The sequence below is a fragment of the Herbaspirillum sp. alder98 genome (assembly GCF_020179755.1).
Classification (GTDB): Bacteria; Pseudomonadota; Gammaproteobacteria; order Burkholderiales; family Burkholderiaceae_D; genus Herbaspirillum.
This window is the reverse complement of the sequence record NZ_JAIUCY010000005.1, coordinates 56,820-287,505: the sequence shown is the minus strand read 5'-3', so window position 1 is coordinate 287,505 and position 230,686 is coordinate 56,820. Positions and strand designations below refer to the sequence as shown.

179 protein-coding genes, 2 tRNA genes and 2 pseudogenes are annotated in these 230,686 nt (G+C 60.8%); 74 read left to right on the top strand and 109 right to left on the bottom strand.

All coding sequences use genetic code 11. From position 1 onward, the window contains the following. Positions 1-128: 128 nt before the first annotated feature. The 8 genes from LBW87_RS14035 to LBW87_RS14000 all read right to left on the bottom strand — a co-directional run bounded on the left by LBW87_RS14035 (position 129) and on the right by LBW87_RS14000 (position 4,722). Positions 129-545 carry an ExbD/TolR family protein gene (locus LBW87_RS14035; RefSeq protein ID WP_225202108.1) on the bottom strand — a complete coding sequence of 139 codons (417 nt, stop codon included), beginning with the start codon at positions 543-545 and terminating at the stop codon, positions 129-131. Then, entirely contained in the window at positions 545-1,276 is a 732-nt protein-coding gene (locus LBW87_RS14030; protein WP_225202107.1) for a MotA/TolQ/ExbB proton channel family protein, read from the bottom strand. The genes LBW87_RS14035 and LBW87_RS14030 overlap by 1 nt, the downstream gene beginning before the upstream one ends. 33 nt (positions 1,277-1,309) lie before the next feature. Further along, positions 1,310-2,008: an energy transducer TonB gene (locus LBW87_RS14025; RefSeq protein WP_225202106.1), complete on the bottom strand. Its 699-nt coding sequence runs from the start codon at positions 2,006-2,008 to the stop codon at positions 1,310-1,312. Positions 2,009-2,017: 9 nt separating this feature from the next. Then, entirely contained in the window at positions 2,018-2,245 is a 228-nt protein-coding gene (locus LBW87_RS14020; protein ID WP_225202105.1) for a bacterioferritin-associated ferredoxin, read from the bottom strand. Between the two features lie 30 nt (positions 2,246-2,275). Next, positions 2,276-2,599 (bottom strand): hypothetical protein, encoded by a 324-nt coding sequence (locus LBW87_RS14015; protein WP_225202104.1) that lies wholly within the window; start codon positions 2,597-2,599, stop codon positions 2,276-2,278. 98 nt (positions 2,600-2,697) lie between these two features. Further along, a complete protein-coding gene (gene hemP / locus LBW87_RS14010; protein ID WP_008118581.1) occupies positions 2,698-2,886 on the bottom strand; it encodes a hemin uptake protein HemP in 189 nt (62 codons plus the stop codon). Between the two features lie 203 nt (positions 2,887-3,089). Further along, complete coding sequence (mnmA, locus tag LBW87_RS14005) at positions 3,090-4,196, bottom strand: tRNA 2-thiouridine(34) synthase MnmA (RefSeq protein WP_225202103.1); 1,107 nt, start codon at positions 4,194-4,196, stop codon at positions 3,090-3,092. A gap of 34 nt (positions 4,197-4,230) precedes the next feature. Beyond that, on the bottom strand, positions 4,231-4,722 hold the full coding sequence (locus LBW87_RS14000; RefSeq protein WP_225202102.1) for an NUDIX hydrolase: 492 nt from the start codon (positions 4,720-4,722) through the stop codon (positions 4,231-4,233). 164 nt (positions 4,723-4,886) lie between these two features. Here LBW87_RS14000 and LBW87_RS13995 point away from each other — a divergent pair, with 164 nt between their 5' ends. The 4 genes from LBW87_RS13995 to LBW87_RS13980 are packed head-to-tail and all read left to right on the top strand — an operon-like array spanning position 4,887 to position 8,189. Beyond that, complete coding sequence (locus tag LBW87_RS13995; RefSeq protein WP_225202101.1) at positions 4,887-6,002, top strand: Re/Si-specific NAD(P)(+) transhydrogenase subunit alpha; 1,116 nt, start codon at positions 4,887-4,889, stop codon at positions 6,000-6,002. A 31-nt stretch (positions 6,003-6,033) separates the two neighbouring features. After that, entirely contained in the window at positions 6,034-6,396 is a 363-nt protein-coding gene (panD, locus tag LBW87_RS13990; RefSeq protein ID WP_225202100.1) for an aspartate 1-decarboxylase, read from the top strand. Positions 6,397-6,438: 42 nt separating this feature from the next. Beyond that, positions 6,439-6,753 carry an NAD(P) transhydrogenase subunit alpha gene (locus LBW87_RS13985; RefSeq protein ID WP_225202099.1) on the top strand — a complete coding sequence of 105 codons (315 nt, stop codon included), beginning with the start codon at positions 6,439-6,441 and terminating at the stop codon, positions 6,751-6,753. Then, entirely contained in the window at positions 6,750-8,189 is a 1,440-nt protein-coding gene (locus LBW87_RS13980) for an NAD(P)(+) transhydrogenase (Re/Si-specific) subunit beta (RefSeq protein WP_225202098.1), read from the top strand. The genes LBW87_RS13985 and LBW87_RS13980 overlap by 4 nt, the downstream gene beginning before the upstream one ends. Before the next feature lie 75 nt (positions 8,190-8,264). Here the strand turns inward: LBW87_RS13980 and upp are convergent, their stop codons facing one another. Genes upp through LBW87_RS13955 form a run of 5 tightly spaced genes read right to left on the bottom strand, consistent with a single transcriptional unit; the run spans position 8,265 to position 13,223 of the window. Continuing rightward, on the bottom strand, positions 8,265-8,912 hold the full coding sequence (gene upp, locus LBW87_RS13975; protein ID WP_225202097.1) for a uracil phosphoribosyltransferase: 648 nt from the start codon (positions 8,910-8,912) through the stop codon (positions 8,265-8,267). A 55-nt stretch (positions 8,913-8,967) separates the two neighbouring features. Further along, positions 8,968-10,131, bottom strand: a complete 1,164-nt coding sequence (locus LBW87_RS13970) for an FAD-dependent monooxygenase (RefSeq protein WP_225202096.1) — start codon at positions 10,129-10,131, stop codon at positions 8,968-8,970. Then, positions 10,128-11,477 (bottom strand): aminopeptidase P N-terminal domain-containing protein, encoded by a 1,350-nt coding sequence (locus LBW87_RS13965; RefSeq protein WP_225202095.1) that lies wholly within the window; start codon positions 11,475-11,477, stop codon positions 10,128-10,130. Before LBW87_RS13965 ends, LBW87_RS13970 begins: the two co-directional genes overlap by 4 nt. Beyond that, the gene (gene murU, locus LBW87_RS13960) at positions 11,474-12,190 is read right to left on the bottom strand and encodes an N-acetylmuramate alpha-1-phosphate uridylyltransferase MurU (protein WP_225202094.1); all 717 of its coding nucleotides are present in this window, start codon (positions 12,188-12,190) and stop codon (positions 11,474-11,476) included. Before murU ends, LBW87_RS13965 begins: the two co-directional genes overlap by 4 nt. Position 12,191: 1 nt before the next feature. Then, complete coding sequence (locus tag LBW87_RS13955) at positions 12,192-13,223, bottom strand: aminoglycoside phosphotransferase family protein (protein ID WP_225202093.1); 1,032 nt, start codon at positions 13,221-13,223, stop codon at positions 12,192-12,194. A 97-nt stretch (positions 13,224-13,320) separates the two neighbouring features. On the opposite strand from LBW87_RS13955, the gene LBW87_RS13950 reads away from it, so the two are divergent. The 5 genes from LBW87_RS13950 (at position 13,321) to LBW87_RS13930 (ending at position 19,594) form a co-directional block, all read left to right on the top strand. Further along, positions 13,321-15,600: an LPS-assembly protein LptD gene (locus tag LBW87_RS13950; protein WP_225202092.1), complete on the top strand. Its 2,280-nt coding sequence runs from the start codon at positions 13,321-13,323 to the stop codon at positions 15,598-15,600. Positions 15,601-15,627: 27 nt separating this feature from the next. After that, on the top strand, positions 15,628-17,157 hold the full coding sequence (locus LBW87_RS13945; RefSeq protein ID WP_225202091.1) for a peptidylprolyl isomerase: 1,530 nt from the start codon (positions 15,628-15,630) through the stop codon (positions 17,155-17,157). Between the two features lie 93 nt (positions 17,158-17,250). Next, positions 17,251-18,300, top strand: coding sequence for a 4-hydroxythreonine-4-phosphate dehydrogenase PdxA (pdxA, locus tag LBW87_RS13940; RefSeq protein WP_225202090.1), 1,050 nt, complete (start codon positions 17,251-17,253; stop codon positions 18,298-18,300). Then, the gene (rsmA, locus tag LBW87_RS13935) at positions 18,297-19,079 is read left to right on the top strand and encodes a 16S rRNA (adenine(1518)-N(6)/adenine(1519)-N(6))-dimethyltransferase RsmA (protein ID WP_225202089.1); all 783 of its coding nucleotides are present in this window, start codon (positions 18,297-18,299) and stop codon (positions 19,077-19,079) included. The genes pdxA and rsmA overlap by 4 nt, the downstream gene beginning before the upstream one ends. A gap of 155 nt (positions 19,080-19,234) precedes the next feature. Next, the gene (locus tag LBW87_RS13930; protein ID WP_225202088.1) at positions 19,235-19,594 is read left to right on the top strand and encodes a hypothetical protein; all 360 of its coding nucleotides are present in this window, start codon (positions 19,235-19,237) and stop codon (positions 19,592-19,594) included. Positions 19,595-19,685: 91 nt separating this feature from the next. Here LBW87_RS13930 and LBW87_RS13925 read toward each other — a convergent pair whose 3' ends face one another. Both LBW87_RS13925 and LBW87_RS13920 read right to left on the bottom strand, forming a co-directional pair. Beyond that, positions 19,686-21,650: an AsmA family protein gene (locus LBW87_RS13925; protein WP_225202087.1), complete on the bottom strand. Its 1,965-nt coding sequence runs from the start codon at positions 21,648-21,650 to the stop codon at positions 19,686-19,688. Between the two features lie 144 nt (positions 21,651-21,794). After that, the gene (locus LBW87_RS13920) at positions 21,795-22,424 is read right to left on the bottom strand and encodes a biliverdin-producing heme oxygenase (protein ID WP_225202086.1); all 630 of its coding nucleotides are present in this window, start codon (positions 22,422-22,424) and stop codon (positions 21,795-21,797) included. Between the two features lie 544 nt (positions 22,425-22,968). Here LBW87_RS13920 and infA point away from each other — a divergent pair. The 4 genes from infA to LBW87_RS13900 all read left to right on the top strand — a co-directional run bounded on the left by infA (position 22,969) and on the right by LBW87_RS13900 (position 26,399). Continuing rightward, complete coding sequence (gene infA / locus LBW87_RS13915; protein ID WP_008118619.1) at positions 22,969-23,232, top strand: translation initiation factor IF-1; 264 nt, start codon at positions 22,969-22,971, stop codon at positions 23,230-23,232. Positions 23,233-23,526: 294 nt separating this feature from the next. Beyond that, positions 23,527-24,966: an NAD-dependent succinate-semialdehyde dehydrogenase gene (locus tag LBW87_RS13910; RefSeq protein WP_225202085.1), complete on the top strand. Its 1,440-nt coding sequence runs from the start codon at positions 23,527-23,529 to the stop codon at positions 24,964-24,966. A 23-nt stretch (positions 24,967-24,989) separates the two neighbouring features. Continuing rightward, complete coding sequence (locus LBW87_RS13905) at positions 24,990-25,322, top strand: carboxymuconolactone decarboxylase family protein (RefSeq protein ID WP_225202084.1); 333 nt, start codon at positions 24,990-24,992, stop codon at positions 25,320-25,322. A 96-nt stretch (positions 25,323-25,418) separates the two neighbouring features. Beyond that, positions 25,419-26,399 (top strand): NAD(P)H-quinone oxidoreductase, encoded by a 981-nt coding sequence (locus LBW87_RS13900; RefSeq protein WP_225202083.1) that lies wholly within the window; start codon positions 25,419-25,421, stop codon positions 26,397-26,399. Positions 26,400-26,481: 82 nt separating this feature from the next. On the opposite strand, the gene gloA is transcribed toward LBW87_RS13900, so the two are convergent. Beyond that, positions 26,482-26,886 carry a lactoylglutathione lyase gene (gene gloA, locus LBW87_RS13895; RefSeq protein ID WP_225202082.1) on the bottom strand — a complete coding sequence of 135 codons (405 nt, stop codon included), beginning with the start codon at positions 26,884-26,886 and terminating at the stop codon, positions 26,482-26,484. 191 nt (positions 26,887-27,077) lie between these two features. Here gloA and LBW87_RS13890 point away from each other — a divergent pair, with 191 nt between their 5' ends. Next, positions 27,078-27,959 carry a ZIP family metal transporter gene (locus tag LBW87_RS13890; protein ID WP_225202081.1) on the top strand — a complete coding sequence of 294 codons (882 nt, stop codon included), beginning with the start codon at positions 27,078-27,080 and terminating at the stop codon, positions 27,957-27,959. Positions 27,960-28,053: 94 nt separating this feature from the next. Here LBW87_RS13890 and LBW87_RS13885 read toward each other — a convergent pair whose 3' ends face one another. From LBW87_RS13885 to paaY, 12 genes are all read right to left on the bottom strand, one after another. Further along, complete coding sequence (locus LBW87_RS13885; RefSeq protein WP_413927649.1) at positions 28,054-28,836, bottom strand: enoyl-CoA hydratase-related protein; 783 nt, start codon at positions 28,834-28,836, stop codon at positions 28,054-28,056. 5 nt (positions 28,837-28,841) lie between these two features. Beyond that, entirely contained in the window at positions 28,842-30,044 is a 1,203-nt protein-coding gene (gene pcaF, locus LBW87_RS13880) for a 3-oxoadipyl-CoA thiolase (protein WP_225202079.1), read from the bottom strand. 28 nt (positions 30,045-30,072) lie between these two features. Then, positions 30,073-31,401, bottom strand: coding sequence for a phenylacetate--CoA ligase PaaK (gene paaK / locus LBW87_RS13875; RefSeq protein WP_225202078.1), 1,329 nt, complete (start codon positions 31,399-31,401; stop codon positions 30,073-30,075). A 48-nt stretch (positions 31,402-31,449) separates the two neighbouring features. Beyond that, positions 31,450-31,923, bottom strand: coding sequence for a hydroxyphenylacetyl-CoA thioesterase PaaI (paaI, locus tag LBW87_RS13870; protein ID WP_225202077.1), 474 nt, complete (start codon positions 31,921-31,923; stop codon positions 31,450-31,452). Continuing rightward, positions 31,916-33,448, bottom strand: a complete 1,533-nt coding sequence (gene paaH / locus LBW87_RS13865; RefSeq protein WP_225202076.1) for a 3-hydroxyacyl-CoA dehydrogenase PaaH — start codon at positions 33,446-33,448, stop codon at positions 31,916-31,918. Before paaH ends, paaI begins: the two co-directional genes overlap by 8 nt. Beyond that, entirely contained in the window at positions 33,445-34,236 is a 792-nt protein-coding gene (paaG, locus tag LBW87_RS13860; RefSeq protein ID WP_225202075.1) for a 2-(1,2-epoxy-1,2-dihydrophenyl)acetyl-CoA isomerase PaaG, read from the bottom strand. Before paaG ends, paaH begins: the two co-directional genes overlap by 4 nt. 52 nt (positions 34,237-34,288) lie before the next feature. Continuing rightward, positions 34,289-35,362 carry a 1,2-phenylacetyl-CoA epoxidase subunit PaaE gene (gene paaE / locus LBW87_RS13855; RefSeq protein WP_225202074.1) on the bottom strand — a complete coding sequence of 358 codons (1,074 nt, stop codon included), beginning with the start codon at positions 35,360-35,362 and terminating at the stop codon, positions 34,289-34,291. A gap of 32 nt (positions 35,363-35,394) precedes the next feature. After that, positions 35,395-35,934: a 1,2-phenylacetyl-CoA epoxidase subunit PaaD gene (gene paaD, locus LBW87_RS13850; protein WP_225202073.1), complete on the bottom strand. Its 540-nt coding sequence runs from the start codon at positions 35,932-35,934 to the stop codon at positions 35,395-35,397. Continuing rightward, entirely contained in the window at positions 35,931-36,683 is a 753-nt protein-coding gene (gene paaC, locus LBW87_RS13845; RefSeq protein ID WP_225202072.1) for a 1,2-phenylacetyl-CoA epoxidase subunit PaaC, read from the bottom strand. The genes paaD and paaC overlap by 4 nt, the downstream gene beginning before the upstream one ends. A gap of 20 nt (positions 36,684-36,703) precedes the next feature. Next, positions 36,704-36,988: a 1,2-phenylacetyl-CoA epoxidase subunit PaaB gene (gene paaB, locus LBW87_RS13840; protein WP_008118638.1), complete on the bottom strand. Its 285-nt coding sequence runs from the start codon at positions 36,986-36,988 to the stop codon at positions 36,704-36,706. 44 nt (positions 36,989-37,032) lie between these two features. Continuing rightward, a complete protein-coding gene (gene paaA, locus LBW87_RS13835) occupies positions 37,033-38,019 on the bottom strand; it encodes a 1,2-phenylacetyl-CoA epoxidase subunit PaaA (RefSeq protein ID WP_225202273.1) in 987 nt (328 codons plus the stop codon). Between the two features lie 93 nt (positions 38,020-38,112). Next, on the bottom strand, positions 38,113-38,715 hold the full coding sequence (paaY, locus tag LBW87_RS13830; RefSeq protein WP_225202071.1) for a phenylacetic acid degradation protein PaaY: 603 nt from the start codon (positions 38,713-38,715) through the stop codon (positions 38,113-38,115). Between the two features lie 465 nt (positions 38,716-39,180). Here paaY and LBW87_RS13825 point away from each other — a divergent pair, with 465 nt between their 5' ends. From LBW87_RS13825 to LBW87_RS13800, 6 genes are all read left to right on the top strand, one after another. Continuing rightward, positions 39,181-39,801, top strand: coding sequence for a TetR/AcrR family transcriptional regulator (locus LBW87_RS13825; RefSeq protein WP_225202070.1), 621 nt, complete (start codon positions 39,181-39,183; stop codon positions 39,799-39,801). A 109-nt stretch (positions 39,802-39,910) separates the two neighbouring features. After that, positions 39,911-41,056 carry an ABC transporter substrate-binding protein gene (locus LBW87_RS13820; RefSeq protein WP_225202069.1) on the top strand — a complete coding sequence of 382 codons (1,146 nt, stop codon included), beginning with the start codon at positions 39,911-39,913 and terminating at the stop codon, positions 41,054-41,056. Between the two features lie 87 nt (positions 41,057-41,143). Then, positions 41,144-43,195, top strand: coding sequence for a phenylacetic acid degradation bifunctional protein PaaZ (gene paaZ / locus LBW87_RS13815; protein ID WP_225202068.1), 2,052 nt, complete (start codon positions 41,144-41,146; stop codon positions 43,193-43,195). 93 nt (positions 43,196-43,288) lie between these two features. Then, complete coding sequence (locus LBW87_RS13810; RefSeq protein ID WP_225202067.1) at positions 43,289-44,341, top strand: branched-chain amino acid ABC transporter permease; 1,053 nt, start codon at positions 43,289-43,291, stop codon at positions 44,339-44,341. Between the two features lie 10 nt (positions 44,342-44,351). Next, positions 44,352-46,142, top strand: a complete 1,791-nt coding sequence (locus LBW87_RS13805) for an ABC transporter permease subunit (RefSeq protein WP_225202066.1) — start codon at positions 44,352-44,354, stop codon at positions 46,140-46,142. Further along, positions 46,139-46,933: an ABC transporter ATP-binding protein gene (locus tag LBW87_RS13800; protein ID WP_225202065.1), complete on the top strand. Its 795-nt coding sequence runs from the start codon at positions 46,139-46,141 to the stop codon at positions 46,931-46,933. Before LBW87_RS13805 ends, LBW87_RS13800 begins: the two co-directional genes overlap by 4 nt. A 188-nt stretch (positions 46,934-47,121) precedes the next feature. On the opposite strand, the gene LBW87_RS13795 is transcribed toward LBW87_RS13800, so the two are convergent. The 3 genes from LBW87_RS13795 to LBW87_RS13785 are packed head-to-tail and all read right to left on the bottom strand — an operon-like array spanning position 47,122 to position 50,135. Continuing rightward, positions 47,122-48,027 (bottom strand): transporter, encoded by a 906-nt coding sequence (locus LBW87_RS13795; protein WP_225202064.1) that lies wholly within the window; start codon positions 48,025-48,027, stop codon positions 47,122-47,124. 13 nt (positions 48,028-48,040) lie between these two features. Beyond that, a complete protein-coding gene (locus LBW87_RS13790; RefSeq protein ID WP_225202063.1) occupies positions 48,041-49,102 on the bottom strand; it encodes a phenylacetaldoxime dehydratase family protein in 1,062 nt (353 codons plus the stop codon). A 10-nt stretch (positions 49,103-49,112) separates the two neighbouring features. Continuing rightward, positions 49,113-50,135 carry a carbon-nitrogen hydrolase family protein gene (locus LBW87_RS13785; RefSeq protein WP_225202062.1) on the bottom strand — a complete coding sequence of 341 codons (1,023 nt, stop codon included), beginning with the start codon at positions 50,133-50,135 and terminating at the stop codon, positions 49,113-49,115. 214 nt (positions 50,136-50,349) lie between these two features. Between LBW87_RS13785 and LBW87_RS13780 the strand changes: the two genes are divergently transcribed. After that, positions 50,350-51,348 carry a helix-turn-helix domain-containing protein gene (locus tag LBW87_RS13780; protein WP_225202061.1) on the top strand — a complete coding sequence of 333 codons (999 nt, stop codon included), beginning with the start codon at positions 50,350-50,352 and terminating at the stop codon, positions 51,346-51,348. A gap of 13 nt (positions 51,349-51,361) precedes the next feature. On the opposite strand, the gene LBW87_RS13775 is transcribed toward LBW87_RS13780, so the two are convergent. The 7 genes from LBW87_RS13775 to LBW87_RS13745 all read right to left on the bottom strand — a co-directional run bounded on the left by LBW87_RS13775 (position 51,362) and on the right by LBW87_RS13745 (position 59,482). After that, positions 51,362-52,309, bottom strand: coding sequence for a SprT family zinc-dependent metalloprotease (locus tag LBW87_RS13775; RefSeq protein WP_225202060.1), 948 nt, complete (start codon positions 52,307-52,309; stop codon positions 51,362-51,364). A 30-nt stretch (positions 52,310-52,339) separates the two neighbouring features. After that, positions 52,340-53,143 carry a lysophospholipid acyltransferase family protein gene (locus LBW87_RS13770; protein WP_225202059.1) on the bottom strand — a complete coding sequence of 268 codons (804 nt, stop codon included), beginning with the start codon at positions 53,141-53,143 and terminating at the stop codon, positions 52,340-52,342. Between the two features lie 26 nt (positions 53,144-53,169). Further along, positions 53,170-53,727 carry a D-glycero-beta-D-manno-heptose 1,7-bisphosphate 7-phosphatase gene (gmhB, locus tag LBW87_RS13765; protein ID WP_225202058.1) on the bottom strand — a complete coding sequence of 186 codons (558 nt, stop codon included), beginning with the start codon at positions 53,725-53,727 and terminating at the stop codon, positions 53,170-53,172. 64 nt (positions 53,728-53,791) lie between these two features. Next, positions 53,792-55,912, bottom strand: coding sequence for a glycine--tRNA ligase subunit beta (glyS, locus tag LBW87_RS13760; protein WP_225202057.1), 2,121 nt, complete (start codon positions 55,910-55,912; stop codon positions 53,792-53,794). A gap of 64 nt (positions 55,913-55,976) precedes the next feature. Further along, positions 55,977-56,900, bottom strand: coding sequence for a glycine--tRNA ligase subunit alpha (gene glyQ / locus LBW87_RS13755; protein WP_225202056.1), 924 nt, complete (start codon positions 56,898-56,900; stop codon positions 55,977-55,979). 91 nt (positions 56,901-56,991) lie between these two features. Then, positions 56,992-58,578, bottom strand: coding sequence for an apolipoprotein N-acyltransferase (gene lnt / locus LBW87_RS13750; protein ID WP_225202055.1), 1,587 nt, complete (start codon positions 58,576-58,578; stop codon positions 56,992-56,994). Positions 58,579-58,600: 22 nt separating this feature from the next. Continuing rightward, on the bottom strand, positions 58,601-59,482 hold the full coding sequence (locus tag LBW87_RS13745) for an HlyC/CorC family transporter (RefSeq protein ID WP_225202054.1): 882 nt from the start codon (positions 59,480-59,482) through the stop codon (positions 58,601-58,603). Positions 59,483-59,605: 123 nt separating this feature from the next. Between LBW87_RS13745 and LBW87_RS13740 the strand changes: the two genes are divergently transcribed. Continuing rightward, positions 59,606-59,758, top strand: coding sequence for a hypothetical protein (locus LBW87_RS13740; RefSeq protein WP_225202053.1), 153 nt, complete (start codon positions 59,606-59,608; stop codon positions 59,756-59,758). On the opposite strand, the gene LBW87_RS13735 is transcribed toward LBW87_RS13740, so the two are convergent. From LBW87_RS13735 to miaB, 4 genes are all read right to left on the bottom strand, one after another. Continuing rightward, entirely contained in the window at positions 59,749-61,398 is a 1,650-nt protein-coding gene (locus LBW87_RS13735) for a methyl-accepting chemotaxis protein (protein WP_225202052.1), read from the bottom strand. The genes LBW87_RS13740 and LBW87_RS13735 overlap by 10 nt on opposite strands. 413 nt (positions 61,399-61,811) lie before the next feature. After that, the gene (gene ybeY, locus LBW87_RS13730; RefSeq protein ID WP_225202051.1) at positions 61,812-62,270 is read right to left on the bottom strand and encodes an rRNA maturation RNase YbeY; all 459 of its coding nucleotides are present in this window, start codon (positions 62,268-62,270) and stop codon (positions 61,812-61,814) included. Continuing rightward, entirely contained in the window at positions 62,254-63,411 is a 1,158-nt protein-coding gene (locus LBW87_RS13725; RefSeq protein ID WP_225202050.1) for a PhoH family protein, read from the bottom strand. The genes ybeY and LBW87_RS13725 overlap by 17 nt, the downstream gene beginning before the upstream one ends. A 16-nt stretch (positions 63,412-63,427) precedes the next feature. After that, complete coding sequence (gene miaB, locus LBW87_RS13720; RefSeq protein ID WP_225202049.1) at positions 63,428-64,768, bottom strand: tRNA (N6-isopentenyl adenosine(37)-C2)-methylthiotransferase MiaB; 1,341 nt, start codon at positions 64,766-64,768, stop codon at positions 63,428-63,430. A gap of 237 nt (positions 64,769-65,005) precedes the next feature. On the opposite strand from miaB, the gene LBW87_RS13715 reads away from it, so the two are divergent. Beyond that, positions 65,006-65,611, top strand: coding sequence for a cysteine hydrolase family protein (locus LBW87_RS13715; protein WP_225202048.1), 606 nt, complete (start codon positions 65,006-65,008; stop codon positions 65,609-65,611). 83 nt (positions 65,612-65,694) lie between these two features. On the opposite strand, the gene LBW87_RS13710 is transcribed toward LBW87_RS13715, so the two are convergent. Further along, positions 65,695-66,258, bottom strand: coding sequence for an FxDxF family PEP-CTERM protein (locus tag LBW87_RS13710; RefSeq protein ID WP_225202047.1), 564 nt, complete (start codon positions 66,256-66,258; stop codon positions 65,695-65,697). Positions 66,259-66,700: 442 nt separating this feature from the next. Here LBW87_RS13710 and LBW87_RS13705 point away from each other — a divergent pair, with 442 nt between their 5' ends. Both LBW87_RS13705 and LBW87_RS13700 read left to right on the top strand, forming a co-directional pair. After that, positions 66,701-68,779 (top strand): ATP-binding protein, encoded by a 2,079-nt coding sequence (locus tag LBW87_RS13705; protein ID WP_225202046.1) that lies wholly within the window; start codon positions 66,701-66,703, stop codon positions 68,777-68,779. Between the two features lie 21 nt (positions 68,780-68,800). Further along, the gene (locus LBW87_RS13700; RefSeq protein ID WP_225202045.1) at positions 68,801-69,538 is read left to right on the top strand and encodes a response regulator; all 738 of its coding nucleotides are present in this window, start codon (positions 68,801-68,803) and stop codon (positions 69,536-69,538) included. Between the two features lie 110 nt (positions 69,539-69,648). Here the strand turns inward: LBW87_RS13700 and LBW87_RS13695 are convergent, their stop codons facing one another. Then, positions 69,649-70,395 carry a hypothetical protein gene (locus LBW87_RS13695; protein WP_225202044.1) on the bottom strand — a complete coding sequence of 249 codons (747 nt, stop codon included), beginning with the start codon at positions 70,393-70,395 and terminating at the stop codon, positions 69,649-69,651. Positions 70,396-70,402: 7 nt separating this feature from the next. Then, on the bottom strand, positions 70,403-71,302 hold the full coding sequence (locus LBW87_RS13690; RefSeq protein ID WP_225202043.1) for a LysR family transcriptional regulator: 900 nt from the start codon (positions 71,300-71,302) through the stop codon (positions 70,403-70,405). Positions 71,303-71,408: 106 nt separating this feature from the next. Here LBW87_RS13690 and LBW87_RS13685 point away from each other — a divergent pair, with 106 nt between their 5' ends. The 3 genes from LBW87_RS13685 (at position 71,409) to LBW87_RS13675 (ending at position 77,968) form a co-directional block, all read left to right on the top strand. Then, positions 71,409-72,347 (top strand): NAD-dependent epimerase/dehydratase family protein, encoded by a 939-nt coding sequence (locus LBW87_RS13685; protein WP_225202042.1) that lies wholly within the window; start codon positions 71,409-71,411, stop codon positions 72,345-72,347. Between the two features lie 263 nt (positions 72,348-72,610). Then, positions 72,611-75,601, top strand: a complete 2,991-nt coding sequence (locus LBW87_RS13680; protein WP_225202041.1) for an autotransporter domain-containing protein — start codon at positions 72,611-72,613, stop codon at positions 75,599-75,601. A gap of 255 nt (positions 75,602-75,856) precedes the next feature. After that, complete coding sequence (locus tag LBW87_RS13675; protein ID WP_225202272.1) at positions 75,857-77,968, top strand: tetratricopeptide repeat-containing sulfotransferase family protein; 2,112 nt, start codon at positions 75,857-75,859, stop codon at positions 77,966-77,968. 152 nt (positions 77,969-78,120) lie between these two features. Here the strand turns inward: LBW87_RS13675 and LBW87_RS13670 are convergent. The 6 genes from LBW87_RS13670 to LBW87_RS13645 form a co-directional block, all read right to left on the bottom strand. Continuing rightward, positions 78,121-78,197, bottom strand: a tRNA-Met gene (locus tag LBW87_RS13670). Positions 78,198-78,269: 72 nt separating this feature from the next. Further along, the gene (gene miaA, locus LBW87_RS13665) at positions 78,270-79,223 is read right to left on the bottom strand and encodes a tRNA (adenosine(37)-N6)-dimethylallyltransferase MiaA (protein WP_225202040.1); all 954 of its coding nucleotides are present in this window, start codon (positions 79,221-79,223) and stop codon (positions 78,270-78,272) included. Between the two features lies 1 nt (position 79,224). Further along, positions 79,225-81,078, bottom strand: coding sequence for a DNA mismatch repair endonuclease MutL (gene mutL, locus LBW87_RS13660; RefSeq protein WP_225202039.1), 1,854 nt, complete (start codon positions 81,076-81,078; stop codon positions 79,225-79,227). A gap of 66 nt (positions 81,079-81,144) precedes the next feature. Beyond that, positions 81,145-83,130, bottom strand: coding sequence for a methyl-accepting chemotaxis protein (locus LBW87_RS13655; protein WP_225202038.1), 1,986 nt, complete (start codon positions 83,128-83,130; stop codon positions 81,145-81,147). A 438-nt stretch (positions 83,131-83,568) separates the two neighbouring features. Then, positions 83,569-86,547, bottom strand: a complete 2,979-nt coding sequence (locus LBW87_RS13650; protein ID WP_225202037.1) for an EAL domain-containing protein — start codon at positions 86,545-86,547, stop codon at positions 83,569-83,571. Between the two features lie 126 nt (positions 86,548-86,673). After that, a complete protein-coding gene (locus LBW87_RS13645) occupies positions 86,674-88,425 on the bottom strand; it encodes a methyl-accepting chemotaxis protein (protein ID WP_225202036.1) in 1,752 nt (583 codons plus the stop codon). A 284-nt stretch (positions 88,426-88,709) separates the two neighbouring features. Between LBW87_RS13645 and LBW87_RS13640 the strand changes: the two genes are divergently transcribed. Next, positions 88,710-89,372 (top strand): VTT domain-containing protein, encoded by a 663-nt coding sequence (locus LBW87_RS13640; protein WP_225202035.1) that lies wholly within the window; start codon positions 88,710-88,712, stop codon positions 89,370-89,372. Position 89,373: 1 nt separating this feature from the next. Here LBW87_RS13640 and LBW87_RS13635 read toward each other — a convergent pair whose 3' ends face one another. Then, positions 89,374-89,916: a hypothetical protein gene (locus tag LBW87_RS13635; protein ID WP_225202034.1), complete on the bottom strand. Its 543-nt coding sequence runs from the start codon at positions 89,914-89,916 to the stop codon at positions 89,374-89,376. Between LBW87_RS13635 and LBW87_RS13630 the strand changes: the two genes are divergently transcribed. After that, positions 89,915-99,772, top strand: coding sequence for an Ig-like domain-containing protein (locus LBW87_RS13630; protein WP_225202033.1), 9,858 nt, complete (start codon positions 89,915-89,917; stop codon positions 99,770-99,772). The two genes, LBW87_RS13635 and LBW87_RS13630, sit on opposite strands and share 2 nt — an antisense overlap. Positions 99,773-99,776: 4 nt before the next feature. On the opposite strand, the gene LBW87_RS13625 is transcribed toward LBW87_RS13630, so the two are convergent. From LBW87_RS13625 to tsaE, 6 genes are all read right to left on the bottom strand, one after another. Beyond that, positions 99,777-101,882 carry an HlyD family efflux transporter periplasmic adaptor subunit gene (locus LBW87_RS13625; protein ID WP_225202032.1) on the bottom strand — a complete coding sequence of 702 codons (2,106 nt, stop codon included), beginning with the start codon at positions 101,880-101,882 and terminating at the stop codon, positions 99,777-99,779. Next, positions 101,879-103,240, bottom strand: coding sequence for an efflux RND transporter periplasmic adaptor subunit (locus LBW87_RS13620; RefSeq protein ID WP_225202031.1), 1,362 nt, complete (start codon positions 103,238-103,240; stop codon positions 101,879-101,881). The genes LBW87_RS13625 and LBW87_RS13620 overlap by 4 nt, the downstream gene beginning before the upstream one ends. Beyond that, on the bottom strand, positions 103,237-104,037 hold the full coding sequence (locus LBW87_RS13615) for an efflux RND transporter periplasmic adaptor subunit (protein WP_225202030.1): 801 nt from the start codon (positions 104,035-104,037) through the stop codon (positions 103,237-103,239). The genes LBW87_RS13620 and LBW87_RS13615 overlap by 4 nt, the downstream gene beginning before the upstream one ends. A 33-nt stretch (positions 104,038-104,070) precedes the next feature. After that, positions 104,071-105,591 (bottom strand): TolC family protein, encoded by a 1,521-nt coding sequence (locus LBW87_RS13610; RefSeq protein WP_225202029.1) that lies wholly within the window; start codon positions 105,589-105,591, stop codon positions 104,071-104,073. Positions 105,592-105,837: 246 nt separating this feature from the next. Next, complete coding sequence (locus LBW87_RS13605) at positions 105,838-107,190, bottom strand: N-acetylmuramoyl-L-alanine amidase (RefSeq protein WP_225202028.1); 1,353 nt, start codon at positions 107,188-107,190, stop codon at positions 105,838-105,840. Further along, positions 107,154-107,639 carry a tRNA (adenosine(37)-N6)-threonylcarbamoyltransferase complex ATPase subunit type 1 TsaE gene (gene tsaE / locus LBW87_RS13600; protein ID WP_225202027.1) on the bottom strand — a complete coding sequence of 162 codons (486 nt, stop codon included), beginning with the start codon at positions 107,637-107,639 and terminating at the stop codon, positions 107,154-107,156. The genes LBW87_RS13605 and tsaE overlap by 37 nt, the downstream gene beginning before the upstream one ends. 40 nt (positions 107,640-107,679) lie before the next feature. Between tsaE and queG the strand changes: the two genes are divergently transcribed. After that, positions 107,680-108,762, top strand: a complete 1,083-nt coding sequence (gene queG, locus LBW87_RS13595) for a tRNA epoxyqueuosine(34) reductase QueG (RefSeq protein WP_225202026.1) — start codon at positions 107,680-107,682, stop codon at positions 108,760-108,762. A 7-nt stretch (positions 108,763-108,769) separates the two neighbouring features. On the opposite strand, the gene LBW87_RS13590 is transcribed toward queG, so the two are convergent. Together LBW87_RS13590 and LBW87_RS13585 are read right to left on the bottom strand one after the other, a co-directional pair. Beyond that, the gene (locus tag LBW87_RS13590) at positions 108,770-109,360 is read right to left on the bottom strand and encodes a response regulator transcription factor (protein WP_225202025.1); all 591 of its coding nucleotides are present in this window, start codon (positions 109,358-109,360) and stop codon (positions 108,770-108,772) included. 44 nt (positions 109,361-109,404) lie between these two features. Further along, complete coding sequence (locus LBW87_RS13585) at positions 109,405-111,423, bottom strand: PAS domain-containing sensor histidine kinase (protein ID WP_225202271.1); 2,019 nt, start codon at positions 111,421-111,423, stop codon at positions 109,405-109,407. Between the two features lie 207 nt (positions 111,424-111,630). On the opposite strand from LBW87_RS13585, the gene LBW87_RS13580 reads away from it, so the two are divergent. Continuing rightward, a complete protein-coding gene (locus LBW87_RS13580; protein ID WP_225202270.1) occupies positions 111,631-112,629 on the top strand; it encodes a TRAP transporter substrate-binding protein in 999 nt (332 codons plus the stop codon). 86 nt (positions 112,630-112,715) lie between these two features. Here the strand turns inward: LBW87_RS13580 and LBW87_RS13575 are convergent, their stop codons facing one another. Then, on the bottom strand, positions 112,716-113,051 hold the full coding sequence (locus LBW87_RS13575; RefSeq protein WP_225202024.1) for a hypothetical protein: 336 nt from the start codon (positions 113,049-113,051) through the stop codon (positions 112,716-112,718). Between LBW87_RS13575 and LBW87_RS13570 the strand changes: the two genes are divergently transcribed. The 4 genes from LBW87_RS13570 to LBW87_RS13555 all read left to right on the top strand — a co-directional run bounded on the left by LBW87_RS13570 (position 113,050) and on the right by LBW87_RS13555 (position 115,594). Continuing rightward, positions 113,050-113,508, top strand: a complete 459-nt coding sequence (locus LBW87_RS13570) for a methylated-DNA--[protein]-cysteine S-methyltransferase (RefSeq protein WP_225202023.1) — start codon at positions 113,050-113,052, stop codon at positions 113,506-113,508. The genes LBW87_RS13575 and LBW87_RS13570 overlap by 2 nt on opposite strands. A gap of 7 nt (positions 113,509-113,515) precedes the next feature. Then, positions 113,516-114,439, top strand: coding sequence for a site-specific tyrosine recombinase XerD (gene xerD, locus LBW87_RS13565; protein ID WP_225202022.1), 924 nt, complete (start codon positions 113,516-113,518; stop codon positions 114,437-114,439). A gap of 373 nt (positions 114,440-114,812) precedes the next feature. Beyond that, positions 114,813-114,977, top strand: a complete 165-nt coding sequence (locus LBW87_RS13560; RefSeq protein ID WP_413927648.1) for a hypothetical protein — start codon at positions 114,813-114,815, stop codon at positions 114,975-114,977. 134 nt (positions 114,978-115,111) lie between these two features. Continuing rightward, positions 115,112-115,594 carry an aminoacyl-tRNA deacylase gene (locus LBW87_RS13555; RefSeq protein WP_225202021.1) on the top strand — a complete coding sequence of 161 codons (483 nt, stop codon included), beginning with the start codon at positions 115,112-115,114 and terminating at the stop codon, positions 115,592-115,594. A 162-nt stretch (positions 115,595-115,756) separates the two neighbouring features. Here LBW87_RS13555 and LBW87_RS13550 read toward each other — a convergent pair whose 3' ends face one another. After that, on the bottom strand, positions 115,757-116,815 hold the full coding sequence (locus tag LBW87_RS13550) for a DUF3800 domain-containing protein (RefSeq protein ID WP_225202020.1): 1,059 nt from the start codon (positions 116,813-116,815) through the stop codon (positions 115,757-115,759). A 108-nt stretch (positions 116,816-116,923) separates the two neighbouring features. Here LBW87_RS13550 and LBW87_RS13545 point away from each other — a divergent pair, with 108 nt between their 5' ends. Next, the gene (locus LBW87_RS13545) at positions 116,924-117,877 is read left to right on the top strand and encodes a bacteriophage abortive infection AbiH family protein (RefSeq protein WP_225202019.1); all 954 of its coding nucleotides are present in this window, start codon (positions 116,924-116,926) and stop codon (positions 117,875-117,877) included. 122 nt (positions 117,878-117,999) lie between these two features. Further along, positions 118,000-119,094 carry a restriction endonuclease gene (locus LBW87_RS13540; RefSeq protein WP_225202018.1) on the top strand — a complete coding sequence of 365 codons (1,095 nt, stop codon included), beginning with the start codon at positions 118,000-118,002 and terminating at the stop codon, positions 119,092-119,094. Between the two features lie 527 nt (positions 119,095-119,621). Here the strand turns inward: LBW87_RS13540 and LBW87_RS13535 are convergent. Then, entirely contained in the window at positions 119,622-121,952 is a 2,331-nt protein-coding gene (locus LBW87_RS13535; RefSeq protein ID WP_225202017.1) for an AAA family ATPase, read from the bottom strand. Between the two features lie 380 nt (positions 121,953-122,332). Between LBW87_RS13535 and LBW87_RS13530 the strand changes: the two genes are divergently transcribed. After that, complete coding sequence (locus LBW87_RS13530; RefSeq protein ID WP_225202016.1) at positions 122,333-123,421, top strand: hypothetical protein; 1,089 nt, start codon at positions 122,333-122,335, stop codon at positions 123,419-123,421. A gap of 649 nt (positions 123,422-124,070) precedes the next feature. On the opposite strand, the pseudogene LBW87_RS13525 reads toward LBW87_RS13530, so the two are convergent. Beyond that, positions 124,071-124,772 (bottom strand): annotated as a pseudogene (locus LBW87_RS13525) (IS3 family transposase); the annotation flags it as partial. Positions 124,773-124,794: 22 nt separating this feature from the next. Then, positions 124,795-124,872, bottom strand: a pseudogene (locus LBW87_RS24060) (transposase); the annotation flags it as partial. Between LBW87_RS24060 and LBW87_RS13520 the strand changes: the two are divergent. The 9 genes from LBW87_RS13520 (at position 124,872) to LBW87_RS13480 (ending at position 142,104) form a co-directional block, all read left to right on the top strand. Beyond that, on the top strand, positions 124,872-125,525 hold the full coding sequence (locus LBW87_RS13520) for a GGDEF domain-containing protein (protein ID WP_413927647.1): 654 nt from the start codon (positions 124,872-124,874) through the stop codon (positions 125,523-125,525). The pseudogene LBW87_RS24060 and the gene LBW87_RS13520 overlap by 1 nt on opposite strands. A 430-nt stretch (positions 125,526-125,955) precedes the next feature. Beyond that, positions 125,956-127,119 carry an HD-GYP domain-containing protein gene (locus LBW87_RS13515; RefSeq protein WP_225202015.1) on the top strand — a complete coding sequence of 388 codons (1,164 nt, stop codon included), beginning with the start codon at positions 125,956-125,958 and terminating at the stop codon, positions 127,117-127,119. 33 nt (positions 127,120-127,152) lie between these two features. After that, positions 127,153-131,541: a response regulator gene (locus LBW87_RS13510; RefSeq protein WP_225202014.1), complete on the top strand. Its 4,389-nt coding sequence runs from the start codon at positions 127,153-127,155 to the stop codon at positions 131,539-131,541. Between the two features lie 63 nt (positions 131,542-131,604). Further along, positions 131,605-133,335 (top strand): methyl-accepting chemotaxis protein, encoded by a 1,731-nt coding sequence (locus LBW87_RS13505; protein ID WP_320442733.1) that lies wholly within the window; start codon positions 131,605-131,607, stop codon positions 133,333-133,335. 76 nt (positions 133,336-133,411) lie between these two features. Beyond that, positions 133,412-133,984, top strand: coding sequence for an adenylyl-sulfate kinase (gene cysC / locus LBW87_RS13500; RefSeq protein ID WP_225202013.1), 573 nt, complete (start codon positions 133,412-133,414; stop codon positions 133,982-133,984). A gap of 190 nt (positions 133,985-134,174) precedes the next feature. Then, a complete protein-coding gene (locus LBW87_RS13495) occupies positions 134,175-137,744 on the top strand; it encodes an autotransporter domain-containing protein (RefSeq protein ID WP_225202012.1) in 3,570 nt (1,189 codons plus the stop codon). A gap of 16 nt (positions 137,745-137,760) precedes the next feature. Then, positions 137,761-139,848, top strand: a complete 2,088-nt coding sequence (locus LBW87_RS13490; RefSeq protein WP_225202011.1) for a tetratricopeptide repeat-containing sulfotransferase family protein — start codon at positions 137,761-137,763, stop codon at positions 139,846-139,848. Next, a complete protein-coding gene (locus tag LBW87_RS13485; RefSeq protein ID WP_225202010.1) occupies positions 139,845-141,029 on the top strand; it encodes a branched-chain amino acid ABC transporter substrate-binding protein in 1,185 nt (394 codons plus the stop codon). The genes LBW87_RS13490 and LBW87_RS13485 overlap by 4 nt, the downstream gene beginning before the upstream one ends. 673 nt (positions 141,030-141,702) lie before the next feature. Continuing rightward, the gene (locus LBW87_RS13480) at positions 141,703-142,104 is read left to right on the top strand and encodes an HTH domain-containing protein (RefSeq protein WP_413927646.1); all 402 of its coding nucleotides are present in this window, start codon (positions 141,703-141,705) and stop codon (positions 142,102-142,104) included. On the opposite strand, the gene LBW87_RS13475 is transcribed toward LBW87_RS13480, so the two are convergent. The 5 genes from LBW87_RS13475 to LBW87_RS13455 form a co-directional block, all read right to left on the bottom strand. Beyond that, positions 142,066-142,653 carry a hypothetical protein gene (locus tag LBW87_RS13475; RefSeq protein ID WP_225202009.1) on the bottom strand — a complete coding sequence of 196 codons (588 nt, stop codon included), beginning with the start codon at positions 142,651-142,653 and terminating at the stop codon, positions 142,066-142,068. The genes LBW87_RS13480 and LBW87_RS13475 overlap by 39 nt on opposite strands. Before the next feature lie 141 nt (positions 142,654-142,794). Next, on the bottom strand, positions 142,795-143,235 hold the full coding sequence (locus tag LBW87_RS13470) for a hypothetical protein (protein WP_225202008.1): 441 nt from the start codon (positions 143,233-143,235) through the stop codon (positions 142,795-142,797). Then, positions 143,219-145,267: a hypothetical protein gene (locus LBW87_RS13465; RefSeq protein ID WP_225202007.1), complete on the bottom strand. Its 2,049-nt coding sequence runs from the start codon at positions 145,265-145,267 to the stop codon at positions 143,219-143,221. Before LBW87_RS13465 ends, LBW87_RS13470 begins: the two co-directional genes overlap by 17 nt. After that, entirely contained in the window at positions 145,264-146,991 is a 1,728-nt protein-coding gene (locus tag LBW87_RS13460; RefSeq protein WP_225202006.1) for a site-specific integrase, read from the bottom strand. The genes LBW87_RS13465 and LBW87_RS13460 overlap by 4 nt, the downstream gene beginning before the upstream one ends. Beyond that, entirely contained in the window at positions 146,969-148,261 is a 1,293-nt protein-coding gene (locus tag LBW87_RS13455; protein ID WP_225202005.1) for a tyrosine-type recombinase/integrase, read from the bottom strand. Before LBW87_RS13455 ends, LBW87_RS13460 begins: the two co-directional genes overlap by 23 nt. Before the next feature lie 192 nt (positions 148,262-148,453). Here LBW87_RS13455 and LBW87_RS13450 point away from each other — a divergent pair, with 192 nt between their 5' ends. Both LBW87_RS13450 and plsY read left to right on the top strand, forming a co-directional pair. Then, a complete protein-coding gene (locus LBW87_RS13450; RefSeq protein WP_320442732.1) occupies positions 148,454-148,834 on the top strand; it encodes a YbaK/EbsC family protein in 381 nt (126 codons plus the stop codon). Positions 148,835-148,868: 34 nt separating this feature from the next. After that, positions 148,869-149,477, top strand: coding sequence for a glycerol-3-phosphate 1-O-acyltransferase PlsY (gene plsY / locus LBW87_RS13445; RefSeq protein WP_225202004.1), 609 nt, complete (start codon positions 148,869-148,871; stop codon positions 149,475-149,477). Positions 149,478-149,586: 109 nt separating this feature from the next. On the opposite strand, the gene tsaD is transcribed toward plsY, so the two are convergent. Beyond that, entirely contained in the window at positions 149,587-150,651 is a 1,065-nt protein-coding gene (gene tsaD / locus LBW87_RS13440) for a tRNA (adenosine(37)-N6)-threonylcarbamoyltransferase complex transferase subunit TsaD (RefSeq protein ID WP_225202003.1), read from the bottom strand. Positions 150,652-150,775: 124 nt separating this feature from the next. Here tsaD and ybiB point away from each other — a divergent pair, with 124 nt between their 5' ends. After that, complete coding sequence (ybiB, locus tag LBW87_RS13435) at positions 150,776-151,771, top strand: DNA-binding protein YbiB (RefSeq protein ID WP_225202002.1); 996 nt, start codon at positions 150,776-150,778, stop codon at positions 151,769-151,771. A 7-nt stretch (positions 151,772-151,778) separates the two neighbouring features. On the opposite strand, the gene LBW87_RS13430 is transcribed toward ybiB, so the two are convergent. Next, on the bottom strand, positions 151,779-152,234 hold the full coding sequence (locus tag LBW87_RS13430) for an XRE family transcriptional regulator (protein ID WP_225202000.1): 456 nt from the start codon (positions 152,232-152,234) through the stop codon (positions 151,779-151,781). Between the two features lie 807 nt (positions 152,235-153,041). On the opposite strand from LBW87_RS13430, the gene LBW87_RS13425 reads away from it, so the two are divergent. After that, positions 153,042-155,147: a putative bifunctional diguanylate cyclase/phosphodiesterase gene (locus tag LBW87_RS13425; protein ID WP_225201999.1), complete on the top strand. Its 2,106-nt coding sequence runs from the start codon at positions 153,042-153,044 to the stop codon at positions 155,145-155,147. Here the strand turns inward: LBW87_RS13425 and LBW87_RS13420 are convergent. The 5 genes from LBW87_RS13420 to trxA form a co-directional block, all read right to left on the bottom strand. Then, positions 155,134-156,546 (bottom strand): MATE family efflux transporter, encoded by a 1,413-nt coding sequence (locus LBW87_RS13420; protein ID WP_225201997.1) that lies wholly within the window; start codon positions 156,544-156,546, stop codon positions 155,134-155,136. The two genes, LBW87_RS13425 and LBW87_RS13420, sit on opposite strands and share 14 nt — an antisense overlap. A 19-nt stretch (positions 156,547-156,565) precedes the next feature. Then, on the bottom strand, positions 156,566-158,290 hold the full coding sequence (locus tag LBW87_RS13415) for an ArnT family glycosyltransferase (protein WP_225201996.1): 1,725 nt from the start codon (positions 158,288-158,290) through the stop codon (positions 156,566-156,568). A 268-nt stretch (positions 158,291-158,558) separates the two neighbouring features. Continuing rightward, complete coding sequence (locus LBW87_RS13410) at positions 158,559-158,828, bottom strand: type B 50S ribosomal protein L31 (protein ID WP_225201995.1); 270 nt, start codon at positions 158,826-158,828, stop codon at positions 158,559-158,561. A 275-nt stretch (positions 158,829-159,103) separates the two neighbouring features. Next, the gene (gene rho, locus LBW87_RS13405; RefSeq protein ID WP_008118191.1) at positions 159,104-160,366 is read right to left on the bottom strand and encodes a transcription termination factor Rho; all 1,263 of its coding nucleotides are present in this window, start codon (positions 160,364-160,366) and stop codon (positions 159,104-159,106) included. A 120-nt stretch (positions 160,367-160,486) separates the two neighbouring features. Beyond that, positions 160,487-160,813 (bottom strand): thioredoxin TrxA, encoded by a 327-nt coding sequence (gene trxA / locus LBW87_RS13400; protein WP_008118189.1) that lies wholly within the window; start codon positions 160,811-160,813, stop codon positions 160,487-160,489. Positions 160,814-161,237: 424 nt separating this feature from the next. On the opposite strand from trxA, the gene LBW87_RS13395 reads away from it, so the two are divergent. The 8 genes from LBW87_RS13395 (at position 161,238) to dnaG (ending at position 174,389) form a co-directional block, all read left to right on the top strand. Next, positions 161,238-163,982: a PD-(D/E)XK nuclease family protein gene (locus tag LBW87_RS13395; RefSeq protein WP_225201994.1), complete on the top strand. Its 2,745-nt coding sequence runs from the start codon at positions 161,238-161,240 to the stop codon at positions 163,980-163,982. A gap of 8 nt (positions 163,983-163,990) precedes the next feature. Beyond that, positions 163,991-167,431: a UvrD-helicase domain-containing protein gene (locus LBW87_RS13390; protein ID WP_225202268.1), complete on the top strand. Its 3,441-nt coding sequence runs from the start codon at positions 163,991-163,993 to the stop codon at positions 167,429-167,431. Between the two features lie 267 nt (positions 167,432-167,698). Beyond that, entirely contained in the window at positions 167,699-168,907 is a 1,209-nt protein-coding gene (locus LBW87_RS13385; protein WP_225201993.1) for a cation:proton antiporter, read from the top strand. After that, on the top strand, positions 168,904-170,133 hold the full coding sequence (locus LBW87_RS13380) for a YbdK family carboxylate-amine ligase (protein WP_225201992.1): 1,230 nt from the start codon (positions 168,904-168,906) through the stop codon (positions 170,131-170,133). Before LBW87_RS13385 ends, LBW87_RS13380 begins: the two co-directional genes overlap by 4 nt. A 135-nt stretch (positions 170,134-170,268) precedes the next feature. After that, positions 170,269-171,465 (top strand): NAD(P)/FAD-dependent oxidoreductase, encoded by a 1,197-nt coding sequence (locus LBW87_RS13375; protein ID WP_225201991.1) that lies wholly within the window; start codon positions 170,269-170,271, stop codon positions 171,463-171,465. 172 nt (positions 171,466-171,637) lie between these two features. Then, positions 171,638-171,850, top strand: coding sequence for a 30S ribosomal protein S21 (gene rpsU / locus LBW87_RS13370; protein WP_008118174.1), 213 nt, complete (start codon positions 171,638-171,640; stop codon positions 171,848-171,850). Between the two features lie 251 nt (positions 171,851-172,101). Beyond that, entirely contained in the window at positions 172,102-172,548 is a 447-nt protein-coding gene (locus tag LBW87_RS13365) for a GatB/YqeY domain-containing protein (RefSeq protein WP_225201990.1), read from the top strand. A gap of 41 nt (positions 172,549-172,589) precedes the next feature. Beyond that, a complete protein-coding gene (dnaG, locus tag LBW87_RS13360) occupies positions 172,590-174,389 on the top strand; it encodes a DNA primase (protein WP_225201989.1) in 1,800 nt (599 codons plus the stop codon). 387 nt (positions 174,390-174,776) lie between these two features. Here dnaG and LBW87_RS23995 read toward each other — a convergent pair whose 3' ends face one another. Then, positions 174,777-175,001 (bottom strand): hypothetical protein, encoded by a 225-nt coding sequence (locus LBW87_RS23995; RefSeq protein WP_225201988.1) that lies wholly within the window; start codon positions 174,999-175,001, stop codon positions 174,777-174,779. Positions 175,002-175,113: 112 nt separating this feature from the next. Between LBW87_RS23995 and rpoD the strand changes: the two genes are divergently transcribed. The 3 genes from rpoD (at position 175,114) to LBW87_RS13340 (ending at position 178,750) form a co-directional block, all read left to right on the top strand. Next, positions 175,114-177,345: an RNA polymerase sigma factor RpoD gene (gene rpoD, locus LBW87_RS13350; protein ID WP_225201987.1), complete on the top strand. Its 2,232-nt coding sequence runs from the start codon at positions 175,114-175,116 to the stop codon at positions 177,343-177,345. Positions 177,346-177,396: 51 nt separating this feature from the next. After that, a tRNA-Ile gene (locus tag LBW87_RS13345) sits at positions 177,397-177,475 on the top strand. A 75-nt stretch (positions 177,476-177,550) separates the two neighbouring features. After that, positions 177,551-178,750: an MFS transporter gene (locus LBW87_RS13340; protein ID WP_225201985.1), complete on the top strand. Its 1,200-nt coding sequence runs from the start codon at positions 177,551-177,553 to the stop codon at positions 178,748-178,750. Between the two features lie 209 nt (positions 178,751-178,959). On the opposite strand, the gene LBW87_RS13335 is transcribed toward LBW87_RS13340, so the two are convergent. The 7 genes from LBW87_RS13335 to LBW87_RS13305 form a co-directional block, all read right to left on the bottom strand. Further along, a complete protein-coding gene (locus LBW87_RS13335; protein ID WP_225201984.1) occupies positions 178,960-179,883 on the bottom strand; it encodes a helix-turn-helix domain-containing protein in 924 nt (307 codons plus the stop codon). A 354-nt stretch (positions 179,884-180,237) separates the two neighbouring features. After that, the gene (locus LBW87_RS13330) at positions 180,238-181,287 is read right to left on the bottom strand and encodes a phenylacetaldoxime dehydratase family protein (protein ID WP_225201983.1); all 1,050 of its coding nucleotides are present in this window, start codon (positions 181,285-181,287) and stop codon (positions 180,238-180,240) included. 24 nt (positions 181,288-181,311) lie between these two features. Beyond that, entirely contained in the window at positions 181,312-182,553 is a 1,242-nt protein-coding gene (locus LBW87_RS13325) for a GTP-binding protein (RefSeq protein WP_225201981.1), read from the bottom strand. Further along, complete coding sequence (gene nthB / locus LBW87_RS13320) at positions 182,550-183,248, bottom strand: nitrile hydratase subunit beta (RefSeq protein ID WP_225201980.1); 699 nt, start codon at positions 183,246-183,248, stop codon at positions 182,550-182,552. The genes LBW87_RS13325 and nthB overlap by 4 nt, the downstream gene beginning before the upstream one ends. Before the next feature lie 46 nt (positions 183,249-183,294). Beyond that, entirely contained in the window at positions 183,295-183,894 is a 600-nt protein-coding gene (nthA, locus tag LBW87_RS13315; RefSeq protein WP_225201979.1) for a nitrile hydratase subunit alpha, read from the bottom strand. 57 nt (positions 183,895-183,951) lie between these two features. Beyond that, positions 183,952-185,466, bottom strand: a complete 1,515-nt coding sequence (locus tag LBW87_RS13310) for an amidase (protein ID WP_225201977.1) — start codon at positions 185,464-185,466, stop codon at positions 183,952-183,954. Positions 185,467-185,741: 275 nt separating this feature from the next. After that, on the bottom strand, positions 185,742-186,632 hold the full coding sequence (locus LBW87_RS13305) for a transporter (protein ID WP_225201976.1): 891 nt from the start codon (positions 186,630-186,632) through the stop codon (positions 185,742-185,744). 560 nt (positions 186,633-187,192) lie between these two features. On the opposite strand from LBW87_RS13305, the gene LBW87_RS13300 reads away from it, so the two are divergent. Both LBW87_RS13300 and LBW87_RS13295 read left to right on the top strand, forming a co-directional pair. Then, positions 187,193-189,388, top strand: a complete 2,196-nt coding sequence (locus LBW87_RS13300; RefSeq protein WP_225201974.1) for a TonB-dependent receptor — start codon at positions 187,193-187,195, stop codon at positions 189,386-189,388. 521 nt (positions 189,389-189,909) lie between these two features. Then, positions 189,910-191,808, top strand: coding sequence for an autotransporter domain-containing protein (locus LBW87_RS13295; protein ID WP_225201973.1), 1,899 nt, complete (start codon positions 189,910-189,912; stop codon positions 191,806-191,808). Between the two features lie 58 nt (positions 191,809-191,866). Here the strand turns inward: LBW87_RS13295 and LBW87_RS13290 are convergent, their stop codons facing one another. Continuing rightward, entirely contained in the window at positions 191,867-192,760 is an 894-nt protein-coding gene (locus tag LBW87_RS13290; RefSeq protein ID WP_225201972.1) for a LysR family transcriptional regulator, read from the bottom strand. 116 nt (positions 192,761-192,876) lie between these two features. Here LBW87_RS13290 and LBW87_RS13285 point away from each other — a divergent pair, with 116 nt between their 5' ends. The 6 genes from LBW87_RS13285 (at position 192,877) to LBW87_RS13260 (ending at position 202,484) form a co-directional block, all read left to right on the top strand. Then, a complete protein-coding gene (locus LBW87_RS13285; protein WP_225201971.1) occupies positions 192,877-194,064 on the top strand; it encodes a M20 aminoacylase family protein in 1,188 nt (395 codons plus the stop codon). 203 nt (positions 194,065-194,267) lie between these two features. Further along, positions 194,268-195,842, top strand: coding sequence for an ABC transporter substrate-binding protein (locus tag LBW87_RS13280; protein ID WP_225201970.1), 1,575 nt, complete (start codon positions 194,268-194,270; stop codon positions 195,840-195,842). Positions 195,843-195,933: 91 nt separating this feature from the next. Then, positions 195,934-196,875, top strand: a complete 942-nt coding sequence (locus LBW87_RS13275; protein ID WP_225201969.1) for an ABC transporter permease — start codon at positions 195,934-195,936, stop codon at positions 196,873-196,875. Positions 196,876-196,925: 50 nt separating this feature from the next. Further along, positions 196,926-197,843 (top strand): ABC transporter permease, encoded by a 918-nt coding sequence (locus tag LBW87_RS13270; protein ID WP_225202267.1) that lies wholly within the window; start codon positions 196,926-196,928, stop codon positions 197,841-197,843. A 2-nt stretch (positions 197,844-197,845) separates the two neighbouring features. After that, complete coding sequence (locus LBW87_RS13265; RefSeq protein ID WP_225201968.1) at positions 197,846-199,516, top strand: dipeptide ABC transporter ATP-binding protein; 1,671 nt, start codon at positions 197,846-197,848, stop codon at positions 199,514-199,516. A 493-nt stretch (positions 199,517-200,009) separates the two neighbouring features. Further along, the gene (locus LBW87_RS13260; RefSeq protein ID WP_225201967.1) at positions 200,010-202,484 is read left to right on the top strand and encodes an ATP-binding protein; all 2,475 of its coding nucleotides are present in this window, start codon (positions 200,010-200,012) and stop codon (positions 202,482-202,484) included. Here the strand turns inward: LBW87_RS13260 and LBW87_RS13255 are convergent. From LBW87_RS13255 to LBW87_RS13180, 16 genes are all read right to left on the bottom strand, one after another. After that, on the bottom strand, positions 202,428-203,456 hold the full coding sequence (locus LBW87_RS13255; RefSeq protein ID WP_225201966.1) for a hypothetical protein: 1,029 nt from the start codon (positions 203,454-203,456) through the stop codon (positions 202,428-202,430). The two genes, LBW87_RS13260 and LBW87_RS13255, sit on opposite strands and share 57 nt — an antisense overlap. Before the next feature lie 9 nt (positions 203,457-203,465). Then, on the bottom strand, positions 203,466-204,422 hold the full coding sequence (locus tag LBW87_RS13250; protein ID WP_225201965.1) for a tyrosine-type recombinase/integrase: 957 nt from the start codon (positions 204,420-204,422) through the stop codon (positions 203,466-203,468). 227 nt (positions 204,423-204,649) lie between these two features. Continuing rightward, positions 204,650-205,723, bottom strand: coding sequence for a porin (locus LBW87_RS13245; RefSeq protein WP_225201964.1), 1,074 nt, complete (start codon positions 205,721-205,723; stop codon positions 204,650-204,652). Positions 205,724-205,841: 118 nt separating this feature from the next. Beyond that, positions 205,842-206,618, bottom strand: coding sequence for an enoyl-CoA hydratase/isomerase family protein (locus tag LBW87_RS13240; protein WP_225201963.1), 777 nt, complete (start codon positions 206,616-206,618; stop codon positions 205,842-205,844). Positions 206,619-206,646: 28 nt separating this feature from the next. Further along, positions 206,647-207,543, bottom strand: coding sequence for an amidohydrolase family protein (locus LBW87_RS13235; RefSeq protein ID WP_225201962.1), 897 nt, complete (start codon positions 207,541-207,543; stop codon positions 206,647-206,649). Beyond that, positions 207,540-208,166 carry a carboxymuconolactone decarboxylase family protein gene (locus LBW87_RS13230; RefSeq protein ID WP_225201960.1) on the bottom strand — a complete coding sequence of 209 codons (627 nt, stop codon included), beginning with the start codon at positions 208,164-208,166 and terminating at the stop codon, positions 207,540-207,542. Before LBW87_RS13230 ends, LBW87_RS13235 begins: the two co-directional genes overlap by 4 nt. Before the next feature lie 23 nt (positions 208,167-208,189). After that, the gene (locus LBW87_RS13225; protein WP_225201959.1) at positions 208,190-209,410 is read right to left on the bottom strand and encodes a CaiB/BaiF CoA transferase family protein; all 1,221 of its coding nucleotides are present in this window, start codon (positions 209,408-209,410) and stop codon (positions 208,190-208,192) included. 46 nt (positions 209,411-209,456) lie between these two features. Beyond that, on the bottom strand, positions 209,457-210,077 hold the full coding sequence (locus LBW87_RS13220; protein WP_225201958.1) for a glutathione S-transferase family protein: 621 nt from the start codon (positions 210,075-210,077) through the stop codon (positions 209,457-209,459). A gap of 48 nt (positions 210,078-210,125) precedes the next feature. Next, positions 210,126-210,905, bottom strand: a complete 780-nt coding sequence (locus tag LBW87_RS13215) for a GntR family transcriptional regulator (protein ID WP_225201957.1) — start codon at positions 210,903-210,905, stop codon at positions 210,126-210,128. Positions 210,906-211,016: 111 nt separating this feature from the next. Then, the gene (locus LBW87_RS13210; RefSeq protein ID WP_225201955.1) at positions 211,017-211,817 is read right to left on the bottom strand and encodes an enoyl-CoA hydratase-related protein; all 801 of its coding nucleotides are present in this window, start codon (positions 211,815-211,817) and stop codon (positions 211,017-211,019) included. Positions 211,818-211,821: 4 nt separating this feature from the next. After that, positions 211,822-213,027, bottom strand: coding sequence for a 3-oxoadipyl-CoA thiolase (pcaF, locus tag LBW87_RS13205; protein ID WP_225201954.1), 1,206 nt, complete (start codon positions 213,025-213,027; stop codon positions 211,822-211,824). Continuing rightward, positions 213,024-214,547 carry a 3-hydroxyacyl-CoA dehydrogenase gene (locus tag LBW87_RS13200; protein WP_225201953.1) on the bottom strand — a complete coding sequence of 508 codons (1,524 nt, stop codon included), beginning with the start codon at positions 214,545-214,547 and terminating at the stop codon, positions 213,024-213,026. The genes pcaF (LBW87_RS13205) and LBW87_RS13200 overlap by 4 nt, the downstream gene beginning before the upstream one ends. Before the next feature lie 38 nt (positions 214,548-214,585). Further along, positions 214,586-215,935 carry an MFS transporter gene (locus LBW87_RS13195; protein WP_225201951.1) on the bottom strand — a complete coding sequence of 450 codons (1,350 nt, stop codon included), beginning with the start codon at positions 215,933-215,935 and terminating at the stop codon, positions 214,586-214,588. Between the two features lie 307 nt (positions 215,936-216,242). Further along, positions 216,243-217,076: a TIGR02285 family protein gene (locus LBW87_RS13190; RefSeq protein ID WP_265112951.1), complete on the bottom strand. Its 834-nt coding sequence runs from the start codon at positions 217,074-217,076 to the stop codon at positions 216,243-216,245. Next, positions 217,066-218,490 carry a diguanylate cyclase gene (locus tag LBW87_RS13185; protein WP_225201949.1) on the bottom strand — a complete coding sequence of 475 codons (1,425 nt, stop codon included), beginning with the start codon at positions 218,488-218,490 and terminating at the stop codon, positions 217,066-217,068. The genes LBW87_RS13190 and LBW87_RS13185 overlap by 11 nt, the downstream gene beginning before the upstream one ends. Positions 218,491-218,494: 4 nt before the next feature. Next, on the bottom strand, positions 218,495-219,865 hold the full coding sequence (locus LBW87_RS13180; RefSeq protein ID WP_225201948.1) for an FAD-binding oxidoreductase: 1,371 nt from the start codon (positions 219,863-219,865) through the stop codon (positions 218,495-218,497). A gap of 618 nt (positions 219,866-220,483) precedes the next feature. Between LBW87_RS13180 and LBW87_RS13175 the strand changes: the two genes are divergently transcribed. Continuing rightward, positions 220,484-222,097, top strand: a complete 1,614-nt coding sequence (locus tag LBW87_RS13175; protein ID WP_320442731.1) for a methyl-accepting chemotaxis protein — start codon at positions 220,484-220,486, stop codon at positions 222,095-222,097. 11 nt (positions 222,098-222,108) lie between these two features. Here the strand turns inward: LBW87_RS13175 and LBW87_RS13170 are convergent, their stop codons facing one another. After that, the gene (locus LBW87_RS13170) at positions 222,109-223,380 is read right to left on the bottom strand and encodes an MFS transporter (protein ID WP_225201947.1); all 1,272 of its coding nucleotides are present in this window, start codon (positions 223,378-223,380) and stop codon (positions 222,109-222,111) included. A 92-nt stretch (positions 223,381-223,472) separates the two neighbouring features. Here LBW87_RS13170 and LBW87_RS13165 point away from each other — a divergent pair, with 92 nt between their 5' ends. Next, complete coding sequence (locus LBW87_RS13165) at positions 223,473-224,384, top strand: DMT family transporter (RefSeq protein WP_225201946.1); 912 nt, start codon at positions 223,473-223,475, stop codon at positions 224,382-224,384. 53 nt (positions 224,385-224,437) lie between these two features. On the opposite strand, the gene LBW87_RS13160 is transcribed toward LBW87_RS13165, so the two are convergent. The 4 genes from LBW87_RS13160 to LBW87_RS13145 all read right to left on the bottom strand — a co-directional run bounded on the left by LBW87_RS13160 (position 224,438) and on the right by LBW87_RS13145 (position 227,903). After that, positions 224,438-225,031, bottom strand: a complete 594-nt coding sequence (locus tag LBW87_RS13160) for an OmpA family protein (protein WP_225201945.1) — start codon at positions 225,029-225,031, stop codon at positions 224,438-224,440. Further along, a complete protein-coding gene (locus tag LBW87_RS13155; protein WP_225201944.1) occupies positions 225,024-225,506 on the bottom strand; it encodes a FecR domain-containing protein in 483 nt (160 codons plus the stop codon). Before LBW87_RS13155 ends, LBW87_RS13160 begins: the two co-directional genes overlap by 8 nt. 382 nt (positions 225,507-225,888) lie before the next feature. Continuing rightward, entirely contained in the window at positions 225,889-227,388 is a 1,500-nt protein-coding gene (locus LBW87_RS13150; RefSeq protein ID WP_225201943.1) for an MFS transporter, read from the bottom strand. Positions 227,389-227,423: 35 nt separating this feature from the next. After that, positions 227,424-227,903, bottom strand: a complete 480-nt coding sequence (locus LBW87_RS13145) for a GlcG/HbpS family heme-binding protein (protein WP_225201941.1) — start codon at positions 227,901-227,903, stop codon at positions 227,424-227,426. A gap of 121 nt (positions 227,904-228,024) precedes the next feature. On the opposite strand from LBW87_RS13145, the gene LBW87_RS13140 reads away from it, so the two are divergent. After that, positions 228,025-228,924 carry a LysR substrate-binding domain-containing protein gene (locus LBW87_RS13140; protein ID WP_225201939.1) on the top strand — a complete coding sequence of 300 codons (900 nt, stop codon included), beginning with the start codon at positions 228,025-228,027 and terminating at the stop codon, positions 228,922-228,924. Here the strand turns inward: LBW87_RS13140 and LBW87_RS13135 are convergent. Then, positions 228,910-229,695, bottom strand: a complete 786-nt coding sequence (locus LBW87_RS13135; RefSeq protein ID WP_225201937.1) for a Crp/Fnr family transcriptional regulator — start codon at positions 229,693-229,695, stop codon at positions 228,910-228,912. The two genes, LBW87_RS13140 and LBW87_RS13135, sit on opposite strands and share 15 nt — an antisense overlap. A gap of 169 nt (positions 229,696-229,864) precedes the next feature. Beyond that, positions 229,865-230,428: an FxDxF family PEP-CTERM protein gene (locus LBW87_RS13130; RefSeq protein WP_225201936.1), complete on the bottom strand. Its 564-nt coding sequence runs from the start codon at positions 230,426-230,428 to the stop codon at positions 229,865-229,867. Positions 230,429-230,686 lie beyond the last annotated feature (258 nt).

Genomic DNA, 230,686 nt, shown 5'->3' with positions numbered 1-230,686 from the left:
GTACCCGTGGCGGCAGGCGCATTTGCGGGGCAATCGGCGGCCCCGAAAACAATAAAGCCTCCGACGCCAGGGGCGCGGGAGGCTTCATAGCGTCACCGGAGATGTTCTGCCGGCGGCGAGGGTCATGCTTATTTCTTTTCGGGATCGGTCACGAAACCGATCTTGCCGAGACCGCCCGATTGGGCCGCTGCCATCACTTGCGCCACCTTTTCATACTGGGTGGTGCGTTCGGCGCGCAGGTGCAGTTCGGGTTGCGGCTGCTTTTGCGCCGCGGCGGCAATGCGCAGGCTCAACTGGTTGCTGTCGATCTTCTCTTCGTTCCAGAACACGTCGCCACCGGCGTCGATGGAAAGATTGATGCTTTCCGGCTTGACGTCGTCAGGCTGGCTGCTGGCCTTGGGCAAGTCGATCTTCACCGCATGGTTCATCACGGGAATGGTGATGATGAAGATGATCAGCAGCACCAGCATCACGTCGACCAGCGGCGTGGTGTTGATCTCGGGGTTGAAGTCGTCGTCCGAATCGGACAGTGAACCCATTGCCATTACGCTCTCCCGACTGCTGCCAGCTTGGCCTTAGTGCCGTTTTTTTCCGATTCTTCCGAGGCCGAACGCGAACCGGTCACGAACAGGGCGTGCAGGTCGAAGCCGAACTTGTTCAACTTGGCGATGGTGGTCTTGTTGCCGCGGACCAGGGCGTTGTAGCCGAAGGTCGCTGGAATCGCCACGGCCAGGCCGAGCGCAGTCATGATCAGGGCTTCGCCGACCGGGCCGGCGACCTTGTCGATACTGGCCTGGCCGGTGGTGCCGATCGACACCAGGGCGTGGTAGATGCCCCAGACGGTGCCGAACAGGCCGACGAACGGCGCGGTGGAACCGACCGATGCCAGCACCGCCATGCCGGCTTGCAGCTTGCCCGATGCTTCGTCGATGGCCTGGCGCAGCGACAGCGTGACCCAGTCGCTCACCGACAACTGATCGTGCAGGTGACCCTTGTGGGCAGTGTGATGGCTCATGGCAGTCACGCCAGCCTTGGCGACTTCGGCGAACGGGTTGTCGGAGCCCAGCGTAGCCACGCCTTCAGGCAGGCTGGTGGTATCCCAGAACTGGTGGCCGGCGGCTTCCGACGACTTGCGGAAACGCAGCAACTGGAACGCCTTGGTAATGATCACGTACCACGACGCAATCGACATGGCCAACAACAGGACGGCGACGCCCTTGGTGACGAAATCCCCTTGAGCCCAAAGGCTTTCCAATCCGTACGGACTAACTTCCATGATGACTTCCTTAGCTACTGTGATGGTTAAGAATTAATTTAACTTGAAGGCAATGCTGCCCGTGGTGGCCACGACGATGGCTTTGCCATCTTCGATGTAGGGCTTGTAGACCGCGCGCATCACGGCGCGACGGGCTTCTTCATCCAGCCGCGGGAAACCCGACGACTTGGTGATCTCGACCTTTTCGGCGCGGCCACTGGTGTTGACCGTCACCTTGAAGTTGACCACGCCTTCTTCGCCCATGCGGCGCGACACGGCCGGGTAGGTCGAACGCGGTGGCTCGATATATTCGATGCCCGACGTGATCTGCTTTGGCAGCACCGGACCCGGTGGCGAAGCCGGCGCCGGGGTTGGCGCAGCAGCGACCTGCGGTGCCGGCTCGGCCGGCGCTGGCGGCTGCGGCGGCGCCGTAATGGCCGTTGGCGCCGGCGCTTCGGTCACCGGAATGGGTTTGGGCGGCTGCACGACCTTCTTGACGGTCTTCACGACCTTCGGCGGCGTCGGCTCGGCCTTCGGCGGCGCCGGTTCAGGTGCCTTTTCGGGCACGATGAAGGTAGCGATCACTTCTTTCGGAATGGCACTGGCGACCTGGTGGATCAGGCCGCTCTGCAGTGCATAGAAGAAGGCGGCGTGTAGCAGGATGATCAGGCCCAGCGGGCCGATTTTTCTTACCTGGCGCATGAGCGCACTGGGGGAACCGTTACTCATAACAGGCGATGAAATTGCGTTCATGAATTCTAATTACGCTGATGCCATTGATCCGTGGAAGATCACTGGACGCGCGTTTTGATGTGTTTGATTAGCGTTGCTGAGGCATTCACGCAGGACGTTCTTGGCGCAAGTATGGCATTTGCCGCAGCAAGTACCAACGCCGAGCTGCTTGCGCAACTCGGCCATGGATGTCATGCCTGCATCAACCGCCTGATGGATCTTGCCTTCGGAGATGTTATTACAAACACATACGATCATTGTACGCCTTGCCGCCTGTTTTATCAGGCACTATGCCGATCTCGCCCCAGATACGATACGCGAGAAGAAGTTGAATTTCTCAGGCTGAGGCATCGTCCGTTCGACCACTGTTGCCCACTGTTCCGACAGCTGCTGGCAAGTTGCCCGCAATACCGGCGCCAGGTTGGGCAGGTCCGCCAGCGCTTTCAGGTGCCTTTCGATCACTGACGCCAGTTTGACGCAGCTTTGGGCTTCCTGATTGTTGTTGGCGGTGTAGTGCGACATCAGATGCAGTACGGCAGAAACCAGAAGTTCAGGTTGGGCCGGCGCGCTGTTGGGTTCTACGAAGGCGGATTGCATTTTGTCGGTAACCATCAAAGTCTCCTCACTTGGCTAGCTTTGCTGGCTAACGTCAAAACCGCTTCAACGCTGGCTGGCCGGTTTGTCTACCGTACACGCCGATTCAAATCGCCTCAGGCGGTCAGAATCAGCTTGTTCAGCTGGGTCAAACGCAATTTATAAATGCGTCCGCCATGGTCAATCTCAAGCTCGCGCATTTGACGGAACAGGTCCGTGCTCTTGATACGGGTAATCGGAGTACCGTTGGCGGTCGTTCCGGGCTTGTTGCGACGGTCCACACCGTGATCATTCAGTTGGCTCATGACACCTCCTATTAAATGCGAACAATTCTTATTTAGATTATTTGTCATTTGAGCCGAGAATGCAAGGTTTTTATCAATGAGATTGATTATTTTTATCGTCTGGCAGTTGTTACCGCGCCAACCCGGTGGGGAATTGATTGCCAAAATGAAAACGCCCCGCAGCCAGATGGCTTGCGGGGCGTCATTTATTTCCTTGTGGAAATTTAATTGCCGGCGGCGCTGCCTTCGATGATGCCGCCGCCCAGGCAGATGTCGCCGTCGTACAGCACGGCCGACTGGCCGGGGGTGACCGCCCATTGCGGCGTGCCGAATGCAAGCGAAAAGCTGCCTTCGCCTCCCGTCAGTTCGCACGCCACGTCGGTTTGACGATAACGGGTCTTGGCCGACAGTGCGCCTGGGGCGGGCGCATGACCCGCCACCCAACTGAGCTGGCCTGCATGCAGCGAAGGCGACAGCAGCCAGGGGTGGTCATGGCCCTGCACGATATAGAGCGTATTGGCCGCCACATCCTTGCGGGCGACATACCAGGCGTCGCTGGTGCCCTGCGCGTTCTGGTGGGCCTTGATGCCGCCGATGCCGATACCCTTGCGCTGGCCCAGCGTGTAGAACGACAGCCCCACATGCTCGCCTACGGTGTCGCCATCGGCAGTCTTGATCGGACCCGGCTGGTAGGACAGGTAACGATTCAGGAATTCACGGAAAGGGCGCTCGCCGATGAAGCAGATCCCGGTCGAGTCCTTTTTCTTGGCATTGGGCAACTTCAGTTCTTCGGCGATGCGCCGCACTTCGGTCTTGTGGATCTCGCCCAACGGAAACACGGTGCGCGAGAGCTGCTCCTGGTTCAGGCGGTGCAGGAAGTAGCTCTGGTCCTTGCTGGCGTCGAGCGCCTTGAGCAACTCGAAGCTGCCGGCGGCGTTCTGGCGCACCCGGGCATAGTGCCCGGTGGCAATATAGTCGGCGCCCAGCTTCATGGCGTGATCGAGAAAGGCCTTGAACTTGATCTCGGCGTTGCACAGCACATCAGGGTTGGGGGTGCGTCCGGCCTGGTATTCGCGCAGGAATTCGGCAAATACCCGGTCCTTGTACTCGGAGGCAAAATTGACTGCCTCGATGTCCACGCCGACCACGTCGGCCACGCTGACGGCGTCGATCCAGTCTTCGCGGGTCGAGCAATATTCTGAATCGTCGTCGTCCTCCCAGTTCTTCATGAACAGTCCGATGACTTCATATCCCTGCTGCTTCAGCAGCCATGCCGATACCGACGAATCGACGCCGCCCGACATGCCGATGACTACTCTTTTCTTGCTCATATCAAATTGCCTGTAGGTGATTGCCGCATGGTGCTCAAGTGCCCGTCAACGGACCGATGGCGCTTGCATCGGCATGGACCAGGTCCAGCGGTGCGCGCTGGCCGCGCAGGTAATCGTCGACGCAGCGCAGCACCAGCGGGCTGCGGTGCCGCTCGGCGCACGCGGCCAGTTCGTCGCGAGTGAGCCAGATGGTGCCGACGATGCCATCGTCAAGGGGCAGGTCCTGCGCCTCTCCCGCCTCGCCGGCAAAGGCGAAACGCAGATAGGTGACGCTCATGCCGCCGCGCGATGACGAGACATTGCGCGACAGGTAGCTGCCCACCAGTGCAGTAGGCGTGAATACGCGCGCCGATTCTTCCAGCGCTTCGCGGGCGACCGCTTGCAGCAGCGACTCGCCGGGTTCCAGGTGCCCGGCCGGCTGGTTGATGCGAATGATCCCGCCACTTTGCTCTTCCACCATCAGGAAACGACCCTGTTGTTCGATGATGGCCGCGACCGTGACGGACGGTTTCCAGACTTCAGACATTGAGGACCTCGTTAATTCGTTATTTTAACGCGTTGCGCCAGACTCTTCAGCGCAAAGCCCCGTCCGGTGGCGCTTCGCAGTGACGGCAATACCTTAGTGGAATTATGGGTTTTTAATTTTTGTCGTGTAAGATTCGGGTAAGAATCAACTAACAGGAGCTTTGCATGAGGATAGGTATTCCCGCCGAAAGTCGGGATGGCGAAACGCGTGTTGCAGCGACCCCGGAAACAGTCAAGAAACTGGTGGCCGCCAAGCACGAAGTGATGATCGAATCCGGGGCCGGTGTCAAATCCAGCATCCCCGACGATGCCTATATCGCCGTCGGCGCCAGCATCGGCAGCGCCGACGCGGTCTATACCGCCGAAGTGCTGCTGAAGGTCCGGGCGCCCAGCGAATCCGAGCGCGCCCGCATCAAGACCGGCACGGTCGTGGTCGGCATGCTCAACCCGTTCGACGCCGACAACAATGCCGCCATGGCCGCCGCCGGCCTGACCGCCTTCGCGCTCGAAGCCGCGCCGCGCACCACCCGTGCCCAGTCGCTCGACGTGCTGTCGTCGCAGGCCAACATCGCCGGCTACAAGGCGGTGCTGATGGCGGCCAACACCTACCAGCGCTTCATGCCGATGCTGATGACGGCGGCCGGTACGGTCAAGGCCGCGCGCATCCTGATCATGGGCGCCGGCGTCGCCGGTTTGCAGGCCATCGCCACGGCCAAGCGCCTGGGCGCGGTGATCGAGGCGTCCGACGTGCGTCCGGCCGTCAAGGAGCAGATCGAGTCGCTCGGCGCCAAGTTCCTGGATGTGCCGTTCATCACCGATGAAGAAAAGGAAATCGCGCAAGGCGTGGGCGGTTACGCCCGCCCGATGCCGGCCGACTGGATGCGACGCCAGGCCGAGCTGGTCCACGAGCGCGCCAAGCAGGCCGATATCATCATCACCACCGCGTTGATTCCGGGCCGTAAAGCGCCGGTGCTGATCAGCGAAGAAACCGTCAAGGCCATGAAGCCGGGCTCGGTGATTCTCGACATGGCGGTCGACCAGGGCGGTAACTGCCCCTTGTCGGAGCCGGGCAAGACCGTCATCAAGCATGGCGTGCACATCATCGGCGAAGGCAACCTGGCCGCGCTGGTGGCCGCCGACGCTTCGGCGCTGTATGCCCGCAACGTGCTGGACTTCCTCAAGCTGATCATCGATGCCGAAGGCCGGCTTGTGATCAACAAGGAAGACGATATCGTCGCCGCCACGCTGATGTGCCAGGGTGGCGAGGTATTGCGCAAGTAAGACCTGCCCTCTTCGACAAGGAAAGAAGTCAATGCAACGCATCATGCTGCGCGCCAAGATCCACCGCGCAACCGTCACGCAATGCGATCTCAACTATGAAGGCTCCTGCGGCATCGATGAAGATCTGCTGGAAGCGGCCGACATGCGCGAGTTCGAAAAGATCGAGCTTTATAACGTCAACAACGGCGAACGCTTCTCGACCTATGCCATTCGCGGCAAGCGTGGCAGCGGCGAGATTTCACTCAACGGCGCGGCGGCTCGTCGTGCCCAGCTGGGTGATCTGCTGATCATCTGCACCTATGCGCCGATGACCGATGAGGAAGTCACGCAATATGTGCCCAGGATCGTGTTCGTCGACGACAGCAACCGCATCACCAGTCTCAAGGCGATCTGACCCCGCGATGTCGCCATCGCGCAATAACCAGAGGAACAAACAATGGAAGTCAGCCATACCATCATCAACCTGATCATCTTCGTACTGGCGATCTACGTCGGCTACCACGTGGTCTGGACCGTCACCCCGGCGCTGCATACACCGCTCATGGCGGTGACCAACGCCATCTCGGCCATCATCATCATCGGCGCCATGCTGGCAGCCGGCCTCACCGAAGGCCCGGTCGGTCGCATCGCCGGTACGCTGGGCGTGGCGCTGGCCGCCGTGAACGTGTTCGGCGGCTTCATGGTCACGCAGCGCATGCTCGAGATGTTCAAGAAAAAAGAACCCAAGGCAAAGGCAGGAGCATCGGCATGAGCATGAACCTCGTTACCCTGCTGTACCTGATCGCATCGATCTGTTTCATCCAGTCGTTGAAGGGCCTGTCGCATCCGGCCACCGCCCGTCGCGGTAACAACTTCGGCATGGCCGGCATGCTGATCGCGGTAGTGACCACGCTGGCGCTGATCGTCAAGTTGAAGGGCGATGGCGCCGATTCGTCCAGCAACATCGGCTATATGCTGGTGGCTGCCGGCGTGATCGTCGGCGGCGGCATTGGCGCCTTCCTGGCGCGCAGTGTCGAAATGACCAAGATGCCCGAACTGGTGGCGGCGATGCACTCGTTGATCGGCCTGGCGGCCGTGTGTATTGCTGTCGCGGCGGTGGCCGAACCGTGGGCGCTGGGCATTTCTGCGCATGGCGCGGCGATTCCCGTAGGCAACCGGGTCGAGCTGTTCATCGGCACCTTCGTCGGCGCCATCACCTTCTCGGGTTCGGTGATCGCCTTCGGCAAGCTGTCGGGCAAGTACAAGTTCCGCCTGTTCCAGGGCGCGCCGGTCAGCTTTTCGGGCCAGCACTTCCTGAACCTGCTTCTGGCCGTGGCGATGCTGGGCTTCGGCATCATCTTCGTGCTCACGCAGGACTGGCTGCCGTTCATCATCATGGCGGCGATCGCCTTCGTGCTGGGCGTGCTGATCATCATCCCCATCGGCGGCGCCGATATGCCGGTGGTGGTGTCGATGCTCAACAGCTACTCGGGTTGGGCCGCGGCCGGTATCGGTTTCTCGCTGAACAACTCGATGCTGATCATTGCCGGCTCCCTGGTGGGGTCCAGCGGCGCGATCCTGTCGTACATCATGTGCAAGGCGATGAACCGCTCGTTCTTCAACGTGATCCTGGGCGGCTTCGGCGGTGAAGCTGCGGCGGCCACCGGTGGCGCGCAACAGCAGCGTCCGGTCAAGTCGGGCTCGTCCGACGATGCGGCCTTCCTGATGGGCAATGCCGAGACCGTGATCATCGTGCCCGGCTACGGCCTGGCGGTGGCGCGTGCCCAGCATGCGCTGAAGGAACTGACCGAGAAGCTGACCCACAAGGGCGTCACCGTCAAGTACGCGATCCACCCGGTGGCGGGTCGCATGCCAGGCCACATGAACGTGTTGCTGGCCGAAGCCGAGGTGCCGTACGACCAGGTGTTCGAGATGGAAGACATCAACAGCGAGTTCGCCCAGGCCGATGTGGTGCTGGTGCTGGGCGCCAACGACGTGGTCAATCCGGCCGCCAAGGACCCCAAGTCGCCGATCGCCGGCATGCCGATCCTGGAGGCCTACAAGGCCAAGACCGTGATCGTCAACAAGCGTTCGATGGCAGCCGGCTATGCCGGCCTGGACAATGAACTGTTCTACATGGACAAGACCATGATGGTCTTCGGCGACGCCAAGAAGGTCATCGAAGACATGGTCAAGGCCGTTGACTGAGCGGTTTGTCGAACCCATGAAAAACCCCGCTGCGATGTGAGTCGCAGCGGGGTTTTTGTTTGGGCTTTTGCGGTTTTACTTGGTGCCGAAGATACGGTCGCCGGCATCGCCCAGTCCGGGCACGATGTAGGCATCTTCATCCAGGTGCGAGTCGAGCGAGGCGACGTAGAGCTTCACGTCCGGATGCGCGTCGGTAAAGACCTTCACCCCTTCGGGCGCCGCCACCAGCGCCACGAACACGATGTGCTCGTTGGGCACGCCGCGCTTCTTGAGCGCATCGACCGCATACACGGCCGAATTGCCGGTGGCCACCATCGGGTCGCACAGGATCATGGTGCGGTCCTGCAGGTCCGGCAGGCGGACCAGGTATTCGACCGGTTGATGATTGGCATCGCGATAGACGCCGATATGCCCCACGCGAGCCGACGGGATCAGTTCCAGCAAGCCATCGCTCATGCCCACGCCGGCCCGCAGCACCGGCACGATCGCCAGTTTCTTGCCGGCGATCACCGGCGCGTCGTAGGTCACCAGGGGTGTCTCGATCTTCTCGGTGGTCAGCGGCAGGTCACGCGTGATTTCATACCCCATCAACAGCGTGATCTCACGCAGCAGATCGCGGAAGGTACGGGTCGAGGTGCGCTTGTCGCGCATGTGCGTGAGCTTGTGCTGGATCAGCGGGTGATCCAGGATGAACAGGTTCTTGAAGCGGGGGTCTTGTTTCATGATGGGGGGTGTTCTGGCAGGTTGGATGCGGCATTGTCTCATGCCCGAGCCGCAGTTAGCGTCGGCCGAACATCATCTGCTGCGCCAGCAAGTCGCGCGCCGGCTTGATCAGGTCGATCATCCCCAGCGACGCTCCCAGCAAGGCCTGGGTCAACGAACCCTGCGGCGCGCTGGCAAAGATGCGCGCCATGGTATCGGTCAGGCCGACGGTGAGGCGGCGGTCGGTGCGGCGCTGTTCGGCGAAGCTGCGCAAGGCCTGCGGCGTGTGGTCGTGCGCCAGCAGTCCGGCCAGCACCCGCGCATCGCGCAGGCCGAGGTTGAGACCTTGCCCGGCCACCGGATGCAGGGTCTGCGCCGCATTGCCGATGGCCACCACGCGGGCGCCGGCGTCGACACCGGCGTTCAGGCCCAGCGGGTAGGCGTGCCGCGTACCGATGCTGGTGAACCGGCCCAGGCGCTGGCCGAAGGCCTGCCCCAGCGCCGCCAGGAACGCTGCATCGTCCAGCGCCTGTAAAGTTTCTGCACTGGACGGACTGACGCACCATACCAGCGCGTAGCCGTCGTCCTGCGGCAGCAGCGCCAACGGGCCTTCATCGGTAAAGCGTTCGAAGGCGCGATGGGCGATGGGCGCATCGACCCGCACATGGGCGATCAAGGCCAGTTGCTGATAATCACGTTGAACGTTCTTCTGCAATTGCTGGCCGAAGATGCCGCCTTCGGCCTGGATCGCCAATGCCGCCGTGAGGCTGCGTTCGTCGCGCAGTCGCACCACCACATGGTCGTCCTGCTGCTCCAGGGCCACTACCTCGGCCGGGCGCAGCAGCTGCACGCCGGTGGCGGCGACGACGCTATCGAGCGCCTGGTTCACCGCGCCATAGCGCGCCACATAGCCCAGCGCCGGCAGCGCATGGTCGCGCCGGTCGAGCAGGGTGCGGCCGAAGTGGCCGCGCCGCGAGACGTGGATCTGTTCGATGGCGGTGGCGCTGCGCTCGATGGCTTGCCAGGCCCCGAGTTCTTCGATGATCTGGCGACTGCCATAGGACAGCGCGATGGTGCGCGGATCGGCCGCCGCCTGCGCCGGTTGTTTCTGGTCGACCAGCGCGATGCGCGACACATCTGCGCCGCGCGCGGCCAGCAGTGCTGCGCTGGCCAGGCCGACCGGCCCGCCGCCGCAGATGATCAGGTCGAAGTCCGGGGTGAAGGGGATGCTGCTGGTCATGAGCCCTGGCGCATCAATGCTTCGATGTCGGCAACCGTCGACGGCACGCCGGTGGTCAGCAATTCGCACCCGCCGGGCGTGACATGGGCGTCGTCTTCGATGCGGATGCCGATGTTCCAGTACTGCTCGGGCACCCCTTCGGCCGGGCGCACATAGATGCCCGGTTCAATCGTCAGCACCATGCCTGGCTGCAGCGTGCGCCAGGGTTTGCTGCCGTCGGCGGCAGGCGGATCGCGGTAGTCGCCCACGTCATGCACGTCCATGCCCAGCCAATGGCCGGTGCGGTGCATGTAGAACTGGCGATAGGCGCCCTGTTCGATCACGTCGTCGCGGCTGCCGAGCTTGTTGCCATCCAGCAGTCCGGTATCGAGCATGCCCTGGGCCAGGATGCGTACGGCGGCGTCATGGCCATCCATGAAACGCTTGCCGGGCGCGGTTTCGGCCACCGCAGCGGCATGCGCGGCCAGCACGATTTCGTAGAGTTCGCGCTGCGGTCCCGAGAAGCGGCCGTTGGCGGGGAAGGTGCGCGTGATGTCGGCGGCATAGCTGTCGAGTTCGCAACCGGCATCGATCAGGACCAGATCGCCATCCTTGAGTTCGGCGTCGCCGGCGCGATAGTGCAGCACGCAGGCGTTGGCGCCGGTGGCGACGATCGAACCGTAGGCCGGAAACTGCGAACCGTTGCGGCGGAACTCGTGCAGCAGTTCGGCTTCGAGATGGTATTCGCGCAGGCCCGGGCGCGACAGGCGCATGGCGCGGCAATGCGCCTCGGCCGAAATCACGCCGGCGCGCTTCATGGTGTCGATCTCGACGGCATCCTTGTGCAGCCGCATGTCGTCCAGCAGCACGTTGACGTCAACGATCCGCCCGGGCGCGGCCACGCCGCTGCGGGCCAGGCCGCGCACGCCTTGCAGCCAGTCCTGCAAGCGCGCGTCGCGGCTGCGGTCCTGCCCCAGCGAGTAGAAGATCGCCGGCGCGTCCGCCAGCAGGGCCGGCATGCTCTTGTCGAGTTCTTCGATCGGGTGGGCCGCATCGAAGGCGAACTCCAGCTGCGCCGCCTGCGGGCCGAAGCGATAACCGTCCCAGATCTCGCGTTCCAGGTTCTTGTCGCGGCAGAACAGGATGCTGCGGGTTTCGGGGCCGGCCACCAGCACCATCACCGCCTCGGGCTCGGTAAATCCGGACAGGTAGTGGAAGTAGCTGTCGTGGCGATACGGATAGTCGGCATCGCGGTTGCGCATCACTTCGGGCGCGGTGCCGATGATGGCAACGCCGCCGCCGGCGGCCTGCATGCTGGCGAGCAGGCGGCGACGGCGCTCGAGGTGTGGAGTGGCGTTGAAGGTCATGGGCGTTGGGCTCCAGGCGGCTGGTTCAGTTCTTCCAGTTGTTCGACGGTACCGACGTTATGCCAGGGGCCGCGATAGACATCGCCACCGACCTGGCCGCGCGCGGCATATTCGCGTAGCAAAGGCCCCAGTTTGGCATGTTCTCCGGGCGTGATGGCATCGAACATCTGGGGCCGATAGACGCCGATATTGGCGAAGGTCAGGCGAGGCTGGCCTTCGTTGGCGATCGAGAAATTATTCAGCACGAAGTCGCCTTCGGGATGGAACGACGGATTCTTCACCAGGTACAGCCAGGCCACGTCGCGCTTGTCCAGGGCCAGCGGGTTGCCCCACGGGTCGTTGTCTTCCAGCACCGTCTTGACCTGCTCGTAGTCGAAATGGGGGCACCAGATATCGCCCGAGACCGCCACGAACGGCTGTTCGCCCAGCAGGTGCCGGGCCTGGGCGATGCCGCCCGCCGTTTCCAGCGCCGTCGTTTCGGGAGAGTAGCGTAACTGCGCGCCGAACTGGCTGCCGTCGCCCAGGGTATCTTCGATCATCTGGCCCAGGTGGGCATGGTTGATGACGATCTCGGTGATGCCGGCGCGCACCAGCGACAGGATCTGCCACACGATCAGTGGCCGGCCGCGCACTTTCAGCAGCGGCTTGGGGCAGGTATCGGTCAACGGGCGCATGCGGGTGCCGCGACCGGCGGCGAAGATCATGGCCTTCATGTCAGAACGTGTAGCCGAACTTGGGCGCCAGGTCCTTGTGCAGGCCCTCGATCAGGCGCACCAGCGGTGAAAAGGCGACATAGCGCCGGGCCGTCTTGAGGGTGTACTCCATGACCAGCGGCATGTCCTTCAGGTAACCGTCCTTGCCATCGCGGTGATACAGGCGGGCGAAGATGCCCAGCACCTTCAGGTGGCGCTGCAGCCCCATCCATTCGAAATCGCGATAGAAACCGTCGATGTCGGGCGCCACCGGCAGGCCGGCGCGGCGGGCTTTTTCCCAATAGCGGATGGCCCAGTCCAGCACCAGTTCCTCGTCCCACTGGATGTAGGCGTCGCGCAACAGCGAAACCAGGTCGTAGGTGATGGGGCCGTAGACGGCATCCTGGAAATCAAGGATGCCCGGGTTGCCGCTGGGTAGCACCATCAGGTTGCGCGAATGGTAGTCTCGGTGCACATAGACCGGCGGTTGCGCCAGGTTGTTGGCCAGGATGGCGTCGAAGGCCTTGGTCAATACGGCGTTCTGCTCGTCGGACAGCGTCACGCCCAGGTGCTTGCCGATATACCACTCGCGGAACAGCTCCAGTTCGCGCGACAGCAGGGCCCGGTCATACTCCGGCAGGGCATCGGGTTTGCTTTGCGCTTGTAAAAGTACCAGGGCATCGATCGCGTCCATGTATAGTCTGTGCGCGCTGTCGCCATTGAGCTGGTGCAGGTAGGTGGTGGATCCCAGGTCGGACAGCAGCAGGAAGCCCTGCTCGACGTCCTGCGCCAGGATCTTCGGTACCGTCACCCCGGTGGCGCCGAAGACCCCGGCGACCTGGATGAAGGGCCGCACGTCTTCCTGCGGGGGCGGCGCATCCATGGCGATGACGCTGCCGCCGGCGACTGTGTCCACCCGGAAATACCGGCGGAAACTGGCATCGGCCGACGCCGGGCGCAGGGTGGAAAGGTCGACCGGGATGGTGTCGAGCGTAGCGAGCCAGGCTTGCAATTGCAGCTGGCGATGATCGGGGGTAGAACTTGGTGAAGACATGAACAATCTGAGGAATTCGTTTGATGGGGATGAGTTCTCATATAATAAGGGATTAACTTCAAAAAATCCGCCTGCACGGTGTCTTGCCACTCTTTTCATGATCCGGTTCCCCAAGTCTCTCTCTGAACGTACCGTCAATTGGCGGACCGCAAGGCGCTTCTCGTCGCTGCTGATGGCCGTATCGGCTGTCGGCCTGTTGCCGCTCACGGTCCATGCCCAGATGACCCTGCCCGCGCCGGCGGTCGCGCCGGTCGACGACAAGGACGCTCCCGTCAATGTCAGCGCCGAGCAGATGACCGGTCGGCCGGATCGCCAGGTCAATCTCGATCGCGACGTCGAGATCGTCAAGGGCGGCACCACCATCAAGGCTGATCGCGCCGAATACCGCATCATCCAGGACGAGGTCGAAGCGACCGGGCACGTCTGGATGAAGCGCCTGCAGGATCGCTATACGGGTGACCATGCGCAGATGAACATGGGCTCCGGCGCCGGTTTCGTGACCAATCCGACCTACCTGATCGGCAAGAATGGCGGGCGTGGCCGGGCCGAGCGCATCGACTTCCTGTCGGACGACCAGGCGGAGGTCACCAAGGGCACCTACAGCACCTGTGAGGCGACCGACCCCGACTGGTATCTGCAGGCCAATACCATGGACCTCGATAGCGGCCGTGAAGTCGGCACCATGCATGGCGGCCTGCTGTACTTCAAGGGGGTGCCGATCCTGGGTTCGCCCTGGATGTCGTTCCCGCTGTCGGGTGAGCGCAAGTCGGGTGTGCTGCCGCCGACCATCGGCGTGACGACCACCGGTGGCGCCGAGATATCGGTACCGTATTATTTCAACCTGGCCCCCAACTACGACCTGACGCTGTTCCCCAAGTACATCGCGCGTCGCGGGTTGCAGATGGGCGCCGAGACGCGTTATCTGGGCGAGAGCTATTCCGGCACCACCCACGTCGAAGGTATCCAGGACCGGATTACCGGCACCGGCCGCTATTCGTTGTCGTCGCAACATCTGCAGACGCTGGCCCCCGGGTTGGGCCTGAGCTGGAACCTGAACAAGGCCTCGGACAACGACTATCCATCGGACTTCGCCCATTCGATCACCGGCAGTACCCAGCGCCTGCTCACCCGTGACGTCGCCCTGGCCTACAGCAGCACCTACTGGAGCGTGGTCGGGCGGGTCACCAAGTACCAGTTGCTGCAAGACGTCAACAGTCCCATTACCAAGCCCTATGAACGGGTGCCGCAGTTGGTCTTCAACGGTAACCGCTATGACATCGGTGGTTTCGATTTCAACACGGTAGCCGATTACACCCGCTTCGCCAGCGGCGACCTGGTGGGTGGCGATCGCGCCTTCATCACGCAGTCGGTGTCCTATCCCATCGTGCGTCCGGGGTATTTCATCACGCCCAAGGTCATACTGGACGCCACCAGTTATCGTCTGAATAACCTGGCCCAGGGGCAGCGCGCCGATTACACCCGCACGGTGCCGACGGCATCGCTTGATGCCGGCCTGATCTTCGAGCGCGAGTCCGCCCTGCTCGGGCGCAATATGACCCAGACGCTGGAGCCGCGCCTGTTCTATGTGCGCACGCCCTATCGCGACCAGTCGATGTTGCCCATCTTCGACTCCGGCCTGGCCGATTTCAACCTGGCCCAGATCTTTACCGAAAACCGTTTCGTCGGCCATGACCGCATCAGCGACGCCAACCAGGTGACCGGCGCCGTCACGACGCGCTTCATCGAGGAAAACGGCCTGGAGCGCTTGCGGGCCACGGTTGGCCAGCGGTTTTACGTCAGCGATCCACGGGTGACGCTCAACGGCACCACCGCGACTACCTTGGGCAGCAAGTCCGACCTGCTGCTGTCGCTGGGCGGTCAGATTACCCGTGAGGTGTCTACCGATAACACGGTGCAGTACAGCGAGACGTTGCGCCAGATGGTCCGTTCCACCTTCGGCGTGCGCTGGCAACCAGCGCCCAAGCGTGTGCTCAATCTGCAATACCGGCTTGACCGCACCTATGTCAATCCTCTCACCGGCTTGCTCGATCCGCTCAAGCAGGTCGATATGTCCGGGCAGTGGCCGGTGTCGCAACGCTGGTATGCTGTGGGCCGCATCAACTACTCCATTCCTGACCGTACCGTCGCCGAAGGCTTGCTGGGGATGGAATACAAGGCAGATTGCTGGGTCTTCCGGGTAGTGGCGCAGCGTATTCCCACGTCGTCGACCAAGGCGTCCACGGGCTTCTTCTTCCAGTTGGAGCTCAATGGCCTGTCGCGGATCGGCTCGAACCCGTTGGAAGCACTCAAGGCCAGCGTGCCCGGGTACCAGAACGTAAACCTCCCGGATCGCAACAATCCGAACGACAATTTCTAATCTATCGTGAACCAACGTCTTCTTGCCATGCGCAATATGCAAACACCACTCCTTGCCAAAACCAAAACAGCGACCGCGCTGCTGTGCATGCTGGGCGTGATCGGCAGCGCACATGCGCAATTTGCCGCCACGATCATCCCCACCGCGCCGTCCGAGACGACGGTGCCGGAACCGATTCCCTCGCCATCGTCGACACCGGCGCCGGCACGCACCCAGGGCGCCGCTCCGGTCCGTCCGGCGCCGGCGCCCGTGCGTCCCGCCGCCAATCGTGTGGCCCCGGCACCGGCTGCGGCCCCGTCGCCGGCGACCGGCGCACGTGCCGAACCGACGGCGGTCGATTCCATCATCGTGGTGGTCAACAACGACGTGATCACGCGCCAGGAAGTGGCCGATCGCCTGCGCACCATCGAGCAGCGCATGGCGGCCCAGAATGTGCCGGTGCCGCCGCGCAGCCAGTTGGTGCGCCAGTTGGTCGAGCGCATGATCGTCGAGCGCGCCCAGACCCAGATGGCCAAGGAAAGCGGCATCGTGGTGGATGACGCCATGCTCGACCGCGCCATGCAGCGGATCGCCGAGCAGAACAAGATTTCCATGGCTGCGCTGCGCACGCAACTGGAAAAGGACGGCATCGTCTATGCCTCCTTCCGCGAAGATATCCGACGCGAAATCCTCAGCCAGCGCCTGCGTGAGCGCGAAGTCGACAACAAGATCACGGTGACCGAATCCGAAGTCGACAACTATCTCGCCGCCGAGTCCAACGCCGGCGCCGCCCACCAGGAAATCGACATCGCCCAGATCCTGATCCGGGTGCCCGAGAACGCCTCGCCAGAACAACTGGCCCAGCGTCGCGAGCGCGCCGAAGACGTCCTGCGTCAACTGCGCACCGGGGCCGACTTTGCCAAGACCGCAGCGGCCTACTCCGACGGCGCCGACGCCCTGACCGGCGGCGACCTGGGCTGGCGTCCGGCCGATCGCCTGCCGCAATTGTTCGTCGATGCGACCGCCAGCCTGCAGGATGGCCAGGTCAGCGCCATCGTCAAGAGCGGCAACGGTTTCCATATCCTCAAGCTGGTGGGGCGTCGCGCCGCCGATAACACGCAGGCGACGGCGCCGGCAGTGCAGCAGACGCATGCCCGCCATATCCTGATCAAGGTCACGCAAGTGGTGACGGCGGCCGAAGCGCGCCGCAAGCTGACCGAACTCAAGGAGCGCCTGGACAACGGCGCCAACTTTGAAGAACTCGCCAAGCTGTACTCCAACGACTTGTCGGCCGCCAAGGGTGGTGATCTTGGCTGGGTGTACCCTGGCGACACGGTGCCTGAATTCGAGCGTGCAATGGATCAGCTCAAGCCTGGTGAAGTCAGCCAGCCGGTCGAGTCGCCCTTCGGCTTCCACCTGATCCAGGTGGTCGAGCGCAAGACTGACGATGCATCGCGCGAACGTACCCGCGCCGCAGCGCGCCAGGCCATCCGTGAGCGCAAGATCGAGGAAGCCAACGAAGACTGGCTGCGCCAGATTCGCGATCGCGCCTACGTCGAGTATCGTAACGACGAGTGATGTTGCCGCCGGCCGCGAGGCCGGCGCCCCACCCAGCGAGAAGCCGGCCGTCGCGCCGGCTCTTGCTTTTTATAACCTGACATCGTGCATGCCATGAACCGACCCATCATCGCGCTGACCTGCGGCGAACCGGCAGGTATCGGTCCCGAGATTTCGTTGCGTGCCGCCTGGGCGCTGCGCCACGAGATACGCTGCGTGCTGCTGGGCGATGCCGCCCTGCTGGCACAGACGGCGTTCGATATCGATCCCGCCATGCGGGTGGCGGCGCTGTCGATACAGGCCTGGCGCAACAGCGGCTTGCCCGCCTTCCCGGAGGATTGCCTGACCGTCATCGATTGCCCGGTGGCCGAACCGGTGCGCCCCGGTCGGCTCGATGCCCGCAACGGTCGTGCCGTGCTGCAGACGCTGGACCTGGCAGTGGAGGGCGCGCGCCTGGGGCAGGGTGGGTTCGCCGCGATTGTCACCGCGCCGCTGCAGAAGAGCACCATCAACGATGCCGGTGTCGCGTTCACGGGGCACACCGAATACCTGGCCGAAGTCACCTCAACCCCGCAAGTGGTGATGATGCTGGCCGGCGGCGAGTCGCCGCACCTGCGCGTGGCGCTGGCCACCACCCACCTGGCCTTGAAGGATGTGCCGGCGGCCATCACCGAAGCCAGCCTGGCGCGCACGCTGGACATCATCGATGCCGATCTGCGCGGTAAGTTCGGCATCGACCGGCCGCGCATCCTGGTCACCGGTCTCAACCCGCATGCCGGTGAAAACGGCTACCTGGGACGCGAAGAGATCGACGTCATCGGCCCCGCATTGCTGGCCGCCCAGCAGCGCGGCATCGACGCCCGCGGCCCGTATCCGGCCGACACGCTGTTCCAGCCCAAATATCTCGAAGAGGCCGATTGCGTGCTGGCGATGTACCACGACCAGGGCTTGCCGGTGCTGAAATTCGCCAGCTTCGGGCATGGCATCAATATCACCCTCGGCCTGCCGCTGATCCGCACCTCGGTCGATCACGGCACCGCACTCGACCTGGCCGCACGCGGCCTGGGTCATGCCGATCACGGCAGCATGCTGGTGGCCATCCGTGCCGCAGCCGACATGGCCCGCCGCCAGGCCGAACAACTTTCCGTAGCGAGCAAGACATGAAACATATTCCCCGCAAGCGCTTTGGCCAGAACTTCCTGACCGACGGCCAGGTACTGGACGACATCATCAGCGCGATCGCCCCTGCGGCCGACGATGCGATGGTCGAGATCGGTCCCGGGCTGGCCGCGATGACCGCGTTGATCCTGCAGGAGGTGCGCCATCTGCACGTGGTCGAACTCGACCGCGACCTGGTGGTGCGTCTGCAAAAGCGTTTTGATCCCGCGAAGCTGACGATCCATTCGGCCGATGCGCTCAAGTTCGACTTCGGCAGCATTCCGGTGCCGCAGGGACGCAAGCTGCGGGTGGTGGGCAACCTGCCCTATAACATCTCCAGCCCGCTGCTGTTTCACCTGGCCAGCATTGCGCCGCAGGTCGCCGACCAGCATTTCATGCTGCAAAAGGAAGTGGTCGAACGCATGGTTGCCGAGCCTGGCAGCAAGACCTACGGCCGGCTGTCAGTCATGCTGCAATGGCGCTATCGGATGGACCTGCTGTTCGTGGTGCCGCCCACCGCATTCGATCCACCGCCCAAGGTCGATTCGGCCATCGTGCGCATGATCCCGCTGGCGCAGCCGCTGGCGTGTGACCAGGCGCTGCTGGAGCAGGTGGTGACCAAGGCGTTTTCACAGCGCCGCAAGGTGATCCGCAATTGCCTGGCGGGCCTGTTCTCGGAAGAACAGCTGGTGCAGGCCGGCATCGATCCGCAACTGCGCCCCGAAACCATCCCGATGGAGCAGTACGTGGCCCTGGCCAACCAGCTGCAGGCGCGCCAGTCCTGATCGGGGCCGGCAGGGGCGCCGGTTGCAGAAAGTCACAATTCGGGTGCGACTCGTAAGAACTGTAACCAAGTTATTTATTCGACGTTTTTCGAGATTTGCTGGCTTATATTTGAAACGTGCCGCGAGCTAGCGGACTTTTGAAACAGGAGCCAATCATGGCCAGCAAAAAAATAGCATCGGTATTGATCGCAACCACTCTTCTGGCTTCGGCTGCCGTGGTGAGCGCGCCCGCGATGGCGCGAGACCATGGTGGCGGCGGCAACGGCCTGGCTATCGCAGCCGGCATCATTGGCGCGGTGGCGGTCGGATCGATGATCGCCAACGCCAATTCCGCCCCAGCACCGCAAGCCTATTACCAGGCGCCGCCGCAGCAGGTGTATTACCAGGCGCCGCAACCGGTCTACTACGAGCAGCCGCGCTACTATGCGCCGCCGCCACGTCCGGTGCAGTACGTGGAGCGTCGTGAAGTGCGCACCTATACCTACGAAGATCGGCCTTATTACTACGGTCGTTGATCGCGCTGGATAGCGCAGACATCCGTTCTTGAGGAAAGGCGGGCGACTCCGAAAGGAGCGCCCGCCTTTGTCGTTGCGGCCATATGGATGGTCAGTGTTGCGCGCAGACGTTGGGTAATTCCTTGCCCATGCTGATCAACGGCAACGCGGCTGCCACCGGAGCGACCAGCGCCAGGGCCGCTGCGGCGCCGGCGCGGGCCAGCAGCGGGCCCTTGTAGGGGGCGATCTCAGGCTTGCTGAAAGGGCCCTTGGCGTAAAGCGGCGTGCGCAAGGTGAATACCCGCAACTCGCGCGATTGCGGACGAATATCCAGATCCAGCTGCTCCTGCGCCAGGTCGATGTGGCCGGTGACATCGATGACGGCATCATCGGTATCGACCACGAACTGCTTGAAGTGCGCCTGGCCTGCCTTGACATCGATATCGGCCACCGCGCAATTGAGGTGCACCTGGCGGTCGCGATACAGCTTGGCAAACACCGCGTCGGCTACGTTCAGGCCGGCCGCTTCCAGGATGAACTTGCTGACTGCACCTTCGCTCACCCGGGCCTTGACGCCGCCTTCGGCCGAGGCCAGCAGGGCGGCGATCGAATTGCCGGTGCCGGCCAGTCGTGCATGGGCATCGAGTTGTCCGAAGCTGCCTTGCATCGACGCCAGCGATGGAAACAGCTTTCTCAGGCGCAGCGCCTGCGCCTCCAGTTCAGCCTGGGCGCGCATCTGTTTTTGTCTGGCATCCATCGTCACCCGCCCGTCCACCCGGCCCTCGGCCAGCGCGAAATGCAACGGGTCGATGGTCAGCAGGCGATCTTTCAGGTGCAACACGAAGCGCAGGTCTTGCAGTGCGATCTTGGGCAGTTGTTCGACGCGCTGGGCGGTGACGGTGATGTCGGCATCCATGGCATCCCATTTCTCGGGGTCGAACTGGCGTGATGACAACGTACGATCGGGTTTGCTGCCTCGGCGTTTTTCCTGCTGGCCGAGGCTCGGCACCAGGTCGCCCGGCATCAGCTTGTCGGACTGGATCGTGGCGCGCAATATCGGGCGCGGTTCGCGCTGCAGGTACTGCGCCTCGCCACGGATATCGCTGTGGCCGATGCTGCCGGCAAACTTCCTGTAATGCCAATCCCATTGCGTGGCCGTGAGATCGGCACGGGCGCCGCTCAACTGTCCACTGACCTGGAACGGCGCGGTAGCCGGCAGCGGCACCCGGGTAGCAGGATAGAGATCGGCCAGGCTGTCGCCTGAAAGGCCAAGTTTCAATTCGAATTCGAGCAGGCGGCGCGGACTCGGCAGCACCCCCGACAGCACCACATGGGTCTTGCCGACCTTGCCCTCGGCACGCAGCGGAAAACGCCCGTCGTCGTTGAGCAGGCCGATCAGTGCGCCGCCCTGGCCGGCGCCGTCGACGGTGGCATCGCGAAACTTGCCGCTGATGCCGAACTGCACGAGCAGGTCGTTGACGTCATCCTTGATATGGACGCCAGCAGCGCCGGACAGCGGGGTGGTGTCGAAACGCAGATCGAGGTCGAGTGGGCGGTCGACATAGCGGATGTCGGCATGGTCGAACGCCAGGCGACGGATATCGACGCTCCAGCGCGGTTCGGGACGGTCGGTAAAGCGCCAGTTCTTGCGGCGCTCGGCATCGCGTTCCAGGACGATGACGGGTTGCACCAGGTGCAGGTCGGTGATGTTCCAGCGCTGGCGTAGCAGCGGCAGGAGGTCGAAGGTCATGTCGACCGACGCGGCGCGGGCCAGATGCTGGTCCGCCGTAGCCCACGACGGATTGCCGATCGTCACGTCGCGGGCGAGCAGCCGCAGCCGGGGAATGAAGCGGGTCGAGGTCGGCTCGGTGTCAGGGCCGTGTGCCCATGCCAGCTGGGCGTCGCCATCGATGCGAATCTCACGCTGCAACACCTCGGAGAAGCGTTGCGTCAGCCACGGCTTGGCGTGGTTCCAGTTGTAGTTCGCCACGAATAACGCCAATGCAGCGGCCAGCCCCGCCAGGGCGGCCATGGTCCATGCCAGGATGCGCAAGAGCAGCAGGAAGCGATGATGCACGCAAGTCTCCATCACGCCGTTCTGGTATCAGGCGGATTGGTTAGAGGGGACGCGCCGTGCCGGCGGCACGGATGGGTCCAGGCTCAACAGTATCGGGCCTGGACGAGCGCCATCCTATAGGCGCCGCGGCCATGCTGGTGTAGGTCATCGCGCAACCTGGCCCGCCATCGCGTCACGGCAGAACATATCGGTATGACGGGTGACCTGGTCGAAGGCGGCGATGGCGCCCGCGGTGGCCCGGGCGTCCTCGGCGGGCGACAGCGCCACGCTGTCGAGCTGGGCGACAAAGGCACGCCAGCTGGGCGCCCGGCCTGCTTCATGAGGCGCCAGGTGGCGCGCGCCATGCTGGCCGTCGAAACCCAGTGCGGCGGCGGCCTTGAAGAGGAATGCTGCGCCCAGGTTCGAGCCTTCTTCCACGTACAGCCAACCCAATGCGGTGGGCCGGTCCAGTGTTGCCCCGGCGACAAACACCGGCGGCGCCGTCAGCGCGGGCAGCGCCAGGCCGAGGTCGGCCAGGTCGCGTTCTATCTGCCGCAGCCGGGCGCGCGCCTGCAGGCCGGGAAACCAGTGATTCAACTGCACGTCGTCGAACAGCGCCGCGACGTCGCGATGGAAGGCGTACTGCATCTGGACGAATGCGCCGTAGCGCTGACGCGATCCGAACGGATCGAACTGCATGATCCCGCTGTCGAGCCGCTGGTGGGCGGCATGCGTCGCGGCTTTGAGGGCGGCCGCGCGGGAAGCGGCGGGGAGGGTGTCTAAGGGAGTGCTCATCTGGTTCCTGGCGTGGTGTGGCAGGGACGATACCAAAATCGCCGGCATCGTGCTGCGCTTGACCGATTCCAGGCGCTTAAACGGGGTGAATTGATCATTGCGACCAGGAAATAGTCGCTGTTTCAGTGAGATGTTTATCGAAATGGTTGCGTGACTGCGACGAAAACCTCGCTTTCATCACAAAAACTGGCTTGGAGCGGGCTTGTCCGGTATAATCAGCACCCTGCTTGCCAAGTATGTTGAAAGTCTTTGGCTATTCTCACCTGTCTTGCCATCCCGGCAACGCTGTCTGATCCTCGCCCAATATCTTTCATACGGTCTGCCTTAAGGTCAAGCCGTGCTTCTGATCGCATCGCGTGAAGAATGCCACCTTGATTGGCCCGTTTCCGATGCGTCATATCCAGCGTTTGGTAATTCAGCCCGGATTCAGCCCGGCGAGCATCGATTCTGGTTAAAATCTGCCAGCTTCGACATAACGGTTTTATTAGCGTATCCAGCAGGGCCTTGGTGGCCTTGTATTCCGTACATCTGCCCAGGAGATTCAATGGCAAAAGAAGAATTGATCGAAATGCAAGGCCAAGTAGAAGAAGTCTTGCCCGACTCGCGCTTCCGGGTCAAGTTGGAAAATGGCCATTCCCTGATCGCATACACCGCAGGCCGCATGAAGAAGAACTTCATCCGTATCCTCGCCGGCGACAAGGTGACACTCGAGCTGTCCCCTTACGATCTGAACAAGGGACGCATCACTTTCCGTCATATCGAAAACCGCACCCCAGGCGGTCCGCGCACCAACTTCCGTCGTCGTTGAGATGCGTGGCCCCCGGCCACTGCAGGTTTGAACGTTGAATGTTGAACACCGGCGGTCGTCGCCGTTGCTTCAATTGAAAAAGGCTGGTTCCTGAATCCATCAGGAACCAGCCTTTTTTGCTGTGCGGATCGGGCCCCCGATCCGACTCCCTCGGCGCCGCGCCTGTGCATCACCTGTGCATTGCCTGCATAGCCATTGTGGGCAGAAGCTGTCTTATCAGCCAGGTCTCCCAGTCTTAATCTTCTTCCTGCCGCAAGTCACTTTGCAACCGGCATCAACCCAAGGAAGAAGACCATGCAATCCATTCACTACGATCCGCTTTACCTCTTCATCAATGGCGCCTGGCTGGGCGCTGGTGAACGAGACACCGCCGCCGTCATCAATCCTGCCAATGGCGTCACCCTGGGCCGGCTGCCGCTGGCGACCGCCGCCGATCTCGACAGCGCGCTGGACGCCGCCCGTCAGGGCTTCGATGTCTGGCGCCGCACCGTACCCGCCGAGCGCGCTCGCATCATGCGTGCCGCCGCGACGCTGATGCGTGAACGGGCCGAGCACATCGCTACCCAGATGACGCTGGAAGAAGGCAAGCCCCTGGCCGAGAGCCGCGACGAGGTGCTGCGCGCCGCAGAATACTTCGAATGGTTTTCGGAGGAGGCCCGCCGCATCGATGGCCGCGTCGTTCCCGCCAATCGTCCCGGCGTGCAGCAACTGGTGAAACGGCAGGCCATTGGTCCGGTGGCGGCCTTCACCCCCTGGAATTTTCCCGCCATCACGCCTGCCCGCAAGTTGTCGGCCGCACTGGCAGCCGGTTGCAGCGTCATCCTCAAGCCCGGTGAAGAAAGCCCGGCCACGGCCCTGGCGCTGGCCCGCTGCCTGGACGATGCCGGCCTGCCCAAGGGCGTATTGCAAATCGTCTTCGGTGTGCCAGATATGGTATCGGCGCGCCTGATTGCCTCACCCATCATTCGCAAGGTGGCTTTCACCGGCTCGATACCGGTCGGACGCCTGCTCTCCGAGCGGGCCGCCGCAGGCGTGAAACCGATCACGCTGGAGTTGGGCGGCCATGGGCCGGTGCTGGTCTTCGATGATGCCGATGTCGATGCTGCTGCCAGCGGCGGCGCGGCCAACCGTTTCCGTGGCACCGGCCAGATCTGCATCTCGTCGACCCGTTTCCTGATCCAGCGCGGCGTCTATGACCGCTTCGTCGAGCGCTTCGTCGCCGCGACCAACGAGCTGGTCATCGGCGATGGCATGCAGGCCGGCACGCAAGTCGGTCCGCTGGCGAACCCTCGCCAACTGGCCAAGATGGAATCGCTGGTGGCCGACGCCGTGGCGCAAGGCGCCAGGCTGCTGACCGGCGGCAAGCGCATCGATCGCCCCGGTTATTTCTTCGAGCCCACTGTGTTGGCAGACGTGCCGATGAGCGCACGCATCATGCACGAAGAGCCGTTCGGCCCCATCGCCGTGCTGCGCCCCTTCGCGTCTTTCGAGGACGGCCTGGCCGAAGCCAACCGTCTGCCCTATGCCCTGTCGGCCTATGCCTTTACCCGCGATGCACGCACCGCCATCGATGTCGGCGATCAACTGGAGGCAGGCATGATCGGCATCAACCAGTACCGCATCGTCGCCACCGAGCTGCCCTTTGGCGGCATGAAGGAAAGTGGCCACGGTTCGGAAGGCGGGGCCGAAGGCATCGGGCATTACCTGACCAACAAATTCATCAGCCAGATCTAACTGATTAACGAAAGCAGAACATCATGAACGCCATCGATTTCACCAGTCCTCGCGCCGCCGCTCGCCACTTCACGCCCAAGCTGTCCGATTTTGTCGAGCAGCCCCTGTATTCGTCGGTCTGGAGCGACCCCGACCTGGCGCTGCGGGACCGCAGCCTGATCACCATCGCCTGCCTGATCGCGATGAACCACGCCAACGAACTGCCGGCCCACCTGAAGCGCGGCATCGAAAACGGATTGACCAAAACCGAGTTGAGCGCGGCCATTACCCACCTGGCCTTCTATGCCGGTTTTCCTGCGGCCATTACCGCCTCCGCCTACGCCAACGCTGCGTTCGCAGAAGACCCGCCAGCTTGATCGAAGCGCGTATCCAACGGTGCGGTCGCGCATCCGGCGCGACCGAACTGGACTGAATTACTCAGATTACTTAGATAACTTATTGCAGGAGCCACGATGAAAGCCATCACCTTTGACCAGTTCGGCGCCACCGACGTCCTCAAGATCAACGAAGTCCCCGAACCTGGTTTGCGCCCCCATGATCTGCTGGTGCGCACCCGCGCCGCCGGCGTGAACCGCGCCGACCTGACGCATCGCCGAGGCGGCTACGGCTGGCCCGACTTCGGCGACTCCACCATCATGGGGCTCGAAATCGCCGGCGACGTCATCGCCGTCGGCGCCGACGTGCAGGGCTACGCCGTGGGCGACCGCGTGATGGGCATCGTCGGCGGTGGCGCCTACGCCGAAGTCTCGCGCATCGATTACCGCATGGCCATGCCGATTCCCGTTGGCGTGGGCTACATCCAGGCCGCCGCCATCACCGAAGTCTTCGTCACCGCCCATGAAGCGTTGATCCACCTGGGCCAGCTGCAAGCGGGGGAGACGGTACTTGTGCATGCCGGCGTGGGCGGCGTGGGCGGCGCGGCGGTGCAACTGGCGCGTGCCATGGGCGCGACCGTGTTCGCCACCGCCCAGGCTGGCGCGCATGACCTGGCGCGCCGCCTTGGCGCAGATCATCCCATCGATTACGAGCACGAGGATTTTGCCGAAGTCGTCAACCGGCTGACCGACAATCGTGGCGTCGACGTGATCCTCGACTTCATCGGTGCGCCTTACTTCGAACGCAATGTGAATTCACTCAACTTCGGTGGCCGGCTGGTGCAGATCGGCATCATGGGCGGCATCGAGAATGCCAGGATTCCACTCGACCGACTGCTTTATCGTCACCTCAAGATCATCGGCACCGTGATGAAGTCACGGCCGCAGCAAGTCAAGCACGACATGTCACGCCGTTTCAAGGAACGCTGGTTGTCGCAGTTCGGCCCCAATGGACTGAGCCCGATCATCGACAGCGTGTTTCCGCTGGCCGAAGCCGGCGCTGCGCACAAGCGGATGGAGGATGGCCTCAATGTCGGCAAGATCGTATTGACGACCTGAAGAGGGCGCCACTACAGTCGTTGCCACCGAATCACCCGGCACCAATAAAAAATGCCCGCTGCATGCAGCGGGCTTCATGGCTTCAGTCGGCCGCGCCGGACTGTTCCTTCTTCTGGATGAACTCGATCTTGTAGCCGTCGGGATCAGTCACGAACGCAATCACGGTCTTGCCGTGCTTCATCGGACCTGCTTCGCGGGTGACCGCGCCGCCCTTTTGCTTGACGGCGTCACAGGCGGCATAAGCGTCGTCGACTTCGATGGCGATATGGCCATAGCCGCTGCCCAGGTCGTAGCTCTTGGTGTCCCAGTTATGGGTCAATTCCAGCACCGTGGTATCGCGTTCGTCGCCGTAGCCGACAAAGGCCAGGGTGAACTTTCCATCCGGATAATCGTTGCGTCGCAACAGTTTCATGCCCAACACGTTGGTATAGAAATCGATGGACTTGTCGAGGTCACCGACGCGCAGCATGGTGTGCAACATTCTCATTTGGCTTTCCTTCCTTGGCTGGTTACTTGAGACGTGCGCATTATCGCCCATTTGCCCGCATCCCGTAGCGCTCCCACCCCGTCTCACGCTGCGCTGCGCGTCAGACTGCCGAGATAGGCAATTCAGTGTTCGTCCGATGTCGCACCCCTGCGCGCAAGACTAGACTCTTCGATTTAATCCAAAGGGATGTCATGCACAGCAAGGTCGACGCCGTGGCTCCGGTGCAGGACGATATCCAGGTCAACTGGTGGGTGGTGGCCCTGGTGCTGCTGCTGGGCTTTGCATTGCTGGGTTGGTGGAGCGCATCCGACACCCGTGTGTGGAGTGCCCTCTCGGGCGGCCTGGCTGCCGCCGGCGCGACTGCGCTGGGGACCTTGCCCCTGTGCTTTTCCAAACGTTTTTCATCGCGTGCTGCCGATTGCTGCATGGGCTTCGGCGCCGGCGTCATGCTGGCCGCCTCCGTCTTCTCGCTGATCATTCCCGGCCTGGAGGCCGCCCGCAATGGCGGCGCAAGCCAGCCGATGGCCAGCGTCATCGTCGGCGCCAGTGTCATCATCGGCGCGGCGCTGGTGTTGCTGCTGCAAAGCATCGGTCATGTCGGCGACGACCAGCAGTCGCGCGAGCAGGCCGCATTGCGCAGGGTCTGGTTGTTCGTGCTGACAGTGGGTTTGCATAACCTGCCGGAAGGTCTTGCCATCGGCGTGGCTTTCGGCGGCGTCGCGCCCGAGCAGGCATCGGTGCTGACCTTCGGCATCGCGCTGCAGGATATCCCCGAAGGCATGATCGTGGCCACCGCACTGCTCAGTATCGGTTATTCGAAAACCGATGCGGTAGCCTGCGGCATCCTGTCCGGACTGGTCGAGCCGCTGGCCGCAGTGGCCGGGGCGGCACTGGTCTCGGTGTCGACCGCATTGCTGCCGTGGGCGCTGGGTGGCGCCGCCGGCGCCATGCTGTTCGTGCTGGCGCACGAGGTCATTCCCGATCCGCACCGCCGTCACTTCGCGCTGCCCGCCACCTGCTGCCTGATCGGTGGATTCGTGTTGATGATGGGGCTGGATACGGCGCTGTCGTGATCAGCATCAGCCGATACCGATCACTCAAGCACCGTCGCCCTGACGAAAGTCAGGGCCCAGTGACTTTCATCTCTCTCCTTGGTCTTTCAGGCTTTCAGCGCCCGCTGAACACCGCTGCCCGCTTTTCCTTGAAGGCAGCAATCCCTTCCCGCCGGTCGTCACTCGCGGCCAGCAATGAAAACGATTTGCGCTCGAACTGCAGTCCGGCATCCAATCCCAGTTCGTAGGATTTGAGCAGGGCTTCCTTGGCCAGTCGCAACGCCAGCGGCGACTTGCTGGCGATCGTCGTGGCTAGCGCCAGCGTGCGCGACAAGGCGGCTTCGTCATCCACGACTTCGGCCACCAGGCCGGCCGCCAGCGCCTCGTCGGCGCCGATGAATTCGCCCGATAACACCATCTTCATCGCCAGCGGTTTGCCGACCGTGCGAATCAGGCGCTGCGTGCCACCGGCGCCGGGGATAGTGCCGAGATTTATTTCAGGCTGGCCTATCTTGGCGCCGCGTCCGGCGATGGCGATGTCGGCATGCATCAGCAACTCGCAACCCGCGCCCAATGCATAGCCGGTGACGGCGGCCAGCAGCGGCTTGCCGAAGCTGGCAATCGTGCGCCAGTATTGCGGGCGCACGTCGAGCTGGGTCTCGATGGCGCCGCGTTCGGCCAGTTCGTTGATGTCAGCGCCGGCAGCAAACACCTTGAGGTTGCCGCTGATGACGACGGCCCGAATCCGGCTATCGGTTTCGGCCGCCGCGAGTGCGCCGGCGATCTCCTGCAAGGTCTGGTTGCGCAAGGCATTGCGCACCTCGGGCCGGTTCAGCACGATGTGCAACAGATGCTCGCCATGCCGCTCGAGCAGGATGTCCTGGGGAGGCTGTGTCATCTGCATCACACCCGCTCGATCACCAGCGCAATGCCCTGGCCCACGCCGATACACATGGTGCAAAGCGCATAGCGTCCACCGATCTTTTCCAGCTGGTTGATGGCGGTGGTCACCAGGCGTGCGCCGGATGCACCCAGCGGATGACCGATGGCAATGGCGCCACCGTTCGGATTGACCCGCGCATCGTCATCGGCCAGGCCGAGGTCGCGGGTCACCGCCAGCCCCTGCGCGGCAAAGGCTTCGTTGAGTTCGATCACGTCCATTTGCGCCAGCGTCAACCCGGTCAGTTGCAGCACCTTGCGCGAGGCCGGCGAGGGACCGAAGCCCATGATGCGCGGCGCCAGGCCCGCCGTGGCCATGCCCAGCACCCGGGCACGCGGCGTCAGGCCGTGCTGCTTGACGCCAGCGGCCGAGGCCAGCAGCAATGCGCAGGCGCCATCGTTGACGCCCGAGGCATTGCCGGCCGTCACGCTGCCATCGGGACGCACCACGCCCTTCAGGCGCGTGAGGCTGTCGATGCTGGTATCGGGGCGAGGGTGCTCATCGACCGCGATCACCTTCGGGTCGCCTTTCTTCTGCGCGATGCTGACCGGAGCGATTTCGCGATCGAAATAACCGGCCTCGTGGGCAGCGGCCCAGCGCTGCTGGCTGCGTACTGCGAAGGCGTCCTGGTCGGCACGATTGATGCCGAACTCCTGCGCCACGTTTTCGGCGGTCTCCGGCATCGAGTCGACACCGTACTGCGCCTTCATCAGCGGATTGATGAAGCGCCAGCCGATGGTGGTGTCGAACATCGCCGCGCTGCGGGCGAAGGCGCTCTCGGCCTTGCCCATCACGAATGGCGCGCGCGTCATGCTCTCGACGCCGCCGGCGATCAGCAACTGCGCCTCGCCGGCCTTGATGGCGCGCGCGGCCATGCCGACGGCGTCCAGGCTGGAGCCGCACAGGCGATTGACGGTGGTGCCCGGCACTTCCACCGGCAGGCCCGCCAGCAGGCCGGCCATGCGGGCCACGTTGCGGTTGTCTTCGCCGGCCTGGTTGGCGCAGCCGTAGATGATGTCGTCGACTTGCGACCAGTCGACGCCCGGATTGCGCTGGATCAAGGCGCGGATGGGCTCGGCTGCGAGATCATCGGCACGTACCCCGGCAAGCGCGCCGCCGAAGCGGCCGAAGGGGGTGCGGATTGCGTCACAGATGAATGCGTCCATGGAATTCCTTGCGAATTGGATTAAGAGGTCAGGCCGGTTGCGCAATCTTCGGACGCTGGTCGATCACGCGTCGCGCCTTGCCCACGGCGGTGCGCTCGATCTTGCCCGATTCGACGATGCTGACCTGGGTGCTGATGCCGACATAGGTCTTGATGTGATGCTGCAGTTCGTTCTGCAGGGCCGCGATCTGCTCGCTCGAGCTGGGCGCGCCCGGGCGCAGTTCGGCCAGCACCGCCAGGGTGTCGAGATGGCCGTTGCGGTTGACCAGCAGCTGGTACTGCGGCGCCAGTTGCGGCATCTTGAGGATCAGTTCCTCGATCTGGGTCGGGAACACATTGACGCCGCGAATGATCAGCATGTCGTCCGAGCGACCGGTGATCTTGCCGATCCGGCGCATCGAGCGCGAGGTGGGCGGCAGCAGGCGCGTCAGGTCGCGGGTGCGATAACGGATGATGGGCAGGGCTTCCTTGGTCAGCGAGGTGAACACCAGTTCGCCTTCCGAGCCGTCGGGCAGCACTTCACCGGTGTCGGGGTCGATGATCTCGGGATAGAAATGATCTTCCCAGATGACCGGACCGTCCTTGCTCTCGATGCATTCGCTGGCCACGCCCGGCCCCATCACTTCCGACAAGCCGTAGATATCCACCGCATCAATGCCTGCGCGGGTCTGGATCTCGGCGCGCATGGCGTCGGTCCATGGCTCGGCGCCGAAGATGCCGACCTTCAACGAACTCTTGGCCGGGTCCAGGCCCTGGCGCTGGAATTCTTCGATCACGTTGAGCATGTAGGAAGGCGTGACCATGATGATGTCAGGCTTGAAGTCCTGGATCAGCTGGACCTGTTTCTCGGTCTGTCCACCCGACATCGGGATCACGGTGCAGCCCAGTTTCTCGGCGCCGTAGTGCGCGCCCAGGCCACCGGTGAACAAGCCATAGCCATAAGAGATATGCACGATGTCACCGCGCCGGCCGCCGGCGGCGCGAATCGAGCGCGCCACGACGGTGGCCCAGGTATCGATATCGTTCTGGGTATAGCCGACCACGGTCGGCTTGCCGGTGGTGCCGCTGGAGGCATGCACCCGCACCACCTGCTCACGCGGCACGGCAAACATGCCGAATGGATAATTGTCACGCAGTGCCTTCTTGCCGGTGAACGGAAACTTCGACAGGTCCGACAGCGACTTCAGGTCATCCGGATGCACGCCGGCGGCATCGAACTCGGCACGATAGTGCGGCACGTTTTCATAGGCGTGTTTCAGCGTCCATTGCAGGCGTTGCAGTTGCAGCGCCTGCAGTTCGTCACGGCTGGCGGTTTCGATGGGTTCGAGTTCGCCCGCTTCGGGCTTTTGCTTAGGCATGATGGTCTCCAATTTGAATTGCTTGTTCTGTGTGCTGACGCTTGATCTCTAACTGGCCCCTGCGACGACTTCGCCCTTGATGCGATACGACTTGCCGCGAAACAGGGCGATCTTCTTGCCGTCCTGGTTGCTCACGGTGATGTCGTAGACGCCGGTGCGGCCCGCCAGCGCCTGCTCTTGCGCTTCGGCGGTCAGCACGTCGTTGGCGAAGGCCGGCGCGACGTATTCGATGCTGCAGCCGGATGCCACCGTGTTGAGGTTGCGGCTGTTGCACGAGAACGCAAAGGCGCTGTCGGCGAGGGTAAAGATGAAGCCGCCGTGGCAGGTCGAGTGGCCGTTGAGCATGTCGCTGCGCACCAGCATCGACAGCCGCGCATAGCCGGGCTTGACCTGATGGATCTTCATGCCCAGCGACTGGGTGGCGTTGTCGCGTGAATACATTGCCTGCGCGGCGGCGTCGGCCAGTGCCTGGGCCTGCTCGGGTGTGGGTTCCTGCAGTTGCGGTGTCGCGATATCAGCCATGAAAATTTCTCCCGCTGGCGGTGAGGCGTTGGATCAGGGGCGAGACCCGATAACGGTCTTCGCCATAAGTCGTGCTGAGATGGGTCAGTACCGTGGCGACGGTGGCCACGCCGATGGCGTCGGCCCAGGCCAGCGGCCCGCGCGGATAGTTGACGCCCTTCTGCATCGCCATGTCGACATCGGCCAGGCTGCACACGCCTTGATGGACCGTGTCGGCTGCCTCATTGGCCAGCATGGCCACGGTACGCATGACGGCCAGCCCGGGGATGTCATCGATGCGCGTGACGACATAAGCGGCTTGCTGCAACAGGGCCACGATGGCGTCGAATGCGCTATCGCTGCATTGATCCGCACGCGCCACGGCAAGCCGCCGGGCGCTGCCATAGTCGAGTGCCAGGTCGACCAGCACGATGTCCCGCTGGCCATCGTCCTGCGCGCGCCGGGTGGCGCTGCGGCCATCGGTCAGGTACAGGCGGGCCTCGCCCACCTGGGCCAGCAAGCCATCTTCGCTGGCCGTTTGCGGCGCCAGTCCTGTGCGCTCGGCCAGGGTCCTGACCAGCGCGTGGTCGCCAAACAGTTGTGCCTGTTCGCGTGCGGCCGGGCGCGCCGCTTCGGCGTCGGCATCGGGCACGCTGGCGCTGCCGTCGTAACGATAGAAACCGCGTCCACTCTTGCGTCCCAGGAAACCGGCATTGACCAGTTCCTGCTGGATCAGCGAGGGCGTAAAGCGCGGGTCCGTGAAGTAGGCCTGGAACACCGATTGCGTCACCGCAAAGTTGACGTCGTGCCCGATCAGGTCCATCAACTCGAACGGCCCCATGCGAAAGCCGCCGGCCTCGCGCAGCACGGCATCGATGGTGGCCGGGGTGGCCGCCTGTTCATTGAGCAGGCGCAGCGCCTCGGCATAGTAGGGACGGGCCACCCGGTTGACGATGAAGCCCGGCGTCGACTTGGTGTGCACCGGGTTCTTGCCCCAGGCGCTGGCGGTGTCGGCCAGGCGCTGCGCCAGCGTCGCATCGGTGGCCAGGCCGCTGATGATTTCGACCAGCGCCATCAACGGCACCGGATTGAAGAAATGCATACCCACCAGTCGCTGCGGCAGGCGCAATGCGGCGCCGATGCTGGTGATCGAGATCGACGAAGTATTGCTGGCCAGGATGCAGTCGTCGTCGACGATGCCTTCCAGTTGCGAGAACAGCGCGCGCTTGACGTCCAGGTTCTCGACGATGGCCTCGACCACCAGCGCCGCGCCGGCCAGGTCTTCCAGCCGGCTGGCAGGCTGCAGTCGGGCGCTGGCGTCGCTGGCGGCCTGGGCCGTCATCTTGCCCTTGGCGGCCAGCTTGTCGAACATGCCGGCGATCTCGGTGATGGCGCGATCGACCGCTGCCGGACGGTTGTCGAACAGTTGTACGGTGTGACCGGCGGCGGCGGCCACCTGGGCAATCCCGGCGCCCATGGTGCCGCTGCCGATGACGGCGATGCGGGCGGTGGTGGGCAAGGTGTTAGTGAATTGGCTCATGTTCATTGCCCGGTGAATTGCGGTGGCCGTTTTTCGAGGAAGGCGGCCACGCCTTCGCGATAATCGCGGCTGGCGCCCAGGGCGCGCATGCTGTCGCGTTCCAGGTCCAGCTGTTGCTCGAGCGTATTTGCCGGGCTTTGATAGAGCGCGGCCTTGGTGTGCGCCAATCCCTTGGTCGGCGCCTTGGCAAAATGCTGCGCCATGGCGCGTGCCTGTTCCTGCAGCTTGTCGTCGTCGATGCATTTCCAGATCAGGCCCCATTGCTCGGCCTGCTCGGCACTGATCTTGTCGCCCAGCAGCGCCATGCCCATCGCTCGCGCGGTGCCCAGCAGGCGTGGCAGGAAGTAAGTGCCCCCGGTGTCGGGAATCAGTCCCAGCTTGCAGAACACTTCGACGAACGAGGCCGAACGCGCCGCCAGCACGATGTCGCACGCCAGCGGAATGTTGGCGCCGGCGCCGGCGGCCACGCCGTTGACCGCGCAGATCACCGGAAACGGCAGCGCACGCAGGGTCTTCACCAGCGGGCCATAATATTTTTCGATCGATTCACCCAGGTCGACGGCGTCGTCGCCCGGCTTGACGGCCCGGTCCGACAAGTCCTGGCCGGCGCAGAAACCGCGTCCGGCGCCGGTCAGCAACAGCACCCGCACGCTGCTATCGGCCTTGACCTGTTCGAGCGCGTCGCGCACTTCGAGATGCATCGCCACCGTGAAGCTGTTGAGCTTGTCGGGACGGTTGAGGGTGATGACGGCCACGCCGTCGGTATTTTCAAAGAGGATCGATTCGTAGGTCATGGCGTAGGCGGTGAGAGTGGTCGAGGGCGCTGCCGGCGGCTGGGGCGCCCGCTCAGGTGTCCTGGTCGAAATCCAGCAGCAGCTTGTCGGTGACCGGGAAGCTCTGGCACGACAGTACGAAGCCGCGCGCGATCTCATAGTCTTCGAGGCAGTAGTTGGCGTCCATGTCGACCTTGCCATCGACCACCTTGCAGCGGCAGGTGGCGCACACGCCACCCTTGCACGAATAACGCATGTCGATGCCATGGCGCAGGCCGGCATCGAGCAGCGATTCCTTTTCCTTTTCCATGGTGAAGACGGTGTGATAGCCGTCCACCACCACCGTCACTTCGCATTCCTGCTTGCCCACTACCGGGCGTGCCGCCTGGGCCTTGTGCTTGGGCGTGCTGGCGGCGAACAGTTCCATCTTGATGTTGGACTTGTCCAGGCCATGCGCCTGCAGCGATGCCGACGCCGCGTGCAGCATCTCTTCCGGTCCGCACAGGAAGGCGGCGTCGATGTTGTCCAGGTCGATCCACTTGGCAAAGAACTGGTCGCACTTCTCGCGGGTGATGCGGCCGTTGAACAGTTCCACGTCCTGCTGCTCGCGACTCATCACGTAGACCACGTTGAGCCGTTCCAGGTAGGTGTCCTTGAGGTCGGTCAGTTCTTCCTTGAAGATCACCGAGGACGAGGCGCGATTGCCATACACCAGCGTGAAGCGGCTGTGCGGCTCGCTCTGCAGCGTGGTCTTGATGATCGACAGCATCGGCGTGATGCCGCTGCCGGCGGCGAAGGCCAGGTAATGCTTGTGGTTGTCGGCGTCCAGCGGCAGGTTGAAGTGCCCCATCGGCGGCATCACCTGGATGCTGTGGCCGGCTTTCAGGGTCTCGTTGGCCCAGGTCGAGAACACGCCGCCCTGGGTGCGCTTGATGGCGACCCGCAGTTGCCGGTCCTGCACCGCCGAACAGATCGAGTAGGAGCGACGCAGGTCTTCGCCATCGACGTCGGAGCGCAAGGTCAGGTGCTGGCCCTGCTGGTACTGGAAGGTCTGCTTGAGGTCATCCGGCACGTCGAACGAGACGACGATGGTGTCGCGCGTCTCGTTCTTCACGCTGGCGATGGTCAGTGGATAGAATTTGCTCATGATGTCGATTCTTTTTAGTCGATTGGCGACGGTCAGTGCGCCTTGAAATAATCGAACGGTTCCTTGCAATCCCGGCACTGGTAGAGCGACTTGCAGGAGGTCGATCCGAACTGGCTGATCAGCGACGTATTGTGCGAGCCGCAGTGCGGGCAATCGACTTGCGCCGCCCGCATGCCACGGCGGCTGATGCCGCTGATGTCGATCACCTGCTGCGCCGGTGGCGCAATGCCGTAGCCCTTCAGTTGCGACTTGCCGTGTTCGCTCATCCAGTCGGTGCTCCAGGCCGGCGCCAGTTGCGTGCGGATTTCTACCTGCTGCACGCCATGCTGGCCGAGCACCGCCACGATATCGCTGGCAATGACGCTCATGGCCGGGCAGCCCGAATAGGTCGGGGTGATGACGATGGTGCATTGCGCCTGGCCATCGGCGTTCTCGGCGAGCTCGACATCGCGCACGATGCCGAGATCAACCACCGAGATCACCGGGATCTCAGGGTCCGGAACCTGTTCCAGCCATTGCCATATCCGTGCGCGCAGTGACGGTTCAGCCAGTGGCAGGGCGCTGGCGTTCACCAGGTCGCTCCCGGATAGGCGCGTTGCAGGAACTGCATTTCCGCCAGCAGGTAACCCAGGTGTTCGCTGTGCCGGCCCTGCTTGCCGCCGCTTTGCATCCAGGCCTCGGGCGAGGGCATCTGCAGGGTCGCTTCGCTCAACACTTCAGCCACATGCGCGAGCCACTTGCCGCGCAATTCGTCCGATGACGGCGCGTCACCGGCGTCGATCACGGTCTGCTCGACGGCATCGACGGCAAACATCTCGCCGGTGTACATCCACAGCCGGTCGATGGCTTGTTGCATGCGGCGCTGCGACAGCTCGGTGCCATCGCCCAGGCGCACCACCAGGTCGGCGCTGCGGCGCACGTGATAGGTCACTTCCTTGATCGACTTGCCGGCGATCTCGGCGATGCGGGCGTCGTTGGCGCGGGTCAGCGCTTCCAGCAAGAAGTAATGCCAGGTATCGAAGAAGAACTGGCGCGCCACCGTGTCGGCATAGTTGCCGTTGGGTTGTTCCACCAGCAGCAGGTTGCTGAACTGATGGGCGTCACGCAGGTAGGCCAACTGGTCTTCGGTGCGTCCTTCTCCTTCCAGTTCACCGGCGTAGCTGAGCCACATGCGGGCCTGGCCGATCAGGTCCAGCGCGACATTGGTCAGCGCCATGTCTTCTTCCAGCGCCGGACCCTTACCGCACCATTCCGACAGGCGCTGCGACAGGATCAGGGCGTTGTCGCCCAGGCGACGCACGTATTGAGCTTTATCCGACATGCCGTTCTCCGTGATGGGCATTACAGGTTCTTCACTTCTTCCGGCATCGGGAAGAAGGTCGGGTGGCGGTACACCTTGTTGTTGGCCGGCTCGAACAGGGCGCTCTTGTCGCCCGGGCTGCTCGAGACGATGTCGGCCGCGCGCACCACCCAGATACCCACGCCTTCGTTGCGGCGGGTATAGACATCGCGCGCATTGTTGATCGCCATCTCGCCGTCAGGGGCGTGCAGGCTGCCGACGTGCTTGTGTGCCAGGCCATGCTGGCTGCGGATGAACACTTCCCACAGGGGCCATTCTTTACTCATCATCTCTTCCTTGTCTGGCGATTTGTTCTTGGATCCGTCAGGCCTCAGGCGGCCTGGCGTGATTGCTTCTTCTCGGCGTGCGCCACCAACGCGTCGCGGAACCACTCGCCATCGTCGTAGGCTTGCTTGCGGGTCTGCAGGCGCTCGCGGTTGCAGGGGCCGTTGCCGCGCAATACGTTATTGAATTCATCCCAGTCGATGGCGCCGAACCGGTAATGGCCGCTCGCCTCATCGAACCTGAGCTCGGGGTCGGGAATCGTCAGGCCCAGGTATTCGGCCTGGGGCACGGTCTGGTCGACCATGCGCTGGCGCAGCTCATCGTTGGAAAACAGCTTGATGCGCCACTGCGCAGATTGCGCGCTGTTGACCGAGGCCGCGTCGGACGGCCCGAACATCATCAGCGACGGCCACCACCAGCGGTTCAGCGCATCCTGCGCCATCTGCTTCTGCTCGGGCGTGCCGCGGCACAGCGCCATCATGATGTCGTAGCCCTGGCGCGCATGGAACGATTCTTCCTTGCACACCCGCACCATGGCGCGGGCGTAGGGGCCGTACGAACAGCGGCACAGCGGAATCTGGTTGATGATGGCCGAGCCATCCACCAGCCAGCCGATGGCGCCCATGTCGGCCCACGACAGGGTGGGGTAGTTGAAGATGCTCGAATACTTGGCCTTGCCCGAATGCAGGTCGCCCAGCAACTGGTCGCGCGACACGCCCAGGGTTTCGGCGGCGCTGTAGAGGTACAGGCCGTGGCCGGCCTCGTCCTGGATCTTGGCCAGCAGCACGGCCTTGCGCTGCAGCGTCGGCGCCCGCGTGACCCAGTTGGCCTCGGGCAACTGGCCCACGATCTCGGAGTGGGCATGCTGCGAGATCTGGCGTACCAGCGTCTTGCGATAGGCGTCCGGCATCCAGTCCTTGGGTTCGATCTTGACGCCCTCGTCGATGCGGGCCTGGAACGCCTGCTCTTCGGGGCTCATGTCTTCCATGCCCTGGACCTTCTTCAGGCCCGTCTCTACCAGTTGTGCGTACATGGTGTTGTCCTCCATGAAATGATTCGGTGGTCGTGCCGGCGGCACGCGACCTGGCCGGCCTGCCATGGGCATCGACCGGGGATTGTTGTATTGCTAGGCCTGCTTGGCCGCGATCAGTGGTTCGACGAAGGGCGCCGCCAATTTCGGCCGCCCGGCTTCGACGGCGGCCAGGGGTTGCACTTCCTGCATGCTGCTCAGGCAGCGCCGGGTCAGGTCTTGATAGGTGCGGGTGCCTTCCTGCTTCCAGGCGATCTCTTGCGCGCTGAGCTCACGGATCTGCTTGGCCGGCACGCCTGCCACCAGCGTACGGGGGGCGATCTTCATGCCGGCGCGCACGAATGCGCTGGCCGCCACGATGGCCTGTTCGCCTACCTCGGCGTCGTCCATCACCACCGCGTTCATGCCCACCAGGGCGTCACGTCGCACGATGCAGCTGTGCAGTACGGCGCCATGGCCGATATGGCCGTTCTCTTCAATGATCGTGTCGTGCGCGGGAAAGCCATGCACCACGCAGGTGTCCTGCACGTTGGCGCCGCGCTCCAGCACGATGCGGCCGAAGTCGCCACGCAGGCAGGCGGCCGGGCCGATATAGCAATCGGGGCCGATGATGACGTCGCCGATCAGCACGGCAGTCGGATGCACGTAGGCGCTCGGGTCCACTACCGGGATCACACCTTCTATCGAATAGCACGGCACTGCGGTCTCCTTGGTTGCGTGGCTGCTCTGGCGGACTGTAGCGCTTCAATGGTCACAGTCCACGCGGGGCTTTCGCTGCGCTCGGCGGGCTTTTCTTGTCTTGGTCGGGGTGCTTTTCGGCATCCTCTGGATGCCGAAAAAACCATTTGCCTGACGCCGGTTTTTAGGGAATAATAATTTCAACCGACCGGTCGGTCAATAATGTTTTGAAGTTTTTTTGTGCATGAGCACCGATCAGGTCAAGGCAGCGAATGATTTTGCAGGTGCAGTAGCAATGCGCAGTAGTGGTCTGGCAGGGCAACGACGGTCATTCCAGATTTTTTGCATCCAAGCGACAACACAGCACGCCGGGACGCCGGGTTCGCGCTAGCGCGCGATTCATAGGCGCTGCACAGGCGATGTCGCGATTGGCCCCTGATTTGCGGCACAATCACGGCTTTGCAAAAAAACATAAGGATGAACGCCATGCCACGCAAGCGTGCAGCAGGATTTGACAATCAGCGCGAGCACATCATCGAGCAGGCAGCGGCGCTGTTCGCGCGCAATGGTTTTGCCGGCACCTCGATGAACGGCGTGGCAGAAGCATGCGGCTTGTCCAAGGCGGCGCTGTATCACTATGTGTCGGACAAGGTGCAGTTGCTGATGTACATCTGCGAAGGCCACATCGAACGCCTGGGCGCGCTGGTCGACGAAGTCGAGCAACTGAACCTGGCGCCGGAGCCGCGCCTGCGCATGATGGTGCAGCGTTTCGTGGAAGAGTATTCGGATGCCCAGAACGAGCATCGGGTGCTGACCGAAGACGTGCGCTTCCTGGCGCCGCAGGACCAGGAGCGCATCTTTGCCGGCGAGCGCCGGGTGGTCGAAGCGATGGCGCAGGCGATGGTCGGCGTGCGTCCGGAACTGGAAGCGGCGCGCATGGCCAAGCCGCTGACCATGCTGTTGTTCGGCATGATCAACTGGATGTTCATGTGGTTGAAGCCGGACGGCGAGCTGACCCATGAACGCATGGCCTCGGTGGTGTCGGACCTGCTGTTTGGCGGCATCGGTGCAGTCGACCTGATGCCGGAAGCAAAGAACAAGAAATGACGTGAACTCCCCTGAGAGGTGGTGGCGTCATTTCGGCAAGACGTGCAGCGCCCGGCAGGCCAGCCGGCGCCACGAGAAGTGACAAGAACATCAACCAAGGAGACTGTTCATGAAATTCGTTCGCAAGCTGACTGCGTTGGTCCTGCTGGGTTGCACCGGCGCCGCAATGGCCGACATCAACGTCGGCGTCACCGTGTCCACCACCGGCCCGGCCGCCTCGCTGGGAATCCCCGAGAAGAACACGATTGCCCTGCTGCCGACCAGCATCGCCGGCCAGAAGGTCAACTACATCGTCCTCGACGATGCCTCCGACACCACCCAGGCAGTCAAGAACACCCGTCGCTTCATCACCGAAAACAACGTCGACCTGATCATCGGCTCGACCGTCTCGCCCAATTCGCTGTCGATGATCGAAGTGGTCTCCGAAGCGCAGACCCCGATGATCTCGCTGGCCGCCTCGGCGCGCATCGTCGAGCCGATGGATGCCAAGAAGAAGTGGGTCTTCAAGACCCCCCAGAACGACATCATGATGTCGCTGGCGATCGTCCAGGACATGGTGGCGCGCGGCTACAAGCGTATCGGTTTCATCGGTTTTTCCGATGCCTATGGTGAAGGCTGGTACACCGAATTCAGCAAGGCCGCAGCGTTGAAGAAGGTCGAAGTGGTCGCCAACGAACGCTTCTCGCGTACCGACACCTCGGCCACCGCGCAAGCGCTGAAGTTAATCTCGGCCAAGCCTGACGCGATCCTGATCGCCGGCTCTGGCACGCCCGCCGTGGTGCCGCAGCGTGCCCTGGCCGAACGCGGCTACAAGGGCCAGATCTACCAGACCCACGGCGTGGCCAATGCCGACTTCCTGCGCGTAGGCGGCAAGGTGCTGGATAACACATTGCTGCCGGCCGGCCCGGTGCTGGTGGCGGCGCAACTGCCGGCCGACAACCCGATCCGCAAGGTGGCGCTGGACTACACCACCAAGTACGAAGCGGCCCATGGCAAGGACAGCGTCTCGCTGTTCGGCGGCTACGCCTGGGATGCCGGCCTGCTGCTGCAGGCGGCGGCCCCCGAAGCACTGAAGAAGGGCAAGCCTGGCACGCCTGAATTCCGCGCTGCGTTGCGTGACGCGCTGGAAGCGTCCAAGAACGTCAACGGCGTGCATGGCGTGTACAACATGTCGGCCACCGATCATCTGGGCCTGGATCAACGCGCCTCGGTGATGGTCAAGATCGTCAACGGCGCCTGGAAATACCAACCGTAATTGCATGCCCGCGAAGCGCGTCGGCCACGACCGGCGCGCTTCGTTTCAGCCTCAACGGCAAGCATCTTGCCGCCAACCGGAATTGCCATGACTGCACAATCCACGCTCTTGCAGAGCTTCATCGCCGGCCGCTGGTTCGGTGAAACCCCGGCCCAGGCGTTGCACAGCGCCGTCAACGGACGCCAGATCGCCAGCACCCACAACGAAGCGATCGACTTCGGCGAAGCGCTCGACCATGCGCGTCGCACCGGCCTGCCTGGCTTGCTGAAGCTGGATTTCCAGCAGCGCGCCGCGATCCTCAAGGCGCTCGCCAAGTACCTCAACGAGCACAAGGAAAAGTTATACACAGTCTCGGCCCACAGCGGCGCCACCCGCGCCGATAGCTGGATCGACATCGAAGGCGGCAGCGGCACGCTGTTTGCCTATTCCAGCGTTGGCGGCAACGAGTTTCCGTCGTCCAACCTGGTTCACGAAGGACCGGCCATCCCGCTGGGCAAGCAGGGCCGGTTCGCCGGTACCCACATCCTGGTGCCGCGTGGTGGCGTGGCCGTGCATATCAATGCGTTCAATTTTCCGGTCTGGGGCATGCTCGAGAAGTTTGCGCCGACCTTCCTGGCCGGTATGCCCTGCATCGTCAAGCCGGCCACCGCCACCAGTTACCTGACTGAAGCCGCCGTGCGCCTGATCAATGAATCGGGCCTGCTGCCGGCTGGCAGCCTGCAACTGGTGATCGGCTCCACCGGCGACCTGCTGGATCGCCTGCAGGGGCAGGACGTGGTGACCTTCACCGGTTCGGCCGATACCGCCGCCAAGCTGCGGGTGCACCCCAACCTGATTCGCCAGTCGATTCCCTTCAATGCCGAAGCCGACTCGCTGAACTGCGCCATTCTTGGTCCCGACGTGTCGCCTGACGATGAAGAGTTTGATCTCTTCGTCAAGGAAGTGGCGCGCGAGATGACCACCAAAGCCGGCCAGAAATGTACTGCCATCCGCCGCGCCATCGTGCCGCGCCAGCACATCGATGCGGTCGCCGAGCGCTTGCGCGCGCGCCTGGCCAAGACGGTGGTGGGTGACCCGTCGGTAGAGGGCGTGCGCATGGGGCCGCTGGCATCGAAGGCGCAGCAACACGATGTGGCAGAACGGGTGGCGCGGCTCAAGCAGGGCGCCGAACAGGTATTTGGCGCCAGCGACGGTTTTTCGCCGCAGGGCGATGGCGTCTCCGATGGCGCTTTCTTCGCGCCGACCCTGCTGTTGTGTCGCGACAGCGCCAATGAAGCGGTGCACGACGTCGAGGCCTTTGGCCCGGTCAGCACCCTGATTGCCTACGACGACCTCGACGGCGCGCTGGACCTGGCCGCACGCGGTCGAGGCAGCCTGGTGGGCAGCCTGGTCACGCGCGACCCGGCGGTGGCGGCCAAGGCCATTCCGGTAGCCGCTGCCTGGCACGGTCGCCTGCTGATCCTGGACCGCGAAGCCGCGGTCGAGTCGACCGGCCACGGTTCGCCCTTGCCACAGTTGAAGCATGGCGGCCCCGGGCGCGCCGGTGGCGGCGAAGAGCTGGGTGGTTCGCGCGCCGTGAAGCACTACCTGCAACGCGCCGCGGTACAGGGTTCGCCCACCATGCTGGCCGCCGTCGTCGGCGAGCACGTGCGTGGCGCGGCGGTGCGGGAATCGGCCATCCACCCGTTCCGCCATCACTTCGAAGACCTGCAGATCGGCGACTCGCTGCTGACCCACCGGCGCACCGTCAGCGAAGCCGACATCGTCAATTTCGGCGGTCTCTCGGGCGATTTCTTCTACATGCACTTCGACGAGATCGCCGCGAAGGAATCGGTCTTCGGCAAGCGCATCGCGCACGGTTACTTCGTGCTGTCGGCGGCGGCCGGGCTGTTCGTGTCGCCCGCGCCGGGACCGGTGCTGGCCAACTACGGCCTCGACACGCTGCGCTTCGTCAAGCCGGTCGGGATCGGCGACACCATCCAGGCGCGCCTGACCTGCAAGCGCAAGATCGATCGCAACAAGACCGATGTCAATGGCGTCGGCCAGGGCGTCGTGGCGTGGGACGTCGAAGTGAGTAACCAGGACGGCGAGCTGGTGGCGTCGTATGACATCCTGACGCTGGTATCAAAGAAAAACTAATAAAAGCCGCAGTCGAGGGCAATCTGCAGTCATACCCCATGGCGGCGTCGCGGGAAATCGACGCCGCCATGATGGCAAAACCGGGAGGAAGAAGTGGACGCAAGCATCATGACGGTGCTGATCCAGGACGGCATCACGACGGGCGCGATCTATGCCCTGCTGTCGCTGGCATTGGTATTGGTATTTTCGGTGACCCGGGTCATCTTCTTGCCGCAAGGCGAGTTCGTGGCCTTCGGCGCGCTGACGCTGGCGGCGATGCAGGCCGGCCAGGCGCCGTTGACGGCGCTGCTGCTGGTGGCGCTGGGCCTGGTGGCCCTGGCGGTCGAACTGATCGACAACCTGCGGGTGGCCGAACGCCGCACGCGACTGCCGGCGCGGCTGCCGCTATTGCTGGGCAAGTACCTGGTGTTTCCGCTGGCCGTGTATGCGCTCACGCGCACGGTCGCGCTGCAAGACTTGCCGATGCTGGCGCAGATCGGATTGACGCTGGCCATTGTGGTGCCGATGGGCCCGATGATCTACCGCGTCGCTTATCAGCCGCTGGCGCATGCCAGCATCCTGGTGTTGCTCATTGCCTCGCTCGGGGTGCACCTGGCGATGGTCGGGCTGGGCCTGTTCATGTTCGGACCCGAAGGCTCCAACACCAAGCCGTTCACCGACCTGCAATTCAACCTGGGCGAGAGCATGGTGTCGGGCCAGAGCGTGATCGTGGTGGTCACCGTAGCCGCGCTGATCACGGCCATCTATTTCTATTTCGGGCGCACGCTGTCGGGCAAGGCCTTGCGCGCCACCGCCGTCAACCGCCTGGGCGCGCGGCTGGTGGGCGTGGGCATCAACCAGGCCGGCAAGCTGTCGTTCACCATGGCCGCCGGCATCGGCGCGTTGTGCGGGATCCTGATCGCACCGTTCACCATCGTCAACTACGAGTCCGGCTTCTTGATTGCGCTCAAGGGTTTCGTGGCCGCCATCTTCGGTGGACTGGCCAGTTACCCGATTGCCGCGCTTGGGGCATTGTCGGTCGGCCTGGTCGAGAGCTTTTCGTCGTTCTGGGCCAGTTCGTTCAAGGAGCTCATCGTGTTTACCGTGATCATCCCGGTGTTGCTGTGGCGTTCGCTCACCAGCAACCATGTCGATGAAGAAGCCTGAGGGAGCCGCCATGTCATTTCCATCATCCTGGCGTGCCGCCATCCCGCTGGTCTTCTTCGCCGTCGTGCTGCTGTTGCCGCAACTGGGCGTGCCGCCCTTCTGGATCACGCTGCTTTCCTACGTTGGTCTGTACAGCATCGTGGCGCTGGGCCTGGTGCTGCTGACCGGCGTCGCCGGCCTGACCTCGTTCGGGCAGGCCGCCTTCGTCGGTATCGGCGCCTACACCACCGCTTATCTCACCACGCAGTACGCGGTGTCGCCCTGGATCGGCCTGCTGGCCGGTATCGCCATCACCGGCGTTTCGGCCTTGCTGATTGGCGCCGTCACCATGCGCATCTCGGGCCATTATCTGCCGTTGTCCACGATCGCCTGGGGCCTGTCGCTGTATTACCTGTTCGGCAACCTGGAGTCGCTGGGCAAGCATGACGGGCTGGGTGGCATTCCCTCGATCTCGCTGGGCAGCTTCGAATTTTCGAATGGTCCTTCGATGTACGTGCTGATCTGGATCGTCGCCATCCTGGCGCTGCTGTCGGTGCAGAACTTTCTCAATTCACGCGCCGGGCGGGCAGTGCGTGCGCTCAAGTTCGGCCAGGTGATGCCGGAAGCGATGGGCGTCAATACCGCGCGCATGAAGATCGTCATCTTCGTCTATGCCGCCATCCTGGCCGGTATCTCCGGCTGGTTGTACGCCCATTTGCAGCACGCGGTGAACCCGACCCCGTTCGGCCTCAAGTACGGCATCGATTATCTGCTGATGGTGGTGGTGGGCGGCGCCGGTTACGTATGGGGCGCGTTGCTGGGCGCCGGCTTGATCACCTTGCTGGGCAACTTCCTGCAGGAGTGGCTGCCGGGCGTACTGGGCACGGGCGGCAACTTCGAAGCCATCGTGTTCGGCATTGCGCTGGTGATCTTCCTGCAATACGCCAACGAGGGCTTGTGGCCGTTCATCCAGGCGCGCCTGGGCAACCGCTCGCCGGTCCGGGCGCCGGACGATGCGCCGGCGCTGGCGCAATCGGCCAAGCCGGCCGGTGGCGAAGTCATCCTTGAGGTAGAGGCGGCCCGCAAGCAGTTCGGCGGACTGGTGGCGGTCAATGACGTCAGTTTTTCGGTCAAGGCCGGTGAGATCGTCGGCCTGATCGGCCCCAACGGCGCCGGCAAGTCGACCACCTTCAACCTGGTGACGGGCGTATTGTCGATCACCAGCGGCAAGGTCGACTATCGCGGCAAATCGATTGCCGGCCTGTCGTCACGCGAGATCGCCAGTCGTGGCATTGCGCGCACCTTCCAGCACGTGCGCCTGGTGCCCGGCATGACGGTGCTGGAGAACGCTGCCATGGGCGCCTTCCGGCGCGGTGACTTCGCGCCCCAGGGCGGTATCCTGGCCGGCATCCTGCGCGCCAATCGTCGCGAAGAAGCCAAGATTCTGGCCGAGGCGCGCCGCCAGCTCGAACGGGTGGGCCTGGGCGACATGCTGTATCGCCAGGCAGGCAGCCTGGCGCTGGGGCAGCAACGGATCCTGGAGATTGCGCGCGCATTGTGCTGCGATCCGGCCTTGCTGCTGCTGGACGAACCTGCCGCGGGTCTACGCCTGAAAGAAAAGCAGGCGCTCTCGGCGCTGCTGGCCAAGTTGCGCGGCGAGGGCATGGCGGTGCTGCTGGTGGAGCACGACATGGACTTCGTGATGCAATTGACCGATCACATCGTGGTCATGGAATTCGGCACCAAGATCGCCGAAGGAACCCCGGCCCAGATCCAGGTGCATCCGGCCGTCCTGGAAGCCTATCTTGGAGGAGCGCAATGATGAATGCCGAAACCATGATCGCCCACGCCGAAGTCGCTGCCGCAGCGCCGGCCGCACCGGTGGTGCTGGAAGTGAACGGATTGTCGGCCCGCTATGGCAAGGTCGAGGCCTTGCACGGCGCCGCGCTGAAGTTGCGCGCCGGCCAGATCGTGACCGTGATCGGTCCCAATGGCGCCGGCAAGTCGACCCTGCTCAACGCCATCATGGGCGCCTTGCCGGTCAATGGAACGGCCAGTGGACGGGTGCTCTACCAGGGGCATGACCTGTCCAGCCTGGAGGTCGAGGAAAGGGTGGCGCGCGGTCTGTCGCTGGTGCCCGAGAAGCGCGAGTTGTTCGCCACCATGAGTGTCGAGGACAACCTGCAACTGGGCGCCTACAAACGGCATCGCAACCGGGAGCGCGACTATCTGGACCAGCTCGATTCGGTCTTCTCGCTGTTTCCGCGCCTGAAGGAAAGGCGCAAGCAGGAAGCCGGCACTTTATCGGGTGGCGAGCGCCAGATGCTGGCGGTGGGTCGTGCGTTGATGGCCAAGCCGCAAGTGCTGATGCTGGACGAGCCGAGCCTGGGACTGGCGCCGCTGATCACCAAGGAAATCCTGGGCATCATCAGCGCACTGCGCGACACCGGCGTGGCCACCTTGCTGGTCGAACAGAATGCGCGTGCGGCCTTGCAGGTGGCCGATTACGGTTATGTGCTGGAGATGGGCGAGCTGGTCAAGGAAGGACCGGCCGATGCGCTGGCCGCCGACAAGCAGATCGTCGAAAGTTATCTGGGGTTGGCGCGCAAGTAACTCCGTCATCCACCGTCGTCCTGACGAAAGTCAGGACCCAGCGTCTTTCCACCGACGGCAGGTGCGCCGCCTAAGTCACTGGGTCCCGGCCTACGCCGGGACGACGGAGATGGAGTTATCACCAACCCGTCGTTCCTGCGAAGGCAGGAACCCAGCGTCGTGCAACAGAGATAGCGTCCCCACCTTCATCAAAACAACTTGGCCAGTCGCAGGTTGATCCGGTTCTTTTCCTTCAGTCCATTCTCCACCGACAAGTCGCGTCCGTATTGCACCTGCCATTGCACTGTCGGCGTGATGAAGCTGGTTACGGTCAGGCGCGCGTATTGCGTGTTGATGCGGTCGTTCTGGTCAACCCCGTTGACCTTGGTCTGGCCGCCATGAATGCTCCCCACGCCCGCCGACAGGGCCGTGGCCTGCGACAGGTTGTAGCGCAGGTGCGCCTGCACTTCGTAGCGCGCCGCTTGCTTCAATGTCGCGTGCGCCGGGGTGTAGTTGGTGTTGTCGCCATGGACGGTCACGTCACCCACCAGATCGAGTGCCCATTGCGCGTTGAAGTGGCGGATATACGCCAGCTGCACTAATGCCTTCCAGCGATTTTCCCCCAGGTTGAGCAACTTGTTGCTGTCGTAGCTGCCGGTGGGCAGGTACAGGTAAGGCCCGATGCTGATGACGTCGCGGGTATTCTGGTCGAGCACATACTTGACCGGCGCCCCCACGATGAGGTCGCCCGTGCCGCTGGCGTTACCTAACACGCTGGCGTCGCCGCCGGTGCGCAGCTGGCCGAAAGGCAGGATGAACTGCGGATCGAGCACTGCGTTGTCGCTCAGCTTGACCACATGGATGAAACGCGCCAGCGCCACGCTGGAGTTCATGTCGAAGTTCGAGGACAGCTTGTTGCCATTGGCGAAGGAGTCGCTGCGCTGCGCATACTGGAGATACATCATGGCGATGTTGCTGCCGGCCGGAAAAGCTTCATAGTCGCCCGCGGTGACTTCGAGCGCGCTGGCCGAACGTGCCAGCGCCCAGATCAGCAGGGCGGCCGGGACGCGGGCGCCGAAACGACGCAATGGATGACGTGATGATGGGTGTTGCATGTTCTCTCCCTGGTTATCGATGTTGTGTGGCGGCTGGCAACAGGCCAGTGCCTGGATGGCAGTTGATGTATTCGTAATCCTGCTCGTCGGGCCTGAGCACGCTCACTTCGTGATACACGCTCAGCGCCAGCTGGAAGTCGAGCGCCTGCACCATGCGCAGGAAGGTGCCGAAGATTTCGACATGCGTGGGATGTGATTCGGCCCATTGCTCCATGTCGCCCAGCGAACGCCAGAAACTGAGGCCGAAGCTTTTTTCCTGGCGCTGGCCGCTGGCGTCGACGTGGTGCATGTAGCGGTTGCTGTAGCAGCCGATATCGCGCCCGTGGTCGCGCAGGAATTGCATGCCGCGCGCCAGCACCGGTTCCATCTCCTGCAGATACAGTTCGCGCTCGCGTCCGGTGGTGCTGCTCCATTGCTGGCCGGAACGGATCACCGCCACATTGGTATGGCCGGCGAGGCGGATTCGCCCCGGTTGCGCGGCATCGGCACGGCCCTGCAATTGCCCTGCCGGCGCCAGCGAATCGGTCTGCGCCAGCGGTATGCGTTCGCGCATCGAGCCCCAGTAGCCATGCTCGCGAAAGGGCGTGCTCATGCCATCCATTACCCGGCCGATGCCTTCGGGATTGTCTGGCGTGTTGAACATGGTTTCGAAATGCTCGGTGCGCGGGCTGAGGACTTCGCGGAAGTAACCGATGCCGTCCTGCAGGCGCGCCGGGTCGTCCCACCAGCCGGCGACAGCGGCGCTGTCGCGCCAGCGCGCAAATGCGGCCGGCGAGCGCCAGTAGGCGATGGCGATCATGTTGTCGTAGCCGGCGGCATCGACATAGTGCGTCAGGTCGTGGTGGTCGGGACCGTCGGCTGCCGCAAAACCGGCGACGATCTGCATCAATGCGCGACAGGCGATGCCGTGCGCGGCCGGGCCGCGCGACTGCACGCCGAAGTAGCCCATCACGACCTGGCCCACGGCGGGGTCGGCGCGCGCGGTCCAGCATGGATAGGAAGGTTCATAGGCTGCATCGACCCGGCTGGGCTGGCTGCGCGGGCATTGCAGGTGAGCGGCGATGGCGGATTCCATGGAATTCTCCTCAGGGGGTATCGGTGGCGGCGGCGTCGCTCGGGTCAGCGCCCGGCTCCAGCTGTTCGCATGGCGGCAGTACGTATTCCACCGGACGGGCGCGGCTGCGGTTGAGCAACAATCGGGTGACGTCGGGGCGCGCGTAATGTCCGGCCGGGTCGGCCACCGACTTGGCCACGGTGATGGCGTTGAAGTCGAGTTCGGCCAGCAGCAGGCCTTCTTCATCCGGCGCCAGCGTGGCGCACAATGACGCGCCGTCGGGGCCATAGATGACGCTGTGGCCGCCACCGGCGCCCAGCAGTTGGCGCTTGTCGTCGCTGTCGCACAGCAGCTCGATCATGGCTGGCGTCACGGTCGCGCAGGGCGCCAGCACAAAGCACGAACCCTCGACTGCATAGAGCCGGCTGGCGGCGTTATTGACCTCGGGTCCGAGCGCATGCGCCAGCGGCTGGTACAGCGAAAAGCTGGGCCAGGCCGCCACGTGGACCTGTTCGTTCTGCGCATACATGGCGTACTTCGACAGCGGTTGCAGATGTTCCCAGCAGCACAGCGCGCCGACCCGGCCGATCGGCAGGTCATGCACCGCCAGGTCGCTGCCATCGCCGTCACCGAACACGGTGCGTTCGACGTGGGTCGGCTTGAGCTTGCGTCGACGGGCGATGTCGACGCCGTCCGGGCCGATGATCCATTGCCCGATATAAAGTGAACTGCCGGCCCGCTCCGACAAGCCCATGACCACATGCATGCCGTGCTGGCGCGCAGCCTGTCGCAATCGATCGGCTTGCGGGCTGTCGTATTGCAGAGAGTTATCGAAGTAGCGATTGACGAAGCCCCGCATGATGCTCCAGGCCGGCGTGCCCAGCCAGACCCAGAACGGATAGCCGGGCAGCCAGGTTTCGGGGAACGCGATCAGCCTGGCGCCGCTGTGCGCGGCCTGGGCGATCAGTGCGATCGACTTGTCGATGCCGGCGTCGAGATCGAGGAAGGCGGGGGCGGCCTGGACGACCGCCACCTTCAAGGGGGATTGCTGCATGCATGGCTCCTGTGGTTGATGGGCCGTTGCAGTATCGGCATGCGCGCCGGCGCGGTCTTGACCAGGACGGCGGCCGATTTGACTGAAACGGAGATCGGCCCCAAAAACCACATTCGTGACATGCTTCTTGCTTGTATTGCCGGCGTGATGTGCGCACACTGCAATGCAGACCATTGCGTCACACGCAGCATTCCAGCCAGTCGGAGACCGTGTCATGCCTCAGGATTCATCGCCATCGTCGTTTGCAACTGCGCCTCTGCCCGCGCCGGCCGAGCTGCATCTGTCGACCCGCCATCTGCGCCCGCACGAGCGGGTCGATTACTGGCGCGAGATGGTGTGCCGACGCTTTGCCGAAGTGCAGATCGCCTCGCGCCTGGGCACCGATTTCTTCGGAGAAATGCAGGCGCACCAATATGCGGCGCTACGCCTGACCAGCGTCAGCGCGAAGGCGCAGGCGGTGACCAGGGTGGGGCGCGATGCCCGCAGCGAAAGCGAAGATTGTTATTTTGCGGTGCTGTTGCTGGCGGGCAGCGAATTCATTGCGCAAGACGGGCGTGAGGCGCGGCTGTTGGCCGGCGACATGGCCATCTATGACGGCGCGCGACCGCACCGCCTGATCTTTCCGGAAGACTTCAGCAAGCTGATCCTGCAGATACCGCGCCAGACGCTGGAAGGGCGCGTAGGTCGCATGCGCCACATCACGGCCCGGGTCATCGATGGCCGCCAGGGCGCCGGCGCGCTGGCATCGGGTTTCGTGCGCAGCGTGGCGGGCAGTGCATCGCAATTGGGGTTGCAGCACCACGAGCAACTGTCGGGGCAGATCGTCGACCTGCTGGCGCTGGCCATTGATGGCGCGGTCGTGCCAGAGTCGTGTGTCGTCGGCAACCGCATCCAGTCACTGGCGCGGGTAAAGCGCTTCATCGAATTGCACCTTGGCGACTGTGAACTGGATAGCACCATGGTGGCAGCCGGCGCCGGGTTGTCGCCGCGCTATGTGAATCAATTGTTCGAAGAGGAGGGGACGTCGCTGATGCGTTACGTATGGCGGCGACGGCTGGAACGTTGCCGAGCCGAACTGCTGGCGCCGCAGGCGCTGCGCTCGTATGACATTGCGCTACGCTGGGGCTTCAACGATCCATCCCATTTCAGCCGCGCCTTTCGCAAGCAGTTCGGCACCACGCCGCGTGCGCTGCGGCGCCAGGTGGATGGCTGATGGTGTCCTTCGCCTAGAAAATCGGCAGGGTCTCCGGTGCGCTGTCGCGCAAGGCCTTCTTGGCCATCTCGAACTCGGGAAAGATCGATTGCACCGTGGCCCAGAACTGGGGACCGTGGTTCATCTCGCGCAGGTGCGCCAGTTCGTGGGCGATCACATAGTCGATCAGGGGCAGGGTGAAATGCATCAGCCGCCAGTTCAGGCGGATACGACCATCGGCCGTGCATGAGCCCCACTGGGTGGTCGCCGACGACAAGGCGAACGAGCGATAGGTCACGCCCAGTTTCTCGGCATAGACGATCAGGCGACGACCGAACAGTTCTTCGGCGCGCGCCTGCAGCCAGCCTTGCACGCGGTCCTTCAATTGCTGTTCGCCAGCACCAGTTGGCAGGCTGACATTGAGTTCCTGCGTGTCTTCATCGAGGAACACGGCGGCGCGCTGGCCGCTGCGAATGCGCAGCGTGATGTCTTCGCCCAGGTAGGGCAGGGTGGCGCCGTCACACCATTGCATCTGCGGCTGCAAGCGGCGTGCCGAACGCTCGCGGCGTTCATTGAGCTTGGTCAGGATCCAGCGCTGCTTCTCGCGCACCGCATTGTCGATCTCGGTCAGCGTGACCCACTTCGGCGCGGTCACCCGCAAGCCTTCATCGCTGACCAGGAAGCCGATGGTGCGCCGCTTCGAACGCAACAACGCATAGTCGAGCGTGTGCTCGCCGAGGACGATGCGGCGGCGGCCATCGGCCGGGCGGGTCGACGGCGCCGTGTCGGGCAGCAAGCTGGGCGGCAGCGGCGCGGCGTGCACCACTGGATTGGGCGTGACGATGAGCGGTGTCTGTTCGGTCGGCGACGGCAGGGCCGGACCGGCGTCGGGGACGATGACAGCTGGGGCGGCCGGCTCGATGGCGAACAGGTCCAGCGACAGCTGGTCGGGATTGGCTTTGGGTTTGCGCAGCAGTATCAAGGCAGTCGCAGCGGTTATCTCACATGAAGTTCAGGACCGTGCCGGATCGCGGGAAGCGGGGGCTGCGGCGGCTTGCCGGGGCGCGCTGTTTTTATAGGCTGCCGGCGAAATCACGCGCATCTCGGATTCTATCCAATTTTCGACGCGTTCGTTCATCTCTGCAGCAGTCATGCCTTCGGGTGCGATCGGCTTGCCGATCGACACGATGATGGTGCCCGGTTTCTTGACGAACGAACCCTTGGGCCAGCACTCGCCGGAGTTGACCGCAATCGGCACCACCAGGGTGCCGGTCTCGACCGCCAGGCGCGAACCGCCGGCCTTGTACTTGCCCTGGCTGCCGACCTGGGTGCGGGTGCCTTCGGGAAACATCATGATCCACTGGCCGCTGGCCAGGCGCTGGCGACCTTGCTCGAGCACCTGGGCGAAGGCGTCACGGCCTTTCTTGCGATCGATCGGGATCATGCGCAACAACGCAATGCCCCAGCCGAAAAAGGGAATGTAGGTCAGTTCCTTCTTGAACACGAACACCAGCGGGCGCGTCATCTGGATCACGTAGAAAATCGTTTCCCATGCCGATTGATGCTTCGACAGCAACACCGCCGGCGCGTCGGGCAGGTTTTCCATGCCGCGTACTTCGTGGCGCACGCCGCAGATGACGCGCAGCGCCCACAGCACGAAGACGTTCCAGCGCGAGGTCCACCAGTAACGCTTGGGATAGGACAGCGGCGCCGACAGCAGGCAGGCGAACGACCACACCACGGTGGCGATGGCCATGATCACCAGATAGACGGCAGAACGCAGGATCAGAGTAAAACGCAAGATATTGTCTCCCATGCACTAGTGGCATGAAGGGGTGCCGGTCAGACCGAGACGTCGACCGGCGATTTCAGGATGAAGTCGACCACCGCCGACAGATTGGGGTAGACCAGCGTGCCGGGCGGCAGGCCGCCCTTCGCTTCGGTCTTCTCGCCCTTGCCGGTCAGCACCAGGTAGGGCGCGCAGCCGGCCACGAAGCCGGCCTGCAGGTCGCGCAGCGAATCGCCAACGGTCACCACGCCACCGCGCAGGCTGATGCCGAAGCGGCGGCCGATCTCGTTGAACATGCCCGGCTTGGGCTTGCGGCAATCGCAGTTGTCGTCGGCCGAATGCGGGCAGAAGAACACGGCATCGATATCGGCGCCGACCTGCTGGGCCGCATTGTGCATCTTCTGGTGGATAGCGTTGAGGGTCTTGATATCGAACAGGCCGCGCGCCACGCCCGACTGGTTGGTAGCGACCACCACCCGGTAGCCGGCCTGGTTGAGGCGGGCAATGGCTTCCAGCGAGCCCTTGATCGGAATCCATTCGTCCGGCGACTTGATGAAGGCGTCGGAGTCCTGGTTGATCACGCCGTCGCGATCGAGAATGATCAGTTTCATGCGAGTGGCTTCCCTTTGAACCGGCCGCCCCGGTTGCCAGGGGCGGCCGCAAGTTGCAGGTCGCTCAGGCGGCCAGCTTGGAGATGTCGGCGACCTGGTTGAGCATGCCGTGCAGTTCGGCCAGCAATGCCTGGCGGTTGCGGCGCAGCTGTTCGTCTTCGGCGTTGACCATCACGTCGTTGAAGAAGGCGTCGACGTTCTGGCGCAACTGCGCCAGCGCCTTCAGCGCGCCGGCAAAGTCGCCCTTGGCGTAGGCCGTCTGCACCTGCGGACGAGTCGCCTGCATGGCCGCGTACAGGCCTTGCTCGGCGGCCTCGGCCAGCAATTCCGGACGCACTGCGCCATGACCGTCGATGGCCACGCCTTCGATCTTCTTCAGGATATTGGTAATGCGCTTGTTGGCCGCAGCCAGCGCTTCGGCTTCGGGCAGGGCGGCAAACGCCTTGACCGCGTCCAGGCGTTCGACCACGTTGTCGAGCACGTCGGGCTGTTGCGCCACCACGGCCTCGACTTCGTTCTGGGCGAAGCCGCGCTCGCGCAGCAGGCCGCGCAGGCGGTCGTACAGGAAGGCCTGCACTTCGGCGCGCGGGTCCTTGAAGGCGGCATTGCCGGCAAACAGCGCCACGGCGGTATCGAGCAGCTTGGCCAGCGACAGCGGCAGGCGTTTTTCGACCAGCATGCGTAACACGCCCAGTGCGTGGCGGCGCAGCGCGAACGGATCCTTGTCGCCGGTGGGTTGCAGGCCGATGCCCCAGATTCCCACCAGTGTCTCGAGCTTGTCGGCCAGCGCCACGATGGCGCCGGTGGTGCTGGCGGGCAGCGCATCGCCGGCAAAGCGCGGCTGGTAATGCTCGCTGGCGGCCAGCGCCACTTCGTCGGCTTCGCCGTCGTGACGCGCATAGTAGGTGCCCATGATGCCTTGCAGCTCAGGGAATTCGCCCACCATGTCGGTCAGCAGGTCGGCCTTGGCCAGCAGGGCGCCGCGTTCGGCCAGGGCAACGTCGGCCGACAACTGGCTGGCGATGGCGCCGGCCAGCGCGCGTACGCGTTCGGTGCGTTGCAGCTGGTTGCCCAGCTTGTTGTGGTAGACCACGTTGGCCAGCAGCGGCACGCGATCGGCCAGCGCTTTCTTCTTGTCCTGCTCGAAGAAGAACTTGGCGTCCGACAGGCGCGGGCGCACCACCCGTTCGTTACCCTGGATGATGTGCTGCGGCGTGTCGGTGGCCAGGTTCGAGACGATCAGGAAGCGCGAACGCAGACGACCACTGCTGTCGGTCAGGGCGAAGTACTTCTGGTTGGTCTGCATGGTCAGGATCAGGCATTCCTGCGGCACCGACAGGAATTCATCTTCGAAGCGGCATTCGTAGACCACCGGCCATTCGACCAGCGCCGTGACTTCGTCGAGCAGGCTGTCGGGCATCAGGACCTGGTCGGCGCCGGCAAGTGCTTGCAGCGCGCTGCGGATCTTTTCGCGGCGTTCGGTAAAGCTGGCAATCACGCGGCCCTGATCGGCCAGCGTCGCCACGTAGCTGTCGGGGCTGGCGATCTGCAACGCGCCCGACGACAGGAAACGATGACCCAGCGTCGTGCGGCCGGCGTCGAGACCGAGGATGGTCAGCGGCACCACCTGCTCGCCCAGCAGCGCCACCAGGTAGTGCGCCGGACGCACGAAATGCACGGTCTGTCCGGCCGCATGGCCGGACTGGCGCTGGTAGCTCATGACCTTGGGGATCGGCAGCTTGGAGAGCGAATCCTCAAGCGCGGCCTGCAGGCCCTGCGCCAGCGGCGAACCCTTGGCGGTATAGGTGAAGAAGAAGCTCTCGGCCTTGCCGTCCTGGGCCCGTTCCAGCTGCTCGGGCGTGATCGACGCGACGCCGGTCTGGGTGGCCAGTGCCGTCAGTTTCTTGAGCAATGGCGCCGACGGTTTGCCTTCGGCGTCCAGGCCGACCGACACCGGCAGCACCTTTTCGCGGATGGACTTGTCGGGCGAGGCGGCGTGCACGCCGGTGATGGAGACGGCCAGCCGGCGCGGCGTGGCGTAGGCGGTGGCGGCAGCTTGCGCGTCCAGATAGCCGCGTGCCTTGAGGCCGTTGAAGATGCCGGCGGCGAAGGCGTCACCCAGTTTGGCCAAGGCCTTGGGTGGCAGTTCTTCGGTGACGAGTTCTACGAGAAGTGTCTGGGTCATGTTGTCTGTCTTGCTGTCTTGCACGGTGTGCCCGCCAGGCGGGCGCTGTTCGGTTGTCGCTGGCTCAAGCGGCGGCTTGTGTGGCGGCGGGGGCGGTGCCCAGCATCGGGAACCCGAGCCGCTCGCGCGATTCGAAATAGGCCTGCGCCACGGCGCGCGACAGGTTGCGGATGCGGCCGATATAGGCGGCCCGCTCGGTCACCGAAATGGCGCCGCGCGCGTCGAGCATGTTGAAGGTGTGCGCCGCCTTGAGCACCTGTTCGTAGGCCGGCAGCGCCAACGGCACTTCCATCAGGCGCTTGGCTTCGGTCTCGTAGTTGGTAAACAACGAGAACAGGAACTCGGTATTGGAGTATTCGAAGTTGAAGGTCGACTGCTCGACTTCGTTCTGGTGGAACACGTCGCCGTAGGTCAGGCGCTTGGTGACGCCGTTTTCTTCCCACTCGGTCCACACCAGGTCGTACACGTTCTCGACGCCCTGCAGATACATCGCCAGGCGTTCGATGCCGTAGGTGATCTCGCCCAGCACCGGCTTGCAGTCGAGGCCGCCGACCTGCTGGAAGTAGGTGAACTGGGTCACTTCCATGCCGTTGAGCCAGACTTCCCAGCCCAGGCCCCAGGCGCCCAGGGTCGGGTTTTCCCAGTCGTCCTCGACGAAGCGCACATCGTTCTGCTTCAGGTCCAGGCCCAGCGCCGAGAGCGATCCCAGGTACAGGTCGAGGATGTTTTCGGGGGCCGGCTTCAATACCACCTGGTATTGATAGTAGTGCTGCATGCGGTTCGGGTTTTCGCCGTAGCGGCCATCCTTGGGACGGCGCGAGGGCTGCACATAGGCGGCGCGCCAGGGCTCAGGGCCGATGGCGCGCAGGAAGGTGGCGGTATGCGAGGTACCGGCGCCGACTTCCATGTCGTAGGGTTGCAGCAGCGCGCAACCTTGGGCGTCCCAGTATTCTTGCAGCTTGAGGATGATTTGTTGAAATGTCAGCATCTTGAAGTGGTTGCCAGAGAAGCCGGCGAGGAATTGCCAAAACCCTGGATTTTAGCGCCTTTTGGGCCCCTTGATCCGGGTTTCGAGGAGTTCAGTGACGCAGTCTTGCGGCCTTGTTGCGGCCCCAGGCCACCAGCAGCATCAGTAACGACAGCCCGACCACCAGCGCATTGCCCAACAGAATGTACGGCGTCTGGCCGCTGTAGCCGGGCACGCTGGCGCTGAGCACGCCGCGGGTAAAGGGTGTCAGCTCCTGCGGCGTGCCGTTGCCGGGCAGGATCACGGCAGTGGCGCCGGTGTTGGTGGCGCGCAGCATCGGCCGGCCGGTCTCGAGCGTGCGCATCTGCGAAATCTGCAGGTGCTGCGGTAGCGCGATCGAGTCGCCGAACCAGGCGATGTTGGACAGGTTGAGCAGGATGCTGGCCTGGGGCCGGCCTTCGCGGTAGGCGCTGCGCAACTGGCCGGCGATTTCCTCGCCGAACAGATCCTCGTAGCAGATATTGGGCAGCACCCATTGGTCCTTGACCGCCAGCGGCGCCTGGGTCGGGCCGCCACGGGTCATGTCGCCCAGCGGGATGCTCATCATGTCGACGAACCAGCGAAAGCCGGGCGGAATGAATTCGCCAAACGGCACCAGGTGATGCTTGTCATAACGATAAGGCATCCCGCCCGAGGTGGTGTCGGGACTGAAGCCGAGCACGCCGTTGGCATATTGCTGCGGGCTGTCCGACAAGGGGATGCCCAGCATCAGGTGGCTGCCGCTGTGCTGCACGAAGCGCGCCAGTCGTTCCAGGTAGTCCGGCGGAAGTTGCTGCGGCAACAACGGGATGGCGGTCTCGGGCGTGGCGATCAGGTCGGCGGGGGCGGCACTGATCATCTGCTCGTACATGCTCAGCGTCGACACCAGCGCCTCATTGGAGAATTTCATTTCCTGCGGCACATTGCCCTGCAGCAGTCGCACCGAAATAGGGGCGCCGGCCGGCGCGGTCCAGGCCACCGTGCGCAGCAGCAGGCCTGCTGCCAGCATCACCAGCACCGTCGCCAGTGGCAGACCCAGCCGCATGGCGCCGGCCACGTTGCCGCGTCGGCGCAGTGCCTGATATAGCAGCGCCAGCGCGCCGGCGATCAATGCTGCCACCCAGCCCACGCCATACACCCCCGCCAGCGGCGCAAAGCCGGCCAGCGGGCCGGTGGTATGCGCATAGCCCGACACCAGCCAGGGGAAGCCGGTAAATATCCAGCCGCGCAGCCATTCCGACAAGGCCCACAGCGCCGGCAGGATCAACAGGCCCAGTATGCGCGGCGAAGACGACCAGCGACCCCGCAACCAGACCGCCAGCGCCGCCGCCGCACCGGCATACAAGCCGACATAGAGCGCCAGCAGCGCCACGGCCAGCGCCGCCATCCAGCCCGGCATGCCGCCATAGTCGTGCATGCTGATATAGAGCCAGTGCACGCTGGCGGCCGACCAGCCGAAGCCGTACAGCCAGGCCCGCACGAAATGCCGCCGCGCGCCGGCTTGCGGCGTGGCGACGATGCCATGGAACAGCCACGCCAGCGCCAGTATCTGCAGCGGCCATAGCCCGAACGGGGCGAACGCCAGCACGTTGAGCGCGCCGGCAGCGATCGCCAGCAGCGCAGGCGCACCCGGCAATTTGTTAGGGATCAGGGAGTTCACGCCAGCGCCGCTTCAGTTGCGATCATTCTTCGTCGATCGACGCAGGAGGGATGGTTGAGACCAGCAGCACGTGGGTCTGGCGGGCATCGGCGCGCAGCACTTCGAAGTGCAGGCCGTCGATGTCGAATTCGTCGCCCTTGCGTGGCACACGGCCGACGTGATTGGCGACCAGGCCGCCGATGGTGTCGGCATCCTCGTCCGAAAAACGGCTACCGATCTCGTCGTTGAACTGCGATATCTCGGTCAGGCCCTTGACGCGCCAGCGCGGGCCGGTCGGGCTGTCCTTGAGCGCCAGCACGTTGTCTTCGGCTTCGTCGAAGTCGTACTCGTCCTCGATGTCGCCGACGATCTGCTCCAGCACGTCTTCGATGGTGATCAGGCCGGCCACGCCGCCGTATTCATCGACCACGATGGCCATGTGGTTGCGGTTGGCGCGGAAGTCGCGCAGCAGCACGTTGAGGCGTTTCGATTCGGGGATGAAGATGGCGGGACGCAGCATGTCGCGCACATCGAAGGATTCTTCCGCGTAGTAGCGCAGCAAGTCCTTGGCCAGCAAGATACCGACCACCTTGTCTCGTTCACCGTCCACCGCCGGAAAGCGCGAGTGCGAAGTCGACAGCACGTCGGGCATCCAGGTCTCGATGGGCTTGCCGATGTCGATCGTATCCATCTGCGAGCGCGGCACCATGATGTCGCGCGCGGCGAGGTCGGACACCTGGAACACGCCTTCGATCATCGACAGGGCGTCGGCGTCGATCAGGTTGCGCTCGTGTGCGTCGTGCAGCACTTCAAGCAGCTCTGCGCGGTTTTCAGGTTCGGGGGAGATGAGGGCGGTGAGACGTTCAAACAGCGAACGGTGGGGTTTAGCGTCAATGGATTTGACGCTACTAGAGTGATCTTGCATAGGGCTGGGTTGCTGACCCGTCGTAGTGGCTAAGGACCATAGGATACAACAATTATGTGACATGTCCACTAAGCGCTCGCTTGCCGTCGAGCTTGCATTTTGCGTAGAAATGGACGTGGTTGCATGCCGGAAACGGGTATTTGTTCGCCATTGCCGCCACAAAAAAAAGCCGGCATCCACGGATGCCGGCAAAAAACTACCCTCAAGGATGTCACTGCAAAACTGGTCCTGCCGTCACTGCAACTGCGCGTTGTTGCCGATGTGCATCAGGCATAACCCAGTGTGCCGGTGCGCAGGCCGCCCAGGGCCGGCGCCGGGTTGATGTGCACCATCGGAGCGTTGGCAGCGGCTGGCAGGGGCACGCTGTCGTCCAGCTTGAATACCGACACCAGGCCCGAGAGGCTATTGGTCTGCTCCTGCATCGAAGCGGCGGCAGCGGCGGCCTCTTCGACCAGCGCGGCGTTTTGCTGGGTGGCTTCGTCGATCATCGTGATGGCGCGGTTGATCTGTTCGATACCCATGGTCTGTTCGGCGCTGGCGGCGCTGATGTCGTGCATGATGGTGGTGACGCTCTTGATGCTGTCGACCACTTCGGTCATGGTGGCGCCGGCTTCGTTGACCAGGGCCGAACCTGCGGCGACCTTGGTCACCGAGTCATCGATGAGTTGCTTGATTTCCTTGGCGGCGGTGGCCGAGCGCTGGGCCAGCGAGCGCACTTCGGACGCTACCACTGCGAAACCGCGACCTTGTTCACCGGCCCGGGCCGCTTCGACTGCGGCGTTCAGCGCCAGGATGTTGGTCTGGAAGGCGATGCCGTCGATGACGCTGATGATGTCCACGATCTTCTTCGACGATTCGCTGATCGAATCCATGGTGCCGATCACGCGGTGCACCACGTCGCCGCCCTTGACGGCCACTTTCGATGCCGATGCTGCCAGCTGGTTGGCTTGCTGGGCGTTTTCGGCGTTCTGCTTGACGGTGGCGGTCAGTTCTTCCATCGCCGAGGCGGTTTCCTGGAGCGAACCGGCCTGTTGTTCGGTGCGGGCCGACAGGTCCATGTTGCCGCGCTTGATTTCGTCCGAGGCGACAGCGATGGTGTCGGTGCCGTGGCGGACTTCGCCGACGATCGATTGCAGGCTGTCGTTCATGCCCTTCAAGGCGGTCATCAACTGGCCCAGTTCGTCGCGGCCCTTGACCACGATGCGGCTGCTGAGGTCACCGGCACTGACGTTCTGGGCCACGGTCACGGCTTGTTGCAGCGGCACCGAGATCGAGCGGGTCAGCAGCCAGGCGATGGCGGTACCCAGCAGCAGGGCGATCAGGCTGGTGGCCAGCATGGTCCACTTGGCCAGCGAGTAGGCTTCGTCGGCGGCGGCCACGTTGGCGGTCGAATTGGCGCGCAGCACGTCATTGAAGCGGGCGATATGGGCGATAACCTGGCGCAGGATCGGCATGCAGTCGTTGATCAGCGCAGTCTTGGCGGCTTCGGTCTGTTGCGAGGTGGCAAGTTGGCCGATGCGGGTGGCGATGGGCAGGTAGGTCGCTTCCAGCGAGCGCAGCTGGTCGAGCATCTGGCGCTCTTCCTGCGAGGTGCCTTCGGCCTGCATCAGCGTGGCCAGCTGGGCGATGCCGGTGTCGATGTCTTTCTGCGCCGAGGTCACCAGGGCGATGTCGTTCTTCTGGTCGGCGGGGGTGGACACCAGCACCAGGTTACGTGCGCCGATGGCGCGCAGGCCGACGGCGAATTGGGTCTTGGATAGTGCCAGCAGTTTGCCCTCGTCGACGGAGGTCAGGAACTCGATGCGATCGTTGAGCTTGGAAACCTGGCGCAGGCCGAAACCGGCGATGGCGACTAACAGAATCAGCAATGCGGCGAAACCGAGGCCAAGGCGTTGGCCGATCTTGAAGTTGTTCATGACATCCTCCCGAGTAGTGGTGAAACGATTGTTGTCCACGGCCCCCCCCACCAGCCATCAGGGTTTTCCTGAAATTTAGCTGACAGCGCACAGGAAAACCCTGACAGGCTTGTCAGCTCGACATGTCTTTGCGACTTTCGTTATCGGTGGGGGGATAAAGCGATGCAGGAGGGGGTGGCAGAGCGACAATGTTGCCCGTTTCCTATAGGGGCGCTCTGTAAATTCTCGATACTGATTTCCCGCTGTTGCGGGGATGCCGGGGCGCAACCAACGGCGCTGGGTACCGGCCTTCGCCGGTACGACGGAGACCATATAAAGGTCAAGTCGAGTTATTTATCTCCGTCGTCCTGACGAAAGTCAGGACCCAGCGTCTTTTGCCTTGTTGTCTTTTTCCCTATTGATGCACGCCAATATCAGCGCTGAGCGTAAGGATCGGAAAAACCCAGCGTGGCCAGCAGTTCGGTCTCGATGGTTTCCATCTCGGTGGCTTCTTCGTCGTCCTCGTGATCGTAGCCCTGCGCATGCAGCACGCCATGCACCACCAGGTGGGCGGTATGTTCGATCACCGTCTTCTTCTGCTCGGCCGCTTCCCTGAACAGTACTTCAGTGCAAAAGATGATGTCGGCCTGGGTCACTTCGCTGTCCTCGTCCTCGGTGTAGGCGAAGGTCAGCACGTTGGTGGCGTAATCCTTGCCACGATAGTCACGGTTGAGCGTGCGCCCCTCTTCGGCATCGACGAAGCGCAGCGTCAGCTCGGCCGGCGCAAACAAGGCCGCCTGCACCCAGCGGCGCAGCAGGGGACGGGTGATGGTGTCTTTCAGGCTGGCATCGGCATATTGCACCGACAGGGCGAGCTTAGGTTTTGCGGACATTGCGGGGTTTGGCTGATTTGGTCAACAGGTTGGTGGCCGCGCGCGCGGTGTTGCGGGCGGTATCGGGCTTGGGCGCAGGATTGTTGGCGCCGTCATAGGCGTCGACGATGCGCGCCACCAGCGGATGGCGCACCACATCGGCGCTGGAAAAGCGCGAGAAGGCGATGCCACGCACGTCCTGCAGCACCGACAAGGCATCGATCAAGCCGCTGCGCTGGCCCTGGTGCAGGTCGATCTGGGTGACGTCGCCGGTGATCACGGCCTTGCTGCCGAAACCGATGCGGGTCAAGAACATCTTCATCTGCTCGGCCGTGGTGTTCTGGGCCTCGTCAAGAATGATGAAGGCATGGTTCAGGGTGCGGCCGCGCATGTAGGCCAGCGGTGCGATCTCGATGGCCTGCTTTTCGAACAGTTTCTGGGTCCGATCAAAACCCAGCAGATCGTACAGCGCATCGTAGAGCGGTCGCAGATAGGGATCGACCTTCTGCGCCAGGTCGCCCGGCAGGAAGCCCAGGCGTTCGCCGGCTTCCACCGCCGGACGGGTCAGCACGATGCGCTGGACGCTGTCGCGCTCCAGCGCATCGACCGCGCAGGCCACTGCCAGATACGTCTTGCCAGTGCCGGCCGGGCCGACGCCGAAGGTGATGTCGTGTTCGAGAATGGCATTGAGATACTGCGACTGGTGCGGCGTGCGGCCGCGCAGGTCATGCTTGCGGGTCTTGAGCACGGGGCTGTCGGCGATGGTCTTGTCGTTGTCGTCGGCTGCGTCGGCGTCAGGTGCGGGTTCGGTTTTCCTGGCGGCGCTGGCGCGGCGCGCGCGAGCCCCGGTGGCCGCTGCTGGCGCGAAGCCGGCTTCCTCGTCGGCGGCGGCATGGGCGCGCTGCTCGACCAGCGCCAGCTGGATGTCTTCCACCGCCACGACGCGCTCGGCACGCTGGTAGAAACGCTCCAGAACGTCTACTGCGCGTTGCGCATTGGTGCCGGTGACCACGAAGCGGTCGCCGCGCCGGAAGATGGTGACATCGAGCGCGGCCGAAATCTGGCGCAGATTTTCATCGAGCGCGCCGCACAGGTTGGCCAGGCGCCGGTTGTCCAGTGGCTGCGGGATGAAATGGTGCGGCTGGTTTGGTATTTTTTTCAATGAGAGTCCGCAAGGGTCATTGTTTAACGACAACCTCGCCTCGCAGCGAGAACGGGAAAGCTTCAACGATGGCCACGTCGATCAATTGGCCGACCAGGCGCGCACCATTCGGGCCGCCATCGAAATTGACCACGCGATTGTTTTCGGTGCGGCCCTGCAGCTCGTTGGGGTCACGCTTGGACGGTCCCTCGACCAGGATGCGCTGCACACTGCCCAGCATCGACTCGCTGATCCTGGCGACGTTGTCATTGATCGCCGCCTGCAGGCGCTGCAAGCGCTTGAGCTTGACCTCTTGCGGGGTATCGTCGGCCAGGTTGGCCGCCGGCGTGCCGGGACGGGCGCTGAAGACGAACGAAAAACTGTTGTCGAAGCCGACGTCGTTGATCAGCTTCATCAGCGCCTCGAAGTCTTCTTCGGTTTCACCGGGGAAGCCGACGATGAAGTCGGACGACACCGTGATGTTGGGGCGCACCTGGCGCAGGCGGCGCAGCACCGACTTGTATTCGATGGCGGTATAGCCGCGCTTCATGGCTGCCAGCACGCGGTCGGAGCCGTGCTGGGCCGGCAGGTACAGGTGGTCTACCAGCTTGGGCACCTTGGCGTAGACATCGATCAGGCGTTGCGAGAATTCCTTGGGATGGCTGGTCACGAAGCGAATGCGCTCGATGCCGGGAATCTCGGCGATGTATTCGATCAGCAGCGCGAAGTCGGCAATCTCGCCGTCTTCCATGGCGCCGCGAAACGCGTTCACGTTCTGGCCCAGCAGCGTGATTTCCTTCACGCCCTGCTCGGCCAGGCCTGCCACTTCGGTCAGCACATCCTCGAAGCGGCGCGATACTTCTTCGCCGCGGGTATAAGGCACCACGCAATAACTGCAATACTTGCTGCAGCCTTCCATGATCGACACATAGGCGGTCGCGCCCTCGACCCGGGCCGGCGGCAGGTGGTCGAACTTCTCGATCTCGGGAAAGCTGATGTCGACCTGCGCGCGTCCGGTATAGCGGCGCTCGGTGATCATCTGCGGCAGGCGGTGCAGTGTCTGCGGGCCAAATACCATATCGACGAATGGCGCGCGCTTGATGATGGATTCGCCTTCCTGGGACGCTACGCAACCACCCACGCCGATCAGCAGGTCGGGGTTCTTCTTCTTCAGTTCGCGCAGGCGGCCCAGATCCGAGAACACTTTCTCTTGCGCCTTCTCACGCACCGAGCAGGTGTTGAGCAGGATCACGTCGGCGTCTTCCGGACGATCGGTCTTGACCAGTCCCTCGGCGATGTTGAGCACGTCGGCCATCTTGTCCGAATCGTATTCGTTCATCTGGCAACCGAAGGTCTTGATGAATACTTTTTTCTGCATATGGTTTTACAGGCATGAAGCGCGCCCCGATGGGGATGCGGCGCGGCAGGGAAGGCGTTGGAGCAGGGCGCACGGGTTGGTTCTGTCGTAGCACATGTGCGCCGGCGTGCCCCTTAAAGGCTGGCGATTATAGCACCGCAAGGGCGGTCCGGCCCGCAGCCAGGGGCGCTGCAGACCGGCGTTGATTGTTTTACCATGGCGGCCATTCCAACCGTTGTCTATATATAAGGAAACGCCATGACCGCACCCCAGACCCTGGTCCAGATCGCCGGCGGCAGTCCGCGCATTGCATCCTGGCAAGAGGCCGTCCTGGTGATCATCGATCATCAGGCCGAATACACCACCGGTCGCGTGCCGCTGACCGGCATTGATGCCGCAGTGGCGCAGGTCGCCGAACTGTTGCGCCAGGCGCGCGCAGCCGGCGCGCCGGTAATCCACGTGGTGCACCAGAGCAAGCCCGGCGCTGCGCTGTTCGACCCGCAGGGCCCGGGCTCGGCCATCATTGCCGGCATCGAACCGCAGGCGGGCGAAGTCGTGGTGGGCAAGGGCCTGCCCAATTCATTCGCCGGTACCACCCTCGATGCAGAATTGAAGAAGACCGGGCGCCAGTCGCTGGTGATCGCTGGCTTCGCCACTCACATGTGCGTCAGCGCCACCACCCGCTCGGCGCTCGATCATGGCTATGCCAGTACCGTGGTGGCCGCCGCCTGCGCCACACGCGACCTGCCCGATCCATTGGGGGGTGCGGCAATTGCCGCCGCCGATGTGCAGCGCACGGCACTGGCCGAGCTGGCCGATCGTTATGCCACGGTGGTGGCAGATGCGTCGGCCTTGAATCGCTGATTTGCCAGATTCGGCAGCACTAAAGCAAAACGCCCCGATGGCGAACCATCGGGGCGTTTTGTATTGTCTGACCGAAGTCTGACTTAGGCCATTGCAACGTTGCCCAGGTTGACGCGGCCAGCATCCTGGCGACGACGACGGTAGGCGCCGAAGCCGACGATGGCCAGGCCAGCCAGCATCATCGCAGTGGTCGTGACTTCAGGCACGGCCGAGATGCTGATGTTGCCGCCGAAGCTGCCACCAGCGGTGCCGGTGATCTTGCCCAGCACGGTCAGCGTGTAGCTGCCGGAAGCCAGGGTGTTGCCGCTCAGTTCGAAATACTGGGTGTTGCCGACAGTGCTCTTGGTGCCCGTGATGTTGGTGCCGTTGGAGCTGGTCAGGGTGAAACCGGTCAGGTCAACCGCCGACTGGGTCTTCAGGGCGATGGAAATGATCGCCGACGACAGGTCGAACGCGTTGGACACCGCGAAGGTGAATTTTTCAGCAAACGTCTTGTTGGTGGTGCCGCTACCGAACTTGGAGCCGAAGTCGGAGGTGTCACCGACAAAGGTCAGCACTTGAGTACCGTTGATGTCAGCTGCATTAGCCGAGGAACCTGCCGCCAGCAGCGACAGAGCCAGGAACATGCCCGCGAAAATCTTTTTCATGATTAATCCCATTTTGTAATTTCGAAGAGGGAGCAGTCGCGAGCACATGGAGATTTCTTTGTGGCAATTCCCATATTCGCATTTTGCTGCGCTATCGAACGTTAAACTCGACAGGACGAAGCTTAACGATGACTTGGGAAAAAAACAACGAGATTTTAACAAAAGTAAGGATTTATTTTGTAATGTGCTGCCGCCCGGAAACCCTTGCCACATAAGGCCTTCAGATGTTTTCGCACGGCAATGATTGGCGTTCTGGTGTAAGCATCTCAGCCCCAGATTTGCTAACCGAAACCGGGTAGCCCTGCACCTTTGTTCAGCCTGTCGACTTGTATTATTGTTGCGAGGCAATAGGATTGATTTCCGTGCAGAAAACTTCCAGCGCCCGCCGGGCAGGTGTGTGTGAATGTTAGACTCCTGACACCTTCCATCTTCCCTGTGCCGCATGCGACAGCGCAACGTCTCCCCCGCCTATTCTCCCGTCGATTGGGGGCGCACGGTCTTGTCCGCCGCGCTGGCTGCACTGGTGTATTACCTGCTGGCCAGTCCCGCTGCCAATATTGCCCAGAGCACGACGCTGGCCGCGATCGCCTGGCCAGCGCCAGCGTTCATGATCGCGTTGCTCTGGCGCAAGCCTGGTCGCACCTGGCCACCTTATCTGCTGGCGGTGTTCATTGCGATGATGCTGGTCGGTCACCGCGATCCATTGCCCGCGCCGGTCGATGCCGGCTTTGCCTTGCTGGACGTGATCGAGATCGTGGCGTGTCTGCTGATAGGCCGCCGCTGGGTGGCACGCGATGGCCAGTTCGATACCTTGCGCAGGTTGACGCGTTTCGTGTTGCTGCTGCCGGTGCTGGTGATGTTGCTGGTCTCGGCTGCCGGCGCCACGCTGGCGTTCTCGGCCATGGGCGGCAGCTGGTTCGACGAGTGGCGCACGCTGTTAGTAGGGAATGGTCTGGCGATCCTGGTGTTGGCGCCCACGCTGCTGACCTGGTCGCAGCCGTCGCATCGCCCGGCTGTCATTGGCGTCGGCACCCGCGGCATTGACCTGCCGTCGCTCATCGGTGTGCTGATCGTGGCCGGTGGACTGCTGGCCAGTGTCGTCTTCGATTTCTCGCCGGAGATGCTGCGCGTATGGCTGTCGCTGGCGCTGGCCGGCGCAGCGCTGTATGGCGGCATGCGCAGTGCCACATTGACCATGAGCGTTGCCGCCGTGCTGGCGGTGCTGCTTACCCTCTATGACTACGGGCCCTATCGGCAAGATGGGCTGGGCAGCACCTGGAGCCTGCAGGTCGACCTGGCCGGTCTGGCGATGCTGGGCTTTTTCGTGGCGGTGGCGGTGCGCGAGCGTCAGGCGCTGTCGGCGCGCATGGAGCAGATGCGGCGTTTTGAATCGCTGGGCTTGATGGCCGGCGGCATTGCGCATGATTTCAATAACGTGCTGGGCGCCGCCGGCGGCTATGCCGAGCTGGCCCAGGACCGTCTTGACCCGGCCTCGCCGGCGGCCGCGCCACTGAACGAAGTGATGTTGGCGGTGGCGCGCGGCCGCGACCTGACCGAACAGATTCTGCTGGCGGCACGCCGCGGCGATCGCCAGCGCGTCATGGTCGACCTGCGCGATGCGGTCGGCGAGGCGGTGCGACTGGCGCGGCCATTATGCCGTCCCGGGATCGAGATCGAATTCACGCCGCCAGCGCTGCCATTGGTGGTGCATGCCCACCCCACGCAACTGACGCGGGTAGCGTTGAACCTGGTGCGCAATGCCAGCCAGGCCGCACGCTCGCGCGTGGTGGTCAGCCTGCAGGGCGGCGATGCGCCGCTGGGACCAGTGCTGATCGGCGCGCCGCCGCCAGACCTGGCGTTGTGGCTGGATGTGGCCGACGATGGCACAGGTATCGCGCCAGAAAACATGTCGCGCCTGTTCGATCCATTCTTCTCCACCCGCACGGGCGCGGGCGAGAAGGGCACCGGCCTCGGCCTGGCGATTGTGGCCGGCATCGCCACCGAGCATGATGGCGCGGTCGCTGTCACCAGCAGCCCGGCTGGCACCATGTTTCGCCTGTTGCTGCCGGCCGCGCCGACGGGTAGCGTGGCATCGCCGCCGGCGGCTGCAGCTGTTGTGTCGCAAGACGCAGCATCCACGCCACTGGGCCAGGGCGAATGCGTGTTCGTGGTGGACGACGACGATGCCCAACGCGCATTGCTCGAAGAGTCGCTGGCGGCAATGGGCTTCGAACCCATCGGCTTTGCCGATCCGCAGGAGGCATTGCGCGAATTCGCGGTCGAGCCGCAGGCGGTCGACTTGCTGGTGACCGATCTCGACATGCCGCACTTGCGTGGTGATGCCCTGTTGACGCAGGTGCTGGCGCTCAGGCCCGGGATGCCGGCGCTGCTGTGTTCCGGCAACGCCCAGGCTGCGCAGCTCGCGGCAGGTCTGCAGATGCCAATAGTTAGCAAGCCGTTTGAACAGGCGGCCTTGCGCTCAGCCATCGCTGCGGCGCTGGCGACGGCGCAAAAACAATAAAGTGAGAAAAAAGGAAAACCGATGAACGCTCCCCTTTCACCCAAGATCCTGGTCGTGGATGACGACCATCAGATGCGCAAGTTGCTCATCGAGTACCTGAGCGGACACGGCATCACCGCCGACGGCGCCGGCACGGTGGCCGAAGCGGTCGCCGCCGTCAAGGCCAAGACCTACGACATGGTATTGCTCGACCTGGGGCTGCCCGATGGCGACGGCGCCGATCTGGCGCGTCAATGGCGTCGCGACACCACGATGTCGATCATCTGCATCACCGGTCGCAATGAAGAGGCCGATCTGGTCATGGGCCTGGAGCTGGGCGCCGACGACTATGTCACCAAGCCGTTCTCGCTGCGTGAAGTGCTGGCCCGCATGCGCGCTGTGCTGCGCCGCGCCGGGCATGGCGTGCAGGCGCCACCGGTGACACGGGGTAATCACCCGCGTGCCTATCGCTTCGGCGGTTGGGACCTGAACCTGAACACCCGCAAGCTGGTGGCGCCGGATGCGCGCGTGGTCAGCCTGACCAATGCCGAATTCAATCTGCTGGTGGTTTTCTTGAGCGCCCCGGGCCGCATCATTTCGCGCGAGCACCTGTTAGAGAGCACACGCGCGTTCGATGAAGTCTACGACCGCGCGGTCGATGTGCAGATTCTGCGGTTGCGGCGCAAGCTCGAGAGCGATCCCAAGAACCCGACCTTGCTCCGCACCGAGCGCGGCGCCGGGTATTTTCTGGACACAGAGATCGAGACGATCTGGGAGTGATCGGGTTCACGATCAACGCCTGACGCCCGATCCGGCGCCTGCCGTCCGGGCAGGCGCCGGGGGCGCCTTCGCGGTTCCGATGCGACGTCATTGCCGTGGGCATTATCTGCTTAGCGCATGCGCAAGTAGTAGCTACCCTGATAGTTCTTATCGACATTCTCCTTGGAGTCGAGCTCAAAGCTGATCGACGGCAGCTCTCCGAATGAAAACTGTTCTTGGAGTGCCAGCAGCCATGCGCGAAAGTCCCTCTCGACTCCGATCAGCGCGCCCGCCTCAGCGTGTTCCCTGGCATCTTGTTCGGTGACAAAGAACACCCAGACAGCAACCCACGTATCTGCCCGGAGAATCTCAAAATCGGCGATCGGGAGGGACTTTCCTTCCCCCCCTTCCAGGGCACGTATCATGGCTTGTTCGAGCGCAACTTGCGGCGGATATTGGGTCATGGCAGTACCTTTAAGACCTGGGAATTGATCAGAGTGCAGTGCCGGAGGCGCGCTGCTGAATACGGACACGCATTCATTGATTCCGGTGATCAGATACTCTTTTGTATCAGTGAACAGTTCTGACATGCAGGTGCCTGCGCGTGCTAGCTCTTGATCCCGCCAGCCACCTTCCTGGATATGAAAAAGCCACCCACTGGGTGTTGAACAGACGGGCCAGTATTCCATGAGTTCGCGTTCATCAAGCACCCTGAAACCCAGCGTATCTGCGAAGACCACGATACATCCCGATGCGCCGCTTAGATCAACCACATGAATCTTCAGTCCATCTGACGGTTCATACGCTATGCGCGTGATTTCCGTTCCGCGCGCAAAGACGAACTGGGATTCCAGGGGATGTGCAATAACTTTTTTCATGGCATCTTTATAGCAGTTCTCGCATGTAGGCGTTCAGCCCGGCGACCAGCGCTGCGAAGGTGACCGCGCAGCGTGGACTTGCCCGTAGATCCTCATGCATTGCCACCCAGGTGTCCAGCTTGAGTGAGAACTGTCTGGGCAGAAGATGGACCAGGTCCGTGTCCTTTGCCGCCAGTGCGACCTGGCAGATGCCAATGCCGAAGCCGGCGCGAATGGCGGCCAGTTGCGCCAGGTCGCTGTCGGCGCGAAACGTCAGGTTGGCGCGCGAGAACCAGGGAAATTGCGCCTGAAACTTGCGAATGTAGGCGCTTTCGTTATCGAAACCGATGAGAGCATGCCCCGACAGGGCATCGATCGAACCCGGCGTGCCGTGCGCCGCCAGATAGCGTCTGTGTGCATGCAGTCCTACTTCGATACCCCCCAGTCGTTTGGCGATCAACGCATCCTGCGCCGGCTTGAACATGCGCACGGCGATGTCGGCTTCGCGTTGCAGCAAGTCGTCGGCGCTATTGGACATGACCAGTTCGATGTTCAGCGCAGGATGTTCTTCCTTGAGTGCGGTCAGGATGGGAGGCAGGATTTCCACGCTGACGATTTCGCTGGCGGTCAGCCTGACCGTGCCGCGAACGCCAATGCCATGGCTGCTGGCCACGCGCCGCAGGGCCGATGTGGTGGCTGAGATGCCGGCCGCATAGGGTTTGAGTTCAAGCGCCGCATCGGTCGGAGAAAAGCCGTCGAAGGAACGCACGAACAGTTTTAGTCCCAATGCCGATTCCAGGTTGTCGATGTGACGACCCACGGTCGGTTGCGTCAATCCCATCTCTCGCCCTGCCGCCGATAGCGACCCGGTATCCATTACCTTAAGGAAGGTCCTGTACCACTCCCAGTTTGGTTCGGCATCGGCCATGCTATTCATTTATTTATAGGGGGAAGGCTAATTTAGGTAATTTTCATTTAAGTGTCAATTTTGCATACTGGCGCTCTGTAACGACAACCATGCAAGGAGCCGCCCCATGTCCAAGATCGCCCTGTTCGGCGCCGCCGGCGCTATCGGTAACAGTATTGCCGCGACGCTTGCTGCCCTCGGTCTGCCTTATCGTGTCGTCGGTCGCAGCGAAGCGAACTTGCGGCGGGCATTTGGCGCAGACCCGCTGGCGGAAATCGTCACATGGAATCCCGATTGTCCGGCGTCCGTAGAAGCCGCAGCGCGCGGCATCGACACGCTGATTTATCTGGTCGGCGTCGATTACACACGGTTCGACCTGCACCCTGAGCTGATGCGCAAGACCCTGGCGGGCGCGGTCAGTGCGGGTGTGCGCAATATCATCATGATCGGCACGGTGTATCCCTATGGCGTGCCGCAGTCCCTGCCTGTGCGAGAAGATCATCCGCGCCAGCCGCACACCTTCAAGGGCCGCATGCGCAAGGCCCAGGAAGATCTGCTGATGCAGGCCCATGCGGAAGGGCGCATCCATGCCGCCGTGCTGCGCCTGCCCGACTTCTATGGCCCGGGTGTCGAAGCCAGTCTTCTGCATGGGGCCATCAGGGCCGCCGTCCATGGCGGTGCTGCGGACATGGTGGGGCCGCTCGACCGTGCGCATGAGTTCGTCTTCGTGCCTGACGTCGGGCCGGTGGTGGCAAGGCTCATCAACACCCCCGAGGCATTCGGCAAGGTCTGGCACCTGGCGGGAGCCGGCGTCACGACGCAGCGGGAGTTGATCGCCGAGTTGGAACGTCAGACCGGCCGGAAGCTGAAGACGCGGGTGGCCGGCAAGACCATGCTGCGTCTGGTCGGCCTGTTCAATCCGTTCATGCGGGAGATGGTAGAGATGCACTACCTGCTGACCCGTCCGGTGATCATGGACGATTCAGCCCTTCACGAATTAATCGGACCGATTAAAAAGACGCCTTATGCGGAGGGCATACGGGCTTGCTTGAGTGGCGTGTCGTAACGGCGATCGGCCTCAGGATGACGGTTGGTTTTTTAGCGTAATTCGATCGTGTCTGCTGATCAAAATTTACGGCATTGTGGTAAAAAAGCAAAAAAAAATTAGAAAGTGCTAATTTATAATTCCCCAAAAAAAATTATCAATTTGTTAGTGAAAATTTACAGCCCGGGGGAAATGTGGCCAAAACTAATGTCGTTCGTGATGAACTTGTTGATCCGGTTCAACGTCTAGGCCGCAAGGCGTGTAAGTCGCAAGCACCGGTACGCTTGGGCCAGTTGTCTCTACTGAGCCTGGCGATCGCTGCCAGTTTTATCCCGCTGAGCGCGCAGGCTGCCTGTTCCACTGGCGGTTCCTTTACGTCTACCGCGAGCGGCACCCAGATCTGGGGCGCGAACGATTGTTCCATTTCCGCCGGCGTCAGCATCTCCGGAGGATCGCCGGCACTGGCGGCGACGGCAAGCGTCGGCACTCTTACCAATAACGGCGTCATTCGCGGCGGCGAAACCGGTTTTCGTGTCAACAGCACGTTCACGGTGGGGCTCGTCACCAACAATGGCACGATATCGAGCAGTTCGTCATATGCCATCAGAAACCAAGGTACTATCGGCACATTGACGAACAGCGGTTTGATCAGCGGTCCGTACAGTGGTGTTTATAATGACGGCTCGGCATCGATCACTTTGCTCAATAACCTCGCAGGTGGAGTCATTTCGAGTGGTAACGTCGCCATTACCAACAACTCTAACAACAGGATATCGACCCTGACCAATGGCGGGTCTATCGCAGGCGGCAACTCTGGCGTCTACAATGGTTCCCTGAGCGTTATCGGTACCCTGACCAACAGCGGCACCATTGCCGGTGGCAACTACGCAATTCAGAATTACTCGAGCGGCACCATCTCCGCGTTGAGCAATACCAGCACGGGGCTTATCAGTGGCATCAGGGCTATCTACAACCTTGCCACCATCACCTCGCTGTCCAATAGCGGCACCATCAATGGCACTGCTACCGGTATCTATAACGGTGGCACCGGCACCATCACATCGCTGCTCAATAGCGGCACCATCACCGGCACGACCTACGGTATCCAGACAGATAACGGTAGCAATATCACCTCGCTGGAGAACAGCAGCACAGGGATAATTCGGGGGGGCACCGCAATCCTGGCCGGCAATCTCACGCCCTCGGGTACGATTACCGTCGGTACCCTGACCAATGCCGGGACCATCACGGGAACCACCAACGTCGGTGTTGGCACCAGTGCCAACGGCACCATCGCCAGCCTGAGCAACAGCGGCGTCATCACCGGCGCCCTCGGCGGGATCGGCAATGCAGGCAGTATCGGCACGCTGGTCAACAGCGGCACTATTTCAAGCACTGGCTATGCCGTCTATAACGCAGCGACCGGCACCCTTGGCCCCATTTCCAATAGTGGCTTGATCGCTGGCACGATCGCAAACCTTTCTACCCGCGACCAAACCATCAATGGCGGCAGCGGCGCCACCTTTGGCACCCTGACTGGCAGCAGTGGCGCCATTACTTCCGGTGCCATGGGTTCAATCATCAGCACCTCCGCGAACCTGGTTTTCGGTAGCGGCAACATATTGCTCAACGACAATATCAACGTCGGCTCCCGCACGGTCAGTAATGTTGGCAGCACCTTGCAGTTGAACAATCACGCCACCATTACCGGTAATTACAGCCAGGGCGCCAGCGCCAAGTTGCTCATCGGCGTCAATGATGGTGCGACCGCAACCGGCCTCGCCAGCAATACCGGCTACGGCTATCTCTATGTGCAGGGTAATTCGACGATTGCCTCGGGCTCGACGATCGGCTTGACCAAGACTAACAGCTACGCATTTGCCAACGGCCAGAAATACGTGGTGCTGATTACCACGGGTACGGCCAATTACAGCACCAGCAGCTTGAATTATTCGCTGACCGGCTTCACCGTGACGGGCGCAAATGTGGTGGACGGCGGCAATACCAATCTGGTACTGACATTAGGTAGCAGCAGCACCGGCGGTAACAGCAGCACCGGCGGTAACAGCAGCACCGGCGGTAACAGCAGCACCGGCGGTAACAGCGGCACCGGCTCGACCGCGGTGAGCAATTTTGCGACAACCCCCAATGCCGTGTCTGCCTTGAGGAGCTTGAACAACTATAACGGCGCCAACGTCAGCCTGCTGAATGTATTCAATGCGACTGCGGCACTGGGATCGACCGCTGCGGCCAACAAGGCCGGCGCAGTATTGAGCCCGACCGCTAATACGGTGGCGGCAACGCAGTCGTCGACGGCGGCCACCACTCAGGTGCTCAATGTCGTGGCGGCCCACGTGGATGGCTTGCGGGTAGCGCAGGCGTCGGGCGGAAGCGGTATTTCCACCGGTGAAGCGGCCAATGACTGGGCCGTTTGGGGACAGGGTTTCGGTGGCTCTGCGCACCAAGATATGCGTGACAATGTCAGCGGTTTCCGCTCCAGCTATACCGGCCTCGTGCTGGGTGCCGACCGTATGGTCAGCCAACGCTGGCGCGTCGGCGCATTGCTGAGTTATGCCAGCAATTCCATCAGCGGACGCGATGACAACACAGGCAGTTCATCTCATGTCAATTCGTATGGCCTGATGGGTTATGGCGGCTACGCTGCCGATGATTGGTATGTGGATGTGGTGGCAGGCGCCATCCGGCACAAGTACGACTCCACGCGTGCGATTGATTTCAGTGGTTTCTCCGGCATGGCCAATGGCCGTTTCAACGGTACGCAATATGCAACTTCCGTACAGGCAGGCATGCCGCTCAAGCTCGACGGGGTCTGGGCACGTACCGTCTTGACGCCAATTGCCGGTCTCGGCTACAGCATCACGCGCCAAGGCGGCTATACCGAAACCGGCGGCAATGGTGCTGCACTGAACGTGAACGGAAGCAAGAACAGTTCGCTCAAGAGCGAACTGGGCATCAAGCTGGAACGTTCATTCACCACCACCTATGGCGACGTGGTGCCGGCCGCACAAATCAGCTGGCGTCACGAGTTCCATGATCGCGCCTTGCAATCGGTGTCTTCGTTCGCTGCGGACTCGACCGGGTCCACCAGCTTTACCAGCACCGGTGCCACGCCTGTGCGCGATACCGCAGTATTGGCGCTGAGCGCAACGCTGGTTCGTCGCGACAATCTGAGCGTGGTGGCGCGTTATACCGTCGAAGCGGGTTCTGGCTATACCGGCCAGACTGGCGACGTGCGTCTGCGCTACCAGTTCTGAGTAAGTTCGTGGCTCCCGCCGGCATCAACGGTGGGAGCCTATCCCTTCCGTACGCCATATTCGCTGCTCCGCGCTGCGCCAGCCACGCCAAAGAAGTCCGTGGAGCACGGTAGCGCATCAACGCCTGAAATCGCTTTAGAATGAGGCCCGGACAGTAGTTGGGCGAACAAAAATCGCACGCTGGTGTGGTTCCGTTTCTTGTCGAAACGCTCATTTGTTGGCATTGCATGTTCCCGTTGTGCGGAACTTCTGAAAATGAACAATTTCCCATTCGCAAACCAGATCACCATTCCCGAGGCGCTCAAGCGCGCCTATGCGCACTGGAATGCCGGACAAGCGCCAATGGCCGAGCAGCTTGCCAGGCAGGTATTGCAAATGGCGCCGTACCAGCCGGATGCCTTGCATTTGTTAGGTTTGATGGCGCATGCCTATGGCAAGCCCGACCTGGCCCTCGATTACTTGCGCCGAGCATGTGCAGCAACGACTGCATCGGCCTCTTATTGCAGCAACCTGGCCGAAGTCTGTCGTCAGCAGGGGCTGCTGACAGAGGCCGAGAAGGCCGCCCGGCGGGCCGTGGCGCAAGACCCGAATCTGATTGCCGGCTGGACCAACCTGGGCATCATTCTTCAGGAAAGTGGCAAGCTCGATGCCAGTCTGGAATGCCTGCAGCGCGTGTGCGCGCTGCAACCGGCCAATCCGGAAATCCATAATAACCTCGGCAATACCTACAAGCTTCTCAACCAGTTGGACGCGGCGCAAGCCAGTTACCGGCAGGCGCTGGCGCTGCATCCGAACTATCCGGAGGCGCACAGTAATCTGGCCTTCCTGTTGTGCGATTTGGGTCGTTTCGATGAAGCCGCCGTAGCCGCAGAGATGGCCATCGAACTCAACCCGCATCTGGCGGATGCGTACCTCAATCTGGCCGAGATCGAGATATCGCGCCTGCGCTATGTCGACGCGTTGCGGCACCTCAATGCATTGATGGCTTTTGCGCCGCAGCATCCTGGTGCATTGGCCGCACGAGCGCAGGTGCTGATCAAGACAGAGCGCCCCCAGGACGCGCTGGCGTGCGCGCGTCAGGCGGTCAGCGTGGCGCCTGACAATGCCAGGGCGCACAATACCTTAGGCCGTGCGTTGCAGGCATTGGATCAGCATGAGCAAGCGCTGAACAGTTTCGACCAGGCCGCAGCATTGCCAGGCACGGTGACGGAAGAGGCCATGACGGCACGCGCGCTCCTGCTTCTGGAAATGGGCGACAAGGAGGCCGCCATTGCAGCCTTCGATCGCACGCTGGCGCAATTTCCTGAATCGATACGCGTGACGATGGCGCGCGTCGACACCAAGACTTATCGTGCTGACGATCCTGATATCGCACTAATGGAAGCTGCGCTGACACACGCGATCAAGCCGACCCTCAATGACCAGATGGGTTTGCATTTTGCGTTGGGCAAGGCCTATCTCGACAGCGCCAATTCCGAACGCGCTTTTTATCATCTCGATCGCGGCAATGCGATCAAACGCGATGTCGTGGTGTATGACGCAGAGAAGACGGGGCAGTGGATGCGTCAGATTGCGGCTACCTTTACCCCTGAATTGATGGACAAGTTCAGGCGCGCTGGTGCGGCATCCGATCGTCCGGTGTTCATCGTCGGCATGCCGCGTTCCGGCACCACGCTGGTAGAGCAGATTCTTGCGTCACATGCCGACATTTTTGGCGCGGGAGAACTGAGCGCGTTGCGTTTTGCAGTCGATGGGGTGGGCAGTTTCCCGGATGATGTGGCGCGCTGGGGGGCGGAAGATTTTGCCCGCGTCGGGCGTGCCTATTTATCCCGTGTCGACGATCTGGCGCCCCACGCGCTGCGCCTGGTCGACAAGATGCCGGCCAATTTCCTCTATGCCGGGCTGATTCCACTCGTCCTTTCTGGTGCGCGCATCATTCACTGCCGTCGCGATGCGGTCGATACCTGCTTGTCGTGCTACAGCAAGCATTTCGCAGGCGAACAGCTGTTTTCTTACCGGCAAGACGAACTGGGCGTGTTTTATCGAGACTACCAATTCTTGATGGAAAGCTTGCGCGAGGTATTGCCGCAAGATCGCTTCATCGAAGTCGATTATGAAGACGTAGTCGACGACCTGGAGGCCCAGGCAAGACGATTGATCGCTTTTGTCGGCCTGCCATGGGACGATGCCTGTCTCGACTTCCACAAGACCAGTCGGGTGGTGCGCACTGCCAGCGTGAGTCAAGTGCGGCAGCCGATCTACACGACCTCGAAAGGTCGTTGGCGTCGCCATGCCGCATATCTCGGGCCGCTGCTGAGCGCCCTCGGGATCGATCAATCCAGCCTCGACAAAGCTGAGCCTGCGTAAGCACGGCGCTCCCAGTTCCATTCGATTGCGCCGCCATCCAAAAACGTGTGTACGAGCGTTGGCGCAGAAACAAAAAGCCCGCTGCTCTTTCGAGTCAGCGGGCTTTTCGGACGACGCCGCATACGCATGTTGCACATGCAGCGACGGGTATCTGGTGGTGATAGGTGGACTTGAACCACCGACCCCAGCATTATGAGTGCTGTGCTCTAACCAACTGAGCTATATCACCAGAAGCAAGCCCGCAACTATAGGTTAGTCTGGTCGGGCTGTCAATGCCTCAGGCGCACCTTCCGCAAAAATTCTACTCAGACGCCTGCGTGTGTTGAGCATGTTGCACTTGCTGCAACACCTGCGCCGTGGCATCGGGTGCATTGCAGTCGATGACGATGCGATCCGGCATCGAGCGCAGCCAGGTCAACTGGCGCTTGGCCAACTGGCGGGTGGCGGCGATGCCCTTGTCACGCAGCGCCTCGGCGTCGATCTCGCCGTCCAGGTATTCCCAGGCCTGCCGGTATCCCACGCATCGCATCGACGGTAGTCCAAGGTGAAGATCGCCGCGGGCGCGCAGGCTCTCTACCTCGTCCAGCAAGGCGCCGCCGCGCAGCATCAGGTCGAAACGCAATGCGATGCGGGCATGCAATACAGATCGATCAGCCGGTTCCAGCGCCAGCGGCAGCAACCTGAACGGCAGCGGTTGCGATTGTTGCTGCGACAGCAACGACGACATCGGCTTGCCAGTTAATAAGCTGATCTCCAGCGCACGCTGGATGCGCTGGCTGTCGTTCGGCTTGAGCCGTTGCGCCGTCACCGGATCGAGCTCGGCCAGCCGGGCGTGCATGGCGGGCATGCCAAGGCGTGCCGCCTCTTCATCGAGCTGCGCACGCAATGCGGGGTCGGCCTGGGGCAGTTCGTCCAGTCCGTCGCGCAGTACCTTGAAGTACAGCATGGTGCCGCCCACCAGCAAGGGCAGGCGTCCGCGGGCGGTGATTTCTTGCGTCAGGCGCAATGCATCCTGGCGGAATTGCATGGCCGAATAAGCCTGGCCGGGATCGAGGATGTCGATCAGGTGGTGCGGCACGCTGTCCAGTTCGGCGCGGGTCGGCTTGGCGGTGCCGATGTCCATGCCGCGATAGACCAACGCCGAATCGACCGAGATGATTTCGCACGGAATGTGGCGCGCCACTTCAAGCGCCGCCGCCGTCTTGCCGGAGGCGGTCGGGCCCATGATGGCCACGGCCAGGGGAAGCTTGTCCATCTTACTGGCCGCGCAAGAACAGTTTGTCGAGGTCCGACAGCGCCATCTGGCTCCAGGTCGGCCGGCCGTGATTACACTGGTCGGCCCGCTCGGTGGCCTCCATCTGGCGCAGCAGGGCGTTCATCTCGGGCAGGGTCAGGCTGCGATTGGCGCGCACGGCGGTGTGGCACGCCAGCGTGCCCAGCAATTCGTTGCGCCGTTCCACCAGCACCCGCGAGCCGCCATACTCCCGTACGTCGCGCAGCACGTCGCGCGCCAGCGATTGGGCGTCGGCGTTCTTGAGCAGCGCCGGCACCGCGCGCACCGCCAGCGTGGTGGGCGACATCACGGCGATGTCGAAGCCCAGCGCCGAGAGCGTCTGCTGATGCTCTTCGGCGGTGCCGACCTCGACCGCGTCAGCGTAGAAGGTGACCGGGATCAGCAACGGCTGGACGAACATCTCGTTGCCGTCCAGCGCATTCTTGAGTTGCTCGTAGAGGATGCGTTCGTGCGCCGCATGCATGTCGACTACCACCAGCCCGCTGCTGTTCTGGGCCAGCACGTAGATGCCGTGCAGCTGCGCCAGCGCAAAGCCCAGCGGGAATTCACCCGAAGGCAGTTCGGGCGCGGGCTGCGGTGCAGGTGCCGGGTTCGGCGCGGGGCGGAACATGGCGCCATAGGCCTGCACATCCTGGCGCACGCCCGAGGCGTCGCCGCCGAACGAAAACGGTCGCGCCGGAGTGGCGCCGAACTGGGTCGGCAGGCTGGCCTGTTGCGCCGTGTTGCCGATCCAGGGCAGCGCTGCGCTGGGCGCGGCTTGCGGCGCCGGGGCCTGGCCGAACGAGGTGGCCGAGGTCGCCGCCAGCGCGCGCGATACCGCATGGAACACGAACTGGTGCACGCTGCGGCTGTCGCGAAAACGCACTTCGATCTTGGATGGATGGACGTTGACGTCGACCAGCGCCGGGTCGAGTTCGAGCGCCAGCGCATAAGATGGATAACGGTCGCCGTGCAGCACGTCCTGATAGGCGGCGCGCACCGCGTGCATCAGCAACTTGTCGCGCACGAAGCGGCCATTCACATAAAAGTACTGGGCGTCGCCGCGCGCCTTGGAGGCGGTCGGCAAGCCGACAAAGCCGTGCAGCCGCAAAGGGCCGGCGCTTTCTTCGAGGGGCAGGCGGGCGTTGGCGAAGTCGTCACCCAGGATATGCGCGCTGCGCTTGGCAAATTCGCCCACGTTCCAGTGGTCGATGGTCTTGCCGTTGTGCGACAGCGAAAAGCTGACATCCGGGCGCGCCAGGGCGATCCGGCGGACCACTTCGGCGCAGTGGCCGTATTCGGTCTGTTCGCTCTTCAAGAACTTGCGGCGCGCCGGGGTGTTGAAGTACAGGTCCTGCACATCGATGGTGGTGCCGGTCGCGCCCGAGGCCGGTGACACCGTGCCGTGGTGCGAGCCGGTGAGTTCCCATGCATGCGCGGCGTCGGCGGTGCGGGTGGTGACCGTCAGTTGCGCCACCGAGGCGATCGAGGCCAGCGCTTCACCCCGAAAACCCAGCGTGCCGACGTTTTCCAGGTCGACCAGCGAGGCGATCTTGGAGGTGGCATGGCGGGCCAATGCCAGAGGGAGTTGCTCGGGGGGAATGCCGCGACCGTTGTCGGTGATGGCAATGCGCTTGACGCCGCCTTGCTCCAGTCGCACCGTGATCTGGGTGGCGCCGGCGTCCAGCGCGTTTTCCAGCAGTTCCTTGACCACGGCAGAGGGCCGTTCGATGACCTCGCCGGCGGCTATCTGCGAGATCAGCTGGTCTGGCAGGGCCTGGATCGGGCGAGGGGCGTCTTGCGTCGAGGAGGGGGAGGGAGCGAACGGTGCATTCATGGCGCGATTATAACGCCGACGGCCCAGGCATTTGCGTGGGCCGCCAGCGCGCCGGACTGCCGGCGATCAGAGCCGGAAGGTGCTGACCGCGTCGGCCAGGCGTACCGCCTGCTGCTGCAGCGACTGGGCAGCGGCAGCGGCTTCTTCGACCAGCGCGGCGTTCTGCTGGGTGGTCTGGTCCATCTGGGCGATGGCACGGTTGATCTGGTCGATGCCGTCGCTCTGCTCGCGGCTGGCGGTGGTGATCTCGCGGATCACGGTCGACACCCGCTGCACGCTGGAGACCACGTCGCTCATGGTGCTGCCGGCCTTCTGCACCAGCTGCCCGCCGTTGTCGACGGTGTGCACCGAGGCATCGATCAGTTCCTTGATTTCCTTGGCTGCCACGGCGCTGCGCTGGGCCAGCGTGCGCACTTCGGAGGCTACCACCGCAAAGCCACGACCCTGTTCGCCGGCGCGGGCCGCTTCCACCGCCGCATTCAGCGCCAGGATATTGGTCTGGAAGGCAATACCGTCGATCACGCTGATGATGTCGACGATGCGTTGCGACGAGGTATTGATGGCGGTCATCGTGTCGACCACCTGGTTGACCACTTCGCCGCCCTGGCTGGCCACGCTCGATGCGCTGTCGGCCAGGTGATCGGCTTGCTGGGCATTGTCGGCGTTCTGCTTCACGGTCGAGGTCAGTTGCTCCATGGCCGAGGCGGTCTCTTCGAGCGCGCCGGCCTGCTGCTCGGTGCGCGAGGACAGGTTGAGGTTGCCGGCGGCAATCTCGCTGGCGGCGGTATTGATCTCGTCGGTGCCCGAGCGCACGCTCGCCACCACCGCCGACAAGCCTTCGCTGATGCCGTTGAAGGACTGCATCAGGCGACCGATCTCGTCGCCACGGGTGACGTGCAGGCGGGTGCTCAGGTCGCCGCTGGCGATGCGGTCGGCCGCAACGCAGACGGCGTCCAGCGGGCGCGACACCATGCGCCGCACCATCACCGTCAGGATCACCGCCAGCAAGGCCAGGAACAGCAAGCCGAAGCCGATGAAGGTGTTGCGCATGGTCTTGACTTCACGGGTGATCTCGTCGACGTAGGTTTCGCCGGCGATCAGCCAGTTCCAGGCGGGATAGCGGGTGAAGGCGACGATCTTTTCGCGGCCATCGGCGGCGGTGTAGCGCAGCGTGCCCTTTTCTTGCTGCAGCACTGTGCGCAGGTATTCCTGGCCACTGGCGTCCTTCAGCTCGAGCAGGCTGGCGCCTTCTTCCTTGCCTTCGCGCGGGGCGCCGGCAATCATGATGCCCAGTTCCTTGCCGGGACGGGCATTGAGTACATAGAAGAAGCCGGTGTCGCCGATCTTCAGTGCCTTGATCTTGTCGCGCAAGGCCTTGACGTTGGGCGAGATGTCGATGCCGACGTACAGCGCGCCGACGATGCGGTTGCCGGCATCCTTCACCGGCACGTACTTGGTGATGTACTGCTTGCCGAACAGCGTCGCCAGCCCGGTGTAGGGGCGGTCTTCACGCAGCGCGGCGTAGCCGGGGTGGGCGCGGTCGAGCAGGGTGCCGATGGCGCGCTCGCCGTTTTCTTTCTTGAGGGAGGTCGACACCCGCACGAAATCATCGCCGGTCTTGGCAAAGATGGTGGCCGATACGCCGGTCTCGGCAGTGAAGCGGTCGGGGATGGCGAAGTCGAGGTTGAGGTCGCGGCCGGCGCTCTGGAAGGCAGGCGTGGCGCGGTCGCCGATCTGGATGGTGCGGGCTTCGTCGAGCGTGAACGCGCCGGGGAAATCGTTACCAAACATGGTCGAGAAACGGTCGACCTGGCTGGTGACCGAGTGATCGAACATTTCGACCATGTGCGACACGCTGCGCGCCTCGTTGGACATCTGCTCCACCGAGCGTTGCTCGATCATGCGCGAAGACGAGTAAGTAATCAGGAACAGCGCAATGATGAATACGGCGCCGACCAGCGCCACGGTCAGGGCGGTAAGCCTGGTACCGACCGAACGGTTCGACAGGAGGGAACGCGTGCGCACGGCAGAAACGGACGATTCAATAGCCATAGCTGTTGTTGTTATTTAAAGTAAAGAAAACGAGGATTCATTTAGTCATGCGGCGCAGGTGCGACCAAGGCATGACTGTTAGGCGGTAACTTGCTGCTTGCTGTTAGTGCGCTTCGATGCGCTATCCCCCCAGGTGCATGGATTTCGGTTGCATGATCAATCAGCGGCCGGCGAGGGCAGTGCCGGTCGGGTAAGGATTGCCTGGATGGCGCGAGCACATCTGGGGAGAGCGCATCCGCGTCAAATCATCGAATCTGCTGGGGGATGGCGAAGTATAGCCAGCCGTTACTTGATATGGATCAATTACTTTTGATGTTTGCGCTCACATTGAGCGTCGCTGTTGTATTTTTATCGCGGCGATATGGATTTGACAATGCCTATCAGCGATCAAGTCGAAGTATTTGTGATTATTTCGTTAGTTTTTTGCGCACTCAGTAACTATCTTGCAACACCATCGGCGATTGGGTGGCGAGAGAAATTCCTAAGCCAGTCTTCCAATGCTTCTGCTGACAGCGGGCGCGAAAAATAATAACCCTGCGCCACGTCGCATCCCTGTTGTTGCAGCAGCAGGCATTGTTCGAGTTCTTCGACGCCTTCGGCTACCACGGTCAGTTTGAGGCTTTCGCCAATCCGAATGACGGCGTTGGTGAGCGCGCTGACGGTCTCGTCCTTGGCCATGTCGCGCACAAAACTCTGGTCCAGCTTGAGTTCGCCTACGGGCAGCTTGCGCAGGTAGCCCAGGCTGGAGTAGCCGGTGCCGAAGTCGTCCATGGCCAGTGGCACGCCCATCTCGTGCACCGCCGCGATGGTGCGGTTGGTGCTGGGGTTGGTGTCCATCAGGACGGTTTCGGTAATTTCGATGCACAGATCGCTGGGCGAGAGCGCATGGCGCTGCAACAAGTCGCCCAGGAACTGCGGCAGTTCCAGGTCGTGGAAATTGGTGGCCGACAGGTTGACCGATACCGATGGCACCTGGATCCCGCGCCGGCGCCAGTCGGAGAGCTGGAAGCAGGCTTCCTCGAGCGCCCATTTGCCGAGTTCGCCGATCAGGCCGCACTCTTCGGCAATCGGAATGAAGCGCCCCGGCGAGATATTGCCCAATTGCGGATGCGGCCAGCGTGCCAGCGCCTCGACACCGTGCAATCCACCATGCCGGAGATGGATCTGCGGCTGGTAATGGAGCACGAAGTCGCCCCCGCGCAAGGCGTCGCGCAGCGCACCTTCCAGCGCCAGGCGCTCCTGAGCCATGCTGTTCATCTCGTCGCTGAAGAAGCTGAAGCGACCACGGTTGACCGCCTTGGCCTGGTACATCGCCATATCGGCCCGATGCAGCAGGGTTTCGATGTCGCTGCCATTGGCCGGAAACATGGCCACGCCGATGCTGGCCGATGGATTGAGCGGCGTGCCGTTGATGTGGCAGGGCTCGCACAGATGGTCCTGGATGCGCTTGACGACATCGGTCAGGTGGTTGGCATCGTACTGGTTGAGCACCACCACGAATTCGTCGCCCGACAGGCGACCGACGATATCCGAACGGCGCGCCTGGACCTGCAGTCGCGTGGCCACGGTGCGCAACAGCTCATCGCCGGCCTGGTGCCCCAGCGAGTCGTTGACCTGCTTGAAACGGTCGAGATCGATGAACAGCACCGCCACCGTGCTGTGGCTGCGTTCGGCCGCCGCAATCGCCTGGCCCGCCTGCACCAGCAGCAGCGCCCGGTTGGGCAGGCCGGTGAGGGCGTCGTAGAACGCCAGCTGGTGGATTTTTGCGCGCGAGGCTTCGCGTTCGATGGCCAGGGCGCACAGGTGCAGGCCGGCGTCGACCAACAGCCGGTGGAAGGCGTTCGGGTGGCGCGGCATCCGATAATAAAAGGCAAAGGTGCCGATCACGCGGCCGTCGGCGGTCTTGATCGGGGTCGACCAGCAGGCGCGCAGGCCGTGCTGGCGCGCCAGTTCGCGATAGTCGGTCCAGCGCGGGTCGGTCTCGATATCGTCCACCGATACCGGCTGGCCGGTGAAGGCGGCGGCGCCGCAACTGCCCATGAGGGGGCCGATCTGCAGGCCATCCAGCGCGCGGTTGAATGTCTCCGGCAGGCTGGGGCCGGCCAGGGTGTGCAGCCGCCCCTGGTCATCGACCCGCTGGATCGAGGCCAGCACGTCCGGCGCCACGCGTTCGACTTCTTCGCACAGCAGGTTCATCTGCTCGGCCAGCGACGAGTCGCGCGCCATCGCATTGAGCACCTTGTACTGCAGGACTTCATGCACCTTGGTATTAGTGATGTCGGTCATCACGCAGACCGCATTGATCAGCTTGCCTTCGCCATCGAGGATGGGGTTGACCACCGCCGACATCCAGAGCGGCTGGTCGTGCATGTCGTGGATCAATTCTTCGGTGTGGTAACTGCGCCCGGCCAGCAGTTCGCTATGGCAGGCTTCGATCGAGCGCACGAACGAAGGATAGTTGACGAACAGTTCATGCGGCTTCTTGCCGATGGCGTCCTGGGCCTGAAAGCCCAGCATGCGGGTAAAGCCGATGTTATGGAAGACGATCCGGTTCTGGTCGTCGGTGATGATCACCGCGTTGTCGGTCTCGTTGATGCCCAGCGATAACAGGTGCAGATGCTCGCGGTCCTTGACTTCGCGCGTGACGCGGTAGGTCACGTCGGCGCCGATGCAGATGACCTTGATCGGGTGTCCATGGGCGTCGAGCACCGGCGAATAGGTGGCTTCCCACCACACGGTGCGGCCGTTGCGGGCGCGCCGCTGGAACCGCCCCGAAAAGAAGCGGCCGCAGCAGACGTCACGCCAGAAGGCGGCATATTCGGGGCTGTTGGCGTAATCGTCGTGGCAAAGCAGGCTGTGTGGCTGGCCAATCAGTTCGGCCGCCAGATACTGCATGGTCTTGAGGTAATTGCTGTTGGCGCCCAGGATAATGCCATCGGCCGTGAATTCGACCACCCCCAGCGAGCGGTTCAGTGCGTTGAGCACGCTGTGGGTCTGTTGCGAATCGTCGATGTGGGCCGTGATGTCGGCGGCCACCGAAATGACCTTGAGCAACTGGCCCTGGTCGTCGAGCATCGGGCTGCAGATGGCTTCCAGCCACAAGGTGGTGCCGTCGCTGCGGATGCGTTGCAGGGTGCCCGAGATGACTTCGCCGCGCTGCAGGTGGCGCCAGAAATCCTGGTATTGCTCGGTGGTGACGTAGGTCGCGTCGCACAGCACCCGATGATGCTGGCCGACCAGCTCGTGGCGCTCGTAGCCGAGCAGGCGCAGGAAGTTGTCGTTGACCTCGAGCAGCGTGCCATCGGCGGCGAACTCAAGCATGGCCATGGAACGAGACAGCGCCGCCAGCAAGGCGCCGCGTTCGTCGCCGGATTGCTGGCGATTCAATTCAGTGATGAACGGCCCGTTCTCATGCATCGCCGCTTTCCCCCTTGCTTGCTTGGTCGGTGGCGATGCAATTCTCCGGTGAGCATCGCTGCTGCTGATCATAAGTCATTTTTACATTCTGGCGCATCGACGAGAAAGTTGCCATGTGGAATTGACTTAGAACTGTTCCCAATCACCCGCATCGTCGTTGGCCGGCTTTGACTGCAGGGCCGGCTTGGCAGGCTTGGCGGGTAATGCCACGGATGGCCGCGCCTTGACTGGCGCCGGCTTGGGCGGTGTCGCGGTGTTCTTGACCGGCGTCACCGGCGCGGCCGGTGCGCGCGGGGCGGCAGTCCTGACCGGGGCTGCGTGGTTGTCGAGCTTGAACACGCTGACCACTGCCGTGAGACGGTTGGCCTGGTCCTGCAGCGATTGCGCCGCAGCGGCGGCCTGTTCGACCAGCGCGGCGTTTTGCTGCGTGGTCTGGTCCATCTGCGACACGGCATGGTTGACCTGCTCGATGCCGTCGCTCTGCTCCTGGCTGGCCGATGAGATCTCGCCCACCACGTCGGTGACCCGGCGCACGCTGTCGACCACCTCGTTCATGGTGATGCCGGCCTGCTCGACCAGGCGGCTGCCGTTGCCGACCTTTTCCACCGAGTCGTCGATCAGCCCCTTGATTTCCTTGGCGGCTGCCGCAGAACGCTGCGCCAGCGAGCGCACTTCGGAGGCCACCACCGCAAAGCCGCGCCCCTGCTCGCCGGCGCGGGCCGCTTCCACCGCAGCATTGAGGGCCAGGATATTGGTCTGGAAGGCAATACCGTCGATCACGCTGATGATGTCGACGATCTTGCGCGACGACTCGTTGATCGAGCCCATCGTCTGCACCACCTCGCCCACCACGTTGCCGCCCTGGGCCGCCACGTCGGAGGCTGAAGCGGCCAGCTGGTTGGCCTGGCGGGCGTTGTCGGCGTTCTGTTTGACGGTGGAGGTCAGTTGTTCCATGGCCGAGGCGGTTTCTTCCAGCGAGCTGGCCTGTTCTTCGGTACGCGAGGACAGGTCGAGGTTGCCGGTGGCGATCTCGCCCGACGCGGTGGTAATGGTGTCGGTCGATTCGCGCACCTGCAGCACGATCTTCTGCAGGTTGCCATTCATGCTCTGCAATGCCGTGAGCAGCTCGGCGGTTTCGTCGCGGCCGCTGACCTCGATGCGGCTGGTCAGGTCGCCTTCGGCCACGGTGCGTGCCAGGCGCACGGCGTGGTTGAGCGGCTGTGTGATGCTGCGGGTCAGGACCCAGGCCACCGCCACGGCAAAGGCGATCGCCAGCAACATCAGGCCCAGCGTGAGATTGCGCGCACTCTCGTACTGCGCGCGTACGGCGGCGGCCGAATCCTGCATCAGCTGATCCTGGAACTTCACCAGCGCAGCCACCTTGTCGAGGTAACTGGTGCGCAGGCCCTGCTCGGCCGGCGCGTACATGGCGGCGATGGCTTCGTCGCGCCGCCCGTCCTTGATGAGCTGGGCCAGCTTGTCGCTACTGGCGATGTAGGCCGTGCGCGCCTGCTGGATTTCATTGAAGATGCTGCGTCCGCCGGCGCTGTTGATGGTCTTGTCGAGCCCCTGCATGTCGGCACCGATCTTGGTGATGGCCTTGGCGATGATGGCCTGCTGTTGCTCCAGCTGGGTTGGGTCGGACATGAGTAACAGGTTGCGCACGGCGCGCAGGATCACGTTTTCCTGCAGGATCACGTCATTGGCCAGTACCGTCTTGGGGTAGGCGCCGGTGGTCACCTCTTGCATGCGCCGGTCGAGCTCGGCCATGCGCGTCAATCCCAGCACCCCGACGCCGACCAGCAATATCACCATGATCGCGAAGCCCATCCCGAGGCGAACGCCGATTCTTGTGTTCTTGAGGTTAAGGCTCAACATATTTCCCCTGGTATTTGTAATGTTATGCGCGTATTCAAAACTCGCGTTTATGGTTATCGGACGACTGCCCCTGATTCTGAAGTCCTGTCAGGTGCTTTATCAAGGGTTAACCGACTGTGCTTGAAAGCCGACGAAAAACGGCAAAGGGATGGCAGGAGTGTTGGTGTATTATTCTTCGTCGGGATGGCGCGCCGTGCGTCATCCGGCGCTGTTGCCGACAAGGGAAGGCCGGGTCGGTCAGCAAGGGGGCGCCGGCAGGTGATGGTTTAGAGACGATTGGGTTTATGGATTATCTGCAGTTGCTGGACGTGCTGATTCACGTCGACAAATATCTCGGTTTCTTGATTGAGCAGTACGGCCCGCTGATCTATGCGGTGCTCTTCCTCATCGTGTTCTGCGAGACCGGCCTGGTGGTGTTGCCTTTCCTGCCAGGAGATTCGCTGCTGTTCATCGCCGGCACCTTCTGCGCCACCGGCGCCATGAACATCTGGCTGCTGATGTTCTTGCTGGTGGTGGCGGCCATTACCGGCAACACCCTCAATTACTGGATCGGCTCGCTGGTCGGGCACAAGGTCTATACCCATAACTACCGCTGGCTCAATCCCGACGCGCTGCGCAAGACGCACGCGTTCTACGAGAAGCACGGCGGCAAGACCATCGTCATCGCGCGTTTTACGCCCATTGTGCGCACCTTCGCCCCATTCATCGCGGGTGTCTCGGGCATGAGCTTTGCCCGCTTTCAGTTCTTCAACGTGATCGGCGCCTTGCTGTGGGTCGTTGGTCTGGTGGTGCTGGGGTATCTTTTCGGCAACATTCCGATGGTCCAGCAAAACCTCAATACCCTGGTCATCATCGGCATCATCGGCGCCATCATTCCGATCATCGCCGGTGCCGGGTGGCAGCTCTATCGCAAGCTGCGTGGCAAGCGCAAGGTACATAGCGCCTGAGTTAGCCGCGTGTTCTCGCATGGGCCACGCAGACAGGCCGATGATGATGATGCCGCCAGGCATTTAAATGATCGCCATGCCGTTGCGAGCGGACGATGGCGGCGGCAGGGCACCTCTTGTCCCTGATCCCGGGTTTTGCATTTATTTCAATCTTTCCTTGCCGGCTTTGTAAAACTAAGCAAGTATGGTTGCTTGCCAGTGCAAGGATCTGAAGCGGGACGGTAATTGAAAAGATTACTTTCTTCGCTTTGCCACACGCCAGAATTCCATCAGTCTCTTCAAGACCTCGATGGGCGCTGGGTCGACGACGCCGGGGAAGCGTCGGGTGACTCGGTGAGCACAGGATAGTCGGCACAGCTTCGACGCACGGCAATTCAGCAGTCTGCATTTCATTGGCGCTTTTGAGGGGGATCGTCATGAATGAAACTCGCGTTCCTTTTCGCGTGTCGCACGCGTCACGTCCATCATCTACATCATCCACACCATCGCGACGTCCGCCATTACGGCGCGCATCACGCTTGCTGTCGCTGGAACAGCGCATCATGTTCGACGCCGCTGCGGTCGCCGTCGCCGTCGATGCCGCGCATGACAGTGAAGCGCATGATGCGGCCCATGTCGCCGAAGCGGCAGCGGCGCATCTGGTGCGGGTGGCCGACCCGGGCGTCAACGACGGCAAGAAAGAAGTGGTGTTCGTCGATACCTCGCTGGTCAATGTCCAGGTGCTGGAAGCCGGGGTCCGGGCCGGGGTGGCCATCGTCGAATTCGACGGCAGCGCCGATGGCCTGGCGCAGATCGCGCAATGGGCGCAGGCAAACACCGGCTATGACGCCATCCACATCTTCTCGCACGGCGCCGAGGGCATGCTCAACCTCGGCACCCTGGTGCTGGACGAGATGGCGCTGGCATCGGCGTCGGTCAAGGCGCAACTGGCCGACATCGGCCATGCCTTGAATGCCGGCGGGGATCTGTTGCTGTACGGCTGCGACATCGCCGCCGGCGACGACGGGCAATTGTTCGTCAACGACATCGCACGGCTGACCGGCGCCGATGTGGCCGCATCGACCGATGCCACCGGTGCCGCCGGCCTGGGGGCCAATTGGGTGCTGGAGTCGCACACAGGAGACATCCAGGTGCGTGCCCTGGAGGTCGATGGCTACAGTGGTGTGTTGGGGGTTGCCACGATTACTGTCGCAGATGTGGGGAGCGGGGCGACAAAATCGTTTACCAAGAATATCGACGGCGTTTTATTCAACTTCGTTTCGACATCGAATGGTTCCTACATCGCTTTCTACAATCGCACGGTTCCAGGCATCTACAGCACTGATCTAAGTTCTTTCGATACCGGGAAGATCGTTATGTCCATCAATGGGACATTCGATTTAAACGGATTGATCATCTATGCATATGGTTCCGGCAGTTCCACCCTTACGGGGACATTCGCGGATGGGAGCACGGTAACGCGTACCTATAACTTCAGGCCCAGTAGCTACATCTCCATTTCTGAGGCCGATTCCGTGTTCAACGATGTCGTAAAGTTCGAGTTCAGTGGGCTCAACGTCGTCTACCAGAATTTTTCCGTCAGCGATATCAAACTTTTCCCTGTCGTCACCGACAGCCAGATTTCGATTACCTCTACCGGCACCGGCATCGGTGGCGTCTACAAGATCGGCGACACGGTCAGCGCGCGGTGGAACAACGGCAGCAGTGGCAACAACAACAGCGGCATCGTGGCCGCGACCTTCGACTTCAGCCAGTTCGGCGGCAGCGCCAGCGTGGCGGGCACCCGTTCCGGTGGCATCTGGAGCGCCAGCTATACCATCACCGCCGGCAACATCGATGCGGTCAACCGCAATGTCTCGGTGCGTGCGTCCAACGGTAGTGTGGTCACCACCGGCACCGACAGCAGCAACCTGAGCGTCGACAATATCGCCCCCACCGTCACCACTGGCCAGATATCGATTGCCGGCGCCACCGGCGCCGGTGGCGCCTACAAGATCGGCGATGTGGTCACCGTGAGATGGAACGACACGGCTGCGGGCGACAACAACAGCGATGTGATCATCAATGTCAGGGTGGACTTCAGCCAGTTCGGCGGCAGCGCCAACGTGGCGGCCACCAATGCCGGTGGCTTATGGAGCGCCAGCTACACCATCGTGGCGGGAACCATCGATGCGCTCAATCGCAGCGCGTCGGTGACGGCCATGGACAATGCGGGCAATATCACGATGAGGACATCGGGCCCGGTCTGGGTGGATAACATCATTCCTACCGTCGTCATTACCAGCAACGCCAGTCGTCTGGCCGCCAACGAGACCGCCACCATCACCTTCAATTTCAGCGAGGATCCCGGTTCATCCTTTACGTGGAACGGCGCCAGCGGTGATGTGGTGGTAACCGGCGGCATGCTGTCGGCCCTGGTCGGCAGCGGCCTGAGCCGTACCGCCATCTTCACGCCGACCACAGGCATGAACAACGGCATCGGCAGCATCACCGTGGCCGCTGGCAGCTATCTCGATATCCCGGGCAATGCCAGCGGCGCTGCCGTCACCTTTCTGCTGCCCTATGACACGCTGGCGCCGAACGCGCCGTCGGCACCGGTGATGAGCAGCGCTTCCGATACGGGTGTGTCCAATAGCGACGCGATCACCCGCAACATCACGCCTACCTTCACCGGAACGGCCGAGGCCGGCTCCACGGTGATTCTCTACGGCACCAACGGCGTCACCGTGCTGGGGTCGACCGTGGCCAACGGCAGCGGCAACTGGTCCATCACGACCGCGGTGCTCAGTGAAGGGCGGCATGTCCTGCAGGCCGCGGCGGTCGATGCGGCAGGCAATGTCAGCCCGCGCTCGGCCGCGCTGGTGGTGGTTATCGACACGACAGCGCCGGGTCTGTCCATTGCCAGCAACGTGGCCACGCTGAGGGCCGGCCAGAGCGCGACCATCACCTTCACCTTCAGCGAAGACCCGGGCAACACCTTTACGCTGGGGGATGTGGCCGTCAGCGGCGGCACGCTGTCGGCCCTCAGCGGAACCGGCCTGGTCCGCACGGCCAGCTTTACGCCCACGGCCAATACCAACGGCGGCAGCGCCAGCATCTCCGTGGCCGCCGGCAGCTATACCGATGCGGCCGGCAATGGCGGAGGCGCCGGCATCATGCCCACGCTGAGCTTCGATACGCTGGCGCCGAATGCGCCTTCGGCGCCGGTGATGGACAGCGCCTCGGACACGGGCGTGTCCAACAACGACGGCATTACCCGCATCACCACGCCGACCATCTCCGGCACGGCCGAAGCCGGTTCCATCGTGACGCTCTATGACAGCGATGGCGTCACGGTGCTGGGTTCGACGGTCGCGACAGGGGGCAACTGGTCGGTGACCTCGACGACGTTGAGCGAGGGCGTGCATACCATCACCGCGCGCGCCGCCGACAGCGCCGGCAACATTGGCGCCCGCTCGGCCGGGCTTGGCGTGACCATCGATGTCACGGCGCCGACGGTGCTCGTCACCAGCAACCTCGACGCCGTCAAGAGCGGCGAGACGGCCACCATTACTTTTACCTTCAGCGAAGATCCGGGCAGCACCTTCATGCTGAGCGATGTGGTGATCAGTGGCGGCACGCTGTCGGCCATCAGCGGTACGGGATTGATGCGGTCGGCGCTCTTTACGCCCACCGCCGATGTCAACGGCGGTGTGGCCAGCATTTCGGTCGCTGCCGGCAGCTACACCGATGCCGCCGGCAATAGCGGTGGCGCCGGTGCCGCGCAGACGCTTGCCATCGATACGCTGGCGCCGAATGCGCCCTCTCAGCCGGTCATGAGCAGCGTGTCCGACACCGGGGTTTCCGATAGCGACGCCATCACCCGCAATACCACCCCCACCTTTACCGGCACCGCAGATGCGGGGGCCACGGTCATCCTCTACGACACCATCGGCGGCGCCGGCAACATCGTGCTGGGCTCGGTGGTTGCCAACGGCAGCGGCAACTGGTCGATCACGGCAGCGCCGCTCGGCGAAGGCACGCATGTCCTGCAGGCCGCCGCTGTCGATGCGGCCGGCAATGTCAGTCCGCGCTCGGCGGGGCTGGTGGTCGCCATCGATACGACAGCGCCGGGCGTGAGCATCGCCAGCAACGTCGGCAGCCTCAGGATTGGCACGACTGCCATCATCACCTTCACCTTCAGCGAAGACCCGGGCAATACCTTCGCGCTGGCGGACGTGGTGGTCAGCGGCGGTACGCTGTCGGCCATCACGGGCGCGGGCCTGGTCCGGTCGGCGATCTTCACGCCCACCGCCGGCACCAACAGCGGCACGGCCAGCATCACCATTGCCGCCGGCAGTTATACCGACGTGGCGGGTAACAGCGGCGCCGCGGGTGCCACACCCACGCTCAGCTTCGATACACTGGCGCCGAATGCGCCGTCGGCGCCCGTGATGGACAGCGCATCGGACACCGGCGTGTCCGGCAGCGACGGCATTACCCGCATCACCACGCCACGCTTTACCGGCACGGCCGAAGCCGGCTCTACCGTGACGCTCTATGACAGCGATGGCGTCACGGTATTGGGTTCGACCGTGGCGACAGGGGGCAACTGGTCGTTGATCACCTCGGTGTTGAGCGAGGGCATGCATACCATCACCGCGCGCGCCACCGACGGTGCCGGCAATATTGGCGCTCGGTCGGCCGGCCTGGGCGTGGCCATCGACACGACGGCGCCGACGGTACTCATCACCAGCAGCGTCGGCAGTCTCAAGAGCGGCGAGACGGCCACCATCACCTTTACCTTCAGCGAAGACCCGGGCAGCACCTTCACACAGGCTGATGTGGCAGTCAGCGGCGGCGCGCTGTCGGCCATCACCGGCAGCGGCCTGACACGGTCGGCGATCTTCACGCCGACCGATCATGTGGGGGGCGGCACGGCCAGCATCACGGTTGCGGCCGGCAGCTATACCGATGTGGCGGGTAACAGCGGGGGCGCAGGTGCCGCCCCCGCGTTGAGCTTCAATACGCTGGTTCCCGATGCGCCGTCGGTGCCGGTGATGAGCAGCGCATCGGACACCGGCGTATTCAACAACGACGGCATTACCCGCAACACGACGCCGACGTTCACCGGCACGGCCGAGGCGGGCACGACCGTCAGGCTCTATGACAGCGATGGCGTCACCCTGCTGGGAACGGCGGTGACCACTGGCGGCGCCTGGTCCATCACCACCTCCGTCCTGGCCGAAGGCGGCCATGCCCTGCACGCGATCGCCACGGACGGCGCGGGCAATGTCAGCGGCCTGTCGGTGAAGGCCAACATCGTCATCGATACCACATCGCCGACGATGATCATCACCAGCAACGTCGGCAGCCTCAAGAGCGGCGAGACGGCGACCATCACCTTTACCTTCAGTGAAGACCCGGGCAGCACCTTCACGCAGGCTGATGTGGCAGTCGGCGGTGGCACGCTGACGGCCATCACCGGTACCGGCCTGACCCGGTCGGCGATCTTCACGCCGACCGACCATGTAGGAGGCGGCACGGCCAGCATCACGGTGGCGGCCGGCAGCTATACCGATGCGGCGGGTAACAGCGGGGGCGCAGGTGTTGCCCCCACGTTGAGCTTCAATACGCTGGTTCCCGATGCACCTTCAGTGCCGGTGATGAGCAGCGCATCGGACACCGGCGTATTCAACAACGACGGCATTACCCGCAACACGACGCCGACGTTCACCGGCACGGCCGAGGCCGGCACGACCGTCAGGCTCTATGACAGCGATGGCGTCACCCTGCTGGGAGCGGCGGTGGCCACTAGCGGCACCTGGTCCATCACCACCACAGCCCTGGCCGAAGGCGGCCATGCCCTGCATGCGACCGCCACGGACGGCGCGGGCAATGTGAGCGGCCTGTCGGTGAAGGCCAACATCGTCATCGATACCACGTCGCCGACGGTGCTGATCACCAGCAGTGCCGGCAGCCTCAAGATTGGCGGCACCGCCACCATCACCTTTACCTTCAGCGAAGACCCGGGCAGCAGTTTCGCCCTGGGCGATGTGACCGTCACGGGCGGTACGCTGTCAGCCATTTCCGGCGCGGGACTGACCCGCACGGCGGTCTTTACACCGACGGCCAACATCAACGGCGGCACGGCCGGCATCACGGTCACTGCTGGCAGTTATACCGATGCCGCAGGCAATAGCGGGGGAGCCGGCAGCGCGCCCGCACTGACCTACGATACCCTGGCGCCCAATGCACCATCGATCCCGGCCATCAGCGGTCCGGGCAATCTCACCAATAGCACGATGCCGACCTTCACCGGCGCCGCCGAGGCCGGCGCCACGGTGACGCTTTACGATACGGATGGCGTCACCGTGCTGGGCAGCGCTGTGGCCGTCGGCGGCACCTGGTCGATCACCGCCACCGCGCTGGCTGAAGGTGCGCATGCCATCACCGCGCGCGCAACCGATAGTGCCGGCAACACCGGTGCCGCATCGCCCAGCCTGGCGCTGACCATCGACACGACGCCCCCCACCCTGGCCATCAGCAGCAACATCGACAAGCTGGTCATTGGCACCACCGCCACCATCACCTTTACTTTCAGCGAAGACCCGGGCAGCAGTTTCACCCTGAGCGATGTGACGCTCACGGGGGGGACGTTGTCAGCCATTGCCGGCTCGGGACTGACCCGCACTGCGATCTTTACGCCGACGGCAGGGATCAACAATGGCACGGCCAGCATCGTCGTCGCCGCCGGCAGCTATACCGATGCAGCAGGCAATGGCGGTGGCGGGGCCGCCTCGCCCCTGCTCGGTATCGATACATTGGCGCCGGATGCGCCATCGGCGCTGACGCTGGTCGGCGGCATCGACAACATGACCAACAGCACCACGCCCACCATCAGAGGCATGGCCACGCCAGGCAGCCAGGTCACCATCACGCTCTATGGCAGCAACGGCATCACCGTCCTCGGCACCACGACGACGGCCAACGGCACCTGGTCGATCATGACCTCGGCCATGACCGAAGGAACGCATACCCTGCATGCCTTGAGTACCGACACCTCGGGCAATACCAGCAGTGTATCCAGCGGCTTGACCATTACCATCGACATCACGCCGCCGACGCTGGTCATCACCAGCAATGTCGCGACCCTCAATAGCGGCGCGACGGCCACGATTACCTTCACCTTCAGCGAAGACCCGGGCAGTACGTTCGGCTGGAATGGAAGCACTGGTGATGTGGTGGTGACAGGCGGTACGCTGTCGGCCATTACCGGCAGCGGCCTGCTCCGCACGGCGATCTTCACGCCCACCGCTGGCACCAACAGCGGCACGGCCACCATCACGGTCGCCGCCGGCAGTTATGCCGATCTGGTGGGAAACAGCGGCGGCGCGGGCGCCACGCCGAGCATCAGCTTCGATACGCTGGCGCCCAACGCGCCATCGGCGCCGGTGATGGACAGCGCCTCCGACACGGGCGTGTCCAGCAGCGATGGCATTACCCGCATCACCACGCCAAGCTTTACCGGCACGGCTGAAGCCGGTACGACCGTGACGCTTTATGACACCGATGGCATTACGGTGCTGGGTTCGGCCGTGGCGACAGGAGGCAACTGGTCGGTGACCACCTCGGTGTTGAGCGAGGGACTGCATATCATCACCGCGCGCGCCACCGACAGCGCCGGCAACCTGGGCGCCCGCTCGGCCGGCCTGGGCGTGACCATCGACAGCACGGCGCCGACGGTGGTCATCACCAGCAACGTCGACAGCCTCAAGAGCGGCGAGACCGCGACCATCACTTTTACCTTCAGCGAAGACCCGGGCAGCACCTTCACGCAGGCTAATGTGACGGTCAGCGGTGGTACGCTGTCTTCCATTGTCGGCACCGGCCAAGTCCGCACAGCGGTCTTCACGCCGATCGCCAATGCCAACAGCGGTAGCGCCAGCATCACCGTGGCCGCCGCCAGTTATACCGATGTCGCGGGCAATAGCGGCGGGGCGGGCGCTGCGCTTTCGCTCACCTACGATACGCTGGCGCCGAGCGCACCTTCTGAACCGGTCATGACCAGTGCTTCGGACACCGGTTTCTCCAACAACGATGCCATCACCCGCAACCCTGCGCCGACCTTTACCGGGACCGCCGAGGCGGGTTCCACGGTGACGCTGTACGGCTCCAATGGGGTGGTGGTGCTGGGATCGGGCGTGGCCGATGGTAGCGGGCAATGGTCCATTACGGTGACGGCGCTGGTCGAAGGATTGCACGAGATCGATGCCTCCGCCACCGATAGCGCCGGCAACGTCAGCAACCGTTCTGCTTCGCTGAGTGTGACGGTCATCACCACGGCGCCGACCCAGACGGTGAACGATGTGAGCTTCTCGTCGCCTGGCGGCATGCTGGCCGGGACGCTGGTGACTGCCAGCACGGCCCACACCATCGCCGGGACCTTGAGTGCGCCGCTGGGCGTCGGACAGTGGGTGCAGGTGTCGCTGGACGACGGATCCACCTGGACCCGCGCCGATACCGTCATCGGCGGCATGGCGTGGATGATCGACGGCACGTTCGATACGGCAGGATCAACGGTCAGGATCGAAGTCATGGACGCTGCCGGCAATACCGGGGTGACCTGGTCGCTGCCCTACATGCTGGACACCACGCCGCCGTTGGTGAGCTCGGTCACGGTGCCGCCGGATGGCACTTATTCGCTGGGTCAGGTTCTGGAATTTACGGTCCACTTTTCCGAGGTCGTGATCGTCAATGGCAGTGCCGGCATTGCTTCCATCGCATTGGCGCTCGATGTCGGCGGCACCGTGCAGGCCGGCTATGTGTCGGGTTCCGGTACGGACAGCCTGCTGTTTCGCTATGTGGTGTCCAATGACGTGCGCGACCTGACCGGAGTAACGGTGGTGGGCATGGTGGCCAACGGCGGGGCGCTGAGGGATACCGCAGGCAACGATGCGATATTGAACCTCAATGGCATGGGCAGCACGGCAGCGGTCAATGTGGATGGTCTCAACCCACACGTGCTCAATGTCGATATCGCCAATGGCAGCGGCGCCTACGGGGCCGGCGCCACGCTCATCATCGTCGTCACCTTTGATCGCCCGGTCGTGGTCGATACCTTCGGCGGGACGCCTGCCTTCTTGCTCAACAGCGGTGGCATGGCCATCTACAGCGGTGGCAATGGCACCTCGACCCTGGTGTTTTCCTATCTGGTGGCGTCCGGCCAGAATGCCGCCGGACTCGATCTGGGCAACGCGATGGCCCTCAATGGCGGCGTCATCGTCGATGCAGCAGGCCTGCAGGTCAACGCCGAGTTGGCATTGAGTGCGGTGTTGAGCACGCATGCCAATATCGTGATCGACACCATCCCACCGGCCACGCCCATCATCGATCGCGTCGACACCAGCGGCCCGCAGCCGGTGTTTGGCGGGACGGCAGCAGTGGATAACGGCGAAGGACTGACGGTCACGGTAGGCGGCGCGACGTACCACGTGGGCGTGGCAGCCAACGGCAACTGGACCCTGGACCTGGCCGCTGCCACCCCCATCAGCGGCGGCTTGGCGCTGGTCCCGGGCGCCAGCTACCTGGTCAATGTCGTGCTCACCGATCCGGCCGGCAACAGCAGCAGCGCCAGCGTCACGCTGCAGGTGTCGGCCGCGCCGCCGTCGGTGCTCAGGCCGGCGTTGAGTCGGGCGCTGGCATTCATGTCGTCGCCGTCGCTGTCGTGGCGCATGTCGGGCATCGATATCGCCGGCGGCAGCGGCAGCGAGCCTGCGGAGTCCGTGTCGCCGTTCGCGTTGCCCGAATGGAGTCGCGACCTGTTCATCCAGGACGACGTCGCGGCCGAGCAGGATGGGGCCAGCGAGCTGACGGACCCTACCGCGCTGGGCACCCTGACGCTGGGTGGCGGCTTTGCCGTGACGGTGTCGGGACAGGCCGGGCCGGGCGCCGGACCCGTCATCGCTCAGGGTATCCGCGACCAGACATTGGCCGCGACCAGCTATACCGAGTTCTTCGTGCCCAGGGATGCCTTTGCCCACGGTGACCAGCGTGCCGGCGTCTATCTGACGGCGACCCGGGAGGATGGCAAGCCCTTGCCCTACTGGGTGAGCTTCAACCCGGCCACCGGCAAGTTCATCGTCGACGCCAAGGCCTGCTTGAGCGCCGATGTCACCGTCAAGGTGGTGGCGCACGACAATCGCGGCAAGGCGGTGGCCACGCAGTTCCACATCCGCGTGGGCGAGTCCGGCGCCGGTGCAAGTGCGGGTGGCGATGGCAGCGGTGGCGGGGCGGCCGCCGAGAGCGTCGGCTGCATTGCCCTGTCGGAGCAGATCCGCCTGGCCGCACAGCCGCAACGGGATGGCCTGGATCAATATCTTGCCAGGCTGGTGGCTGCCTTGCCGATGCAAGAGGCCTGAGGTATCAGAAACCCGCCTCGCGGCGGATGACCGCCAGTGCGCCACGCAGGTAGCGCCAGGCCGGCACGGCCCACTGGCCGTCCAATACGACCGTGCCGCGCCACGCGTGTTGCCTGGCCGAGTCGCGCACATCGCCCGCCGTCAGCGTGACGCGGTAGACCGGGCGCTCGGGATAGATCTGGCCGTTCTTTTCACGGGCGATGATGGTGCCGCCGAACAGACTCGCCAGTTCCGGTTCGCGCAGGATGCGGCTGGCGTCGCGGTCGATGCCGGTCACCTCCAGCGTGGCCGAAGGGCCTTCGGGCGCGTCGGCGTGAAAGCGCGCCTTGTCGCCGATCCTGACCTGGCCGATCTGGTCCTCGTCGAGATAGGTCACCACGGCCAGACCCTGGTCCGATACCAGTCGCGCCAGCGGTTCCTGGCGCGACAGCCACACGCCCGCTCGCAGGTCTGGCGACAGGTCGCGCAACACGCCGGCAAAGGGCGCCACCGGCGCATAGCGCACCGCATCGGCTTGGATGGCGGCGATCTCGGCTTGCACCGCGCCCAACTGTTCCTGTGCCACTTGCCACTGTGCGCGCTGTTCCGGATCGAAGGGCGCCGAGCTGATCTGCCATTGCAATCTGCGCTCGCGCGCCCTGGCTGCGCGCAGACGGCCTTCCAACTCTGCCGACGATAGTGTCAGCAAGAGGGTACCGGCCGCGACATGCTGGCCCTCGGTCACCGGCATGGCGCTTACCTGCGCGCCTGGCGGCGCATACAGCACCAGTTGCATGGCCGGTCGCAGCAAGGCCGAGGTGCTGATGCGGGCCGGCCAGGGCACCACCAGCGACAGCGCCAGCAGCAGGGCGATGGCAGCGCTGACGCGGGTACGGCGGCTATGCCGTATGGCAGGCCACAGCGTTTGCCAGGCCTTGAGCTCCTGTGAAAACGGGCGCAGCACAAACCAGCCGATTTCAATAATGAACAGGAAGATGCCGACGGCCTTGATGAAGAACGCGTACACCAGTGCGGCGATGCCGAGGAACACGGTGAGCCGGTAGATCCATGTCGCATAGGCGAACAGGATCAGGCCGATGCGGCGCGGCCGCGGGAAATGTTCCGGCGCTGCCTGGCCCAGCGCGAACAGGCGTTCGCGCAGGTCCCAGCGCGCCAGTGCGAAGGCGCGCGCGTGCAGGTTCGGTATCTGCAGCCAATCCGACAGAAGGAAGTAGCCGTCAAAGCGCATGAACGGACTGGCGTTGATGAGCAGTGTGGCCATCAGCGTGGTCGTCGCCAGCAGGAACGCCAGCGACTTCAAGGTACCTTCAGGCAGTAGCGCCCAGGCCAGCGTCGACCATGCCGCCACCGCCAGTTCGGTCAGCACGCCGGCGCCGACCACCGCCAGGCGTTGACGGTGGTCGGTCAGCTTCCAGACTTCGTTGGTGTCGGTATAGGCCACCGGCCACAGCACCAGGAAAGCCACCCCCATGGTCGGCACCCGGCAGCCAAAGCGTTTGGCGGTCATCGCGTGCCCCAACTCGTGCAGCACCTTGACCGCAGTCAGGGCAATGCCGTAGCTGAGCACTCCGCGCCAGGAGATGGTATCGACCAGCGTGGCCGAAAACGCGTCCCACTGGCGGAAAATCTCGATCGTGCCCCAGCCCAATGCCGCCAGCGTCAGGCCCAGGAACAGCCGCGAATGAAACAGCGACAGGCGCGGCGTCCAGCGCGCCAGCCAGGCGTCGGGCCGCACCAGCGACACCCGGAAAAACAGGTAGTTGTGCAGCAGGCGATGGCCCCAGCTGCCGCGCCGTTGCCGCAGGCGATCGGCATAGTCGGCGCTGGCGCCGGCCGGTGGTCGCAGCAACTGGTTCTCGCGCAGGAACAGCAGCGCTTGTTCGACATCGTCCTGCCCGAGCTGCAAGGTGGTGTCACGGCCGACCGCATCGGCCACGGCGCCGGCTTCGCCCAGAGGCCAGCGGCGCAGCATCTCGAAGGTCGGCCAGTCGATCTGGAAGAACTGGTTGCGCACCGGGTCGTGCAGGGTGTGGCTGGGCTGGCCGTCGGCCAGCATCGGCCCGGCCAGCAGCGCCAGTTCTTCACGCAGGGCGGGCAGCGGCATCTTCATAGGCCGACATGCTCGCGGATCACGGCCAGTGGCCGGCGCAGCATCCAATACACCAGCGGCACCCAGGGGCCGGACAATTTGGCGGTCCCCTTGAGCCCGATCCGCCATTCGGAGCGCGCCGCCAATCGTGCACGCACACGATAGGCATAGCTGCCATCGGGACGCGGCACGGCGTCGTGCGCCACATAGCGCAGCCAGGCCTGCACCGCCGACAGTGGCGAGGATGCCAGGTACAGCTTGACCTCGGCCTCGTCGGCCAGCGGGATGGCGTCGCCCATGGGCAGCCAGGCTTCGACCTCTACTTCGCCGGGCGTGGCGATGCGCATGATGCGCTCGCCGGTCTGCACCGGTTTGCCGATCCATTCGCTGGGGTCGTCGAAGAGCGCGATGCCGGCCTGCGGCGCGACCACGCGCGAGCGTTGGAACTGGTCCTGGGCGAAATCGGCCTCGGCCTGCTTTTCTTCGATTTTGCCGCCGAGGTTGGCCAATTGCATCTTGGATTTGGGGTCTGACAAGGCTTGCTGGGCATACTGGCGATATTCGGCCTGGGCCGTGGCCAGGCCCTGGGTGGCGATCTCCAGGCGCGTCGCGATCGGTGCCTCGTCGAAGTTGAAGAGCGGCTGGCCTGCCTTGACCGCCTCATTGGGCTGCACCTGGAACTGCGCGATGATGCCGTCGAGCGGCGCCCGGATGAGTGCCGGGTTGGCCGGCACCAGTTCGCCCGGCGCCAGCACCGATAACCGCACCGGGCACAGCAGCGCGAGTACCACCAGGGCGGCCGCCAGCAGGCGCCGCTGGCGCCACCAGGGTTTGGCCGGATCGGGCATCGATACCTGCTTGAGCGCATGCCCCAGGCGCCGCCAGGACCAGGGCGATGCGCTCGTCTGCTGGCGCGTCCAGGCGTAGTGCCAGGTGTCGCCCCATTCCTTGAACAGGGCGATTCTTTCCTCGTCCCATGGCGTATCGGCCGCCAGCAGCAGGCCGCCGCCGTCAAAGGGCAGCCACAGGCCATAGGGCGGCAGCCATTGCGACCATTGCCCGGCCAGTACCGGCGGCAGGGTGTACGGCCCGACCGCCAGCGCCTGTGGCTGACTACCGGCCAGACAGCGGCAGACCTGGTCCAGCCATAGCGCATAAGGCGCATTGGCCTCGGGCTCGACCACGCCGGACAGGGTGTCCACGCCACGGTCGGCCAGCCACAGGGCGGCCTGGCGATAGGGGGCCAATGCATGACTGTCGTTGACCATCAGGAAATTCAATTCCGCCCTGCTGCGCGCGACCCGGGCGCGACGGCCCAGGTCCAGCAGCACCAGCAATGGATGCCGACCCGGTGCGGCAGCGGTCGCCTGTTCGCTCATGGCGGTGCGATCAGCACCTTGCCGCTCATGCCCGCCATCAATTCATCGAACTGGCCGTCGATGGCGGCGGTCAGCTTGATCGATTGGCTGACCGGATCGACGCGGGCGCCGATGCGCAGGATCCTGGCCGGATACTGCTTGCCGGTCTCGTCGATGGCGACCTGCAGCTTCTGGTTTGGCTTGAGCCAGATCAGCCATTTGCTGGGCACGATGAAGTCCAGTTCCAGCAGCGAGTCGTCGAGGATATCGAGCAGCGCCTGGCCGGGCTGCACATATTGTTGTTCGCGGGCACGCTGTTCGGCCACGCGGCCATTGAACGGTGCGATGAGCCGGCATTTGTCCAGCGAGATGTTCATGTAGGACACATCGGCGCGCGCCTTGTTGGCTTCGGCCTGCGACACCTCCAGCTCCAGCTTGCTGATCGAGTTCAGTTCGGCCAGCCGCCGGTTGGCGTTATAGGTCTGGTCGGCGCCGGCCAGCGCTGCCTTGACCTTTTGCAACTGGGCCTGCTGCAACGAGCAGTCAAACAGGATCAGCGCCTGGCCGGCATGAAAGCGTGCGCCTTCGGCCACCTCGATGCGATTGATCTTGGCGCCGACTTCCGCCGCCAGCGTGGTGTAGCGGCGCGGCGCCAGTTGCGCGCGAATGTCCTGCTTTTCTATCGCCGAACGCGGCGTCGCCGGCGCCGCCACCGGCGACGCGGGGGCAGCAGGTTGCGCCAGTCCCAGCGTGCAGGGCGCAAGCGCCAGCAGGCTCGCCGAAAGCCGGCGCCGGCAGCCGAGAGGCAATCCAGGCATGGTATTCCTTATGGTCTATTTACCCAGCTGCGCTTATTGCTGCAGGCCGTCTGCGACCTGCCGGGTGAGTTCATCGAGCGAGAGTTCATCCACGCTGCCGATCTCGGGTTCCATGCCCAGCGTGGCCTGCAGCTTGCCGCGCATGTTCTGCACCTGCGCCATGGACTGGTAGCGACGCAGCATGCTGACGATGGCCGCCGCGTTGTTGGAGACCAGTTCCAGCCGGCTCTGCGTTTGCACCAGTTCGCGGTTGCGGCTGTGCTCGGCGATCTTTTCGTCGGCATGCCAGATTTCGTCCGAGCGCAGATATTGGCGATAGGCGGTCTCGTATTGCATGCGCGAGAGATAGACCTGGGTCAGCACGGTCATCAGGGTGGCGATGCGGCGCTGGTCGGCCAGCTTCACGCCGGCTTCGGCCAGTTTTTTCTGCGAGGGCGCGGCCAGCAGGTTGAAGATGTTGTACGAGAGCTGCAGGCCGGTCTCGTTCCAGGTGTTGTTGATCATGTAGCGATCGCTGTCGTGGCGGATGCCGGTATTGAAGGACAGGTTGGGAAACAGCTTCAACATCGCGCGCTTGGTTTCCTCCACCGCAATCCGGCTGTTGTATTGCTGCTCGCGGATGTCGGCGTTATGCGTCATGGCCATTTCTTCCATCTGCTGCATGGGCATGCCCAATAGCGGGGTGGAGAGACGTTCGTCCGGCTCCACCACCCGGAAATGCATGCCCGGCGGTGCATTGATCAACTGCGCCAGTTCCAGTCGGCCGGCAGCCAGGTCTTGCTCGATGGTTTCGAGCAGGCGCAGGTTTTCCAGCAACTGGCGCTGGTAGCGCAAGGCGTCGATGGGCGAGCGCACGCGTTCGGATTCGGCGCGGCGCGCATCCTCCAGGGCGCTTTCGGCATTGATGATCGTCTGGGTCACCTGTTCGCTCAGCTTCTGGTTGCTGGCGGTGCGCCAGAAGGCAGTGACCACGTCTTGCAACAGCAGGTGCATGGCCTTGCGGCGGCGTTCGGTGGCGATCAGCACCCGATCGGCCTGCTGTTTGGCGGCGATGTAGCTCAGGCCGAAATCGAGCAGGTTCCAGGTCAGGCCGAGGTCGGAGGTAGTATGCGCGCGGTCGGAGGACACATAGGGATGCGCCAGCGATGGCTGGCCGGTGACCGAATCGACGCTGCTGGTGATGAGATCCTTGTTGCGACGGCTATAACCGGCTTGCGCCATGAAACGCGGCAGCATGTCCCAGGTGGCGGTGTCGAGCTGGTCGAAGGCCAGTGCTTCTTCGAGCATCTTGACGCGGCGCTCGAGGTTGTACTTGAGCGCGCGTGCGATGGCTTGCTCCATCGTCAGCGGCGCGCTGATGGGTGGCACGTCCTGCTGCGCGGTGGCGCGGTCAGTTGCCGTGAGCGCCTTCAGTTCGGCTTCGGAATAGGGTTGCACACTGACTGCGCCACAACCCGCCAGCACCAGCGCCGAGAGCAGCATGGCCACGGCGCCCGTAGGCTTGAGTCGACGCAGGATGACAGACGAGCAGGAACACGAACGAAGACCGTTCAACCGCATAGCTTCCATTACTAAACCTTTGTGTAGATTAGTCGATGTGAAACCGCGGGGTAATTGATGATGATGGATGTCTTACGCGCCCCCGCACGTAGAGCCGGAGGGGTGATCCTCCGCCATGGGACGAGTCTAATGAAACCGTGCAGATGTCGATCTGCAAAGGAGACGCGGTTTTGAGGCTTAGTTTTGCTCTTTCGGCAATAGGCCACCGGCGCTCGCAGCGGGCACCGGTGGCAAGAGGCGTCAGGTCAGCTTGTTCTTGGCCAGCGGTGGATTCTTGGCAAAGTACTTGCGAATCCCGGTGAGGATGGCATCGGCCAACTGGTCCTGATAACGCTCGTCGGTCAGCTTGGCTTCTTCTTCCGGGTTCGAGATGAACGCGGTCTCGATCAGGATACTGGGGATGTCCGGCGCCTTCAGCACGGCAAAGCCGGCCTGTTCCACTGCACCCTTGTGCAAGCGGTTGATGCCGCCGATTTCCTTCAGGACCGCATTGCCGACCCGCAGGCTGTCGTTGATCTGGGCCGTGGTCGAGAGGTCGAGCAGGACGCTGGCGAGCTGGCGGTCGTGGGTCTTGATGTTGACGCCGCCAATCAGGTCGGCCGAGTTTTCCTTGTTGGCCAGCCAACGGGCGGCGGTGGAGCTGGCGCCCTTTTCGGACAGGGCGAACACCGACGAGCCGCGCGCGGTGGGCTGCACGAAGGCGTCGGCGTGGATCGATACGAACAGGTCGGCCTGCACCTTGCGCGCCTTGACCACGCGCATGCCCAGCGGGACGAAGAAGTCGGCGTCACGGGTGAGCATGACGCGCATGTTGGGGTATTGCTCGATCTTGCGCTTGAGCCGCTTGGCAATCGACAGCACCACGTCTTTCTCGCGATTGCCGCGGGCGCCGGTGGCGCCCGGGTCTTCGCCGCCGTGGCCGGGGTCGAGGGCGATGGTGATCATGCGGTTAAGCTGCATGCGCGGCTCTTCCTGGACCACCTTCGGGTTCTTCTCGGCCCGTTCCTCGGCCGGCGGCTTGGCCTCGGCCAGCGGTGCCGGGTCAGGCTTGACCGGCGCCTGCGCCTGGGCCGGCTCGCGCGGGGTGTCCTTGAGCCAGTCGCCCTTCTGGATCAGCGCGGCGATCGGGTCTGCCGGATTGGACGGATACAGGTCGATCACGAAGCGGTACTTGTATTCGCCCACCGGGGCCAGCGTGAACACCTGCGGCTTGATCTCGTCCTTCAGGTCGAACACCAGGCGCACCACGCTGGGCCGGTTCTGGCCCACGCGCACCTGCTTGATGTACGGGTCGTTGGGCTGGATCTTGGCCACCAGGTCCTTCAGGGTGCTGTTGAGATCGATGCCTTCGATGTCGACCACCAGGCGCTCCGGGTCCTTGACCACGAAGTGAGTGACCTTGAGGTTGCTGTCGTTCTCGAGCGTGACGCGGGTGTAGTCGTCGGACGGCCAGACCCGCACCGCCAGGATCTGCGAGGCGCAGGCAGGCAATGGGGTTACCACGGAGACGAACAGGACACCGCCGGCTTTGAGAACAGTGCGGCGGCTTTTGGACTTTACAGATTCGGAGCGAATTTCAGTCGAGCGAGGCATTCAAGACCCTTGTCGGACAACGCGCATAATTCTACATCACGGCCGTGGGCTGCGAGTACCAGGGTGAGCTTTATGTCCGGTGCAGGCAACACTGGGTCACCTTTTTCCGGCCATTCGATGACACAGATGGTGTTTTCGTTGAAATGTTCACGAAACCCCGCATCCAGGAACTCTTCCGGGCTGGCCATCCGGTAGAGATCGAAGTGGATGACTGTTACCATGCGCTCTGCCAGCTTGACCTCATAGGGCTCGGCCAGCGTATAGGTAGGGCTCTTGACCCGCCCCTGGTAACCGGCTGCATGCAGCAGCGCGCGGGTGAAAGTGGTCTTGCCGGCGCCCAGGTCGCCGTGCAGGTACAGCACCAGGCCCGGCGTCAATGCCTGGGCCAGGTCTGCGCCCAGGCGCACGGTGGCGGCTTCGTCGGGCAGATGAAGTTGGCGGCGCTGCATGTTCTAACCTTTGTCCCTACTGACGGATGTTTTTCGTTTCATGACCGATCTTGCTGCACTCGCCGTCGACATCAAAGCCTGGGGCCAGGAGCTCGGGTTTGCCGAGTTGCGCATTGCCGATGTCGACCTGTCGCATCGCGAGGCCGGCTTCCAGGCTTGGCTCGACCGCGGCTATCACGGCGAGATGGATTATATGGCAAGCCATGGCATGAAGCGCGCCCGCCCGGCCGAACTGGTGCCGGGCACGATACGGGTGATCACCGCACGCATGCCCTACCTGCCGGCGGCCAGCGGCGACGACTGGCGCGAACGCGAAAGCGCGCGCAGCGCCGATGCGCAGATGGCGCAGGTGTCGCTCTATGCGCGGGGGCGCGATTATCACAAGGTATTGCGGGCGCGCCTGCAGCAACTGGCCAGCCGCATCGAAGAGCGCACCGGCCCCTTTGGCTACCGCGTCTTTACCGATTCGGCGCCGGTGATGGAGGTCGCCCTGGCCGAAAAGGCGGGCCTGGGATGGCGCGGCAAGCACACCCTGCTGTTGCATCGCGAGGCCGGCTCGATGTTCTTCCTGGGTGAAATCCTGACCGACCTGCCGTTGCCGGTCGACACACCCATGACGCCGCGCTGCGGACAATGCACGGCCTGCATCGATGTCTGCCCGACCCAGGCCATCGTGGCGCCCTACGAGTTGGATGCCCGGCGCTGCATCTCGTACCTCACCATCGAACTCAAGGGCAGTATCCCGGCCGACCTGCGGCCGTTGATCGGCAACCGCATCTACGGCTGCGACGACTGCCAGTTGTATTGCCCCTGGAACAAGTTTGCCCAGCGCAGCACGCTGCCCGACTTCGATGCCCGCCACGGGCTCGACAGCGCCAGCCTGCTGGAGCTGTTTGCCTGGAGCGAAGAGCAGTTCCTGAAGAACACCGAGGGCAGCGCGATCCGGCGCATCGGCCATGAGCGCTGGTTGCGCAACCTGGCGGTGGGCCTGGGCAATGCGGCCGATGACCCGCAGCATCGCGGCAGCGCGCCGATCCTGGCGGCCTTGCAGGAGGCCAGCTCACATCCGTCGGAAATGGTGCGGGAGCACGTGGCATGGGCGCTGGCCCGCCACCAGGACTGAAAAACGCTTATTTGAGCAGCCGCGCCAGCTCGACGGCGGTCTTCACGTTCATCTTGTCGAAGATATGCGCCCGGTGCACTTCGACCGTGCGCATGCTGATGCCCAGCTCGTCGGCGATCACCTTGTTCATCTTGCCGGCCAGGATCAGGTCGAGCACCTCGCGTTCGCGCGCCGACAATGCCGCCAGGCGCGATTGCACGGCGGCGTCTTCACCGGCCTGGCGCGAGCTTTCCAGCGCTTGCAGCACGCGGTCCATCAACTGGTTGTCGTTGAACGGCTTCTCGAAGAAGTCGAAGGCGCCGTTCTTGAGCATGTCGACCGCCATCGGCACGTCGCCATGGCCGGTCAGGAAGATCACCGGCCGCCGCCGCGTCAGCGCCCGCGCCGCCAATTGGTTGAACAGCGCCACGCCGCTCATGTCGGGCATGCGCACATCGAGCAGGATGCATTCGCCATCGGTGTCGAAGGCTGCCGCATGGTCCAGTGCCGACAGCAGCGCCTGGGCGCTGTCGTAGCTGATGGCGGCGATGTTGCGGGAGCGCGCCAGCCAGGTCAGCGAATCGCGGATGATTTCTTCGTCGTCGACTATGTGCAGCATCGAATGGGGGGCTGGCAAACGCGTGACGCGTGGAGTTGAGGGGCTTATGCGGTCGCTGCGCCCAGGGCAGGCAGCGAAAACCGGAAGATTGTACCGCCTGCCGGGTTGTCGGTGTAGGTCAGCGTGCCGCCGTGGAATTCGATGGTGGTGCGGCAGATGTTGAGGCCCATCCCCATGCCCTCGGCCTTGGTCGAGAAGAACGGCGAAAACAGCCTTGCCGCGACGTCTTCGGCAATTCCGTGGCCCTGGTCGATGACCGACACCAGCACCGCCTCGTTGCCCGGCTGGCTGCGGTCGACCTCGGCCACGATGCGCAGGATGCGCCGCTCAGGCGCGCTGGCCGTCATCGCCTGGATGCCGTTGCGCGTCAGGTTGAGTATCACCTGTTCCAGCAGCACGGCGTCGCCCAGCACATCGGGCAGCGGCACCGGCACCTGGGTCTGCAGCACCACGAAGAATTGCTGCGCCTGCAGTTCAATCAGTGGCGTGACGTTATCGATGAGCTGCTTGATCTGCAGCGGCGAACGGGCCGGCTCGCGCTTGCGCACGAACTGGTGGACGCTGCGGATCACATGCCCGGCGCGTTGCGCCTGGGCGTGGATCTTTTCCAGCGCCGGCGTGAGCGCGGCCGGCTCCAGGCTGCCTTGCTTGACCATGTTGAGGGCGCCGGTGGCATAGCTGGAGATGGCGCCCAGCGGCTGGTTCAGTTCGTGCGCCAGGGTTGAGGCGATCTCGCCCATGCTGGCCAGGCGGGCGCTGGCTTGCAGTTTTTCTTCCTGGGTCCGGTTCAGGTCTTCGGCGCGCTTGCGTTCGGAGATGTCCAGGATCGAGCCCATCCAGCCGGTCTGCTTGCCGTTCTGGTCCACCAGCGGGGCCTCGAAGATCAGCACCGGAAAGCGTTCGCCATTGCTGCGCTGGAAGATGGTTTCGAACTGCGGCGTGATGCGCCCGGCCAGCACGTTGGAAAACCGCTCCTGGTATTCGTCGATGGCCTCCGGCGCCCAGTAGGGCATGGGCGGGATCTTGCCCACCAGCTGCTCGGCGGCGATGCCCACCATCTTGCAGAAGGCCGGGTTGACGTAAGTGATGCGGCCCTGCAGGTCGCGCGCGCGCATGCCGGTGATGAGCGAGTTTTCCATGGCCGCCCGGAACGCGGCTTCTTTCCAGAGCGCGCCCTCGGCCTGGGTGCGGCGGTTGATGTCGCGCCACAGGGCCCACAGGCTCCACAGCAGTCCCAGCGACAGCACGATCACCGAGCCCACCAGCAGGTTCGGCAACAGCTTTGGGGCGCTCTTGGTGCTGTTGGTATGCAGCACCAGCGTCAGCCCCGGCAACTCCAGTTCGCGGCGGTGGGTGTAGACGTTCAGGCCCGGCCCGCCGGAGGTGCGGCGGGCGATCACGCTGTCGTCGGTGTCGGTGAGCGAGATCTCATTGTCCTGGGCAAACCACCAAGGCACCATTTCATTGAGGATGCGCACCACCGCGTAGCTGGCCACCAGGCTGCCCACGTAATGGTTATCGCGAAACATCGGCACGTGGTAATCCATCAGCGTCGGCTCGGCGATGCCGGGCGGCACCGCCGGCGGGCTGTAGAGCGGGCGACGCATCTGGCGGGCGCGCTGCTCGGTCATGCGCGACGGTTCCGAGAGATCGCTGCGGCTGATCGGGAAGTCGTCGCTGGACGCCACCGGTTTACCCTCGACATTAAGCCATGTGACCCGATAGAATTCGCGGTTGTTGCGCAGCAGGGCATTGATCCGGGCGCGGAACTGGTCCTGGTGCAGGTGGTTGTTGACGATCTCGCGGCCGATGATGCGCATGCTTTCATCGTCGCGGCTGAGCTGGAAACGGATCGCCTGCTCCACCCATAGCGAATCGGCGATCAACTGTTCCAGGCGTTCGCTGGCTTCCATCTGCTGCGCCTGGCGCGGCAACCAGATCAGCGTCAGCAAAAACAGCAGCACCAGCAGGAAAGGGATCAGCCAGCGCATGGTGGTCTTGCGGCTGGGGGCGAGCAGCAGCGAGGCGGCGGTGGGCTGGGCGTTGATGGCGGGCGGTTTCATGTCGTCGCCAGTGTAGCGGGGGCCGGCGGCCAGCGCCAGCATGACGCAGCGCAGCATGGGCCTGGCGCAGCGCCCGATGTGGTTATCCACAGTTGCCCGCGATGACGCGGCCTGGGCAGAATCCGCGCAGGTCGCCGAGACGGTTAACACCAATATCATTCGAAGGTCGCAGGGGACACCATGAAGTTTCATTTCCTGGCGCGCGTGATGTCCGCCGTGCTTATCTTCGTCTCTGGCAGCAGGGACACCGGCAGCGCCCAGGCGCAGCAGCCGCCGATCGTCATCAAGTTCAGTCACGTGGTCTCGGCCGACACGCCCAAGGGCAAGGGCGCCGAGCGTTTCAAGGAGCTGGCCGAGCAGGCCACCCGCGGCCGGGTCAGGGTCGAGGTCTATCCCAACAGCACGTTGTACAAGGACAAGGAAGAACTGGAAGCCCTGCAGCTGGGCGCGGTGCAGATGCTGGCGCCGTCGCTGGCCAAGTTCGGCCCGCTGGGGGTGAAGGAGTTCGAGGTGTTCGACTTGCCTTATATCTTCCCCAGCAAGGAAGTGTTGTATCGGGTCACGGAAGGCCCGATCGGTCGCGAGCTGTTCAAGAAGCTGGAGCCCAAGGGCATCACCGGGCTGGCCTATTGGGATAACGGCTTCAAGCTGATGTCGGCCAATCGTCCGCTGCATAATCCCGCCGATTTTCGTGGCCTGAAGATGCGCATCCAGTCCTCCAAGGTGCTCGATGCGCAAATGCGCGCACTCGGGGCCAGCCCGCAGGTGCTGGCCTTTTCTGAGGTCTACCAGGCATTGCAGACCGGGGTGGTCGATGGCACCGAAAACCCGCCCTCCAACCTGTACACGCAAAAGATGCACGAGGTGCAGAAGCACGTGACGCTGTCGGACCACGGCTATCTGGGCTATGCGGTGATCGTCAACAAGAAGTTCTGGGATGGCTTGCCGTCCGATATCCGGCGCGCCCTGGAAGGGGCGATGAAGGAAGCGACCCGCTACGCCAACGCCATCGCCCTGCAAGAAAACGAGGCCGCGCTGGCCGCCGTGCAGAAGACCGGCAAGACCACCATCTACCGTTTGTCGGACCAGCAAAAGGCCGAATGGCGACAGGCGCTGTTGCCGGTGCAGCAGCAGATGGAAAGCCGCATCGGCCGCGATCTGATTGCCGCCGTCAATCGTGAAGCTGCGGCTGTTGCCGCGAAATGATTCGATCGGCGAAAGCGCCAACCGGCGTGGCTTTGCTCGAAATTTGTGTGATGTCTGTTGAGTTGCATTAATGCACTTTTTGCACATCAAAAAAATGCTTTGAAGCGACCAAAAGTTTTGCTAAAGTGCGTGCTTTGCTGAATTGGCAAGCGCAATTTGCCAGCCCGGCAACCGGATACAAGTGGGTGGTGCATAACAAACGGTATCGATACCGGGGAACTGAGGAGACGTGCATTCGATGAAGCTGTCTGAACGGCCGGGAATGCATCAAGGAGTTTTGAAGGCGCATCGCTGATGCGCCTTTTTTCTTTTCGGGCGCCGGATTGCTTAGAATAGCGGGCACTGGCCGACATGCCGCCGCCCACCCAATTCAAGATGCCCCAGCCCGCGTCCCCGCTCACCGCCCATTTTGCTGCCGTCATGCACACCCCGTTCGGGGGTATCGGCATTCGCACCAGCGCCGGCGTGCTCAGCGAGCTGGTCTACCTGCAACCGAGTTTCGCCGAGAAATCCGCCACCGATGCGCTGGCGGCCAGGACCGTCAAGCAGATAGCGCGTTACCTCGATGATCCGCAGTTTCGCTTCAGGCTGCCGCGGGCGGAAGTGGGCAGCGCGTTCCAGCAGCGGGTATGGCGCGCCATCGACGACATACCGGTGGGGCGGGTGCAGACCTATGGCGACATCGCGCGCCGCATCGGTTCGGCGCCGCGCGCGGTGGGCCAGGCGTGCGGGGCCAACTGGTTTGCCCTGCTGGTGCCGTGTCATCGGGTCACCGCCGCCGGTGGGCTGGGCGGGTTTTCGGCGCACGACGATGTCGAGCACTTCCACCTGGACGTCAAGCGCTGGCTGCTGCGTCACGAAGGCGTGCAGGGCTACTGAGGAAGCGATGGGACGCACCACACCTAGAATCGAAGCGCCGCCGGAGAGCCGCAACGCCATCGACGAATTCTGCGACACGCTGTGGCTAGAAGACGGCTTGTCGCGCAATTCACTGGACGCCTACCGGCGCGACATGACCCTGTATGCCCACTGGTTGCACCAGACCCATGGCAAGCCGCTGCTGGCGAGCTCGGCCGACGATCTCAATGCCTATTTCGCGGCCCGCCACGACGAAACCAAGCCCAGTTCATCCAATCGCCGGCTGGCGGTGCTCAAGCGCTTCTTTCAGCTGGCGCTGAGACAGAATCGCATCAGCGTCGATCCCTGCATCAAGATGCGCTCGGCGCGCCAGCCGCAGCGGCTGCCCAAGACGCTGTCCGAGGCGCAGGTGGTGGCCTTGCTGGGCGCGCCCGATGTGTCGACGCCGCTCGGCCTGCGCGACCGGACCATGATCGAATTGATGTATGCCAGCGGCCTGCGGGTGTCCGAGCTGGTGCTGCTCAAGAGCATCGAGGTCGGCATGAACGAAGGCGTGTTGCGGGTCACCGGCAAGGGCAACAAGACGCGCCTGGTGCCTTTTGGCGAAGAGGCCGGCGCATGGATTACGCGTTACCTGGCCGAAGCGCGGCCGCAGATCATGGCCGGGCAGGTCGACGACGCCCTGTTCGTGACTGCGCGCGGCGGTCCGATGACGCGCCAGATGTTCTGGACCCTGATCAAGAAGCATGCCTTGCTGGCGGGTATTTCGGGGCGCCTGTCGCCACATACCCTGCGGCATGCCTTTGCCACCCACCTGCTCAATCATGGCGCCGACTTGCGGGTGGTGCAGTTGCTGCTGGGGCATGCCGATATCTCGACCACGCAGATCTACACCCACGTGGCGCGTGAGCGCCTCAAGCAACTGCATGCGCAGCACCATCCGCGTGGCTAGGGCCTGTTCACATTGAATCTGCGAGTGCGAGAGGTCGGCAAGCGTTGTCTGGCTAGGCGTAGCGACGCGCCATAGTGGTGCTATGGCAAGGAGCTGCAACAACGGCAGGCGACGCTTGCCGGCCTCTCCCGAAGGGTTGCCCCCAGAGGGCGCGCTGGCCGCGTTGCACGGCAAAGCTGGTGGCGCCACCACCAGCCTTGCCGCGCGCCTTGCCAGCACGCCCTCTGGGGGCAACGCATCTCGCAGATTCAATGTGAACAGGCCCTAGTTCCCAATTCGGGGCACGAGCGCGCAAGGCCATGATCTTGCGGCATAATGTGCGCCCATGGCGGCGACTGTGCACCAGCGCAGCGCCGGGCGACACCACACATTCATGAGTTCCAGAAAAGAGCATATCTCCGAGACCCCGGCCACGCAGTTCCTGCGCAAGCAAGGGGTGAGCTTCAGCGAGCATCCGTATCACTATGAAGAGCATGGCGGCACTTCGGTGTCCTCGCGTGAACTGGGCGTGCCCGAGCACGCAATACGGGTTAGTTGAATAGTTATGGACATCCTTGAAAGCCGCGTTCCACATGAGCTTGAGCGAAAGTAGGTATGTCCATATTATTTTTCAAATTTCCATGATTTTTTCTAGATTTTGTCCATATCCAGTTCGGGGCAGTTACAAGAAAAATGAAAAATACCAATGGTCCTGAAACTCAGGCAACAAAGTACTTGAGGGATCATAAAGTCACCTATCAAGGCCATCTTTATATATACGAGGTTAACGGAGGCACCAAGGCATCCTCACTCGCGTTAGGGGTGAGCGAGCATATCGTAATTAAAACCTTGATCATGGAAGACGAATTCGAGCGCCCTATGATTGTTCTTATGCACGGGGACTATAAGGTTTCGACAAAAGAACTAGCTAGGCAAGTCGGCTGTAAAAAAGTTGAACCTTGTACCCCAGAAGTCGCGAACCGTCACACGGGATTTCTTGTTGGCGGAACGAGCCCGTTCGGCACAAAAAAGAAGATGCCTATTTATCTAGAGCGCAGCATTCTGGATTTGCCGCAGATTTACATAAATGGCGGCAGACGAGGTTTCTTGGTCAGCATTTCTCCAAGTGAATTGCTGAGAGTACTCGATATAAAGCTCGTGGACGTATCGAATTAGTGCGTATTTCGGTGCTCGTGGACACCCAGTTCGGTATGAATTGAACCCTCAAACGGGATTGGCTGGACAACACGATGGCTACCTGGACGGGCTACGCATTGGAGGTTTATTACTGGTCGGAAGGCTTTTAGCTCGTAGTCACAATGGCCGGTCGCTCACCATTCACAGCCACGGCTTGTGGAAATGTTCCGCAAAGTAATCAATGACCTCCGAAGCCTGCGTCCCTTGTCGGAAACGCCTCTGTTCTTCAAAGTCAATCGATGGCATCAGATAAATCAATTGGAGATCAGCATATAAAGCTAAGACAGAATCGGCGTCTAGTGCACCGACACGTTGTCCCGTGAGCGAATTTGCTGCTTCAATGGTCGCTCCAATAATTACATCCGCTAGCTGCACGGCCGGGCTACCTTTGGAGTCGACTTGGGTCACAGACTGCAGCTTGAGTGGGAAGGTGAAACTGGCAATCTCGGACTGACGAAATGTGACCGTATCTTCATGGTGGATGTAGCGCTGGAGCAAGTCGTGATAGGTGAGCAAATTCCTCGACTGATCATGTTCGACCCGATAGGGGCCGTCGGTCATGACCTCCATTCGGCTAATCAAGGACTGTAGTACTACTAAAGCTGCATCAGTGCTGACGCCGGGAGTAGCGATTGCCTGAAGGCATTCTGGGCATGCATACTTTGCTAACGGCCCTAGCGCTTCCGGCAGCTCTTGCCATCGCGTGGCACGGGCCGCTTGAACGAGATCAGTAAGTGCTGCCGGCGTCTTTTCCTTAACCGCACGCTGGAAGCTTGCCAGCATGTGTTCAAAGCTATCTTCGCCGAAGAGCGACGGCCCCACCTTGTGCAGCAGGGATGCCAATGAATAATTTTGTCCGTTCTGGTAGAAGTCGATGCCGCGCGCATAGTAGTACGGCTCAACTGCATAATCAACGAACATCAAGAGCAGCAGATAGCGCTTGTCGCAGACGTAGGTCACGCACTTGTATTGCGTAAGTACGTGCTCCAGCAGTGCCAGTAAGCGGGGATGATTGGACTGTCGGCGAGCAAGGCTCCGATACTTGAGCTCGACCGCTTGTGTCTTTGGGAAATACTCCTGAATCAGACGCAGCGCATCCTTGTCGTCGATAGCAATTGCGGTCGCACCCTGGAACCGCTGATCCGGATTCAGAAGATCGAAACCGGTGTAGCCACTTTCATCAATCCGGAAGCACTCCATTTAAAGCTTTCTAGACATGCTAAAGATTGCGGTTATATCAGACGGGCAATGACATTGTCAGCGACAGTCATGAGTGCCCCTTGAGAAGTATGTAATTGACGGTAGCATATGCTTTATTTCCGAACATGCTTATATCTCATCACCGTGACGACAGATAAAACTACGCATCCAACTATACTTTACGTCATTGGGAATGGTTTCGATCTTTGGCACGGCATACCTTCGAGCCTGCGGGATTTCAAAACGAACGTTCTTAATACGGATTCCGACATCCATCGTGACGTCGAAGAATATCTTCCTGCAGGAGAAGACTGGTGCGACCTGGAGTGTTCCCTAGCCGAACTCGATGCCGATATGCTTAGTAACAACCTCGGCCATTTCATGAGTGCCTATGGCGATGCAGACTGGAGTGACTCTGGACACCACGATTTCCAGTACGAAGTGGAACAAGTGGTTGAGCGACTCTCGGCGCGATTACGAAAGCTTTTCGGCACCTGGATTCGTTCGCTCCAGATTCCGACCGCGATTAGCGCAGTGCGTCGGCTGTCACTAGACCCGCAAGCGCAATATCTGACCTTCAACTATACAAGCACGTTACACAAGGTCTACGGCATCGCCCAGCGGCAGGTTTTGCATATCCACGGCTGTGCCGATGATCCCGATCAGAACCTAGTGCTGGGACATGCTTGGGCTCCTGAATCACGTCGTTCGCTGAACGACCGTGAGGACATAGAGGAATTGGATTCCCGCCTTGCTGAAGCCAATAACATTATTGATGATTACTTTTCGGCTACATTCAAACCTTCAAAGGAGCTAATTGCGCAGAACCGATTATTCTTTGACATGTTAACGAACACAGAGAGGGTCCTAGTATTGGGCCATTCCCTCTCAACGGTGGACGAAGTCTACTTTCGTGCGCTGCTGCGACAGCCAAGTGTTGCCGCTTCGCAGTGGGTGGTTGCTTGTCGGCGTATAGAAGAGTGGCCGGAGAAAGAAGCTCGTCTGATTGACATGGGTCTTCGCAGGGGGGGCGCCGTTCCGATATCCTGGGATGCTCTATAACACCGTCTGAAAAATTTGGGTTCTCTCGCGCTGATCGTCACCAAACCGTCTAGAGTTAGATAGACGTAAGCTGCCTCTTGCTTCCTACAATTAATCAGCGTCTGATCTTTAGAACCATGCCCATGATTACTGCCAAGAATAATTTAGCAAGTTTAATCGGTGATTGGGGCGGCTTTGAACGCCTAATTGCGCAGCTACACGAGACGGGAGACGTTAACGTTCAACACAATGTGACGCTCGTGGGGAAGTCTGGAGCACCACGGCAGATCGACGTGCTCGTGAGGCACCGAGAAGGTTTCTATGAGCATCTGATCGTTGTTGAATGCAAGTACAGAAATTCGCCAATCGAACGATTGCATGTTGATGCGCTGACCACGACGATCCGTGACGTAGGCGCGTCGCGAGGCGTTATCTTCTCTACGGAAGGGTTTCAGTCAGGCGCTATCACACAAGCTAAATTCGCGGACATCTCACTATTTAAGATTAGAGAGCTGACCGACCGGGAGTGGGGGTTGCCGGGAAGAAGGTTCGACATGTGGATGCATTTTATTTCTCTGGGCATTGGCAATCTCAAATTCGCCCGAGGGTACTCACTTGGCTCTCTTCCCGCATCCGATACCCAATTGCAGTTGCACTTGGGAACACCTGAGCAGTCCAGTAGAACGAGGATTCTGGTCAACGGCAAGACCGAAACCACGCTTGAGAACTTGCTTGAAAAGGTGGCGCGAAAATCTGCGCAGGCTATGTATCAGGCCGATCGTTATGACTTTGATGGTCAGGATGAGGGAGTCATTCGACGCGTAGGGCGTGTGAAGTATCATCCCAAAACTCATATGGAGCTCCTCGATTCCAAAGCGCCATTGTTCTTGCCAGGATTTGATTTTGATCTGGGCATTCATCTGGAGCAGTCGCGACTTCAGCTTGATCGTTCGGAGTCTTACACATTCGCATTAGCGGTTGAGGACTGTATTCAGGAGACGGTTTTTACCGCCTCTCGGGGAACAGAAGAATCGCAAACGACACTTAAACCGTCCGTCCGCGCCCTGGTAAACGAAAAAGATGTTTATAAGAACGGCTCATTGGCCACGTTATGGCTTTCAGGGTGGAAGCAGTTCTCGGAATTTGAGGGAATCCAGCCAGATCCTGTCGGCGCATCAGTAGAGGTTCAGCTAAAGCTCTCAGATGAATTAATTTCAGCTTCGAGAGACACCAAGTAGCTGCCACTTAAGCCGCGCATTACGAAATAAAAAATGAGGTCTGCGCTGTCGTACAAATTTGGATAGAGCAGCCAGATAGGCAAGGATGCTTACCTGTCGAAAGGATTTCCGAGATGATTTTTCATTACACCAACTAACAACGACGCCAGGAATATATGAGACCGAAATGTACAACAGCCTCAGATGCCGCGAATTCATTGGAGGATCTTCCGTTGGCATTGGTCGGTGAGGAGGATGATGGAGCCGCAGCGAAAAGCCATTTGGCTGCTGGTAGATGGATTACCTATCGTGACCCAGCGCATTCTCATTCGCTGGTGAGGGAATGGCCCGACGGCCGGATAGAGCTTATCCATGCTGATTTAGATGGCAATGTAAGGGTCCTTCAATCGATATAGCTGCTTAGTAAATGAGTGAGTTCTATGTTGACGTGATACTGCGTGCCGATAATTGCATTCGATCTACGCTTTAGTCACTAAAGCCTTTAGTGACTAAAGCTAATGTACCTAGTGAAAAAGCCAACACATAGATCAGGGCGGTATAGTTTGCTTCATTCGCAAAAAATGTCCTTCATCAACTGCTTCCATTAATGCCAACACATCCTTTATTACGTAGGGGGCTTCGGACAGCGCGGATGAATCATCGTGACCTTCGGCAATTTGCTCTGCATGAGAATGAGTATCTAGGAATCGTATAATTCTGGTTTTTTTCGCATCATCATAGCTAACAGCTTCCAATCTCGTATGCAGTGAGCTTTCGTCGGGGACCTTAAAGACAAGAAACGACTCGAGAAGGCGCCGTACGAGATTTGGCAATTCATAGTAGTCATGCAATGGAGCATTCTCGGGAATCAGATTCGCGGTCATCACTCGCTTAAATAGGTAGTGGTACTCCGATTCATAGTCTTTTATGAATGCGTCCATAGGCTCAATTGTTGAACAACGATGCCCATTTTCGTACGCAGCTTTGAGCATAAAGAACTGCGCGCTTCCCTTAGTTTGCCTACTTTTATTCATGTGGCTAAACCAATTCCTAGTCTGGCGGAGAAACGTGAAGTTGTGCGTTAAAACGAATAATTGACCTACGTTAGCTAGCCTACGTTTCATAAAACCAAAGGCGTTGTAAATCGCGTTCGTATCTAGGCTTGAAATGGGATCGTCAATTACGACGATGCCGTTTTTCAAGTCAAAAGATCTATCCTGCAGCGATTTTAGGAAATACAGAAAAGCGATAGCGGTACATTCTCCTTCGCTGAGGTTTGTCGCCGCTCCGTCATGACGGATTAGGCGATAACCAGTTTCTTCAATCTCGACTCGAACTTCCCGATGACCAAGATACGCGAATAATTCATTGTTTAATTCGTCTGCTGGTTGTCGATGGTCCTGAATAACCGCCTCCAGATCCATCTTCTGCTTCTCTAAGTCTTGAAGGCTTTTTTGCGCGCTTTCCTTAGCCTCCGAGAGACTATCGACCTGACCCTGTTTCTCGATCCAGCCTGGTAGCGCAGCTGTGAGCTCGTGTTGATGCAAGCGGATTCGTGCCGAATTTACTTGCTGACTGAAGGATGTTGTTTTCTCGTTATGCCGTTCGATAGCGTTCTTTGCACGTTCAAAAGCTGCTTTGCCCATAAACTCGCTTAGAAGAGCGGCTCCCCCTACAAATGCTTCCGATAGCAGCCGCCAACCTGATTGCAAGTTATTGGGGACACCATCTCCGCCGAGCAAAATATCTGAAAGTTCAAGGCGCTCGAAAATTCGTTCCTTCTTACGACTTACCGCTGTGGAAAGCGCAAGGATGGCATTTTTGAGATTAGTCCGGTGAAGTCCGAAATCTGAAATTGCCCTTTCATATTCCGTACGAATTTCAGGGTAGAGGTATGCGCTATCTGGAAAATCAGTTGCGCTCACCTCGCCGGCTAGGTTCTCGAGCCTGACCGACATTACTTCTAGCGCTTGGGAAAACTGTTTGAATTCATCGTTGAAGTGCTTCTGCAAATCCTGAATTCTTTGACTGGAGATTGGCTGTGTACAAAATTTGCAGCGTCTCTCTGGATCGTGAGCATGTAAGGACAAGCCGGTTTCAACCCAGAAAGACAAATCGGGATTTGATACAAGTTCGTCAATAACAGTCGATAGAACGGTTTTGTGTAGTGCTTCTTTGACTTGAGAATGGGCGGTTGCAATATTGGGAACGAAGAAACTAGGCAGCTCGACCAGCTCCATCGGCTTGCCATCTTTCATCACGAGCAGATTTTTTCGCTCATCCTCCTCTAGAGGAGGCAATGGGCTCTTACTAAATGCCGTGATCTCGGTCTTAAAGTCCGCCGCGTTATAGTTATTAAACTCTCCTCCAGACGCAATGAGCAGATTTTTAATGGCTCGCGCTGTTTTAACCGCAAAATCTTCAAGCTCTTTCTTGGCGCGAGCTTCCTCTCGAATCGAGCTTTTAGTCTGCTCCTGAAGGGCCGGAAGCGCCTGCTTGACGAGATCCAGCTGACGCTGCTTTTCAGCACTTTCCTCACCAAAAACATAAACCGGAGGAAGTTTTGAAGATGGATCGCCAGCTAATTCGAATATGCTTCTGGCTACAGTATCTCGATTGAACACTCGGACTTGAGGTATCGGCGCAGTCGTCAAATTTTCCCCCAAAACAGTCTGACCGTTGAAGACAAATTCAACATCCCCTTCGTGTACGGTTGAGCGAAGTTGAAGCGCATTAAAGAGTCCTGATAGCGTTGTTTTTCCCGTCCCATTCCATCCATAAATGAGATTAAATCGCGCGAAATCTGCGAGAGAATTTGCCCATGAAAAATTTTTGAAAATACGGTGCTTATGTATTTTTCCAAGACGCTCAAGTTTCATTGTTCCCCCATTGTTCTTGTGTTGATTGGTTTAGCCTTAGTCGAAATACACTTTGAAGAAAACTATTGGATCACTCACGCTCGCTGGTACGGAAGAGATTATCTTCCAGGGCTTGACACTCGATAGTTGCTTGGAAAATTTCATAAAATTCTCACGATTTATATGAGGAGATCCGAGCTAGTACTTTCCAATTTGTTTTCTCGTTACAAAACAGTTTTGCAGCAGCACATAGTCTTTAGTCACAAAAGAAAATTCCGGAGCAGAGGTGTCTTTAGTTACTAAAGTGAATAGTATTCGGACTATGTTAGCGAGACCAATTGGAAGAGTAATCCAAAATTCGTAGCAGACAATTCGATCCATTGAATAATAAATTGACATCAATGACTGACCAGCCACGCAAAGAGAAAATCAGGGAAGTTGTCTGGGAGAACTTCCAACAGTGGATACGGAACGGAATAATTTTCCTCATTCTTCTTCTAGGGCTCTTACTTGCGACACCCATAGCCCTACCAGTAGAAATGATTCTGTTGCGTCGATGGGGACTAAAAAACAGGGATCGATTGCGATCGAAATATGGCCGATATCTTGATGCTCTCAATCGAATTACTTCAGAAAGATATGGAAGCCCAGGCGCGTCGATAAAGATCTTGATCTTTTCAATGTGCATCCTGGCGTCAACAGGGTATTTGATACTACATCTAACTCAGGGAACGATAGAAAATTTCTTTATTCACTCAGTGGTGCAAATAGCTATTACCGGTGTCATTGGGGCATCTGTAATAGGCTTAGCTTGGGTCATTCTTCCGCTAGACAAGTTGTTCTCAAGTACCTATGTGAAAGTACTGGTTCCAGTTCTTATATCGATATGTATCTGGCTAGGAAAGCTGTCCGCTATAGAAATACTAGGCACATACTTTCCGTTTCCCCCGTCCTATATATCGAACACATACGCGATCGCAACTCTGCTTTGCGCCGTGGTGTCTTCGTCTCTAGTTTTCGCTGTCTTAACCATTATTTTTGAAGTGGTGATGCTGCTTTTTTTATGGAGCCAGGACAAAGGGAAGAAGCTCATTCCTCATCTCATTCTGGTCGCGGGTTGTATGGCAGGCTTCTTCGGTGCAAATCTGGTTACCACAGCGGTATTCGAAGGTATGAGTGCCAAAGGCAGGTTATTTATGCTTCAAATTGCGGAGAAGTATGACTTCACAAAGAATCACATGTGTCAGGCAAACGATTCTGAAAGCGTTTTGTTTATTGAAAACATAGCTGATCGCGCGATCGCCGTCCGATTCCCGACCGTGACAGAGACCATAAATAGACGTATTACATCTGATGATCTCGCGTTCTATGCGCCCCAGGGATTTCACACCATACGATGCAATCCGGTTAGCCAATCAGACGACCATCCAAGATGGTGCTCTTCTCCGGATCGCTTTGGTTTCTGCGATGAAGTCCACGGTACTAAATAAGAAGATTCTTAAATGCCGAAAATGAGCCTCCCGTCTTATTTCTGCATCCGAAGTGGATCATTTGACGGAGCATAATCGTTGTCCTCGCTCAAATGAGAAGCGCGCGACGTTGATGGCAGACTCTTGATTTGACCTGGCAAGAGTTTGCCATTACAGTGATGACATTGCCCTTGAGGCCTTAGTTTTACCTGTGCCCTACGTGGCCTCGAAAAAAAGCCCAGCTCTTGCTGGGCTTTTTTAGTTTTAAGCCAAGAATCATTTCGTTCTATGGTGTCTGCGCAATTGAATATACAAGGCAGGAGGCACATGAGCCACCCAGTTGCTTGATCGAGAGGGTGGTGTCGAAGGCGGCTGGGTAGGTTGATCGTGTACCCGGTCAATAGAGTGCCGAGCATTTGCATAGCTCGCTCTATCACTAGGCCAGCCGCTACAATGCTCTGACCGAGGTAGAGTAGGTTTAATTTCCCCTCCAATAGACGCATCTGGATGAATTAAAAAATCTTATATCCATAAAAATTGGGCACGTCTTCTTTAGAGTTCGAACACGTTCTCGGGGCCGAACCATTTTTTCGCAGTTGAGATGGTGGCCACTGAAGGATTGCGGAAATATACCGCCAGAATATTGGACCGGCCAGCCTTCAGTAGACACTCACAAGTCATTTAGCGCGTAGCGCTTCTCGAACTCTACAGGTGACAAGTCGCCAGCGGAGCCATGCCGACGAATCGGGTTGTAGAACATTTCAATGTAATCGAATACGTCTGTTGTCGCGGTAGCTCTGTTCGGGTAAATACGCCGCTTGATTCGCTCCTTCTTCAAGGCGCTGAAGAAGCTTTCTGCAACGGCGTTATCGTGGCAGTTACCGCGACGGCTCATACTCGGCACCATATGGTGGGCCTTCAGGAATGACTGCCAGTGATCACTAGTGAACTGGCTTCCCTGATCGGAATGTACCATTACGCCGGGTCCTGGTTTACGTTTCCAGACTGCCGCTAACAATGCTTGCAACACCAGATCGCAGGTCATCGTAGAACGCGTTGCCCAGCCGACGATTTGACGCGAATAAAGATCCATCACCGCCGCCAAATACAACCATCCTTCATAGGTTCGGATATAGGTGATGTCGGTAACCCATACCTTGTTGGGCGCATCAGGGGAAAACTCGCGATTCAGGACGTTGGCCACCACGCCGACAGGTCCGCCGCGATAGCGAGGCTTGCTTCCGTACCCGACCTCTGCACGCAGGCCGTCTCCTCTCATTAGTCGATGCACGCGGTGACGGCTGCAGGTTTCGCCCGACTCGCGCAAATCTACGGTGATCTTGCGATACCCATACACACCGCCGCTGGCCAACCTCAGGTCTATCGAACTTTATCTTCCAGGCGTACAGGCTATGGGGCGTGATGCCTAATCGTTGCGCCACATCTGCAACTGAATATCGCCGGGCAACCATTGGGCTTGGTCGTTGGTTTGTCGACGGACGATGTATTTTTTAACTGGCGGCGCGAAGCCTGGAATGCCTGGATAATCACAAGCATTTTCTCTTTAGTTGTTTTGGTAGGCGCTTATCTAACTTATCGGGCCAATCATAGATTGGCTCAATTGAGTACGACCGATGGCTTGACTGGGCTCCCGAATCGCAGAGAGTACGTCAATATCGGAGAGCTCGAATGGCAACGCGCCATGCGGAATAAAGAATGGTTTGCCGTGGCAATGGTCGATATCGATCATTTCAAAGCATATAACGACCACTATGGGCATCAGGCTGGTGACCAATGTCTCTGTGCTGTTGCGCAGACCCTCGCAGCCGGGTTGCGTAATGGTAGCGATTTCATAGCTCGTTATGGAGGCGAGGAATTCATTGTCATTCTACCCGGACAAGACGCTCTGCACGCATACGATGTGCTCGATCGATTGCGCCGCGAAGTTGAAGCATTGGCGTTGCCTCATGCAGCGAATAAAGGCTCGTCGATCGTCACGTTTAGCGCGGGTGTAGCAGCCGTCGTTCCAAAGCATGGCTCGACGCTGGCCGCATGCGTGGAAGTAGCCGATCAACATCTATATGAAGCTAAGCGCAAGGGACGGAACCAAATTTATGGCGCCTGATTTAGATTCCAAGCAGACTTTTAACGCGCTAGCCGTAGCATATTTTTATTGCTTCTAAGTTTAGTCATGCGGTCTGCGATGCTTGCGCAATTTAGTACTACAAAAATTTAACCATATCACGGCTGCTTTGGCTGGAAGTGGATGGTTACTGTGATGAAGTCCATCTTCATAGGCGAAGCTGATATGACCAACGAAACATCACGGAGGTCTCATGACATAATCTCACCCCATTCGTGTCGTGATGCGGGCCTAAATTGCAAAAAAGACAATGACAAAAATGTGTCGGCGAGCAGGATATTAAACATGCCTTCTGCTACATTACTAACGAGAATAAACATTACTAATGACCTCCAGTGATATCAGCCATCAGGACTGGCTCGCGAAACATACATAAAACAAATAACAACTGAAACCCGCACCGGAGCATGTAATGGAATTAGCGCACGATTTCTCCCGCAAGCCGATCATTTTGATTGTCGACGACAGCCCGGATAATCTGTTGCTGATGGCGAATCTTCTCAAGGAAGGCGATCGCTACACAATCAAGATAGCCAACAATGGCGAAAAGGCATTGCGTATCGCCCAAGCCGATCCGCTGCCTGACCTGATCCTGCTCGACATCATGATGCCCGGCCTGTCGGGGCACGAAGTGGCGCAGGTCCTGAAGAGCGACGTACACACGCGGGACATCCCCATCATCTTCCTGACCGCGATGGCATCGACTGCCGACGAGACGCGTGGACTTACGATGGGTGCTGCGGACTACATCACTAAACCCATCAGTCCACCGGTCGTGCTGGCGCGCGTGGAGACGCAACTCAAGGTCAAGGCGGCGGCAGATTTCCTGAAAGACAAGAGCGACTATCTGGAGCAGGAAGTCGCCCGGCGCACACTCGAAGTCCTGGCCATTCAGGATGTGACCATCCACGCGATGGCCTCGCTGGCCGAAACACGCGACAACGAAACGGGCAACCACATCCGCCGCACCCAGTACTACATGAAGATATTGGCCGAGCATCTGCGCGACCATCCACGCTTCCGTCATTTTCTCGATGATGAAACGATCAAGCTGCTGTTCAAGTCGGCGCCTTTGCACGACATCGGCAAGATCGGCATTCCCGACCGGATTCTGCTCAAACCGGGCAAGTTCACGCCGGAAGAATTCGAAATCATGAAGACGCACACCACCCTTGGGCGCGATGCGATTGCGCATGCCGAGCAACAACTGGGCATGAATGTCGAATTTCTGCATCTCGCAAAAGAAATCGCCTACGGCCATCAGGAAAAATGGGACGGCTCCGGCTATCCCGAAGGCAAAGCGGGAGACGACATCCCCATCTCCGCACGGCTCATGGCGGTGGCGGATGTCTACGATGCCCTGATCAGCCGGCGCGTTTATAAAAATGGTATGTCGCACGAAGAAGCCGCACGCATCATGCGCGAAGGACACGGCAAGCATTTCGATCCCGACGTCTGCGATGCTTTCTTCGCCTGCGTGGATCAATTCCGGGCGGTCGCGGCACAATTCGCCGATTCCGATCACGACATGGCGCAAAAAGCCGCCGCCCTGCAATTCATTTCCGGTGCCGAATGAATTTTCCGCTGACTGCATGACATGGGAGCTCGCATGAGTTCGGCTTTTCAGATCCTGGAGCGCTTGCCGCTTCGTCATAAGCTGGTAGTTGGTTTTGTGTCGCTGTTGCTGTTTTCCCTTGCCCTCGGCATTCAAAGTCTGCAAACGCAGGCCGACCTGAGCAGGGACCTGAAGCGGCTGCAGGAAGAAGGCATCATCGGCATCGCCAGGGTGCAGGAGGGCAGAATCCATTTTGCACACATGGTGCTTGCGGCCCATCGCATCGTCAGTGCGGAATCGGTGGGAGAACGCGACGAGGCCGTGCAGGAAATGGACGATGCATACCAGTACGTCCAGCAAGCTATTCAGTCGACCCGCCCGACGCTGTTCAAATCGGACAATGTCGAACGTCTGGACCAGTTCGAGATACTCCTCTCCCGCATGCGGCGGACCATGTCGGAGGCGCTGGATCTCTCCAAGCAAGGCATGCGACGCGAAGCCGCATCGCTGGTCGAGAGCATCAGCTTCAAGGAAGTCAACCGCAGCGCCGATAGGCTGCTGGCGGAAATTGCCACCGTCAAAGAGTTTGGCGTGCGCGACACGGCGGTGAATGTCCAGACTTTCGCCTTTACCCGCAACGTATTGACGTACGCCCTGCTGCTCGGAGGACTGGTCCTGGCGCTGGCCTTTTCCTGGTTGATCAGCAGATCCATCAGGCGCCCCATCAACCGGGTCAGAATCGCGGTGGAAGAGCTGGCCGCCGGCAAGCTGCACCTGGATATCCCGCATACGGATTATCAGAACGAGACCGGCGATCTGGCCCGTGCCATCGCTTCCTTGCAGACCGAATCAATCCAGCTCGAGGCCCAGCGCTGGATCAAGTCGCAGGAAGCCATGATTCAGGCGGCACTGCAGCAGGCGGACTCACCTGAAGAATTGGCGGCGCTGTTCTTCCAGCATCTGGCGCCGCTGCTGCATATCGGTCAGGGCTTGCTCTACCGCTGGGACAGCGCACGCGAAGTACTGATCCTGGCGGGCGGCTACGCGGTCAGCGGCGATCACGCGCCAGCCGGAAAAATCGAACCGGGCGTCGGCCTGCTCGGCCAATGCGCCAGAGACCGGTTGCCCAGAACAATGCAGCAGGGTGGCGACGGCGCCTGGCGCATCCACTCGGCGCTTGGCGAGATTGCCCACAGCGAGATCATGGTGCGACCCATTCTTAATGGCGACAAGCTGGCAGGCGTGCTGGAACTCGCCTGCTTCGAGACGGCAGACGACAGCGCGAGGGCCTTGCTGGAAGAAGTGTTGCCGCGTCTCGCCATCAGCATGGAGATACTCGATCGCTCCCTGACCGTACAACATCTGCTGACGCAGTCGCAGGAGCAGGCATCGCGTCTGGAAGAGCAGGCGACCGAACTGGAAGCTCAGCAAGCCGCTCTCAAAGAGACAGAAGCCTGGTTTCGCGGTGTGGTGGAGTCGGCCCCGGACGGCATGCTGGTGGTCGATGAACACGGCAAGATCATTCTCGCCAATACTCAGCTTGACGGTTTGTTTGGCTATGAGACCGGCGAACTGCTCGGCCTGTCCGTGGAAAAATTGGTGCCGGCCTCGGTTCGTCCCCGTCATGCCGGGCTGCGTAAAGGTTTCACTAGAGAAGAGGGCACCCGACAGATGGGCGGAGGCCTGATGGATCTGCAGGGTGTTCGCAAGGACGGCAGCCTGTTCTCTGTCGAAATCGGTCTGGCTTCGTTGCCAGCAGTGGGCGAATACGGTCAGTGCGTTTGTGCGTCGGTGCGTGACACGAGTGAGCGCCGCGCCATGGAGGCCAAGGTTCAGGAAAGTGAAAAACGCATGCGCCGGGTGCTCGACAGCAGCCCCGTGGCCATGTCCATCGAACGGCAAGACGACCGTTCGCTGATCTATTGCAACCGGCAGCTGGAAATCCTCGCGGGCATGAGCGCGGATGAATTGTTTTCCCGGGACAAGGCATCCGGCTTGTGGGCTGATGACGGATGCAGGCAGCGCTACGCGCAGGCGATTTCCGCCGGCGATGTTCTCAATTTTGAAGCCGGCTTCCTCCGCCCTGACGGTTCGGTCGTGGAGGTTCTGCTGAGCGCCATCCAGGTGCCGCTGGCGTCCGGCGACATTACGGTCGAATGGTATTACGACATCACCGACCGCAAGCGGGCCGAAGAGGAGGTCCGCCGCGCCAAGGAGATTGCCGAGGGCGCCACCCGCGCCAAGAGTGAATTCCTGGCCAACATGAGTCATGAAATCCGTACGCCGATGAACGCCATCATCGGCATGAGCCATCTGGCGCTGTCCACGCAGCTGGACAAGAAACAGCGCAACTATATCGAGAAGGTCCATCGTTCTGCAGAAAATCTGCTGGGAATCATCAACGACATTCTCGACTTTTCAAAGATCGAAGCCGGCAAGATGACTGTGGAGCGCGTCGATTTCCGGCTCGAAGACGTGATGGACAACTTTGCCAGCATGGTCGGCCTCAAGGCCGACGACAAGGGCCTGGAACTGTTGTTCGACAGCCCGGCGCACATCCCGACTGCGCTGATCGGCGACCCGCTGCGGCTGGGCCAGGTGCTGATCAACCTTGGGAACAATGCAACCAAGTTCACAGAAAACGGCGAGATCGTCGTCGGCATCAAGCAAGTTTCCGTGACGCCGGATGAGGTGGAGTTGCATTTCTGGGTACGAGATACCGGGATCGGCATGACCCCGGAACAATGCAGTCGCATGTTCGAGTCATTCAGCCAGGCCGATAGCTCGACGACCCGCAAATACGGTGGGACGGGACTGGGTCTGGCCATCTCCAAGCGTCTGGTCGAGATGATGGACGGCCGCATCTGGGTGGAGAGCGAACATGGAGAGGGCTCGACTTTCCACTTTCATGCGCGCTTCGGCCTTCAGCGCAATGCTGCGCCGCGTCGCATGTTCAAGGCGGAAGAGCTGCTCGGTCTGCGTGTTCTCGTGGTGGATGACAACGCCAGCGCGCGCGAGATCCTCTCGACCATGGCGCGCAGCTTTGGGCTGGAAGTGGACATGGCCAGCAGCGGCAGCAAGGCACTACATCTTTTGAAGGATGCCGAGCGCAGGGAGCTGCCTTACGATCTTGTCCTGATGGACTGGAAAATGCCGGGAATGGATGGCGTGGAAACGGTACTCCAGATGAACGCGGGCGAGATTCGTTCGGTACCTTCGGTCATCATGGTCACGGCTTTCGGCCGCGATGAGGCACAGGAAGAAGCTGCGCGCATGCAGGTTCGGCTGTCGTCGGTGCTGACCAAACCGGTCACGCCGTCCACCTTGCTGGAGGCAATCGGCGAGGCGCTGGGCAAAGGGGTCGTGACCGAGACCCGCTCCACCGAACGGCATGATCAAAGCGCCGGCAATGTCACGCTCCTGGCCGGCGCCCACGTACTGCTGGTGGAAGACAATGAAATGAATCAGGAGCTGGCCGGCGAGTTGCTGACGGCCGCCGGCATCTCCTTCATGCTTGCAGAAAACGGCCAGCAAGCGCTCGATATTCTTGCCGGCGACGAAACCTTCGATGGCGTGCTGATGGATTGCCAGATGCCTGTCATGGATGGATATACGGCGACGCGCAAGATCCGCGAACAGCCCCGGCACTCCCGATTGCCCGTCATTGCGATGACCGCCAACGCGATGGCCGGCGACCGCGAACAGGCAATCGACTCCGGTATGAACGACCATATCTCCAAGCCGCTGCATGTCGCGACCATGTTCGCAACGATGGCGAAGTGGATACGTCCGTCCTCTCCTCAATCGACAACGCCGCAAACAAAACGGCCAGAAAATAAGACCGCAGAGTTTCCATCGCTTGCCGGAATTGATCAGGCAGCCGGCTTGGCTACCTGCATGGGAAAACCGGATCTGTATCGTCGCATGCTGCTTAAGTTTCAGGAATCGCAACAAGGCTTCCCGCAGTCCTTCGCCGATGCGTTGGCGGCCGGCGATCTGACAGTCGCCACCAGGCTCGCCCATACCTTGCGGGGTACCGCCGGAAATATCGGCGCGATGACGCTTGCCCAGTCTGCCGCAGACCTGGAGGCCGCCCTCCAGCAGACGGGGGGCGATGTCACATGGGCGCCTTTGTCGGCGACCGTCAACGATAAGCTGCGTACCGTTTTAGCGGGGATCACGCAACTCGGATCTGCTCCGGAGTCTGGCGCAGCGCTGGTGGCAACTACGATCTCCGGGCCGCGATTCCAGCAATGCCTTGATGAGCTCAAACGTCTGCTGGCCGACAGCGACGCAGCTTCGCTGGATTCGCTGAGTGAACTGGAAGGCATTGTTGCCGGAAGCGGCGAGGCAATTCAGTTGCGCGAGGTAGCGGCTAAGATTGAAACGTTCGACTTCGATGAAGCTTTGGCCTTGCTTAACACCGTGTCTTTCGTGCGATGAACATGCTTTGTCATTGACCGGAAATGATCCGATAAATATATTTCTAATCAACAGGGGATGATCATGACAATTTCAAAAAAGCTTCACCTTCTGATTTTTTCCGTGCTTCTTGGATTGGTTATTCTGACGGGGATCAGCGTATACCAGATCGACCGAGTCAACCGCGCCGCCAGCTACGCGACCGTCAAGACAGTTCCCAGCATTCTCACGATACAAGATGCTTCCGACGCGGCATATTCCATTCGGGTAGCGCTGTGGAAGTACATTGCCGATGCCGATCCTGCGGTAAGAAGCTCGACGGAAAAGGCGATGAGTGCGGCACACGTCAAAGTCATCGAGGCATTGAACAAGTACGAAAAAGAAAATATCGCAGACAAGAATGATGCCGAACTGCTGCGCGCTGCCCGTGAGACGTTTGCCGTTTATGAAAAGCAGCGAGAAATCGTCATGGCTGTTGCTGCAGCCGGGAAGATAGAAGAAGCGATGAATTCGATGCTGGCGTCACAAGGCGCCGTCGACAAGATGATGAACGCCTTCGCAGAACAAAAAAAGTACAACGAAAAACTCGGCAAGCAAGGCGCTGAGACGGCGACAGCAACCATGCAGAACGCCAATATTCTCGCGGTTCTCGTCAGCGTGATAGTCGCTTTGGTGGTGGCAATAACCGGCTTGATGCTGTCCCGGAAAATAGTGAGATCGCTTCTTGAAGCCGTCAACGTCGCAAAGGCAGTTGCCGACGGCAATTTGACGATGAATATCCGGGTGACCTCCAAAGACGAGATAGGTCAGCTGATGCAAGCCATTGATCAGATGAATAGCAGTCTTGTCGCCATCGTCAGCGATGTCCGTCTTAGCGTGAACACGATCACTGCAGCCTCCAGTGGGATTGCGTCCGGCAATATGAATCTTTCCGTTAGAACAGAACAGCAAGCAGGGTCACTGGAAGAAACAGCGTCCGCGATGGAAGAACTGACTTCCACTGTTAAGCAAAATGCCGACAATGCCCGTCAAGCCAATGAGTTGGCGGTTTCCGCTTCCGAGGTGGCCACCGAAGGGGGCAATGTCGTCAGCCAGGTAATCACCACCATGGACACGATCAATACTTCTTCACGCAAGATCGTGGACATCATCAGCGTCATCGACGGCATCGCCTTCCAGACCAACATCCTCGCACTCAATGCGGCGGTAGAAGCTGCCCGTGCCGGCGAGCAGGGCCGCGGCTTTGCAGTGGTCGCATCCGAAGTGCGCAACCTTGCGCAACGCAGCGCGACTGCAGCCAAGGAAATCAAGACGCTGATTGATGACTCGGTCTCGACCGTCGAGAACGGTAGCAATCTGGTTGCACAGGCCGGCGCCACCATGGAGCAAGTAGTCAACAGCGTGCGCCGGGTTACCGATATCGTCGGTGAAATCAGCTCCGCCAGCGCCGAACAAAGCAGTGGCATCGAGCAGGTGAACCAGGCTATTACCTCGATGGATCAAGCCACCCAACAAAATGGGGCGTTGGTCGAACAAGCTGCCGCCGCCGCGCAGTCGTTGCGGGATCAGGCGCAACATCTCGAAAAGACGGTCAGCGTGTTCAAACTTGACCCTGAACGTGTGGCCGCCACTGGCTTCGCTCACGCCGCCGCGCCCACGACCCCGACTGCCGCGAACCGCAAGGCGACCGTGGATATCACGCCCAAGCCTGCACCGATCCAGAAAAACACTGCACCCAAGCCTGCGCTTCCGAAGTCTTCCGCTCAAAAGGACATCGCCGAAAAAGACGGCAGCGGATCCTGGGAGGAATTCTAAGGCGCGCGATGTTGGCAAAGTGGAATGAACAACTTACGCGTGCACTCTGATTGATCTTTTACGAGATATCCTGCTCATGGATACCACCGCTCAAAAGTCCTGCTGTTACTGGCTCACAGGTTTGTCCGGGGCTGGAAAATCAACGATCGCAAACCTGATCGATGAAACTTTGCGCGCTCAGGGCTATCGATCCTTTGTGCTGGACGGCGATCGATTGCGGCTTGGGCTGAACAATAATTTGTCGTTCACCAAAGCGGACCGATCAGAAAACGTGCGCCGCATCAGCGAAGTCGCCAAGCTGATGGTAGAGGCCGGCCTGGTTGTTGTTGTAAGTGCAATTTCCCCCTATGAAGATGATCGCCAGGCGGCCAGGCGGCGTTTTCGCAATGACGAATTCTTCGAGGTGTTCATCGATACGGATATCGAGGTCTGCATGGAGCGAGATCCGAAAGGATTGTATCGGCGGGCCAAGGCAAAGGAGATCACACACTTTACAGGCGTAGATGATCCCTACGAACGACCGACTCATCCTGAATTTCTGATCGATACCGACCTGCTTTCAGCCAGGGCAGCAACTGATCAAATCGTTAAGCATTACCTCGCGCTGAACACATCGGCGGGAGTACAACCGGCTTACGGCGTTCGTTGACGGTAGGACGTGAATTGGCGGGATGACATCGTTTTTTGCGGAAAATCAATAAATGATGGTAATACTCTGCGCAATTCATTGGATTAGCGTAGGTGTCTTCTGCGTAACATGGCTATGTCGCGGATGACTGTTGGGATACAACGAATTCGCTGCGGAGATGTAGTTGACTCCCTCGTAGAAGGGTATTGATATGAAATATCCCGGATCCATGAACCATGTGTACCGTCTGGTCTGGAGCGAAGTTCAGGATGAATGGGTTGCGGTCGCCGAGGTTTCGCGCGGAGGCGGCAGAGGACGCAAGCGTGTTCTCACCCTCCTGATTGCGGCGACGCTGGCAAATACAGCCGTGGCTGCTCCTCCGGCCGGAGTGACCGTCAATGGCGGCGCCGAAGGCGTTGACTATACATTTGACGCCAGCTCACCTCAGAACATGACGGTTACAGGGGCCGGGGCCATCAACACAAGTGGTGCCACCGGCATCGTTACCGACGGCACAGCCACACTTGGTACGCTGACCAATGATGGCGTCATCAACAGCACCGGCAATGTCTACGGCGTCAGCCAGGGCGGCGCGCTGGGGACACTGACCAACAACGGCACCCTCAGCGGCGGCAACACTTCGGGAGGGGGCGCGCTCAACAACACCGCCGGCATCGGCACGCTGACCAATAGCGGCGCCATCAACGGCACTTACTACGGCATCAACAACTCCGGCACGATCACGACACTGACCAACGACAGCGGCAAGACCATCAGTGCCTCCGACAGTTCAAACGGGGTGGCAGTCACCAACAGCGGCACCATCAGCACGCTGAATAACAGCGGCACGATCAGCGGACCTCAATCCGGCATCAGCAACTCCGGCACCATTACGACGCTGCTCAATAACGCCAGCGGTGCTATCAACTCGAGTAACAATGCCATTGTAAATACCATCGGCGGCAGGATAGATGCCCTGACCAACGAGGGCACCATCGACGGCAATGGTAACGCCATCTTCAACTTAGGCACCACCGGCGGACCGAGCAACGCCGTAATCGGTACGCTGACCAACAATGGCACCATCAATTCGGTCGGGACCGCCATCACCAACGGCGGTACGATCACTACCCTGGTCAACAACAGGACTATCTCGGCTGGATTTGTCGGCATTTCCAACAACCAGTCAGGGACGATAGGGACGCTGATCAACAATGACACCATCAGCGGCTCACCCACCGGGCTGAGAGGTGCAGCCATCGTCACTGACGGCAGCATAGGCAGCTTGCTCAACAACGGCGCCATCAGCGCCGATGCAGTCGGCATTCTGCTCAATTCCAATGGCGCGATAACCGGACTCACCAACAACGGCACCATCAGCGCCAGCGAAACAAACCTCGTCAATGCCAGCGCCACATCTCTTTTGACCCGTTTTGGTATCAGTAACGGCGGCACGATCAGCACACTGACAAATTTGAATACCCGGGTCATCAGCGGTAGCGACACAGGGCTCAGCAACACCAGTACGATCACCGCGTTAAGCCATATCGGTCTGAACAATACCAGTGCGATCGGTACCGTGACCAATAGCGGCATCATCAGTGGCAGCAATACAGGCTTCGTCAACAGTGGAACGGTCACCACGCTGAACAATACCGGCCTCGACAATTCGGGGGCGATCACTGTGCTGACCAATAACGGCACCATCAGCGGCAGTGACTCCGGTCTCAACAACACCGGAGCAATCGATACGCTGACAACTGTTGGTATCAACAACACCGGGACAATCACCGCGCTGAACAATAACGGCACAATCGGCGGCAGCAATACGGGTCTCACCAACACGGGAACAATTACCACGCTAACCCCTACTGCCGGTATCAACAACGCCGGCGCCATCAATGCGCTGACCAATGCCGGCACCATCAGCGGCGACGATACCGGCATCAACAACACCGGCACGATAGGGCCGCTGATCAACAGCGGCACCATTACCGGTGCCGTCAATGCTATCTACAATGACACTGCCGGCGCGATCGGTCCGATCACGAACTCCGGTGTGGTTGCCGGCAATATCCAGAACCTCAGTACGCAGAATCTGACCTTCAATGGCGGCACCGGTACGACCTTCGGCACCCTGACCGGTTTTGGCGGCGGCAGCACGATCGGCACGATCACCAACGTCAACTCGAATATCATATTCGGCTCAGGCAACCTGCTGCTGAACGACAACATCAACGTCGGCGTCAACGCGGTGAACAATAGCGGCACTGCTGTGCTGCAGGTCAATCAGCCGGTGACCATCACCGGCAACTACAACCAGGGGGCCGGTGCAAGCCTGCAGATCGGCGTCGCCGCTGGCGCCACAACGTTGGGCGCGATCACCGACACGGGCTACGGCAGATTGATCGTGACCGGCGACACGACAATTGCCGCGGGCTCATCAATACGACTGCAGTCAAACGGCTATGCTTTCGCCGCCGGACAACGTTACGTGGTGGTGGATACCGCCGGCACCGCCAACTACAATGCGGACACGCTGCGTTACTCGATCAATGGCAATTCAGGCACCGTGACCGGCTCGGTTGTCGCCAACGGCGCCAATAGCGATCTGGTGCTCAACGTACAGGGCGTCGCGCCAACCCCAGAATTTGCGACTGCACCGAATGCCATTGCGTCTCTCCGCGGTTTGTTGCGCTACACCGGTATCAGCAATGCCGGGCTGCTGAATCTATACAACGCCACACTGGGTTCGCTAAGCCAAGGTTCGGTGGCGAGCGCCAATCGCATCGGCAAACAATTGGCGCCTGCCCAGGCCAACTGGGCGCCAGACGCGCCTTTCTTTCATGCCTTGGACATGGTGGGCGAACACGTTGATGGACTTCGGCGCGCGGAGGACGGCGGCGACGACGGTGTGGCAACCGGCGAAAGTGCAGTTCAGCGGACCATATGGGGCCAGGCCTATGGCGGCCATGCGCGCCAGAGTGAGCGCGATCAGGTGGACGGCTATGGTGCCAACTACAGCGGTCTGCTATTCGGGGTGGATCAGGCGATCAACGACGGTTGGCGCGCCGGCGGTGCGTTCAGCTACAGCAATACCGCGATCAACAATACGGGGGACACCTCCGGCAGCGACACGCGTGTCGACGGCTACGGTTTGATTGCTTACGCGAGTTATGACGGTAATCCGTGGTACGTGAAATACTCCGGCGCGGCGGTGCAGCAGCGCTACAAGACTCGCCGGGCGATCAGCCTCCCGGGATTTTCGGACTCAGCTTCGGGTAGTTTCAACGGCCGGCTGTATGTGGCGCGTGCCGAGGCCGGTTATCCGCTGGCACTGGGCAATGCAACACTCACGCCGCTTGCCGGCCTCATGTATAGCTACCGGACGCAGGCCGGCTACACGGAGAAGAGCAGCAACGGCGCGGCCCTGGCGGTGAGCTCCGCGCATGCCGGCTCTCTGAAAAGCGCACTGGGCGCAAAACTGGAGCAAGACTTCACTACCAGCTACGGCAAACTTGTATTGAGTGGCCGTGCGCAGTGGATCCATGAATATCGCGACACCCGGCAGACGGTGGGCGCCAGCTTTTTCGGCGACGCCACTGGACAGACAGCGTTCACGACGGTGAGTGCATCGTCGGTGTCGAACCTCGCGGATATTTCACTTGGCGCCACGCTGCAACGTTCCGACAATCTGAGCCTGGCGCTGCGCTACGATCTGCAGGCCGGCCGCGGCTTTTTGTCGCAGACAGCGTGGCTGCGCCTGCGCAAGCTGTTCTAAGCTGCTTATGCCTTTTATGTCCACCTTACCCGACCAGACAATCCTGACCATTGCAGAAGCCGTCAGCCATGCCCATGCCCACTGGAACGCCGGTCGTGCGGATCAGGCTGGCCAGCTCTGCCGCCAAGTGCTGGTCGTCTGGCCGGGTCATGCCGATGCGCTGCATCTGCTGGGCTTGATGGCGCTCGCGCAGGGGCAGCTCGATACGGCAATTACGCATCTGCAGCAGGCGTGCATGGATTCCAGAGCACCCGCGATCTATTTCAGCAATCTCGCAGAAATGTACCGCCGCAAAGGACTGCTGGCCGATGGCGAGGCAGCGGCACGTCAGGCCGTGGTGATGGACCCGGCGCAGACGTCCGGTTGGAACAACCTGGGTATCCTTCTGCAGGAGGCGGGCAAGTTTGCAGAAAGTCTCGATTGCCTTGAGCGAGCGATCGCGCTCCTGCCCGACTGGGCGCAGGCGCATAACAATCTGGCCAATACCTACCGCCGTTTGGGCAGCATGGACCGCGCTGAGCAGCACTATCGACAGGCGCTTGCGCTGCTTCCTTCCTATGCAGAGGCGCATAGCAACCTGGCTTTTCTGTTGTCCGCGCAGGGCATCCACGATGAAGCCGTTGCGCATGCTCAGCAAGCCATTGCCATCGAACCCCATTTCATCGATGCCTATCTGAACCTGGCTGACGCGGAAATTTCTCGCTGTCGTCATGACGCGGCATTGCGCGCACTCGACCTGCTTTCCGCCTTTGCGCCTCAACATCCTGCCTCACTGATTGCACGCGCTAAGGCGCTCAACCGGAGCGAGCGCCTTGACGAGGCGCTCGGTTTTGCGCGCCAGGCGGTGGCCTTGGCGCCTGGTAACGCCGAAGCGCACCACACGCTCGCCATGGTGCTTCAATCTTTGGGACAGACCGAAGAGGCGCTCGCGCAATTCGACCAGGCGGCGCAACTGCCGGGTACGGTCGCCGAGGCAGCGCTGGTCGGACGCGCCGTTCTGCTCACGGAAGCCGGCCGCAACGACGAAGCAGGCGCAGCCTTTGAACAGGCGCTCAAAGCCTTCCCGAGGTCGGTAAAGGTGCTGGCCGGAAGGGCCGACGCCAGGAAATTCAGGGCCGGCGACCCTGATATCGGTACCCTGGAAGATTGTGTCGCCGAAGGCGAGCGCCGCTCTTTGTCCGATCGGATCTCAGCCCATTTCGCACTCGGAAAGGCCTATCTTGACACCGGGGATGCGGCACGGGCGTTCCATCATCTCGATCAGGGCAACCGACTCAAGCGCGCGACGTTTTCCTATGATGCCGATGCGATCAGTCGCTGGGTGTCGGACATTGAAAAAATCTTCACGCCCGGACTGTTCGAGAAAGCAAGCGACAGTCACGCAGGGTCGGCATTGCCGGTTTTCATCATTGGCATGCCTCGCTCAGGGACCACGCTCATCGAGCAGATCCTGTCGTCACACTCGCAGGTGACCGGCGCTGGCGAGTTGTCGGCGCTACGCTTGGTCACAGAGAGCGCCGGGGCGTTCCCGGCCAGCGTTGTCAACATGACCGAAGCGGACTTTGCCGGGCTGGGACAGGAATACCTGCAACGTACCGAAGTGCTGGCGCAAGGGCGTGCGCGCTTGGTGGACAAAATGCCGGGAAATTTCATGTATGCCGGATTGATTCCGCGGATACTGCCGGGCGCACGCATCATTCACGCTCGGCGCAATCCGGTCGACACCTGCCTGTCGTGCTACACCAAACTGTTCGCCGGCGAGCAGCCATTCGCCTATGACCAGTCCGAGCTGGGGCGATTCCATAGCGACTATGAACGCCTGATGACGCACTGGCGCGCGGTGCTGCCTCCCGACCGTTTCATCGAAGTCGACTATGAGGCCGTAGTTGACGACCTGGACGGCGAGGCGCGCCGTCTGATCGCCTTCCTTGGTTTGCCCTGGGAAGACGCCTGCCTGAGTTTCCATGACAATCGCCGGGTCGTGCGCACGGCCAGCGTTAATCAGGTGCGCCAACGGATCTACAAAACTTCGAAGGGGCGCTGGCATGCTTACGCAGCCCATCTTGAACCGCTACTCAAGGCATTGGAGATCGATACGCCATGAATAAGTTGAGTAGTCATTTGGAGGAACACATGTGCAAAGAAAAAGCGATATCCATTTTTTTTCACGCGGCGATCATTTTTCTCTCGATCACCCTCGGCATGACAACGATCGCATCGGCAAAAGAACCTGAGCAAACTGCGCTGGTTGGCGTGATTGGTCCTGTCAGCCAGCCACGCTGGAAATCCACGCTCGATGGCGTGCAGTTTGCCGTCGAGCGGATCAATCAGCAGGGGCTGCGCATCGACGGCAAGAACACCATCCTCAAACTGCTCATCATTGACGACAAGAACGACAAGAACCTTGCCGTTCTTGGCGCCCATGCCGCCGTGAAAGCAGGCGTCGTTGGCGTGATCGGACACCTGACCACCGATACAAGCATCGCGGCTTCTCCGGTCTACAATGCCGCCGGAATTCCTCAGTTGTCACCGACGGCGGCAGGACGGGAATTCACCCAGAAGGCTTACGACAACGTGTTTCAGATGCTCGGGCACAGCGGCCATACCGGTCAGTACCTGGCTCTGGAAGCGATCAAGACTCTGCATGCGCAGCGCATCATGCTGATCGACAACAACACCGTCCTCGGACGGGAGCTCACGGCCAGCTTTGGAGCTGCCGTGACCAGCGGAGGCGGATTGATCGTCGGCAGTGACCGGATCAGCGCCAAGACCTCTGATTTCAACGCAACTATCGCCAAGATTCATTCCGCCAGGCCCGATCTGATTTTTTTTGCGGGAGTCAACCCGCAAAGTACAGCCTTTGCCGTCCGTTTGCAGCAAGTCGGCGTGCGTGCAAATCTGTTGTTAGCAGGCGGCGCGACCAATCCGGAATTTCCCGACAATACGGGCGACTATCCTGAAGGAACGTTGATGCTGGCAGGCGGCAGGCCCGTCGACAAAGCTCCCGATTTCAAGCGTCTGGAGAAAAGCTACAAAGAAAAATTCAGCTCCCCGTTGATTCCTTTCACTTGGATCTCCTACGATTCGGTGAGCGCCTTGATCGAGGCCATGAAGCTTGCAAACTCAATTGAGCCAAGCCAGCTTTCAGTCGCCTTGCACAAGATTCAATTCAAGGGCATGTCAGGGACCGTTGCCTTCACTTCTGACGGCAGCGCGCAGTATCAGGCATACACGCTATATCTTGCCCAGCAACGCCGCTGGAAAGTTATCAATACTTTGCCATGAATTAATTTGATCGTCCTCTGTGCGGTCGCTGATTGTCACGTCAACGCATACGTCATGGATTCGAGAGAAATCCAGATGAATTTTACGGACGTCGTGGATGGGGATGTCCGCAATCGGCCAGTAGCCGACATTCCAGTCCAAAGAAAAAAGCCCACTTGAGCGGTCTTTTTCATGTATAGACCTACTGATTACAAGTCCCGGCCAGATTCCGAGTCAATCAATGACTTAGCTCGGTTTTTGCTCCGCAACTCGCAAAAAAAGCATCTGCATGAACTCCACGCTGAGCTTAGTTCTACAATTATTTGTGGAGCAAGAAATTGAGCGCACCAAATTGCGAGTGCGCTTGTCGAAAATAAGCGCGAGGCATAGAGCAATTAGATTGTCAGGGCCTTTCATCTACGCTGCCAAATCGCTGCATCCGGTGTCGTAATACTGTTTGCGGTGCCGAAATTAATTTCTTGCTGGACTAGGTGACAAACTTGATCCGGTTTGCGTGTCCAGCTCAGACCGGATTCAGTGTCCAAGATCTACTGTCGCCTGCAGCATGGCGTGTAGCTGAGGAATAGTTGTTGAATTGCATTGAAATCTGACCCACTTTCTCAGGAAATTTGCATCCTAAGTTGACCCATCTTTAGACCACAATCCTGCTCATGACAGCGAGCGGGAGAACGGAGTGATAAACGTGGCCCTACTTGGAATTATTCGGCGCTGGTACATCAGAGACCATATCTCAATCCGGGAAATCGCCCGCCGCCTGGACATCTCCCGCAATACGGTTCGTCGCTATATCCGATCGGACGCGATCGAACCAGCATACCCGTCAAGGCATTCGCCCAGTTCTCTTGATGAGTTTGCTCCCAGGCTCTCCGCTTGGCTGAGCTCTGAATCCGTTAAATCTCGCAAACAACGAAGAACCCTGAAACAGATGTTCCTGGATCTAAAAGAACTGGGATATGAAGGGTCGTACGACCGCGTGGCCGCCTTTGGTAGACGGTGGAAGGTGGGTCAAATGGAGAGGGTCAAATCCGCGAGCAAATCAACACGTCCCATGCTCTGGAGATACTGTGTTCCCTAAAAATAATCCGTCTAACGCTAATACGTATTTCCATTCCACATAGCGCGGACTGGAATGTGGAGAAAGACGAACACCTCTATTCACAATTTCAATATGCTCTATTGCCATATCTAGACCTACTCTGCCGTATTTCTGGTGAACGGCACTTAGTAATGGACTAGGATCAATTGCCTTCTTTTTTTCTGATCTCGTTTTTTCTATAAGACCTGGCCAAAGCTGATGGTAAAGCGTCATAACGCCCTCATAGATTTCGAAGGCACCTGCATCCCCTTTGTATTTATGAAATTGTTGCGCCATTTCGTAAATCGATCCTCGGTAGCGCTCTTCTGTAAATCCGATTCCCTCGAGTAAGCTAAAAAACATATCTTCGTAATCTTCAGAGCGTATTCGTACAGCGCCAATCTCTGATGCTCTTACTTTATCCGGATAGCCTGTACCAACCATGACGTCGCAAAGCTGCTCAATCGATAGTGTTAGCCCCGCTTTATAGCCAGCGGTTTCTGACAAGTGATCCGTAAGGCCTCGTGGTTCAAAGATAATACTTCCCATCTATTTTTCCCTCCCCAATGGAATGACTATAAAGGTTTGCCAATACGACGGGGAATGGGAAGATTTTCCATATACCCTTGGTTAAGTTTTTATCCAACTTTATGACCAACGTCGAAGCTGACAATTTGAATTAAGCTGACCTCATGAGCGATGAAGATTATGAATATTGCTTTTGGAGATCTTATTTTTTAGATCTTGATTTTCTTGCGTGAGATCTAAAATTAGTGCATCTGCCTCTAGAAGGAGCGAAATGGCATGGTCACGCTCAATTTTTAGAGCTTCGATCATATTCTTCAACGACCTATTTTTCTTTTTTCTTAAATGAATGCCGTTGTTTGACGACGTGCCCGCTGTTTGTGGATGCCGCCCAATCCAATTTTGAATCTCTAAAATTAGCGACGGGTAGCGACTCTTCTTCAGTGCGGACGGATCTACGCCAGCTTCTTTCGCTATGTTGTTCTGGGTTACTCTGCTGCCTCTTGGGATGAGATCAGAAGTGCCAGCCTTTAATCGTTCAAAGGCTTCGCGGAAGGCTAGCTCCGCGCGACTTAGCATCACGTCTTCTTTAGGTTTCGATGACATTTAATGCCTTTCGGATGGCAAGTACCTGAGCCTCTAGGGAGCTACGATGGGGGGAGTTCATAGTCGCCAAGCTGATATTTTCTTCAAGCAAAGAGAGGAAACGCTTAAGCTCTGGGGCGCGCTTTGAATCATAAAGTGCATTGGCGCATGGTGGCTCATTGCCGTTGCCAGCGCAGTGAACAAGAGTATCTATGCCGCCGTAGGCGCACGGGCCTCGCTTCGTACAGCCACCTAATAACGTTTCTCTATAGGAGATAGCGCCAGTGGCTGCCAGGCGGACGAGATTTTTATCGTCTTTTGGATCAATGCACCCAAGTATTTCATTTTTACGCTTGATTCCGTGCGGGCTTATGTAGCGTTCCGAGAAAAGAGCAGAGATCTCTTTTCCAAGGATCTCGTGCATTGTACGAATGTAGAGTTTTTCGGCTTCTTTATTCAGACCAAGCCGAGAATAACCTTGGCCGTAGTACAAGGACATAGCCCGTGTGGAATGCTTGAGAAGATACTGCAAAGAGGAATCAGAAATAAGCCCCGATGCCTGCATATTCACCGCACCTGTACGGCGTAATTGATGCCAAGAGAGCGTCCATATTTTCCCTACTTCAAATTGTTCGCTGTCTAGGCTAGGGGTAATTAGCCTTGCGACCTCTAGGTCATCAGCCGTTATGGTTAGTTCATCATCGGAGAATAGATTGGCGAATTGCTCTTTGACTTGAGAATAGTTGAAAGGAGTCGATCGTACATCAAGGGGGCATCGGCTATCTTTCACAGAGAGTGACCCCCATGGCTCATAAGCTCGAACAATGAGATATGGATAGTAAATGTCGTGCGGCTCGGTAGGAACCTCCGGATTCACATCTGCACAGATCATTCTTAAATGACTAATGCAAGCCATCGCATCCACAGCAGTTTTAATTTCATGTGATGCTGGCCAGCGAGCATCGTTGTCTTTGATGGTTTTTGTTGTTCGCCCTTGAATGGTTACAAGCTGACCGAAATTGGGATCTTGTTCTTCCTTTACGCAATTCGTTTTAAGGCACCATCCTTCATTTACTCTCATAAGAGTTAAATTGAGTATGTAACCTAGACCGACATACCCGACCATAGAAAAATATTTGGAGAGAGAATGCAAAGTTATTTTTTTTGTTTCAGGTGCGCCATTGATAACCCATTTTCTAAGGAGTGAGTCAATGCCGAACTGGATCGCTGTCTCTTCGAATGGGCCGATGTAGGTTTTTCCCGTTTTTTTCCCGTTTCTTCTCGTGGTGGTCCAGAAGGGACCCCATTCTTTATACTCACCGGCTTTGCAAGCATTGACCAGCGATCCTGCGGTGCAAATATATGCATCCAGGCAGTATTTATAGCAAGCTTCGATTTGTTCTCGATGCGAATGAAAATCTTCCAAAAATTCTTTTAATCGATTGAATTGATAGAGCCATATCCTAGGCGGAATATATGGAGTCTGTTTTTGCTCACGATTGATTCTTGATGCTTCTGCTTTAGTGAGTGCTTCACGATCGAAAATTGCGAAGCCAAGCTTATCCCGAACTTCGAAGAGCCCGTGCAAAGAGACTATGAGGCTCGGCTCCTGCGGCATTGAATTAATAATTTCATCCACGACGGCTGGGAACTTGTACAAATCAGACGCAAGAATTCCTTTTCTTGAGCAATGTGCGACTATTCCTCGGATGTACGTAAATCGAGCTGCGAGTGTTGTTGCGCTTCGAACGCCGTTATTCCCATATATCCACCAGGCGGCTATTTGCCGAAGAAGATTAGCGTTGGCAGGGTCGATTTTTGGACAACGAAAGAGATTCGGGCCGTCACCGAAATTCAAAATTCGAGCGCGTTGGGCCCAAATGCTGATATTCCAAATGGAATCAGCGTACCGGCTGATGACTGCGCCATTTTTATTGATTACCACCGGGAACGTGGGTGATGGTGGCCACGAGTCTGGCTGATGATATCGGTGATTTCGAGTTCCAGAGGCAGTCTCAATGGATAGACCGAGATGTTTTACATTGACGTTCATATCTTGCTTTCTGCTAAAAGTAGAAAGCCCTTCCAGCGAGGGTGATAGTCTTCTTCCTCTACTTTTAGGCGAGCTTCGCGAACCCAGTTCTGCCGAGTGACATCACTTTCAGAAAAAACATCTAGCTTGGCTGTAAGGCGTTCAATTGCTGCGAAAGCCGGATGAGGTTGCCCTCGTTTTGATGAAGGCCTAAAGCTGGCAATTTCTACAGACTTAAGATGCCGGTACGTCGCCAACGACCAAACATGATCCGGGCTATCAATGTCGCGTTGGTGCACGCAGAATAGGCAACCTGCTGGACTAATACAGTCGGGCGGTGTTGACTCTTCAGGCGCGGATGCTATTTTTTGAGGACTGCTTGGGCCGCGGGCACAGAGTCCTGGGCTTGGTGCGAGAGGTGAGAACTCGGACGTTGTGTGAAAATTGGCAACCTCTACAATTGCCATGTGCAAACTGGGTGTCTCGTAGTGCCGAATCAGAGTTTGCTCTGTATGAGAATGCATCTCAGCCGTGAGAGCATCGTTTTTGCTTTGACGAAGGAACCAATTAATCCTGGTCTTTCTGAGTGCGCGGGCACGAACGAGTTTGATACCTATCTTCTTGCATAAAGCGGTTAGTGCCGAAAAGCTAGGCGCCATATTCTGATTGTTATTTGGCCTGATTAATGGGAATAAAAGCCCATCCTCGTCTTCAGGAAAAAACTCATTTCTCCATATTAAATATTTTTCTAACTTCTCACGATATTCACTGAATATTTCAAATGATACCTCTCCTTGACGACGGCCTTTATAAACGCGATGTACTTGGTATCCATCAAGGTAACTACTATATCTAAACCTCGAATTCTGCAGTTTGAAAGCCTGCTCAAGGTTCATGCCTGTCTGACTTATGAAGATCAATAATTCGGCTTCGATTCTAAGGTTGATGATAGGCGATCTATTTTCATAAGAGAAATCAGCGATTATGGCCTCGCGCCTCTCCAACATTTTCTTTTTCGAACTACGGCGACGTGGCTGATGTAAGTACTTCAGACTCTCTTCTGCTTTGAGGCGAAGCCAGTTTTCATATATTTTTCCGTCGCGGAAATTAATGACAATTGGAAGGGGGCCTTTGACCACATCATTTGTCAGTGCGTTTGAAACGTCACACAGTGCGTGGCCGAATTCGAAAATCTCTTGAAGACTTTTCTTTTCTAATTCAGGGCCTAGTATTTTTTTTGTGTTTTTTGGACGCCTAAAGCGCGTTTTAGAGATCAAGCTAGTCTCGAGCTCTAAGACTTCAGTAAGTATCTTTCCCACGGCAACGACTGATTGGTAGGAATGAATTTCTGCGGGACCCATTCTTGCTCTGTTTCTTGCGATAAGAAATTCCGACCAATCAATGAAAATTTCCTCAATAGAGTTCAAATTAATTTGTGATGAGTTTTCATCCGCCCAGCTGAAAAACTCTCGTAGTCTTCTGATCGCTGTGATTAATGATCCATGGCTACCTCCACCAATGATTTTTGTGTTGAGGTAGTCATGGATTTGGGTGACCAAGGAAATGCGTTCGCTGAGTATCTCGCCGAAATTTCCATCTACGATGCGCTGCACTGCGGTCCGAAAGTTTGCAGCAGAAGCGCCCCGATAGAGGAATATTCTTAGATCCTGCGGCGTTGTTTTATTTCCGTAATAGATGCTCTTGAAAGTTAAATCTGGAGCGTCATATTTCTCGGCCATCATCATCACTATTCTCAGTAAGAATGCCTAGAAAATCGCGCGTAAAGCGATTTGCCATATCGATTTTCGCTGGCGTTTTTTCGACAAAGCGGATGTACTTAAACGACGTCGCTTCACTCTTGTGAAGGAGCGCATCTTTGACAAATGCAATTGCGTTTATTGATCCAACGGAATGAATTGCTAACCGAGCTAATTCAGTCGCATATGTGCAACGAGTTTGATGAAAGTGGAAATTGCGCAAGCCAGAAATTCCGGCGGCAATGCCGGATTTGCGAAGGGTGTGCATTTCTACATTTATCGCGGAACTTCTATCTGAGTTTTCCTTTGCATACGAATTTCCAAACCGCGTCAGAAATACAAGGTTCTTATTTTCCTTGCGTGCGATCGCTTCTCGTTTTAGTCGATGAATACTGTTGGCGTAACTGCGAATTTGATCCAGGTGGATCTTTGTGATTCGAATATTCCCAGTGACTCCGAATTTGGTGCGAACAGGAGGCGAGGCACCCGGACCAATAGTAAGAATATACATTGCATCACACATAGGATCTGGAATGGCACGATCTAGTGTCTCTAATCTTAGATCTGTCAGTGTGCCAAGGCGCATTCCTGTGAAAAATCCAAGCGTTAGCAAAAGAAATAATTCTGTGCTTGCCTGCTGTCGGCAGAATCTCAGAATTGCTTCGCGATCTTTCGTCGAAACTGGTAGAAGTCCATCCTCCAATTTCTCCCCAGGTGCACTGCGATTTGGAATCGCGAGATCGGTGCTGTTGACGGCAAATGTACGTTCAAGCCCCGTCTTGTCGATCATGGTTCGGTGAAAGATTCGATTCGACCACATAGATAACTCATCCGATAAAAAACCTTTCTCATAGAGCCATTTATAGAACTGAATGACGCAGGCCATTCGTTGTGAAGTGGTAGATGGAGCAAGTTTTCCGGTGTTTCTGCTTTCAATTAAGAAGCCTCGAAACTGTACAAGGCAGCGGTCAGATTTTCTCTTGGGAAATGATTTCCAGTCGGTACCTGTATCTTCGAGCCAATTTGCATATGCCAAAATTGCCATTGAATTGGCCTCTACTGTTTTTAACGTTACATCTTTGTTTCTAGTTCTTTCGAATAGCCACAAATTTGCCTCACGCCATGGCGAAAAATCTTGCCAAAAAATTAATGGCAAAGAGTTGATTTCCTGACGACTCTTGCATAGAAGCCAATGAACCCTTGCGCCATTTACTTCGGCTCTGTGGGGCGTATATCTGGCGTGTTCAAGGAGGGCCATGTCCGAAATTATTGTGGCAGCAATGAGGGTAGGTGCTGTATAAGACTCGTTTTCCCGAATTTGTATTGAATCTCCTGTGGAGAGGTTTCAAAAACGAAACGATAGAGCTCCCAAGAGATTTTTCGGGACGTTAATTTCTCCACTGAGTCCGACTCAGGCTTCACCGCATGTCCATAAGTTATATTACGAACTATGAATGTCAATGCCGTTCAACTAACCCGTGATGCCGTCGTCAAGACCCTGGTGATGCAGGACGAAGCGGCCAGGCCGATGCTGGTCCTGATGCATGGCGACTGCAAGGTGTCGACCAAGAATTTGGCGCGCCAGATCGGTTGCAAGTCGGTCGAGCCCTGCAAGCCCGATGTGGCCAATCGACACTCGGGTTTCCTGATCGGTGGCACCTCGCCCTTCGGCACCCGCAAGAGCATGCCGGTCTACGTGGAGTCGAGCATTCTCGAACTCGACCGCATTTACATCAACGGTGGGCGGCGCGGTTTTCTGGTGGGCCTGGCGCCGGCCGTCCTGCTCGACGTTCTGCCGGCCAAGGCAGTGCAATGCGCACTGCCGGATTAACTATTACAACGACAAGTCTTCAGCGGAAATCCACATGAACAACATCCTCTTCGCCATTGCCGCCTACCTGATCGGATCGCTGTCCTTCGCGGTGGTGGTCTCGAAACTGTTCGGCCTGGCCGATCCCCGTACCTATGGTTCGAAAAATCCCGGCGCCACCAATGTCCTGCGCAGCGGCAACAAGAAGGCGGCCGTGCTGACGCTGGTCGGCGATGGCTTCAAGGGCTGGCTGGCGGTCTGGCTGGCGCAGCACTTCGGCCCCCGGTACGGCGTCACTGACAGCGGCCTGGCGCTGGTGGTGCTGGCGGTGTTCCTGGGCCACCTGTGGCCGGTGTTCTTCCGCTTCGTCGGTGGCAAGGGCGTGGCTACCGCGCTGGGGATCCTGCTGGCGCTCGACATCTGGCTGGGACTGGCCACGCTGGCGACCTGGCTGGTGGTGGCGTTCGCGTTTCGTTATTCGTCGCTGGCCGCGCTGGTGGCGGCGGTGTTTGCGCCGTTCTACTACGGCCTGCTGTTTGGCAGCACCGACGGTATCCTGCTGGCCGTGGCGGCGATGAGCGTGCTGTTGATCTATCGTCACCGCAAGAATATCGGCAACCTGCTGGCCGGCAAGGAAAGCCGCCTGGGACAGAAGAAAAAATAAGTCGTCGATGGGGCAGCGATGAAGGCCCGCTGCTGTCCGGTATGACTTTCCTGACATCCACCCCAGTCGTACCGGCCAAGGCCGGTATCGAGCGTCGTTGATCGTGTTGTCAGGCCGACGGCGTGGCGAGTGCCGCCTCTGGCGGTTTCAATTCATCCAGCGGCCAGCGCGGCCGCACGCCGAAACCGTATTCGCGCTTGGCGGCATCGGGCTGCAGGCGCAGCCGCATGGCGCCGGCGAAGGCGATCATGGCGCCGTTGTCGGTGCAGAACTGCAATTCGGGATAGAACACTTCATAACGGCGCTTGGCGGCCATGGCATCGAGGGCACTGCGCAATTGGCGGTTCGCGCCCACGCCGCCGGCAATCACCAGCCGCTTCAATCCGGTCTGCTTCAGCGCCGCCAGGCATTTGGCGACCAGCACCTCGACGATGGCGTCGACGAAGCCGCGTGCGATGTTGGCCTTGTCCTGTTCGCAGATGTTGGCAGCGGTGGCTGTTTGTTGCTTGACCACCGTCAACACCGCGGTCTTGAGCCCCGAAAAACTGAAGTCCAGATTCTTCGAATGCAGCATCGGGCGCGGCAGCGTATAAGCCTTCGGATCCCCGAACTCGGCCATGCGCGAAATTTCCGGCCCGCCCGGGTAACCCAGTCCCAGCAGCTTGGCCGATTTGTCGAACGCTTCGCCGGCGGCGTCGTCCAGCGTCTCGCCCAGCAATTCGTAGCGGCCAACGCCATCGACCCGCATCAGCTGCGTATGCCCACCCGACACCAGCAGGGCCACGAACGGAAACGCTGGCGGCTTGCTGGCCAGCAGCGGTGACAGCAAATGCCCTTCGAGATGGTGAATGCCCAGCACTGGACGGTCGATCGCCAGCGCCAGCCCGCACGCCACCGAAGCGCCGACCAGCAGGGCGCCGGCCAGACCGGGCCCCTGGGTATAGGCGATGGCGTCGATATCAGCCTTGCCGATGCCGGCGTCGGCCAGCGTCTGCTGCAGCAATGGAATGGCGCGACGGATGTGATCGCGCGACGCCAGTTCGGGCACCACGCCACCATATTCCTGGTGCATGGCCACTTGCGAATGCAATGCGTGCGCCAGCAGGCCGCGCTCGGTGTCGTACAGAGCCAGCCCGGTTTCATCACAGGAGGATTCGACGCCGAGAACGATCATGATTGCAATGGTGGGGTGCGTGGAGGGCGACCGGTGGTCGCCGGGAAAGGCGCTATTGTAATGTAAAGCCTGGACACACGCGCCGCCAGCGGGTGTTCGGGGCGTTTTGGTGTAACCTTCGGCCATGCAAAACGATCACTTTACCCACACCGGCGCGGCTGCCGTCGGCGAACCCTTTGCCGCCGCCGCTTTCATCAAGGAAATAGGTCGCGGCAAGGACGGCGCGCGCAGCCTGTCGCGCGAAGACGCCAGCCGGATGTACGCCGCCATGCTGGACGGCCGCGTGTCCGATCTGGAGCTCGGGGCGATCCTGCTGGCCATGCGCATCAAAGGCGAGTCGGTGGCCGAGATCGGTGGCTTCCTGGATGCGGCCGAGGCGTCGTTTGCGCCACTGCGGGCGCCGGCCTGCGGCTATGCGCCGGTGGTGCTGCCCAGCTACAACGGCTCGCGCAAGATGGCCAATCTCACGCCCTTGCTGTGCATGTTGCTGGTACGACGTGGCGTGCCGGTGCTGATGCACGGCGTCACGCACGACCCGCAGCGCGTGACCAGCGCCGAGATCTTCACCGCCCTCGGCGTGACCCACGCCGGCAGCGCCGAGCAGGCCCAGGCATTGATGGCCGACGGCCAGCCGGCGTTCGTACCGATCGAGGTGCTGGCGCCGAAGATGGCGCGCTTGCTGTCATTGCGGCGGGTGCTGGGGGTGCGCAATTCGACCCATACCCTGGTCAAGATCATGCAACCTTTTTCCGGTCCAGCGTTGCGATTGAGTTCTTATACCCACCCCGAATACCTTGAGATGCTCACGCACTATTTCACCGAGGCCGCGCCGCATGATCGGGGCGATGCATTCCTGATGCGCGGCACCGAAGGCGAGACCGTGGCCAATGCGCGTCGCGCGCAACGCATCGACTGGTTCAGCGGCGGGCAGCGGACGGTGCTGGTGGAAAAACAGAGCGTGGCCGAGGAGCTGGCAGATCTGCCAGAGGGCCGCGATGCGCAGACCACGGCGCAGTGGATCGCATCGGTGCTGGAGGGACGGCGATCGGTGCCGCAAGCCATCGAAGAGCAGGTCGAACACTGCGTGCAGGTCGCCGCCGCCATAGCGCAGCGCACCTGAAACCTTCTCAGGCGCGGGGGCGACGCTTGACGGCGGGCTTGGCCGGGGTAGCGGCCTTTTCTGCCGCGTGCACGGTGGCCAGTTGCGAAAATGCGAAGATCACTTCCTTGACGATCTTGCGCTGCGGCGCGGGCAGGTTGATGAAGGCTTCGAAGGCTTCGCGTTCGCGGTAGCCGATCGCTTCTTCCCAGCGCGCGCGGCGCTTGTCGATGCGGCGACCGATCTCTTCGCCGAAACGCAGGTGCTGGGGCGTGACGATCAGCCATTCGGCCAGTGTCTCGAGCTTGTCCTGTTTCGGCATGGACTCGCCAAGCAGCCAGCGCCGCACACCGTGCAGCGTCATCGGCTTGCCCCAGAATCGCAGATTGAATTCCCTTTCGAGGACGGCGGGCTTCGGTTCGTATCCAGCTTTTTCCATCGCTGCGCGCAGGCGCTTGGCAAATTTTTGATTGGCGGTTTCCATGGTCGACGAAGGTACTTTGACGTAGAGCGTTCCGGGGTACGTTTGCTTTTTGGATGAATTACGCCTCAAACGTGACTAACTATCACTGGGCCGTGAGGCCGCGCCGGCAAGGCCTTCGACGGCCTGGGGTAGCCGTTGTGCCGGGCGTGTCGCAACGATGGTGTGAGCCGAAAAATGATGTCATGTCTAGTCCCATGGCTTGAGACGATGACCGATGCGACGCGCCCCGCGCGCTGCCGTTCCGATCGGAGTGGCCCGGCTTGCCGGCGCCATGCAGTCGGCGTCAGTGAGTTCGTCGGGTACTCAACTTCGTTATAGAGCACATTTAGAGAATTGACAGATTGTTATTAATATTTTTTTAATAACTGTGTCGTAGTCGAGACATTTCTCAATGTGCGGGATGCCATCGCGATACGGTCAATCTCGCCGTAAGTCGCTAAAATAGGCGGTTGCTGCAAAAAATACAGGTCCATGCGATACGCTCACGACGCCAGTCGATGATGCGCTATCGGCCACATATCGCGGATCTTGCATGTTAGTTTTCTTGCGGCAACGTCTGGCCTTGATGAAACAAATCGAACCATAAATTAGTCGGCAGCACCACTGCACCATCGCTTCACGGCGTTGCTTTCGCAGCGCGCACTCAGTTACGTAACTTTTTGCATAGCACCGGGCAGCGTCGGCTGGACGCGATGCCCGGCATGGAACGCGGTCGGCCATGAAAACGTCCGCGATACGACAAGACACCCGTTGCGGGCGGTCCCGGTAGCGGGGTGCCCGGGCGGTGAATCATGCGGGGCAATAGTGATGCCTGGGGCTTTCAATTTTCTGTTATTGACGTTCGGTCTGCTGGTCGTCAGCCTGGCCGCCTATGCTGCGCTCGAGATATCCGAGCGCATCACGACCCAGGACGCGCAATATCGGCGCTTGTGGCTGGCGATCGGGGCGTTCATCTTCGGCATTGGCCTGTGGGCGGCGTTGATCCTGTGCGTCGCGGCGCGACGCCTGGCGCAGCCGGTGTTGTTCGATTCGCGCCTGCTGACGCTGGCGCTGGCATTGTGCGTGCTCAGCGTGTTCTACCTGATGCACCTGTCGGGCCTGCGTCGGGCGCGTGCCGTGCGGCTGCTGGCGGGTGGGCTTTTGATCGGCGTGGCGCTCAATGTCGCCCTGCACCTGATTTTCAGGTCGATGCAACTGGCGCCGCCGGTGGTGTTCCAGCCGGCGCTGCTGGTGCTGGCGATCGTGATGATGCAATTGACGTCGGTGTTTGCCGTGGCGCTGTTTTCGTCCACCAACAATCGCAGGGTCAGCGCCGGCTCGCTGCATTCGCAGCAGGCGCGCCGGGTGTTGGCGGCCTTGCTCGTGGGCGTGGCGCTGGTGGCCAGCACCAGTGCGGCATTGCGGGCATTGCAGGTGGATCCGTCGGCGGCCAGCCGCGCGCTCTCGGGCCTGGCGCGTGAAAAGCTGGTCAACGGCATCGTGTTCGGCGCCTTTGTGGCCATGGCGCTGGCGCTGGTGGTCAGCGGCGCCCAGCGCAATACGGTGCTCAAGCGCATCGTCGGGCGCACCAATGACAAGCTGCTGCATTTCGCCACGCATGATGTGCTTACCGGCCTGCCCAATCGCGCCCTGCTGACCGAGCGCATCGAGCACGCGGCCCAGGTGGCGCGGCGCAACGGTCGCATCTTCGCTGTGTTGTTCATGGATCTCGATGGTTTCAAGGGCATCAACGATTCGCTTGGACATGCCGCCGGCGATTGCCTGCTGGTGGCCGTGGCGCAGCGCATTCGTCGCTGCATCCGCGGCGAAGACATGGTGGCGCGCATCGGTGGCGATGAATTCGTGGTGGTGATGGGCAACCTGGCCTCGCCGGAGGTGGTCGAGCAGTTGTGCGAAAACATACTTGCAGCGTTGCGCGAGGACGTCGACGTCGACGGCACCCTGCTGCGGGTGACCTCCAGCATCGGCATCGCCGTCTATCCCAACAGCGGCGAATCGGCCGACGCCTTGATGCAGAGCGCCGATGCCGCGATGTACGAGGCCAAGCAGAGCGGGCGCAATACCTATCGCTTCTTCGAGCCAGCCATGCACGCCGCCGCCATGCGCCACCTGGTGGTGCGCCAGGCGTTGCAACAGGCCATATCGCAACAACAGTTCAGCCTGCACTTCCAGCCCAAGTATCGCGGTGGCAGCCATGAGCTGACCGGGATCGAGGCGCTGCTGCGATGGCATCACCCGGAACTGGGCGAGCTGGGGCCGAGCGAATTCATTCCGATCGCCGAGCGCTCGGGGCAGATCGTGCAGGTCGGCGACTGGGTGTTGCGGGCGGTCTGCGCGCAGATAAAGAGCTGGGATGCGCAGGGCGTGCCGCCGGCGAAGGTGGCGCTGAACCTGTCGCCACAGCAGATGCGGGGCGACCTGGTGGAAAGCATCGTCTCCATCGTGGCCGAATCCGGGGTGGCGCCACAGCGCTTGATGTTCGAGATCACCGAAACGGCGGCGATGAAGAACGTCGAGCGCAGCACCCGCATCATCAGCGAGTTGCAGGCGCTGGGTTTCGATATCGCCATCGACGACTTCGGCACCGGCTACTCCAGCCTGGCCTACCTGGCGCAATTCCATTGCCGCCAGATCAAGATCGATCGCTTCTTCACCGCCCGGCTCGACCAGGACGACCACTCAAGCCGCGCCATCGTCTCGGCCATCATTGCGCTGGCGCATGCGTTGCAGATGGAAGTGGTGGCCGAAGGCGTCGAGACCGAGGCGCAATTGCATGCGCTGCAGCGCCTGCATTGCGATCAGGTACAAGGTTTCCTGCTGGGCCGGCCGGCCGCAGCGGCCCAGACGCAGGGGCTGCTGGAGGCCAGCAACGACGATCTCTTCGGTCAGGGAGCCGGCTTCATCCGCCCATAGCCAGCGGGCCGGCGCGACGCTGCACCCGCCGCAGGTAGGCCAGCAGGCCGGCGCCGACCAGGCCCAGGCTGACGCTGTTGGCCATCCAGAAGCCGGGCGCGCCATGCAACCAGTCGGGCGTCACACCCAACTTGTCGAATGCCAGCAGATAACCGCCGCCCAGCCCGACGCCCCATAAGGTAACGGCATAGATCACGGTCGGGATCACCGCCACCTTGTAGGCGCGCAGCACGAAGGCCACCGTCACCTGCAGCGAATCGAACAGTTGATAGAAGGCGATGAACAGGAACAGCGGCAGCGCCGCCGCCACGATCACCGGATCGGGCGTGTAGGCCTGGATGATGTGGCCCCGCAGGAACCACACCGCGACACCGATCAATACCGACAGGATCACCGCCAGCCGAATGCCGGCCTGGCCGATGCGCCGGGCATCGCGCCAGTGGTTGGCGCCGATGGCTTGCGCCACCAAAGTGCTGGTGGCGCTGGCGATCGACAGCGGCAGCATGTAGAGCACGGTGCCGACATTGGCCGTGATCTGGTGTCCGGCCACCGGCACCGCGCCCAGGCGCGCGATGAATACCGCCATCAGGGTGAAGGCGGTGACTTCGATGAAGTACGACAGGCCGATCGGAATACCCAGTCGCAGCAGTTCGCGCTGCGCCTTCCAGGTGGGCCGCCGCAGGCCGCCACGCCACAGGTGCAGCGGTCGGTAGGCCGGCAGTTTCGCCACCAGCAGCCAGGCCACCGCCACCATCAGCCAGGCGATGACGGTGGTGGCAATGGCGCAGCCGGGGCCACCGAAGGCCGGCAAGCCGAGACCGCCAAAGATCAGCAACGCGTTCAGGGGCAGCTTGAGCAGCAGTCCGCACAGCTGGATCGCCATGACCATCTTGGGCCGCGCCATGGCCGTGTTGAGCGCCGAATACACCCGGAACATCAGTGTGGCCGGCAAGGCCAGCGCTTCGATGCGCAGGTAGAGCGTGGCCTTCTCGACCAGCTCCGGCGAGGCCTGGGCGAATGACAGGAAGAAGGGGGAGAACAGCAGCGCCAGCATGCCCACCAGCGACAGCAGGGCGGCCAGCCACATGCCCTGCTGGACTTCGTCGCCGATGGCGCTGAAGCGGCGCGCGCCGAACAACTGCCCGATGGTCGGTTGCAGTGCCTGCAGCACGCCCGACAGGCCGACGAAGACGCTGACGTAGATCGATACGCCCAGCGCCAGCGCGGCCAGGTCGAGGGCCGAGAAGCGCGACACCATCACGGTATCGATCACGCCATTGGCGATCAGCGCCAACTGGCCGATCAGCAACGGCCACGCCAGGCGGCCGATGCGCGCCACGTGCACGCGCGACGAAACGCCGGTGGCAACCTGATCGGGTTCAGGCGGGCGTTCGCTCATGCAGCACCTTCGAATGACTTCATTGATCGACGCGGCGGTACAGGCGGAAGCGCTCGTCGCGGTCGGACGGCCGGCGACCTTCCCAGACCATGCGCCAGGTTCCCGGGTGCTGGCGCAGCATCACGGTGGCGTCTTCGTTGCTGATGTCATCCTGCAGCAGCAGGTAGTCGCAGCTCTGGAAGCGTTCGTCGGCAAAACGGACATGACCGAAATAGGCAAACGAGGCACGTTGCGCCGGACCGACGTTGGTTTGTACGCACTGCTTGACCGAGGTCAGTTTGGATTCGATCTGCTGGGCCACGCCCGCGTAGCTCTTGCCGTAGTTGACCCAGGGCAGCCACAAGGTCATCAATAACACCCAGCACAGGATCACGCCGCCCGACGACAGCACCACGGCGCGCCAGAGCACCGAAGGCCGGCGCGAAATGCGCCAGTGCACCACGAAGATCCAGGCTACGGTCGCGGCCACGGCGATGGCCAGCGAGATCCATTCGAAGCCGGGCTTGAAGCCAGGCGCCAGCTTGAAGGCGTTGCGCGCGATCTGCGCCGGCCAGCCGGTTTCCTTGGCGATCCAGGCGATCCAGATGAAGGCGGCCGAGGTGGTCAGCGTCATCACCGAGAACCAGTCCACCGCGTTGATGGCGCCGCGCTTCATGGTCGGCAGGCCGAAGGCGGCCAGGATCGCCAGCGCCGGCAGCAGCGGCAACAGCATGCCCTGTTCGCTGTGGACGTTGATCAGCACCAGCAGCGTGAGGGGAATGAAGAACGCCAGCGGCAGGGCGATATGCAATGAACCCAGCTGGCGCCGCCAGGCATACAGCGCCCAGCCGGCAAACGGCCAGGCCGGCCAGGCGAACCAGACGCCATAGCGGATGAAGAAAGTCAGCGCGGCTGTCGTGGGGCGATTGAGCTGGTAGACATTCCAGCTCATCCACAGGTCGAAGTGCCCGGCAGCGGCTTCCGGCAGCAAGGTCTTGACGGCCATCACCCAGGCCGCGCTGATGACCAGCGCCAGCGGCAGGGCGACCACCAGCAGCAGGCGCGCGGCAGGGGCGTCGCGGCGGATGGCGGCCAGGATGAGCAGGCCGATCAGGGCGCCAGCCGGCAATACCCAGCCGTAGGTCAGCACCAGCAGGCCGAGCGCGCCGCCGAGCCAGATAGCATGGCGCACCTTGTGGATGTCGAACACGCGCGCGGCGCCATACATGGCATACGCCACCAGGGCGATCTGCAGCGTCTTGGGGCTGGTTTCGTGGCTATGCAGCAGCAGCCCGAGAAAACCAAGATAGATCAGGAAGGCGCCATCGGCCAGCGTGCGGCCGAAGTCCTTGGGCTCGGGCTGGCCGCCGAAGGCCAGCTTGAGCGGTTGCGCTTCGGTGCGACGGCCCAGCAGATAGGTGGTGTACCAGATCGAGAGCGATCCCACCATGAAGCAGCCGACGGTCGACACCCGCGCGGCCAGCGGGTCGCCCAGCAGCCAGCCGAAGAGGCGAATGCAGAGCGCGCCGAACCAGTAGGCCAGCGGGCTCTCGGCCGGCAACGCCAGGCCGGCCACGTTCGGACTGAGCCAGTCGGCCAGGGTGCCGTGCGCCATGGTCCACATGATGCCGAAGCTGGTGGCATCCTCGTTCTTCCAGGGGTCGCGGCCGATCAGCCCGGGCAGGATATACAGGAGTGCCAGGGCCAGCAGCGCGATGCGCGGCAAGGCACGGGTGGCGGAGGCGGGAAGACGGACGGGCTTCATCAAGATGTTGTTGCTCTTGTCTCGTGGTGCTTATCGTTGCGTGCCGCCCCGGCGGTCACGGGAGCGGGCAGTATCGGGGTTTGATTTCGCTTGCAGCCATGCAGCGCAAGACGATTTTCATGCAGCCGTTATTGTGCAGCAATTCGCAGTAAAAAGTTGTTTTGTGGCGTGGCTGTCCACAGGGCGGCTGGCGCCAACAAAAAAAGGCAGCCGCAGCTGCCTTTTTGCGAAGATGCCGTTGCTTTGGCAGCGGCACGATCCGTCAGGATCAGCCCTTCGAGACGGCGGTCTTGGAACCGACGGTACCGAACTTCTGGCGGAACTTCTCGACGCGACCGGCGGTATCGACGATCTTGTGCTTGCCAGTGTAGAACGGGTGCGATTCGGACGAGACTTCGATCTTGATCAGCGGGTATTGCTTGCCTTCGAATTCAGCGGTTTCGCGTGTGCCGATGGTCGAGCGGGTCAGGAACTTGAAGTCGTTCGACACGTCGTGGAACAGGACTTCGCGGTAATCGGGGTGAATGCCTTCTTTCATTATTGCCTCTGCAGTAGTTTGGTAGCCAATCGTCACTTCGTCGGTCGCGCTGCTTCTTGACCCGATTGTCGATCACTTGCCGGTTTGGAAAAGTCCAAAATTATACAATTAAACGCCCGGACCGGGCAAAACTGCTGCCGTCCCGCCTGCCAGCCTGTGGCATTTCGGGCATATGGAGCTTGCAAGTATTTTCAATGTGATAACGAATTGCCGGCGCGGACATGAAAAAAGCGGCGAGCACCGGAGGCGCAGGCCGCTTTTGTCATGATGCGGTGTTAGTTGCCGCGACGCATCATGTCGAAGAACTCGGCGTTGTTCTTGGTCGACTTCATCTTGTCGAGGATGAATTCCATCGCCTCGATTTCGTCCATGTCGTACATCAGCTTGCGCAGCACCCAGATCTTTTGCAGTTGATCGGGCTTGATCAGCAGTTCTTCGCGACGGGTGCCCGACTTCGACAGGTTGATGGCCGGATAGACGCGCTTTTCGGCCAGGCGACGCTCGAGGTGCACTTCCATGTTGCCGGTGCCCTTGAATTCTTCGAAGATCACGTCGTCCATGCGGCTGCCGGTTTCGATCAGGGCGGTGGCGATGATGGTCAGCGAACCACCTTCTTCGACGTTACGGGCGGCGCCGAAGAAACGCTTCGGACGTTGCAGCGCGTTGGCGTCGACACCACCGGTGAGCACCTTGCCCGAGGCCGGGATCACGGTGTTGTAGGCGCGTGCCAGGCGGGTGATCGAGTCCAGCAGGATCACCACGTCCTTTTTCATTTCGACCAGGCGCTTGGCCTTCTCGAGCACCATTTCGGCGACCTGCACGTGACGCGTGGCCGGTTCGTCGAAGGTCGATGCGACCACTTCGCCGCGCACCGAGCGCTGCATTTCGGTCACTTCTTCAGGACGTTCGTCGATCAGCAGCACGATCATCACGGTGTCGGGATGATTGGTGGTGATGGCGTGCGCGATGTGCTGCAGCATCACCGACTTGCCCGACTTGGGCGATGCCACCAGCAGGCCGCGCTGGCCGCGTCCGACGGGGGCGATCAGGTCGATGATGCGGCCGGTGATGTTTTCCTCGCCGCGCATGTCGCGTTCGAGTTGCAGAATCTTGTTAGGGTGCAGCGGCGTCAGGTTTTCGAACAGGATACGGTGCTTCGACGCCTCGGGCGGTTCACCATTGACCTTGTCGACCTTGACCAGCGCAAAGTAGCGCTCGCCGTCCTTGGGGGTACGCACTTCGCCTTCGATCGAGTCGCCGGTGTGCAGGTTGAAGCGGCGGATCTGCGACGGCGAGATATAGATATCGTCGGTGGAGGCCATGTAGCTGGCGTCGGGCGAGCGCAGGAAGCCGAAGCCGTCAGGCAGCACTTCGAGGGCGCCATCGCCAAAAATCTGTTCTCCGGATTTGGCACGCTTCTTGAGAATGGCGAACATCAGTTCTTGCTTGCGCAGGCGCGCGGCGTTCTCGATATCGAGGCTGATGGCCATTTCCAGCAACGCAGAGACGTGCATCGCTTTTAATTCTGATAAGTGCATATGAGTGTCCCGGGACGGGAATATATAAGGTGGGGGAGGGAGTTACGTGGTGTGGTTCAAAAATGTCCGCCGCCAGGCAGTCGGACCACGACGGCGCGGGCGCGCCGTCGTCGGGAAAAATCAGATATTGCTGTCGATGAACGAAGTCAGCTGGCCCTTGGCCAATGCGCCAACCTTCTGCGCGGCTGCTGCGCCGTTCTTGAACAGGATCAGCGTCGGAATACCGCGGATGCCGAACTTGGCAGGAATGGCCTGGTTGGAATCGACATCCAGCTTGGCGATCTGCAGCTTGCCTTCGTATTCCTTGGCGACTTCTTCCAGGATCGGGGCGATCGCCTTGCAGGGGCCGCACCATTCAGCCCAGAAATCGACCAGCACTGGCTTGTCGGACTTCAGCACGTCGGCTTCGAAAGATGCGTCAGAGATGTGTTTGATGTTTTCGCTCATGGCAGGGGTCCTCGGGATGAGGTAAGAATAAGGGGGTCAAATAGCGCCGTGGTCAGAAACCATATTGCCTGGCGTAGGCCAAACGCTTCCGGAGTTGCTGAGTCTACGTGGAGTCGTTGCGCGCCGATTCAAGTTGTTTTTGAAGCGCGCCAGGATGTTGCGGCGGGTACAAAAACAATCATAACCGATTTTTGGCAAAAGTGTCGCCGTGCCCCATGCTGTTGTTGTCAACCGCCATCAGGTGCCAGCAAAATCGTCGGGCCGCACTGCGGGCGGCTTTGCGGCAGGCGGCTGGCCAAAAATACAGTCTGCGGCGAATCCCCTGGCATACAATGCGCTGCTGTTGGTCTGTGGTCCTGATTGAAAAAATCTCTCAGGCCCAGAGAAAAAAACAATCGTCGAGTCTTCCGATCCCGTTCCCCGCATGCCGCTAGCGACCATTTCGATCCCGCCTTCCGCCGATTTCTGGCAAGACGCTGTCAGCCGTTTGCTGGAGTCCGACCAGCCGCTGGGGCAAGCCTTGCTGCAGCACGGCGAGGGCAGCGCCGTACTCGATTTCTCGGGTTGCCAGCTGCTGGTGCCGGCGTTTTCGCATGCCCGCAATTTCAAGGCCGCGCTCAGCCGCGTCCTGCAGCGTCCTTATCTGGCGCCGCGCATCAATACCCCGTCTGGCCTGCTGGCGATGCTGCCCCCCGAGAGCGAAGCGGCCCCCCCGGAGAGCGAGCGGCTGATGCAGCTCTATGCCCAGTTGCGCGAGCACGGCTGGCTCAAGAAGATGTTCTCGGCGCGCCGCAATGCCGACCTGCTGCCGCTGGCGCAGACCCTGCTGTCGCTGTCGGACGAACTGACGCTGGCCTTGCTGCCCGAGATCCGGGCCGGCGCGGGCGCGGCCGACGTGGCCGAGGATCGCTGGCGCCAGGCGCTGGCGACCCTGCTCGAACCGTTGGCGCCGAATGCGCACGGCATGTTGTCCGATGAAGCGCAGTTGGTCTGGACCGTCTGGAAGAGCCAGCTCGATGGCCGCGACCGCCTGGTGCAGCGCTTCGATGCATTGCTGACGATCGCCGAGCAGGCCGACCTGCCGCTGATCTGGATCAGCCCCACCGCGCCCGAAGCGCTCGACAGCGCCTTCCTGCAAGCGTACGCAAGCCGGCAACCGGTGCGCGTGCTGACGCTGGACTGGAGCGGCGCGGCGCTGGCAGGGCCGGCTGCGTTGTACGCTGCCGCCTGGGCCGAATTGCTGGAAGGGGAGGCCGCCGGATTGCCGTCGCAGCTGCCGCCGCTGCCGCAGTTGTGCGCCGCCGACGACCTGGAAGATGCCGCAGTGCAGAGCGCACGCATCGTGCTGCGCTGGCTGGAGCAGGGCAAGACCGAAATCGCCGTGGTGGCCCAGGACCGGGTTCCCGCGCGCCGCCTGCGGGCGTTGCTCGAACGGGCGCAGGTGGCGGTGGCCGATGAAACCGGCTGGAAGCTGTCGACCACCCGCGCCGCTGCTGCGCTGGCGGCCTGGAACGATCTGGTGGCGGCCCGTGGCGAAACCGGCGCCTTGCTGGATCTGTTGAAGTCTCCGTTCGTCTTTGCCGGCGACCCGGAGCGCGGCGAACGCATCATGCGTATCGAATCCCGTCTGCGCCGCAACAACATCGCTGGCGACTGGAATACGCTGCAGTCGGTCTTTGCCGATCTCGACGAAGCCGGCGGCGAGCGCCGCTGGATGGTCTTGCTGGCGCGCCAGGCGGGCCGGTTTGCGGGGCGTCGCAGCCTGGCCGCCTGGTGCCTGCTGGAGCGCGAGATGATCGACGCGCTCGACATGCAGCAGGCCCTGGGCGAGGACGTCGCCGGCCAGCAATGCCTGGTGCTGCTGGACGACATTGCCGGTCAGCAGAACGGCACGTCGCTGGCCGATGAATTCTCGTTCGCCGAATGGCGCGCATTGCTCAACCTGCGGCTCGATGCCACCTCATGCACGCCGCCGATCACCGACCGCCGGGTGGTGATGCTGCCGCTCAACGGCGCCCGGCTGCGGCGTTTCGATGCCGTGCTGGTGCTGGGGGCCGATGCTGCGCACCTGCCGTCGCCGCCGCAGGAGACCCTGTTCTTCTCGAATGCGGTACGCCGCGAGCTGGGCCTGGTGACCCGCGCCGAGCGGCAGCGCCAGCAATTGCGCGATCTCACCGAACTGTTATGCGTCAATCCCGAGGTGGTGCTGTGCTGGCAAAGCCAGCAGAACGGCGAGCCCAATCCGGTCAGCCCGTGGGTGCAACGGCTGCAACTGAAGCTGGCCCAGCACGGCCTGCCGCCATTGCCCACGGTGCAATTGCATGCGCCGGTGCGCGCACTGGAAGTGCTGCCGTCGTCGATGCCGGCCCCCAGCGCGCCGGACTTGCTGCCGGGGCGATTGTCGTCGAGCAGCTACGGCAGTTTCCTGGCGTGTCCTTATCAATTTTTTGCGGCGCGCATGCTGCGGGTGGCGGTCATGGACGAACTGTCCGACATGCCCGAGAAGCGCGACTACGGCAGCTGGCTGCACGAGATCCTGACCCGCTACCACGAGACCGTGCGCGACCGCCAGCCGCCCCAGCATGAGCGAGCGGCGCTGCTGCAGCAGATATCGGCCGAGGTGTTCGAGCGCGCGCTGGCGCAGCATCCGGCGGCGCTGGCCTACTATGCGCGCTGGCAACGGGTGATGCCGGCTTATCTATTATGGGCAGCTGAGCGCGAAGCCGACGGCTGGCATTTCGTCTTCGGTGAAGAAGCGATGTCGCACACCTTGTCGTGGGCCGATGGTGCGGTCGAACTGCATGGTCGCATCGATCGCGTCGATGCCAATGAAAAAGGCGAGCGTGCGCTGCTCGACTACAAGACCCGTGCGCTACCCAGTCTCAAGCAAAAAGTGAGTGATGAAGACGACCATCAACTGGCGTTCTACGGGCTGCTGGCCGGGGGCGCCATCGATGCCGCATCCTATGTCGCGCTGGAGCTCACCGCGCAGGCGCTGGGCGATGCCCCAGCACCAGACTTCAGCGCCCGCCAGCAAGTGCTCCGGGAGCAGATCGCCGGCACCATGCAGGCCGTGGCGCATGGCGCGCCGCTGCCGGCCAATGGCGTCGAATCGGTTTGCCAGTATTGCGACATGCGCGGCCTGTGCCGCAAGGGGGCCTGGCTGTGAGTGAATCAATGCGGCCATCGGCCACCCCTTACGAGATCAACGACGTCGCCGCCGACGCCGCCAGCTTTACCCGCGCCGCCTGCGATCCGCATCACTCGGTGGTGGTCGAAGCCTGCGCCGGCAGCGGCAAGACCTGGCTGCTGGTGGGGCGCATGTTGCGCCTGTTGCTGGCGGGCGCGCAGGCGCCCGAGCTGCTGGCCATCACCTTTACCCGCAAGGCCGCGCAGGAAATGCGCGAACGGCTCATGGAGCTGTTGCATGAACTGGCCCTGGCCAGCGATGCGCATGCGGCCCAGCTGTTGCGCGAGCGCGGCGTGGCCGAGCCTGACCTGGCGCGCTTGCTGCCGTTGGCGCGCGGCCTCTACGAACGTATCCTCGCCAGCGAACAAAGCCTGTCGATCGATACCTTCCATAGCTGGTTTGCGCGTTTGCTGCAGATCGCGCCGCTGGCCGCCGGCGTGCCGCATGGCTATGCGCTGACTGAGAAGAACGGCGAGTTGCAGGACGAGGCCTATCGCCGTTTCATGCAGAGCCTGCGCCGTGGCGACGCTGCTCCGGTCAAGGCGGCGCTGCTGGAGTTGTATGAACTGGCAGGTGATTTCAATGCCCGCAGTCTGCTGGATGCGTTTCTCGACAAGCGCGCCGAGTGGTGGGCGTCGACCCTGGGTGACGATGCCTCGGCTGGCGACGACGAACTCATGCGCGAACCTGCGCCGCTGCGCTGGTTGCAGGAGATGTGCGGCGACGATGCGCTGGCCGATGCCAGGCTCGGTCTGTGGCGCGACGGCCACCTGGTGCAGCGCCTGGGTGAAGTGGCGCGGCTGCTGGGGCAGGGCTCGCAAGCCAACCAGACGCGCGCGGTGGCGATCGAGACGGCGTTGTCGGAAGGGGCGTCGGCCGAGGCTTTCTCCAGGCTGTTCAACCAGTTCTTCGATGACAAGGACAAGCGTCGCAAGAACGGCAAGGTCAAGGCCCTGCTGGCCGCATTGGCCAAGGTCGATGCCCGGGGCGACGAACTGGCGCTGGCCGCGTTCGAAGACGAATTCAATGCCTTGGGCGACGCCCTGGCCGAGCTCCAGCAGCGCAGCTTCGAGAAGCTGGTGCTGCAGCTGAATCGGGCCTTGTTCACCGCCGGGCGCGCCTATCTCGATTGTTATCAGGAAGTGAAGGCCGAGCAGCGCGTCTTCGATTTCGCCGATCTCGAATGGCACGCCTATCGCCTGCTCAACGACGAGGCCAGCGCCGCCTACCTGCAGACGCGCCTGGATGCGCGCTATAGCCACATCCTGCTGGACGAATTCCAGGACACCAATCCGCTGCAGTGGAGCATCGTGCGCGCCTGGCTGCAGGCCTATGGCGGCGACACGCAGCAACCTACGGTGTTCGTGGTGGGTGACCCCAAGCAATCGATCTACCGTTTCCGCCGCGCCGAGCCGCGGGTGTTCGTGGCTGCGCGCGAGATGTTGCGCGCGCAGGGCGCGGTGGTGCTGCGCGCCAACCAGACCCGCCGCAACGCCACCGCCGTGGTGGAACTGTTGAACCAGTCCTTCCTGCAGGGCGGCAATGTGCTGTATGCGCGCCAGAGCACGCTCGGGCTGGAGGGCGGCGAAGTCTGGAAGCTGCCGCTGGCGCGGGTCGAAGACCCTGCGGCGCAGGAAGAACCGGATACGCAGGATGCGCCGGAAGAAGCGGTCATTGCCTGGCGCAACCCGCTGACCACCCCACGCGAAGAACAGGAAGACGCACGTCGCAAACGCGAGGGCGAGGCCTTGGCGCGGGCGTTGCTGCTGGCGCGCAATGAGGTGCGTGTGGTCGATGGCGGCGAGGGGCGGGCGCTGCGCTGGAGCGATGTCATGCTGCTGGTGCGCAAGCGTACCCACCTGGCGGCGTATGAAAGCGCATTGCGCGAGGCCGGCATCGCCTTCGTGTCGGACCGGCGCGGTGGCTTGCTGGAGTCGCTGGAGATCGCCGACCTGATTGCGTTGCTGACTTTCCTGATCACCCCCAATGACACGCGCGCGCTGGCGCATGTGCTCAAGAGCCCGATCATCGGCGCGGTTGACGAAGACCTGATCCAGATCGCCCGCCGTGATCGCGATGATGCCGGCCACTGGTGGCAACGCATGCTGGCGATGCGCGACGATGGTTCGGCCTCGGCCGCCATCGTGCGCGCCGTGCAGTTGCTGCATCGCTGGCTGCAGGCAGCGCCGCATCTGCCGGTGCACGATCTGCTCGACATGATCCTGCACCAGGGCCAGCTGGTGGCCCGCTACGCACAGCATGCCGCGCCCACCACGCGCAGCCAGACGCTGGGCAATATTGCCGCCTTCGTCGAGCTGTCGTTGAACATGGATGCGGGCCGTTACCCCAGCCTGCCCAAGTTCATTGACGCCTTGCGCGTGCTGGCCCGCAGTGGCGGCGGCGATGCGCCCGACGAGGCCAGCGTCGATGCGTCCGCCGACGCCGTGCGCATCCTGACCGTGCACAGCGCCAAGGGACTGGAGGCGCCGGTGGTGGCGCTGCTCGACGCCAATCATAGCGATGGCATCGAAGACCATGTGGGCATCCTGTGCGACTGGCCGCAAGAACGCGATGCCCCGGTGCACTTCTCGGCATTCGGCCGTCGCGCCGAACGCGGCCGGGCGCGCCATAATCTGTTCGAGGCCGAAGAGCGCTTCCGTCTGCAGGAAGACTGGAATCTGTTATACGTGGCCGTGACCCGCGCCAAACAGTTATTACTGGTGAGTGGCGTGGCCGGCACCCGTGGTGCGGCAACCGATGGCGTGCAGGAAGGGAGCTGGTATCAACGACTGTTCTCGACCAGCGCGCCGGTGCGCGAGATCGACGCGCTGCAGATCGCCGGCGAAGCTGGCGAGAGCCCGGCCGAGCGCTTCGAACTGGCCCTGTTCGACCCGGCGCCGCAGCCGCCTTCCTTGTTCGGCATGGCCGATATGGAGGACGACGACGCGTTGATGGTGGCCGAAGACGGCACCCTGGTGGCTAACGCCGCCATCGACGAAGGGGTGGCGCTGCACGCCTTGCTGGAGCGCGTCACGCACGGCGGGCGTTGGCCGCCGCAATTGCCGAAGGCCGCGCTGCTGGCGCCCTGGCTGGGCATCGACAGCGGGCTGGCGGCAGTGGTGCATGAGCAGGCGACGCGGCTGTTGGCGCAGCCTGAACTGGAACGGTTTTTCAATCCCGCGCTGCACCGTGCCGCGCGCAACGAGATGGAGATTGTCACGCCCGGCGGCGTGCTGCGCTGCGATCGGGTGGTGATGTTCGACGATGAAGTCTGGGTGCTCGACTACAAGCGCCGCCTGCTCGATAGCGAACGGGCCGATTATGCGGCGCAACTGGCCCGTTATCGTGCCGCACTCGTGTCGGTGTATTCTGACAAGCAAATCAGGTCTGCTCTGATTACTGCCGATGGGCGGCTTTGGGAACAATGAGGCACTTTCAAACGTGAGCTCGACAATGGGAGCGTGCCGGGGACAAATTAGAGCGAAAATTCGCACGAAGAAAATCAATTATTCCGTTGTAATATAAAAAAGACCATCGCGATGAGCTTTCCGTTCGGTTAGGCTGCGCGAGCCAGAATTGTCACAACGTCGATCCTGGTCACGCATTTTTCGGCAGGCACCTGCCGACAGCCGTTTGCCGGCTCTGGGCGCCGCGCGGTTTCAATCATCTAGACATACCAATACTCAGGAGGAGTTATGGAGTGGGCTCTTCCGTCTTTCACCTTGACACAGACGCTGCAATGGAATGCCTTGCTGGTGTTTGGCGGCTTGCTGCTGCTCGGGTTGATCGCGGGCTATGTAGTTTCCAAGTCGCCGTGGGTGCCGCGCATCACCGGCTATCTGCTGGTCGGTTTCCTGTTAGGGGCTGGCGGTCTCAATCTGTTATCGGGCGAGATTCTCAAGGTCACTAACGTTTTTGCCGACATCGCCGTGGCGCTGGTGATCTATCAGCTTGGCCGCTACGTCGACATCGGTTGGCTGCGTCGTGAAAAATGGTTGCTGGCAACCGTGGGCACGTCGGCCGTACTGTGCTTCGGATTCGTCAGCATCGCCTTGACCTGGTTCGGCACCGATTCGGTGATGGCGCTGCTGGGCGGCGTGATGGCCATCGCCACCGCGCCGGCCGTGGTGCTGGTGGTGCTGCGCGATCTCAAGGCAGAAGGTCAGGTCACGCGGCGCCTGGCCGCGATGACCGCATTGAATAACTTCGTGGCCGTGCTGGCCGCCTATGCCTTGCTGCCCGTGATCGCGCACGAGGCCGGCACGCCGGTGACCACACTGATCCAGCACACCTTGTATTCGCTGGGCGGATCGGCGCTGCTGGCCTGGCTCACTTACTGGTTGATGATGCCGCTGGCGCGCCTGTTGGGGCGTGAGGGGCGCTGGCAGTTCGTGCTGGTGATCTCGGTCATCGCGCTGGCCATCGGCGTGGCGCACGCGCTGCATCTGCCGGTGATGCTGACGATGCTGATCTTCGCCATCCTGTCGAAGAACCTGGATCGCCAGTTCGACCTGATGGAGCTGGAGTTCGGCGTCGCCAACGAGTTGTTCATCGTCATGCTGTTCGTGACGGTGGGCGCATCGATGCGCCTGACCGACCTGACCATGGTCGGCTACACGGTGCTGATCCTGATTGCGGCGCGGTTCGCGGCGATGGCGTGCGGGGTGTTCCTGTTTGCCCGCTTCGCCCGCATGAACTGGCGCCAGGCCAGCTTGCTGACCTTGGGGACCCTGCCGATGACCGAGGTCGGGGTAGGGCTGATGCAAACCGTGTCCTCGCTGTACCCCAGCACCACGGCTGAAGTATTGCCGGTGCTGGCGGGCAGCCTGATCGTGCTCGAGTTCCTGGGACCGGTGGCGACACAGTTTGCGCTGATCAAATCTGGTGAAAGTGGACGCGAATGAGTAACGAGACATCAACCGACACCGTGATCGAGGCCGCGCCACGCCCGACCCACGTCGAGCAGCCGCAGGGCAGCGCCGGCATCCTGCCGTTCACCCAGTCGACCGCCTTCACGATGGGTATCGAACTTGAGCTGCAACTGGTCAACCGGCGCAACTACAACCTGGCCAGCGACGCGGTCGACCTGCTGAACTGGATCGAACCGCGTGAGCTGCAAAAGCAGATCAAGCTCGAGATGACGCAGGGGATGATCGAACTCAATTCCAACGTGCATACCCGGGTCGATGAACTGATCGAGGAATTGAAGGGCCTGCGTGCAGCGCTCAACAACGGCGCGCGCTATCTCAACATCGATGTCTCCGGCGGCGGCGCCCACCCGTTCCAGCACTGGAACGAGCAGCGCATCACGCCCAGCGAGCGCTTTCATTACCTGCACGAGAAATACGGCTACCTGGCCAAGACCTTCACGGTGTTCGGCCAGCACATCCACATCGGCGTGCCCAGCGGCGACGACGCGCTGTACCTCACGCATGCCTTCTCGCGCTATGTGCCGCACTTCATCGCGCTGTCGGCCGCATCGCCCTTTTACCAGGGCGCCGATACCCGTTTCGAGTCGTCGCGCAGTAATGTGGTGCGGGCGTTCCCGTTGTCGGGGACGGCGCCGGTGCACACCCGCTGGGCCGAGTTCGAGACCTACTACGACGAGTTGCTGCAGATGGGCATCATCAACAGCATGAAGGACTTCTACTGGGATATCCGGCCCAAGCCCGAATACGGCACGGTGGAAATCCGTGTCTGCGATACCCCGCTGACCATCGAGCACGCCGCCCACCTAGGCGCCTATGCGCAGTTGCTGGCGCGCTGGGTGCTGACCGAGCGGCCGTTCGAGGTCACGGACGACTTCTACCTGCTGTACCAGTTCAACCGTTTCGAGGCCAGCCGCTTCGGTCTGAACGGCATGTTGGCATTGCATGGCGCGACACCGGCCGAATCGCGCAAGCTGCCGATCTTCGAGCATCTGCTGCAGACCCTGCAGCACCTCGAATCCTATGTGCAGAACGAAGCCGAGCGTGTGACGCTGCAGCGCCTGCGCCGCATTGCGCATGATCGCCTGTCCGACGCCAGCTGGTTGCGCCAGGTGTTTGCCCAGCGCGGCACGCTTAACGACATGATGCGACTGTCATCCGAGTTGTGGATGGGCGAGACGCCGCCGCCCTACTTTCAGTAACAGCGTTAGTAATAGCATTCGCACCACGGAGCCGGCCTCGCAAGATGCCGGCTCTTGTCTTTTGGGCGCAGGATCGCCGACAATCACGCTTTTGAAACGACCTCGGGCTGCCTCCGAGATGTTGCGGAGGGGTAAATGAGCAAACAATTCGATGTCGCCGTGATCGGCGCCGGCGCCGCCGGCATGATGTGCGCCGCCGTAGCGGGCCAGCGTGGACGACGCGTCGTGCTGATCGATCACGCCTCGCGGCTGGCCGAGAAGATCCGCATTTCCGGCGGTGGCCGGTGCAACTTCACCAATATCGCGGCCGGTCCGCAGAACTACCTGTCGCAGAATCCGCATTTCTGCCGCAGCGCGCTGTCACGCTATACGCCACAGGACTTCCTGGCGCTGATGAAGCGCCATCGCATCGGCTATCACGAGAAGCACAAGGGACAGCTGTTTTGCGACAACTCGGCCGAAGACATCATCGCCATGCTCAAGGCCGAATGCGACCTGGGCAACGTCAGCTGGCGCATGCCGTGCAGCGTCGAGCAGATCGGCAAGAGCGGCGAGTCGTTTCGCATCGATACCAGCGCCGGCGAGATAAGCGCTGCCAGCGTGGTGATTGCCACCGGCGGCTTGTCGATTCCCAAGATAGGCGCCACCGATTTTGCCCATCGCATCGCTCGCCAGTTCGGGCTGCGCCTGATCGAGACGCGTCCCGGACTGGTGCCGCTGACCTTTGACGGGCGCGCCTGGCAGCCGTTTGTGGAGTTGGCCGGGATTGCGCTGCAGGTCGAAGTTGAAACCGGCCAGAAGAAAGCGCGCGGCCATTTTCTCGAAGACCTGCTGTTCACTCACCGGGGCCTGTCGGGCCCGGCCATCCTGCAGATATCCAGCTACTGGCAACCCGGCACGCCGCTGACGTTGAACCTGCTGCCCGAAGTCGATGTGGCCGACACGCTGATCGAGGGCAAGGGCACGCTGAAGAAGAATCTCGGCAACTTGCTGGCGCAATGGCTGCCGACGCGCCTGGCCGAAGGCTGGTTGCGCGCCAATGGCTTCGACGCCGGCGCCCGTATCGCCGACCTGCCCGACAAGGCCCTGCGCCAGCTGGGCGATTCGCTCAATCGGTGGGTGATCGTGCCGGCCGGCTCCGAAGGTTATCGCAAGGCCGAAGTCACGCTGGGCGGGGTCGATACGCGTGAACTGTCGCAGCAGAGCATGATGGCCAACAGCGTGCCGGGGCTGCATTTCATCGGCGAAGCGGTCGATGTCACGGGCTGGCTGGGCGGCTATAACTTCCAATGGGCGTGGGCTTCAGGGGTGGCGGCCGGTTTGGCGGCGTAGTTCCGCTATAGTTCATGCGATGTCTCATGTTTCAATCAGCAAGTGACTGATTTTTCGAGGGATTTTTACTTGTTGGTGGAAAAAATGCCACGACTGGACTTCCAATCAGGTTCGCGCTCTGCTAGAATCGCTTTCTTTGCTAATCCAATCTAACCTTTTGGTTTGACTTTACATGACCACTATTCGCGTTAAAGAAAACGAGCCGTTCGAAGTCGCAATGCGTCGCTTCAAGCGCACCATTGAAAAGACCGGTCTGCTGACCGAGCTGCGCGCACGCGAGTTTTACGAAAAGCCAACTGCTGAGCGCAAGCGCAAGCTGGCTGCTGCAGTCAAGCGTCACTACAAGCGTATCCGTAGCCAACAGCTGCCGAAAAAGATGTACTAAGAATTTCTCGCCGCGCGTTCGCGCGGTTGATGTGACAACCCGCTCCGGTGTAGGTCCGCAGCGGGTTTTCGCATTCTTCGACGTATTGCGCGCCATGCGCGCGGGCATCGCAAGACGCTCCACGAAAACTGGCGGCCGGCTGTTCCATGATCTACGATGGTCTGGGATAGAGTCGGGCAGTGGCTGGTCCTGCCGAGGCTGGACCGGCGACAGTGGGCGTTCCCTTCATCTATTCTCAATCGGAGCAAACAATGGGTTTGAAAGAACAGATCACGGAAGACATGAAGGCCGCCATGCGCGCCAAGGAAGCAGGCAAGCTCGGCACTATCCGCTTGATCACTGCCGCGATGAAGCAGAAGGAAGTCGACGAACGCATCGAGCTGACCGACACCCACGTGCTGGCCATCATCGAAAAGATGATCAAGCAGCGTCGCGATTCGATCTCGCAGTTCGAAGCCGGTGGTCGCCAGGACCTGGCCGATATCGAAAAGGCCGAATTGCAGATCCTGTCGACCTACATGCCAGCGAGCCTGACGGAAGACGAGATCAAGGCCGAGGTCGCCGCTGCCGTGGCCGCCACCGGTGCGGCCGGTGCCCAGGACATGGGCAAGGTGATGGGCGTGCTCAAGCCCAAGCTGGCGGGTCGTGCCGACATGACCGTGGTCTCCGCCCAGGTCAAGGCCGCGCTGGCTTCCTGAATCGATTCTTCATTGCACACTCATAGCTGCCTTCCAGCCCGGTGATCCCACAGTCGTTCATCCAGGATCTGCTCAATCGCGTCGATATCGTCGACGTGGTGGGCCGCTATGTGCAGTTGAAGAAGGGCGGCGCCAACTTCATGGGACTGTGCCCGTTCCATAACGAGAAGTCGCCCAGTTTTACCGTCAGTCCCACCAAGCAGTTCTATCACTGCTTCGGTTGCGGCGCGCACGGCACGGCGATCAGTTTTCTGATCGAGTATTCCGGTCTCGGCTTTGTCGAGGCGGTCAAGGACCTTGCCCAGAACGTGGGCATGGTGGTCCCCGAGAACGAAGACCGCCTGCTGCCGGCGCAACGTGCCGAGAACCAGGCCAAGAGCCTGGCGCTGTCCGACGTGATGTCGCGCGCCAATGATTTCTATCGACAGCAGTTGCGTTCCGCCCAGCCGGCCATCGACTACCTCAAGGGGCGTGGGCTCACCGGCGAAGTGGCGGCCCGTTTCGGGCTGGGTTATTCGCCTGACGAGTGGGACAGCCTGCGCCAGGTCTTTCCGGACCGTGACTACGACAATGAAGCGCTGGTCGAGTCGGGACTGTTGATCGACAAGAGCGAAGAGGGTGGTGGCCACCGCAAGCGCTACGATCGTTTTCGCGGGCGCGTCATGTTCCCCATCCGCAATACCAAGGGCCAGGTGATCGGTTTCGGCGGGCGCGTGATGGATGGCGGCGAACCCAAGTACTTGAACTCGCCGGAAACGCCGCTATTTTCAAAGGGTAGCGAGTTATACGGCTTGTTCGAAGCGCGACAGGCGATACGCGAAGCCGGCTATGCGCTGGTGACCGAAGGCTATATGGATGTGGTGGCGCTGGCGCAACTGGGCTTTCCGCAAGCGGTGGCCACCCTGGGCACCGCCTGCACCCCGGTGCACGTGCAGAAGCTGTTGCGCCAGACGGATCAGGTGATCTTCAGTTTCGATGGCGACGGTGCCGGGCGTCGCGCGGCGCGTCGTGCGCTGGAGGCTTGCCTGCCGCATGCGTCGGATAACAAGACCATCCGTTTCCTGTTCCTGCCGGCCGAGCATGATCCCGACAGTTACGTGCGTGAAATGGGCGCCGATGCTTTCGAGCAGCAGATTCGCGAAGCGCTGCCGCTGTCGCAGTTCCTGTTGCGCGAAATTATCGGCGACAACGACCTGGCAACGCCCGAGGGCCGCGCCCACGCGCAGTTTGCCGCCAAGCCGATGTTGCAGGCCTTGCCCGCGTCGGCCTTGCGTTTGCAGATCGTGCGCAGCGTGGCGCAGGTGACGCAGTCCACCGCGGCCGAGCTCGAAGCGTTATTCGAACTTGAAAAGCCGGTGGCACGCGTCAAGGCCAAGGCGCCGCGCACCAAGCGTACCGCCCCGGTCGGGCTGGAACGCCAGATCGTGCGCTGGCTGGTCGCCCATCCGCAACTGGCGGCCGACCTCGATGACGAGGCCTTGCAGGCGGTGGCCAGCATCGCGCCTGATCGCGCCGAGATGCTGGGGCACCTGGTCGGACTGGTGCGCAGCATGGGCGAGCAGGCCAGTTTTGCCAGCCTGGTCGAGCACTTGCGTGAGTCCGGGCCAGAGTTCGATTCGTTGATCGCCGAAATAGCGGCTGAATCCGAATCCGAATTCGATGCCGTCCGTGCCGAATTGGCGGGGGCGGTGCGGCAGAGCAAGATCCGCGCGATCGAGGAAGAGTTGGCCGCGTTGATCGCAGGCGGCCTCAAGGCCGAAGAGCAGCGTCACCGCTACCGCGAGCTGACGCAGCAGAAAGAAGCGATCAAGCGCCTGCCGGCTGCGGTGGTAGCAAATTAAGCGTCAAATGGCCCGAAGTAGCGAAAAAACCGCGAAAAGCGCGTAAAGCACAGCAAATTAGTGTTTTTTAAGCGCCCGATGGGCGTCGATGGCGCTTGATAGGGAAGAAAAGAACCCTATATCTATGCTATAATGTAAGGCTTTAGTCCCGCCGGACGGCAATTGCATTTTTGTTCTGGCGGACAAGCGGCGACGTATGTTCCAGTTACTGGAACATGCTGAAAATCCAAGCCGCACTGATTGTTGATCGGCGAAACTGCCTGTCGTCAGCGATCGCCAGGGGGCAAAAGGAACGTTGCGCGTGCAGCCGGAGTCTATCGGGTTGTCAAATTCCGGTACCGCAGTTGCATCATTAGCATGACTTGATTGGCGCAATGAGTGTGAATCTCAATTGGCAGTTGATTCTATGGCAAATGCAATGAAGAAACCCGCGAAATCTCCAGCTGCTCCCGCAAAGAGCGCGAAAGCGGCAACGGCAGTAAAATCCTCCGTCGGGGCATCCAGCTCGAAGACGGTGGCCGCCAAACAGGCGGTCAAGGCGACCGTGGCCAATGCAGTGAAATCGACGGCCAAGACTGCGACAGCAGCGACGCCGAAACAAGCGGTAGCCAAGGGGGCTCCCGCCAAGCCGGTACGTGCAGCAGCGCCTCAAGCGACTGCGGCGCCAGCCAAAAAGTTATCCCAAGCCGCCGAACAAGCGGTTTCTGTGAAATCGAAGACCTCCGTGACGACCAAGAAACCCGAACCCAAGACAGCCGCCAAGCCCACCAAAGCCGCACAGGTGGAAGGCAAGGACGCTGGTGCGACCTCCGCATCCTCTAGCGTGAGCCAAACCACTGATGCCGCAGCGCTGGCTGCCATCGACACCTCGGGCTACATCCTGCCGTCCGTCAAGGTGCCGGGCCGCCGTGGCCGCAAGCCGAAAGAATTCCAGCCCGAGAGCGAAGAAATGGCCGCGCTCAACGCCGTCGAGCGCGCCGAGTTGAAGGCGGTCGACAAGGCCAAGGCCAAGGACCGCAAGGCCAAGGAAAAAGCCTTGCTCAAGGATGCTTTCTCGTCCGACACCGAAGCCAGCGAAGAAGAACTCGAGCGTCGTCGCCAGAAGCTCAAGACCCTGATCAAGCTGGGCAAGGAGCGCGGTTTCCTGACGTACTCAGAAATCAACGATCACCTGCCTGAAAACATCGTCGATCCGGAAGCGATCGAGGGCATCATCGGCACTTTCGCCGACATGGGCATCTCGCTCTACGAGCACGCTCCTGACGCCGAAACCCTGCTGCTGTCGGACAACGTGGCCAACGTCGCCAGCGATGACGACGCCGAGGCCGCTGCCGAAGCTGCGCTGTCGACGGTCGACTCCGACTTCGGTCGCACCACCGACCCGGTCCGCATGTACATGCGTGAAATGGGTTCGGTCGAGCTGCTGACGCGCGAAGGCGAAATCGAGATCGCCAAGCGTATCGAAGACGGCCTGAAGGACATGATCCAGGCGATCTCCGCCTGCCCGACCACGATCGCCGAGATCCTGGCCGCGGCTGACCGCATTTCGAAGGACGAGATCAAGGTCGACGAAATCGTCGACGGCCTGGTCGACCTGAACGAATCGGTGCAGCAGGTTGAAGCCGCATCGGCCTCTGACGAAGAAGAGGACGAAGAGGAAGAAGAAGACGAAGAAGAGGACGAAGAAGAAAGCGAAGGCACCGGTACTGCCGGCGCCGCTGGCTTCTCGGCTGAACAGCTCGAACAGTTGAAGCGCGATGCGCTGGGCAAGTTCGGCGTGATCGGCACCCAATTCGAGAACATGCGCAAGGCGTTCGAGAAGGAAGGTTATAACTCCAAGCCGTACGTCAAGGCGCAGGAGATCATCTCCAACGAACTGCTGGGCATCCGCTTTACCGCCAAGGTCGTCGAGAAGTTGTGCGACACCCTGCGTGCGCAGGTTGAAGAAGTGCGTCAGGTCGAGCGTCAGATCCTGGACGTGGCGGTCAACAAGTGCAACATGCCGCGTAACCACTTCATCAAGGTATTCCCTGGCAATGAAGTGAACCTTGACTGGGTCGACGGCGAAGTCGCCGGCAACCATGACTACAGCGTGGTGCTGGCCCGTAACGTGCCGGCCATCAAGGAACTGCAACAGAAACTGATCGACCTGCAAGCGCGCGTGGTGTTGCCGCTGCCGGACCTGCGCGCCATCAACCGCAAGATGGGTGCTGGCGAGAAGAAGGCCCGCATGGCCAAGCGCGAGATGACCGAGGCCAACTTGCGTCTGGTGATCTCGATCGCCAAGAAGTACACCAACCGTGGTTTGCAGTTCCTCGATCTGATCCAGGAAGGCAACATCGGCCTGATGAAGGCGGTGGACAAGTTTGAATATCGTCGCGGTTATAAATTCTCGACGTATGCAACCTGGTGGATCCGTCAGGCGATCACCCGTTCCATCGCCGACCAGGCGCGCACCATTCGTATTCCGGTGCACATGATCGAAACCATCAACAAGATGAACCGCATTTCGCGGCAGATCTTGCAAGAGACTGGTGCTGAGCCGGATCCTGCAACACTGGCCATCAAGATGGAAATGCCGGAAGACAAGATCCGCAAGATCATGAAGATCGCCAAGGAGCCGATCTCGATGGAAACGCCGATCGGTGACGACGACGATTCGCATCTGGGCGACTTCATCGAAGACAACAACACGCTGGCCCCGGCTGATGCGGCGTTGCACGCTTCGATGCGCGGTGTGGTGAAGGACATCCTCGATTCGTTGACGCCACGCGAAGCCAAGGTGTTGCGCATGCGTTTCGGTATCGAGATGTCGACCGACCATACGCTGGAAGAAGTCGGCAAGCAGTTCGACGTCACGCGTGAGCGTATTCGTCAGATCGAAGCCAAGGCACTGCGCAAGCTGCGCCATCCTTCGCGTTCGGACAAGCTGAAGAGCTTCCTCGAAGGTAATTGATCCAGAGTGTCAGAGCTGGCCGGTGATGTTAAAATCGCCGGCCATCTTTTTGGCCCTCTAGCTCATGCTTGGTTAGAGCAGCGGACTCATAATCCGTTGGTGCCGTGTTCGACTCACGGGGGGGCCACCAGTACCAGAAAGGGATTCCGATCAGTCGGAGTCCCTTTTTTATTATCGCAAGCACACATGGAGCTAACTTTCTGAAATGACACCCTCTGTTTCGATGCCGCAGGAAGCGCTTTGTGTTCCGCCACGCGGCTTGGCAATTGCCCAGTTTGCCCTGGCCTTGGGAGGCTTTGCGATCGGCACTGCTGAGTTTGCCGCCATGGGGCTGCTCCCCGATATGGCGAAGGACCTGCAGATCAGCGTGCCATTTGCGGGTCACCTGATCAGCGCCTACGCACTGGGCGTGGTGGTTGGCGCGCCGCTCATTACAGTCGCTTTTGCACGCATGCAGAAGCGCACGATGCTGATCATGTTGATGCTGCTTTACGGCATTACCAACGGCGCCACGGTGTTTCTGGGCGGGGCGGGAACCACGATAGTCAGCCGCTTTTTCGCGGGCCTGCCGCACGGCGCCTATTTCGGCATGGCGGCGCTGGCCGCCGCCGCCCTGGTTCCTCCTAACCATCGGGGAACAGCCATCGCGCGGGTGATGCTCGGCCTGAGCGTCGCCAATGTGATCGGCGTTCCGGCTGCCACATGGTTGGGTCAGCATCTGGGTTGGAGGGCATGCTTTGCGACGGTCGCCATCATTGCCTTCATCTGCGCGGGAATGATCGCGTACTCGCTGCCAAAGATCCCGATGCAAAAGGGCGCCAGCGCCCGGGCCGAACTGGGCGCATTGAAGAATTCCCAGGTGCTGCTCACCTTGCTGGCCGGCGCCATCGGCTTCGGTGGCATCTTCTCGGTGTATAGCTATGTGTCGTCGACATTGACCGAAGTAACACATGTCTCGGCAAGTTTTGTTCCGTGGGGCCTGGCGTGCATAGGTATCGGGATGGTGGTGGGCAATACCGTCATCGGCGGATTCATCGATCGCTGGCTGAAACCGACGATGATCGGTGGCTATCTCTTCATCGCAGTGGTCTTGGTGTTGTTTGCGATCGTGGCATCGGACGTGCGGTTGGTGCTGCCCGTTTTATTCTGCGTCGGATTTGGTACGGCCTGCACGACGGCATTCCAGGCGAGGCTGATGGATGTCGCCGGAGAAGCCCAATCGCTGGCAGCAGCCCTTAATCACAGCGCATTCAATATCGCCAATGCGCTTGGCGCATGGCTGGGCGGTCTGGCGGTGACCGCCGGATTCGGATGGGAATCCACCGGATGGGTGGGCGCGATCCTGGCTATGCTTGGCGTCCTTGTGCTGTGGGTAACCTTTGCCAGCCAGCGGCGTCCGAGTTAGCAGCAATGGCGACGCGCCTCAGGCGGTCGTTCACAAAAAAGGCGGACCCATGTGGTCCGCCAACAGATGTCGTCATGAAAAGATCAGTTATTACTGGTCAAACATTTTCCACGGGATCACCCGCTGTTCGTAGAGAGTAATCGCTCGGCAGGTATTCAGAGCGTTAGGGGCATGACACCCGTTGGGCAACCTGGATGCCCGCCCCTGTCCTAATGCGACAGCAGACTCTGAGGCGTGCATCCATAGGCCGCACGGAATACCCGGCTGAAGTGGGAGAGGTCCGAGAACCCGGCATCCAGTGCCGCCGAAGTGACATTGCCAGCGCGACCTTCCGTCAACGCGCGATGGCTGGCCTGAAGTCGCACACGGCGCAGAACGTCCATCGGGGTTTGATTGTGCTGCGCAAATGCACGTGTCAGCGTGCGCTCCGAGACGTGGTGCGCCATCGCCAGCACATGCAGATTGAGCAGGGGATCGGTGTAGTTCTTTTGCAGATAGGCAAGAACCTTTCTGTAAAGATCATTCTTTTCCACAGCCGATGCCCGGGCGGCCGGCGGCGCCAGGCTCAATGCCAGCACGTCCAGTACGGCGCCGCTATAGCGGATCGCGGCATCGGCATCGGAGAATTCCGTATTGGCAGATTCTTCCAGCATTGAACGCAGGGCCATGACGCCGGGACGGTGACGATCTATCAATTGCGCCGTCATGTGTTCTGCTTCGGGACACCGGCTTAGCAATGATTTGCGTGGCAGGCGTGCCAGATAGATCTGTTCCGGGCCCAGCGCGAATTCAAAAGGGCGAACCCCATCGTACAAGACCATGTCGCCGGATTGAAGTCGCGTGTGCCGGCCTTCCTGTGCCAGGTATCCTTCGCCGCTGACCATGAAGGCCAGCCAGAGATCGTCGTCCGGGCCTGTTCGAATGTGGTGCGCGTCACGTCGCCAATGGTGCATCGCAGATTCCATAATGGTCATGTCGATCATCCCGATCGAGTTGACCCTCATTTCACCATCGAAAGGACGCTCCCCGAGCGTGTTGCTGTCCGCCAGGAGGCAGTGGCGGCAGACAACGTCATTCCAATACTCAAAGCGCCGTGGTGCTTCAACGACGTTAGTGCTGTATTGCGCTTTCATAAGGAGACCTCCTCGTATTGCGAGATGATGCGACGTGACCAATGATTCGTGAGTCGGCAGCGAACTTCGGCCGGCTGGCCTGGGCAGAATCTGGTGGCCATCATGGGCCGGCTATTTTCAGTAAAGCACCCGACAGGAAAGGCTTCAAAGGTAACCGGAGTTCTTGCGATGCACCCATTTCTGCCATCAGGATCTGCAAAATCCATGCCATTGCGCATGCTGTTGCGTAGCGTCAACTGATGCCTTAAAAATTAAACGACTCGTGTTCTGCGTCGGCAAAAAGAAACGCCACTGAGGCATGTTCCCCAGTGGCGTCAACGACTTCTCTGCGACTAATCGAATCTTGGAAGGTACTCAGTTTGTCCGGGCGTCGCGCAACATTCCCGTCTGAGGATGGCAGTTGATGTATTCGAACCATTGGCTGGCGGCGTCAGACACCGAAACCTCATGATAAAGCCGCAGCTTCTGCAAGCCGGTAGCGACCTTGAAGAAGGTGGTGAAGATGCGCAAGTGGGTAGGGTGAGACTCGGCCCAGCGCTCCAGCAGGGCCAGGGATCGCCAGTGGCCGATATCGTAGGCGATATCGAGCAGGTTGCCCTCCAGGTCGACGTTGCGCACGAAGCGATTGCTATAGCATCCTATGTCCTGGCCCTGGTCGCGCAGGAAGTTCATTCCATCCTGCAGCGGCGGCAAGAGTTGATCGAAGTAGAGTGCGCGCTCTTCGTCGCCGGCGTCAGCCCAGTCCTGTCCCGAGCGGATGAGCGCAATATTGTCATGTCCCTGGACGACGACCCGGCCACCTTTCGAGGGCTCGCCGGAAATCACTTGCAGTTGACCGCCGGGACGCATGCGGTCGACTTGCGATGCGGGGAAACGGTCGCGCATCGATCCCCAATAGCCGTGTTCTTCGATGTCTCCGCTAATGCCATCCATGACGGCACCCACGCCCGGCAGCTTTTCCCGGAACGCATACAGCGTCTCGAACTGGTCTGCGCGCGGAGCGAAAACCTCGCGGAAGTAGCCCAGTCCATCGGACAGCCGGCTGGAACTGTCCCACCAATTTGTTATTTCCGGTGAGCGCATCCATCGACAATAGGTCGCGGTGTCACGCCAGTAGCCGACGACGATGAAATTACCGTAGCCCTGATTGTCGAGGTGAAAAGTCATATCGTGGTTTCCCGGGCCATTGGCGCCACCGAGGCTGGCGACGATATGGCGCATGGCCGCCAGTGCGCCTGCCCGGTTTTCCTCTTTGAACTGGATGCCCATATATGCCATCGTGACTTGCGTCAGGCTGTCGTCGGCGCGACCGACCCACATCGGGAACGGCGGCTGATAGTCGTCGTCGACCCGGCGCGACAATGTGCGTGGACATTTCAGGTGTCGATCAATTGCGGATTCCATAATACGTATCCCTGTAGGAGAATTTCAGTGCAATGTGGTGGTGGCGCCCGCCTCGAAGGCATGCGTGCCGGGGCTGTCAGCCCATGATTGGGGGCCGGCTTCGATTTCAGCCGTGCTCAGCAGGCAGGCGTCCAGTTCCTGGACCAGGGCATCCCAGTCAATGTCTTGACCGATGAATACGATCTCCTGGCGACAGTCGCCCGCCAGCGGGTCCCATTTCTCCTGGATGGCGAGCCGGCGGTATTGGTCTTGCGGCCAATCAACCTGATCGATGAAGCGCCACCAGCGCCCAACGAAGCCCCACTGGAACTGACCGCCTGTCTGGACCAGCATGCCGATGTCCGGAAATCGGCAGGAAGTCCAGATGTAGCCTTTACATCTCAGCAGACGACCATTTTTCCAGGGGCGACCGAGCCATTGCAGCAGACGGCCCGGATGGAATGGGATGCGGGCACGGTACACGCGGGACGAAATGCCGTAGGTATCCGCCTCAGACCGGTGGGCGTCGATATCCATCGTTTGCATCCACCCTGGCATCCTGGCGAGGCTGGGCAGATCAAAGAGATGCGTGTCGAGTACCTTGTGCAGGTCGATCCTGCCGTTTTCCATCGGCACAATGTCGGCGGTGGGATTGAGGCCATGCAGCAATGACCTGAGTTCGTCGAAACCGCTCACCCCGATCAAATCGACGCGGCTGACCAGAATGACATTGGCGTACTCGACTTGCTCAATGAGCAGATCCGAGAGTGTTCGAACGGATTTGCCATCGGTTGATCCCGTTGTGACATGCTCGGACAACTGCTGCGCGAATGTCGCGCCGTTGACCACGGTGACCAAGGTGTCAAGCCTTGCCAGCTCGCTGAGACTGAAACCTTCGCTATTTAGAAAAGCGAAGGTTTCCGCCACTGGAATGGGCTCGGAAATGCCGGTCGACTCGATCAGGATGTAGTCGAACTTTCCTGCGCGAGCCAGGTTGCTGACCTGCTCCAGCAGGTCGGCTCTTAGCGTGCAACAGATGCAGCCGTTGCTCATCTCGACAAGTTCATCGCTACCGCGATTGAGTTGCACATTGCGTCGGATATCGTCGCCGTCCATGTTGACCTCGCTCATGTCATTGACGATGACGGCCACCTTCATGCCGGCGCGATTGCGCAAGATATGGTTGAGCAGAGTGGTCTTGCCGGCGCCAAGAAACCCCGAGAGAACCGTCACCGGGATTCTCGGCGCCCGGCCTTCGACCAACTCGCCAGGCGCCGGATCTTTCATGCCGGCACGCCATGCCCTGCGGCGTTAGTCTTTACCATCGATGCCGCACCTTGCTGAGGCGCTTTGTCCAGGTAGCCTTCGAACAGATCGACAACCACGAAACCGTCGTCACAGGCACCGCCCCAGACGTCGCTGGTCTTGAACTCGACATGGTAGGTCGGCTGGAAGATGGCGCTTTTGTCGCCATGGCCGATGGTGTCCGGGAAGGGCCATTTTTCGGTCGTGCGATGGACTACGATACCTTCCTTGCCACGGACGTAGCCGGGCGCACGAATATGGCCGGTGACACGTTCGTTACGCACCACAACACGGTCGCCGACTTCGAATGGCGCACGTCCGGAGAGGGCCGCGCGGCCGTTGGAGCGGGCGGGGCTGGCAAGCTTGAAGTGAGATCCCAGGGCGTCATCAAGCTCTTGCTGGGTGATGACGCCTTGCTCGACCATCAACGACGCCGTGGCGATTACATAGCGCTCGTAGTATTGCGTGTTGGCGTGCTGGCGGAACTCGATACGTTCGACGGCGTGGCGTACTTCATCCACGCTGAACAGCTTCATGTGGTCGGCGCCCAGGAACATCAGGGTGTAGGCCAGATGTTCCCAGTCCTGCTTGAAGACCTTCTTGTAATCGAGGCTGTTGATGGTGTGAGGAATCGCGCCAAATCCTTGAACGCCACCCAGGTCGTGAAAGCCATCCATGATTGAATCTCCAGAAGTAAATGAATAAAAGGAAGCAGCGTCGGACTCAGCCGACCCTGGGCAGCGCGACGCCGATGAGCACATCCTTGGTCACCAGCTTGCTCAGGGCTTCTTCGCTCCAGCCTTCGGTGCCGGCGGGGCGCATCGGCAACACCAGGTAGCGTGTCTCGGCCGACGTGTCCCATACCTTCACGGCCACGTCCGCGGGCAGCTCGGTTCCGACTTCGCTGAGCACGGTGCGGCCCTCGCGTACCAGTCGGGCGCGGAATTCGAAACCCTTGTACCACTCGGGGGGAAGCCCGAGGACCGGCCAGTTGGTGCAGGAGCACAGGCTGCAGACGATGACGTTTTTCAACGTGGGCGTATCTTCCAGCGCCACGATGTATTCGCCCTGTGGGCCGGTATAGCCAAACTGATGGCAAGCGGCGGTACCGTCGCGCAGCAGCAGCGCCCGGTATTGCGGATCGGTCCAGGCCTTGGCGATGATGCGCGCGCCATTGGACGGGTCGAATTTGTTGGCCAGCAGGTCGGTCAGGCCCTCGATGTAGCCGTCCGGAATCAGCTTTTTATCGTTGAGGACTTTGAAGAGGGCCCATGCCCGGTCACCGGGCGTGGAGGTTTGTACGGAAGAAGACTGGGTGCTCATGATGCAACTCCTAGCTAAAAAAAGGCGGGGGGAAGTGGCTTGCCAACGCAACGAACATCAGTTTTTCTGCCAATCGACAGCGGCCTCGAATGCCGCTGCTGCCTGGTAGATAGTGGCTTCCGCGTAATGGCGTCCGACCAGCATCAAGCCCACAGGCAAGCCGTCGACCGTCCCACAGGGAATGGACATTGCAGGATGGCCGGTGATGTCCAGCGGCGCGGTGTTGCCAATCATCTCGAAGGCACGCGTGACGTAATCGGCCAGTGAACAATCCGCTGCAGGCAATGCCTGGGCGACGATGGGTACGGTGGGCATGACCAGCAGGTCGAAGTCGGCCAGCGCCTTGTCGTAGCCGGCGCGGGCGCGACGCGCAATGTTTTGCGCCTTGGCGTAATAGCGTCCGTCATAGCGCGTGAGACCGTATTGCCCCACGAACATGCAAACCTTGAGTGTGGCCGAGAGCTCGTCGGCGCGATTGCGCCATGCTGCATGATGCTCGAGCAGGGCGACGTCGTACTGCCCTTTCCAATTGAAGCCCATGCCATTGCCATGCATCATTTGCATCGTCAGGCCTTCGCAGCCGATAGGCGTCCACAGGGCGCCGGCAAGGGTATGTTCCGGGACCGACACCGTAGCGACCGAGGCCCCCAATTTCTCCAGCTGGGCGATGGCTTCCTGCACCTTGTCTGCGACGCGCCGGTCTTGATTGGCCAGGGCGAAGCCCTCGGTGAGCACGCCTATCTTCAGTGCGCGCACACCGCGCTCGAGCGCGCCGGTATAGGGCTGCACCTGGGGTGCGTACTGGCGCGGATCGAGTCCGTCGGCTCCTGCGATGACTTCCAGCATCAATGCGTTGTCGCGTACATTGGCCGTGATGGGGCCGGTATGGTCGATCGTTGCTTCGATCGGCATGATCCCCGTGTAAGGCACGAGTCCATGGGTCGGTTTCATGCCATACGTGCCGCAGAAGGCCGAGGGGATGCGAATCGAACCACCCTGGTCGCCGCCGATGGCCATGTCGACTTCTCCAGCGGCTACGAGTGCGGCGCTACCCGAAGATGAGCCGCCTGCCGAGTAGCCATGGCGGCGGGGGTTATGCACGGGGGCCGGGTCGGAGGTATGGCTGCCCCCGGACAGGCAGAAATGTTCACAGGTCGCCTTGCCGAGAATGCTGGCGCCAGCGTCGAGCAGGCGTGTCACGACGGTCGCATCGTAGCTGGGCACAAAGCCTTCCAGCGTCGACGCCCCGTTCGCCATGGATACGCCTGCAAGCGCAACGTTGTCCTTCAGTGCCACGGTACGGCCAGCAAGCTTGCCCGCTTTGGCGCCGTGGACCGTGCTTTTGCACGCCCAGGCATTGTGTGGATTGGCCTCGCCCGATGGGCGCGATCCATTGGTGCGGGGGTACTGAACGGCAGGTATTTCATCCGGCAGGCCGTCAATCAGATCGTATGCATCGAAACTGGGTTGCATCAGGGCCAGGTAGTCGTTGGCTTGTTGCTCGGTAAGCTGCATATGCAGGGAATTGGCGAGCTCCCGGAGTTGTTCTGAAGTGGGGCGGGCGATAGACATAAAGGTCGAACTCCAATATTCACACGCACCAGGTACGTGCATTTGTTCATCAATGGGAAATCAGCATCGGCTCCGGCGCTTGCCCGGAAGCGCCAACGCGTACCGCCATCATTGGCGATCGCAACGACACATGCTTGCCTGTGCAGGTCATTCGCTTGTTTTTTGGGGACAATCGCAAGTCTTTTCCAGGTCAGATTCCCGGAAAAATACCGACAGGAAATCCTGTCGGCGCAAGGGGAAGACCCGCATCGAAAAGCCTGCTCGTGCAAAGGTCTCTAAAAGATTTGCAGCAGCCTCAGGTTGAAACGGAAGTTCTCCTTGAACCCGTTATCGACGGAGAGGTCACGGCCAATGCTGACCATGACCTGCGTTTTGGCGCCGATGAAGGTGCTCGCTCCCAGCGATATCTTTGACTGATTGGTCTGGTCGTTGTTAGGCACGCCATTCAAGCGGGACTCGCCTCCCCAGGTGCGAGACAGACCGGTGTAAGCATTGCTGGTGGGGCTGAACTGATAGCGCAGATAGGATTGCAGCTGCCAGAGGGGTTTCTGGCGCAGGCTTGCGCGGTTGCTTCCATAGTCCGTGTTCTCGCCGAACACCATGACGTCGCCGGTCAGGTCAAGATACCAAGGGCCGGAGATCTGCTGCGCCAGCCCCGCCTGCAAGTCGAACTTCCAGCGGTTCTCGCCGACATTCAATGCGCGCCGATCCGAATAGGCTCCGGTGGGAAGGTAGACGTACGGCGTTAGCGCCAGGAAGGTGGATTTCACCGTATCGTTGATCAGCCAGACCGGCGCGGCGAGGATGATGTCGCCCATGGCATTCTCGTTACCCAGCGCCTTGATGTCACGACCGCCACGCAGGCTGGCAAAGGGCAACAGTATTTGCGGGCTGACCGTGTAGCCGCCGATGGTCATGTAATGGACCAGTCGGATGATGGCCACGTCCGAGGTCAGCAAGGGATTGCCTGCATTGCGGGTCCCGCCCGTATAGCTGGCATCACGTTCGGCATGCTGCAGGTATAACAGCGCAGCGGTGGTTCCTGCCGGCGCCGGCACGTAATCTCCCGGGTCGACATCCACCGCGCAGGCATCGGCCATGACGCCCATCGCCAATACGACGGCAACGGTAAAAAGAATCGCCCGCAGCGAGGCGGCGTAACCCAATATATTGTTTCGCAATGTCATCTCATCCTCTTTTCGTGTTGATAAAAAAACGTAGCTTTCCGGGCGCGATAGACGAACACGTCCATCGAAAATCGAGCACGGCCGGGGACGTTCATTCCGGTTGTCGTGCTGTTTTCCAGGGCATCGGACAGTTACGAAAAGATAGAGACGGTGGGGATGTTTGACTCGTCCAATCGAGCCAATATGCTTGGCTTAACGAGACATCTTCTTGACGTTGATGTTTTCTTCCTGTCGGAAGTAATGGCCTTCGGCGACTCCAATCGATATCAAACTAGATGCACCGCCGACGGCGGCTATTTGCGCGCGAAGAGAAAATAACGACAACGGAAACGGTGCGGGATATTCCTCGCTAAATCTCATAATTAATTCTCGCGTCATGAGGTTTCAGCCGCCAGTTGCCTTCCTTTGGGTGAATGTAAAAGGAGAGGGCTACAAAATACCAACAGTTGTCTAAATAATTTAGTAAATAAGAACCATAACCATTCGCATATTTATTATCATGCTTGGGTTCCGTTTTTATGTTTCTCTTGAAAGCACTCATGATCCTCCGCCTCACCCCTCTTGCTACCGCCCTGGCACTGGCCTTCCTGGCGCCGACCTCCAGCCTGGCTCAAACCACCACCAGCACCACAACAGCAGATGAACAAGCCCTGCCGACCGTGACCGTCAATGCGTCTGCCGACGCCTCTGCGGGAGGATTGCCGGAGGCCTATGCGGGCGGGCAGGTAGCGCGTGGCGGCCGCGTCGGCATGCTGGGTAACATCGACTTCCTGGATAGTCCGATCAAGGTCACCAGCTATACCCAGGAGTTGATCAAGGACCAGCAGGCACGCGGCGTCGGTGACGTTCTCAAGAACGATCCGGCGGTACGCACCACGCGCGGCTTCGGTAACTTCCAGGAGTCGTACATGATTCGCGGCTTCATCGCCACTTCCGATGACTTGATGTACAACGGCCTCTACGGCGTCTTGCCACGTCAATACGTGGCTGCCGAGATGATGGAGCGGGTCGAAGTGATGCTGGGCGCCAGCGCCTTCCTCAACGGCGCCGCACCGGGTGACGGCGGCCTGGGCGGAACGATCAACATCGTCCCCAAGCGGGCGAGTGCAGATCCTGTGACGCAATTCACGGCCGGTTATGAAACGGGCAATCAGAAATACGGCGCAGTCGATATCGGCCGCCGCTTTGGTCCCGATGATCGCGTCGGGCTGCGCTTGAATGCGGTACGCCGTGCCGGTGGCACTGCGGTCAATAACGAAAACCGCGAAACCAACCTGCTTACCCTGGGCGCGGACTACCGTGGCAATGACTTCCGTCTCTCCGGTGACATCGGCCTGCAAGAGAACAACCTGACCAGCGCTCGTCCCAACCTGACCGTTGGCACCACGCTGACTGCCTTGCCGGCAGCGCCAGATGCATCGACTAACTACAACCAGCGCTGGGGTTACTCGAATGCACGCGATCTGTTCGGCACCCTGCGTGGCGAATGGGATCTGTCGGCCAATACCACTGCATGGGCCGCAGCCGGCACCCGCATGAGCACCGAAAACAACTCCTTGTTCAGCCCAACCGTGAATTCGCTGAACGGCGCCGCGACCGGCCGACGTTTCGATAACGCCCGTGAAGACACCGTGCGCACCGGAGAGATCGGTATCCGTACCCGCCTTGATACCGGCGCCATCAAACACAGCGTCAATCTGGCCGCATCGACCTACTGGCTTGATTCGCGCAACGCGTTTGGCACCAGCACGACGGGCGGCATCGCCGACAACATCTACAATCCATTCTTCACGACGCAACCGGCAATCACCTCGACCACGGGTGGCAATCTCGCCAATCCCCAGACGACCACCAAGACCCAGCTCTGGAGTGCCGCCTTGTCGGACACGATGTCCTTCTACGACGAGCGTATCGCCCTGACTTTGGGAGCGCGGCACCAGTCATTGAAGTCGAACAGCTATTCCTATATCAACCAGTCATCCACTGCGCGTTATAAGGAATCGGCCTTGTCGCCAATGGCCGGCCTGGTCGTCAAGCCGCTGAAGAATCTGTCGGTCTACGCCAACTACATCGAAGGGCTTCAGCAGGGCAAGCAGATCACCGACACCGCTGCGGCCAATTTCGGGCAGATCCTGGCACCCTACAAGTCCAAGCAGAAGGAAATCGGCGTGAAGTTTGATACGGGTTCGGTGGGACTGGGCCTGGCGTTTTTCACCACGACGCGTCCGCTGTCCTATAAGGACACCATCACCAACATCGAAAGCACCAATGGCTTGCAGCGCAACCGCGGTGTTGAGTTGAACGCTTTCGGCTCGCCGTTGAAGTCGCTGCGCTTGCTGGCAGGCGTCACTTTCCTGCAAGCCAAACAGGAGCAGACATCGGCCGGTCTCAATAACGGCAAGTACGCCATCGGCGTGCCGAAGATGCAAGCCAATGTCGGCGCGGAATGGGATGTGCCCGGTATGCAGGGCCTTGCGATCAACGGCCGTGCGACCTATACCTCGACCCAGTACGTGGATGCGGCGAACCGCCTTGAGCTTCCATCGTGGGTGCGTTACGACCTCGGCGCACGCTATATCACCCGCATTGCCAACCATGCGGTCACTTTCCGTGGTTCGGTTGAGAACCTCGCCAATCGCAGCTATTGGGAGTCTGCAGGCGGTGCCTCCAACTCGGGTTATCTGGTGCTCAACACGCCTCGCACATTCGTGACCTCGGTATCGGTCGATTTTTGAGTGAGCGGGGATGCAGGGCTATCGATGCCTGCATACAAAATGTCTGGCCTGAGAAAAACGCCAACCTAAATGGTTGGCGTTTTTTTATCCAACGAATCATCTGACAGCATTAACTTTTTCGGGAGCGGCATCTCGCCCTTGAGATAGAGCCGTGGTCAAGCAGTGTTTATCGCTGCCCGATACCCGAAGCCATGACGTTGTCTGCCAATCAATAAACGCGCGCAAACCGGGGCGCTGGCCATTAAAAAGTCCGGGAAGGACGTAAAAATAAAGCCATGATCGGTTAAGCTCTGCGTACTTACAAAACTTAACAACTAAGTGTGGGGCGGCGCTTCGTTGCAGCATGATTTTCTGGCGTGAACAGCTGGCCAGTGCGCCAAACAGTATTGCGATGGCCCCATCCAGTCATGAGGAATGTCATGCTTGCACGCTGGAAGAAAGCCACCCTGGGTCTTGCCGCCGCGACAGCGCTCCCAGCTTTTGGTCAGTCGACGTTGCCGGGACTTATTACCGACACTGGCGTGACCGCTACTCCCCGGACAATGAATGCCGCGGGTAATATCTTCGCCGGTCAGTTTGACTTTGCGCCAGGCCAGGAACATGCCTTTCGCTGGTCGCCGATATCCAATTCGATGGTGGACATGGGAACGCTGGGTGGCAGTACGTCGTCGGCTTTCGGCATCAATGCTACGGGGGACATCATCGTCGGGCAGGCCGCCATCGCCGGAGATGCCGCCACGCACGCATTTGTCTGGACCGCCGCTACCGGTTTCATGAGGGATATCGGGACGCTCGGCGGCACCTACGGCGCCGCCACCGGCGTGAGCAGAACTGGCGACGTGGTTGCAGGGGCGTCCACGATTGCAGGCGGTAGCATGCACGCCTTCCGCTGGACTGCAGCCTCCGGTGTCATGAACGATCTGGGCACATTGGGTGGAACGACATCGAGCGCCCTGGCGCTCAGTGCTGCCGGCGATGTGGTCGTCGGCTATGCCTATCTCGGCGATAACACGACGCGCCGCGCCTTTCGCTGGACGCTCGCCTCGGGCGTGATGGACAATCTCGGTTCGCTGGGCGGGACCTCGTCATCTGCCTCGGCGACCAATGCCGCCGGCGATGTCGTCGTTGGCTACTCGACGCTGGCAGGCGGCACCAGCTCGCACGCTTTTCGCTGGAGCGTCGCATCCAATCGCATGGAGGATATCGGCGCGCCGGGAAGTGCATATTCGTCCGCCACCGGGACCAATGCCACCGGCGACGTCGTGATCGGAAACTTCCGTGCGGTCGGCAATGCCACCGGGCAAGGCTTTCGCTGGACCAGTGCCGCTGGCATGCAGTCGATCGAAGACTGGCTGACGGCCCAAGGGGTGACTGTGGGTAACGTGCGTACCACCACCGCCAATGCCATCAACGCCGAGGGCAATGTCATCGTCGGCACCCTGTCCAATGGGCATGTCTACCTGGCGCGCGTCGCCTCCAGCAGCGCTGGCCTGTTAGATGTCGAGGACTTCAATGCCGGGCTGGCCAGGGTCAGTAATTCCGGGCTGCTGGCCGCCAACGATGCCGAGACCGTCATGAACGGGTTGCACAGTAATCCGATGGCGATGCTGCTGGCGCCCGGGCGTGCAACCTTCTGGGTTTCGGGGGACGCCGGACGCCAAACGCATTCGCCCTACAGCAGCAAACTGGGTATTGCCGAGATCGGTTATGGTTATCGCCCCAGTCGGCACTGGCAGCTCAACCTCGCGGCAGGCCGCAGCTATAGCCAGGCCGACACCGGAATGGGCGGTCGCACCAGCACGCGCAGCACCTATGTGGCGCCGGAAGTTATCCTGAGCCTGCCGGCCTCGTCCTATCTCACCCTGAGCGGGTATTACGGTCAGGGACGCGCCGATATCGACCGGGTCTATCTCAATGCCGGACTGCCGCAAGGCGCTTCCGGCAACCCAGACCAGAATACCGTCGGCGGGCGCTTGCGACTGGATGCAGTCGACCTGGCGCGCCTGGGCAAGACAAGACTGACGCCCTACGCCAGCCTGACCTGGCTGCGCACACGTACCGCCGGCTATCGCGAGCAGGGCGGCGCTTTTCCGGTGGACTGGCGTGCCCGCGTGGACCGCTCGACCACCGCACGCATCGGCATCGATGCCCTCTATCCGGTGACGGCGGCGACCACCTTGCAGTTGCGCACCGAAGCGGCGCATCGATTCGAGAAGACCGGCGCCACCACATCGGGTGAAGTGATCGGACTGTACGGCTTCAACTTCGCTGGGCAGGATATCAAGCGGGATTGGCTTCGCTTCGGACTGGGCGCGCAATCGCGGATGGGCGACGGCATCGCCAGCATGATGCTCAACGCCACTACCCAGGGCGAGGCGTCGTCCTACTGGGTCTCGGCCAGTTACCGGTGGGAATTCTAATAAAGGTATGGCGCCTTGTCTGGCGACATGGCGGCGGCCTGTTCAAGTGTCAGTGCACTCAACGCGAAGGATAAGTCGCCCGCGCAATCTCCACGAAGCGTTGCAATACCGGCGATGTATTTGCCGTATTCCATACCAGCTCCAGCGGCATTTCCAGTTCCAGGTCGTCCAGCGGCAGAAACACCACGCTATCCTCGGCGTGGTATCGCGCCAGCGCCGGCAGGATGGCGCATCCCATGCCGGCCGTCACCAGCGTCAGGATGGCCGCGTTGTCACTGCCCTCCATGGCAACGTGCGGCGTATAACCCGCCTGGTGGAAGTGATGCATCAGGTGGTCGTAGTACATGGGCGTGGCACCGCGCGGGAACCAGATCATGTCGACCCCGTTCAGATCCGCCAGGCGTCTGGGCGGATTCTGCGCCCACGGCGAATCGCGCGGCACCGCCAGCATCAGCTTCTCGGTCGAGATCAGGGTGCCGCTCAAGGTGGGATCATCCAGTGGCCGATAAAACAGAAAACCGGCATCGAGCTCACCGGCCCGGATGCGGTCGACTTGCGGCCCCGAGATCAATTGATTAAGTGTCACCGATACCTTGGGCGCCTCGCGCCGAAAGCGACGCAGGATCTCGGCAATGATTGGCAGCAGGCTATGCAGTACCGTCAATCCCAACGTCAGTGTGCCGAGCTGGCCGGTGCTGGCCTGGATCGCTTGCTGCTTGGCCGAGATCAGGTCGTCCTGGATCTTGCTGGCGCTATGGAAGAATTGCCGCCCTGCCGCCGTGAGCGCAATGCCGCGCGGCAGTCGTTCTAGCAGAACCACGCCTAACTCTTCTTCCAGATTATGGATTTGCTTGGTGAGTGCCGGCTGCGCCACATACAGGGAGCGGGCTGCCTTGCTGATGGACCCGTGCTCCACGGCTGCCAGGAAATATTTCAGTTGGCGGATTTCCACGGGATATCAAGTTGTTATGGCAAGGATCATATTCTCGTATTTGTGCCAACCCCCGTCAATGATTAAGATCGTTCATCCATTCGAGCACGCCGATTAGTTCATGAAGGGGGAACTTGATGTCAATTGTCAGTGCAATAGCTGAAGATATCGAAGAGTTGAAAGAGATTCGTCACGGTTTGCACGCGCATCCCGAACTCGGTTTTGAAGAGCATCGCACGGCCGGGGTCATCGCCGATGAACTGCGACGCCTGGGTATCCCATTCCACAGCAATATAGGTAAAACCGGCCTGGTCGGCATCATCAAGGGGCAGCTGGGCGAGAGCCGCAAATCGGTCGGATTGCGGGCCGACATGGACGCCTTGCCCCTGCAGGAGTGCACCGGTCTGGCCTACCAGTCGAATACCCCGGGCCGCATGCACGCCTGCGGCCATGATGGTCACGTCACCATGCTGCTGGCAGCGGCACGCTATCTGCAGGCCAATCGCGACTTCGATGGCACCGTCTATCTGATCTTCCAGCCCGGAGAAGAAGGCTATGCCGGCGCCCGCGAAATGGTGGAGGACGGCTTGTTCGAGCGCTTTGACGCCGACGAGATCTATGCCATGCACAACTGGCCCAGCCTGCCTATCGGCACCGTCTCGATTGTCGACGGTCCGGCCATGGGGGCAACCGACCGCATCCGCATCCGCATTCGTGGCGTGGGCGGACATGGCGGGGTGGCGCCGCACCGTGCGATTGACCCGGTGCTGGTGGCAGGTCATCTCATCGTGGCCATGCAAAGCATTGTTAGTCGCAATATAGACCCACTGGAGTCGGGGGTGGTCAGCCTGTGCGGGATCCAGGGCGGTAACCTGGATGGATTCGCGGTGATTCCGGATGAAGTGGAACTGGTTGGAACCTGCCGATCGCTCAAGCCTGAAGTGCAGGACTTGTTAGAGAAGCGTGTCAATGAGATCGTGCAAGGCGTCGCCGCCACGTTTGGCGCCAGCGCCGAGGTGACTTATGAACGCCTGTTTCCGATGGTCATCAATGCATCGCCGCAAGCCCGTTTTGCCAATGAGGTCGCACGCGAACTGTTAGGGATTGAGAACGTGGTGGCCATCCCTCGGCCCAGCCTGGGCGGGGAGGACTTTTCGTTCATGCTGCAAAAGAAGCCTGGCGCCTATATTCATCTTGGAACTGCCGTGGGCAAGAATGACCATGGCTTGCACAACCCCAATTTCGACTTCAACGACGACGCCATTCCGATTGGCGGCGCCCTGCTGGCTGCGCTGGCCAGGCGTTCCTTGCAGCAGCGCAGTTAGACCGGCGCTGGCACGAGCAGACCCGGTAACAAGACCAGAGTAGTACCAGCAGCAAGACGGTGCGCTGACGAGCGTACACGTGCAGGGGCCCCTTCCGCTTTGATCGTTTTATCCATGCCATGCAACGTGGCGCTGTCCGTGACCGGTCGCTCCCGACCGGTCGCGCGGCACCGCGCAACCTTCGTCAACACCAGGAGTATGAGATGTCATTGATCAAGAAGATGGCACTGGCCGCTGCCATGCTGCTCGCCACCCATGCCTCGTTTGCACAAGACCCCGGCAAGACCCTGCGCATCGTGCCGCAGGCCGACCTGAAGATCCTCGATCCGATCTGGACCACTGCCTTCGTGACGCGCAATCACGGCTACATGATCTACGACACCCTGTTTGGCGTGGATGCCGACGGCAAGATACAGCCGCAGATGATCGATCACTACACGGTGTCGGCCGACGGCAAGTCCTGGAACTTCACCTTGCGCCGCGGCCTGGTTTTCAGCGACGGCAAGCCTGTGACTTCCGAGGACGTGATCGCCTCGGTGCGCCGCTGGGCGCAGCGAGATAACCTGGGCCAGAAGATGCTGCTGGCGCTGGACAAGTTCGAGCCGGTCGGCGCTAACGGTTTCCGGATGAGTTTCAACCAGCCATTCGGCATGTTGCTCGAAGCGCTGGCCAAGCCCTCGACCAATCCGCCGTTCATCATGCCGGCGCGGGTCGCCCAGACCCCGGCTGATCGGCAGATCGATGACACCACGGGCTCCGGTCCCTATGTCTTCAAGAAGGATGAATATCGTCCGGGCGAGAAGGTGGTCTACCTCAAGAACCGCACTTACGTGCCGCGCAGCGAAGCGCCGTCCGGCACTGCCGGCGCCAAGCTGGTGTATGTCGACCGGGTGGAGTGGGTCATCCTCAAGGATGCGCAGACCCAGACCAATGCCTTGATCAATGGTGAAGTCGACATGATCGAATGGGCGCCGGCCGAGCAATACGCCGCGCTCAAGGCCAATCCAAAAGTTAGCCTGCAAAGCCAGTTGCCCAAGGGCTCGGTGGCGCTGCACCTGAACCACCTGATACCGCCGTTCAACAATCCCAAGATTGCCCAGGCAGCGTTCATGGCGATCAACCAGGAAGCCCTGATGAAGGCGCAACTGGTCAACAAGGATTTATATAACACCTGTACCTCGATCTATCCCTGTGGCAGCACCTACGCCTCGGACAAGACCGCCTACTTCACCGGCAAGTCGCAGTTCGCCGAAGCCAGGAAGCTGTTGAAGGAAGCCGGCTACGACGGCACGCCGGTGGTGCTGATGTGGCCGACCGACTTCGCCCAGCTCAACAAGTATCCGCCGGTGCTGGCCGCGTTGCTGCAGCAGGCGGGATTCAAGGTAGACCTGCAATCGATGGACTGGCCGACCCTGGTGTCGCGTCGCGCGATGAAGTCGCCCGTGGCGCAGGGCGGGTGGAACGCCTTCATCACCGCCTGGGGTATCGCCGACACCATGAACCCATTGTTCTTCGCGTCGCTGACCGGCAGCGGCGAGAAGGGCTGGTTCGGCTGGGCGACCGATGCGCGGTTGGAACAGCTCAAGAGTGAGTTCCTGGCCACCATGGACGAAGGGCAGCGCAAGCAACTGGCAGAGCAGATCCAGGAACAGAACTTTGCGGGCAGCATCGTCGGTCCCATCGGCGAGTACAAGCCACTGACCGCTTATCGCAAGGGCGTTGTGAGTGGATTGGTGAGCGCTCCGGTCAATGTGTTCTGGAACCTGAAGAAGGACTGACACGCGGTCCCCGCCAGGCCGCCTGATGACGGGGGCCTGCGCCGGGATGAATCGTTGACGCGCATTGCACGCGCTGGAGCGGGAGTTCAAGATGCTTTTCTTTGTCATGCGCCGGCTGATGGCCACCATCCCGGTATTGGTGGTGGTCGCCTTCATCGTCTTTCTCATGTTGCGCCTGGCCCCGGGCGACCCGGCGGCTTCCATCGTCGGCAGTGGCGGCACCGCCGAGGATATCGCCCAGGTGCGCGAACAACTGGGCCTCAACGCCAGCCTGCCGGTGCAGTTCGCGCAGTGGTCGGGACGCATGTTGCGGGGCGACCTGGGTGAATCCTTCTTCATGAAGAAGCAGGTCAGCGAACTGATCTGGCAGCGGGTCGAGCCGACCGTGTCGCTGACCGTTATCGCCCTGATCGTGACCTGTCTCATCGCCATACCCCTCGGCGTACTGGCCGCGTGGCGTCATGGCGGACTGCTGGACCGGATGCTGATGGGATTCTCCGTGCTGGGTTTTTCGATCCCGTCCTTCGTCATCGGCTATCTGTTGATCTGGGGCTTCGCGCTACATCTGCAGTGGTTGCCGGTACAGGGTTATACCCGTATCGCCAACGGCTTGATTCCCTGGTTGGCGCATCTGGTGTTACCGGCCACGGCCATCTCCATTATCTATGTCGCATTGATCGCCCGTGTCACGCGCGCCGCCGTGGCCGAAGCGCTCACCGAGGATTACATCCGTACTGCGCGTGCCAAGGGCATCAGCGAGATCAGGGTGTTGATTCGCCACGGCCTGGCCAATGCCGCCATTCCTATCGTGACCGTGATAGGCCTGGGGATCGCCCTGCTGATCGGTGGCGTGGTGGTCACGGAGAGCGTGTTCGCCATTCCGGGGCTGGGGCAACTAACGGTCGATGCCGTTCTCTCGCGCGACTTTCCGCTGATCCAGGGCATCACCCTGTTTTTCTCGGTCGTCTACATCGGGGTGAACCTGCTGATCGACCTGAGCTATCTGATCTTCGATCCACGTATTCGTTATTGATGCCGCCAGCCATGAAGCCAATGTCATCCATCACCCCGGCCACAGACGCTATGTCCGCTTCGTCGCCGCCAGTTTCAACCGCTTCCAGCCGTCCGATGCTGTGGCAGCGCGTGCTGAACAACGGCGCGGTAAGAGTGGGCGGCGCCGTGCTGTCGTTATTCATTGCCATGGCCGTTCTGGCGCCATGGCTGGGCACCATCGATCCGCTCGCGCTGGATCCGGGTAACGCCAATCTGCTGCCGCTGTCGACGGCCGAATTCAATAGTCTCAGTGGCGAGACCTTCCAGCATTTCTTCCTGATGGGCAGCGATAGCCTGGGGCGCGACATCTGGAGCCGCACCGCCTACGGCGCCCGGGTCTCGCTGACGGTAGGCATCTCGGTGGCTTTCCTGGCGCTTTCGCTGGGCATGCTGATCGGCATGCTGGGCGGTTACTTCAGGCGCATCGACAGCATCCTGATGCGCATCATGGATGGCGTGATGGCGATCCCCGGGATCCTGTTCGCCATCAGTCTGGTTGCGCTGTTTGGCGGCACCTTGCCGATCGTGGTGATGGCCATCGCGATTCCCGAGATACCGCGCGTGGCGCGGCTGGTCAGGTCGGTGGTGCTTGCCGTGCGCGAGGAGCCCTATGTCGAGGCGGCGATCGCGCTTGATACGCCGACCTGGAAGATCCTGTGGCGCCATATCCTGCCCAATGCCGTCGCTCCGCTCATCATCCAGGGCACCTACGTCTGCGCGGCGGCCATCCTGGTCGAAGCCATCCTGTCGTTCCTGGGAGTAGGCCTGCCGGCGGACATGGCGACCTGGGGCAACATCATGGCCGAGGGCAGGGCGCAGTTCAACGAGTATCCGCACAACGTGCTGTTCCCGGGATGCTTCCTGGCGGCCACGGTCCTGGCGGTCAATATCCTGGGCGATGGCTTGCGTGACACGCTGGATCCCAAGTTCAACAAGCGCGGAGGCTGACCATGTCCACTTTGCAACCGCAGTCTGGTGTTGGTGTTAATGAATTGGTGCCGCCGGTCCTGACCGTGCGTGACTTGTGCATCGCCTTGCCAGGCGGGGCCGATCGTCCGGATGCGGTGAGCCATATATCGTTCGACGTGGCGCCCGGTGAAGTGCTCTGCCTGCTGGGCGAATCCGGCTCGGGCAAGTCGGTCATCGCCAGCGCCGTGATGGGTTTGTTACCCAAATCCCTGCAGGTACGTCATGGCAGCATTCATCTGCAGGGCGAATCCTTGCTTGATGCCAGCACCACGCGCATCAATGGCTTGCGTGGCACCACCATGAGCATGGTGTTCCAGGAACCGATGACCGCGCTCAATCCGGTCATGAGCTGCGGCGCCCAGGTCGACGAACTGCTGACCAGGCATACCGGGCTTGACCGTGCGGCCCGCCGCCAGATGATCCTGGACATCTTCGCCCGCGTCGCGCTGCCGGACCCACCGCGCATCTACGCATCCTTTCCGCATCAGCTGTCGGGCGGGCAGCGTCAGCGTATCGTGATCGCCATGGCCTTGATTCTCAAGCCGGCCTTGTTGATCTGCGATGAGCCGACCACCGCGTTGGATGTCACCACGCAAGCCGAGATATTGAAGCTGATTCGCCAACTGCAGACCGAGAACGCAACGGCGGTCCTGTTCATTACCCATGACTTCGGTGTCGTGACAGAAATCGCCGACAAGGTGGTGGTGCTGCAACTGGGCAGCATGATCGAGGCCGGCGAAAAAACCGAGGTGCTGGGCCATGCGCGCGAACCATACACGCGCATGCTGCTGGCAGCTGTGCCGGAGCTCAAGCGCTCAGACCGAAGCCCGGTCAAGCATGCCTATCCGCTGCTGGAAGCGCAGCATATCCGCAAGACCTACGACAGCGGCGGCTGGCGTCGGCCACGGCACCAGGTTCATGCGGCGCATGATTTTTCAGTATCGCTAAGGCCCGGTGAAACCATCGGCATCGTGGGCGAATCCGGCTCCGGAAAGTCGACCGTCGCGCGCTGTATCGCGCGCCTGATCGAACCTACAGCGGGCGACATTTTCGTCGATGGTCGTTCGGTCGCCAGGGCGACGGGGCGAGCATTGTCACCGATGCGGCGACAGGTGCAGGTGGTGTTCCAGGATCCGTATCGCTCGCTCAATCCACGTCAGACGGTAGGTGAGTCCATCATCGAGGGGCCCCTCAATTTTGGTGTTTCGCGCGCGCAGGCGTGGAAGCAGGCCGAAGAAATGATGTATCTGGTGCGAATGAAACCCGAAGCGTTGCGGCGCTATCCGAATGAATTTTCTGGCGGACAGCGGCAGCGTATTTCGATTGCCCGGGCATTGGCCTGCGAGCCCCGTATCCTGATTGCCGATGAAGCGGTCTCGGCCCTCGATGTATCGGTGCAGGCGCAGATACTGGAGTTGCTGGAAGAGATCCAGCAAAGATTATCGATCGGGATTCTCTTCATCACCCACGATCTGCGCGTGGCGAGCAGGATCTGTGATCGGGTCATCGTGATGCAAGGCGGGAGAATCGTCGAGCAGGGCAACGTCAATGACGTGTTCTTTGATCCGCAAGAGGAGTACACGCGCAAGTTGCTGGCGGCAGCACCCGGGAGGGAGTTCTCGTTTTCCGGCCCGGGAAATACGTCGCGTTAGAAAAACGGGGCGGGAAGCGGTTTTGCTGCGTCGAGAGGGCATGGCTGCAACGGAAACCCATCGCCTGCCGCCGGCGGCACAACCATACTCACGCACGTGCATGTTCCAAAAAAAGATGCCCGCCATCGCGAGCATCCTTTTCCATCTACATCAATCACGCCAGCGCACGTTCAGAACGAATGCCTGATCCGAGCATCCCAGGCAAGATCCCCGGACCCGGTCTCGATGGCGCTTCCCACGATATAACTGGCGCTGTTCCGGTTCCACTACTGGCCGCCGTCGTGTGTAGCTCCGTTCGGGCGGGCAGGGCATAGAATAACTTTCTCTGTTGTCGAATGGGAAAGATGCTCGGCATGCTTTCAGATAAGTCCGCATAGGCCTGCTAATATTGCAAAAAAGGGGCTTGGGATTCGCTAAGGGGCTAAAACCAAGTATGTGCATCTGATTGGCCGATATTGGGATCGCGCCTAACTTTGAGCTATAACTAGGAATTATGGGTGAGTTCCTCAATCGTCGTCCGCATTTGGAGAAGCTGTCAGAGTTATTCCGTACTGGTGCTGCACAGGGCGCTGTTGTAGCTGTCTACGGGGCACCAGGCGTCGGTAAATCCGCTCTGATTAAGGAAGCGGCCAAGGCGGCAGCTTCTCATTATTGTTACGTCTATTGCGACCGCCAGACAGAAGGTGTTTTGTCAGGCCAGCCACTTCCAGAATTGTTGCAAAGGCGCCTATCTGCACTTTCGGTAGAAAATGGATTCATGTCCTTTGACGTGTTCAGAAACGATAAACGTTGGATTAAAACTTTTGTACGTGGAGGGGAGGCTGTAGGTCTTGTCGTGGCAAAAACTGTTTTGCCCAGTGACTCGGCTGACTTCGTGGTAGAGAGCTATCAACAGGCGCGATCCGCGTGGGAAAAACGTGGTCGGAATGTTCCAAAATCGTTTGATCTTGACGATCAGAGGTTGCTCTATGCGCTTACAGTGTTTGAGAAAAATCCAGCCATCATCCATATTGACCATGCGCAATATATAGAGCCTCACGAGTTGGAAATATTGCTGCACCTAGTCGACGCAACCAAGGCCGTTCTATTCTTGGAATATGCCACAAACGAGCCTTTCTCAAAGGTGACCCTTGCGCCGCAACTGATTGATCGCCCTGTCTTGGGGTTCAAAATTGAGAAGCTCGCTGAGCAGTACACAGATAGGTTGTTTGCGTCACTACCAGAACGTTTCGCATCCGTTTTACGAGAACAATTTGAGCAAACTGGTGGCGACCTGAGACTGTTCGATCAAGCTGTAGCGATACAGTCTCGGCGAAATAACATCGTTGAGATATTCGACATCACCGACGATAGCTTGACAAGAACGATTGAATTGTCCATGGCACGTTTGGATAATGAGAAAAAACATCTCGTCGTTGCGCTTTCTTCTCACGCGGGGCCAATAGAACGTGATCTCTTGCAGGAATTCATTGACTCCCTCCCTGCTATTGCTGGCTTTTCGAAAAGCCTTGATGTAAATGAAGCAATTGATCAACTGGACGGCAGTTTATTAGTTGTTGCAACAGCAAACGATGTGATGTCCCATGTGCGTGCTATCAAAGAAGTTGATCGTGATCCTCAGTTAGCCAAAATCAAATTGATGTTTCGTAAATACTGGAAAATCTTTTATCAAGATTTGCCCAATAGACAAGTGTTTGTTTCGGATGAGGCGCGCTGTCGGCAATTGCTACATCAATGTGCTGAATTAGAGGACTTTGTAGGCATCGCAAGAACGCTGCAGGAAGTGGGGAAACGAGGAATTTCGCGCCGAAATCCTCGTGCAATTGTTGTGTATCTTCAGGAAATCATCAGTAAGCTGAAATTTTCAAATGATCGTCTAGCGATGTCTCGCGTCACACTTTCTCAGTGTCTATTCTTTTATCAGACAGGTTGGTTTGATGACGCGCTAACATGTTTGCTCATGGTTGATGAACTGCCGAGAACGTATGAGTACATGCTTTCGGAGCTATATGCTTCCACGGACCAACAGTCTAAGGCGATACGTCTGGCGCAAAATCATATTGATCAGCTTGATCCTGATGAAGCACATGCGTTGGATTCGGAGCTCTGCCTTCGGCTTATTATCATGCACGCGTTGCGCAACTCGGATCGCCTTCAGGAGGCCCGCGCGTATTACCTTGAGGCCATCTCACGCAAGAAATACGCGTCGTTAAAGGCTTTTCCCACCCTTTTGCGATACGCTGACTTTTGTTTATACAAAGATGAAGACCAACCTCTTTGTATCCAGTATTTAAGACAAGCCGAAAGGTTGATCAAAGAATCTCAATCGCACGGAAACGGTCACAAGCAGGCATTCCAAGTGGAGTATGTCAGTATTTGTCTGTCACTCGTTCAGCAACTGGGCTATACGGAAGCGTTGGAAGAGGTGGAGGGTTATTTGCAGGAAGTTGACGAGATCGCGCAAGACTCATGGATTCAGCAGGCAACTTTGATGGCCAATTGGGCAGTCCTGGCGATGTATCGTGGCATTTTTTCAATTGAGGATCGCGATCGTCTCCGACAAGCTTTGCTGTTATCTTACGATCCACTGGACCGGATTCTTATTCAGATAAATCTTCTCGTTTGGTACGCCATGGCGGGACAATTTGACGAGGTGAGGAGAATCGCCAATTCACTACATAACGTCACATCGAATCCAATGATCGACACCGAGATAAGAAGAATCGGTCTGTATAACTTGGAGCAGTTGGAGCGTGTCCTTGGTAACGATGCGAAAGCGGACGAGCTATATACTCGTTGGTCCGCGATGGAGTCAGGGATCGATGTGGCGTATTGGTGCTTCCGTCGTAGCCGAAATGTGCTTCCTCCATCTTCGTCTCCTCGTTATCAGATGCAATTTCACCCGGTCTATTTAGCACATTGGCACACTGGAACCGTACCCTTCGAGGCTATTGGTAACGAGCTGTGAAATGAACTCTTTAAACGTCTTTTCGTTATACCCGAAAGCACTGCAAAACTCTCCATCAGGACCAAGGTAAATATCGGGCGTAAGTTCTAGAATGACGACGCTGTTATCGGGTGTAATACGGCCGTCGATGCGTAACAGTTCCGTCTTTCCAAGGCGATCAAAACAATCTAAAAATGCTTCGTTGACACTCTGTTCGATAGATTTGTTTAGATCTTCGAACACGAACGTGTAGCCGCTAGGCAGCTTAAGATCAAAGGTGTTTAAGCGATTATTCAGAAAATCGGAATTTCCATTAATTTTCCACCCACCGACCTGAATTTTTACGCCACTTCGAGGATTCCCTAGGATGCAGGCCGAAAATTCGCGCCCCACGATGAATTCTTCAAGTATTACCGGCTGACCCAATTGTTTGAAAAGTACCTCGGCAATTCGCCGAACTTCATCCCATGATTTGCAGAGATTTTTATCGCTAATTCCAAGGGAAGTCCCTTCATAATTAGGTTTAACGACAATTGGTGGCGTGAGATAACTTGCGAAGTCAAGATCATCCAATGTCGTGAGAATCGCAGAAGAAGGTACCTGCAAACCAGATTGACGGCATATTGTTTTGGACAGTTCTTTGTCATTGCAAACCACTTTTGCATACGCGTCTGCACCAACGAACATGACCTTTGATGCTTCACATATAGCCGGCACTAGTCCGTGGCGACTGCGGCTGCTCTCTCCAAACCAATAAGGAAAAACTAGACTATTGGGGTGCTTGTTTATGTCCGACGTGAATTGAGAGAGGTCTGAGAAGCTGATGACTTTGTCACCGCAGCTCTCTAGCGCTGCACGGATCATGTCAACAGTATTTGCCAGTGGCCGATCAATACGCCTGTCGTACTCTGTGGAGGGGATTTCACCTTCGGAAGGATCGGCAACCAACAACACGGTTCCATCCCAAATTCTCTTGCCGCTTATTTCACCCATAATTCCTAGTTATCGATAATTCTCCAACCGCTTTCTAATGTTGACCTTCGTTATCTTTTGATGAAGATGATGGTCTGCAACGTGGGTATAAATCTCGGTGGTCGTAATGCTGGCATGCCCGAGAAGCTTTTGAACCAGGCGAATATCAACGCCGGCTTCAAGTAGCTGTGTTGCTGCCGTATGACGAAGCATGTGTGGAGTAACACGTCGCTCTACTTTCATCTCTTCGGCGTAGTTGCGTATAACTCGGCGCAGATATTGTTCTGAGGCGCTCCTTCCCAAACCATTGAACAATAGAAAATCGTTACTGGTTGCCCCGAAATTTCGTTTTGCATAATCGAAATAGCGGCGAATTCGGGTAGAGGTGACTTGGTCGGGGAAAAAGACGCGTCGTTCACGGTTTCCTTTTCCCAGTACATTTATTTTTCGCGCGCCGTGATCAATGTCTTGCGGCTTTATCTTTGTGAGTTCGCCTACGCGCACGCCGGTCAGCGTCATCACTTCAATGGCGAGTCTTGCCGTCAATCGATCCCAGGCCTTTCTGGATGTCACCTGATCTCCCAATTCCGGAGCGCTTCCCGCACTGCACTCTGGAGAAAACGCCGCCAGCTTCTTCATTTCAGACGTTCGTAGATTTCTGGGGAGGCGTTTAGGAAGCCTGACCGTGATGGACAGCGTCTCCTGAGGAAAGGCACGAATATATTTTTCTTTGAATAGCCAACGGACGAATACTTTGAGAGTGGCAATGCGCCGCTTGATAGTTGCCGGCTTTAGATCTGGGCACGAGAGCCAAGCATGAGTCACATCGTGAATCAAATTGGAATCAAGGATGTCTTCTAATTCTCTCTCGGTGGACGATGTGAAAATTTTCAAATCTGCCTCGTACGCCTTCAATGTGTGAGAGCTAAGCTTTTTGTACGTACGGCAGTGATTTAAAAATAGCGGTATTGCTTCTGCGATGAACATGGATGTCTCCAGTTAAATGGAAACAAATGATAGCGCCATGGAAATTCACTCATGCTGGCAAAGAATGAATTTGAAGACCCGGGGGACGAGGCTGATGTAGATGGCGTTGACCTGAAATCTACTATTGATGCGTTTGGGAAAATCAGACTAATACCGACATCCCCCAAAAAAGGATGCCCGCCTTAGCGAGCATCCTTCCCCTCGGCATCAATCACACCCGCGCATGTTCAGAACGAATGCCTGATCCCCGCATTCCAGGCAAAATCCCCTGATCCAGTTTCGATTGCACTACCCACGGTATAACCCGCGCCGTTCCGGTTCCACATACGGGCCGCCGTCGTGTAGAGCTCCGTGCGCGCCGACAGCGCATACAGATATCCCAGGGAAAACTGCCGGGCATCCTGGTTGAATGACGTCCGGTCATCCTTGTAGATGAACGAGGTGATCAACTTGTGACGCCCCAATGGCACCGTGGCGCCGAGGATGATGTCCCGGCTGTTGGTCGACGGCGTGGGCGCGGTCGCCAGGCCATACGCGTTGGCGTTGTTGAGGGCTGAACTTCCATAGCCACGGTTGATCCCGTAGCCGACACTGAACTTGACCACCTTGAGATCATAGCTGGCGGACAACAAAGTGTTCTTGGCATTCTCCGTGCGTTGCACGGCGGTCGTGTCCATATTGCGATTGTGGTGCGCCAGGCGGGCATTGAAGTTGCCGCCGGCATAGGCAAGTGCGCCACCCCATGCTCGCCCCATGGCATTGGCGCCGGCATTCTCGCCGAAACCAACGACCGCTTCTCCCGTGAATCCGCGGTAGGCGGGCGACACATACTTGACCGAGTTATCCATGCGGCTTCCCGAATTTGCCGCCAGGTTTGCCGCGTTTCCTGCGAAACCGGCCGCATAGGGATCGGCAAGCACAAAGCCGATATATTGCGGTGTGTACTGGCGGCCAAACGTCAGGGTTCCGGCAGTCCCGCTCAGTCCGACATAAGACTGGCGACCGAACAGCAATCCGCCCTGGCCCATCGCGCCGGTATCCATCTGGAAACCGGATTCCAGCAGGAATAAAGCGGACATCCCGCCGCCCAGGTCTTCGGTCCCTTTGAATCCCAGGCGGGACCCCGATCCGATGCCGCTGGTCACCTTGTTGACACTGCCTGCGGCGCCGCCCGACTCGTGGACAATGCCCATGTCCAGGATGCCGTAAATGGTGACGTTGGTCTGCGCCTGCACCGCCGAACAGGCCGCAATCGCGGCGATGGCGACACAGGTTTCTTTAATGCGAAGTGCTTGCTTCATGGTTCTCCTCCTAGGAATGAAATGGCAAATACGTGCTCTGGTGATTGCGTCGGCACGAGTTTTCCCGCACGCGGAGTTGCCCCCGCGTGATATCGGTAACAGATGAGTGTCGGTGCGGTTAGCGGCCAGTGAAGATGGGCGGGCGCTTTTCCTTGAAGGCCAACTGGGCTTCACGCGCATCATCGGTCTTGCCGATGGCGGCGGTCATGTCCTGTTCATAGCGGTAGCCATCGCGCAGGCTGAGGTCTTCGATCACGTTCATGGTGTGCTTGCCCATGCGGGTCGATATGGGGCTCTTGGCGGCGATGCTGTGCGCAATCTCCAGCGCCGTCGGCAGCAGGTCGTCAGGCGCGACGCAGGCTTCGACGATGCCCAGTCGATACAACTCTTCGCCGCCGACGCGATAACCTGTCAGCGCCATGCGGCGCAGGCGGGAATGTGAAAACAGGCGCATGGCATGCCGGCAGCCGCCGAGCAGGCCGACGTCGACCTCCGGCAAGCCAAGAGCGGCCTTGTCGGATGCCACCAGGATGTCCGACGAAGCCACCATCGCCAGTCCCGACCCCAGCGCAGCGCCGTTGATGGCGACTACGACCGGCTTGGCGCATTCACGGATGGCGTGGAAGCATTCCCGGGTACGACGCGAGTGCGCCATGAAGTCGCCCGGTTGTTTGATATTCTCGGCGCGCCCCTTGAGATCGGCGCCGGCACAGAATACCTTGCCGGCGCCGGTGAGCACCACGGCGCGGAGTTCGTCAGTCTCCGAGATGGCGTCCAGCGCCATGGTCAGTTCATCATTGAGGATGCGGGTCAACGCATTGACCGGAGGGCTGTTGAGGGTCAACGTGACGACATGGCCTTGCACGCTGACGTCGAGCTGGGTGAAATTGAACATGATGTCTTTCGCGATGATGTCTGCGGCATTAGCCGTTATCGAAGCCGTACAGCGCCTGCGGGTTGTCCACCAGGATCTGCTGGCGCACTGCGGCGTCTGGCACCCAGTCATGGAACAGGTCGATCAGCCGGCCGACGTCCGGGGCGCGTTCGCCCATGCGCACATAGGGCCAGTCGGATCCCCACAGCAGGCGTGTCGGGTTGGCCGCTACCAGCGCATCGTGGAAGGGCTCCAAGTCGGCGTAGTCAGGCGCGGCATTGGAAACCCGGCATACCGACAACTTGATCCACACGTCGCCCGCCGCCAGCGCTTTCAGCACCGCCTGGAAGGCCGGGTCGTCCACGCCGCGTTCGACCTTCAGGCAGGCCATGTGATCCAGCACCAACGTCAGTCCGGTGGGGCGCAACCGAGGCAATAGCGACGGATAGGCATCACATGGCGCCCACAGTTGTGCGTGCAGGCCGGCCTGCTTCATGGCCGGCGCCAGTTGCAGCAATTCGTCCACGCCGACGCTACCCTTGAATTTTTCACCGGTCGGCGTGCGCATCTCGACGAAACGCAGGCCTCGGATGCCGCCGTCGTACAGGCGCTGCAACTCTGCCGCCGGCGTTCCTGCCTGCGCTGCGGCGACCCCGCGCACCTGGCCGCGGCTGGCGGCAATGGCGCCAAGGATGGGCCCGGCATCGGTGCCGTAAGGGGCGGGCTGCACCAGCACGCCACGCGCACTGCCGACACTGTCGAGCATTTGTGCATACAGGTCGGCCGGCGCCAGCGGCGGCGGATAGCTGGAAGCCTCGGCGAGCGGAAACTGCGCATACGGTCCGAACACGTGCGCATGTGCGTCGCAAGCCAGTGCGGGCAGGCGATGCAGCGGCGCGGTGGGCATGCGCGGCGTTTCGGTTTCATCGGGAATAAAGCCGCTCATGGCATGGCCTCCTGCGCCACGGTCACACCGGGCGGCAGTTCTGCCAACACTGCAACGCCGTCGCGCTGGCGAACTTCCAGTTGTGGTTCCGGGTGTTCTTCGGGCATTGGAATCTGATGCACGTTAAGTGTCATCGCCACCATCGTGTAATAACCGATGATGGCGCCAAGTTCGACGATGCCGGCCTCGCCGTACAACTGCAGCACGCTTGCATAGCAGGCGTCGTCGACATTGCCGGTCTGCTGTAACTGACGCGCATACTCGTAGACGACAGCGTCGGCGGCATCGGAAAAGCGTGGTGCGCCGCACACGCGAATGGCTTCGGTGACCTCGTCGGGCAGACCACCGACTTGCGCGGCTACCGCGTGGATGGCCCATTCCAGCTGGCTGTTCCAGCGCCGTGCGGCGACGAGGATCGCCAGTTCGCTATGGCGCGGCGGAATGCTGGTGCCGAAGCGCAGCAGCGCGCCCATCTTCTGCCAGCGATCAGCCAGCGCCGGATTATGCAACGCGGCCTTGAGCGGGCCGACCAGGCGCGCTCGGGGACCGCTGACGATGTCGTCGTAGACCGCACGCTGTTCGTCGCTCATGGTCTCCGGCGAGGGAAAGGAAATTCTTGGCATAAAAGCTCCGTCTCTTGGTTGGCTCAGATCACGCCGGCATCGTTCCACGAAGCGATCTGTGCGGCATCGAAACCGAGTTCGCGCAATACTTCGTCGGTGTGCTGGCCCAGCAGCGGCGGCGCCGTGTCGAAGGCCAGCGAGGCCTCGGTGAAGCGCATCGGGCTGCGGATCTGCGGCACCGAGCCGGCGCTCGGGTGGGGAATGTCGATCAGCATCTTGCGATGCTTGACCTGCTCATCTTCGAACACCTGTGGAATCGTGTTGATCGGACTGCACGGCACGCCGGCTGCGTCCAGCAGATGCGCCCATTCCTGCATGCCGCGCGTCTTGAACGCTTCGGTGATCATCGGCAGCAGCGCGGTCTGGTTGCGCACGCGGTTGCCGTTGCTGGCGAAACGTTCGTCGGCCGGCCATTCGGGATGGCCGATGACCTCGCAGAACTTGGCAAACTGGCCGTCGTTGCCGACCACCAGCACGATGTAGCCGTCGGCGCAGGCGAACACATCCTGCGGCTGTATGTTGGGATGCTTGTTGCCGGCGCGTCTGGGCGTCTTGCCGGAGATGAGGTAGTTCATGCCCTGGTTGGCGATGGAGCCGACCATCACATCCAGCATGCCGATGTCGATGTAGTCGCCGGCGCCGGTCTCGGCGCGCCGCGCCAGCGCCGCCAGCACGGCCACCGATGTGTACATGCCGGTCATCAGGTCGACGATGGGCACGCCGACTTTCTGCGGGCCGCCGCCCGGCAGGTCGTCGCGTTCGCCGGTCACGCTCATCAGTCCGCCCATGGCCTGGATCATGAAATCGTAGGCGGCATTGTCAGCCTTGGGACCGGTCTGGCCGAAACCGGTCACCGAGCAATAGATCAGGCCCGGGTTGATCTTCTTCAGGTCGTCATAGGCCAGCCCGAACTTGGCCAGCGTGCCGACCTTGTAGTTTTCCAGCAGGATGTCGGACTGCGCCGCCAGGTCGCGGATGATGCGTTGGCCATCGGCAGTGTTGAGATCCACCGTGATGGAACGCTTGCCGCGGTTACAGGCCAGGTAATAGCCGGCCTCGCGGGTCTCGTTGCCGTCCGCATCCTTGAGGAAAGGTGGCCCCCAGCTGCGGGTGTCGTCACCCACGCGCGGGCGTTCTACCTTGATGACATCGGCGCCCAGATCGGCCAGGACCTGGCCTGACCAGGGGCCGGCGAGGATGCGCGAGAGATCGAGCACCTTGATATGGGAAAGTGGACCTGCCATGGAAAACTCCGATGAAATGTGGTGATGAAATAAACGGTGCGCCTGCTCAGGCCTGGGCGTCGTCCGGCACCGTTGCCAGCGCTGACGGGCGTGCGCAGAACTCAAGATGCCAGGCCGCCAGTCGGGGGTGCCTGGCGCGCCAGTCCAGATCGGCGAAGCGATAGTCGAGGTAGGACAGTGTGCAACCGATGGTGATGTGGCCGATGTCGAAACCACTGGCGGCCAGGGCCGGGGCTTCTGCCTCCAGACGGTCGAGCGCGGCGTCGATCTTAGTGGCAAACGAATCCAGCCAGGCGGGCAACTGCTGGGCGCTGGTCTTCATGCGCTCCTGGCGCCATATCAGCAGGATGGCCAGCATGCCGTCGCCCAGCGCCTGTCGCCGCAGCGCGGTCCAGCGTGCCGGGCCTTGCTGGGGGAACAGGCGGGGGCCGGTGTGCAGGGTGTCGAGGTATTCGCAGATGACCGGCGAGTCATACAGCGGCTCGCCCGAATCGAGTACCAGGGCGGGAATCTGCGACAGCGGGTTGTCGGCCATGATGGCCGGATTGGGCGTGGCGATCGCGGCCACCGAGCGCACATAATCGACGCGCGGTTCGAGGCCGGTTTCCTTGAGCAGAATGACCACCTTGCGCACGAAGGGCGAACGTGGTGACCAATGTAATTTCATGCCGTTTCCTCATCTGTCGATGACCGGTCGCGGCAGAATGACTTGCCGCTACTTCAGTCGTATGTCGAGGCGAATCACGTCGCCCCGGTAAATGCCCCGGCCCACGAATACCACGCGGCCGGACTGGTCCACCGCTGAACGCGTCACATACGCGATCGGCGCATTGAGCGGGATCTGCAGCAAATCCGCGATCTGCGGATCGGCCGACCCCAGCGTCAGGGTCTGATGCGCTTCCACGATCTCCAGGCCGGGCAGATCGCGCAGGATGCGCATCGATGTCTTGGTCTCGAACGACTTCTTCGGGATCCTGGCGCATACCTCGGCGTCGATGTAGACATCGCCCAGGTAGTAAGGCCGGCCATTGCGCCAATGGCGTCGCCGCCAATGCTGGTACGTCTGCGCCATTTCGCCAATGGCCGGATCCACCGGCATCGGCGCCAACTGCTCGCGCTCGGTCAGGATCTCGATGGTGGCTCCTTCCGGCGCCAGCAATTGTCCCGACCAGTCGGTCGCCACCTCGCACCAGAACTGCTCCTGGGGCTTGCCGATCACGAAGGTGCCCTTGGCGCGATAGCGTGCAATGAGCTTTTCTTCTTCCAGCAGATCCAGCGACTGGCGCACCGTGGCGCGCGCAACCTGGCATTCCTCGGCCAGGTCGTCGACCGTCGGGATTTGCGCGCCGACCGGCCATTCGCCCGACTCGACCCGATTCCGGAACAGGCTGGCCAATTGCACATAGCGCGGTACGGCGCTGCGGCTGAAGTCGATGGCGAGCTTGCGCGGGTCGGACAAGGCAGTGTCGGAAGGACGGACGGTTTCTTTTTTCATCAAAGGCTTTCGGGGCAAGGCCGGAACTCGTTCCCGGCGGCTGCAATCGGCTCATTATCGCCGAATCATCCGATAGTTCAAACTTTTGACTTAAGCGATTCCGATGCCGTCTCAGCACCCCTTGAAGGCCGGCGTTCGTTTCTCCAGGAAGGCCTGCATGCCTTCTTTCTGATCCTGCGTGTCGAACAACATCTGGAATGCCCGGCGCTCCAGTGCCAGCGCGGTCTCCAGCGCCACATCCTGCCCTTGCTGCATGACTTCGCGAATGGCGCGCACCGCCAGCGGCGGCATGGCCGCGATGGTCTGCGCCAGCGCCCGGGCGCGTGCCAGCGCCTGGCCATCGGCCACCGCCTCGGACACCATGCCCATCGAGAATGCTTCCCGGCCGCTGACCGGTTCACCGGTAAGGACCAGCTTCATGGTCTGGTATCGGCCAATGGTGCGCAGCAGGCGCTGGGTGCCGCCGGCGCCGGGCATCACGCCGACGCGAATCTCGGGCTGGCCCAGCCTGGCGCTTTCGCCTGCGACGATCAGGTCGCAGCACAGCGCCAGTTCGCAGCCGCCTCCCAGCGCATAGCCTTCGACCGCGGCGATCAGCACCTTGTCGCAACGGCGCAGCACGTTGAAGACGCGGTCGGTGGCCTGCAGCGTATGCGAGGTGGTGGTCATGTCCGTCATCTCGGCGATATCCGTGCCGGCAACGAAATACTTGCCGGCGCCGGTGACGATGATCACGCGCACGGCGGGATCGGCCGACAGCATCTCCACGGCATCGGCCACCAGTTCCTTGACCTGCAGGTTGAGCGCATTGCGGCGCGCCGGACGGTCGATGGTGACCAGCGCCACGGCAGCGTCCAGGCGCTCGCAGCGCACGGGCGGGGTGCCGGATTGTTGATGGGGATCTGGCGTCATCGCATCACACCCTTTCCAGCAGCAGCGAAATGCCCTGGCCGACGCCGATGCACATGGTGCACAGGGCGTAGCGCGCCTGGCGCAGTTCCAGTTCGCGCACGGCGCTCATCACCAGGCGCGCGCCACTCATGCCCAGTGGATGACCCAGTGCGATGGCGCCGCCGTTCGGATTAACATGCTCGGCATCGTCCGGCAGCCCGAGCTGGCGCAATACCGCGATGCCTTGCGAAGCGAAGGCCTCGTTGAGTTCGATCAGGTCGATGTCGCCGATGGACAGCTTGTGTCTTGCCAACAGCTTTTGTGTCGCCGGTACCGGGCCCATGCCCATGACGCGCGGTGCCACGCCGGCGCTGGCCACGCCCAGTACGCGAGCGCGCGGCACCAGGCCATGGCGGGCCGCAGCAGCTTCGGAGGCCACCAGCAGCGCGGCGGCGCCATCGTTGACGCCGGACGAATTGCCAGCGGTGACACTGCCACCGCTGCGAAAGGCTGGCTTGAGGCTGGCCAACTGTTCCAGCGTAGTCCCGGCGCGCGGATGCTCGTCGGCGTCGAACAGCACGGTTTCGCGGCCGCGGCGCACCTGTACGCCGACGATCTCCTGGGCAAAGCGGCCGGCGGCCTGCGCCTTGGCGGCCTTTTCCTGGCTGCGCAGAGCGAAGGCATCCTGGTCGGCGCGGCTGATGCCATGGTCGGCAGCCACGTTTTCGGCGGTGTCGCCCAACGACTCGGTGCCGTACAGCTCGGTCATGCGGGCATTGATCATGCGCCAGCCGATGGTGGTGTCTGCCATCAACGCTTCACGGCTGAATGCCTTCTCTGCCTTGGCCACCACGAACGGCGCCCGGCTCATGCTTTCTACGCCACCCGCCAGATAGAACTCGCCATCGCCGGCGCGGATGGCGCGCACGGCGGTGCCAACGGCGTCCATGCCCGAGCCGCACAGCCGGTTCACGGTCGAGCCGCCGACCTCGATCGGCATGCCGGCCAGCAGCGCCGCCATGCGCGCCACGTTGCGGTTGTCTTCGCCGGCCTGGTTGGCGCAGCCGAGGATGACATCGTCCAGCGTATCCCAGGCGAGGCCAGGATTGCGTTGCATCAGGGCCTTGATGGGCGCTGCGGCCAGGTCGTCGGCGCGTACGCCCGACAGGGAGCCGCCATAACGGCCAATGGGTGTGCGGACTGCGTCGCAGATGAAGGCTTCGATGCTCATGCGGATGGATTTTCGGAGAAAAATGTTCGGTGGGAGAGGGCCATGCGCGCCAGCAAGGGCGACAGGCGATACCGGTCTTCACCATAGCTCTGTGCGAGGTGGCGGATTACCCGTGCGATGTGCTCGATGCCCACGCTGTCGGCCCATGCCAGCGGCCCGCGCGGATAATTCACGCCCTTGAGCATGGCGAGGTCGACATCGGCGGCTCCGGCAATCGCTTGCTGCACAGCGTCGGCGCCTTCGTTCGCCAGCATGGCGACGGTGCGCATGACCACCAGGCCCGGGCAATCGTCCAGCACGACCACCTTCTTGCCGAGCCGGGTAAAAAAGCCGACGGCGACATCGATCGCATGGGCGTCTGCCTGGTCTGCAGGTGCCAGCGCAATGATGCCCGCACTGGGGTAGTCCAGCGCCAGGTCGAATACCACCTGCACGCCGTCGGCGGCGAAACGTTCGGTCGCGCTGCGGCCATCGGTCAGCGCCAGGGTGATGCCGTCGATATGCAGAATGCCGGCGCCATCGGTGACGCGTACGGCCAGTCCGGCCGCATGGGCCAGGTCGATCAACGGGGCGGCCACGCCCAGCTCTCCTTCTGCCGCGACCGACTTGGTCTGATGCGTGCTTGATGCGCTGGTGACGGCGCTGTTGGTCGCGCCGTCTTCATAGCGGAAGAAGCCGCGGCCGCTCTTCTTGCCCAGCCAGCCGGCGTCGACCAGTTCCTTCTGCAGCAATGAGGGCTTGTAGCGCGGGTCCTGATAGAGGGCGTCGTAGACCGACTTGGTGACCGCATAGTTGACGTCGTGGCCGATCAGGTCCATCAACTCGAAGGCGCCCATGCGAAAACCGCCAGCCTCGCGCAGCACCGCATCCAGGGTGGCCGCGTCGGCCGCATTCTCGGCCAGCAGGCGCAAGGCTTCGCCATAGAAAGGTCGGGCAATGCGATTGACGATGAAGCCTGGTGTGGAGCTGCAATGCACCGGGATCTTGCCCCAGGCAAGGGCGGTGTCGAAAATGGTGTCGAGCGCATCCTGCGCACTGGCCTTGCCGCGCACGACTTCAACCAATGGCAGGATGGGCGCGGGATTGAAGAAGTGCATGCCGACCACTCGCTGCGGGCGCTGCAGGCCGGCGGCAATGGCCGTGATCGACAGCGATGACGTGTTGCTGGCGACGATAGCATCCGGGCGCAGCAGTTTCTCTACCGATGCCAGGACCTCGATCTTGATGTCGAGGCGTTCGACAATGGCTTCGATCACCAGTCCTGCTGGCGCCAGGTCGCACAGCGCGCCACCGGACAGGCGCGCCAGACGCTCGTCGTGCTGCGCCTGGTTGATCTTGCCCTTTTGCAGCAGCCTGGCGTAAGTGGCGTGGATGGATTGCAGGCCACGCTCCAGTGCCGCCGGGGCAGCATCGTGCAGCACTACCGGGTGGCCCGCATTGAGCGCCACCTGTACGATGCCGCTGCCCATGGCACCGGCGCCGATGACGCCGATGGTGACTTCCTTGTTCAATGCGGTCATGAAGATTTCCTGAAGGATGAAAACACGTTGATGTCCATTCAGGCTGGTCTTGCCTTGGGCTTCACGCCCACCAGCAGCGTCACCGCGCCCAGCAGCATCCATGCGCCAAAGTAGTACTGGCCGATCGACAGGCTGCCAGTGGTGCTGGAAAGCCAGCCGACCAGCATCGGGCTGAAGACGCTGCCGACGCCGGCCAGCGTGCTCAACAATGCGATGCCGGCAGCCAGCGCGGTGCCCGACAGGAACTGCGCCGGCAAGATCCAGAATGGTCCGGTCAGGCTGAAGGTGCCAGCCGTGACCAGGGTCAGCATGGCCAGCGACAGCGGAATGCTGTTCTGCACCGAAGGCAGTGCGATCCAGCCGATGCCGGCGATGATCGCTGGAATCGCCACGTGCCAGCGGCGCTCGCCGGTGCGGTCCGAGTGACGGGCGTTGAGGTACTGGATCACGATGGCGGCGGCGAAAGGAATGGCCGACAGCAGGCCCACCATAGTGATGCTTTCGACGCCGGCTTTCTTGATGATGGTGGGCAGCCAGAAGAAGATGCCGCCAGTGCCGACCAGCACCGCCACGCCCATGCCGGCCAGCCAGTACAGCTGTGGATTGCCGAGGGCATCGCGCAAGGAATGGCCGCCGCCCTTGGGCTTGTTCGCCTGATCGGCATCCATGTCAGCCTGCACCAGGGCGCGCTGCTCGGCCGAGAGCCATTTGCTGTGCGCCGGTTTGTCGTTCAGGTAGAGGAAGGCGATCACGCCCAGTACACAGGCTGGCAGGCCTTCGACGATGAACAACCATTGCCATCCGCGCATGCCGGCCACGCCTTCGAAGACATGCATCAGCCAACCCGACAGCGGTCCGCCGATCAGGCCGGCCAGCGGAATCGACGCCGTGAAAAGCGCGGTGAAGCGGGCGCGGCGCGACAGCGGTACCCAATAGGTCAGGTACAGCAGCATGCCCGGGAACAGGCCTGCCTCTGCGGCGCCCAGCAGGAATCGCATCACGTAGAAATGCGAGGCGCTGGTCATGAAGGCCAGACCGGCACAGAAAATGCCCCACAGCACCATGATGCGCAGCAGCGTCTTGCGCGCGCCGATCTTTTGCAGCCACAGGTTGCTGGGGACTTCGAACAGGATGTAGCCGACATAGAAGATGCCGGCGCCGATGCCATAGATGGCATCATTGAAACCCAGGTCGGCCAGGAAATGCAGCTTGGCGAAGCCGACGTTGGAACGGTCGATGAAGGAGACCACGTACACCAACATCAAGAACGGCATGATGCGCCACAGGATACGGCGGTAGGTGGCATCGGACAGCGCCAGGCGTTCCTGGGCAGCATTGTGCCCGGTCACGTTGGCGTGATCCACAGGGATGGAATTGGCGTTGCTCATCAGGTCTCCTCGTTCTTTGTTCTTGTCTGAACGATATTGAAAGAAGGCAAGAGATAGCGTGGGAAAGCGATCTTCTTGCTAAATGAATCATTAGGTCATACTTATGGCCTTTAGGCGAAAGAATACCCATCTGGATTTGTGCTGTCAAATGCCGTGTATCGCGACCTTGATGCGAACGCCTGCTGTGGTTCAGTGCGGGCCGGCTGCTGCAGCAATGCTTTCGCCCGGTTCAAATGGGCTAACGCAAGCCGAGGTCAGGGCGATGCTGAATGGTGCCAGGCATGACACGTCCGAACGTCCCCGGTCTTTACGGCGTCTTCAGAAACACGCCATCGTAGATCCTGCGTATCTCGGCCACCGACTCGGGGTCATGCCATTTTTCGACAATGGCGCGGTAATAGGGCTTGCTGCGATTGGCAATCAGCACCTTGTTGACTTGTTCGATGACGCGGCGGCCCCATTCATTTCTGGGGCACATGACCCGATTGAAGACGACTTCGTCGGCTTCCTGCGTGGGGATGGCGACCAGTTCGCCGGCGTGGCCCATCACCCGTGCCTGGTCGAATGCCAGCAGCGGCAACTCGACCATGTAGTCGATGCGCCCGGCCAGCAACATGCCGATCGCCTCGACCTGCTCGGAATAGTTTTCCTTTGGCGGGTATGCCGCCAGCAGCTTGTCCACCGTCGGGCTGTAGGATCGGTCGCGCATGACTGATGTAATGAGCCGATCGTTGCGCAACAAGGCCTGCAGCGATTGCGGCCCCTTGAATTGCGACTGGCGGTCGCGCCGCACGATGATGCGCAGCGGCAGGAAGATCGACGTGGGTAGCGAGAGATAGCCATAGTTTTCACGCTCCGGCGTCTTCAAGGTGCCGTTGTAGCACCAGTGACTGCCCTTCCTTATCTCGCTATTGATGCGCGGAAAAGGCGCCTCCAGCTCCACATGTTCATACTGCGGCAACTGCTCCTTGAGCACCCCCAGGGTCTGGTCAAAGATGCCCTGATGCGCGAACTCTCCAGACCGGATCATGTAGGGCGGAACATTGTATTTTCCCCATACGATCTGGTCTGCTGCCATCGCTGGCGGGAGTGTAGCCATCAGCAGGGGGACCAGCAGGCAATAAAAAAACCTATACAACATCGCCGGCCTTCTTCAAGGATGCCGGAAGCGGCCATTGCGCTATCAGTACCTGGTTGCGGCCTGCCAGTTTTGCACGATACAGCGCGGCGTCGGCGCCATGCAGCAGCGTGCTGATATTTCCGTCCTGCAGCGGCGGCACGCAACTCGCCACGCCGACGCTGACGGTTATGCGTCCGAAATTGGATAGCGTGTGCGGGATGTCGAGGGCGAAGATGGCGTCGCACATGCGGTGCACGATGCTGAGTCCGGATTCGGCATCGGTGTCGGACGCGATCAAGGCAAATTCTTCTCCCCCATAGCGCGCCACGGTGTCACCCGCGCGGCCTACCGCCTGTTGCAGCATGCTGGCGACTTGCCGTAATACGTCATCGCCGGCAATGTGACCGTAGTGATCGTTGTAGTGCTTGAACCAGTCGACGTCGAACAAGGCTACCGTCAACGGACTGCCATTGCGGGCGCAGCGGCGCCATTCCTGTTCAAGCGCCTGATCGAAGCAGCGCCGGTTGGCAATGCCGGTCAGCGCATCGGTCAGGCTGAGCGAGCGAAGCTGTTCGTTGGCCTGCGCCAGGTCGCGGGTGCGCTCGACGATACGCAGTTCGAGCGACTTGTTGAGCGCGCGCAGCGATTCCTTTTCCTGTTCCAGCTCGACATACAGCGCGCGATTCTGCGCCATGTGGCGTCGAAGGCTGGCCAGCATGGCATTGATGGCCTCGGCCAGAAAATGCAGCTCATGCCGCTTGCGCCCCGGCAGCGTGATGCTTTGCTGGGTATCGAGTTGGTTCAGGTCCTGTTGGCTGACGAAAGAGCTGAGCCTGGTGATGGGCGCCCCGAGCCAGCGATGAAACACATACAGAAAGATAAACCACAGCACCAGGGTCTTGATGATGGAGTTGATCAGGATCAGCATGAAGCCGTAGGCCACTTTCTGGACGACCACATGACGGCTGGAATACACCGTCCAGGAGCCGATGTCGTGGCTGCGGTTATGTTCGTCGCGGTACAGGATCGGAAAGTGATGGCCGATGGCGGCGTTCAGGAAGCCGGCGGCGACCGGGCTGCGCGCGCCGTCGTCATCGACATGAATCTGTTTGCCGTCGTTGTCGAAGATGTTGCCCAGCGCGAGCACCAGACGCCCCTGGGGATCCTCGATCTTCACGCCCGTCACCACCGGCAGGTTGCTGATGCCGGTGAGCGTGGCTTTCTGCACGTCGCCCTGAAAGCGCCAGGTCGCGCTGGCCAGGCTGGCGCCAAAGGTCAAGTCCATCGCCATCAACTCGCTGTCGATGCCAGTCTTGGTGTGCTGGTATTCAGCGGCCAGCTGGATGCAGGTGACGATCAGCGTGACGACAAAGTAACTCCCGAAAATGATGCGTAGTAAATGTACAGCCAGGGAATTCTTGGAGAGCAAATTCATGTTCTTAAGCAGGGGGAATGCTTTGCTCAAAGCGAAACAGGTTGCCGGGATCGTATTTCTTTTTTACACGCATCAATCGTGCCAGGTTGGTCCCGTAATAGGCGCTGGCCCAATGCGGCAGTTCACGGCTGGGGAAGTTGACGTATGACTGGCGCAGCATGAATGGCTGCATGGCGTCGAAGTATTCGCTAAGCCACGCCTGCTGCCGGCGCACCACGTCCGGACTATCGATGGGCGCCCATGCGCTTTCCATTTCGAAGATGTAGTTGGCGTTGCGGTGCACGTAGGCAGTGGCGTCGCACGCCACGTCCCGCACCTTGCCGCCGATGGCAAACAGGATGCCCATGTTCTGCGGCAGCAGCGAGCCGCCGGGCCATTTGGTCATCCAGTGCAGCATCGTCTCCAGCGCCTGTGGCGGCAGCGTGTCTGCCACGTAGCTGGAGCGGACGTCATACATGCCGTTCGGATCGTCGGTGATGAGATAGTCGCGCGCCTGCCAGTAGCTCATCTGGCGGATATCGCTCTTGATCGGCTTGACCAGCTTGAGCGCAGGCGCCAGCGCGTCCAGCGCTTTTTCACGCGGGCCGAAGAACTGGCCCAGCGTTGCCACTTGCAGCTGCGCGCGTTTCGGATGCGGGCCGGGAGCGTCGGGATAGGCCTTGGTACGGGTCGAGATAAGTCGGGCGTGGTTCTTTTGTATATCCTGAAGTGTACTCAGCAGTTCGATCTGATTTTCGCCGGGCCAGACGATATTGAAGATCGTCACGTCATCCTTGACCTCGTGCAACTCGAAACTGAAGGCGGTATTGACGCCAAAGTTACCGCCGCCGCCGCCGCGCAGCGCCCAGAACAGGTCCCTGAAGTCGCCCTTGTCGTCGACGCTGACGTGGCGGCCATCGGCCAGCGCCACATCGGTTTGCACCAGGCTGTCGCACGTCAGGCCCGAGTGGGTGGCGGAAAACCCCCAGCCCCCGCCGAGCACCAGGCCGCTGGCGCCGACGGTGGGGCAACGGCCGGATGGAATCGAGAAGTTGGTGCCGCTGAAGGCGTCGGCCATATCCTGGTTGCAGGCGCCGGCCTGGATATAGCCGCGATTCTTGTCCAGATCGAACCACACCTTGTTCATGGCCTTGACGTCGATCAGCAAGCCACTGGTCGTGGAGAAGCCGGCATAGTTGTGGCCGCCCGAGCGAATCGCGAATTTCTGGCGATGGTCGGCCGCCCAGCGCAGGCAGAGCTGGACGTCGTGGGCGTCGGCGCACATTGCCACGGCAAGCGGCAACACATCGGCATAACGCGCATTGTTGGGCGCAGCGGCCATGGCATAGCCCATCTCGCCAGGCAGGATCAGGCGTCCATGCAGGCTGCTGCTCAAAACTCGCAAATTCTTCGGGGAGTGCAAGGCAGGTGCCGCATTGAGCACCCCAGGGTAACTACTCGCATATAACAACGCAGCCCCAGCTTGTAAAAAATTGCGCCGCGGCAAGGCATTGGAATCACGCATTATCACCCTCGCTAAAGTTTATTTTTTCGACCGTAGAATTGAGCCGTTTCGGCGAGCAATTCTAACCTACCCATCTCATTTATCTTTGATTGCACCCTGCAACAACGCCATGACGTTATTAAACGTTAACTATTGATGCTGAAGGCGTTGATGAGCGTTGTTAAATTTTAACGAATCCAGGCGATGCGCATGTTTCAGATCGGAATATCGATATTCGGAAACAAATGATGCATAGTGCAAATCAAGAAAAATGCGTAACTAAAAGCTCGCTAATCCTCGCTTTGGGGAATCGGTCGTGGTTCTACAGTAATTACTGCTTGCCGCCATGATCGAACAAAGATCTCCAGTAAAAGTTAATAAAAGAAAAATCGCCTGCCATTCAAACAATATTTTTTTGTCTTTCCTGAAGTCGGTCTTCCGGCAAGTTCCGACAAGTCTTTCCAGGCTCGCAGAGCGGGTCCGGATATTCCATTTCAGAAGAGGCATACGATGGGTAAGTTGAAAGTAGTGACCAGACTGGCATGCGGGTTTGGCCTGATCATCCTGTTTTTGTTGAGCATTGCCGTGCTGGGGCTATACGGCATGTCCAGGATCAATGGCGCGCTGAGCGACATCACCAGCATCAACAATGTCGAGACGAAACTGGCGGCCACGCTGCGCAATGCGCTCAGTTCGCGCGCCATCATCATTCGCAACATCGCATTGCTCGATGACCCGGTCGCCATGAAGGCCGAGGCCGAGAATCTTGCCAGGCAGGAAAAGACTTATGCCGATGCGTTCGCCGCGCTGCAGAAGATGTTTACAGCCGAGCCCTCCACGACCGCGCGCGAGCGGCAGTTGCTGGATGAAATCAAGGCTGACGAAAATGCCACCGTGCCGTTGATGGCGAAGGCATTGCAACTGGGGTTTGAAAATCAGACGGCAGAAGCCGTCAAGGTGTTGATTTCAGAGGTGCGCCCCAGGCAGGCGAAGTGGATCAAGTCCCTTACCGAGCTGAGCGAGGTCGAGGAAAAACTCAATGAGGAGGCCGCTGCCGCAGCCAGCGCCACGTATGAAAAATTACGCATCTTTACCATTTCGGTCATGCTGATTGCCGCCGTCACCGGGATCCTGGGCGCGGTCCTTATCTCGCGCAGCATCCTCCGGCAACTCGGTGCAGAACCGTCGGAAGCGCAGGCCGTGGCAAGGGATATCGCCAGCGGCGATCTCACCGCCAGTGTTCGCTTGCGGGGGGGCGACGATTCCAGCCTGATGGCCTCGATCGAACTGATGCGTCACCAGCTCAATGTCATCGCCCACGGTATCCGTTCGTCAGCCGAGACGATTTCGGTGGCCAGCGGCCAGATCGCGCAGGGAAATTTCGACCTGTCGCAGCGAACCGAAGAGCAGGCAGCTTCGCTCGAAGAAACCGCTGCCAGCATGGAAGAACTCACCACCGCAGTCCGTCAGAACACCGAACACGCATCCGAGGCGCGCCGTTTGTCATCGGGCGCTTCCGAGATCGCTACTGCAGGCAGCCAGGCCTTCGACCGGGTGGTGGCGACGATGGACCGCATCACTGCCAGCTCGGGAAAGATGTCGGACATCATCGGTGTGATCGAGGGCATTGCGTTCCAGACCAACATCCTGGCGTTGAATGCCGCAGTGGAAGCTGCGCGTGCCGGCGAGCAGGGGCGCGGCTTTGCAGTGGTGGCGAGCGAAGTGCGGTCATTGGCGCAGCGTAGCGCGGTGGCCTCCAAGGAGATCAAGGAACTCATTGGTGAATCGCTCAGCCACGTCGCTGCCGGCTCCGAGCTGGTCGCCAGCAGTGGTCAGCAGATGGCCAGCATCGTGGCCTCGGTGCTGCGCCTGAGCGAAATCATGAATGACATCGCCGCGGCGTCGACCGAACAGAGCAATGGCATCGACCAGATCAATACCGCCGTGGTCCAGATGGATCAGGTCACGCAGCAGAATGCGGCGCTGGTCGAAGAGGCAAGCGCCGCTGCACAATCACTGGCGCATCAGGCCTCAGGCTTGCTGAAAGTGGTGTCGGTATTCAAGATTCGCAATGACCATGGCGTCTTGAACACAGCCACCTATTCTGTTCCTGCACTTTCCTGATGTTTGGATTGTTACGCAATTCGTCGTCGCTTCCTGATCACGCCGACTGCCATCCAGAGCGTGGTCAGGGCGACGATCGTAGTAATCGTCGTCAGGGCGCTGGAAACCGGGGTAAAGGTCAGCAGGGCACTGGCCAGGATGATGCCCGCCGCATTGGCGGTGCGTTGCAGGGCAAAGACTTCGGCTTTTCTGTGCGCAGGAGCGAGGGCATCCAGAGAGAGGGAGTAATGGGTGCTCAATGGCGCGATGACGCAGCCGATCAGGATTGTGCCTAATACCGTCACCAAGAGGGAAATTTCCAGCGCAGCCAATAGCGAACCTGTCGTCATCAGCGCCAGTTGCGCCAGGACCAGCATTCGGGATGATGGTTTGTTGCTGATGCTGACCCATATGCCGCCGGCCACTGAGGCTACGCACAAGGGAATGGTGAACAGCACCGCATGGGCCGGCGCATGGTCGAAGGTCAGTGCCAGGGCCACCGCGCCGATTTCGATGGACGCCACGGTGGCGCCACCGGCCATCGCGCAGAGCAGCCAAAGCGCGATCGATGGCGTGAAGATGCGGCCATCTTTCGACGTGCTGTGCGCGAGCGGACGGGCGGATGCATCGGGGATCAGCAGCGCCGGGAGAGTGCCCAGGGCGGCAATGACGCATAGCGCGAACACGGGAGAGATGCCCCCCAGGACCGACGCCAGTACCGGCGCCAGCACATAGGTCATTTCATTGAGCGTGGCGGCGATGCCGAGCGCGCGCGGTAGCCGGGAGCTTGTGACCAGATGATTGAGTACGGCGCGCACATAACCGTGCGCGGCGCCATTGACCATTCCCGCCAGTGCGGCCAGGACCACCAGGGTCTCGAAAGACACCCGGGTCCAGGCGCCGAGTGCCATCGCTGCCAGCGCCATCGAGCGTAATGCCACCAGTGCCCTCAGGAACTTCACCGCAGAAAACCGGGCGCCGAAGCGCGTGATCGGAATCACGCCGATGACCTGGGCGATGGTCATGGCGAGAATCATTGCGGCGCCGCCGCTGGTCTGGCCGGTCAGCGACAACGCCAGCAATGAAAACGCCACAGGGCCTGCGGCCTGAGGCAGGTTCAAGGTCGCCGAGGCGATGAACCATCGAATCAACGGTCTCATGCCGTGATGCGATTGGGGTGATGCGGGGGAGGAATCCTTGTGGCTCGTCTCTAAGCTATATGTCATTTCTGAATCACGCTCGGTGGCATGTTTTTTGTGGGGCGCTCTCCCCATGGCCGGATCAGGTTCGATCAGGCGCGCCATTGTATCTTCTTCGCCGCGCGCCGACCGGGGCGCCCGATATAATACGGGCCCGATCATGCTGTCGCCCTGGTCCCCGTACCGATCCCCGGAAGATGAAGCTGCCTACGCCAACAAGAAATCCGTTAGTCCAACTCAGCCGGCAGGAGCTGGCGCTGATCCTGGTCACGATGTTCTGGGGCACCACCTTCGTGGTGGTGCAGAACGCGATGAATTATGCGGGACCGCTGTTCTTCGTCGGGCTGCGCTTCCTGACGGCGGGAATGATCGGCATGCTGCTGTTTTCAAAGTCGCTGGCCGGCATGAACCGCCGTGATCTGCTGGCCGGTTCACTGATCGGGGTCGGACTGTTTGCCGGTTATGCGCTGCAGACGCATGGCATGCAAACCATCAGCGGTAGCAAATCGGCGTTCATTACCGCGCTGTACGTGCCGATCGTGCCGCTGCTGCAATGGGCGGTGCTGCGCCGGCCGCCGCATTTCATGAGTGTCGTCGGCGTTGTGTTTGCCTTCGCCGGCCTGCTGCTGCTGGCCGATCCCGACGATGGGACGTTGCACCTCGGGCCGGGTGAGATCGCCACCCTCATCGGCGCGTTCGCGATCGCGGCCGAGATCATCCTGATCGGTCATTTCGCGGGCAAGGTCGATGTCCAGCGCGTGACCATCATCCAGTTGCTGGTGGCCGGCGGGCTGTCGCTGCTGCTGATGCCCGTCCTGGGCGAAAAGCTGCCTTCGTTTTCGTGGGTCTGGCTGCTGTCGGCGGTGGGACTTGGGGTGGCCAGCATCATCATCCAGCTGGCGATGAACTGGGCGCAGAAGTCGGTCTCGCCGACGCGCGCCACGGTGATCTATGCGGGCGAACCGGTCTGGGGTGGCCTGGCAGGCCGCCTGGCGGGCGACCGCTTGCCCGCGATTGCCATTCTCGGCGCCGCATTGATCGTCATCGGGGTGCTCGTTAGCGAAATGCGATTTTCGTGGCGGCGAAAGAAAGTCGCCGCGGGAGAGTAATAACCATGGCGCGCTGAAGCGCCATGGCATCGTCTACTCACTGCAATAGGCGCTTAGCGCAGGCGAATCTCGACAAACCGGTTGCCTGGTTCCGGCACGCCCTTCTTCTGCGGCACACGCGGCTCGCGCGCCCCTTTGCCCACTACTTCAATACTCAAGGGCTCGATCTTGGCGCGCACCAGTTCACGCTCGATCAGGCGCGCCCGGCGCACCGACAGGGTCTCGTTGTTGGCGTCGCTGCCGATATTGTCCGCATGGCCGACCAGGATGAATTCACCCGCCGGGAAGCTGCGGAATTCAATCACGGCTTCTTCCAGTACCTTGCGCGAGGCGGCGGTCATGCGGTCACTGCCAAGCTCGAAGAACAATTCATAACTGCGCGGGCGCTTGGGCAGGTTCTGCATCACCGGCGCATAGCGGGCCTGCACCTCGGCGTCGCTCAGGGTGGCGCTCTTGGCGGCGCGGCCGGTCTGGGTCTCGACCGAGGCGTAGGGTGTGGCGAGGGCCGTTTCACCGCTGGCGGTCTTGACCACGATGCTGCTGCTTGAGCCATCGGCCTGGGGCAACAACACGAACCTTTCCTTGGGGCCGCTGGCGCACGCGGTGAGAACACCGCAGCAGGCGATGATCAGCAGGATCTTATTCATCGGCCACCTCGACGATGAAGTCGGTGCCACGGATGCCGATGGTCGCGGTGGGTGTGGCCACCTGCTGGCTTTGCGGCGAGTGCTTGCCGATCAGGCCCGATACGTAGCGCAGCGTGCCCTTGGCCAGGCGCACCGCGATCTTGCCGTCGCCGGCGCTTTCATTGAAGGCGAAATCTTCCAGCACGAAGGTGGATTTAGGGCCGAGTGACATCAGCGTGTCGTCGCGCAAGGTGATGCCGGCGGCGGCATCCACCCCCGTCACGACCCGGTCGCCGGGGTAAAGCCTGAGTCCGACGCTGGCGGCGCTGTCCTGCCCCTGACGCTCGACCTTGACGTCGCCCTTGAGTACCTTGACGATGCCGGCCTGCGCCGGTTGCTGGGCGCGGGCGTCCTGCGTAGCGGCCAGCAGGCCGACCAGCGCCAGCGCTACCAGCGATGGACGCTGAATGAAAGGTGAAATCCCCGACGACTGCATGAAGCCCTCCCCGTAAGCTGATGATTGTGCGCGGCTTATTTTTTTCCGCAGATTATTCGGGCAATTATAAGCAGAGTTTTAATCGGAATTGTTTTTCAATCACTAATTAATGCATTGCATCAAAGCGTCGCAAGTCCGCGCTGGCGTGCCTTGGCGTTCTGATGTTGTGTCCCTGCCGGGTCGCATTTTGGTCGTTGGCATGCGCTTCAGATGAAGCCACCGGACCGGGCATGACAGTAGTCCTGAAGTTGTAAAAAAGCAAGATAAAGGGGTTTCCAGCTAAGTGTGCAATCTGCGACGATTTTATTTTCGTCCTGGTCGGGTTGTAATCGTTGTCGCCGTGCCGGCGAACGCCGGTACCCAGGGTCTACGCTTGCGCCAATCAGGGATGACGAGAGGTGCGGCGCATGATCAATGCCGCGCAAAACGCGACCAGCGCGGCGACCAGAAAGACGCGCGAAAAGCCGACGCCGTAAGCGTGCCGCACCATCAGCGCTGCAGCGGTATGCTGCTGCGGCAACAGGCGGGCCGCGCCGTCGATGTCGCCGGCCATCGCGCGTGATACGAATTCGGTCGCATGCGGGCTATCCAGTTTGAGCAGCCCTTCGATCATTGCCTGTCGTGCGTTTTCCGCCAGCACCGCGCCCAATCCGGCGAATCCCGCCAGCACCCCGGTGAAGCGCGACGTGGTGCTGATGCCCGAAGCCATGCCGGCGCGTTCGGGCGGCACGTTGCTCATGATGGCCTTCTGGGTCTCGCCGTTGAGCAGGCCGCCGCCGCATCCCAGTACCGCCATGCCAATGACGATGAATGGCGTGCTGCCCGCATCGGCCGCAAAAGCCAACACCAGATTGCCAAGCGCCACGACTGACAGGCCAAGCACCACGATAGTCGATGAACGCAGTCGTCGCGCCAGCGCTCGGCCTGCCTGCGGCAACAGCAGCATGGCCACGGCAAACGGCAGCATCGCCGCCCCGGCGGCAGCGGCTTGCATGCCGCGCGCATTCTGCAGGAACAACGGCAACAGGGACGCCATCACCTGTGCCGCAGCGGCATAGGCGAACATTGCCGTCACCGAGCCGACGAAGCTGCCACGGCGAAACAGCGACAGCTCCAGCATCGGCTGGATGCGTCTGCGTTCGATGACGATGAACAGCCAGAACAGCAGAATGCCGCCTGTGCTCCTGGCCAGGAAGGCCGCGCTGGTCCAGCCATGCTCGGGTCCGGTGATCAATGCCCAGGTCAGCATGAAGATGGCGCAGGAAAACGTGGCAATGCCCGGCAGGTCAAGCGCCCGTGGCGTCGCGCTGCGTGATTCGGGAATGTGGCCGATGACTGCCAGCGCCAGTCCCAGGCAAGCAGGCAGGTTGATGGCAAAGGCCCAGCGCCAGCCCATCAGCGTGTTGATAGCGCCGCCGATCAGGGGTGCGGCGACCATGGTCAGTCCCATGATGCCGCCCCAGAAAGCCCAGGCTTGTGCGCGCCTGGTTTCGTCGTGGAAGGCATGACCGATGATGGCCAGGGCCGGCGCCAGCAGAAAGGCGGCGCCAATGCCCTGGGCGGCCCGCGCCATGTAGAGCGCCCGGATCGATGGCACCAGTGCGCACGCCAGCGATGCCAGCGCGAACAGGGTGAGGCCGCACAGGAAGACGCGCTTGCGTCCATAGCGGTCTGCCACTGACCCGGCCGGCAACAGCAAGGCAGAAAAGCACAATACATAAGTGCTCACCACCCATTCGATATCGGCAAAGGATGCGCCCAGTTCGCGTGAGATGGTCGGCAGGATGATGCCCACCACATTGGTATCGAGCACCGTCATGGCGCAGCCCAGCGAAGCCGTCAGCAGGATGCGCTGGGTGGGATTGGCGAACAGGGCGCGCACGATATCTGCTCCGGCTTTCCAGCTCTGGCGCCTGCTTATTTCAGCGCGGCTGCGCCGGCCCTGGCGATTTCTTCGTCATGTTGCGGCGTGTCTGCCGACACGCCGATGGCGCCCACGATCTGGCCATCCGCCACCAGCGGCAGGCCGCCCCGCATCAACACAAAGCCACGTGCCGTGGCGGCTGCCGGGCGGTTGCCGTTGATCGCATCTTCCAGTGCGCCGCTGGGGCGGCGGAAAAGCGCTGCAGTGCGCGCCTTGCCGGGGGCGATCTCGACCCCCGCCGGCACGGCCGCGTTGTCCATGCGCACCAGCGTCAATGGCAGGCCGGCGGCGTCCACTACCGAAATCACGCAGGGCCAGTTCTCGGCTTCGGCCTTGGCCTGTGCGGCTTGCATGACCTGCTGTGCGGCAGCCAGCGTCAGCACTGGCCTGGTCGGCAGGTTGGCAGCCGTTGCCAGTTGCGTTGCAGCCAGCGCCAGCGCGCCCAGCGAAAGGGTAAGTGTGTTCTTGAACATGTCAGGCTCCTTGATGAAAACGAATGGAAGAGCCGTTCATTCAATCATTAAATATAATTCGTTTCAATTAATGTAAATGTGCATTTAATTAGTCTGTAACTAATTGATGAAAGGGCCGGCAATGGAGCTGCGTCACCTGCGTTACTTCCTGGCCGTGGCTGACGAGTTGCACTTCGCACGTGCCGCAGAAATACTGGGCATCGCGCCACCGACATTGAGCGTGCAGATCCAGCAGATCGAGCGTCAATTGCAGGTGCAACTGTTCGTGCGCACCAAACGGTCAGTGGCCTTGACGGCCGCCGGCCTGACATTCGCCGAACAGGCGCGCGCCGTGCTGGCGCAATTCGACCAGGCGCTGACAGCCGGCCGGCGCGCCGGTCGGGGCGAGCTGGGCAAGGTCGAGATCGGTTATGTCGGCTCGGCCGTCTTCGGTGGTGTCCTGCAGCGCCAGATCAGCGCGTTCCGGCATGATTGGCCGGATACCGAAGTCCAGGTCCGCGAATGGGAGATGAGCAGTCTGTCGAGCGCCCTGGAAGAAGGGCAGGTCGATATTGCCTTCGTGCGCATGCCGTTGGCACTGGCGCCATCCTTGCAGTCACATGTGTTGCTGCGGGATCGTTTTGTCCTGGCGTTGCCGGCTGATCACCGTTTGGCGGACACGGGCGTACCGATCCGGGCCAGGGCGCTTGCGGGCGAGGCCTTTGTGGTGCCAGAGCAGGAACTGGGCAGCCGCGAAATCTACCGCCGGGGTGGCTTCGTCCCGCGCGTGGAGCGTCGGCCAGGCAGCCTGCTGGCGGTATTGGCGGAAGTGTCGCTGGGCGCCGGCGTGGCGGTGGTGCCGGGTGTGGTGACGGGCGTGATCGATCTGCCCAACGTCATCTACAGGCCCATGGCGGGAGCGGCCATCGGGTCGGAGGTGGCGGCGGTGTTTCGCAGATACGAGCGTTCGCCGGTGGTCAAGAACATGATTGCAGCCATTCGCAAGAGCGTGCCATTGGCGCTCGGTTCAATCGTTGGCTGAGCGGAACAGGTCACGTATCGCGTCTGCGGTCCTGATGACGGTCGGTGTTGTTTTTTCGGGCTCGTGCATATGGGGGAGCAAACGCAGCGATTCCTTCCTGACCACCGCATAGCATTCGCAGCTCAGCATTTCCAGTCGTGGCCGGTCCAGCACCGTCAAGCGGCCGCGGTTATATTCGATGACGCCGTGTCGCTGCAACTTGCCGGCGGCTTCGTTGACGCCTTCGCGCCGCACGCCGAGCATGTTGGCGATCAATTCCTGGGTCATCGTCAACTGGTTGGTCGACAAGCGATCCAGCGATAGCAAGAGCCAGCGGCACAGCTGCTGGTCGATCGAGTGATGGCGATTGCAGGCGGCGGTCTGCGACATCTGCGTCATCAGGCTTTGCGCATAGCGCAGCAGCAGTTGCAATGTATCCGGGTTGCTTCGGAATTCCTCGCGAAAGCGGTGCGCCGACAGGCGGTAGGCGCCGCCGGCACTTTGGACCACTGCCCTGCTGGGCGTGCTTTCGCCGCCCATCAGGACGGCAATTCCCAGGAAACCGTCATTGCCGACCACCGAGATCTCGGCCGATGCGCCGCTTTCCATCACATACAAGAGCGACACGATGGCATCGATCGGGAAGTAGACGTGCTCCAGCGTGTCGCCCGATTCGTACAGGGTCGTGCCCAGCGGCAGGGAAATCCATTCGAGGTGGGCAAAAAGACGTCTTCGCGCTTCGAGTGAAAGAGCGGCTAGAAGGTGGTTCTTCAGTGGCGCGTTCTGTGGCATATGGTCCTTATGTCATGTAGGTATTATTGGTGGACTTGCGGACGTACATCGCAGTATAGGCAATAGATCCCTTTCGCTGCGGGAAATGCTGCATGAAGTGACGGAAGTGGCGGCGCACGCCGAAGGGCCGCCCGCATGCGGACGGCCCAGATCGAGGCATTGTGGGCAGTTATGCGGGCATCAGGCCGGTCGGCCGGGTATCGGCGCCTTGTTTGCGACGGCGACGGGTGGCGGCAAAGCCCACCAGGGCAAGTCCGCCCAGCATCATTGCGGTGGTGGATGCTTCAGGCACTGCGGCGACACTCAGGTTGCCGCCAAAGCTGCCGCCGCCGGTGCCGGTTATCGAACCGATGGCCGAGAGCGTATAGAGCCCCGAGCTAAGATTGGATGCGCTCAGCGTCCAGGTCTGCAATCCGGCGCTGGAGGTCAGGGTGCCGGTCGAGGTGACGCCGTTGCCGCTGAGGCTGAAGCTGGTGATGTCGAGCCCCGAGAGCGAACTGAGGGTGATCGAAATCACAGCCGAGGTGAGCGTGAAGAGCGATCCCTGCGTGAAGGTGAAGCTCTCGGTGAAGGTCTTGGTCGAGGTGCCGGCGCCGAAGGATGCACCTAACGAAGAAGTAAGGTTGTTGGTGAAGGTGATCGCGGAAGTGTTGTTGAGGTCGGTGGCGGCGTAGGAGGCGGCGCTGCAGAGTAGCGATGCGCTGACGAATAACGCGGAAATTGCTTTTTTCACAAGATGCCTCTTTATAAATGGTAACTCGGGGGAGAAGAACCTGATTTTTTGTAGAGACTGACGACTGACGGTATGGCGGGCGCTTTCAACGTGACGGGATAAAGCGCGCTTAGGAGAGGACGAGGGCAACGCATCAGCGATATTTTTATTAATCTGGCCCGTACTCAGAATCGTCGTTCTCCAGCGACACGTCTGTACGGTGACGAACATTGCGGAGTTATTTCTCGTCAATGCAGGTGTAAAGATATATATCTTTAC

Coding starts and splice junctions, on each gene's coding strand:
- nthB (WP_225201980.1), bottom strand. CDS start 183,248: ATGGATGGCTTTCACGACCTGGGTGGCGTTCAAGGATTTGGCGCGATT.
- upp (WP_225202097.1), bottom strand. CDS start 8,912: ATGAAACAAGACCCCCGCTTCAAGAACCTGTTCATCCTGGATCACCCG.
- LBW87_RS13560 (WP_413927648.1), top strand. CDS start 114,813: ATGAGTTCCAGAAAAGAGCATATCTCCGAGACCCCGGCCACGCAGTTC.
- LBW87_RS13490 (WP_225202011.1), top strand. CDS start 137,761: ATGTCCACCTTACCCGACCAGACAATCCTGACCATTGCAGAAGCCGTC.
- LBW87_RS13235 (WP_225201962.1), bottom strand. CDS start 207,543: ATGAGCGGCTTTATTCCCGATGAAACCGAAACGCCGCGCATGCCCACC.
- tsaD (WP_225202003.1), bottom strand. CDS start 150,651: ATGATCGTTCTCGGCGTCGAATCCTCCTGTGATGAAACCGGGCTGGCT.
- LBW87_RS13240 (WP_225201963.1), bottom strand. CDS start 206,618: ATGTTCAATTTCACCCAGCTCGACGTCAGCGTGCAAGGCCATGTCGTC.
- LBW87_RS13955 (WP_225202093.1), bottom strand. CDS start 13,223: ATGTCTTCACCAAGTTCTACCCCCGATCATCGCCAGCTGCAATTGCAA.
- LBW87_RS13215 (WP_225201957.1), bottom strand. CDS start 210,905: ATGAAAAAAGAAACCGTCCGTCCTTCCGACACTGCCTTGTCCGACCCG.
- glyS (WP_225202057.1), bottom strand. CDS start 55,912: ATGACCCAGACACTTCTCGTAGAACTCGTCACCGAAGAACTGCCACCC.
- LBW87_RS13770 (WP_225202059.1), bottom strand. CDS start 53,143: ATGGGAGACAATATCTTGCGTTTTACTCTGATCCTGCGTTCTGCCGTC.
- LBW87_RS13740 (WP_225202053.1), top strand. CDS start 59,606: ATGCCGGAAACGGGTATTTGTTCGCCATTGCCGCCACAAAAAAAAGCC.
- LBW87_RS13475 (WP_225202009.1), bottom strand. CDS start 142,653: ATGGGAAGTATTATCTTTGAACCACGAGGCCTTACGGATCACTTGTCA.
- LBW87_RS13790 (WP_225202063.1), bottom strand. CDS start 49,102: ATGGAATCCGCCATCGCCGCTCACCTGCAATGCCCGCGCAGCCAGCCC.
- LBW87_RS13380 (WP_225201992.1), top strand. CDS start 168,904: ATGAGTAACGAGACATCAACCGACACCGTGATCGAGGCCGCGCCACGC.
- LBW87_RS13255 (WP_225201966.1), bottom strand. CDS start 203,456: ATGGGTGAAATAAGCGGCAAGAGAATTTGGGATGGAACCGTGTTGTTG.
- gmhB (WP_225202058.1), bottom strand. CDS start 53,727: ATGAAACTGATCATTCTCGATCGCGACGGCGTGATCAACCAGGACTCC.
- LBW87_RS13165 (WP_225201946.1), top strand. CDS start 223,473: ATGAAGCTGCCTACGCCAACAAGAAATCCGTTAGTCCAACTCAGCCGG.
- LBW87_RS13425 (WP_225201999.1), top strand. CDS start 153,042: ATGCCTGGGGCTTTCAATTTTCTGTTATTGACGTTCGGTCTGCTGGTC.
- LBW87_RS14035 (WP_225202108.1), bottom strand. CDS start 545: ATGGCAATGGGTTCACTGTCCGATTCGGACGACGACTTCAACCCCGAG.
- LBW87_RS13930 (WP_225202088.1), top strand. CDS start 19,235: ATGGCCAGCAAAAAAATAGCATCGGTATTGATCGCAACCACTCTTCTG.
- LBW87_RS13155 (WP_225201944.1), bottom strand. CDS start 225,506: ATGCAGTCGTCGGGGATTTCACCTTTCATTCAGCGTCCATCGCTGGTA.
- LBW87_RS13585 (WP_225202271.1), bottom strand. CDS start 111,423: ATGAAACCGCCCGCCATCAACGCCCAGCCCACCGCCGCCTCGCTGCTG.
- LBW87_RS13300 (WP_225201974.1), top strand. CDS start 187,193: ATGATCCTCCGCCTCACCCCTCTTGCTACCGCCCTGGCACTGGCCTTC.
- LBW87_RS13455 (WP_225202005.1), bottom strand. CDS start 148,261: ATGGCCCTCCTTGAACACGCCAGATATACGCCCCACAGAGCCGAAGTA.
- LBW87_RS13450 (WP_320442732.1), top strand. CDS start 148,454: ATGAATGTCAATGCCGTTCAACTAACCCGTGATGCCGTCGTCAAGACC.
- paaH (WP_225202076.1), bottom strand. CDS start 33,448: ATGAACATGAGCCAATTCACTAACACCTTGCCCACCACCGCCCGCATC.
- LBW87_RS13890 (WP_225202081.1), top strand. CDS start 27,078: ATGCACAGCAAGGTCGACGCCGTGGCTCCGGTGCAGGACGATATCCAG.
- LBW87_RS13190 (WP_265112951.1), bottom strand. CDS start 217,076: ATGTTGTATAGGTTTTTTTATTGCCTGCTGGTCCCCCTGCTGATGGCT.
- LBW87_RS14030 (WP_225202107.1), bottom strand. CDS start 1,276: ATGGAAGTTAGTCCGTACGGATTGGAAAGCCTTTGGGCTCAAGGGGAT.
- LBW87_RS13825 (WP_225202070.1), top strand. CDS start 39,181: ATGCCACGCAAGCGTGCAGCAGGATTTGACAATCAGCGCGAGCACATC.
- LBW87_RS13265 (WP_225201968.1), top strand. CDS start 197,846: ATGTCCACTTTGCAACCGCAGTCTGGTGTTGGTGTTAATGAATTGGTG.
- LBW87_RS13340 (WP_225201985.1), top strand. CDS start 177,551: ATGACACCCTCTGTTTCGATGCCGCAGGAAGCGCTTTGTGTTCCGCCA.
- LBW87_RS13555 (WP_225202021.1), top strand. CDS start 115,112: ATGAAAAATACCAATGGTCCTGAAACTCAGGCAACAAAGTACTTGAGG.
- LBW87_RS13160 (WP_225201945.1), bottom strand. CDS start 225,031: ATGAATAAGATCCTGCTGATCATCGCCTGCTGCGGTGTTCTCACCGCG.
- LBW87_RS13625 (WP_225202032.1), bottom strand. CDS start 101,882: ATGAAGATGCCGCTGCCCGCCCTGCGTGAAGAACTGGCGCTGCTGGCC.
- LBW87_RS13495 (WP_225202012.1), top strand. CDS start 134,175: ATGAAATATCCCGGATCCATGAACCATGTGTACCGTCTGGTCTGGAGC.
- LBW87_RS13335 (WP_225201984.1), bottom strand. CDS start 179,883: ATGAAAGCGCAATACAGCACTAACGTCGTTGAAGCACCACGGCGCTTT.
- xerD (WP_225202022.1), top strand. CDS start 113,516: ATGGGACGCACCACACCTAGAATCGAAGCGCCGCCGGAGAGCCGCAAC.
- LBW87_RS13950 (WP_225202092.1), top strand. CDS start 13,321: ATGATCCGGTTCCCCAAGTCTCTCTCTGAACGTACCGTCAATTGGCGG.
- LBW87_RS13220 (WP_225201958.1), bottom strand. CDS start 210,077: ATGAAATTACATTGGTCACCACGTTCGCCCTTCGTGCGCAAGGTGGTC.
- LBW87_RS13135 (WP_225201937.1), bottom strand. CDS start 229,695: ATGCCACAGAACGCGCCACTGAAGAACCACCTTCTAGCCGCTCTTTCA.
- LBW87_RS13485 (WP_225202010.1), top strand. CDS start 139,845: ATGAATAAGTTGAGTAGTCATTTGGAGGAACACATGTGCAAAGAAAAA.
- plsY (WP_225202004.1), top strand. CDS start 148,869: ATGAACAACATCCTCTTCGCCATTGCCGCCTACCTGATCGGATCGCTG.
- LBW87_RS13195 (WP_225201951.1), bottom strand. CDS start 215,935: ATGAGCAACGCCAATTCCATCCCTGTGGATCACGCCAACGTGACCGGG.
- LBW87_RS13510 (WP_225202014.1), top strand. CDS start 127,153: ATGAGTTCGGCTTTTCAGATCCTGGAGCGCTTGCCGCTTCGTCATAAG.
- mnmA (WP_225202103.1), bottom strand. CDS start 4,196: ATGAGCAAGAAAAGAGTAGTCATCGGCATGTCGGGCGGCGTCGATTCG.
- LBW87_RS13250 (WP_225201965.1), bottom strand. CDS start 204,422: ATGTTCATCGCAGAAGCAATACCGCTATTTTTAAATCACTGCCGTACG.
- LBW87_RS13365 (WP_225201990.1), top strand. CDS start 172,102: ATGGGTTTGAAAGAACAGATCACGGAAGACATGAAGGCCGCCATGCGC.
- LBW87_RS13605 (WP_225202028.1), bottom strand. CDS start 107,190: ATGCCTCGCTCGACTGAAATTCGCTCCGAATCTGTAAAGTCCAAAAGC.
- queG (WP_225202026.1), top strand. CDS start 107,680: ATGACCGATCTTGCTGCACTCGCCGTCGACATCAAAGCCTGGGGCCAG.
- miaA (WP_225202040.1), bottom strand. CDS start 79,223: ATGGACAAGCTTCCCCTGGCCGTGGCCATCATGGGCCCGACCGCCTCC.
- LBW87_RS13270 (WP_225202267.1), top strand. CDS start 196,926: ATGTCCGCTTCGTCGCCGCCAGTTTCAACCGCTTCCAGCCGTCCGATG.
- LBW87_RS13535 (WP_225202017.1), bottom strand. CDS start 121,952: ATGAAACTTGAGCGTCTTGGAAAAATACATAAGCACCGTATTTTCAAA.
- LBW87_RS13140 (WP_225201939.1), top strand. CDS start 228,025: ATGGAGCTGCGTCACCTGCGTTACTTCCTGGCCGTGGCTGACGAGTTG.
- LBW87_RS13550 (WP_225202020.1), bottom strand. CDS start 116,815: ATGGAGTGCTTCCGGATTGATGAAAGTGGCTACACCGGTTTCGATCTT.
- LBW87_RS13410 (WP_225201995.1), bottom strand. CDS start 158,828: ATGAAAGAAGGCATTCACCCCGATTACCGCGAAGTCCTGTTCCACGAC.
- LBW87_RS13505 (WP_320442733.1), top strand. CDS start 131,605: ATGACAATTTCAAAAAAGCTTCACCTTCTGATTTTTTCCGTGCTTCTT.
- LBW87_RS13905 (WP_225202084.1), top strand. CDS start 24,990: ATGAACGCCATCGATTTCACCAGTCCTCGCGCCGCCGCTCGCCACTTC.
- LBW87_RS13965 (WP_225202095.1), bottom strand. CDS start 11,477: ATGACCTTCAACGCCACTCCACACCTCGAGCGCCGTCGCCGCCTGCTC.
- mutL (WP_225202039.1), bottom strand. CDS start 81,078: ATGAATGCACCGTTCGCTCCCTCCCCCTCCTCGACGCAAGACGCCCCT.
- rho (WP_008118191.1), bottom strand. CDS start 160,366: ATGCACTTATCAGAATTAAAAGCGATGCACGTCTCTGCGTTGCTGGAA.
- paaE (WP_225202074.1), bottom strand. CDS start 35,362: ATGAGCAAATTCTATCCACTGACCATCGCCAGCGTGAAGAACGAGACG.
- LBW87_RS13515 (WP_225202015.1), top strand. CDS start 125,956: ATGGAATTAGCGCACGATTTCTCCCGCAAGCCGATCATTTTGATTGTC.
- infA (WP_008118619.1), top strand. CDS start 22,969: ATGGCAAAAGAAGAATTGATCGAAATGCAAGGCCAAGTAGAAGAAGTC.
- LBW87_RS13980 (WP_225202098.1), top strand. CDS start 6,750: ATGAGCATGAACCTCGTTACCCTGCTGTACCTGATCGCATCGATCTGT.
- LBW87_RS14015 (WP_225202104.1), bottom strand. CDS start 2,599: ATGGTTACCGACAAAATGCAATCCGCCTTCGTAGAACCCAACAGCGCG.
- LBW87_RS13945 (WP_225202091.1), top strand. CDS start 15,628: ATGCGCAATATGCAAACACCACTCCTTGCCAAAACCAAAACAGCGACC.
- LBW87_RS13675 (WP_225202272.1), top strand. CDS start 75,857: ATGAACAATTTCCCATTCGCAAACCAGATCACCATTCCCGAGGCGCTC.
- LBW87_RS13630 (WP_225202033.1), top strand. CDS start 89,915: ATGTTCGACGCCGCTGCGGTCGCCGTCGCCGTCGATGCCGCGCATGAC.
- trxA (WP_008118189.1), bottom strand. CDS start 160,813: ATGAGCGAAAACATCAAACACATCTCTGACGCATCTTTCGAAGCCGAC.
- LBW87_RS13690 (WP_225202043.1), bottom strand. CDS start 71,302: ATGGCCGATGCCGAACCAAACTGGGAGTGGTACAGGACCTTCCTTAAG.
- LBW87_RS13995 (WP_225202101.1), top strand. CDS start 4,887: ATGAGGATAGGTATTCCCGCCGAAAGTCGGGATGGCGAAACGCGTGTT.
- paaK (WP_225202078.1), bottom strand. CDS start 31,401: ATGCCTAAGCAAAAGCCCGAAGCGGGCGAACTCGAACCCATCGAAACC.
- LBW87_RS13655 (WP_225202038.1), bottom strand. CDS start 83,130: ATGGCTATTGAATCGTCCGTTTCTGCCGTGCGCACGCGTTCCCTCCTG.
- LBW87_RS13280 (WP_225201970.1), top strand. CDS start 194,268: ATGTCATTGATCAAGAAGATGGCACTGGCCGCTGCCATGCTGCTCGCC.
- LBW87_RS14000 (WP_225202102.1), bottom strand. CDS start 4,722: ATGTCTGAAGTCTGGAAACCGTCCGTCACGGTCGCGGCCATCATCGAA.
- LBW87_RS13900 (WP_225202083.1), top strand. CDS start 25,419: ATGAAAGCCATCACCTTTGACCAGTTCGGCGCCACCGACGTCCTCAAG.
- LBW87_RS13415 (WP_225201996.1), bottom strand. CDS start 158,290: ATGAAGCCCGTCCGTCTTCCCGCCTCCGCCACCCGTGCCTTGCCGCGC.
- LBW87_RS13590 (WP_225202025.1), bottom strand. CDS start 109,360: ATGCTGCACATAGTCGACGACGAAGAAATCATCCGCGATTCGCTGACC.
- LBW87_RS13325 (WP_225201981.1), bottom strand. CDS start 182,553: ATGAAAGATCCGGCGCCTGGCGAGTTGGTCGAAGGCCGGGCGCCGAGA.
- LBW87_RS13685 (WP_225202042.1), top strand. CDS start 71,409: ATGTCCAAGATCGCCCTGTTCGGCGCCGCCGGCGCTATCGGTAACAGT.
- LBW87_RS13375 (WP_225201991.1), top strand. CDS start 170,269: ATGAGCAAACAATTCGATGTCGCCGTGATCGGCGCCGGCGCCGCCGGC.
- LBW87_RS13645 (WP_225202036.1), bottom strand. CDS start 88,425: ATGTTGAGCCTTAACCTCAAGAACACAAGAATCGGCGTTCGCCTCGGG.
- ybiB (WP_225202002.1), top strand. CDS start 150,776: ATGCAAAACGATCACTTTACCCACACCGGCGCGGCTGCCGTCGGCGAA.
- LBW87_RS13275 (WP_225201969.1), top strand. CDS start 195,934: ATGCTTTTCTTTGTCATGCGCCGGCTGATGGCCACCATCCCGGTATTG.
- LBW87_RS14025 (WP_225202106.1), bottom strand. CDS start 2,008: ATGAACGCAATTTCATCGCCTGTTATGAGTAACGGTTCCCCCAGTGCG.
- LBW87_RS13705 (WP_225202046.1), top strand. CDS start 66,701: ATGCGACAGCGCAACGTCTCCCCCGCCTATTCTCCCGTCGATTGGGGG.
- LBW87_RS13650 (WP_225202037.1), bottom strand. CDS start 86,547: ATGCATGAGAACGGGCCGTTCATCACTGAATTGAATCGCCAGCAATCC.
- pcaF (WP_225201954.1), bottom strand. CDS start 213,027: ATGAGCATCGAAGCCTTCATCTGCGACGCAGTCCGCACACCCATTGGC.
- LBW87_RS13620 (WP_225202031.1), bottom strand. CDS start 103,240: ATGAGCGAACAGGCGACCGCTGCCGCACCGGGTCGGCATCCATTGCTG.
- LBW87_RS13470 (WP_225202008.1), bottom strand. CDS start 143,235: ATGTCATCGAAACCTAAAGAAGACGTGATGCTAAGTCGCGCGGAGCTA.
- LBW87_RS13910 (WP_225202085.1), top strand. CDS start 23,527: ATGCAATCCATTCACTACGATCCGCTTTACCTCTTCATCAATGGCGCC.
- miaB (WP_225202049.1), bottom strand. CDS start 64,768: ATGCAGAAAAAAGTATTCATCAAGACCTTCGGTTGCCAGATGAACGAA.
- LBW87_RS13390 (WP_225202268.1), top strand. CDS start 163,991: ATGCGGCCATCGGCCACCCCTTACGAGATCAACGACGTCGCCGCCGAC.
- LBW87_RS13715 (WP_225202048.1), top strand. CDS start 65,006: ATGACCGCACCCCAGACCCTGGTCCAGATCGCCGGCGGCAGTCCGCGC.
- LBW87_RS13395 (WP_225201994.1), top strand. CDS start 161,238: ATGCCGCTAGCGACCATTTCGATCCCGCCTTCCGCCGATTTCTGGCAA.
- LBW87_RS13615 (WP_225202030.1), bottom strand. CDS start 104,037: ATGCCTGGATTGCCTCTCGGCTGCCGGCGCCGGCTTTCGGCGAGCCTG.
- LBW87_RS13920 (WP_225202086.1), bottom strand. CDS start 22,424: ATGAGCACTCCCTTAGACACCCTCCCCGCCGCTTCCCGCGCGGCCGCC.
- LBW87_RS13745 (WP_225202054.1), bottom strand. CDS start 59,482: ATGCAAGATCACTCTAGTAGCGTCAAATCCATTGACGCTAAACCCCAC.
- LBW87_RS14020 (WP_225202105.1), bottom strand. CDS start 2,245: ATGATCGTATGTGTTTGTAATAACATCTCCGAAGGCAAGATCCATCAG.
- ybeY (WP_225202051.1), bottom strand. CDS start 62,270: ATGTCCGCAAAACCTAAGCTCGCCCTGTCGGTGCAATATGCCGATGCC.
- LBW87_RS13885 (WP_413927649.1), bottom strand. CDS start 28,836: ATGACACAGCCTCCCCAGGACATCCTGCTCGAGCGGCATGGCGAGCAT.
- LBW87_RS13200 (WP_225201953.1), bottom strand. CDS start 214,547: ATGACCGCATTGAACAAGGAAGTCACCATCGGCGTCATCGGCGCCGGT.
- LBW87_RS13530 (WP_225202016.1), top strand. CDS start 122,333: ATGACTGACCAGCCACGCAAAGAGAAAATCAGGGAAGTTGTCTGGGAG.
- LBW87_RS13285 (WP_225201971.1), top strand. CDS start 192,877: ATGTCAATTGTCAGTGCAATAGCTGAAGATATCGAAGAGTTGAAAGAG.
- tsaE (WP_225202027.1), bottom strand. CDS start 107,639: ATGCAGCGCCGCCAACTTCATCTGCCCGACGAAGCCGCCACCGTGCGC.
- paaB (WP_008118638.1), bottom strand. CDS start 36,988: ATGAGTAAAGAATGGCCCCTGTGGGAAGTGTTCATCCGCAGCCAGCAT.
- LBW87_RS13310 (WP_225201977.1), bottom strand. CDS start 185,466: ATGTCTATCGCCCGCCCCACTTCAGAACAACTCCGGGAGCTCGCCAAT.
- LBW87_RS13800 (WP_225202065.1), top strand. CDS start 46,139: ATGATGAATGCCGAAACCATGATCGCCCACGCCGAAGTCGCTGCCGCA.
- LBW87_RS13735 (WP_225202052.1), bottom strand. CDS start 61,398: ATGAACAACTTCAAGATCGGCCAACGCCTTGGCCTCGGTTTCGCCGCA.
- LBW87_RS13385 (WP_225201993.1), top strand. CDS start 167,699: ATGGAGTGGGCTCTTCCGTCTTTCACCTTGACACAGACGCTGCAATGG.
- cysC (WP_225202013.1), top strand. CDS start 133,412: ATGGATACCACCGCTCAAAAGTCCTGCTGTTACTGGCTCACAGGTTTG.
- paaI (WP_225202077.1), bottom strand. CDS start 31,923: ATGGCTGATATCGCGACACCGCAACTGCAGGAACCCACACCCGAGCAG.
- LBW87_RS13145 (WP_225201941.1), bottom strand. CDS start 227,903: ATGTTCAAGAACACACTTACCCTTTCGCTGGGCGCGCTGGCGCTGGCT.
- LBW87_RS13635 (WP_225202034.1), bottom strand. CDS start 89,916: ATGATGCGCTGTTCCAGCGACAGCAAGCGTGATGCGCGCCGTAATGGC.
- panD (WP_225202100.1), top strand. CDS start 6,034: ATGCAACGCATCATGCTGCGCGCCAAGATCCACCGCGCAACCGTCACG.
- paaA (WP_225202273.1), bottom strand. CDS start 38,019: ATGTACGCACAACTGGTAGAGACGGGCCTGAAGAAGGTCCAGGGCATG.
- paaC (WP_225202072.1), bottom strand. CDS start 36,683: ATGTCGGATAAAGCTCAATACGTGCGTCGCCTGGGCGACAACGCCCTG.
- nthA (WP_225201979.1), bottom strand. CDS start 183,894: ATGAGCACCCAGTCTTCTTCCGTACAAACCTCCACGCCCGGTGACCGG.
- paaZ (WP_225202068.1), top strand. CDS start 41,144: ATGACTGCACAATCCACGCTCTTGCAGAGCTTCATCGCCGGCCGCTGG.
- LBW87_RS13210 (WP_225201955.1), bottom strand. CDS start 211,817: ATGACGCCAGATCCCCATCAACAATCCGGCACCCCGCCCGTGCGCTGC.
- LBW87_RS13330 (WP_225201983.1), bottom strand. CDS start 181,287: ATGGAATCCGCAATTGATCGACACCTGAAATGTCCACGCACATTGTCG.
- LBW87_RS13580 (WP_225202270.1), top strand. CDS start 111,631: ATGTCCGCCGTGCTTATCTTCGTCTCTGGCAGCAGGGACACCGGCAGC.
- LBW87_RS13700 (WP_225202045.1), top strand. CDS start 68,801: ATGAACGCTCCCCTTTCACCCAAGATCCTGGTCGTGGATGACGACCAT.
- LBW87_RS13175 (WP_320442731.1), top strand. CDS start 220,484: ATGGGTAAGTTGAAAGTAGTGACCAGACTGGCATGCGGGTTTGGCCTG.
- LBW87_RS13805 (WP_225202066.1), top strand. CDS start 44,352: ATGTCATTTCCATCATCCTGGCGTGCCGCCATCCCGCTGGTCTTCTTC.
- LBW87_RS13970 (WP_225202096.1), bottom strand. CDS start 10,131: ATGACCAGCAGCATCCCCTTCACCCCGGACTTCGACCTGATCATCTGC.
- paaG (WP_225202075.1), bottom strand. CDS start 34,236: ATGACCTACGAATCGATCCTCTTTGAAAATACCGACGGCGTGGCCGTC.
- LBW87_RS13695 (WP_225202044.1), bottom strand. CDS start 70,395: ATGAAAAAAGTTATTGCACATCCCCTGGAATCCCAGTTCGTCTTTGCG.
- LBW87_RS13985 (WP_225202099.1), top strand. CDS start 6,439: ATGGAAGTCAGCCATACCATCATCAACCTGATCATCTTCGTACTGGCG.
- LBW87_RS13245 (WP_225201964.1), bottom strand. CDS start 205,723: ATGAAGCAAGCACTTCGCATTAAAGAAACCTGTGTCGCCATCGCCGCG.
- hemP (WP_008118581.1), bottom strand. CDS start 2,886: ATGAGCCAACTGAATGATCACGGTGTGGACCGTCGCAACAAGCCCGGA.
- LBW87_RS13785 (WP_225202062.1), bottom strand. CDS start 50,135: ATGCAGCAATCCCCCTTGAAGGTGGCGGTCGTCCAGGCCGCCCCCGCC.
- LBW87_RS13260 (WP_225201967.1), top strand. CDS start 200,010: ATGGGTGAGTTCCTCAATCGTCGTCCGCATTTGGAGAAGCTGTCAGAG.
- murU (WP_225202094.1), bottom strand. CDS start 12,190: ATGAAGGCCATGATCTTCGCCGCCGGTCGCGGCACCCGCATGCGCCCG.
- gloA (WP_225202082.1), bottom strand. CDS start 26,886: ATGAGAATGTTGCACACCATGCTGCGCGTCGGTGACCTCGACAAGTCC.
- LBW87_RS13570 (WP_225202023.1), top strand. CDS start 113,050: ATGCACACCCCGTTCGGGGGTATCGGCATTCGCACCAGCGCCGGCGTG.
- LBW87_RS13640 (WP_225202035.1), top strand. CDS start 88,710: ATGGATTATCTGCAGTTGCTGGACGTGCTGATTCACGTCGACAAATAT.
- rsmA (WP_225202089.1), top strand. CDS start 18,297: ATGAAACATATTCCCCGCAAGCGCTTTGGCCAGAACTTCCTGACCGAC.
- LBW87_RS13225 (WP_225201959.1), bottom strand. CDS start 209,410: ATGGCAGGTCCACTTTCCCATATCAAGGTGCTCGATCTCTCGCGCATC.
- glyQ (WP_225202056.1), bottom strand. CDS start 56,900: ATGCTGACATTTCAACAAATCATCCTCAAGCTGCAAGAATACTGGGAC.
- LBW87_RS13545 (WP_225202019.1), top strand. CDS start 116,924: ATGCTTTATTTCCGAACATGCTTATATCTCATCACCGTGACGACAGAT.
- LBW87_RS13460 (WP_225202006.1), bottom strand. CDS start 146,991: ATGATGATGGCCGAGAAATATGACGCTCCAGATTTAACTTTCAAGAGC.
- LBW87_RS13575 (WP_225202024.1), bottom strand. CDS start 113,051: ATGACGGCAGCAAAATGGGCGGTGAGCGGGGACGCGGGCTGGGGCATC.
- LBW87_RS13780 (WP_225202061.1), top strand. CDS start 50,350: ATGCCTCAGGATTCATCGCCATCGTCGTTTGCAACTGCGCCTCTGCCC.
- LBW87_RS13820 (WP_225202069.1), top strand. CDS start 39,911: ATGAAATTCGTTCGCAAGCTGACTGCGTTGGTCCTGCTGGGTTGCACC.
- rpsU (WP_008118174.1), top strand. CDS start 171,638: ATGACCACTATTCGCGTTAAAGAAAACGAGCCGTTCGAAGTCGCAATG.
- LBW87_RS13465 (WP_225202007.1), bottom strand. CDS start 145,267: ATGAACGTCAATGTAAAACATCTCGGTCTATCCATTGAGACTGCCTCT.
- pdxA (WP_225202090.1), top strand. CDS start 17,251: ATGAACCGACCCATCATCGCGCTGACCTGCGGCGAACCGGCAGGTATC.
- LBW87_RS13430 (WP_225202000.1), bottom strand. CDS start 152,234: ATGGAAACCGCCAATCAAAAATTTGCCAAGCGCCTGCGCGCAGCGATG.
- LBW87_RS13710 (WP_225202047.1), bottom strand. CDS start 66,258: ATGAAAAAGATTTTCGCGGGCATGTTCCTGGCTCTGTCGCTGCTGGCG.
- LBW87_RS13185 (WP_225201949.1), bottom strand. CDS start 218,490: ATGAATTTGCTCTCCAAGAATTCCCTGGCTGTACATTTACTACGCATC.
- LBW87_RS13540 (WP_225202018.1), top strand. CDS start 118,000: ATGATTACTGCCAAGAATAATTTAGCAAGTTTAATCGGTGATTGGGGC.
- pcaF (WP_225202079.1), bottom strand. CDS start 30,044: ATGGACGCATTCATCTGTGACGCAATCCGCACCCCCTTCGGCCGCTTC.
- LBW87_RS13795 (WP_225202064.1), bottom strand. CDS start 48,027: ATGCAACACCCATCATCACGTCATCCATTGCGTCGTTTCGGCGCCCGC.
- LBW87_RS13420 (WP_225201997.1), bottom strand. CDS start 156,546: ATGAGCGAACGCCCGCCTGAACCCGATCAGGTTGCCACCGGCGTTTCG.
- LBW87_RS13170 (WP_225201947.1), bottom strand. CDS start 223,380: ATGGCGCGCCTGATCGAACCTGATCCGGCCATGGGGAGAGCGCCCCAC.
- LBW87_RS13230 (WP_225201960.1), bottom strand. CDS start 208,166: ATGCCAAGAATTTCCTTTCCCTCGCCGGAGACCATGAGCGACGAACAG.